At 71.4% G+C, this 229,393-nt stretch carries 189 protein-coding genes and 5 pseudogenes (2 of these 194 running past the window's edge); 120 read left to right on the top strand and 74 right to left on the bottom strand.

What is annotated here, in order from left to right; genetic code table 11:
• The 3 genes and pseudogenes from ACIP4Z_RS14970 to ACIP4Z_RS14960 all read left to right on the top strand — a co-directional run.
• On the top strand, window positions 1-271 hold the final stretch of the coding sequence (locus ACIP4Z_RS14970) for a hypothetical protein (protein WP_391051226.1). Its footprint begins 458 nt before the window's first position; only the last 271 of its 729 coding nucleotides appear in the window; its start codon lies off the left edge, out of view; its stop codon occupies window positions 269-271.
• Window positions 268-993, top strand: a complete 726-nt coding sequence (locus ACIP4Z_RS14965; protein WP_401307989.1) for a hypothetical protein — start codon at window positions 268-270, stop codon at window positions 991-993. Before ACIP4Z_RS14970 ends, ACIP4Z_RS14965 begins: the two co-directional genes overlap by 4 nt.
• 46 nt (window positions 994-1,039) lie before the next feature.
• Window positions 1,040-1,474: pseudogene (locus ACIP4Z_RS14960) on the top strand (LuxR C-terminal-related transcriptional regulator); the annotation flags it as partial.
• Between the two features lie 19 nt (window positions 1,475-1,493).
• On the opposite strand, the gene ACIP4Z_RS14955 reads toward ACIP4Z_RS14960, so the two are convergent.
• Window positions 1,494-4,430 (bottom strand): BTAD domain-containing putative transcriptional regulator, encoded by a 2,937-nt coding sequence (locus ACIP4Z_RS14955; RefSeq protein WP_401307986.1) that lies wholly within the window; start codon window positions 4,428-4,430, stop codon window positions 1,494-1,496.
• 310 nt (window positions 4,431-4,740) lie between these two features.
• On the opposite strand from ACIP4Z_RS14955, the gene ACIP4Z_RS14950 reads away from it, so the two are divergent.
• The 6 genes from ACIP4Z_RS14950 to ACIP4Z_RS14925 all read left to right on the top strand — a co-directional run bounded on the left by ACIP4Z_RS14950 (window position 4,741) and on the right by ACIP4Z_RS14925 (window position 12,724).
• Window positions 4,741-6,054, top strand: a complete 1,314-nt coding sequence (locus tag ACIP4Z_RS14950; protein WP_401307983.1) for an ROK family protein — start codon at window positions 4,741-4,743, stop codon at window positions 6,052-6,054.
• Complete coding sequence (locus ACIP4Z_RS14945) at window positions 6,051-7,007, top strand: sugar ABC transporter permease (protein WP_355335531.1); 957 nt, start codon at window positions 6,051-6,053, stop codon at window positions 7,005-7,007. The genes ACIP4Z_RS14950 and ACIP4Z_RS14945 overlap by 4 nt, the downstream gene beginning before the upstream one ends.
• Entirely contained in the window at window positions 7,000-7,917 is a 918-nt protein-coding gene (locus ACIP4Z_RS14940) for an ABC transporter permease subunit (RefSeq protein ID WP_391162881.1), read from the top strand. Before ACIP4Z_RS14945 ends, ACIP4Z_RS14940 begins: the two co-directional genes overlap by 8 nt.
• 78 nt (window positions 7,918-7,995) lie before the next feature.
• Window positions 7,996-9,264: an ABC transporter substrate-binding protein gene (locus tag ACIP4Z_RS14935; protein WP_401307978.1), complete on the top strand. Its 1,269-nt coding sequence runs from the start codon at window positions 7,996-7,998 to the stop codon at window positions 9,262-9,264.
• A 116-nt stretch (window positions 9,265-9,380) separates the two neighbouring features.
• On the top strand, window positions 9,381-10,493 hold the full coding sequence (locus tag ACIP4Z_RS14930) for a glycoside hydrolase family 15 protein (protein ID WP_401307975.1): 1,113 nt from the start codon (window positions 9,381-9,383) through the stop codon (window positions 10,491-10,493).
• The gene (locus ACIP4Z_RS14925; protein WP_401307972.1) at window positions 10,490-12,724 is read left to right on the top strand and encodes a TIM-barrel domain-containing protein; all 2,235 of its coding nucleotides are present in this window, start codon (window positions 10,490-10,492) and stop codon (window positions 12,722-12,724) included. The genes ACIP4Z_RS14930 and ACIP4Z_RS14925 overlap by 4 nt, the downstream gene beginning before the upstream one ends.
• Window positions 12,725-12,835: 111 nt before the next feature.
• Here the strand turns inward: ACIP4Z_RS14925 and ACIP4Z_RS14920 are convergent, their stop codons facing one another.
• The 8 genes from ACIP4Z_RS14920 to ACIP4Z_RS14885 form a co-directional block, all read right to left on the bottom strand.
• Entirely contained in the window at window positions 12,836-14,635 is a 1,800-nt protein-coding gene (locus ACIP4Z_RS14920) for a glycoside hydrolase family 2 TIM barrel-domain containing protein (protein ID WP_355335520.1), read from the bottom strand.
• A gap of 65 nt (window positions 14,636-14,700) precedes the next feature.
• Window positions 14,701-15,315: a hypothetical protein gene (locus ACIP4Z_RS14915; protein ID WP_401307968.1), complete on the bottom strand. Its 615-nt coding sequence runs from the start codon at window positions 15,313-15,315 to the stop codon at window positions 14,701-14,703.
• A gap of 9 nt (window positions 15,316-15,324) precedes the next feature.
• On the bottom strand, window positions 15,325-16,161 hold the full coding sequence (locus tag ACIP4Z_RS14910) for a carbohydrate ABC transporter permease (protein ID WP_355335515.1): 837 nt from the start codon (window positions 16,159-16,161) through the stop codon (window positions 15,325-15,327).
• Window positions 16,158-17,129, bottom strand: coding sequence for a carbohydrate ABC transporter permease (locus ACIP4Z_RS14905; RefSeq protein WP_401307964.1), 972 nt, complete (start codon window positions 17,127-17,129; stop codon window positions 16,158-16,160). Before ACIP4Z_RS14905 ends, ACIP4Z_RS14910 begins: the two co-directional genes overlap by 4 nt.
• Window positions 17,126-18,460: an ABC transporter substrate-binding protein gene (locus ACIP4Z_RS14900; RefSeq protein ID WP_401307961.1), complete on the bottom strand. Its 1,335-nt coding sequence runs from the start codon at window positions 18,458-18,460 to the stop codon at window positions 17,126-17,128. Before ACIP4Z_RS14900 ends, ACIP4Z_RS14905 begins: the two co-directional genes overlap by 4 nt.
• 139 nt (window positions 18,461-18,599) lie before the next feature.
• Window positions 18,600-19,328 (bottom strand): cupin domain-containing protein, encoded by a 729-nt coding sequence (locus tag ACIP4Z_RS14895; RefSeq protein ID WP_401307958.1) that lies wholly within the window; start codon window positions 19,326-19,328, stop codon window positions 18,600-18,602.
• Window positions 19,322-20,242 carry a PmoA family protein gene (locus ACIP4Z_RS14890; protein ID WP_401307955.1) on the bottom strand — a complete coding sequence of 307 codons (921 nt, stop codon included), beginning with the start codon at window positions 20,240-20,242 and terminating at the stop codon, window positions 19,322-19,324. Before ACIP4Z_RS14890 ends, ACIP4Z_RS14895 begins: the two co-directional genes overlap by 7 nt.
• A complete protein-coding gene (locus ACIP4Z_RS14885; protein ID WP_401307953.1) occupies window positions 20,239-21,387 on the bottom strand; it encodes a Gfo/Idh/MocA family protein in 1,149 nt (382 codons plus the stop codon). Before ACIP4Z_RS14885 ends, ACIP4Z_RS14890 begins: the two co-directional genes overlap by 4 nt.
• 301 nt (window positions 21,388-21,688) lie before the next feature.
• Between ACIP4Z_RS14885 and ACIP4Z_RS14880 the strand changes: the two genes are divergently transcribed.
• The gene (locus ACIP4Z_RS14880; protein WP_355335501.1) at window positions 21,689-22,732 is read left to right on the top strand and encodes a LacI family DNA-binding transcriptional regulator; all 1,044 of its coding nucleotides are present in this window, start codon (window positions 21,689-21,691) and stop codon (window positions 22,730-22,732) included.
• Window positions 22,733-22,886: 154 nt separating this feature from the next.
• On the opposite strand, the gene ACIP4Z_RS14875 is transcribed toward ACIP4Z_RS14880, so the two are convergent.
• A complete protein-coding gene (locus ACIP4Z_RS14875) occupies window positions 22,887-24,146 on the bottom strand; it encodes a Gfo/Idh/MocA family oxidoreductase (protein WP_355335498.1) in 1,260 nt (419 codons plus the stop codon).
• Between the two features lie 70 nt (window positions 24,147-24,216).
• Between ACIP4Z_RS14875 and ACIP4Z_RS14870 the strand changes: the two genes are divergently transcribed.
• The 5 genes from ACIP4Z_RS14870 to ACIP4Z_RS14850 all read left to right on the top strand — a co-directional run bounded on the left by ACIP4Z_RS14870 (window position 24,217) and on the right by ACIP4Z_RS14850 (window position 30,172).
• On the top strand, window positions 24,217-25,461 hold the full coding sequence (locus tag ACIP4Z_RS14870; protein ID WP_401307950.1) for an ROK family transcriptional regulator: 1,245 nt from the start codon (window positions 24,217-24,219) through the stop codon (window positions 25,459-25,461).
• A gap of 166 nt (window positions 25,462-25,627) precedes the next feature.
• Window positions 25,628-26,884 (top strand): ABC transporter substrate-binding protein, encoded by a 1,257-nt coding sequence (locus tag ACIP4Z_RS14865; RefSeq protein WP_401307947.1) that lies wholly within the window; start codon window positions 25,628-25,630, stop codon window positions 26,882-26,884.
• A 1-nt stretch (window position 26,885) separates the two neighbouring features.
• Complete coding sequence (locus ACIP4Z_RS14860) at window positions 26,886-27,893, top strand: carbohydrate ABC transporter permease (RefSeq protein WP_401307944.1); 1,008 nt, start codon at window positions 26,886-26,888, stop codon at window positions 27,891-27,893.
• Window positions 27,886-28,752, top strand: coding sequence for a carbohydrate ABC transporter permease (locus ACIP4Z_RS14855; RefSeq protein ID WP_401307941.1), 867 nt, complete (start codon window positions 27,886-27,888; stop codon window positions 28,750-28,752). Before ACIP4Z_RS14860 ends, ACIP4Z_RS14855 begins: the two co-directional genes overlap by 8 nt.
• A gap of 64 nt (window positions 28,753-28,816) precedes the next feature.
• The gene (locus ACIP4Z_RS14850; RefSeq protein WP_401307938.1) at window positions 28,817-30,172 is read left to right on the top strand and encodes a spherulation-specific family 4 protein; all 1,356 of its coding nucleotides are present in this window, start codon (window positions 28,817-28,819) and stop codon (window positions 30,170-30,172) included.
• Window positions 30,173-30,236: 64 nt separating this feature from the next.
• On the opposite strand, the gene ACIP4Z_RS14845 is transcribed toward ACIP4Z_RS14850, so the two are convergent.
• From ACIP4Z_RS14845 to ACIP4Z_RS14825, 5 genes are all read right to left on the bottom strand, one after another.
• The gene (locus tag ACIP4Z_RS14845) at window positions 30,237-31,970 is read right to left on the bottom strand and encodes a dipeptide ABC transporter ATP-binding protein (RefSeq protein WP_401307935.1); all 1,734 of its coding nucleotides are present in this window, start codon (window positions 31,968-31,970) and stop codon (window positions 30,237-30,239) included.
• On the bottom strand, window positions 31,967-32,887 hold the full coding sequence (locus ACIP4Z_RS14840; protein WP_401307932.1) for an ABC transporter permease: 921 nt from the start codon (window positions 32,885-32,887) through the stop codon (window positions 31,967-31,969). Before ACIP4Z_RS14840 ends, ACIP4Z_RS14845 begins: the two co-directional genes overlap by 4 nt.
• Window positions 32,884-33,840 (bottom strand): ABC transporter permease, encoded by a 957-nt coding sequence (locus tag ACIP4Z_RS14835; protein ID WP_355335481.1) that lies wholly within the window; start codon window positions 33,838-33,840, stop codon window positions 32,884-32,886. The genes ACIP4Z_RS14840 and ACIP4Z_RS14835 overlap by 4 nt, the downstream gene beginning before the upstream one ends.
• A gap of 12 nt (window positions 33,841-33,852) precedes the next feature.
• Window positions 33,853-35,469, bottom strand: a complete 1,617-nt coding sequence (locus ACIP4Z_RS14830; RefSeq protein ID WP_401307929.1) for an ABC transporter substrate-binding protein — start codon at window positions 35,467-35,469, stop codon at window positions 33,853-33,855.
• A gap of 105 nt (window positions 35,470-35,574) precedes the next feature.
• Complete coding sequence (locus tag ACIP4Z_RS14825) at window positions 35,575-36,261, bottom strand: response regulator transcription factor (protein WP_355335477.1); 687 nt, start codon at window positions 36,259-36,261, stop codon at window positions 35,575-35,577.
• 401 nt (window positions 36,262-36,662) lie between these two features.
• Between ACIP4Z_RS14825 and ACIP4Z_RS14820 the strand changes: the two genes are divergently transcribed.
• The 15 genes and pseudogenes from ACIP4Z_RS14820 (at window position 36,663) to ACIP4Z_RS14750 (ending at window position 53,636) form a co-directional block, all read left to right on the top strand.
• Window positions 36,663-38,147 (top strand): FAD-dependent monooxygenase, encoded by a 1,485-nt coding sequence (locus tag ACIP4Z_RS14820; protein ID WP_355335475.1) that lies wholly within the window; start codon window positions 36,663-36,665, stop codon window positions 38,145-38,147.
• 2 nt (window positions 38,148-38,149) lie between these two features.
• Window positions 38,150-38,476, top strand: coding sequence for a TcmI family type II polyketide cyclase (locus ACIP4Z_RS14815; protein WP_391125374.1), 327 nt, complete (start codon window positions 38,150-38,152; stop codon window positions 38,474-38,476).
• Window positions 38,473-39,753, top strand: a complete 1,281-nt coding sequence (locus tag ACIP4Z_RS14810; RefSeq protein WP_355335471.1) for a beta-ketoacyl-[acyl-carrier-protein] synthase family protein — start codon at window positions 38,473-38,475, stop codon at window positions 39,751-39,753. The genes ACIP4Z_RS14815 and ACIP4Z_RS14810 overlap by 4 nt, the downstream gene beginning before the upstream one ends.
• Window positions 39,750-40,970: a ketosynthase chain-length factor gene (locus tag ACIP4Z_RS14805; RefSeq protein ID WP_355335468.1), complete on the top strand. Its 1,221-nt coding sequence runs from the start codon at window positions 39,750-39,752 to the stop codon at window positions 40,968-40,970. The genes ACIP4Z_RS14810 and ACIP4Z_RS14805 overlap by 4 nt, the downstream gene beginning before the upstream one ends.
• A gap of 177 nt (window positions 40,971-41,147) precedes the next feature.
• On the top strand, window positions 41,148-41,420 hold the full coding sequence (locus ACIP4Z_RS14800) for an acyl carrier protein (protein ID WP_355335466.1): 273 nt from the start codon (window positions 41,148-41,150) through the stop codon (window positions 41,418-41,420).
• An 11-nt stretch (window positions 41,421-41,431) separates the two neighbouring features.
• Window positions 41,432-42,217 (top strand): 3-oxoacyl-ACP reductase FabG, encoded by a 786-nt coding sequence (gene fabG / locus ACIP4Z_RS14795; RefSeq protein ID WP_355335464.1) that lies wholly within the window; start codon window positions 41,432-41,434, stop codon window positions 42,215-42,217.
• A 153-nt stretch (window positions 42,218-42,370) separates the two neighbouring features.
• Window positions 42,371-43,309, top strand: coding sequence for an SRPBCC family protein (locus ACIP4Z_RS14790; RefSeq protein WP_391051272.1), 939 nt, complete (start codon window positions 42,371-42,373; stop codon window positions 43,307-43,309).
• A 2-nt stretch (window positions 43,310-43,311) separates the two neighbouring features.
• Window positions 43,312-45,476, top strand: a pseudogene (locus ACIP4Z_RS14785) (SDR family oxidoreductase).
• A 55-nt stretch (window positions 45,477-45,531) separates the two neighbouring features.
• A complete protein-coding gene (locus ACIP4Z_RS14780) occupies window positions 45,532-47,100 on the top strand; it encodes a carboxyl transferase domain-containing protein (protein WP_391051274.1) in 1,569 nt (522 codons plus the stop codon).
• A gap of 13 nt (window positions 47,101-47,113) precedes the next feature.
• Window positions 47,114-48,076, top strand: a complete 963-nt coding sequence (locus ACIP4Z_RS14775; protein WP_391051276.1) for an LLM class flavin-dependent oxidoreductase — start codon at window positions 47,114-47,116, stop codon at window positions 48,074-48,076.
• Window positions 48,077-48,137: 61 nt separating this feature from the next.
• Window positions 48,138-49,457 carry an MFS transporter gene (locus tag ACIP4Z_RS14770; protein ID WP_401307920.1) on the top strand — a complete coding sequence of 440 codons (1,320 nt, stop codon included), beginning with the start codon at window positions 48,138-48,140 and terminating at the stop codon, window positions 49,455-49,457.
• Entirely contained in the window at window positions 49,454-50,047 is a 594-nt protein-coding gene (locus ACIP4Z_RS14765) for an NAD(P)H-dependent oxidoreductase (RefSeq protein ID WP_355335452.1), read from the top strand. The genes ACIP4Z_RS14770 and ACIP4Z_RS14765 overlap by 4 nt, the downstream gene beginning before the upstream one ends.
• A gap of 142 nt (window positions 50,048-50,189) precedes the next feature.
• Window positions 50,190-50,834 carry a hypothetical protein gene (locus ACIP4Z_RS14760; protein WP_401307917.1) on the top strand — a complete coding sequence of 215 codons (645 nt, stop codon included), beginning with the start codon at window positions 50,190-50,192 and terminating at the stop codon, window positions 50,832-50,834.
• A 65-nt stretch (window positions 50,835-50,899) separates the two neighbouring features.
• Window positions 50,900-52,261 (top strand): LuxR C-terminal-related transcriptional regulator, encoded by a 1,362-nt coding sequence (locus ACIP4Z_RS14755; RefSeq protein WP_401307914.1) that lies wholly within the window; start codon window positions 50,900-50,902, stop codon window positions 52,259-52,261.
• Window positions 52,262-52,457: 196 nt separating this feature from the next.
• Window positions 52,458-53,636: an acyl-CoA dehydrogenase family protein gene (locus ACIP4Z_RS14750; RefSeq protein WP_355335444.1), complete on the top strand. Its 1,179-nt coding sequence runs from the start codon at window positions 52,458-52,460 to the stop codon at window positions 53,634-53,636.
• Between the two features lie 114 nt (window positions 53,637-53,750).
• Here ACIP4Z_RS14750 and ACIP4Z_RS14745 read toward each other — a convergent pair whose 3' ends face one another.
• Both ACIP4Z_RS14745 and ACIP4Z_RS14740 read right to left on the bottom strand, forming a co-directional pair.
• Window positions 53,751-54,434: a response regulator transcription factor gene (locus ACIP4Z_RS14745; RefSeq protein WP_355335441.1), complete on the bottom strand. Its 684-nt coding sequence runs from the start codon at window positions 54,432-54,434 to the stop codon at window positions 53,751-53,753.
• A gap of 235 nt (window positions 54,435-54,669) precedes the next feature.
• Window positions 54,670-55,413 (bottom strand): TetR/AcrR family transcriptional regulator, encoded by a 744-nt coding sequence (locus tag ACIP4Z_RS14740; RefSeq protein WP_355335438.1) that lies wholly within the window; start codon window positions 55,411-55,413, stop codon window positions 54,670-54,672.
• Window positions 55,414-55,611: 198 nt separating this feature from the next.
• Between ACIP4Z_RS14740 and ACIP4Z_RS14735 the strand changes: the two genes are divergently transcribed.
• The 3 genes from ACIP4Z_RS14735 (at window position 55,612) to ACIP4Z_RS14725 (ending at window position 58,828) form a co-directional block, all read left to right on the top strand.
• Window positions 55,612-57,159, top strand: coding sequence for a DHA2 family efflux MFS transporter permease subunit (locus tag ACIP4Z_RS14735; protein ID WP_391162863.1), 1,548 nt, complete (start codon window positions 55,612-55,614; stop codon window positions 57,157-57,159).
• Window positions 57,156-58,013: an SDR family NAD(P)-dependent oxidoreductase gene (locus ACIP4Z_RS14730; RefSeq protein ID WP_355335433.1), complete on the top strand. Its 858-nt coding sequence runs from the start codon at window positions 57,156-57,158 to the stop codon at window positions 58,011-58,013. The genes ACIP4Z_RS14735 and ACIP4Z_RS14730 overlap by 4 nt, the downstream gene beginning before the upstream one ends.
• Window positions 58,014-58,168: 155 nt before the next feature.
• A complete protein-coding gene (locus ACIP4Z_RS14725; RefSeq protein WP_355335430.1) occupies window positions 58,169-58,828 on the top strand; it encodes a hypothetical protein in 660 nt (219 codons plus the stop codon).
• A 94-nt stretch (window positions 58,829-58,922) separates the two neighbouring features.
• Here the strand turns inward: ACIP4Z_RS14725 and ACIP4Z_RS14720 are convergent, their stop codons facing one another.
• Window positions 58,923-59,153, bottom strand: a complete 231-nt coding sequence (locus ACIP4Z_RS14720) for an acyl-CoA carboxylase subunit epsilon (protein ID WP_355335427.1) — start codon at window positions 59,151-59,153, stop codon at window positions 58,923-58,925.
• 398 nt (window positions 59,154-59,551) lie between these two features.
• Here ACIP4Z_RS14720 and ACIP4Z_RS14715 point away from each other — a divergent pair, with 398 nt between their 5' ends.
• Window positions 59,552-60,622 (top strand): helix-turn-helix transcriptional regulator, encoded by a 1,071-nt coding sequence (locus ACIP4Z_RS14715; RefSeq protein ID WP_401307906.1) that lies wholly within the window; start codon window positions 59,552-59,554, stop codon window positions 60,620-60,622.
• A 122-nt stretch (window positions 60,623-60,744) separates the two neighbouring features.
• Here ACIP4Z_RS14715 and ACIP4Z_RS14710 read toward each other — a convergent pair.
• The 4 genes and pseudogenes from ACIP4Z_RS14710 to ACIP4Z_RS14695 all read right to left on the bottom strand — a co-directional run.
• Window positions 60,745-61,629, bottom strand: a pseudogene (locus ACIP4Z_RS14710) (MFS transporter); the annotation flags it as partial.
• A gap of 201 nt (window positions 61,630-61,830) precedes the next feature.
• Entirely contained in the window at window positions 61,831-62,496 is a 666-nt protein-coding gene (locus ACIP4Z_RS14705) for a dihydrofolate reductase family protein (RefSeq protein WP_355335422.1), read from the bottom strand.
• A complete protein-coding gene (locus tag ACIP4Z_RS14700; protein ID WP_401307903.1) occupies window positions 62,496-63,008 on the bottom strand; it encodes an SRPBCC family protein in 513 nt (170 codons plus the stop codon). Before ACIP4Z_RS14700 ends, ACIP4Z_RS14705 begins: the two co-directional genes overlap by 1 nt.
• Window positions 62,992-63,354, bottom strand: coding sequence for a metalloregulator ArsR/SmtB family transcription factor (locus tag ACIP4Z_RS14695; protein WP_355335418.1), 363 nt, complete (start codon window positions 63,352-63,354; stop codon window positions 62,992-62,994). The genes ACIP4Z_RS14700 and ACIP4Z_RS14695 overlap by 17 nt, the downstream gene beginning before the upstream one ends.
• A 151-nt stretch (window positions 63,355-63,505) precedes the next feature.
• Here ACIP4Z_RS14695 and ACIP4Z_RS14690 point away from each other — a divergent pair, with 151 nt between their 5' ends.
• From ACIP4Z_RS14690 to ACIP4Z_RS14680, 3 genes are all read left to right on the top strand, one after another.
• The gene (locus tag ACIP4Z_RS14690; RefSeq protein WP_401307900.1) at window positions 63,506-64,399 is read left to right on the top strand and encodes an oxygenase MpaB family protein; all 894 of its coding nucleotides are present in this window, start codon (window positions 63,506-63,508) and stop codon (window positions 64,397-64,399) included.
• Between the two features lie 79 nt (window positions 64,400-64,478).
• On the top strand, window positions 64,479-64,766 hold the full coding sequence (locus tag ACIP4Z_RS14685; protein ID WP_401307897.1) for a hypothetical protein: 288 nt from the start codon (window positions 64,479-64,481) through the stop codon (window positions 64,764-64,766).
• 120 nt (window positions 64,767-64,886) lie between these two features.
• Window positions 64,887-66,041, top strand: coding sequence for a glutamate--cysteine ligase (locus ACIP4Z_RS14680; protein ID WP_401307894.1), 1,155 nt, complete (start codon window positions 64,887-64,889; stop codon window positions 66,039-66,041).
• Between the two features lie 57 nt (window positions 66,042-66,098).
• Here ACIP4Z_RS14680 and ACIP4Z_RS14675 read toward each other — a convergent pair whose 3' ends face one another.
• The 5 genes from ACIP4Z_RS14675 to ACIP4Z_RS14655 form a co-directional block, all read right to left on the bottom strand.
• Window positions 66,099-69,026, bottom strand: coding sequence for a tetratricopeptide repeat protein (locus tag ACIP4Z_RS14675; protein ID WP_401307891.1), 2,928 nt, complete (start codon window positions 69,024-69,026; stop codon window positions 66,099-66,101).
• 34 nt (window positions 69,027-69,060) lie between these two features.
• Complete coding sequence (locus ACIP4Z_RS14670; RefSeq protein WP_355335405.1) at window positions 69,061-69,426, bottom strand: hypothetical protein; 366 nt, start codon at window positions 69,424-69,426, stop codon at window positions 69,061-69,063.
• Window positions 69,427-69,587: 161 nt separating this feature from the next.
• On the bottom strand, window positions 69,588-70,241 hold the full coding sequence (locus tag ACIP4Z_RS14665) for a type 1 glutamine amidotransferase domain-containing protein (protein WP_355335403.1): 654 nt from the start codon (window positions 70,239-70,241) through the stop codon (window positions 69,588-69,590).
• 39 nt (window positions 70,242-70,280) lie between these two features.
• Window positions 70,281-71,321, bottom strand: a complete 1,041-nt coding sequence (locus ACIP4Z_RS14660) for a phosphotriesterase (RefSeq protein ID WP_401307889.1) — start codon at window positions 71,319-71,321, stop codon at window positions 70,281-70,283.
• A gap of 34 nt (window positions 71,322-71,355) precedes the next feature.
• The gene (locus ACIP4Z_RS14655) at window positions 71,356-71,766 is read right to left on the bottom strand and encodes a DJ-1/PfpI family protein (RefSeq protein ID WP_401307886.1); all 411 of its coding nucleotides are present in this window, start codon (window positions 71,764-71,766) and stop codon (window positions 71,356-71,358) included.
• 205 nt (window positions 71,767-71,971) lie between these two features.
• On the opposite strand from ACIP4Z_RS14655, the gene ACIP4Z_RS14650 reads away from it, so the two are divergent.
• The 5 genes from ACIP4Z_RS14650 to ACIP4Z_RS14630 all read left to right on the top strand — a co-directional run bounded on the left by ACIP4Z_RS14650 (window position 71,972) and on the right by ACIP4Z_RS14630 (window position 76,961).
• Window positions 71,972-72,727 (top strand): FadR/GntR family transcriptional regulator, encoded by a 756-nt coding sequence (locus ACIP4Z_RS14650; RefSeq protein WP_355335396.1) that lies wholly within the window; start codon window positions 71,972-71,974, stop codon window positions 72,725-72,727.
• 363 nt (window positions 72,728-73,090) lie between these two features.
• On the top strand, window positions 73,091-74,395 hold the full coding sequence (gene otnK / locus ACIP4Z_RS14645; RefSeq protein ID WP_401307883.1) for a 3-oxo-tetronate kinase: 1,305 nt from the start codon (window positions 73,091-73,093) through the stop codon (window positions 74,393-74,395).
• The gene (locus tag ACIP4Z_RS14640) at window positions 74,392-75,024 is read left to right on the top strand and encodes an aldolase (RefSeq protein WP_401307880.1); all 633 of its coding nucleotides are present in this window, start codon (window positions 74,392-74,394) and stop codon (window positions 75,022-75,024) included. The genes otnK and ACIP4Z_RS14640 overlap by 4 nt, the downstream gene beginning before the upstream one ends.
• A 3-nt stretch (window positions 75,025-75,027) precedes the next feature.
• Window positions 75,028-75,699, top strand: a complete 672-nt coding sequence (locus ACIP4Z_RS14635) for an aspartate/glutamate racemase family protein (protein ID WP_401307878.1) — start codon at window positions 75,028-75,030, stop codon at window positions 75,697-75,699.
• Entirely contained in the window at window positions 75,696-76,961 is a 1,266-nt protein-coding gene (locus ACIP4Z_RS14630) for an amidohydrolase family protein (RefSeq protein ID WP_401307875.1), read from the top strand. Before ACIP4Z_RS14635 ends, ACIP4Z_RS14630 begins: the two co-directional genes overlap by 4 nt.
• 100 nt (window positions 76,962-77,061) lie before the next feature.
• On the opposite strand, the gene ACIP4Z_RS14625 is transcribed toward ACIP4Z_RS14630, so the two are convergent.
• Window positions 77,062-77,910, bottom strand: a complete 849-nt coding sequence (locus ACIP4Z_RS14625) for a cupin domain-containing protein (protein WP_355335383.1) — start codon at window positions 77,908-77,910, stop codon at window positions 77,062-77,064.
• Between the two features lie 293 nt (window positions 77,911-78,203).
• Here ACIP4Z_RS14625 and ACIP4Z_RS14620 point away from each other — a divergent pair, with 293 nt between their 5' ends.
• From ACIP4Z_RS14620 to ACIP4Z_RS14585, 8 genes are all read left to right on the top strand, one after another.
• Window positions 78,204-79,328, top strand: coding sequence for a C45 family peptidase (locus ACIP4Z_RS14620; protein WP_355335380.1), 1,125 nt, complete (start codon window positions 78,204-78,206; stop codon window positions 79,326-79,328).
• Between the two features lie 153 nt (window positions 79,329-79,481).
• The gene (locus tag ACIP4Z_RS14615) at window positions 79,482-80,702 is read left to right on the top strand and encodes an extracellular solute-binding protein (protein WP_355335377.1); all 1,221 of its coding nucleotides are present in this window, start codon (window positions 79,482-79,484) and stop codon (window positions 80,700-80,702) included.
• Between the two features lie 94 nt (window positions 80,703-80,796).
• Complete coding sequence (locus ACIP4Z_RS14610) at window positions 80,797-81,861, top strand: ABC transporter ATP-binding protein (RefSeq protein WP_401307870.1); 1,065 nt, start codon at window positions 80,797-80,799, stop codon at window positions 81,859-81,861.
• Window positions 81,858-82,799, top strand: coding sequence for an ABC transporter permease (locus ACIP4Z_RS14605; protein WP_401307867.1), 942 nt, complete (start codon window positions 81,858-81,860; stop codon window positions 82,797-82,799). Before ACIP4Z_RS14610 ends, ACIP4Z_RS14605 begins: the two co-directional genes overlap by 4 nt.
• A 41-nt stretch (window positions 82,800-82,840) precedes the next feature.
• Window positions 82,841-83,671, top strand: a complete 831-nt coding sequence (locus ACIP4Z_RS14600; protein WP_188279655.1) for an ABC transporter permease subunit — start codon at window positions 82,841-82,843, stop codon at window positions 83,669-83,671.
• A gap of 111 nt (window positions 83,672-83,782) precedes the next feature.
• Window positions 83,783-84,526: an SDR family NAD(P)-dependent oxidoreductase gene (locus ACIP4Z_RS14595; RefSeq protein WP_401307864.1), complete on the top strand. Its 744-nt coding sequence runs from the start codon at window positions 83,783-83,785 to the stop codon at window positions 84,524-84,526.
• A 73-nt stretch (window positions 84,527-84,599) separates the two neighbouring features.
• Entirely contained in the window at window positions 84,600-85,559 is a 960-nt protein-coding gene (locus ACIP4Z_RS14590) for a fumarylacetoacetate hydrolase family protein (protein WP_355335367.1), read from the top strand.
• A gap of 241 nt (window positions 85,560-85,800) precedes the next feature.
• On the top strand, window positions 85,801-87,264 hold the full coding sequence (locus ACIP4Z_RS14585; protein ID WP_401307861.1) for an MDR family MFS transporter: 1,464 nt from the start codon (window positions 85,801-85,803) through the stop codon (window positions 87,262-87,264).
• A 63-nt stretch (window positions 87,265-87,327) separates the two neighbouring features.
• On the opposite strand, the gene ACIP4Z_RS14580 is transcribed toward ACIP4Z_RS14585, so the two are convergent.
• Complete coding sequence (locus ACIP4Z_RS14580) at window positions 87,328-87,954, bottom strand: TetR/AcrR family transcriptional regulator (RefSeq protein WP_401307858.1); 627 nt, start codon at window positions 87,952-87,954, stop codon at window positions 87,328-87,330.
• A 110-nt stretch (window positions 87,955-88,064) separates the two neighbouring features.
• Here ACIP4Z_RS14580 and ACIP4Z_RS14575 point away from each other — a divergent pair, with 110 nt between their 5' ends.
• The 15 genes from ACIP4Z_RS14575 (at window position 88,065) to ACIP4Z_RS14505 (ending at window position 104,391) form a co-directional block, all read left to right on the top strand.
• Window positions 88,065-88,865 carry an IclR family transcriptional regulator gene (locus ACIP4Z_RS14575; RefSeq protein ID WP_355335360.1) on the top strand — a complete coding sequence of 267 codons (801 nt, stop codon included), beginning with the start codon at window positions 88,065-88,067 and terminating at the stop codon, window positions 88,863-88,865.
• A 152-nt stretch (window positions 88,866-89,017) separates the two neighbouring features.
• Window positions 89,018-89,908, top strand: a complete 891-nt coding sequence (locus ACIP4Z_RS14570; protein WP_391048161.1) for a VOC family protein — start codon at window positions 89,018-89,020, stop codon at window positions 89,906-89,908.
• 28 nt (window positions 89,909-89,936) lie between these two features.
• Window positions 89,937-91,295: a Rieske 2Fe-2S domain-containing protein gene (locus ACIP4Z_RS14565; protein WP_391162835.1), complete on the top strand. Its 1,359-nt coding sequence runs from the start codon at window positions 89,937-89,939 to the stop codon at window positions 91,293-91,295.
• Window positions 91,296-91,310: 15 nt separating this feature from the next.
• Window positions 91,311-91,874 carry an aromatic-ring-hydroxylating dioxygenase subunit beta gene (locus ACIP4Z_RS14560; RefSeq protein ID WP_401307853.1) on the top strand — a complete coding sequence of 188 codons (564 nt, stop codon included), beginning with the start codon at window positions 91,311-91,313 and terminating at the stop codon, window positions 91,872-91,874.
• 49 nt (window positions 91,875-91,923) lie between these two features.
• Window positions 91,924-92,238 (top strand): bifunctional 3-phenylpropionate/cinnamic acid dioxygenase ferredoxin subunit, encoded by a 315-nt coding sequence (locus ACIP4Z_RS14555; protein ID WP_355335349.1) that lies wholly within the window; start codon window positions 91,924-91,926, stop codon window positions 92,236-92,238.
• Window positions 92,235-93,500, top strand: coding sequence for an NAD(P)/FAD-dependent oxidoreductase (locus tag ACIP4Z_RS14550; RefSeq protein ID WP_401307850.1), 1,266 nt, complete (start codon window positions 92,235-92,237; stop codon window positions 93,498-93,500). The genes ACIP4Z_RS14555 and ACIP4Z_RS14550 overlap by 4 nt, the downstream gene beginning before the upstream one ends.
• Window positions 93,497-94,354, top strand: coding sequence for an alpha/beta fold hydrolase (locus ACIP4Z_RS14545; RefSeq protein ID WP_401307847.1), 858 nt, complete (start codon window positions 93,497-93,499; stop codon window positions 94,352-94,354). Before ACIP4Z_RS14550 ends, ACIP4Z_RS14545 begins: the two co-directional genes overlap by 4 nt.
• Window positions 94,354-95,166: a 3-(cis-5,6-dihydroxycyclohexa-1,3-dien-1-yl)propanoate dehydrogenase gene (hcaB, locus tag ACIP4Z_RS14540; RefSeq protein ID WP_401307844.1), complete on the top strand. Its 813-nt coding sequence runs from the start codon at window positions 94,354-94,356 to the stop codon at window positions 95,164-95,166. The genes ACIP4Z_RS14545 and hcaB overlap by 1 nt, the downstream gene beginning before the upstream one ends.
• 210 nt (window positions 95,167-95,376) lie before the next feature.
• Window positions 95,377-96,864, top strand: coding sequence for an MFS transporter (locus ACIP4Z_RS14535; RefSeq protein ID WP_401307841.1), 1,488 nt, complete (start codon window positions 95,377-95,379; stop codon window positions 96,862-96,864).
• Window positions 96,865-97,059: 195 nt separating this feature from the next.
• Window positions 97,060-97,923: a 2-keto-4-pentenoate hydratase gene (locus ACIP4Z_RS14530; RefSeq protein ID WP_401307838.1), complete on the top strand. Its 864-nt coding sequence runs from the start codon at window positions 97,060-97,062 to the stop codon at window positions 97,921-97,923.
• Window positions 97,920-99,008, top strand: coding sequence for an acetaldehyde dehydrogenase (acetylating) (locus ACIP4Z_RS14525; RefSeq protein WP_401307835.1), 1,089 nt, complete (start codon window positions 97,920-97,922; stop codon window positions 99,006-99,008). The genes ACIP4Z_RS14530 and ACIP4Z_RS14525 overlap by 4 nt, the downstream gene beginning before the upstream one ends.
• Before the next feature lies 1 nt (window position 99,009).
• Window positions 99,010-100,032: a 4-hydroxy-2-oxovalerate aldolase gene (gene dmpG / locus ACIP4Z_RS14520; protein WP_401307832.1), complete on the top strand. Its 1,023-nt coding sequence runs from the start codon at window positions 99,010-99,012 to the stop codon at window positions 100,030-100,032.
• A 605-nt stretch (window positions 100,033-100,637) separates the two neighbouring features.
• Window positions 100,638-101,921: a lycopene cyclase family protein gene (locus ACIP4Z_RS14515; RefSeq protein WP_401307829.1), complete on the top strand. Its 1,284-nt coding sequence runs from the start codon at window positions 100,638-100,640 to the stop codon at window positions 101,919-101,921.
• Between the two features lie 59 nt (window positions 101,922-101,980).
• A complete protein-coding gene (locus ACIP4Z_RS14510; RefSeq protein WP_401307826.1) occupies window positions 101,981-102,847 on the top strand; it encodes a class I SAM-dependent methyltransferase in 867 nt (288 codons plus the stop codon).
• A complete protein-coding gene (locus tag ACIP4Z_RS14505) occupies window positions 102,844-104,391 on the top strand; it encodes an FAD-dependent oxidoreductase (protein WP_401307823.1) in 1,548 nt (515 codons plus the stop codon). The genes ACIP4Z_RS14510 and ACIP4Z_RS14505 overlap by 4 nt, the downstream gene beginning before the upstream one ends.
• Window positions 104,392-104,405: 14 nt before the next feature.
• Here the strand turns inward: ACIP4Z_RS14505 and ACIP4Z_RS14500 are convergent, their stop codons facing one another.
• From ACIP4Z_RS14500 to ACIP4Z_RS14485, 4 genes are read right to left on the bottom strand one after another with little or no spacing between them, the layout of a single operon-like run.
• Window positions 104,406-105,413 (bottom strand): DUF5914 domain-containing protein, encoded by a 1,008-nt coding sequence (locus ACIP4Z_RS14500; RefSeq protein ID WP_401307820.1) that lies wholly within the window; start codon window positions 105,411-105,413, stop codon window positions 104,406-104,408.
• Window positions 105,410-106,480: a phytoene/squalene synthase family protein gene (locus tag ACIP4Z_RS14495; RefSeq protein ID WP_401307817.1), complete on the bottom strand. Its 1,071-nt coding sequence runs from the start codon at window positions 106,478-106,480 to the stop codon at window positions 105,410-105,412. Before ACIP4Z_RS14495 ends, ACIP4Z_RS14500 begins: the two co-directional genes overlap by 4 nt.
• The gene (locus ACIP4Z_RS14490) at window positions 106,477-108,015 is read right to left on the bottom strand and encodes a phytoene desaturase (protein WP_401307814.1); all 1,539 of its coding nucleotides are present in this window, start codon (window positions 108,013-108,015) and stop codon (window positions 106,477-106,479) included. Before ACIP4Z_RS14490 ends, ACIP4Z_RS14495 begins: the two co-directional genes overlap by 4 nt.
• The gene (locus ACIP4Z_RS14485) at window positions 108,012-109,304 is read right to left on the bottom strand and encodes a polyprenyl synthetase family protein (RefSeq protein ID WP_401307811.1); all 1,293 of its coding nucleotides are present in this window, start codon (window positions 109,302-109,304) and stop codon (window positions 108,012-108,014) included. The genes ACIP4Z_RS14490 and ACIP4Z_RS14485 overlap by 4 nt, the downstream gene beginning before the upstream one ends.
• Window positions 109,305-109,571: 267 nt before the next feature.
• On the opposite strand from ACIP4Z_RS14485, the gene ACIP4Z_RS14480 reads away from it, so the two are divergent.
• The gene (locus tag ACIP4Z_RS14480) at window positions 109,572-111,101 is read left to right on the top strand and encodes an SDR family oxidoreductase (protein WP_401307808.1); all 1,530 of its coding nucleotides are present in this window, start codon (window positions 109,572-109,574) and stop codon (window positions 111,099-111,101) included.
• Between the two features lie 3 nt (window positions 111,102-111,104).
• Here the strand turns inward: ACIP4Z_RS14480 and ACIP4Z_RS14475 are convergent, their stop codons facing one another.
• Window positions 111,105-112,454, bottom strand: coding sequence for a glycosyltransferase (locus ACIP4Z_RS14475; protein WP_401307805.1), 1,350 nt, complete (start codon window positions 112,452-112,454; stop codon window positions 111,105-111,107).
• A 217-nt stretch (window positions 112,455-112,671) separates the two neighbouring features.
• Here ACIP4Z_RS14475 and ACIP4Z_RS14470 point away from each other — a divergent pair, with 217 nt between their 5' ends.
• Window positions 112,672-114,768, top strand: a complete 2,097-nt coding sequence (locus ACIP4Z_RS14470; protein ID WP_401307802.1) for a glycosyltransferase — start codon at window positions 112,672-112,674, stop codon at window positions 114,766-114,768.
• 224 nt (window positions 114,769-114,992) lie between these two features.
• On the opposite strand, the gene ACIP4Z_RS14465 is transcribed toward ACIP4Z_RS14470, so the two are convergent.
• A complete protein-coding gene (locus tag ACIP4Z_RS14465; RefSeq protein WP_401307799.1) occupies window positions 114,993-116,018 on the bottom strand; it encodes a MerR family transcriptional regulator in 1,026 nt (341 codons plus the stop codon).
• A 168-nt stretch (window positions 116,019-116,186) separates the two neighbouring features.
• Between ACIP4Z_RS14465 and ACIP4Z_RS14460 the strand changes: the two genes are divergently transcribed.
• Both ACIP4Z_RS14460 and ACIP4Z_RS14455 read left to right on the top strand, forming a co-directional pair.
• The gene (locus ACIP4Z_RS14460; protein ID WP_401307796.1) at window positions 116,187-116,879 is read left to right on the top strand and encodes an RNA polymerase sigma factor; all 693 of its coding nucleotides are present in this window, start codon (window positions 116,187-116,189) and stop codon (window positions 116,877-116,879) included.
• 153 nt (window positions 116,880-117,032) lie between these two features.
• Complete coding sequence (locus ACIP4Z_RS14455; protein WP_355335301.1) at window positions 117,033-117,581, top strand: DUF4383 domain-containing protein; 549 nt, start codon at window positions 117,033-117,035, stop codon at window positions 117,579-117,581.
• 3 nt (window positions 117,582-117,584) lie between these two features.
• Here the strand turns inward: ACIP4Z_RS14455 and ACIP4Z_RS14450 are convergent, their stop codons facing one another.
• Window positions 117,585-118,328 (bottom strand): TetR/AcrR family transcriptional regulator, encoded by a 744-nt coding sequence (locus ACIP4Z_RS14450; RefSeq protein WP_401307793.1) that lies wholly within the window; start codon window positions 118,326-118,328, stop codon window positions 117,585-117,587.
• Window positions 118,329-118,434: 106 nt separating this feature from the next.
• Between ACIP4Z_RS14450 and ACIP4Z_RS14445 the strand changes: the two genes are divergently transcribed.
• Both ACIP4Z_RS14445 and ACIP4Z_RS14440 read left to right on the top strand, forming a co-directional pair.
• Window positions 118,435-120,123 (top strand): carboxylesterase/lipase family protein, encoded by a 1,689-nt coding sequence (locus ACIP4Z_RS14445; RefSeq protein WP_401307791.1) that lies wholly within the window; start codon window positions 118,435-118,437, stop codon window positions 120,121-120,123.
• Window positions 120,124-120,250: 127 nt separating this feature from the next.
• Window positions 120,251-120,961 carry a GntR family transcriptional regulator gene (locus tag ACIP4Z_RS14440; RefSeq protein WP_355335293.1) on the top strand — a complete coding sequence of 237 codons (711 nt, stop codon included), beginning with the start codon at window positions 120,251-120,253 and terminating at the stop codon, window positions 120,959-120,961.
• Between the two features lie 143 nt (window positions 120,962-121,104).
• On the opposite strand, the gene ACIP4Z_RS14435 is transcribed toward ACIP4Z_RS14440, so the two are convergent.
• Window positions 121,105-122,559 carry an aminopeptidase P family protein gene (locus ACIP4Z_RS14435; RefSeq protein ID WP_401307788.1) on the bottom strand — a complete coding sequence of 485 codons (1,455 nt, stop codon included), beginning with the start codon at window positions 122,557-122,559 and terminating at the stop codon, window positions 121,105-121,107.
• A gap of 224 nt (window positions 122,560-122,783) precedes the next feature.
• On the opposite strand from ACIP4Z_RS14435, the gene ACIP4Z_RS14430 reads away from it, so the two are divergent.
• The 6 genes from ACIP4Z_RS14430 (at window position 122,784) to ACIP4Z_RS14405 (ending at window position 131,991) form a co-directional block, all read left to right on the top strand.
• On the top strand, window positions 122,784-124,520 hold the full coding sequence (locus ACIP4Z_RS14430; protein ID WP_401307785.1) for an ABC transporter substrate-binding protein: 1,737 nt from the start codon (window positions 122,784-122,786) through the stop codon (window positions 124,518-124,520).
• An 83-nt stretch (window positions 124,521-124,603) separates the two neighbouring features.
• Complete coding sequence (locus ACIP4Z_RS14425; protein WP_401308165.1) at window positions 124,604-125,581, top strand: ABC transporter permease; 978 nt, start codon at window positions 124,604-124,606, stop codon at window positions 125,579-125,581.
• Window positions 125,578-126,564 carry an ABC transporter permease gene (locus ACIP4Z_RS14420; protein WP_355335283.1) on the top strand — a complete coding sequence of 329 codons (987 nt, stop codon included), beginning with the start codon at window positions 125,578-125,580 and terminating at the stop codon, window positions 126,562-126,564. Before ACIP4Z_RS14425 ends, ACIP4Z_RS14420 begins: the two co-directional genes overlap by 4 nt.
• A 1-nt stretch (window position 126,565) precedes the next feature.
• Window positions 126,566-127,744: an ABC transporter ATP-binding protein gene (locus tag ACIP4Z_RS14415; protein WP_401307782.1), complete on the top strand. Its 1,179-nt coding sequence runs from the start codon at window positions 126,566-126,568 to the stop codon at window positions 127,742-127,744.
• The gene (locus tag ACIP4Z_RS14410) at window positions 127,741-128,880 is read left to right on the top strand and encodes an oligopeptide/dipeptide ABC transporter ATP-binding protein (protein ID WP_355335277.1); all 1,140 of its coding nucleotides are present in this window, start codon (window positions 127,741-127,743) and stop codon (window positions 128,878-128,880) included. Before ACIP4Z_RS14415 ends, ACIP4Z_RS14410 begins: the two co-directional genes overlap by 4 nt.
• A gap of 564 nt (window positions 128,881-129,444) precedes the next feature.
• Entirely contained in the window at window positions 129,445-131,991 is a 2,547-nt protein-coding gene (locus ACIP4Z_RS14405; RefSeq protein WP_401308162.1) for a collagenase, read from the top strand.
• A gap of 179 nt (window positions 131,992-132,170) precedes the next feature.
• On the opposite strand, the gene ACIP4Z_RS14400 is transcribed toward ACIP4Z_RS14405, so the two are convergent.
• Both ACIP4Z_RS14400 and ACIP4Z_RS14395 read right to left on the bottom strand, forming a co-directional pair.
• Entirely contained in the window at window positions 132,171-133,160 is a 990-nt protein-coding gene (locus tag ACIP4Z_RS14400; RefSeq protein ID WP_401307778.1) for a formylglycine-generating enzyme family protein, read from the bottom strand.
• Window positions 133,157-134,536, bottom strand: coding sequence for an ROK family transcriptional regulator (locus tag ACIP4Z_RS14395; protein WP_401307776.1), 1,380 nt, complete (start codon window positions 134,534-134,536; stop codon window positions 133,157-133,159). The genes ACIP4Z_RS14400 and ACIP4Z_RS14395 overlap by 4 nt, the downstream gene beginning before the upstream one ends.
• A gap of 248 nt (window positions 134,537-134,784) precedes the next feature.
• Here ACIP4Z_RS14395 and ACIP4Z_RS14390 point away from each other — a divergent pair, with 248 nt between their 5' ends.
• The 3 genes from ACIP4Z_RS14390 to ACIP4Z_RS14380 all read left to right on the top strand — a co-directional run bounded on the left by ACIP4Z_RS14390 (window position 134,785) and on the right by ACIP4Z_RS14380 (window position 141,153).
• On the top strand, window positions 134,785-136,257 hold the full coding sequence (locus ACIP4Z_RS14390; protein ID WP_401307773.1) for a sulfatase-like hydrolase/transferase: 1,473 nt from the start codon (window positions 134,785-134,787) through the stop codon (window positions 136,255-136,257).
• 113 nt (window positions 136,258-136,370) lie between these two features.
• The gene (locus ACIP4Z_RS14385) at window positions 136,371-137,852 is read left to right on the top strand and encodes a sulfatase-like hydrolase/transferase (protein ID WP_401307770.1); all 1,482 of its coding nucleotides are present in this window, start codon (window positions 136,371-136,373) and stop codon (window positions 137,850-137,852) included.
• An 82-nt stretch (window positions 137,853-137,934) separates the two neighbouring features.
• On the top strand, window positions 137,935-141,153 hold the full coding sequence (locus ACIP4Z_RS14380) for a chondroitinase family polysaccharide lyase (protein ID WP_401307767.1): 3,219 nt from the start codon (window positions 137,935-137,937) through the stop codon (window positions 141,151-141,153).
• 86 nt (window positions 141,154-141,239) lie between these two features.
• Here the strand turns inward: ACIP4Z_RS14380 and ACIP4Z_RS14375 are convergent, their stop codons facing one another.
• Both ACIP4Z_RS14375 and ACIP4Z_RS14370 read right to left on the bottom strand, forming a co-directional pair.
• Window positions 141,240-142,229, bottom strand: a complete 990-nt coding sequence (locus ACIP4Z_RS14375; protein ID WP_401307764.1) for a Gfo/Idh/MocA family protein — start codon at window positions 142,227-142,229, stop codon at window positions 141,240-141,242.
• 21 nt (window positions 142,230-142,250) lie between these two features.
• Window positions 142,251-143,426, bottom strand: coding sequence for a substrate-binding domain-containing protein (locus ACIP4Z_RS14370; RefSeq protein ID WP_355335259.1), 1,176 nt, complete (start codon window positions 143,424-143,426; stop codon window positions 142,251-142,253).
• A gap of 246 nt (window positions 143,427-143,672) precedes the next feature.
• On the opposite strand from ACIP4Z_RS14370, the gene ACIP4Z_RS14365 reads away from it, so the two are divergent.
• The 6 genes from ACIP4Z_RS14365 to ACIP4Z_RS14340 all read left to right on the top strand — a co-directional run bounded on the left by ACIP4Z_RS14365 (window position 143,673) and on the right by ACIP4Z_RS14340 (window position 155,819).
• Window positions 143,673-144,989 (top strand): ABC transporter substrate-binding protein, encoded by a 1,317-nt coding sequence (locus ACIP4Z_RS14365; protein ID WP_401307760.1) that lies wholly within the window; start codon window positions 143,673-143,675, stop codon window positions 144,987-144,989.
• A complete protein-coding gene (locus ACIP4Z_RS14360) occupies window positions 144,986-145,993 on the top strand; it encodes a carbohydrate ABC transporter permease (RefSeq protein WP_401307757.1) in 1,008 nt (335 codons plus the stop codon). The genes ACIP4Z_RS14365 and ACIP4Z_RS14360 overlap by 4 nt, the downstream gene beginning before the upstream one ends.
• A 14-nt stretch (window positions 145,994-146,007) precedes the next feature.
• Window positions 146,008-146,895 (top strand): carbohydrate ABC transporter permease, encoded by an 888-nt coding sequence (locus tag ACIP4Z_RS14355; RefSeq protein WP_401307754.1) that lies wholly within the window; start codon window positions 146,008-146,010, stop codon window positions 146,893-146,895.
• Window positions 146,892-148,382, top strand: coding sequence for a sulfatase (locus ACIP4Z_RS14350; RefSeq protein WP_401307751.1), 1,491 nt, complete (start codon window positions 146,892-146,894; stop codon window positions 148,380-148,382). The genes ACIP4Z_RS14355 and ACIP4Z_RS14350 overlap by 4 nt, the downstream gene beginning before the upstream one ends.
• On the top strand, window positions 148,379-149,746 hold the full coding sequence (locus ACIP4Z_RS14345; RefSeq protein WP_401307748.1) for a sulfatase: 1,368 nt from the start codon (window positions 148,379-148,381) through the stop codon (window positions 149,744-149,746). Before ACIP4Z_RS14350 ends, ACIP4Z_RS14345 begins: the two co-directional genes overlap by 4 nt.
• A gap of 352 nt (window positions 149,747-150,098) precedes the next feature.
• Window positions 150,099-155,819: a family 78 glycoside hydrolase catalytic domain gene (locus ACIP4Z_RS14340; RefSeq protein ID WP_401307745.1), complete on the top strand. Its 5,721-nt coding sequence runs from the start codon at window positions 150,099-150,101 to the stop codon at window positions 155,817-155,819.
• A gap of 177 nt (window positions 155,820-155,996) precedes the next feature.
• On the opposite strand, the gene htpX is transcribed toward ACIP4Z_RS14340, so the two are convergent.
• Both htpX and ACIP4Z_RS14330 read right to left on the bottom strand, forming a co-directional pair.
• A complete protein-coding gene (gene htpX / locus ACIP4Z_RS14335) occupies window positions 155,997-156,899 on the bottom strand; it encodes a zinc metalloprotease HtpX (RefSeq protein WP_391048225.1) in 903 nt (300 codons plus the stop codon).
• Between the two features lie 167 nt (window positions 156,900-157,066).
• Window positions 157,067-157,465, bottom strand: a complete 399-nt coding sequence (locus ACIP4Z_RS14330; RefSeq protein WP_401307742.1) for a helix-turn-helix transcriptional regulator — start codon at window positions 157,463-157,465, stop codon at window positions 157,067-157,069.
• 130 nt (window positions 157,466-157,595) lie between these two features.
• On the opposite strand from ACIP4Z_RS14330, the gene ACIP4Z_RS14325 reads away from it, so the two are divergent.
• The 3 genes from ACIP4Z_RS14325 to ACIP4Z_RS14315 all read left to right on the top strand — a co-directional run bounded on the left by ACIP4Z_RS14325 (window position 157,596) and on the right by ACIP4Z_RS14315 (window position 160,978).
• Window positions 157,596-158,264 (top strand): STAS domain-containing protein, encoded by a 669-nt coding sequence (locus ACIP4Z_RS14325; protein WP_401307739.1) that lies wholly within the window; start codon window positions 157,596-157,598, stop codon window positions 158,262-158,264.
• A complete protein-coding gene (locus tag ACIP4Z_RS14320) occupies window positions 158,164-159,309 on the top strand; it encodes a permease (RefSeq protein ID WP_401308159.1) in 1,146 nt (381 codons plus the stop codon). The genes ACIP4Z_RS14325 and ACIP4Z_RS14320 overlap by 101 nt, the downstream gene beginning before the upstream one ends.
• A 139-nt stretch (window positions 159,310-159,448) precedes the next feature.
• Window positions 159,449-160,978, top strand: a complete 1,530-nt coding sequence (locus tag ACIP4Z_RS14315) for a GDSL-type esterase/lipase family protein (RefSeq protein ID WP_401307736.1) — start codon at window positions 159,449-159,451, stop codon at window positions 160,976-160,978.
• Here the strand turns inward: ACIP4Z_RS14315 and ACIP4Z_RS14310 are convergent.
• Entirely contained in the window at window positions 160,931-161,755 is an 825-nt protein-coding gene (locus ACIP4Z_RS14310) for a helix-turn-helix domain-containing protein (protein ID WP_391048064.1), read from the bottom strand. The two genes, ACIP4Z_RS14315 and ACIP4Z_RS14310, sit on opposite strands and share 48 nt — an antisense overlap.
• Window positions 161,756-161,808: 53 nt before the next feature.
• Between ACIP4Z_RS14310 and ACIP4Z_RS14305 the strand changes: the two genes are divergently transcribed.
• On the top strand, window positions 161,809-163,053 hold the full coding sequence (locus ACIP4Z_RS14305; protein WP_401307732.1) for an MFS transporter: 1,245 nt from the start codon (window positions 161,809-161,811) through the stop codon (window positions 163,051-163,053).
• Window positions 163,054-163,149: 96 nt separating this feature from the next.
• Here the strand turns inward: ACIP4Z_RS14305 and ACIP4Z_RS14300 are convergent, their stop codons facing one another.
• Together ACIP4Z_RS14300 and ACIP4Z_RS14295 are read right to left on the bottom strand one after the other, a co-directional pair.
• The gene (locus ACIP4Z_RS14300; RefSeq protein WP_401307729.1) at window positions 163,150-164,283 is read right to left on the bottom strand and encodes a phosphatase PAP2 family protein; all 1,134 of its coding nucleotides are present in this window, start codon (window positions 164,281-164,283) and stop codon (window positions 163,150-163,152) included.
• 287 nt (window positions 164,284-164,570) lie between these two features.
• The gene (locus tag ACIP4Z_RS14295; RefSeq protein WP_401307726.1) at window positions 164,571-165,221 is read right to left on the bottom strand and encodes a CatB-related O-acetyltransferase; all 651 of its coding nucleotides are present in this window, start codon (window positions 165,219-165,221) and stop codon (window positions 164,571-164,573) included.
• Window positions 165,222-165,318: 97 nt separating this feature from the next.
• On the opposite strand from ACIP4Z_RS14295, the gene ACIP4Z_RS14290 reads away from it, so the two are divergent.
• Together ACIP4Z_RS14290 and ACIP4Z_RS14285 are read left to right on the top strand one after the other, a co-directional pair.
• Window positions 165,319-165,975 carry a TetR/AcrR family transcriptional regulator gene (locus ACIP4Z_RS14290; RefSeq protein ID WP_401307723.1) on the top strand — a complete coding sequence of 219 codons (657 nt, stop codon included), beginning with the start codon at window positions 165,319-165,321 and terminating at the stop codon, window positions 165,973-165,975.
• A gap of 153 nt (window positions 165,976-166,128) precedes the next feature.
• The gene (locus ACIP4Z_RS14285) at window positions 166,129-166,491 is read left to right on the top strand and encodes a hypothetical protein (protein ID WP_401307720.1); all 363 of its coding nucleotides are present in this window, start codon (window positions 166,129-166,131) and stop codon (window positions 166,489-166,491) included.
• A gap of 80 nt (window positions 166,492-166,571) precedes the next feature.
• Here ACIP4Z_RS14285 and ACIP4Z_RS14280 read toward each other — a convergent pair whose 3' ends face one another.
• The 5 genes from ACIP4Z_RS14280 to ACIP4Z_RS14260 form a co-directional block, all read right to left on the bottom strand.
• Complete coding sequence (locus tag ACIP4Z_RS14280) at window positions 166,572-167,543, bottom strand: aldo/keto reductase (protein WP_401307717.1); 972 nt, start codon at window positions 167,541-167,543, stop codon at window positions 166,572-166,574.
• Between the two features lie 40 nt (window positions 167,544-167,583).
• Window positions 167,584-168,675, bottom strand: a complete 1,092-nt coding sequence (locus ACIP4Z_RS14275; protein ID WP_401307714.1) for an aldo/keto reductase — start codon at window positions 168,673-168,675, stop codon at window positions 167,584-167,586.
• 67 nt (window positions 168,676-168,742) lie between these two features.
• Complete coding sequence (locus ACIP4Z_RS14270) at window positions 168,743-169,510, bottom strand: glucose 1-dehydrogenase (protein ID WP_401307711.1); 768 nt, start codon at window positions 169,508-169,510, stop codon at window positions 168,743-168,745.
• 207 nt (window positions 169,511-169,717) lie between these two features.
• Window positions 169,718-170,122 (bottom strand): cupin domain-containing protein, encoded by a 405-nt coding sequence (locus tag ACIP4Z_RS14265; protein ID WP_401307708.1) that lies wholly within the window; start codon window positions 170,120-170,122, stop codon window positions 169,718-169,720.
• Window positions 170,123-170,308: 186 nt separating this feature from the next.
• Window positions 170,309-170,638, bottom strand: coding sequence for a carboxymuconolactone decarboxylase family protein (locus tag ACIP4Z_RS14260; RefSeq protein WP_401307706.1), 330 nt, complete (start codon window positions 170,636-170,638; stop codon window positions 170,309-170,311).
• 250 nt (window positions 170,639-170,888) lie between these two features.
• Between ACIP4Z_RS14260 and ACIP4Z_RS14255 the strand changes: the two genes are divergently transcribed.
• The 3 genes from ACIP4Z_RS14255 (at window position 170,889) to ACIP4Z_RS14245 (ending at window position 173,772) form a co-directional block, all read left to right on the top strand.
• Window positions 170,889-171,818, top strand: coding sequence for a helix-turn-helix transcriptional regulator (locus ACIP4Z_RS14255; protein WP_401307703.1), 930 nt, complete (start codon window positions 170,889-170,891; stop codon window positions 171,816-171,818).
• Window positions 171,819-172,034: 216 nt separating this feature from the next.
• A complete protein-coding gene (locus ACIP4Z_RS14250; protein WP_401307700.1) occupies window positions 172,035-173,084 on the top strand; it encodes an NAD(P)-dependent oxidoreductase in 1,050 nt (349 codons plus the stop codon).
• A 10-nt stretch (window positions 173,085-173,094) separates the two neighbouring features.
• Window positions 173,095-173,772, top strand: a complete 678-nt coding sequence (locus ACIP4Z_RS14245) for an HAD-IA family hydrolase (protein WP_401307697.1) — start codon at window positions 173,095-173,097, stop codon at window positions 173,770-173,772.
• Window positions 173,773-174,158: 386 nt separating this feature from the next.
• Here ACIP4Z_RS14245 and ACIP4Z_RS14240 read toward each other — a convergent pair whose 3' ends face one another.
• The 3 genes from ACIP4Z_RS14240 to ACIP4Z_RS14230 form a co-directional block, all read right to left on the bottom strand.
• Entirely contained in the window at window positions 174,159-174,692 is a 534-nt protein-coding gene (locus tag ACIP4Z_RS14240; protein ID WP_401307694.1) for a DUF2231 domain-containing protein, read from the bottom strand.
• Between the two features lie 155 nt (window positions 174,693-174,847).
• Entirely contained in the window at window positions 174,848-177,166 is a 2,319-nt protein-coding gene (locus ACIP4Z_RS14235; RefSeq protein WP_401307691.1) for a transketolase-like TK C-terminal-containing protein, read from the bottom strand.
• 160 nt (window positions 177,167-177,326) lie between these two features.
• Entirely contained in the window at window positions 177,327-178,718 is a 1,392-nt protein-coding gene (locus tag ACIP4Z_RS14230; RefSeq protein WP_401307688.1) for a serine hydrolase domain-containing protein, read from the bottom strand.
• A gap of 117 nt (window positions 178,719-178,835) precedes the next feature.
• Here ACIP4Z_RS14230 and ACIP4Z_RS14225 point away from each other — a divergent pair, with 117 nt between their 5' ends.
• From ACIP4Z_RS14225 to ACIP4Z_RS14200, 6 genes are all read left to right on the top strand, one after another.
• Window positions 178,836-179,888 carry an alanine racemase gene (locus ACIP4Z_RS14225; protein WP_391048029.1) on the top strand — a complete coding sequence of 351 codons (1,053 nt, stop codon included), beginning with the start codon at window positions 178,836-178,838 and terminating at the stop codon, window positions 179,886-179,888.
• A 165-nt stretch (window positions 179,889-180,053) separates the two neighbouring features.
• Complete coding sequence (locus ACIP4Z_RS14220) at window positions 180,054-181,073, top strand: 1-aminocyclopropane-1-carboxylate deaminase (protein WP_355335188.1); 1,020 nt, start codon at window positions 180,054-180,056, stop codon at window positions 181,071-181,073.
• The gene (locus ACIP4Z_RS14215) at window positions 181,073-182,749 is read left to right on the top strand and encodes a CocE/NonD family hydrolase (RefSeq protein ID WP_401307684.1); all 1,677 of its coding nucleotides are present in this window, start codon (window positions 181,073-181,075) and stop codon (window positions 182,747-182,749) included. The genes ACIP4Z_RS14220 and ACIP4Z_RS14215 overlap by 1 nt, the downstream gene beginning before the upstream one ends.
• Window positions 182,746-184,437: a CocE/NonD family hydrolase gene (locus tag ACIP4Z_RS14210; RefSeq protein WP_401307681.1), complete on the top strand. Its 1,692-nt coding sequence runs from the start codon at window positions 182,746-182,748 to the stop codon at window positions 184,435-184,437. Before ACIP4Z_RS14215 ends, ACIP4Z_RS14210 begins: the two co-directional genes overlap by 4 nt.
• Window positions 184,421-185,524, top strand: coding sequence for a P1 family peptidase (locus ACIP4Z_RS14205; RefSeq protein WP_391162760.1), 1,104 nt, complete (start codon window positions 184,421-184,423; stop codon window positions 185,522-185,524). Before ACIP4Z_RS14210 ends, ACIP4Z_RS14205 begins: the two co-directional genes overlap by 17 nt.
• A 75-nt stretch (window positions 185,525-185,599) precedes the next feature.
• Entirely contained in the window at window positions 185,600-186,442 is an 843-nt protein-coding gene (locus ACIP4Z_RS14200) for a M55 family metallopeptidase (RefSeq protein ID WP_401307678.1), read from the top strand.
• 9 nt (window positions 186,443-186,451) lie between these two features.
• Here ACIP4Z_RS14200 and ACIP4Z_RS14195 read toward each other — a convergent pair whose 3' ends face one another.
• Complete coding sequence (locus ACIP4Z_RS14195; protein WP_401307675.1) at window positions 186,452-188,059, bottom strand: PucR family transcriptional regulator; 1,608 nt, start codon at window positions 188,057-188,059, stop codon at window positions 186,452-186,454.
• Between the two features lie 353 nt (window positions 188,060-188,412).
• Between ACIP4Z_RS14195 and ACIP4Z_RS14190 the strand changes: the two genes are divergently transcribed.
• From ACIP4Z_RS14190 to ACIP4Z_RS14155, 8 genes are all read left to right on the top strand, one after another.
• A complete protein-coding gene (locus ACIP4Z_RS14190) occupies window positions 188,413-189,960 on the top strand; it encodes an ABC transporter substrate-binding protein (RefSeq protein WP_401307672.1) in 1,548 nt (515 codons plus the stop codon).
• Between the two features lie 18 nt (window positions 189,961-189,978).
• The gene (locus ACIP4Z_RS14185; protein WP_391048013.1) at window positions 189,979-190,992 is read left to right on the top strand and encodes an ABC transporter permease subunit; all 1,014 of its coding nucleotides are present in this window, start codon (window positions 189,979-189,981) and stop codon (window positions 190,990-190,992) included.
• Window positions 190,989-191,855 (top strand): ABC transporter permease, encoded by an 867-nt coding sequence (locus tag ACIP4Z_RS14180; RefSeq protein ID WP_355335169.1) that lies wholly within the window; start codon window positions 190,989-190,991, stop codon window positions 191,853-191,855. The genes ACIP4Z_RS14185 and ACIP4Z_RS14180 overlap by 4 nt, the downstream gene beginning before the upstream one ends.
• Window positions 191,856-191,890: 35 nt before the next feature.
• Window positions 191,891-193,741, top strand: a complete 1,851-nt coding sequence (locus ACIP4Z_RS14175) for an ABC transporter ATP-binding protein (RefSeq protein ID WP_355335167.1) — start codon at window positions 191,891-191,893, stop codon at window positions 193,739-193,741.
• A 170-nt stretch (window positions 193,742-193,911) separates the two neighbouring features.
• The gene (locus ACIP4Z_RS14170) at window positions 193,912-195,210 is read left to right on the top strand and encodes an NAD(P)/FAD-dependent oxidoreductase (RefSeq protein ID WP_401307669.1); all 1,299 of its coding nucleotides are present in this window, start codon (window positions 193,912-193,914) and stop codon (window positions 195,208-195,210) included.
• Window positions 195,203-196,822 (top strand): amidohydrolase family protein, encoded by a 1,620-nt coding sequence (locus tag ACIP4Z_RS14165; protein ID WP_401307666.1) that lies wholly within the window; start codon window positions 195,203-195,205, stop codon window positions 196,820-196,822. Before ACIP4Z_RS14170 ends, ACIP4Z_RS14165 begins: the two co-directional genes overlap by 8 nt.
• Before the next feature lie 28 nt (window positions 196,823-196,850).
• A complete protein-coding gene (locus tag ACIP4Z_RS14160) occupies window positions 196,851-197,750 on the top strand; it encodes a dihydrodipicolinate synthase family protein (RefSeq protein ID WP_401307663.1) in 900 nt (299 codons plus the stop codon).
• A 251-nt stretch (window positions 197,751-198,001) separates the two neighbouring features.
• Complete coding sequence (locus ACIP4Z_RS14155; protein ID WP_401307660.1) at window positions 198,002-198,994, top strand: GNAT family N-acetyltransferase; 993 nt, start codon at window positions 198,002-198,004, stop codon at window positions 198,992-198,994.
• A 40-nt stretch (window positions 198,995-199,034) separates the two neighbouring features.
• Here ACIP4Z_RS14155 and ACIP4Z_RS14150 read toward each other — a convergent pair whose 3' ends face one another.
• On the bottom strand, window positions 199,035-199,943 hold the full coding sequence (locus tag ACIP4Z_RS14150; RefSeq protein WP_391162743.1) for an NAD(P)-binding domain-containing protein: 909 nt from the start codon (window positions 199,941-199,943) through the stop codon (window positions 199,035-199,037).
• A gap of 83 nt (window positions 199,944-200,026) precedes the next feature.
• Between ACIP4Z_RS14150 and ACIP4Z_RS14145 the strand changes: the two genes are divergently transcribed.
• A complete protein-coding gene (locus ACIP4Z_RS14145; protein ID WP_355335155.1) occupies window positions 200,027-200,398 on the top strand; it encodes a helix-turn-helix domain-containing protein in 372 nt (123 codons plus the stop codon).
• A gap of 96 nt (window positions 200,399-200,494) precedes the next feature.
• Here the strand turns inward: ACIP4Z_RS14145 and ACIP4Z_RS14140 are convergent, their stop codons facing one another.
• The 7 genes from ACIP4Z_RS14140 to ACIP4Z_RS14110 form a co-directional block, all read right to left on the bottom strand.
• Window positions 200,495-200,647, bottom strand: a complete 153-nt coding sequence (locus ACIP4Z_RS14140; protein WP_401307656.1) for a hypothetical protein — start codon at window positions 200,645-200,647, stop codon at window positions 200,495-200,497.
• 181 nt (window positions 200,648-200,828) lie between these two features.
• Window positions 200,829-201,563, bottom strand: a complete 735-nt coding sequence (locus ACIP4Z_RS14135) for a hypothetical protein (protein WP_401307654.1) — start codon at window positions 201,561-201,563, stop codon at window positions 200,829-200,831.
• 238 nt (window positions 201,564-201,801) lie between these two features.
• Window positions 201,802-202,326, bottom strand: a complete 525-nt coding sequence (locus ACIP4Z_RS14130) for a hypothetical protein (protein WP_401307651.1) — start codon at window positions 202,324-202,326, stop codon at window positions 201,802-201,804.
• Between the two features lie 264 nt (window positions 202,327-202,590).
• A complete protein-coding gene (locus ACIP4Z_RS14125) occupies window positions 202,591-203,313 on the bottom strand; it encodes a glycosyltransferase (protein WP_401307648.1) in 723 nt (240 codons plus the stop codon).
• Window positions 203,310-203,897, bottom strand: a complete 588-nt coding sequence (locus tag ACIP4Z_RS14120) for a class I SAM-dependent methyltransferase (RefSeq protein ID WP_401308156.1) — start codon at window positions 203,895-203,897, stop codon at window positions 203,310-203,312. The genes ACIP4Z_RS14125 and ACIP4Z_RS14120 overlap by 4 nt, the downstream gene beginning before the upstream one ends.
• Window positions 203,898-203,941: 44 nt before the next feature.
• Window positions 203,942-204,712 carry a PIG-L deacetylase family protein gene (locus ACIP4Z_RS14115; RefSeq protein ID WP_401307645.1) on the bottom strand — a complete coding sequence of 257 codons (771 nt, stop codon included), beginning with the start codon at window positions 204,710-204,712 and terminating at the stop codon, window positions 203,942-203,944.
• On the bottom strand, window positions 204,709-205,776 hold the full coding sequence (locus tag ACIP4Z_RS14110; protein ID WP_401307642.1) for an acyl-CoA dehydrogenase: 1,068 nt from the start codon (window positions 205,774-205,776) through the stop codon (window positions 204,709-204,711). The genes ACIP4Z_RS14115 and ACIP4Z_RS14110 overlap by 4 nt, the downstream gene beginning before the upstream one ends.
• Window positions 205,777-206,003: 227 nt before the next feature.
• Here ACIP4Z_RS14110 and ACIP4Z_RS14105 point away from each other — a divergent pair, with 227 nt between their 5' ends.
• Together ACIP4Z_RS14105 and ACIP4Z_RS14100 are read left to right on the top strand one after the other, a co-directional pair.
• On the top strand, window positions 206,004-206,132 hold the full coding sequence (locus ACIP4Z_RS14105) for an LPFR motif small protein (RefSeq protein WP_355335140.1): 129 nt from the start codon (window positions 206,004-206,006) through the stop codon (window positions 206,130-206,132).
• A gap of 348 nt (window positions 206,133-206,480) precedes the next feature.
• Window positions 206,481-207,113 carry an NADPH-dependent F420 reductase gene (locus tag ACIP4Z_RS14100; RefSeq protein WP_401307638.1) on the top strand — a complete coding sequence of 211 codons (633 nt, stop codon included), beginning with the start codon at window positions 206,481-206,483 and terminating at the stop codon, window positions 207,111-207,113.
• 71 nt (window positions 207,114-207,184) lie between these two features.
• Here ACIP4Z_RS14100 and ACIP4Z_RS14095 read toward each other — a convergent pair whose 3' ends face one another.
• Window positions 207,185-208,138 (bottom strand): DUF5996 family protein, encoded by a 954-nt coding sequence (locus ACIP4Z_RS14095; protein ID WP_401307636.1) that lies wholly within the window; start codon window positions 208,136-208,138, stop codon window positions 207,185-207,187.
• Between the two features lie 415 nt (window positions 208,139-208,553).
• Here ACIP4Z_RS14095 and ACIP4Z_RS14090 point away from each other — a divergent pair, with 415 nt between their 5' ends.
• A complete protein-coding gene (locus ACIP4Z_RS14090; protein ID WP_401307633.1) occupies window positions 208,554-209,852 on the top strand; it encodes an amidohydrolase in 1,299 nt (432 codons plus the stop codon).
• Window positions 209,853-209,882: 30 nt separating this feature from the next.
• Here ACIP4Z_RS14090 and uvrA read toward each other — a convergent pair whose 3' ends face one another.
• The 6 genes from uvrA to ACIP4Z_RS14060 all read right to left on the bottom strand — a co-directional run bounded on the left by uvrA (window position 209,883) and on the right by ACIP4Z_RS14060 (window position 218,184).
• Window positions 209,883-212,351: an excinuclease ABC subunit UvrA gene (uvrA, locus tag ACIP4Z_RS14085; RefSeq protein WP_401307630.1), complete on the bottom strand. Its 2,469-nt coding sequence runs from the start codon at window positions 212,349-212,351 to the stop codon at window positions 209,883-209,885.
• Window positions 212,352-212,560: 209 nt separating this feature from the next.
• Window positions 212,561-214,075 carry an endo-1,4-beta-xylanase gene (locus tag ACIP4Z_RS14080; RefSeq protein WP_401307627.1) on the bottom strand — a complete coding sequence of 505 codons (1,515 nt, stop codon included), beginning with the start codon at window positions 214,073-214,075 and terminating at the stop codon, window positions 212,561-212,563.
• 673 nt (window positions 214,076-214,748) lie between these two features.
• Window positions 214,749-215,099, bottom strand: coding sequence for a hypothetical protein (locus tag ACIP4Z_RS14075; protein WP_401307624.1), 351 nt, complete (start codon window positions 215,097-215,099; stop codon window positions 214,749-214,751).
• 193 nt (window positions 215,100-215,292) lie between these two features.
• A complete protein-coding gene (locus tag ACIP4Z_RS14070; protein WP_401307621.1) occupies window positions 215,293-216,984 on the bottom strand; it encodes a SulP family inorganic anion transporter in 1,692 nt (563 codons plus the stop codon).
• A complete protein-coding gene (locus ACIP4Z_RS14065) occupies window positions 216,981-217,400 on the bottom strand; it encodes a YidH family protein (RefSeq protein WP_401307618.1) in 420 nt (139 codons plus the stop codon). Before ACIP4Z_RS14065 ends, ACIP4Z_RS14070 begins: the two co-directional genes overlap by 4 nt.
• 22 nt (window positions 217,401-217,422) lie before the next feature.
• Window positions 217,423-218,184 carry a DUF389 domain-containing protein gene (locus tag ACIP4Z_RS14060; protein WP_401307615.1) on the bottom strand — a complete coding sequence of 254 codons (762 nt, stop codon included), beginning with the start codon at window positions 218,182-218,184 and terminating at the stop codon, window positions 217,423-217,425.
• Window positions 218,185-218,314: 130 nt separating this feature from the next.
• Here ACIP4Z_RS14060 and ACIP4Z_RS14055 point away from each other — a divergent pair, with 130 nt between their 5' ends.
• Both ACIP4Z_RS14055 and ACIP4Z_RS14050 read left to right on the top strand, forming a co-directional pair.
• Window positions 218,315-218,491, top strand: coding sequence for a hypothetical protein (locus tag ACIP4Z_RS14055; protein WP_401307612.1), 177 nt, complete (start codon window positions 218,315-218,317; stop codon window positions 218,489-218,491).
• Window positions 218,492-218,645: 154 nt separating this feature from the next.
• Window positions 218,646-220,511, top strand: coding sequence for an alkyl/aryl-sulfatase (locus ACIP4Z_RS14050; RefSeq protein ID WP_401308153.1), 1,866 nt, complete (start codon window positions 218,646-218,648; stop codon window positions 220,509-220,511).
• A gap of 225 nt (window positions 220,512-220,736) precedes the next feature.
• On the opposite strand, the gene ACIP4Z_RS14045 is transcribed toward ACIP4Z_RS14050, so the two are convergent.
• A complete protein-coding gene (locus ACIP4Z_RS14045; protein ID WP_401308150.1) occupies window positions 220,737-222,119 on the bottom strand; it encodes a DUF1254 domain-containing protein in 1,383 nt (460 codons plus the stop codon).
• Window positions 222,120-222,315: 196 nt separating this feature from the next.
• On the opposite strand from ACIP4Z_RS14045, the gene ACIP4Z_RS14040 reads away from it, so the two are divergent.
• Window positions 222,316-222,993 (top strand): GAP family protein, encoded by a 678-nt coding sequence (locus ACIP4Z_RS14040; RefSeq protein WP_401307609.1) that lies wholly within the window; start codon window positions 222,316-222,318, stop codon window positions 222,991-222,993.
• A gap of 20 nt (window positions 222,994-223,013) precedes the next feature.
• On the opposite strand, the pseudogene ACIP4Z_RS14035 reads toward ACIP4Z_RS14040, so the two are convergent.
• Window positions 223,014-223,161, bottom strand: a pseudogene (locus ACIP4Z_RS14035) (IS5/IS1182 family transposase); the annotation flags it as partial.
• A gap of 799 nt (window positions 223,162-223,960) precedes the next feature.
• On the opposite strand from ACIP4Z_RS14035, the gene ACIP4Z_RS14030 reads away from it, so the two are divergent.
• From ACIP4Z_RS14030 to ACIP4Z_RS14020, 3 genes are read left to right on the top strand one after another with little or no spacing between them, the layout of a single operon-like run.
• Window positions 223,961-224,764, top strand: a complete 804-nt coding sequence (locus tag ACIP4Z_RS14030) for an alpha/beta fold hydrolase (RefSeq protein WP_401307606.1) — start codon at window positions 223,961-223,963, stop codon at window positions 224,762-224,764.
• On the top strand, window positions 224,764-226,068 hold the full coding sequence (locus ACIP4Z_RS14025; RefSeq protein ID WP_401307603.1) for a PP2C family protein-serine/threonine phosphatase: 1,305 nt from the start codon (window positions 224,764-224,766) through the stop codon (window positions 226,066-226,068). The genes ACIP4Z_RS14030 and ACIP4Z_RS14025 overlap by 1 nt, the downstream gene beginning before the upstream one ends.
• Window positions 226,065-226,418, top strand: a complete 354-nt coding sequence (locus ACIP4Z_RS14020) for an anti-sigma factor antagonist (RefSeq protein WP_391047940.1) — start codon at window positions 226,065-226,067, stop codon at window positions 226,416-226,418. Before ACIP4Z_RS14025 ends, ACIP4Z_RS14020 begins: the two co-directional genes overlap by 4 nt.
• Before the next feature lie 272 nt (window positions 226,419-226,690).
• Here ACIP4Z_RS14020 and ACIP4Z_RS14015 read toward each other — a convergent pair whose 3' ends face one another.
• Window positions 226,691-227,881 carry an MFS transporter gene (locus ACIP4Z_RS14015; protein WP_401307599.1) on the bottom strand — a complete coding sequence of 397 codons (1,191 nt, stop codon included), beginning with the start codon at window positions 227,879-227,881 and terminating at the stop codon, window positions 226,691-226,693.
• 80 nt (window positions 227,882-227,961) lie between these two features.
• Here ACIP4Z_RS14015 and ACIP4Z_RS14010 point away from each other — a divergent pair, with 80 nt between their 5' ends.
• A complete protein-coding gene (locus tag ACIP4Z_RS14010) occupies window positions 227,962-228,351 on the top strand; it encodes a MerR family transcriptional regulator (RefSeq protein WP_401307596.1) in 390 nt (129 codons plus the stop codon).
• 918 nt (window positions 228,352-229,269) lie between these two features.
• Here the strand turns inward: ACIP4Z_RS14010 and ACIP4Z_RS14005 are convergent.
• A pseudogene (locus tag ACIP4Z_RS14005) lies at window positions 229,270-229,393 on the bottom strand (transposase); its annotated part runs 2 nt beyond the window's last position; the annotation flags it as partial.

Raw genomic sequence — 229,393 nt, 5'->3', positions numbered from 1 at the left:
GGTCTTCGCCCTCGGACGGACCCCGGAGGGCGCGGCGTTCGGACGCGCCGAAGCCGCGATGCGCCTGGACGTGCCGCCGGTCGGCGGTGCCGCGAGCGTCAGCTCCGACGTCGTACTGACCACGGTCGTCTTCGAGATGGGGCTGATGGCGCTGATCAGCGCGGGCGTCGAGCAGTTGATGCAGCAGATCGCCCACGACTGCGCGCCTCCGGCCGACGGGGGCCCGGCCAGGCTCGGGTTCGCCACCACCACCGAGGGGAGCCAGCGGTGATCGACTTCGAACTCGTCCTGCCCGACGGCTGGGTGCAGATTCCGACCACGCCCGACACGACCGCGCTGCGCCGCAGGACCGTCGACGCGGTGATCCGCCACCATGTGCCGGACTCGCTGCCGCGCGACTCGGCGGGCCCGTGGCGGCGGATGCTGCGCAGGGAGCTGACGGAGGCGACGGAGGAGGCCGCGCGGCAGAACGCCCGCTCGGTGCTGCTCCCGCTCCAGGAGTTCAGCGGCGTCCGGCTGCCCGGATCGATGCTGGTGACGGTCCTGGAGAGCCAGGACGAGACCGAGGACCCGGAGAAGCTGCTGGCCTCCCTCCTCGCCGACGCCGGGGCCGACGGCACCTATCTGGAGATCGGCGGAGCCCCGGCGGTACGGGTCGCCTCGGTGGTGGACAGCAGCCGGGTCGGCCGCAAGGCGCCGTCCTGGCGGGTCTCGTACTACGTCTCGAACCCCGACGCGCCCGGCACCTGGGGGCTGCTGACCTTCACCGTGCTGACCGACGGCGACATCGACGCGGAACCCGTACAGGCCGTCGTGCTGCTCTTCGACATGATCGTCACGACTCTGCGCTGGGCGAACCGCGTCGACGTCCCCACCCAGGACGAGGTGCTGGCCCAACTGGCCGAGATGGACCGGCCCGCACCGGATCAGCAGCCGACCGGCTCGTCGGCCTCCGCGCGGAGCGAGCCGTCGGCCGACGCCTCCGGCGCGTGAACCGAACGCGAAGAAAGTATGAAGCGGCCCCGGCCACGCTGGTCGTATGACAGTCGTCGCCACTTCCGCGCCGATCAGCCCGACCCGGGTGCGGATCGCCATCGTGAGCCCGGACATCCTCGCCCAGATCCGCCAGGTCTTCGCCCGTAAGAACCTCGACGTGGAATTCCTGCGCATGCCCTACGTCGAGGTCGCCGTCGCCCCCGCCGCCGCGCCCGCCGTCCCGCAGGTTGGGCAGGACCCGCGCCGGCTGTGCGCGGAGTACCGGCTGAGCGCGGTCGCGGTGGAGAGCCTGCCGCCCGCGGGGCAACCGGCCCTGGAGGTACGGCCGCACGCGCCCGCGGCCCCCGAGGACACCGCCCCCGAGGACCCGGCCCCGGCCCTGTCCCGCCGTCAGCACGAAGTGATGGCCCTGGTCTCCCGAGGCGCGCGCAACGCCGAGATCGCCGCGCGCCTGCACGTGAGCGAGAAGACCGTGAAGAACCACATCAACCGGATCTTCAGGTCGCTGGGTGCCGAGAGCCGGGTCGAGGCGGTGCTGATCTGGCAGCGGGGACAGCGCGGACCGTGGGACGGTACCGACCGGCGCGCGGTCCTGGCTGCTCGGCCGGAGCTTCCCGCGGTCCCGCGTCCAGAGCGCGCAGGAACTCCGTGACGTCGCCGACCTCCTCCGCGCCCAGCTCCCTCAGGCGCGACAGCGCCCGGTCCGCGAGGGCGCGGGCGGAGTCCGGTTCCGCCCTGGCCCGCTTCACCTTGGCGAGACCGAACAGCGTCAGCGCCTCGTGGTAGTGGTCGCCGCTCGACTCGCACAGCGTCAACGCCTCCTGGAAGTACCGCAGCGCCTTCTCGTCGTGGGCGAGCCCGTACTCGGCGCCGCCCAGATTGATCAGGATGTTGGCCTCCAGCAGGACGTTCCCGCAGCGCCGTGACACCGCGAGGCCGAAGGTGCCGTACCAGAGCGAGTCCTCGAACTCGCCCAGCTCGGCGTGGAGTTCGCACAGCACGTCCAGGCAGCCCGCCTCGTAGTACTCGTGGCCGCTGTGGCGCGCCAGGTCCAGGGCCTGACTGGCGTAGGACAGCGCGGCCCGGTACTCCTTGGCCTCACGGAGCGTGGACGCCAGATTCCCCAGCAGGCTGGTGCGCAGGACGTCGTCGCCCAGGTCCTCCAACAGCCGCAGACCGCGCCGCTGTTCGTGCACCGCGGCCTCGTTGTCCCCCAACCGGGAGTAGGCCACGCCCAGATGGTTGAGCAGCACCGCCTGGGCCCGCCGGTCCTCGACCATCTCGGTGCTGCGCACCCCGAGCCGCAGCACCTCGACCCAGTCCTTGGTCTGCCCGGCCGCGTAGAAGTAGTCGAAGAGCAGATAGGCCAACTGCCACGCCTCGTCGTGGCAGCCGATGCGCTGCGCGGTGCGCAGGAGCGGGGAGATGTTGTCCCACTCCTGCACGCACCAGGTCACCAACTCCTTCTGGTCCGCGAAGCGCAGCGGCGCGTGCGGGGCCACCGGGTCGAGGGTGAAGGGGAGTTTGACCGCGTTGGACTTGTAGTCCTGTGTGAGGGTCCGCACATACCAGTGCAGCACCCTGCGCAGCGCCCCCTTGCGGGACTCGGCGCTCTCGCCGTCGCCGGAGACCTCCTCGGCGTAGATACGGGTCAGGTCGTGCATCCAGTAGCCGTTGCCGGTGGTCTCCATCAGGTGCTGCGCGGCGAGATTGCGCAGCGCGGCGGCGGCCACCGGCGCCGGGACGTCCAGCAGCGCGGTGGCCGCCTCCGCGCGGATGCTCACCCCGGGGAACAGCCCCAGCGTGCGGAAGGCGTGCGCCGCCCGCGCGTCCAGCCGGGCGTAGGACCAGGAGAGCACGCCGCGCACCGAGTACAGCTCGTCGTCCGGGATCTGGAGCGCGTCGAGCCGGTACCGCACGTCCTCCAACTCGGCCGCCAGGTCGGCGATCCGCACCTGGGACGACCCGGAGGTCACCTGCTCCGAGGCGATCCGCAGGGCCAGCGGCAGGCGGTCGCACAGCTCGGCCAGCCGCCGGGCCGCGGGCAGTTCGGCGCCGACCCGCGCGTCCCCGATCGAGGTGCGCAGCATGCTCAGCGACTCGTCGGCGGTGAGCGGGGAGAGCGTCTCGCGGTGCGCCGAGTACCGCACCGCGAGGCCGCTGAGCCGGTTGCGGCTGGTCACGATGACGAAGGAGGGGCCGTCGCCCGGCAGCAGGTCCTCGACCTGGTCGGCCGACTCGGCGTTGTCCAGCACGATGAGCACGCGCTTGTCCCGGACGATGCTGCGCCACAGCGCGACCCGCTCCTCCTGGTCGGTCGGGACCGTCCCCGCGTGCGAGGAGGCGAGCAGGTGGTGCAGGGCGTCGGCGGGGGAGCGGGCCGGGCGCTTGGGGTCGAAGCCGCGCAGGTTCACATACAACTGGCCGTCCGGGTACGCGTCGGCCAGCAGGTGGGCGCACCGCACCGCCAGCGCGGTCTTGCCCACGCCCCCGACCCCGACGACCATCACGATCCGCGGCGGCGCGGCCTCGCCCCCGCCGTCGGGCGCGGCGTCCCGCGCCGCGTCCAGCACCCGGCGCACCGCGTCCTCCCGGCCGATGAAGTCGGCGACCTCGCGCGGCAGTTGCGCGGGGCGCACCGGGGCCGCGGCGGGAGCGGGGGCGGCGGGCGCGGTGTCCGCACCGGCGCTGTCGGCCAGCAACGACGCGTACAGCGCCCGCAGTTCGGCCGACGGGTCGATGCCCAGATCCTCGGCGAGGAGCTTGCGCAGATCGTGATAGCGGGCGAGCGCGTCGGCGGTCCTGCCGCTGCGGCTCAGGGCCGTGATCAGCAGGGCGCGCAGCCGCTCGTCGTAGGGATGGTCGGCCACGTGGAGCGCCAACCGGTCGGCCGCGGCGGCGGGTTGGGCCAGTTCCAGAAGCAGTTCGGCGTGCTCCACCACCAGCCGTAACCGAAGGTCGGCCGCCCAGGCGCGGTGCTCCGCGCCGAACGGTCCCGGCAGACCGCCGAGCGCCGTGCCCGAGCGCCACAGGGCCAGCGCCTCCTCGAAGACGGTGACCGCGGCGGCCGGTTCCCGCCCGGCGGCCAGGGACCTGGCCCGCGCCGCCAGCCGCTCGGCCACCGTGACGTCGAGGCCGTCGGGGTCGAGCAGCAGCGAGTAGCCCGCCGCCGAACTCGTCAGCGGCTCACCGAGACCGTCCAGCGCCCGGCGCAGACCGGACACGTAGGTGTGCAGGCTGCCGACGGCCGTGGTGGGGGGCGACTCGCCCCACACCCCGTCGATCAGACGGTCGCGCGAGACGACCGTGTTGCCGCTCAGCGCGAGGACGGCGAAGACCGCGCGCTGCTTCGGCGGGCCGAGAGCGAGTTCCCGTCCCGCCGCGTACGCGCGCAGCGGCCCGAGCGTCTCAACCCTCAGACGACCGTTGTCCATCACGGAACTCCCAGGAGGCGGTGCCCCGGCCCCGCACGGCACGCGCGCGGTTCCACGACTGCGATTCACGTCGTGGTTTCCTCCGCGTCGCATCGTCGCAACCGCACTATAGGCCGCGCCAACACCGTCCGACAGCCCGCACTCCGGCAGCACTGACGCCCCAGGCGTCCCACCGGGCGCGCCGGTGCGCGGGCCGCGGCGGACGCGCGCCCGGCGGTGGCCGAAACGTCATGGAAACCGGGGGTTGACGTGGTCGTGAGCCCGCTCTAACGTTCAGGCAGTTTATTTATCCAGTAAAGAAAGAGTGCGAATGAACGGGTCGTCGGGCGAGGATCTCACCAGCACCGCCGTGCTGGCACTGCTGGGCAGGGCAGGGCCGATGTCGCGGGCCGCGCTCGCGCGGGACCTCGGGATGAGTCCGGCGACGCTGACCCAGGTGACGCGGCGGCTGCTGACGCAAGGAGTGATCGAAGAGCTCGACCGGCAGGAGCCCTCCCGGGGCGGCCGTCGCGGTCGGCTGATCGGTCTGGTCGGCAGCGCGGGCCGGGCGCTGGGCGTCAAGGTGGCCGTCGACCACGTCGCGCTGGTCGACATGCGGCTGGACGGACGGGTCACGGAGACCATGACGGTCCCCTTCGACGCCACGGCGCTGGAGGCGGTGCCCGCCATCGCCGAACTCCTGCGTCCGTTCACCGAGTCCGCGCAGGGGGTGCCCCCGCTGCTGGGGATAGGAGTGGGCGTGCCCGGCACCGTCGACCGCCCGGACAGCGGGGTCGTGGACGCGGCGATGCTGAACTGGGAGAACGTACCGCTCGGCACCATGCTCGGCGCCTCCTTGGGGCTCGCCGTCCTGGTGGAGAACGACGTCAACGCCCTGGGCAGCGGTGAGCGCCTGTACGGGCGGGGACGCAGCCTCAACGACTTCCTGGTGGTCACCATCGGCCGCGGCGTCGGCCTGGCCGTCGTCGCGGGCGGCCATGTCTACCGGGGCGCCCACGGGGGCGCCGGAGACTTCGGCCACGTCCCGGTCGATCCGGACGGGCCGCCGTGCACCTGCGGGAATCGCGGCTGCCTGGAAGCCCTGATCAGCGATGACGTCCTGCTCCGTACGGCGCGCTCGGCCGGCATCCTCGGCGAGGGCGCCACGCCCGCCGACCTCGCGGACCTCGCGAACGGCTCGGACGGCGCCAACGGTGCGGACGGCTCGGACGGTGCCAACGACTCGGACGGCGCCAACGACTCGGGCGGCGCCAACGACTCGGGCGGCGCCGATGACCGTACGGCGACGGCACGTCGCATCCTGCGCGAGGCCGGACAGCTCCTGGGCCGCCAACTGGCGGGACTCGCCACGCTCCTGGACCCGCAGGAGATCGTGGTCATGGGGGAGGGGACCCGCTCCTGGCCCTGGTGGGAACCGGGCGTCCGGGAGGCGTTCGAACGCCACGCACCCCGCCGCGCCCGGGAACTGGCGATCACCGTCGAGCCGTACACGGACACCATCTGGGCGCAGGGCGCCGCCGCCCTGGTGCTCGCCGCGTCCCTGGACGGCGGCGTCGGCAGCGTCGATCCGCGTCGACGGATCCACGGGCTCGGCGGCGCGGCGGTCGAACGGAGCGCCAGATGACCATCGGCCCCCTTTCCGTACGCCCTGGCCGGGGACCGGTGTCCGCCCCGGCGTCCGTCCCGGCGGCCGCCGCCGCCCGACGGCGGAAGTGGCGCAACCGCGGCGCGGTGCTGTTCTTCCTGGCACCGAGCGCCGTCCCGCTGTTGCTGTTCACCTTCGCGCCGATGGTCTCCTCGCTGTGGATCAGCCTCCACTCCTGGGACCTGATCTCCCCGATGCGCTGGGTCGGATTCGCCAACTACCGCCACCTGCTGGGCGACGGCGACACCCGGGTCGCGTTCCTGCACACCGTGTACTTCATCGCCGGCTACCTCCCGCTGGTGTACGTGGGCGGCCTGGTCCTGGCGCTCGCCCTCAACCGCCGCATGCGGGGCCGCGGCGTCCTGCGGTCGGTCTACTTCCTGCCGGTCATCACCAGTTGGGTGATGGTCTCGCTGACCTGGAAGTGGATCCTCAGCCCCGACGGGGGACTGCTCAACCGGGTCCTGGGCGGCGTGGGCCTGCCCACCCCCGACTGGTGGGCCTCACCGACCTGGGCGCTGCCCTCGGTGATCCTCGCCTCGGCGTGGAAGGACCTCGGCTTCGTCATGGTCATCCTGCTGGCAGGGCTCCAGGCGATCCCGCGGGAGCTGTACGAAGCGGCCACCATCGACGGAGCGAACGCCTGGCAGCGGTTCCGGCGCATCACGCTTCCGCTGCTCTCGCCCTCCACCTACTTCGTCGTCCTCATCTCCCTGATCAACGGCTTCCAGGTGTTCGACCAGGTCTTCGTGATGACCGGCGGCGGCCCCGCCGGGTCCTCGCGCACCGTCGTCGAGGAGGTCTACGACCTGTCCTTCCGGTACGGGCAGGTCGGCGGCGGCTCGGCCCTGTCCTGGCTGCTCTTCGCCGTGATGATGGCCGTCACCGCGGTCATGACCCGAGTCCAGCGGCGGTGGGTGACCCATGCCTGAACTGACCACGACCCCCGCCCGACAGCCCGCGCCCGCGGCGGACCTCCCTCGCGTCCCGCCGTCCCGTACCGCGGACCGGGGCCCGCGCACGAGCACCCGCCGACGGCTGCGGGCCGCCGGCGTCACCGCCCTGGTCGTCCTCGGGGCGGCCGGAATGCTCTTCCCGTTCCTGTGGGTGCTGATCACCTCGCTGCAACCGCACGGCAGCGGGATCTCCGCCCCTTCCCTGATACCCGACACCGTCAGCGCGGACGGCTACCGCAGCCTCTTCCGCGCGATGCCCTTCACCCGGGTCGCCGTCAACAGCCTCTGCCTGGCCCTGGTCTCGACGGTCGTGCAGCTGATCACCAGCTCCATGGCCGCGTACGCCTTCTCCCGGCTGCGCTTCCGCGGCAGGGGCCTGGTCTTCGCCCTCTACCTCGCCACCATGATGATCCCGCTCCAGGTCCTGATCGTCCCGCTCTTCGCGGAGATGAAGGCCCTGAATCTGGTCGACACCTACTTCGCCCTGCTCGCCCCGACCCTCGCCTCGGGCTTCGGAGTCTTCCTGCTGCGCCAGGCCATGGACGCCGTACCCCGCGAACTGGACGAGGCGGCCCGGCTGGACGGCGCGGGCCACCTGCGGATCTTCGGCTCTGTGGTGCTGCCGCTGGTACGCCCGTCGCTCGCGACCTTCTCCGTCTTCGCCTTCATGGCCAGCTGGAACAGCCTCCTGTGGCCGCTGGTCATCATCCGCTCGCCGGAGTTCAAGACCCTCCCGCTGGCACTGGCCGACCTCCAGGGCCAGTTCGGCACCCAGTGGAACGTGGTGATGGCCGGATCGGTCCTCAGCACCCTCCCGATCATGGCCATCTACCTCTTCGCCCAGAAGCACGTGGTCCAGAGCGTCGCCCAGTCGGGCCTGAAGTAGCCGGCCGCCCGAGCGGCCCCGCCCCCCGGCGCACCTCCCGAACACCCTCCCACTCGCCACCACCCCGAGGAATCCGCCATGCGCACCCGCCACATCACCCTCGCCACCGGTCTCGCGGCACTGGCCCTGACCAGCGCCTGCTCCCAGGGCTCCGCCACCAGAACGACCTCGGACAACGGCGTGACCACCGTCCGCTACATGACGTTCTCCTCCGCCCCCGACCACACCAAGGACCTCGACACGATCGTCGCCGCGTTCGAGAAGCAGAACCCCACCATCAAGATCCAGGTCCAGGCCGTCCCCTACGCCAACTACGCCACGACGCTCCAGACCTCGATCGCCGGCGGCACCGCGCCCGACACCTTCGAACTCGACCAGCAGAGCCTGGTCACCTACGCCTCCTCCGGCGCGCTGCTCGACCTGACGGACCCCGCCGCCGAGGAACCGGCCTACAAGGCGTCGGCGTACGCCCCGGCCAACCTCGAAGCGGCACAGTACAAGGGCAAGCAGTACGCGCTGCCGGAGTCCTTCTCCACCGTGGTCCTCATCTACAACAAGGACCTCTTCGCCAAGGCCGGCGTCCCCGTCCCCACCGCGGACTGGACCTGGAAGGACGAGCAGGCCGCCGCGCTCAAGCTCACCGACCGCGCCAAGGGCGTATGGGGCGACTACCAGCCCATCAGCTTCAACGAGTTCACCAAGGCCCTCGACCAGGCGGGCGGCTCCTTCTTCTCCGCCGACGGCGCGAGAGCGACTTTCGACAGCCCACAGGGCGTCGCCGCCGCGAGATGGCTGATCGGCAAGAACAACCGGACGATGCCCGACGCCGCGAAGAGCGCGAGCACCCCCGACTTCGACACCAACCTCTTCAAGGCCGGCAAGCTCGCCATGTGGCACAACGGCAACTGGCAGTTCAGCGCCCTGAAGGACGTCCCCTTCGACTGGGACGTGGCCGTCGAACCCGGTGACACCCACAAGGCCAGCGCGGTCTTCCAGAACTCCGTCGCCGTCTCCAAGGCCACCGCGCACTCCGGCGCGGCCTTCAAGTGGCTGAACTACCTGACCACGTCCGACATCACCGCGAAGACCCGCGTCGACTCCTCCTGGGAGCTCCCGCCGCTGTCCGACACCGGCAAGGTCGCCGGATACCTCACCGCGGGCAAGCCGGCCAACCGCCAGGCCGTCTTCGACTCCCTGAAGAACCAGGCCGCCTCGCCCGTCATCGCCAAGCAGCAGCAGATGCAGGACATCATCAACAACGCCCTCACCAACGCCGCCGCCGGCCGGACGGACGTCGCCAAGGCGCTGTCGCAGGCGGCCGCGCAGGTCACCGCCCTGCTGAAGTGAGACTTCGGGCGCCCGCGGGAGACCTGACACTCACGCGGGCGCCCGAACCCCCCGCTTCCCGCACCCCTCCGCCACACCCGGCGACACCCGTATCGCCCGCTTAGGAGACACCAGCCTTGTCCACCTCCACGACGCAGTCACCCGGCCACGCGCGCCTCGCCCGCCGCAGCCTGGAGGTGATCACCGCCCACCAGGCCGCCTCCGGGGCGTACCCGGCCTGCCCCGGCTACGAGGTCTACCGCTACTCGTGGTTCCGCGACGGCTCGTTCGTCGCGGAGGCCGCCTCGCGGTACGGTGCGACCGGTTCCGCCGACGCCTTCCACCGGTGGTGCGCCAAGGTGATCACGGACCGCGCCTCCCGTATCGAGCGGATCATCGCCGTACGGGCGGCGGGAGGACAGCCCGCCGAGGCCGATCTGCTGCCCACCCGGTACACCCTGGACGGCGCGGACACCGGGGACGTCGGCTGGTGGGACTTCCAGACCGACGGCTACGGCACCTGGCTGTGGGCGCTCACCGAGCACCTGCGCCGGCACGGCGGCGACCCCGCCCCCTACCGCGAGGCGATCCGCCTCACCGTCGGCTACCTCGCCGCGACCTGGGACCTGCCCTGCTACGACTGGTGGGAGGAGTCCAAGGAGCACCGGCACGGGGCCACGCTCGGCGCCATCCGTGGCGGCCTCGCGGCAGTCGGCGCGGCAGGACTCGACACGGTGGGGCGCTGCGGACCCACGGTCACCCGGATCGACGCCCTCGTCCGCGAACAGGGCCTGTACGGCGGCGGCCTGGCGAAGTGGCTGGGCGGGGCGGCGGTGGACGCGAGCCTGCTGGCCTGCCTGACCCCGTTCGGCTCCGTGGACCCGGCGGGACCGGTCGCGCGCGCGACGCTCGCCGCGATCGAGCGCGACCTGGTGGAGCCCGAAGGCGGCGTGCACCGCTACCTCCAGGACGTCTTCTACGGCGGCGGCCAGTGGCCCGTGCTCGCCGGGCTGCTCGGGTGGCACTACGCACGCGTCGGCCGTACCGGCGACGCCCTGCGCGAGCTGGAGTGGATCGCCTCGCGGTCCACCGCCGACGGACTGCTGCCGGAACAGGCCCCGGGCGTACGCCTGCTGGCGCCGGAACACCTCGCGGAGTGGGAGGAGCGGTGGGGGCCGAACGCCACCCCGCTGCTCTGGTCCCACGCCATGTACCTCATCCTCGCCCATGAACTCGGAGTCTCCGTATGATCCGCCACCGTCCGCACGGCTCGGGCCACCCCTACGAGCCGACCGACGACCAGCGCGTGCCCGTGATCCCGTCGGCGGGTGAGCCGTTCGAGGTACGCGCCTCCACCGGAGCCGATGTCGAGGCCGTGGTGTGCGAGTGGGACGCCGGTGACGGCGTCACCGCGCTGACCGCCGCCGTCGAAGGCCGGACCGACCCGGCCGGTGACAACGGCGGAGACTCGGACAGTCACCTCGCGGCGGCCGCGAGCGGGCGCGGCGACCGTACCCGCTGGGTCGTCCGCCCCGCCCCGCTCGCCGAGGGCACGGCCGCCCGCTACCGCTTCGTGGCCAGGCACCGCGACGGCCGCACCCGTGCCACGTCCTGGCACACCGTCGCCCCCGCGGTGTGGCGCGAGGGGGCCGCGCTGCTGCGGGTCACCGCGGACACCGGCCGACTGGTCGAGGGGTCCGCCTCCAGGCTTGTGGCCGCCGACGGCGCGGTGCTGCGGGTCCGCTTCGCGCTGCGGCTGGCGCCCGACGCGCATGTGGTCGGCTTCGGCGAGCGCTACAACGCCGTCGACCAACGCGGACACACCCTGGACGCCCAGGTCTTCGAGCAGTACAAGGGGCAGGGCTTCACCACCCGTACGTACCTGCCCATGCCGTTCGCGATGGTGCTCGGCGGGGACGGCGCGGACAACTGGGCCTTCCACGTCCGCACTTCGCGGCGCACCTGGTACGACATCGCGGCGAGCGACCCGGACCTGCTGTGGATCGAGGCGCAGACCCCGCCGGACGGCGCGGTCGAGACGGTCTGCTTCGGCGGCGCGCCCCACGAGTTGCTGTCCGCCTTCCTCGACGAGGCCGGACGCCCCGAGGAACTGCCCGACTGGGTCTTCCGCCTGTGGGCCAGCGGCAACGAATGGAACACCCAGCAAAGGGTGATGGCCGAGATGGACCGCCACCGCGACGAGGACATCCCGGTCGGAGCGCTGGTCATCGAGGCGTGGAGCGACGAGGCGACCTTCACCGCCTTCCGGGACGCGCGGTACCCGGTCACGGAGGACGGCGCTCCGCACCGCCTGGCCGACTTCACCTTCCCGCCGGACGGCGCCTGGCCCGACCCCAAGGGCATGGTCGACGAGCTGCACAGCCGCGACATCAAGGTGCTGCTCTGGCAGATCCCGCTGATGAAAACGCGCCCGGCGCCGCGCGGCCAGGCCGCCGCCGACGCCCGCGCGATGATCGAGCACGGGTACACCGTCATGGAGGAGGGCGGCACGCGGCCCTACCGCAACAGGGGCTGGTGGTTCCCCCAGGCGCTGATGCCGGACCTGACCCACCCCAAGGCACGCCAGTGGTGGCTCGCCAAGCGCCGGTATCTGGTGGAGGAGGTCGGCGTCGACGGCTTCAAGACGGACGGCGGCGAACACGCCTGGGGCGACGACCTGCGGTACGACGACGGCACGACGGGCGCGCTGACCAACAATCTGTTCACCGTCGAATACCCGCGCGCGTACGGCGAGTTGCTGCGGGAGTGCGGCAAGGCGCCGGTCACCTTCAGCCGTGCCGGGTTCACCGGCTCGCAGAACGCGGGCGTCTTCTGGGCGGGCGACGAGGACTCCACCTGGGACGCCTACCGGCACTCCCTCACCGCCGGCATCACCGCCTCGGCCTGCGGCATCGTCTACTGGGGCTGGGACATCGCCGGGTTCTCCGGGGACGTCCCGGACGCCGAGCTGTACGTCAGGGCCCTCGCGGCGTCCTGCTTCATGCCGATCATGCAGTACCACTCGGAGTACAACCACCACCGGCTGCCGCTGCGCGACCGTACGCCGTGGAACATCGCGGACCGCTCCGGTGACCCGCGCGTGCTGGAGATCTCCCGGACGTACACGCACCTGCGCGAGCGGCTGGTGCCGTACCTGGCGCAGGAGACCCGCACCGGTCTGGCGCAGGGGAAGCCGCTGATGCGCGGGCTGTTCTTCGACGATCCCCGGGACCGGCGCATCTGGGACTTCCCCGACCAGTTCCGGCTCGGCTCCGCGCTCCTGGTCGCCCCGGTCACCGAGCCGGGCGCCACCGGCCGTGAGGTCTATCTGCCGCACGGCGACTGGGTCGACGTCTGGACCGGGCGGACCCACACCGGCGGCCGGGTCGTCGAACGGGCCGCGCCGCTGGACCTCATCCCCGTGTACGCGACCGCCGACCGGTGGGCCGATCTGGAACCGGTCTTCACGACCGGCGGCTGACCGACGCCGCAGAGCGGTGGCGCACCCGACGCCTGCCCCGACGCCTGCCCCGGCTCCGGTTGAGCGGCGTCGGGGCGGCGTCGGGGCGGCGTCGGGGCGGCGCCCTCCGTCTCATCCGAGCGTCCGCGGCCGTCCCACGATCGCGCGCACCGTCTCCGTCGGCACCTTCGGCTCGCGCTCCGCCGTGAGCAGGCCGTTGGTCTCCTGGAGGGTGTCGGTCAACTGGGTGTAGCAGAAGCCGGCCAGGCCGGAGTCGACGGCGGCGGTCACCAAGGCGTCGAGGCGCGCGGTGAAGTCCTCCTCGGTGGCCACCGTGTCGTACCCGAACCAGTTCTCGCCGTCGGCCGGTTCGAAGGTGGCGCCGCCGAATTCGCTCAGCACCACCGGCTGGCCCTGGTGGCGTACGCCCTCCAGGGTGAGCCGCTTGCCCGCGGGCCACCGCTCGGTGAACGCGCCCTGGCGCAGGGCCGCGTGGCCGTAGCGGTCGGCCAGGACCGAGGCGTGCTGGGTGTAGTCGTGGACGCCCCAGATGTCGGCCGCCGACAGCTCCCAGCCGTCGTTGGAGACGGCGGGCCGGGTCGGGTCGAGCGCCTTGGTCAGGTGGTACAGCGCGTCCATGAAGTGCCGCTGCTCCGGCACCAGCGCCGGATTCGGCACCGACCAGGACTCGTTGACCGGGACCCAGGCGACGATCGCGGGATGGCTGAGGTCCCGGCGGATCGCCTCGGTCCACTCGTGCGCCACCCGCTCCACGGTCGGCGCGCCGAACACGTAGGCCGACGGCATCTCCTCCCAGAGCAGCAGGCCGAGCCGGTCGGCCCAGTACAGGAACCGCGGGTCCTCGATCTTCTGGTGTATCCGCAGCCCGTTGAGCCCCAGTTCCTTGGCGAGTTCCACGTCCCGGCGCAGCGCCTCCCCGGGCGCGGCGAGGTGGGACTCGGGCCAGTAGCCCTGCTGGAGCGCCATGCGCAGGAAGTACGGCCGGTGGTTGAGCAGGAAGACGCCGTCGTCCCAGCCGAGGTCGCGCAGGCCCAGGTAGGAGGAGACCTGGTCGAGGCGGGCCCCGTCGGCGGGGTCGGTGACCGTCACGGCGGCGTCCACCAGGTGCGGCTTCTCCGGGCGCCACAGCAGGTCGTCGAGGTCCTGGCCGTGCCGCAGCGCGGGGACGGAGATGTCGAAGGCGGTCTCCTGGCCCTCGGTACGGATCCGCTGCTCGGCCAGCACCCGCTCGCCGACGGTGAGGCGGACCGTGAGGTCGCGCGGGCCGCGCGGCCAGCGGCTGAGGCGGACCCGGCAGCCGACCCGGGCGTGGGCGACGTCGGGCAGCCAGTGCAGGACGGTGACGTGCTCCTCGGGGACCTCTTCGAGCCACACCGGCTGCCAGATCCCGGTGGTGCGCTCGTACCAGATGACGTGCGGGTCGCGCCGCCAGTCCTGCTTGCCCCGTGGCTGCGCCGCGTCCAGCGGCTGGTCCTCCGCGCGGACCACGAGCACATGCTCGCCGTCGCCGTCGAGAACGTCCGTCAGGTCGCAGGTGAACCCGGTGTGCCCGCCCTCGTGCCGCCCTGCCGGCCGCCCGTCCAGCCACACCTCGGCGCGGTAGTCCACCGCGCCGAAGTGCAGCAGCAGGCGGCCGGAGGCGGGCCGGCGCAGACCGAGGGAGCGGCGGTACCAGACCACCGGGTGGTGGCCGGTGTCGTGGACGCCGGACGCCTTGGACTCGGGCGGGTACGGGACGGTGATCGTCGTGGTGAAGGGCTCGGTGACCGCCGGGTCCATCCAGCGCTCGGCGCGCCCGGTGTCGGCGTCGTCGTGGGCGAAGAGCCAGGGGCCGCACAGGTCGTGCCAGTCGGGGTCGCGGACCAGTTGCGGCCGGGGGTGACCGGCCGCGTCGAGGTGTGTGTGGGGCATGGGGGAGTGCTCCGGAGGTGAGTCTTGACGGATGGCGGGACGCGGGCGGCGGCCGGGTGCGCCGGTCAGCGGTCGTACGGGTCGGCGGGGCGCCGCAGGTCCACGGCGGTCGCGGCGAACGCCAACGGGCCGGGCAGCAGCGGCAAGAGGACGGGGATGGCCCACAGCAGCAGCGCCGCCAGGACGACGGCTCCGGCCAGCAGGGCGGTGCCGCGCGGGTCGGCCAGGGAACGCGCCAGGGCTTCCCGGCCCGAGAGCCGGTGCGGTCCGTCCAGGGCGACCGCGCGCAGGCCGACGGCCGCCGCGCCGAGGGCGAGCAGCATCAGGACCGGCGCCATGAGGGCCGCGCCGGGCAGCCCGGAGCGCAGCAGTTCCTCGTCGAGCAGGAACAGCACGGCGAACGCGGGCGGCACCAGGCCCTTGAGCAGCGCGGGCAGGGTCAGCCGGGCTCGCACCTCGGCCAGCAGGTCGCCGAGCCGGATCTGCACGCCGTTCGCCGCGGTCCGGCGGAACACGGCGCAGGCGGCGGAGAGCGCCGCCGGTGCGGTGACCACCGGCAGGCAGGCCACGGCGGTGACCACGCCCACCAGCAGCATGTCGGCGAAGAGGGTGAAGCCGGAGCCGAACACCTCGCCCGGCTCGCGGTGGGCCCGGCGGGAAACGACGGGTGGGTGACTCATCGGTCCTCCTCAGCTCTTCAGTCCCGAGGTGGCCATGCCCTGCACCAAATAGCGCTGGAACACGAGGAAGAACAGCACGATGGGCAGCACGGAGATCACCGACATGGCGAACATGGGCCCGTAGGCGGAGGTGCTCGACTGGTCGACGAAGCTCCGCAGCGCCAGCGTGATGGTGGCCTTCTCCGGCGAGAGCAGGTAGATCATCTGGGCGAAGAAGTCGTTCCAGGACCAGATGAACGAGAAGATCGCGGTGGTGATCAGCGCGGGCCGGCTCAGCGGCAGGACGATGTGGAAGAACGAGCGGAACGGGCCGCAGCCGTCGATCCTGGCCGCTTCCTCCAGGTCCCTGGGCAGATTGCGCATGAACTGCACGATGAGGAAGACGAAGAACGCGTCCACCGCGAGGAATTTGGGCAGGACGAGCGGCCAGTAGGTGTTCATCATGCCGAGCTTGTTGAAGATGATGTACTGCGGGATCAGCACCACGTGCTGCGGCAGCATCAGCGTGGCCACGGTGAAGGCGAACATCGGGCCGCGCATCCGGAACCGCAGCCGCGCGAAGGCGTACGCGGCCAGCGAGCAGGACGTCACCGTGCCGATCACCGAACCGAGGCCGATCAGCATGCTGTTGCCGAGCAGCCGGGTCACCGACACGCCCGAGACACCGTCGAGCGCGGTGGTGTAGTTGCTCCACTCGAAGTGCCGGGGCCACAGGTCGACGCTGGTCACCACCTCGTCGGCGGGCTTGACGGACGTCACCAGCAGCCAGAGCAGCGGGTAGAGCAGGGCGAGCAGCGCGATCAGGGCGACCGTGTGGGGCAGCCGGCGGCGCAGGGTCAGATTCATCGTTCCGCCTCGTCCGCGTAGAACACCCAGGACCGGGAGGTCTTGAACAGCACCGCGGTGACGGCCGCGATGGCGAGCAGCATCAGCCAGGCCATGGCCGAGGCGTAGCCCATGTGCGAGGCGGTGAAGCCGCGCTCGTACAGATAGAGCGTGTAGAAGAGCGTCGAGTCGGCCGGTCCGCCGTTGCCGCCGCTGACGACGAAGGCGGGCGTGAAGACCTGGAAGGACTGGATCACTTCGAGCACCAGGTTGAAGAAGACCACCGGCGAGAGCATCGGCACCGTGACGGACACGAACTGCCGCCAGGCGCCCGCCCCGTCGAGCGCCGCCGCCTCGTACAGCTCCGGCGAGATCTGCTGGAGACCGGCCAGGAAGATGACCATGGGGGCGCCGAACTGCCACACGGTCAGCAGCACCACGACGTAGGTCGCCAGATGCGGATTGCCGACCCAGCCGCCGATGTGGATGCCGAAGGTGCCGAGGACGTTGTCGATCGTGCCGCCGTCGTTGAACAGCGCCCGGAACACCAGCGCGATCGACATGCTCGCGCCGAGCAGGGACGGGGCGTAGAACGCCGACCGGTAGAAACCCCGGCCCCGGCTGCTGAGCCGCTTGAGCAGCATCGCGGCGCCCAGCGCGAGGGCCAGCTTGAGCGGGACGGCGATCACCACGTACTTCAGGGTGGTCAGGACCGACCGCCAGAACCGCGGGTCGGCGGTCAGCATCTCCGAGTAGTTGCGCACGCCCACCCAGTGCGGGGTGGAGAGCATGTCGTAACTGGTGAAGGAGAGATAGAGGGAGACCGCCATCGGCACCAGGGTCACCGCGACCGCGCCGATCATCCACGGGGTGAGGAACACATACGCGGGCCAGCGCGCCTCCCGGCCGCGGCGGGTGCGCCGGTCCGGTCCCGGCGTGTCCTCGGGCCGCCCGGCGGCCTCGGCCGTCTCGATCCGCGCGACGCTCATGACTCCAACTCCTGCTTCGCCTGGACGACCAGCTCATGGGCCGCCTTCGCGGGCGACGCCAGGCCGAACTCCACCCGCTGGTACTCGCGGACGAAGGCGCTCTGGATCGCGACGTCACCTTTGGGAGGTGCGGACGGCGGCGGCCGCACGCCGTACTTCTGCATCACCTCGTCGAACTGCCAGACCTTCAACTCCGGTCCTGTCAGCTTGCTGTTCACCTCGGCGGCGATCTTCCGATTGGGCGGCTGGGAGCGGGTGACGCCCAGAATGTTCCCCGCCTGCGGGTCGTTGAGGAGGAAGTTCATCAACTGGGCCGCTTCCTGCGGGTGTTTCGAGTGGGCGCCGATGCCGATCAGCATCGTCGGCTTGAAGTACGACCCCGCCTTGCCGTCGATGGTGGGCACCGGCGCGAAGCGCATCGCGTGCCCGGTCGGGCTGGTGAAGCCGGTGAAGGTCGCGTCCCAGGAGTAGTCCATGGCGTCCAGACCGCGGCTGAAGGCGCTGATGCCCGTCGCGTCGGCCTGCGCGCTGTCCTTGGCCGAGACCACCGCCCCCGCCTTCTGGAGTTCGTGGAAGAAGGTCCAGAAGTCGGCGAGGTCCTTCTCGGTGTAGCCGAGCTCGGTGGGGCTCGCGTAGAGCTGCTTGCCGTGGCTGCGCAACCAGTCCTCGAAGACGTCCTCGTTGCTCCCGCCGTCGTTGCCGCCCGCCACGGTCCGCCCGTCGGGGGACTTCAGCTTCAGCCCGGCGATCCTCGCACTGGCGTCGGCCCAGTCCTGCCAGGTCCACGAGGGCTGCGGCGCCGGGACACCGGCGGTGTCGAAGACGTCGGCGTCGTAGACGTAACCGGTGATCCCGCGGCCCATCGGCAGCGCGTACTGCTTTCCCGCCAGGTAGCCGGTGCGCACCAAGGACGTGTCCATCTCGGCGGTGTCGAGGGTGCCGTCCTTGACGTACCGGTCCAGGGGAAGCAGCGCGCCGCCGGTGGAGAACTGGGAGATCTGGCGGTAGTCGAGCTGCGCCAGGTCCGGTATCCCGCCGCCCGCGGCCTGGGTGGACAGCCGCTGCTTGTAGGAGCCGAAGTCGGCGTTGGACATCTGGACGCTGATGTCCGGGTGCGCCTTCTCGAACAGGCGCACCGCCTTCTCGGTACGGGCCTGGCGTTCGTCGTTGCCCCACCAGGAGAAGGTGAGGGTGAGGTGACCGCCCGAGGCGCCGGAGGCGCCGCAGGAGGTGAGCGCGGCCAGCAGAACGGTGCTGCAACCGGCGGCGACCGCCGCGGCGACCGCTCGGCGGCGGAGGAACCGACGCCGGCCGCTTTGGGGCTCGGGCATGGTGGCCTTTCCGGGGTGGGTGGGTGGGTGGAGCGGTGGCACGAGGCGCCCGCCGCCGCACGGGGGCTGGGAACGGCGACGGGCTGTTCGGCTCACCCGTCGTGGGCGGACGCCGAGGGGCGGGGACGGGCCGTTCGGCTCACCCGTCGTGGTAGACGTCGAGACGGCCGCACATCCCGAACCGTCCGGTCGCGGCGGGTCCGCTCGCGTGGGTACGGGCGTCGGCCAGATGGCGCGCGTCGCCGTCACCGAGAGCGGCCAACTGGTCGTGCGTGGCGGTCACCGCCGCGCGGGCGCCCTCGCGCCAGCGCCGCTCCCAGTCGGCCAGGCGTGGCCGCACCAGCTCGGCCGCCGCGCGGTGGAAGGCGGCCAGCGGCTCCGGATCACCCGCGGCGAGCGCGTCGCGCAGCTCGAGGAACCGGCGGGTGGCGAGGTCACGGCGGGCCCGCGCCGCGCCGACCAGCTCCCGCTCGCTCCCGCTCGTCGGCAGCCGGACCGCCGTCGCGTACACCTCGGGGTCGGTCAGCCGGTCGGGGGGCAGGGTGAGGACGGCGTCGCCCGCCTCGGGGAGTCCGCCGTTCTGCATCACGACGGTGATCCGCAGCCCGCCGTCGTTGACCAGCCGGTGGATGGTGCCGGGGGTGAACCAGGCCACGGTGCCCGCGCGCAGCGGGGTCTCCTCGAAACCGGAGGCGGTCAGGGTCTGCACGGCGCCCTCGCCGTCGGTCACCACGTACCCCTCGCTGCACGTCAGATGGAGGTGCGGGGTGCCGCCGCCCGGCCTGCCGTCCACGGTCGGCCAGTCGTAGACGCTCAGCCGGGAGACCGCGACCGCCCCGGGGAACCCGTCGTAGCCCGCCGTCACCACGGGTGCCGCTCCAGATGGGCGGTGACCGCCGCACGGTCCCAGGCGCCGTCGGCGACATGGACGCGGTACGTACGGTCCAGGACCTCGCCGGGGGCCAGGACCAGCTCCTCGTGGAAGGCGAAGGACGGGGCGACCGCGGCGAACGGGTCGGTGCGCACGAACCAGTGCGCGGGGTGGGTGCCCTTCTCGCCCGCGTGGTCGTTGCCCGGCGCGTGCTCGAAGACGACAGTGGCGTGTCCGTCGCGTCCGTCGTGCTCGCCGCTGTAGGCGAGCCAGGGCGCCTGCTCACCCATGAGGTCGCGCTCGGCGCTGTCGCCGTCCGCGGTGAAGGCGTGCCCGTCGCGGAAGGCGCGCGGCCCGCGCCAGAACAGCCCGGTGTAACCGGCGTCGGGCCGCCCGGCGGTGGTGGGGCTGCCGAACCGCAACGGCTCGGCGCGCCGGTTGGTGACGGCCGAGGACCAGGTCAGGGTCCAACCGCCCTCCTCGGCGGTGACCTCGATCCTGCGGTCCTCCTCGGCCCAGAGCGAGCCGTCGTACGGGCGCCAGGTCAGGCGCTCGGCGATCACCACGCCGTCGGGACCCGCCGACACCTCGTCGAAGCCGACGTGCGCCATCGAGCCGATCCGCTCGGGCAGCGCCACGTACCCCTCGCCGTGCACATACGTGTTGCCGCCCCACAGATTCTGACCCGACAGGTGCGAGGCGGTGAGCTGGAGGCCCTTGTGCCAACGGTGGTCGTTCGGGCGGTAGTCGGTGACCAGACCACCGCCGAGGGTGCGGATCGGGTGGAGGTACGGCTTCGGCGCCTCCCAGGCGGCCTCCGGGCGGTACACGTAGGCGAACAGCTCGGTACCGGTGGCCCGGTGGGTCACGGTGATCCGGTCGTCGTGGACGTGGGTCAGCGACAGCGTCATGCGGCCTGCTCCTCCTCGCGGGCGCCGACCGGCAGCCGGTCGGGTTCACCGCCGTGCATGGCGGCGTAGAACGGGTCGTCGGGGCTGATCTCGCCCGCCCGGACGGTGGCGTCGGTGAAGGCGGACTTGTAGAGCGCGGCGGTGAACTCCACGATCCCGCGGCCGCCTTCGCCGCCGGTCGGGTGCGGGGTTCCGGCCCGGATGTCGGCGACGAGGGCGCGTAGTTGGGCCAGGTGGGAGCTGGGTTCGTCGGGGCCGAAGTCGTTCCAGGCCCGTGCCGTCCGCGCCGGGACGCCGGGGGCCGGGGTGATCCGCCAGTCGGCGTTGCGGTAGCCGTAGAGATGGGTGAGCTCGACGGTCGCCAGCTCGCAGTCGATCCGTATCCGGCTGACCTCGTCGGGGCTGAGCACGCTGTTGACGACGGTGGCGACCGCGCCGCTCGCGAACCGGACCTGGGCGGTGGAGACGTCCTCGGTCTGCACGTCGTGCACCAGCCGGGCGGCCATCGCGCGGATCTCCCGCCACGGGCCCAGCAGGTCGAGCAGCAGGTCGTTCTGGTGGATGCCGTGCCCCATGGCGGGACCGCCGCCCTCGGTGTCCCAACGGCCGCGCCACGGCACGGCGTAGTAGTCCGCGCCCCGGTACCAGGTGGTCTGGCAGTGCGCGACCAGCGGCCGTCCGAAGGCCCCCTCGCGCAGCAGTTCGCGGACGTGGCGGGCGCCGGAGCCGAACCGGTGCTGGAAGACGAAGGCCGCGGTCGGGGCGCCGGGGCCCCGCTCGGCGGCGGCCGTCACCGCGTCGTAGTCGGCGAGCGAGGGGCACGGCGGCTTCTCGCACCACACATGGGCGCCGGTCCGCAGCGCGGCGACGGCCTGCTCCCGGTGGAGCGAGGGCGGTGTGCAGAGGACGACCAGGTCGGGGCGTACCTCGCCGAGCATGGTGTCGAGGTCGGTGAAGGCGCCCGGCACGGAGAACTCCTCGGCGGCGGCGCGGGCCGCCTCCTCGGCGACGTCGACCACGGCGACGATCTCCACCGAGCCCTCCGCCGCCACAGCGGCGAGCGCGGGCAGGTGACTTCCTCGGGCGATGGATCCGGTGCCCACCACGGCGGTGCGCAGCGGGAGATTCGGGCGGTGCGGGGACATGCGGGCCCTCTCGTGAGGCTGGCGGTACGTCACGGGCGGTGGCGCGGAAACGGGCTGTCCGGCCGCCGCTCGACCGCCGGGGGCGCGACGGCGGTCCGCCACGCGCCCACGGCGTCCGGGCGCACGGAGACCCCCGGCAGGGTCGGCCAGTGGTTCCTTCGCCCGGCTGTTCCAACGTTGTAACCAGTGTGTGTCCTGGCGGTCAACCCTTTGGGCGCGGACGACTGCCGCCTGCACGCGTCTGCGGGACGCTCTGCGTTGAACTGCCCTACAATGAGGCGTCTCCGAGAAGGGCGGGTACGTGACAGCAGTGCGGCTCAAGGACGTCGCCGATCGCGCGGGCGTCTCAGTCAAGACTGTTTCCAACGTTGTACGCGGAATGTCGAGAGTGGCCCCCGCCACCCGAGAGCGCGTCATGGTCGCGGTGAGCGAACTGGGGTACCGTCCGAACCCGTCGGCGGTACGGCTGCGCACCGGCCGCAGCGGGCTGATCGCTCTGGCGGTGCCGTTCCTGGCCACGCCCTACTTCGCCGAACTCGCCCACCACGTCAGGACCGAGGCGTCCCGGATCGGACTCACCGTCCTGATCGAGGAGACGCTGGGCGACCCCCGCGAGGAGCTGCGGCTGGCCACCGGGCTCGGCGCGGCCCTGCTCGACGGCGTGATCCTCTCCCCGCTCCGGGTGCCCTTCGACCAACTCGCCGCCACCACGGCCGGTTTCCCGCTGGTGCTGCTGGGCGAGCGCGAGGACGGCCGGGAGCAACTCCACGCCGACCACGTCCTGATCGACAATGTGGCCGCCGCCCGTGAGGCCGCCGCCCACCTGGTCTCGCTCGGCCGGACCCGGCTCGCCGTCGTCGGCGTGGACCGGCAGGGCTCGGCGACCAGCAGGCAGCGCCTGGAGGGCTTCCAACTCGCCCTGCACGCGGCGGGTCTGTCCTTCGACCCCCGACTCGCGCCGCAGGTCGAGGAGTTCGACCGGCGCAGCGGGCTGCGGGCGGGCCGCGCGCTGGCCGCCCTGCCCGCCGGGAGCCGCCCGGACGCGGTGTTCTGCTTCAACGACATGCTGGCCGTCGGCGCGATCCGGGCCTTCCACGAGGCCGGTCTCGCCGTGCCCGGGGACATCGCCGTCGCCGGCGTCGACGGCAGCGAGGAGGGCCGTTACGCCACTCCCTCGCTGACGACGGTGGTGCCCGACAAAGCGGCCATCGCCTCGCTGGCCGTCACGTCACTGGCCGGCCGGATCGGCGCGGCGACCCCGCCGGGGCACGCGGTGCACGTGGCCCCGTACCGGCTGGAGGTGGGGGAGTCCACGACGGGGGTGCGGCGTCCGGTGGCCGACTGACCGGCGGTGGCGCACGGGCCGGTCGTGTCCGGGGGCGCCGTGCGGTTTTCTCCGGGGCGCGCGTCGGCGTGCTCCGGGGCACGGGTCGGCGTGCTCCGGGGCGTGGGCCGGTCTGCTCCGGGGCGCGGGCCGGTTTTCTCCGGGGCGCGGCTCCTCAGACCGCGGACGCGAGCGCGACGACGGTGCCGGTCGTCCTGGCCTCCTCCGCGGCCCACACCACGCGGTGGCTGGCCAGACTCGCCGCCGCGTCGGACTTCAGGACGCCGCCGTCTCCGGTGGCGACCGCCTCCAGGAAGGCGTCCATCAGCGCCTCGTCACCCCCGCCGTGACCGTCCGCGGCCGAGGCGCCCGCGGTGGTGCTGGTGTCCACGACGCCCTCCTCGCCGGTACGGAAGTCGACCGTCCTGATGGTGACGCCGTCGCCGTCGAGATAGCCGTGGGTGCCCAGCAGCCGGGTCCTGCGGTGCTCCTGCGGGGTGAAGGCGCTCATCGTGAACGAGCAGGTGGCGCCGTCGTCGAACTCCATCGAGACCACCTGGTGGTCGACGACGTCGTTGTCGCACGCGTAGACGCAGCGCCCGTAGGGACCGGTGCGCAGCGCCTGAAGGACACCGGCCTCGGTGTGGTCCTCGGTGACCGCGGACAGCGGCCAGTAGCGCCGCTCGGGGTCCTCCAGACAGTCCAGGTACAGGCGCTTGGCCGAGTACGGGCAGGTGCTCTCGATCGGGCAGTCGGTGCAGCGCGCGGCGGCGCCCGCGGGGGCGGCCTCGGCCCGGAAGTGGGTGAGACTGCCGAAGGAGCTGACCCGGCGCGGCGAGCGGCCGAAGAGGTACACCAGCCAGTCGATGTCGTGGCACGACTTGGTGAGCAGCATCGGCGCCGAGGTGTCCGAGCGCCGCCAGTTGCCCCGGACGAACGAGTGCGCCTGGTGCCACCAGCCGACCGGCTCCAGGTGCTGGACGCTGACCAGTCGGCCGATCGCGCCCTCGTCCAGCATCCGCTTGAGCGTCTGCGTGTACGGGGTGTACCGCAGGACATGGCAGACGGCGAGCATGATCTTGTTCCGCTCGGCCGCCTCGGCGATCTCCGCGGACTCGGCCTCGGTGGTGGCCATCGGCTTCTCCAGGAGCACGTGATAGCCGAGGTCCGCCAGCGCGACGGCCGGTTCGGTGTGCTGTCTGTCCTGGGTGGCCACGATCGCGGCGTCGGCGAGCCGTCCCGCCGCCGCCAGTTCCGACCAGTCGGCGTACACCCGGTCCTGCGGGACGGCGAACTCCTCGGCCGCGGCGGCGCGCCGCACCGGATCGGGTTCGGCCAGTGCCACCACCCGCCCTGTGCCGGTGACCTGCGCGTGGCGTGCGTAGGTCTGTCCGCGCAGCCCGGCGCCGACGAGAGCTAGAGTCACCCGAGACATAGGATCCTTTCCTATTTATCATGGACTCTCTCATTATTAAGCGCGCAGCAACCAAACTCAAGGGGACGTCGTGACCGAGACTCCGAGCGGCGGCGACCTCTCCCGGCTCCGGCAGCTCAACTCCCTCGCCGTGCTGGGGGAGCTGAGGTCCGCACCGGCGATGACCCTGACCGAGCTGTCCCGGCGGACCGGGCTGTCGCGCGCCTCCACGGAGGACGTGGTGCGCGAGTTGCTGGACAACGGCTGGCTGGCCGAGGTGCCCGCCGCGGCCGGGATGGTGGGCCGGCCCGCCCGGCGGTTCCGGTTCCGCGCCGACGCGGGCCGGGTGCTCGGGGTGGACATCGGCGGCCACAAGATCCTGGCGCTGGTGGCTGACCTGGACGGAACGGTGCTGCACAGCGCCCGGGTGGCGGTGGCGCCGGCCATGGGCCGCAAGGAGCGCCTGGCCGCGCTGGACGGCGCGGTGGCAGGAGCGCTCGCGGGCGGCGGCCTGACCACCGGCGACCTGTGGGCGACGGGCGTGGCCACCACCGGACTGGTGGACGGCGCGGGCAGGGTGATGCTCTCCGAGGCGCTGCCGGAGTGGACCGGCGTGGACGTCGGAGCGCATCTGCGCCGCCTGGTCGGCGGCCCGGCGCTGGTCGAGAACGACAGCAAGCTGGCCGCGCTGGCCGAGTCGTGGTGCGGGGCGGCGCGTTACGCCAAGGACGTGGTGGTGATCCTCGCCGGTCTGCGGACCGGCGCCGGGCTGATCATCGACGGCAAGCTGCACCGCGGCTTCGGCAACGCGGCCGGAGAGATCGGAGCACTGCCCGCCTCGGGCTGGATCAGGGCGCAGGAGCACCTGCGCGGGTGGCCGCCGCAGGCCGGTCCCGTGCCGGAGCGGACCGGGGTGTCGGGGCAGGGGCAGGGGAGGGGGCGGGGCGCGGGAGCGCACGCGGACACAGCGGTTGACCAGGAGGCCGCGGCCGAGGCGGTGTTCGAGGCGGCGCGCGCGGGCGACCGCAAGGCGGCGGCCGTGGTGCGGCGCTATGTGCGGGACGTGGCCGTCGGGACGGCGGCGCTGGTGCTGACCCTGGACCCCGAACTGGTCGTGATCGGCGGCGGTTTCTCCCGGTCGGCCGACCTGATCGCGGAGCCGCTGCGGCGCGAGCTGGACCGCTGGTGCATCCGCACGCCCGAGGTGCGCATCTCCGAGTTCGGCGACGAGGGGGTGGCGCTGGGCGCGCTGCGGCTGGCCCTCGACCACGTGGACCGGCAACTGCGCGAACGGCACGAACTGGGCGGCGTGGAGCACTTCTCCCGCCGCGTCTGACCGGGCGCGGAGACCGCTGAGAGGAATTCTTCATCTCACGGGTCTTGACTTAATTTCCATGGACTCCATGATTAATGCCACTCGACGACTCCGGCTGACGGTCCACCGCCGGGGCGTGTGGATCCTGGGAGGGCCCGGTATGCGGAAGTCGGTGCGATGGTGTGCGGTGGCGCTCGGGGTGGTGCTGGCCGCCTCGGCCTGTTCGTCGGGCGGGAGCGGCTCGGACGCGGGCGGTTCGGGCGCGGGCGGTTCGGGCGGCAAGGTCACCTTGTCGTACGGGGTGTGGGACGCGACGCAGAAGACGGCCATGGAGCAGCTCGGCCGCGAGTTCACCCGCACCCACCCCGGCATCACGGTCAAGGTCCAGCTCACCCCGTGGGCCGACTATTGGACCAAGCTCAAGGCGGCTGCCACCGGCGGCGCCGCCCCTGACGTCTTCTGGATGAACGGCCCCAACTTCCAGCTCTACGCCTCCAACGGCGTGATCCGCCCGCTGGACGACGGCATCGCCAAGGACAGGACCGACCTGTCCGCCTACCCCAAGCAGTTGGTCGACCAGTACACGTACCAGGGCAAGCACTACGGACTGCCGAAGGACCTGGACACGGTCGGCGTCTGGTACAACAAGACGCTCTTCGACGCCGCCAAGGTCCCCTACCCGAAGGCCGGTTGGACCTGGGGCGACTTCCGGAAGGCGGCCGCGGCGCTGACGGACGCGAGCAAGGGCCAGTACGCCACCGGCGCGGAGCTGACCAGCTTCCAGGAGTACCAGTACAACACCATCGCCCAGGCCGGCGGCTATGTGATCTCACCGGACGGCAAGAAGTCCGGTTACGCCGATCCGAAGACGATCGAGGGCCTGCGCTTTTGGACCGACCTGATCCAGAAGAAGCAGTCGCCCGACCTGAAGACCATGACGGACACCGCACCGCTCCAGCTCTTCGAGGCGGGCAAGCTCGCGATGTACTGGGGCGGCTCCTGGGACTCCCTGGAATTCGGCGGCAACGCCTACACGAAGGACCGGGTCGACGTCGCCCCGCTGCCCACGGGCGAGAAGCGGGCCACGATCATCCACGGCCTCGCCAACGTGGTCTCGGCGCGGACCAAACACGCCGACCAGGCATGGCAGTTCGTGAACTTCCTCGGCTCCGAGCCGGCCGCCGAGATCCTGGCCAAGTCCGGCGCGATGCCGGCGTACAACGGCACGCAGGGCGCCTGGATCGCCGCCTACCCGCAGTTCCACCTCCAGACCTTCCTCGACGAGGTGCCGTACGGCGTCCCGTACCCGGTCTCGAAGAACACCGCCGCCTGGAACGAGGCCGAGCTGACGTATCTCACCAAGGCGTGGAACGGCCAGGAGCCGGTGGACAAGGCGGCGCGCGGGCTGGCCGCGGCGATGGACGACCTGCTCGCCAAGGAGTGACATGACCCTCACGTCCACCCCCGGCGCCGCCGCCGGGGACGTGCAGGCGGCCACCGGCGCCCGGCCGCGGACCGGGCGGCTGTCACGGCTGCCCGGCCGCTTCCGGCGACCGCGCCGCGACCGCGTCACCGAGGCGCTGTGGGGCTACGCCTTCATCGCGCCGACCGGCTTGGGCCTCGCGGTCTTCTACCTGTGGCCGGTCGTGCAGACCGCGTACTTCTCGTTCACCCGCTGGGGCGCCTTCGGCGGCCACACCTGGAGCGGGTTGGACAACTACCACCGGATGCTGCACGACGGCGAGTTCGGCCGGGCGCTGGTCAACACCCTCGCCTACACCGGGCTCGGACTGCTGTCGATCCCGCTGGCGATCGTCTTCGCGGCGCTGCTCAACCGTCGGGGGCTGCGCGGCGTCGGCGTCTACCGCACCTTGTTCTTCCTGCCGGTGGTCACCATGCCGGTGGCGATCGGCATGGTGTGGCGCTGGCTCTACAACGGCGACTACGGGCTGATCAACTACCTGCTGTCGCTGGTCGGCATCGACGGCCCGAACTGGGTGGCCGACCCTCGGGTGGCGCTGTACGCCCTGGTCGTGGTGGGCGTGTGGAGCAGCATCGGCTACAACCTGGTGATCTTCCTGGCCGGGATGCAGGCGATCCCGCGCGAGTACTACGAGGCCGCGGAGATCGACGGCGCGGGCCCGCTGCGGCAGTTCCGCTCGGTCACTCTGCCGCTGCTGTCGCCCACCGCGTTCTTCGTCTCGGTGATCTCGGTCATCGGCTCGCTCCAACTGTTCGACCTGGTCTACGTGATGGCCGGATCGGGCGCCGCGGCCCGCTCCAACCCGGCGTTCCCGCGCCTGGAGACGGTCGTGCAGCTCTTCTACGACCGCGCGTTCGTCACCAACGACCGCGGCTACGCGGCGGCGATCGTGATGGTCCTGCTGCTGATCATCGTCGCGCTGACGGCCCTTCAGTTCCGCATGCAGAAGAGGTGGGTGCACTATGGCTGAGGTCCACACGGCCGGCCGGGCCGCGGACCGGCCCGCCCGCCGCTCCCGGCGCGGACGTCACCCGCTGGTGCACACCGTGCTGATCGCGGCGTCGCTGGCGATGGTCGCCCCGTTCCTCTGGCAGATCGTCACCTCCCTGAAGTCGCTGAGCGACGCGACCCATGTGCCGCCGTCGCCACTGCCCGGCGGCCACTGGGACAACTACGGCAAGGTCTTCGACCTGCTGCCGTTCGGCCGGCAGTTCCTCAACACGCTGCTGATGTCGCTCGGGCGCACGCTCGGCCAGGTCGTGCTGTGCCCGATGGCCGCCTACGCCTTCGCGCGGCTGCGCTTCCCCGGCCGCGGGATGCTCTTCGGACTGTTCCTGTCGGTGCTGATGGTGCCGCCGCAACTGTTCATCATCCCCCAGTACCAGATCATGTCCGACCTCGGCTGGCTCAACAGCCTCCAGGCGCTGATCCTGCCCGGCATGTTCAGCGCGTTCGGCGTCTTCCTGCTCCGGCAGTCGTTCCTGGCCCTGCCGAAGGAGCTGGAGGAGGCGGCGCGCATCGACGGCGCGGGGCCCTGGCGGATCTACTGGTCGGTGATGCTGCCGCTGGTCCGCCCCGGACTCGTCGCGCTGGCGGTCCTCGCGCTGCTGTGGTCCTGGAACGACCTGTTCTGGCCGCTGGTGGTCAACACCGACCCGGACAGGATGACCCTGTCCGCCGGACTGGCCTCGCTCCAGGGGCAGTTCCAGACCGACTACCCCGTGCTGATGGCCGGATCGCTGCTCGCCTCGCTCCCGGTCATCGCCGTCTTCGTGCTCCTGCAACGGCAGTTCGTGCAGGGAATCGCGCACGCCGGGGTCAAGGGCTGACGCTTCCTGTCTCCCTGGTCCCACCCCCTGTTCACGCAACCCCCCACCGTCGAAAGGGGATCACATGTCCCTCATCCGATCACTCGCACACACCCGGTCGCGGCATCGCCTCACCGCCGCGCACCGGACCAGGGCCGCCGTGAGCGCGGCGGTCGCCGCCGCGCTCGCGCTGACCATGTTCGGCACGCTGTCCGGCCGGGCGAGCGCGGCAGCCGGGGCGCAGCATCTGGCCGTACCCGCGTACTTCAACCCCTCGGACGCCGCCGGCCGCGCCTTCTGGACCCAGATCGACCAGGCGGGGTCCCGCGTCGGCATCGCCGTCGCGAACCCCTCCAACGGGCCCGGCACCGCGGTCGACAGCGGCTACGCCTCGGCCGTGAGCGCGGCGGCCGGGGCCGGGGCGAAGGTGCTCGGCTACGTCGACACCGGCTACTTCGGCACCACAGGGCGTACCACCCGCGGCGGGCAGACCAGCGTCGCCGCGTGGACCGCGCAGATCAACGCCGACGTGGCCAACTGGTACTCCTGGTACGGCTCTTCGGGCCTCGCGGGCATCTTCTTCGACGACGCCCTGGGCGACTGCGGCTCGGGCAACGCGCACGTGAACCTCTACAGCGGCATCAACTCCACCACCAAACAGGCCCACCCGGGCGCCCTCACCGTCGACAACCCCGGTTCGCCCGCCGAGTCCTGCTACGCGTCGGCGGCCGACGTCCTGGTGATGTTCGAGAACACCTACAGCGTCTACGCCTCCTGGACCGCGCCCGACTGGGAGCTGAACTACGCCAACCCCGACAAGTTCTGGCACCTGGTCTACGGCACCCCGGCGCAGGCCGACATGGAGAACGCGGTCGCACTGAGCAAGCAGCGCAACGCCGGTTATCTGTACGTCACCCCGGACAACCTGCCCAATCCGTGGGACACCCTGCCCACCGGCGCGTACTGGTCCGACGAACTGGCGAAGGCCGCTGCCGCCGGATCGGGCGGGTCCGGGGGCACCGGCGGCTCCGGCGGGGGCACCGGGTGCACCACCACCGCGGGCTCCGGCGCCATCACCTCGTACTCGGCGTGCGCCTCGGCGGGCACGGCCGTCTTCAAGGCGACCTTCAACAGCTCCGAGAGCTTCCACCACGTCTTCATCAACACCGACGGCAACACCGCGACCGGCTACCAGGCGCCCGCGCCGTCGTCCTCACCGCTCGGCGCGGACTACATGATCGAGAACGGCTCCCTCTACCGCAGCACCTCGACCGGCTGGGCATGGGCCGCCGCCACACCGGCCCCGACCACCACGATCAGCGGCTCGACGTACACCTGGACGCTGCCGCTGACCGCCCTCGGCTCGCCCAGGGGCACCCAGCAGGTGGAGTTCAACGCCGGCACCGCCTACACGCCGGTGGTCTCCTTCAGCGCGGGCTAGAACCGCCCGCGCCAACGTCCGTGCCCGGCCCGCGACGAACCGCGGGCCGGGCACGGACGACCGGTCACCGGACGAGGCTGCCCGGCACGGAGGCCAGCAGTTCCCATGTGTACGGGTGGGAGGGCGCGGCGAAGACCTCCTTCACCGTGCCGCTCTCGACGAGCCGTCCCGCCCGCATCACGCCGACCCGTGAGGCGATCTGGCGGACGACGGCCAGATCGTGCGAGATGAAGAGATAGCTGAGACCGAGCTGGTCCTGGAGACCGGCGAGCAGATCCAGGATCTGCGCCTGCGACGACACGTCGAGCGCGGAGACGGGCTCGTCGCAGACCACCAGATCCGGGTCCAGCGCCAGCGCGCGGGCGATCGCGACCCGCTGGCGCTGGCCGCCGGACAGCTCGGAGGCGCGTCGGCCCAGGAACGCGGCGGGCAGCCGGACCAGGTCCAGCAGATCCGCCGCCCGCCGGGCGCGCTCGGCGCGGGAGCCGATCCGGAAGGCCCGCAGCGGCTCGCAGACGATCTCCGCGACGGACATCCGGGGGGACAGCGAGGCGTACGGACTCTGCTGGACGATCTGCATACGGCGGCGCAGTCGGCGCAGCTCACCGCCGTCGAGGCCGGTGATGTCCCGCCCGTCGAAGGTGATCCGCCCGGAGGTCGGCTCGGTGAGCCGTACGAGCATCCGCGCCGTCGTCGACTTGCCCGAGCCCGACTCGCCGACGAGGGCGACGGTCTCGCCCCGGCCGACCCGCAGGCTGACGCCGTCGACGGCCCGTACGCCGAGGCGCCGGTCCCCTCGGCGGCCGGGGTACTCCTTGACCAGGTCCTCGGCCACGACCAGGTCCTCCGCCGCGCCCGGCTCCCCGGCCACGAGCGGCGCTTTCCCCGCGACCGGGCCGGCTCCGTGCGCCCGCTCCCGAACGGACCGGAACGCGGCTCGCGACCGGGCCGGAGCCGGCACCGGCGACCGGGCCAGACTCGGGGCCGCCGCGAGCAGGCCGCGGGTGTAGGGGTGCTCCGGTTCTTCGAGCACCTGCCGTACGGGTCCGGTCTCGACGACCTCGCCGCGCGACATGACACTCACCCGGTGCGCCCGGTCCGCCGCGACCCCGAGGTCGTGGGTGATCAGCAAAACCGCGATGCCCCGGTCCCGGGTCAGCGTGTCGATGTGGTCGAGGATCGTCCGCTGGACGGTGACGTCCAGCGCGCTCGTCGGCTCGTCGGCGATGACCAGCCGGGGCCGCGCGGCCAGCGCGATGGCGATCAGCACCCGCTGGCGCATGCCGCCGGACAGCTCGTGCGGGTACTGGCGCGCGACCCGGACCGGGTCGGGCAGCCCCGCCTCGCCGAGCAGGTCGAGGGCCTGCCGGGCCGCCCCCGCCCGGTCGGCGAGCCGGTGGATGAGCAGCGCCTCGGCCACCTGGGACCCGACCCGCCGCACGGGATTGAGCGACAGCATCGGGTCCTGCGGGATCAGGCCGATCTCCCGGCCCCTGAGCCCGCGCAGTCCCGTCTCCCCGGCGCGCGCCACGTCGGCGCCGTCGAAGAGGACGGACCCCGCGTCGAGCGAGCCGCCGCGCGGCAGCAGCCCCGTCACCGCGAGCGCCGCCGTGCTCTTGCCCGAGCCCGACTCGCCGACCAGGGCGACCACTTCGCCCGGCTGGACGGTCAGGTCGACGCCGCGGACGGCGGGCACGGTTCCGGTGCGGGTGCGGTAGGAGATCCGCAGCCCCCGGATGTCGAGCAACGGACCTGCGGACGGCGGGGATGCGCCGTCCGTCGGTGTCGTGTGCGTCATCGGTCCTCCGTGTCTTCGCCGTCGAGGGAGCGGGCGATGCGATTGGCGGCGAGCACGGTGGCCGCGATCACCAGCCCCGGCAAGGTGGTGAGCCACCAGGCCGTGGCGAGGTAATTGCGGCCGTCCGAGACCAGCGAGCCCCACTCCGGCGCCGGGGGCTGCGCGCCGTAGCCGAGGAACGACAGCGAGGACACCTGGAGGATGACCGCGCCGAAGTCGATGGCCGCGTAGACCAGTACGGGACCGGCCGCGTTCGGCAGCACGTGCCGCCACAGCACCGCGGGCCATCGGGTGCCCGAGGCCCGCGCCGCCTCCACATAGCCGGACCCCGCGACCTTCAGTACCTCGGCGCGCATGATCCTGGTGAAGGTCGACACGCTGGTCACCCCCACGGCGAGGGCCACCTTGACGGTGCCGAATCCCAGCGCCGTCACCAGCGCGAGCGAGAGCAGCAGGCCGGGGATGGACAGCAGGACGTCGGTGAGCCGCATCAGCGTGTCGTCCACGACCCCGCCGAGGTAGCCGGCGAGCAGCCCCGCCAGCGACCCGACGACGAGTCCGACCAGTACGGCGAGCCCGCTCGCCTGGAGGGTGAGCAGGGCGCCGTGCACGACGCGGGCGAAGACGTCGCGGCCCAACTGGTCGGTGCCGAAGAGGTGTTCCGCGCTCGGCGCCGCGAGCTTGTCCCGCGGCGCCGCGGCCAGCGGATCGCGGGAGGTGAGCAGCCGGGGGAAGAACGCGGTCGGCAGCAGCACCGCGATCAGCAGCGCCGACAGCAGCAGCCCCGGCCGCGTCAGCCAGAACCGCGCGTACCGGCGGAGCCGGGACCGCGGGTGCGGCGACTGCGCGGGTGCGGCGCGGGTCAGGTCCGCGCCCGACCCCGCGGTGTCCGCGTCCGGGAGGCTCAGTTCGGTCATGTCCGCACCGTCGGCTTCGTCGTCGCGGTGATCCGCGGGTCCAGCAGGGGCAGGAGCAGGTCGACGGCGAGAGTCGTCAGGACGAACGTGACGGCGCCGAGGACGACGACGCCCTGGACGACCGGGATGTCCTGGGCCGTCACCGCCGCGGCCGTCTCACGCCCTATCCCGGCACGGGCGAAGACGGTCTCCACGACCACCGCCCCGGCCAGGAGATTGCCGATCATGATGCCGACCAGGGTCAGCGGGGCGATCGACGCGTTGCGCAGGGCATGTCCGAACAGCACCCGCCGCCGGTTCGCCCCCTTGGCCAGGGCCGTCTGGACGTACGGCTCCGCCAGTGCCGTGCGCAGACTCTTGGCGAGAACCTGCGCGATGAGCGCGGCACCGGGCAGCGCGAGCGTGACCGACGGGAGGACCAGGGAGTCGAAGCCCTCGTCGCCGAAGGCCGGGAAGACATGCCAGCGGAACGAGAACAACTGGACCAGCACCAGCCCCACCCAGAAGGTCGGCGCCGACACCCCCAACGCGGGTAAGGAGAGCAGGAGCTGGCGCAGCGGCCCGCTCCGTGTCCAACTGGCCAGCAGCGCCACGGCGCTGCCCAGCACCAGGGCCAGCAGCAGCGCGCTGGCGGCCAGTTGGACGGTGGTCGGGAGGTCGTGGGAGAGCAGCCGGGTCACCGGGACACCGTTCTGCACCGACCGCCCCAGATCACCGTGCAGGGCATGGAGCAGCCTGGTGCCGTACTGCTCGGCCAACGGCTGGTCCAGGCCGTACTGGTGGCGCAGTGCCTCGGTCTGCGCCGGGGTGACCGTACTGGCGTCACCGCCGCCCGCCGCCATGATCGTCGCCGGGTCGCTGGGCAGCAGGTACAGCACACCGAAGGACACCGTGTAGGCGGCCCACAGCACGAACACGGCCTGGAGCAGCCGCCGTAGGAGATAGGTCCTCATCGTCGCCTTCGTTCAGGAGAGCCAGGCGTCGTGGAACTGCGCCTGGGACGACGAGCCGAGGGTGATGTCGTGCACCTTGCCGCTGAGCGCGTACACGCTGGTCATCTCGAACACCGGTATCTGGTAAGCCTGTTCGAGCACGCGGCGCTGCGCCGAGGCGACGATGGCGGCGCGCTTGGCGGGGTCGGCCGCGGCGGCCTGGGTGTCGAGCAGCGTCTGCAACTCGGGGTCGTCGATGTGCGAGAGGTTGAGCAGCTTGCTGGAGAAGGCGGTGCGCAGGATGTCCGGGTCGGCCCTGGTGCCGTTGCCCCAGGACAGGTCGTAGTCGCCGCTCTTCTGGGCGACCTGGTAGTCGGCGATGCTCAGCACCTTGAGGGTGAGGCCGATGCCGGCCTTCTTCACCTGCTGCTGCACGAGTTCCAGGACGGACTGGTTGGGGCCGAAGTTGGGCGCGAGAATGACCTTGAGGTCGAGCTTCGCGCCGTTCTTCACGCGGATGCCGCCGGGCCCCGGCTTCCAGCCCGCCGCGTCCAGGATCCGCCCCGCGGCGGCCGGGTCGTGGACGAGGAGCTTGGAGTTGTCCCGGTAGCCGTCGGTGGTGCTGGACAGCGAGCTGGTGGCCGGGTGGTAACTGCCGCTGAGGACGGTGTCGACGACCTCCTTGCGGTCGATGGCGACCTCCAGCGCCCGGCGTACCGCGATGTCGCCCGCCTGGGGCCGCGAGGTGTTGACGCTCAGCGCGACCGGAACGCCGGGGTTGGAACGGGACAGCAGCTTCGCGCCCTGGCCGGTGACGCCCGCTTCGTCCTGCGGCGCGACCCCGGCGATGGCGTCGACCTGCCCGGATTCCAGGCTGCCGGTGCGCACGCCCGACTCCGGTACGACCTTGAAGGTGATCTTGTCCAGGTAGGCGGGGCCGCTGTGCTTCCACAGGGCCGAGCCCCCGGTGTAGTCGGCGCGCCGGTTGAGTTCCACCGAGCGTCCCGGGGTGTAGCTCGCCAGGGTGAAGGGGCCCGAGCCGATCAGCGGCCCCGCGCACAGCTTCTCGGCGCTGCCCTTCAGGCTCGCGGGGGCCAGCAGGCCGAGCGTGGTGGTGGAAGTGGCCTGGAGGAACTGGGCGTTGGGCTGGTCGAAGGTGACCTTCGCGGTGTGCGCGTCGATGACCTCGGTGCTCCGGTAGCCGCTGAGGTAGCCGGATCCGAAGATCGACTTCGCCCCGAGCTTCACCACGGCGTCGAAGTTGGCCTTCACGGCGTTCGCGTCCACCGGGCTGCCGTCACTGAAGGTCGCGCCGTCGCGCAGATGGAAGGTGAACGCCGAGGCGTCCGGGCTCACGTCCCAGGAGGTGGCGAGCCAGGGGGCGATCTTCCCGGTCGCCGCGTCCTGGTCGGTGAGCGAGTCCACCAGCCCGCGCGCGGCGTAGACCGCGTCGTTGGTGGCCGCCTGGTGCGGGTCGACGCAGATCGGGTCCGAGCCCAGCGCGAAGGTCAGATGACCGCCCGCGTGGGGCTTGGCCGTCTTCCCGTCGGTCGACGGGGACGTGGAGTCCGACGACGAGCAGGCCGCCAGCGTCAGGGACAGGACGACGGCCGTGGCGAGCAGGTGGGCTTGGTGGCGTGAGCCGGGCATGAGGCAGGGCCTTCCGGGCGAGATGTACCGGACACAAGTTCCGGGGTGCGAGATACCGGAACGGGTGTTCCGGCGGTGAAGTGAGGTGGGGGCGGCGGGAGTCGTTCAGCCGTGTCCCATCCGGAACCCGATCCCGCGGAGCGTGACGACCCAGCTCGGGTCGCCCAACTTCTTCCGCAGCGCGCTGACATGGGTGTCGATGGTGCGGCTCGCCCGCGCACTCAGCGGGCGGCCGTCGTGCTGATAGCCCCACACGTCGGCCATCAACTGCGTACGGGTGAAGACCGTCTGCGGCTGTGACGCGAGTTGGAGGAGAAGGCAGAACTCGATCCGGGTGAGCCTGATGAGCCGGCCGTTCACCCGGACCTCCCGGGTGTCCGGGTCGACGCACAGCGAGCCGATCATGATCGGCTGCGACCGGACGGCGGCCGAGAGTTGCGGTCCTGAACGCCGCAGGACGGCCTCGATACGCGCGTGGAGTTCGCGGTATCCGAAAGGCTTGGCCATGCAGTCGTCGCAACCGGCCTGTAAGCACAGGATCCGGTCGAGTTCGGTGTCGGGGTCGGTGAAGGCGATGATCGGTATGTCGCTCGCCGACCGGAGCAATCGGCACACTTCGAGACCGTCCATGTCGGGCAGCGCCAGGTCGATGAGGAAGAAATCGAACTTGGAGTACTTCTCCAGCGCCTCCGCACCGGTGCCGCACTGCTCGATGTCGAATCCGTGCCGCTGCAACTCGGTACTCAGGCTGCCGACCCCAATCGTGTCGGAATCCGCTACCAGCACCCGCATGACTTTCCAACCTCGATGGGGATCGCTCAAATTTCTTTGGCAGATTAGCGGCCGCCGGGCCCGCTTTGAAGATCCGGCGGGACATTTCATACTCCTGCAAGGTTCCCGCAACTATCCGGCGCATACGCGCAGTTGGGGCGGAGCGGCCGATCGTGCTCGGTCAAGAAACCTGTACATCCCTTGACGGTTTCTTATGAATCGCCGTCGAGCGGTGTGGTGCCTGACGTCGGCTTCATGGTCGGAGTGTCAGGAACCTGAAGACACGGTTTGACGTTCCTCTGACGGTCATTTTCAGATACCCTTTAGATTTTTGCTTGAATTCTGGGCAGGGCGTGACGGACGATATTTGCGTCCAACGGAAACCCGGCGGACGCGATTGCCCTTTCAGATGGGAGAGGTGTATGAGCGCTTCGGTCATCATTGCGGGAGCCGGACCGGCCGGGCTCGTACTCGCCGGGGAACTGCGGCTGGCCGGTATTGACGTCATTGTTTTGGAGCGCCTTTCCGGACCCACCGCGGAATCACGCGGAATAGGATTGGCGATTCGAACAGTCGAGACTTTCGCCCAGCGCGGACTGCTCCGCCGCTTCGGTGAGCTCACGACCAGCGAGCAGGGCCACTTCGGCGGGGTCCCGCTGGACCTCGGCGTGCTCGACGGCCCGTACCGCAGCGCCAAGACCGTGCCCCAGTCCGTCACCGAGACCGTTCTGCAGAACTGGGCGCTCGAACTCGGCGCCGAGATCCGCCGCGGTCACGAGGTCCGCTCGTACCAGGAGGAGGACGCGTCCGTCGCCGTACGCGTCGGCACCCCGGACGGGGAGCGGACACTGCGGGCGGACTACCTGATCGGCGCCGACGGCGGGCGCAGCACCGTCCGCAAGGCCGGCGGCTTCGACTTCCCCGGCACCGCGGGCGCCACCGAACTGCTGCTCGCGGACATCCGCGGCATCGACGTGGCGCCCCGTATGACCGGCGAACTGTCGGCCGGCGGCATGGTGATGTCCGCCCCGCTGGCGGGCGGCGTGCACCGCGTCATCGTCGGCGAGCGCGGCACACCGCCGCGTAGGCGGAGCGGCCCGCCGCTCTTCCACGAGGTCGCCGACACCTGGAAGCGGCTCACCGGGGACGACATCTCCGGCGCGGAGCCGGTGTGGATCAGCGCCTTCACCGACGCCGCACGCCAGGTCTCCGACTACCGCAGGGGCCGGGTCCTGCTGACCGGCGACGCCGCCCACATCCACTTCCCCGCGGGCGGCCAGGGCATGAACACCAGCATCCAGGACTCGGTGAACCTCGGCTGGAAACTCGCGGCGGTCCTGCGCGGCACCGCGCCGCAATCCCTGCTCGACACGTACCACACCGAACGGCACGAGGTCGGCAGGCAGTTGCTCGCCAACACCGGCGCGCAGAGCCAGTTGATCCTCGGCGGCAAGGAGGCGCAGCCGCTGCGCGACGTGCTCGCCGAGCTGACCGCGTACCAGGACGTGACCCGCCATCTCGCGGCGCAGGTCAGCGGGTTGGCGATCCGGTACGACGTGGGACCCGGCCCCAATCCGCTCCTCGGGGCGCGGATGCCGCATGTGGAACTGAGCGTGCGGGGCCGGCCGACCAGCAGCACCGCGCTGCTGCACGCCGGCCGCGGCGTCCTGCTCGACCTGGCCGACAACCCGCACGTGCGCCGCCGCGCCGCCGACTGGCGCGAGCGGATCGACATCGTCACCGCCGTCCCGCGCGGCGACGGACCCGACCCGCTCGACGGTACCACCGCGGTGCTGATCCGCCCCGACGGCTATGTGGCGTGGGCCGGACCCGGCAGCCACTACGACCTTCCGGCGGCACTGGACCGCTGGTTCGGTCCCGCCCGACTCGATTCGCGAGAGAGGTAGAGATGCACAGCACACTGATCGTCGCCCGAATGAACCTGGGCTCGGCCGAGGAGGTGGCCCAGATATTCGGCGCCTTCGACGGGACCGACATGCCGCATCTGATGGGCACGCGCCGCCGTGAGCTGTTCTCGTACCGCGGTCTGTACTTCCACCTCCAGGATTTCGACGCCGAGAACGGTGGCGAGCGCATCGAGACCGCCAAGAACGACCCCCGGTTCATCCGGATCAGCGACGACCTCAAGCCGCACATCGAGGCGTACGACCCCGCCACCTGGCGCTCGCCGGCCGACGCGATGGCCCAGCGCTTCTACCACTGGAGCGCTTCGTGAGCAGGTCGACCGGCCGCCGCGTCGTGATCACCGGAGTCGGTGTCACGGCCCCCGGCGGCATCGGGGTCAAGGACTTCTGGCAACTGCTGGCCGACGGACGCACCGCGACCCGCAGGATCTCGTTCTTCGACCCGGCGCCGTTCCGCTCCCAGATCGCCGCCGAGGCGGACTTCGACGCCGAACTGTCCGGGCTCACCCCGCAGGAGATCCGCCGGATGGACCGCGCCGCGCAGTTCGCGGTGGTCACCGCCCGCGAGGCGGTCGCCGACAGCGGACTGGACTTCGACTCCGTCGACCCGCACCGCGTGGGCGTGACCATCGGCAGCGCCGTCGGCGCCACCACCGGCCTCGACCAGGAGTACCGCGCGGTCAGCGACGGCGGACGGCTGGACCTCGTCGACCACGAGTACGCGGTCCCGCACCTCTACAACTTCCTGGTGCCCAGTTCCTTCGCGACCGAGGTCGCCTGGGCCGTGGGCGCGGAGGGGCCCGGCACGGTGGTCTCCACCGGCTGCACCTCCGGCCTCGACGCCGTCGGCTACGCGACCGACCTGATCCGCGACGGGGCGGCCGACGTGGTCGTGGCCGGGGCGAGCGACGCCCCGATCTCGCCCATCACCGTCGCCTGCTTCGACGCGATCAAGGCCACCACGGCGCGCAACGACGACCCGGAGCACGCCTCCCGGCCGTTCGACGCCAGCCGCACCGGCTTCGTACTCGGCGAAGGGGCGGCCGTGTTCGTCCTGGAGGAGTTGGAGAGCGCCCGCCGCAGGGGCGCCCACATCTACGCCGAGGTCGCCGGTTACGCGACCCGGTCCAACGCCTTTCACATGACCGGACTGCGCCCGGACGGCGCGGAGATGGCCGAGGCGATCCGGGTGGCGCTCGACGAGGCCAGGATCGATCCGCAGGACATCGACTACATCAACGCGCACGGCTCCGGCACCAAGCAGAACGACCGCCACGAGACCGCCGCCTTCAAGCGCAGCCTCGGGGACCACGCCTACCGGACGCCGGTCAGCTCCATCAAGTCGATGGTGGGCCACTCGCTCGGCGCCATCGGCTCGATCGAGATCGCGGCCTCCGTGCTGGCGATGGAGCACAGCGTCGTACCGCCCACCGCCAATCTGCACCACCCGGACCCGGAGTGCGACCTCGACTACGTGCCGCTGACCGCGCGCGACTGGCGTACGGACACGGTGCTGTCGGTCGGCAGCGGCTTCGGCGGCTTCCAGAGCGCGGTAGTGCTCGCCCGACCGGATCGGAGCGCTCGATGAACGCCCACCCCGTGGTGACCGGACTCGGTGTCGTCGCGCCCAACGGCCTCGGTGTCGAGGAGTACTGGGCCGCCACCCTCGAAGGACGCAGCGGCATCGGACGGATCACCCGCTTCGACCCCTCGGACTACCCGTCGCGGCTCGCCGGTGAGATCGGCGGCTTCGACGCCCGCGAGCACCTGCCCAGCAGGCTGCTGCCGCAGACCGACCGGATGACCCAGTTGGCCCTGGTGGGCGCGGACTGGTCGCTGAAGGACGCCGGGATCGACGCCGACGACCTGCCCGCCTACGCGGCCGGGGTGATCACCGCCAGCCACTCCGGCGGCTTCGAGTTCGGCCAGAACGAACTCAAGGCCCTGTGGAGCAAGGGCGGCCGGTACGTCTCCGCCTACCAGTCCTTCGCCTGGTTCTACGCCGTCAACAGCGGGCAGATCTCCATCCGCCACGGACTGCGCGGCCCCAGCAGCGTGGTCGTCAGCGACCAGGCGGGCGGCCTCGACGCGCTCGCCCAGGCCAGGCGCCAGATCCGCAAGGGGACGTCGGTCGTGGTCGCCGGCGCCGTCGACGCGTCGATCTGCTCCTGGGGGTGGGTGGCCCAACTGGCCGGCGGACGGCTGGCCACCGGGGACGACGCCGAGCGCGCCTACCTGCCCTTCGACGCGTCCGCCCGCGGCCATGTGCCCGGCGAGGGCGGCGCGTTGCTGGTCGTCGAGGACGCCGAGCACGCGCGGGCCCGCGGCGCCGGGAACATCTACGGCGAACTCGTCGGCCACGCCGCCACCATGGATCCCCGGCCGGGCAGCGGCCGGGCGCCCGGCATCGAACGGGCCATCGAGGAAGCGCTGTTGGACGCGGGCACCGGCCCCGACGAGGTGGACGTGGTCTTCGCGGACGCCGCCGCGATCCCCGAACTCGACCGTATCGAGGCCGAGGCCATCACCAAGACCTTCGGCCCGCACGGGGTCCCGGTGACCGCGCCCAAGACCATGACCGGCCGCCTCTACTCCGGCGCCGCGCCGCTGGACGTCGCCGCCGCGCTGCTGAGCATCCGCGACGGCGTGATCCCGCCGACCATCGGCACGGCCCTGGCCGACCGGTACGACATCGACCTGGTGGTCGGCGCCCCCCGCCCCGCGCCCGTACGCACCGCCCTGGTGCTCGCCCGCGGCCAGGGCGGATTCAACTCGGCCCTCGTCGTACGCGCCGCCGACCGCTGAACCCACTCGGCGCCGACGGTTGTTGTCGCCCGCCCACGACGGCTGAAGCCACCTGCCGCCGACCGCTGTAGTCACCCGCCGCCGACCGCTGAGGCCGCCCGCCGCCGGGACCACCGGCCACCGCGGGCTCCGGCCTTCGCGCCCCGGCCACCATCCCCACCACGAAAGGCACCGGACATGTCCACCACCAGCCCGTTCACCCTCGACGACCTCCGCCGCATCCTGCTGGAGGCCGCGGGCGAAGAGGAGGGCGTCGACCTGAGCGGCGACATCATCGACACCGAGTTCCAGGCGCTCGGCTACGAGTCGCTCGCCCTGCTGGAGACCGGCAGCCGGATCGAGCGCGAGTACGACATCTCGCTCGACGACTCCGCCCTGACCGACGCGGTCACACCGCGCGGCCTCATCGACGCCGTCAACTCGCAGCTCTCCGCTGCCCCGAGCGTCTGAGGAGACGGCACATGTCGCAGAACACGGAGCGGGTCGCCCTGGTGACGGGCGCGACCAGCGGTATCGGCCTGGCGGTCGCCCGCCTGCTGGCCGGTCAGCGGCACCGGGTCTTCATCGGCGCCCGCAACGCCGACAACGTCGCGGCCACCGTCAAGGAACTGCGCGCCGAGGGGCTGGAGGTCGACGGCGCGGTCGTCGACATCCGCAGCGACGAGGAGGTCAGGTCGTTCGTCCAGGCGGCCGTCGACCGCTTCGGCACCATCGACGTGCTCGTCAACAACGCGGGCCGCAGCGGCGGCGGAGTGACCGCCGACATCACCGACGAGCTGTGGTACGACGTGATCGAGACCAACCTGAACAGCGTCTTCCGGGTCACCCGTGAGGTGCTGAACACGGGCGGTCTGCGCGACAAGAGCCGCGGCCGGATCATCAACATCGCCTCCACCGCCGGGAAGCAGGGCGTGGTGCTCGGCGCCCCGTACTCCGCTTCCAAGCACGGCGTCGTCGGTTTCACCAAGGCCCTGGGCAACGAGCTGGCGCCGACCGGGATCACGGTCAACGCGGTCTGCCCCGGCTACGTCGAGACGCCGATGGCCGCGCGGGTCCGGCAGGGATACGCGGCGGCCTACGACACGAGCGAGGACGCGATCCTCCAGAAGTTCCAGTCCAAGATCCCGCTCGGCCGCTACTCCTCGCCCGAGGAAGTGGCGGGACTGGTCGGCTACCTCGCCTCCGACACCGCCGCCTCCATCACCTCGCAGGCGCTCAACGTGTGCGGCGGCCTCGGCAACTTCTGAACCCTGGCTGATCCCCGGCTGATCTCCGGCCGATCCCGTTTGCCCTTTGCCCGACCGCTGCCCGACCCCTGACCGGCCCCTGACCGACCCCTGACCGACCGCGGACGACCGCCCGGTCCCGCGGTCCTTTCCACCACCGATCGGAGCTGTGACATGACGACCCGTGAGGTCGAACACGAGATCACCGTGCGGGCCCCCGCCGCCGACGTCTACCGGCTGCTCGCCGAGGTCGAGAACTGGCCCCGGCTGTTCCCGCCGTCCGTCTACGTCGACTACCTCGAACGCGACGGGAACGAGGAGCGCATCCGGATCTGGGCCACCGCCAACGGCGAGGCCAAGAACTGGAGTTCGCGGCGGACGCTGGACCCCGATGCCCTGCGTATCCGTTTCTGGCAGGAGGTCTCGGCGCCCCCGGTGGCCGAGATGACCGGCACCTGGATCATCGAGCGGCTGGGGGAGCGGGAGTCGCGGGTACGGCTGCTGCACAGCTACCGCGCGATCGACGACGACCCCGAGGGTCTGCGATGGATCGACGAGGCGGTTGACCGCAACAGCCGGGCCGAACTGCCTGGCCTGAAGACCAACTTGGAGCTGTCGGCGCAGGACGCCGGGCTGAGCCTGTCCTTCGAGGACAGCGTGCGGGTCGAGGGCGCGGCCAAGGACGTCTTCGACTTCGTCAACGAGGCCCACCTGTGGACCGAGCGGCTGCCGCACGTCGCCAAGGTCGAACTCACCGAGGACACCCCGGGCCTCCAGACCCTGCGGATGGACACGCTCACCAAGGACGGCTCGACCCACACCACCGAGTCGGTCCGGGTCTGCTTCCCGCACCACAAGATCGCCTACAAGCAGACCACGCTGCCCGCGCTGCTCGACCTGCACACCGGCTACTGGACCTTCGAGGAGGGCGAGGACGGGGTCACCACCGCCACCTCACAGCACACCGTCGTGCTCAACGCCGAGAACATCGGCAAGGTGCTCGGCCCCGAGGCGGGGGTGGAGGAGGCGCGCCGGTTCATCCGTGAGGCGCTCGGCAACAACAGCCGGGCCACGCTGAACCACGCCAAGGAGCACGCGGAAGCGCGGCGCTGAGCATGGCGGGCCCACTGGACACCGATGTCGTCGTGGTCGGAGCAGGACCCGTCGGGCTGCTGCTCGCCGGTGAACTGCGCCTCGGCGGAGCGCGGGTGACCGTGCTGGAGCAGCTCACCGAACCGACCACCGAGTCCCGGGCGTCCACGCTGCACACCCGCACGATGGAGATCCTGGACGAACGCGGGCTGCTGTCACGGCTGGGCACGCTGCCCAGCGGCGGCCCCGGGCACTTCGGCGGCCTGCGCCTCGACCTGACCGCGGCGGCTCCCGGCCACCGCTGGGCCGGGCAGTGGAAGTGCGCCCAGGCGCGTCTGGAGGCCGTGCTGTACGCCTGGGCCACGGAGTTGGGCGCGCGGGTGCTGCGCGGGCACGCGGTGACGGGCCTGCGTTCGCGGACCGACCGGGTGGAGGCCGGGTTCATCGAACTGGGCTCCCAACCGGGCGTCCTGACCGCCTCCTACGTGGTCGGCTGCGACGGCGAGCGCAGCACCGTACGGCAGTTGGCCGGATTCGAGGTGGACGGCGGGGACGGCACGCTGGAGATGCTCCGGGCCGACCTCGCGGGCATCGACATCCCCAACCGGCGCTTCGAGCGGCATCCGAACGGGCTCGCCACCGCCTTCCGCTGGCCCGACGGCAGCACGCGGGTGATGGTCCATGTGCACGGCGAAGGCAGCGGTCCGTCCGCCGAAGCCGAAGCCGAAGCCAGCACCGGCCCCAGCACCGGCACCGGCACCGGTCCCAGCACCGGCACCGGAACTGGCACCGGCCCCGGACGGCGGACCGGCGCCCCGAGCCTGGACGAGGTCGTCCGGGCCTGGGCCCTGGTGACCGGCGAGGACATCGGCGCCGGCACCCCGGTCTGGCTCAACGCCTTCGACAACACCACGATCCAGGCCACCCGCTATGTGAAGGGCCGGGTGCTCCTCGCGGGCGACGCGGCCCACGTGCAGATGCCCGTCGGGGGCCAGGCGCTCAACCTCGGCCTCCAGGACGCCGCCGACCTCGGCCGCAAGCTCGCGGAACAGATCGCCAAGGGCGACGGGGGCAGCGAGGACAGCGGCTCGGCCCTGCTGGAGAGCTACCACGACACCCGGCACCGGATCGGCGCCGCGACGCTCACCAACATCCAGGCCCAGGCCCGGCTGCTGCTCGGCGGTCCCGAAGTGGACGGCCTGCGGTCGGTCTTCGGCCAACTGCTGGAGATCGACTCGGCCCGGCGCCATCTGGCCCGCGCGATCAGCGGCCTCGGCGCCGCCGCCCCCGACCCCGCCGAACCCGGTCCGGCCGACCCCGACCCCGACCCCGTCGACCCCGACCCCGTCGACCCCGACCCGTCCGGCCCCGCGGCACCACACCAGACCACCACAGATGACGTCACCCCAGGAGAGGCATCATGAGCAGGCTCATCGGCAAGACGGCACTCGTCACCGGCTCCAGCCGCGGCATCGGCCGCGCCATCGCCGTACGGCTGGCCAGGGAGGGCGCACTGGTCGCCGTGCACTACGCCGCCAACGAGGCGGCGGCCCAGGAGACCGTCGAACTCATCGAGAAGGACGGCGGCCAGGCGTTCACCGTCCGCGCGGAGTTGGGCGCGCCCGGCGATGTGCACGAACTCTTCCTCGGCCTGGAGAAGGGCCTCAAGGAGCGGTCCGGCGGCACCACCCTCGACATCCTGGTGAACAACGCCGGTGCGACCAGCGCGAGCGGCATCGCACCCGAGGACGTGACCCCGGAACAGCTCGACCTGTTCTTCGCGGTGAACGCCAAGGCCCCGTACCTCATCGTGCAGCGGGCCCTGGCGCAGATCCCCGAGGGCGGTCGCATCATCAACATCTCGTCCGGCCTGACCCGGGTCGCCAACCCCGACCAGGTCGCGTACGCGATGACCAAGGGCGCGATCGAGCAGCTCACCCTGCACCTCGCCCGCCACCTGGCGCCGCGCGGCATCACCATCAACAGCGTCGCGCCCGGGATCACCGACAACGGCAGCGCCGTCTTCGACATCCCCGAGGCGGTCGAGCAGATGGCTCAGCTCTCGGCCTTCAAGCGGGTCGGCAAGGCCGGTGACGTCGCGGACGTGGTCACCTTCCTCGCCACCGACGAGGCCCGGTGGATCACCGGCGCCTTCATCGACGCCACCGGCGGCACGCTGCTGGGCTGACCGCCCAAGGGGAGCAGGAACCGACCGAATCGAACGGGAGAGGAGGTGGCCCGGCATGCCGACAGACGTCCCGGGAAGCATCGCGGACCGCACGTCCGAACTCGGCGCCCTGAAGGAACGGGTCCGGCAGGGACCCGATCCGCGGGCGACCGAACGACAGCACGCACGCGGCAAGCTCACCGCGCGGGAGCGGATCGAACTGCTCCTGGACAAGGGCAGTTTCACCGAGGTCGAAGGGCTGCGGCGGCACCGCGCCAGCGGCTTCGGCCTGGAGGCGAAGAAGCCGCACACCGACGGTGTGGTCACCGGCTGGGGCACGGTCGAGGGCCGGACGGTCTTCGTGTACGCCCATGACTTCCGGATCTTCGGCGGCGCGCTGGGAGAGGCGCACGCCGAGAAGATCCACAAGATCATGGACCTGGCCATCGCGGCCGGCGCCCCGCTGGTCTCGCTCAACGACGGGGCGGGCGCCCGTATCCAGGAGGGCGTCTCCGCGCTCGCCGGTTACGGCGGGATCTTCCGGCGCAACACCAGCGCCTCCGGGGTGATCCCGCAGATCAGCGTGATGCTCGGCCCGTGCGCGGGCGGAGCCGCCTACAGTCCGGCCCTCACCGACCTGGTGTTCATGGTCCGGGAGACCTCGCAGATGTTCATCACCGGCCCGGACGTGGTCCAGGCGGTGACCGGCGAGGAGATCACCCAGAACGGTCTCGGCGGCGCGGACGTGCACGCCGCGACCTCGGGGGTCGCCCACTTCGTCTACGACGACGAGGAGACCTGCCTGGCCGAAGTCCGCTATCTGCTCTCGCTGTTGCCCGCCAACAACCGCGAACTGCCGCCGCGCGCCATCACCGCGGATCCGCCCGACCGCGAGTCCGAGGCACTGCTCGACCTGGTGCCCGCCGACGGCAACCGGTCCTACGACGTCCGGCGGGTGATCGAGGAGATCGTCGACGACGGCGAATTCCTCGAAGTGCACGCCGCGTTCGCGCCCAACCTGGTCTGCGCGCTCGCCCGGCTGGAGGGCCGGGTGGTGGGCCTGGTCGCCAACCAGCCCGCGGCGATGGCGGGCGTACTGGACATCGACTCCAGCGAGAAGGGCGCCCGGTTCGTCCAGTTCTGCGACTCGTTCAACATCCCGCTGGTCACCCTCGTCGACGTCCCCGGCTTCCTGCCCGGCGTCGACCAGGAGCACAACGGCATCATCCGGCGCGGCGCCAAACTGCTCTACGCGTACTGCAACGCCACCGTGCCGCGGGTCTCACTGATCCTGCGCAAGGCGTACGGCGGCGCGTACATCGTCATGGACTCCCGCTCCATCGGCGCCGACCTGGCCTTCGCCTGGCCGACTAACGAGATCGCGGTCATGGGCGCCGAGGGCGCCGCCAACGTGGTCTTCCGGCGCGAGATCGCCGCCGCCGAGGACCCGGCCGCCATGCGCGCCCAGAAGATCGCCGAGTACCGCGACGAGCTGGTCCATCCGTACTACGCGGCCGAACGCGGCCTCGTCGACGACGTGATCGACCCGCGCCTGACGCGGCCCGTGCTCTGCCGCGCCCTGAACATGCTCAGCGCCAAGGGCGCCGACCTGCCGCACCGCAAGCACGGCAACCCACCCCAGTGAAAAGGATCGTGGCATGGACGTCGGACTCCTCTTCGACCTGCGCAACCCCGAGCAGTGGCACCGGCCGTGGGCCGACCACTACGCGCATACTCTGGAACTCTGCGAAGAGGCCGACCAACGCGGTGTCGGCGGCCTGTGGTTCACCGAGCACCACCGCTTCGAGGACGGCTATCTGCCGCAGCCGCTGACCGTCGCGGCGGCCGTCGCCGCGCGCACCCGGCGGGCCCGGATCGGCACCTCGGTGGTGCTGCCCGCGCTGCACCACCCCGTCGACCTCGCCGAACAGGCCGCGCTCGTCGACCTGATCAGCGGCGGCCGGCTCGAACTCGGCCTGGGCGCCGGGTACCGGGTGCCCGAATACGAGCTGTTCGGCGCGGACTTCGGCCGCCGGTTCGCGGGCACCGGCCGCAACATCCGCGAGATCCTGCGCCTGTGGCAGGAGCGGGTGATCTCGCCGCTGCCGATCCAGGACCCGCCGCCGCTGTGGGGCGGTTTCTACGGTCCGCGCGGCGCGAAGCTCGCGGGCGAGCTGGGCATCGGGCTGCTGCACATCTCGCGCCCCATGTTCAAGCACTACCGCAAGGGCCTGGTCGAGGCGGGCCACGACCCGCAGGCGGCCCGGGTCAGCGACCTGATGCCCATCATCCTCGCCGAGGACCCGGAGAAGGCGTGGCACCAGGTCGCGCCGCACCTGGCCCACCAGGTCAACTCCTACCGGCAGTTGTCGGTGGAGGGCCGGGAGAAGTCCGAACCGCTGCTCACCGCCGAGGATCTCCGCGACCCGAACGCCGAGGACACCCGCGGCCTGCTCGACATCCTCACCCCCGAGGACGCGGCCGTCCGGATCAAGGAACTGACCGGTGACCTGCCGGTCAAGCACCTCATCTTCTGGGCGAGCATCGCCGGGATGCCGGACGAGCTGGTCGCCGAGAACATCCGGCTCGTCACCGAGAAGCTGCCCGCGCTGCTGCCGTGAGCCGGACCCGACGCCGAAGCCGACACCGCGACCCCATCCGACACAGACACGGCGGCCCCTCATGACAGCTCCCTCGTGGACCGACTCTTCCGATGCCGATGCCGATGCCGATGCCGAGGCCGACCCCGAGGCCACGGGAACGGCCACGGGAGCGGGAACGGGCACGGGCACGGGAACAGGACCGGCGGCGGAATCGACGCGCTGGGACGCCCGGCTCTGGACCGTCCTCCTGATCCTGTCGGCCAACATGATCCTCGACGCGATCGAGGTCTCCCTGGTGCTCGTCGCGCTGCCCTCCATCGGCGCCGCGCTCGGCCTTGACCTGTGGACGGCGCAGTGGCTGATGAGCGGCTTCGCCGTCGGATTCGCCACGCTGCTCGTCCTGGGCCCCCGGCTCAACGCCCGACTGGGCCGCAGGCGGGTCTACCTCGCCGCGATGCTGCTCTTCGCCGCCGCCTCGGTGGTCGGCGGACTCACCGACAGCGCGGCCCTGCTGATCACCACCCGGGTGGTCAAGGGGCTCAGCGCGGCGCTCACCGCACCGACCGGTCTCGCCATCATCGGCACCACCTTCCCCAGCGGACCGCAGCAGCGGCGGGCGGTGTCCGTCTACGCCCTGTTCGGCGCGGCCGGTTTCACGGTCGGACTACTGCTGTCGGGCGCGCTGCTGACCGAGAGCTGGCGCTGGACCTTTCTCTTCCCGGCGCCCGTGGCCCTGATCCTGCTGGTCTTCGCCCTGCGGATCATCCCGCGCGACCGGGGCGCCGTCCCGGCCCCCCGCGTCACCCCCGCGCTGCTGCGCAACCGCCAACTGCTGCGCTCCGCCGTCGGCGCGGCCTGTCTCAACGGCACGTACCAGAGCCTGTTGCTGCTGCTCGTCTTCCAAACCCAGCGCCAACTGGGCTGGTCTCCCTGGCAGTCGGCGGTCGCCCTGCTGCCCGCGTGCGTGCCGCTTGCCGTGACCGTGCCCTTCGCCGGAGCCATGACGGCGCGGTGGGGCACCGGGCGGCTCATCGCCCTCGGCGCGACCGCGCCGCTGCTGGGCTACGCCCTCTACCTGTGGCGGCCCGACAGCGGTTCCTACCTCACGGGAATGCTGCCGACGCTCCTTCTGGTCGGCGCCGGGTTCGTGCTCTCCTTCGCGGCCCTCAATCTCCAGGCGACCGGGGCGCTGCCGCCCGCCGAACGGGCCGCGGCCGTCCCGCTGTTCCAGACCGCCGTGCAGGTCGGCGCCGTCGTGATGCTCCCGGCCACCGCGGCGCTGCTCGGCTCCCACCACGGTCACCGCCCGGCGCTGACCCTGATCACCGCCGTCTCCGGGATCGGCCTGCTGGCCGCACTGACCGGACTCCGTACCCCTCACAGACAGGTCGCACCATGACGGATGACCAGCTCTCCCTCGCCATCATCACCGCCAGCGTCCGCGACGGGCGGCTCGGTCCCGCCGTGGCCGACTGGTTCCTGTCCCAGGTCAAGGAACGCCCCGAATTCACCGTGCAGAGCGTCGATCTGATCGACCATCCGCTGCCGCTGGTCCTGCCGGGGCCCGGCAAGGACGTGTCGCTGGAGACGGCCAGGACCCGCGAAGCCCTGCGTTCCGTGCTCGTGGCGGCCGACGCCTTCGTCGTGGTCACGCCCGAGTACAACCACAGCTTCCCGGCCGCGCTGAAGAACACCGTCGACTGGTTCTACGAGGAGTGGACCGCCAAGCCGGTCGGCTTCGTCTCGTACGGCGGCCTCAGCGGCGGCATCCGCGCCGTCGAGCAGCTCCGGCAGGTCTTCGCCGAGGTGCACACCCTGACCGTACGGGAGAACGTCGCCTTTCCCCTGGCGGGAAACCGTTTCGACGAGGCGGGCCGGCTGATCGACCCGGAGCCGAGCGTCCTGTCGGCCGGACTGCTCCTGGACCAACTGCACTGGTGGGGCAACGCGTTGCGGGCGGCCCGCGCCGAGCGCGCGTACCCGCGCTGAGCCCGCCCCCGATCCGTACCCGCGCTGAACCCGCGCTCGATCCGTACCCGCGCTGAGCGCGCACCCGGCCGGTGACTCCCCACGCACCGGCCGCTTCCCGCCCCGAACCCCCGGACCCCGGTCCTCTGGAAGGACGACGGCAATGACCCAGCAGATCTCCTCCGCACCGCCGGACATCCGGCGCGCCGACAGCACGGCCGCGCACGTCGCGCAGTGGCACGTCCCCGACCGCGACTCCGGGGTCGAGGCCGTGGCCGAGACCGTCGAGCAGTGGCGCGCCGCCGACTGGCCGACCGGGCTCCTGTCGGCCTCCGCGTATCTCAGCACCGAGGACGACACGGTGCTGACCTACCTCCAGACCTCGCGAGCCTCGGCCCACCGCGACTTCACCTCGGGGCTGACGGGACTGGCGGGCGCCGCGACGGTCGCGTACACGCTGCGCCGCGCGATCGTGCTGCACAAGGGGCCGCTGGTGCCGTCCAGCTTCGTGGTCGCGACCTTCGACGTGGACGGGCCCGCCCCGCAGGAGCACATCGTCGAGTCGATCGCGGGCGCCCTCGAAAGCGCCCCCGGCGCGCAGCACCCCGGCCTGCTCTCGGCCAACTTCCACCTCAGCACCGACGGCACCCGCGTCCTGAACTACGCCGAGTGGACCAGCGACGAGGCGCACATCTCGTTCCTTGAGGGCGCCACGCGGGCGGCCACCCTGCGCGCCACCCACGACACTCCCGGCGTCCGGCCGATCGGCTTCAAGCGCTACCACCTCCTGCACAGCCTCACCGCCTGACACCACGTCACATCCGCGCGCCCCATCGGCCCATCGGCCCACCGACCTACCGAACGGAGTCCACCGTGCAGGGCGGAAGGAACGAATCCGCGCCGCTGCGTCTCGCCGAGGCACCCTCGGCGGTCGCATGGTGGCGTCACGAGGAATACGCGGCGGCGCACCCGCCCGCACCGGGCATCCGCCGCGCCGACGACGGCGAGCGCGCGCGTACCGACGAGACCGAGGTGTCCGCGGCCCCCCGCGTCCTCGAACTGGCCCACCGCGGGGTGAACCGCTCCACGGCGATGCGCCAGGCCGAGCGCCTGCTCGCCGCGGACGAGCGGCGAGCCGACGCCGACAGCGTGTGGCAGGCCGTTCTGACCCTGCTGTACGCGGGGGACACCTCGTCCGCGAGCGCGCACTGCGCCCGGCTGGCCCGCGAACCGCTCTGGTCGGGTTCGGTCCGCCACCGCCAGACGCTGGCCCTGCTGCGCGCACGGATCAAGCTGCTCGGAGGGGATACGAGCGGGGCCGTACGCATTCTGCGCGCGGTCCTCGCCCGGGGCCGGTCCGGTACCCGCGTCCCCCTCGCCGCGGTCTGGCTGACCGAGGCGCTGGTCGGGACCGGCGACCTCGACGGCGCGTGGACGGTGCTCCAGGAGAACGGCATGGTCGGCGCGCTCGACCTCGAAGGCCACGACCGGGCCCACGTCCTGGCGGCCCGCGGCGCGCTGCACCTGGCCGCGGGCCAGTTCCGGCAGGGGATCGACGACTGCCTGAGCAGCGGCCGGCTGCTGGCCTCGTACGGCATCGACAATCCCGCAGTGGTCGCCTGGCGTTCGGCGGGCGCGCTCGGGGCCGCGGTCGCGGGCCGCCGTGACCTCGCCGTCGCCCTGGCCGAGGACGAACTCGTCGCCGCGCGGAAGTGGGGGTCGGCGCGCGTCCTGGGGACGGCCCTGCGCGCCGTCGCCGTGGCGCGCCGCGACAAGACCTCCCTCGTACTGCTGGAGGAGGCCGTCGATCTGCTCCGCCTGGCCGACGCCCAGGGCGAGGTGGCTCAGGCCCTCTACGACCTCGGCGCGCTGCGGGCCGAACGCAAGGACGCGGCCGGGGCGCGGAGCCGGTTCACGGCCGCCGCCGCGGTCGCGCGCACTTGCGGCAACACCTTCTGGGCGCACCGCGCCGAGTCCGCGCTGCGCCGGCTGGGCGGACCTGGCGCCCCGCGCGGACTCACCCCGCAGGAGGCCAGAATCGCGCAGCTGGCCCGCGCCGGATACAGCAACCGGCGCATTGCGGAAGCCCTTTTCCTCAACGTCAGAACCGTCGAATTCCATCTGTCGGGCGTCTACCGCAAACTCGCCATCTCCGGCAGAGGCGAACTCGTCATGGTACTGAGCGCGGTCGGGGAATCCCCGGCAGTGCGACACAAACCTGCGGGCGAACCGTAGGTTTCCCCGGCTCCTTCGCCGCCGCTTCGCCGAGGGTGCGAGGATCGGGAAAACGGTCGGTCGGTGATCAGAGCACCGACCGCATTCCGTTCTCAACTCCCCTTTCCCGCCGGCGATGTCAGCGCGCGGACCGTCCGGAATACCGGTGCCCGGCAGCGGGCGCGTCAAGTGCTACCCACATCGGGAGGAACCCATCATGACCACCACCGCGCCGTCCCGGGACGATCTCGTCGAGGCCGCGGGGAAACTCGTGCCCCTGCTGCGCTCCCGGGCGCTGTGGATCGACGAGAACCGCAGGCTCCCGCAGGACGTCATCGAGGCGATCGAGGCGTCGGGTCTGCTCAAGATGCAGGTGCCCACGCAGTACGGCGGATACGAGTCGGACGCGCGCGCCTTCGTCGACGTGCTGGCCGAGGTCGCGAAGGGCAACAGCTCGGCCGCCTTCGTCCTGTCCATCTACGCCTCGCTGACCTGGATGGTCGGCCTGTGGCCCGACGAGGCGCTGGACGAGGTGTTCGCCGAGCCCCATGTCCGCGTGACGGGCACGACGGCCGCGTCCGGCAAGGCGACCCGGGTCGACGGCGGCTATCTGTTCAACGGTAGCTGGGGCTACAACAGCGGCGTGCTGCACGCCCACTGGAAGATCACCGCGGCGATGCCCGAGGGGCCCGCGGGGGAGACCCTGCCGGTCTTCGCCCTCATCCCGATCTCCGAACTGGAGATCGTCGACGACTGGAACACCATCGGCCTGGCGGGCTCCGGCAGTGTGACCACTGTGGCGAAGGACGTCTTCGTCCCCGACCACCGGGTGATCTCCGGCGCCGACTTCTACCAGAACGTCTCGAAGTCGCAGGCCAACGCGGCCAAGGGCGCCTACCGGGTGCCGATGCTGGTCAGCGCCACGGTGATACAGACGGGCCAGCTCGTCGGCGCCGCCAAGTACGCCCTGTCCAGCTTCCTGGAGCGGCTCCCCGGCCGGCCGCTGACGTACACCAGCTACCCCAGCCAGTTGGAGGCGCCGATCACGCATCTCCAGGTCGGCGAGGCGGCCCTGCTGATCGAGGACGCCGAGGCCCGCGCCCACCGGTTCGCCGATCTGCTGGCCGACAAGATCCGGCGGGACGAGCCGTGGTCCCAGGACGACCGGGTCTTCTCCCGGGTGCAGATCGGCTGGATCGCCAAGCAGACCAAGCAGGCCGTGGAGATCCTCGCCGCCGCCAGCGGCGGCTCCTCGATCTTCCGGGACGTGCCGATCACCCGCATCCAGCGGGACGTGCACGCGACGTCCCTGCACGCCCTGATCACGCCGAGCACCAACATCGAGCTGTACGGCAGGTCCCTGACCGGCCTTGAGCCCAACTCGCTGTACCTGTGAGCGACATGCCGCGCTGAGCGGAGCGTGACGCGGGCGCGCGTACGGCGGGGCCCCCGCCGTACGCGCGCTTCCGCTTCCTTTTCCGTTGCCGTGCGGGCGGGTCCGGGGGTCGGATCAGCCGAGGCCGACCCGGAATCCGACCCCGCGGACGGTGACGATCCAACTGCTCCGGCCCAACTTGTTGCGCAGCGAGTTGACATGGGTGTCCACCGTGCGGCTGGCCTGGTAACCGACCGCGAGCACCGTCGGGATCTCCCATATCTCGGCGAGCAGCCGCTGCCGGGTCACGACCATCTCGGGGTGCCGCGCGAGGTAGTACAGCAGGTCGAACTCCTTGCGGGTCAGCTTCACCGGCTTCTCGTGCACCTGCACCTTGCGCGAGGCCGCGTCGATCCGCAGACCGCCGATCGACACCGTCGTCTTGGGGGTGACCACCGGTCGGCGCGGCTCCCGCCGCCGCATGACGGCCTCCATGCGGGCCGCCAACTCGCGGATCTCGTACGGCTTGTCGATGCAGTCGTCGGCGCCCGCCCGCAGTCCCAGGACCCGGTCCAGCTCGGTGCCGCCGCTGGCGAACGCGATGACGGGGATGTCACCCGTCTCCCGCATGCTGCGGCAGACGGCCAGGCCGTCGATGTCCGGGAGATCGAGGTCGAGCAGGACGAAGTTCGCCTGCCGGAAGGTCTCCAGAGCCGCGGTTCCGGAATCCACGGTCGTCACCTCATGGCCGTACCGCTCCAGATTGCGGGCCAGGGCCGCGGCTTCGTGCTCCTGCGCCTCCACAACGAGTATGCGCACGGTATCTCCCTTGGAGTTGTACGGACCGAAGGTGGATTCACGGCCGCAAGCTCCATTGCCTGCATAGCTGTTAGGTGGACACATCCATCTAGTGCTGATCCGCGGCGCGGATTCTCAAACCGTTCTCATCGATTCGAGCCAGGGAGTTCATGCGAGGACACACGGACTTCGCGGATCCGCTTCGGAGATATCCGTTCGCGGGAAGGCGCGGTAAACCGTGTCGAATCGTCAGAGGTCAGGGAGCGGTCACCGGCAGGGAGCGGTTCTGCTGGACATCTCGGAACGCGCGCAGGAATGTGTCGACCGCGGCGTCGGCCACGGTGTGGAGTTCGGTGTCCGGTACGGGTCGGGTGCCGAGTTGGGACCGCGCCTCCATGGGGCCCGTGAGCAGAGCGAGGAACTGCTCCGCGGCCTCGACGGGGTCGCAGGGGCGCAGCAGACCGGCCAGGGAGAGCCGGGCCATCCGGTCGGCGAGGGTCTGCCGGAGCCGGTCGGCGCCGCGCCCCCAGACGACTTCGAGCAGTCCGGGGAAGCGGGTGATCTCCGCGTGCAGCAGTCGGCGCAGCGCCCAGGAGCGGGGGTCGCAACACTGGAGCAGCATGCGGTATCCGACCTCCTCCAAGCGGGACCTGACCGGGTCGGAGCCCTCGCCGTCCCCGCTCTCCTCGTCGGCCTCGCCGTTTCGGCCGTTCGCGCCGCCCTCGACCGTCAACTGCTCGGCCAGGGCGAGGTTTCCGTCCATCACCGCGTTCCCCGTCGCCTCCATCGCGGCGTGGAAGAGGTTCTCCTTGTCGCCGAGGTGGTTGTAGACGGTGTGCTTGGCGACGCCCGCAACTTCGGCGATCTCCTCCATGCACGCACCGGCGTACCCCCGCTTGGCGAACACGGCGAAGGCCGCGTCGAGGATCGCCTGACGCTTGTCGATGCGGCCTCGCGAGGCCGTTCGGTTGCCTGATGCCGATGTCGCAGTTCCGCCCACCCTCGCAGCGTACCCGATACGGGCGTTGAGTTACACCAGCCGGTGCAGTTTGTTGCCCACCGACGTTGTCAGCGTCCTGAGTGGTGCCCTAATCTGCACTGGCGAGTGCAATTTGGCTCGCTGTCATCTGACGTGCCGCCATCTGACGCGCGGCCACCTCACGCCACCTCATGCCACTTCACGCCACCGGAGAGACTCATGGCGCATCCGTCGAACGAGGGCCTTGACCCCGCGCTGCGGCGACTGATCGGAGTGATCCTGTTAGGCGGGATCATGGGGATCCTCGACGGCTCGATGATCGCCGTCGCAGCGGACACCCTGGTCAAGGACTTCGACACCTCACTCAGCGCGGTCAGTTGGGTGTCCACGAGCTATCTGCTCGCCCTGACCGTGAGCATCCCGGTCACCACCTGGGCCGTCGACAGGTTCGGCGGTCGACGGCTGTGGCTGCTCGGCCTGGTGATCTTCCTCGCCGGTTCCATCAGTTCCGGACTCGCGTGGAACATCGGCAGCCTGATCGCCTTCCGCGTGCTCCAGGGACTCGGCGCGGGTCTGCTCGACCCGCTGATGCTGACCCTGCTGGCCCGTTCGGCCGGACCCAGCCGGATCGGACGGGTCATGGGCCTCATGGGCGTCGTCGGCTCCAGCGGCCCGGTGTTCGGCCCGGTGATCGGCGGATTCATCCTGCAAGGCGTGTCCTGGCGCTGGATGTTCCTGGTCAACGTCCCGATCGGCCTGCTCGCGCTGGTGCTCGCCCTGCGGGTGATCCCGGACGACAAGCCGACCGGCGAGCAGCCGGTGGGCAAGCTCGACACCGTCGGCGTCGCGCTGATCGGCCCGGGCGTCGCGGCCGCCGTGCTGACCTTGTCGCAGTACGCCGAGCGGACCGAGTTCTCCGCTTGGCAGGTGCTCGTCCCGCTGGTCGCCGCGGTCGTGCTGCTCGGCGCCTACGCCGTCCACGCGCTGCGCGAGCGCACCACGCAACCGCTCATCGACCTGCGGCTGTTCGCCTCGCGCAGCTTCTCCGCCAGCGTCACCGTCGGCGCCCTGGTCGGTCTGGCCACCTTCGCCAGCCTGTTCGCGCTGCCGCTGTACTACCAGCAGGTACGCGGCCACGACACCTTCGCGTCCGCGCTGCTGCTCGCTCCGCTCGGTGTGGGGTCGGCCCTGTCGATGCCGCTGACCGGACGGTTGTCCGACAAGGTCGGCTCACGGACCCTGGTGATGTGCGGCGGCGCGGTCGCCACGCTGAGCGCGCTGGCCTTCACCCAGCTCAGCGCGGACACGTCCCAAGTCTGGACGGCCGTGGTGGCGTTCACGATCGGCCTCGGCCTCGGCAGCGTGGGCGCGCCCACCATCGCCTCCCTCTACCGCACGCTCCCGCCGCATCTGGTGCCTCAGGGCAGCACCGTGCTGTACATGCTCAACCAGCTCGGCGCCGCGATCGGCATCGCGCTGGTCGCGCTGCTCGTCCAGAGCGCGGGCAGCGGCGACGCCCTCGGCGGCTTCCGGCACGCATACTGGGGCGTGACCGGCGCGCTCGTCCTCGCCCTGATCGCCGCGACCCAACTGCCGGGCCGTCCCAAGCCGCAGGAATCCGACGGCGGTACGCCGCAGGAACAGCACGCCGACGTGAACTCCGACGTCACCGCCGACGTCCACTCCCATGCCGACTCCGCGGTCGGCTCCGACATCCGCTCCGCGGAGGCTCCCGCCTCCCTGGCCGCCCAAGGGGACACCCTGTGAAGACCATTGTGATCGCCGGCGGCACCGACGGCATCGGAAAGGCGCTGGCGGCCACCCGGCTCGGCAACGGCGACACCGTCGTCGTCATCGGCCGCAGCGAGGTGAAGGGGAAGGCGTTCCTGGAGACCGCCGCGACCGTCGGCGCCCAGGACCGGGCCTTCTTCATCCCGGCCGACCTCAGCCTGCTGGGCGAGAACGAACGGGTCCTCAAGAAGCTGCGCGCGCGGTTCCCGACGATCGACGCCCTGGTCCTGTGCGCCCGCCACTACCGCACCGAGCGCGCCCTCACGGCCGACGGCATCGAGGAGAACTTCGCGCTGTTCTACCTCAGCCGCTACCTGCTCGGACACGGCCTGGTCGACACGCTGTCCGCCGCCGAACAGCCCGTGGTGGTCAACGTGGCCGGTCCCGGTGCGAGTCTGAGCGTGGTCCGCTGGGACGACCTGGAGCTGCGCCACGGTTACCACGGCGGCGCCGCGCTCGGCCAGGGCGGAAAGCTCAACGACCTGCTCGGCGTCACCTTCGCCGAGCGGTACGGGGACAGCGGCATCCGCTACGTCCTGATCCACCCGGGCGTCACCGCGACGAGCTTCTCCGGCGAGTACGATGATGTGACACTGCGTCAGATCCTGTCGATGCAGTCGTTCGCCAAGCCGGTGGAGGCCGCCCTCCCGCCGATCGTCGACGCCATCGACGCCCCTCCCGCCGAGCCGTTGAGCGCGTTCGTCGAGGGGCTTCGGATCGGGGTGAAGGACCGGTCCTTCGCGCCGGACGCGGCCGAACGCCTCGACGCGGCCACCGAGCGGATCCTGGAGGAGCACCGGGGGCGGACCGGCGGTCCCGGCGGGAATTGACGGTCTCCAGAAGGTGTCACAAGCGGAATTGATGTTCTTTTCACAATCCTGAGCCGGGATTCCTGGGCGCGGGTCACCGCTGGTCGGAGAATGTTCCGTACCACGCCGTGGCCCGCGCCTTTCGTGGAGCCACCTCATTCCCGAGGAGCCGAAGAATGTCCCACGCGTCCACCTCGCGGCCCGTCATCGAGAATCCCCAGAGCGACATCGTGCTCGTCGGCACGGTCCCGACGGAGAGCGGAAAGGCGGCGCAGACCGCGGAAGCCGTCGTCGCCCACTGGCGGTCCGGCGAGTGGCCGCCGGAGCTGCTGTCGCTCACGGTCTACACGAGCAGCGAAGGCGACTCGGTGCTGACCTACGCGCAGTGGTCCGCGGAGGAGCCGCTGCGGCAGTCCCTGAAGGAGGAGGGCAGCCTCTCCGACACGGCGTCCGCCGTCCCCGGCGCCCCGGCGCCCGTGCCCTACCGCCTGTACCGCGCGGTCCGCGGCTCCGGCATCGCCGACCCCGCCCCAGTCGCCGAGTCCTTCCCCGTGGCCTTCTTCGGCGCGGAGAACGACCAGGCCGCCCGCGCCTTCGTGGACGCCCTGTTCGCCGGCGAGGAGGCCACCGAGGGCCAGGACCGCGACTACCCCGGCGGGATATCGGCGAACATGCACATCAGCGTGGACGGCACGAGCGTCCTCAGCTTCTCCGAATGGGTGACGGAAGCCAACGCCGTCGCCCACATCGAAGCCGTCTGGGAGCCGGTCCTGAAGGACCTCGGCGGCACCGGTCTGCTCTACCGGCACTTCAGCACCCTGCTCCCGACCGCCTGAACACCCCACCGGCCGGCCCCCGCCCTCGGGGCGGGAGCCGGCCGGTTCCTCATGGCTCAGGACCTCAGCGGCTCATCCGCAGGACCTCGGCGGCTCATCCGGCCGCGCGCGCGTACGCGTGCCAGACGCGAGGCGCGTCGAACAGGTGCACCCGCTCCGACCGCCGCCACCGCGCGGCGGGCACCGACACCACGTCCCCCGGCACCGGCAGATCGGGCCCCGCCGCCGTACGGGCGAAGAGCACGGCGACAAGCGCGGCCAGTTCCTCAGGAGTCGCACAACCGCGCACCACGCGCAGCTGACGAGAATCGATCGAGTCGGTCATCACACATCCTTCTTCGCGCGGTCGGAAAAGTCGAGGCCACACCGGCAGCGGAAATGCGCCGCACCTCAACCTCAAGGTTCCAGGGAAACCGGCCCCCGCTCAAGACACCCCGATTCAGGACTCCGTCAGATTCCACAAGTCCTCGCCAGCCGAATTCAGCGACCGCCAGCCGAATGTCAGATCCCCTTGACCCGGCCCGCCTTCCGCGCCGCGGGGACGGAGCGTCAGGCGAAGGACGGCCAGCGATGGCCGGCCCAGTGGCGCCAGTCCGTCCAGCCGGGCGGTGGGCCGGTCGGCCGGTCGGCCGGATAAAGCGGTGGCCGCCCCGGCCGCCCCGGCCGCCCGTGCGGTCCCCGTCGAATCGGCGCACCCGCTCCCGGACCTGGAATGATCGGGCCATGCGCGCCGCTCGGCTCCTCTCGCTCATCCTCCTGTTGCAGAACCGGGGGAGGCTGACGGCCGGTGAGCTGGCGCAGGAGCTGGACGTCTCGGTGCGGACCGTCTACCGGGACATCGACTCGCTGAGCGCCGCGGGCATTCCGGTGTACGGGGACGCCGGGCACGGCGGGGGATACCAGCTGCTCGGCGGGTACCGGACCCGGCTGACCGGGCTGCATGTCGACGAGGCGGAGTCGCTGTTCCTGGCCGGACTGCCCGGCGCGGCCGACGACTTGGGCCTGGGGGAGGTGCTGGCGGCGGCGGAGCTGAAGCTGACCGCGGCCCTGCCGCCACCGCTGCGGGACCGGGCCGGGCGGATCCGTGAGCGGTTCCACCTCGACGCGCTCGGCTGGTACCGGGAACAGGACTCCCCGTCCGCTCTCGTACCGCTCGCCGACGCGGTGTGGAATCAGCGGCGGATCCGGGTGCGCTACCGCCGCTGGACCGCGCCGCAAGAGGTCGAGCGCGACCTCGACCCGTACGGCTTGGTCCTCAAGGCGGGGGTCTGGTACCTCGTCGCCGCGGTGGACGGCGCGGTGCGCACGTACCGGGTGTCCTCGATCCTCCGCCTGGACGTCGGGACGACCGGCTTCGAGCGGCCGGACGGGTTCGACCTGGGCGCTCACTGGCAGCAGTACCTCGCCGTCTACGACGCCCGAAGGCTGCGGCTTCAGGGCTCCGTACGGATCGCTCCCGCGCTGCTGTCCGCGCTGCCGGACCGCCTGGACGCGGCTTTGGTCCGCGCGGTGGAGACCTCGGCGGGGCCGCCGGACGCGGACGGCTGGGTGACGGCGACGGTGCCGCTGGAATCGGTCGAGCTGGCGGTGCCCGTACTGCTGTCACTGGGCCCGGACATCGAGGTGCTCGGCCCCGAGGAGCTGCGCCGCGCGATCGCGGAGAGGGCGGCGGCCGTGCTCGACCGGTACCGGCCGGCGGACTCGCCCGGCCGGGCGGGGGCCGACGAGCGCAGCAGCACTCCGGCGGACAGGGTGGCCAGCAGGGCGAGAGCGGCGAGGACCCCGAAGCCGTAGCGCGTGTCGGTGCTGTCGGTGACCTTCCCGACCAGGAACATCACCGCGACCGTGGCCGCCAGCCCGCCGCCGTTCGCCAGCCCGAAGACCCGGCCCACCGAGGCGTCGTCGGCCGAGGTCATCAGCATGGTCCGCGAGGCGATCCGGGCCTGCCCGAAGAAGAACGCGCCCACCGGCACTCCGACGAGATAGCCGGCGATCCCGAACTGGCTCTGGAGTACCAGGCCCACGGCGCAGAGCAGGAAGCCCACGACGGCGATGCGGAGGTCGGGACTGCGTCTGCTGACGATCCGGTACGCGCCGGCCGCCGCCAGGAAGCCGAGGCAGCCCAAAGCGTCCACCGCGCCGAACGTCCCCGCCCCCAGGCGGAGTTCACCGATGACCGCGGTGGGCAGCAGGGCGTTGAAGACCGTGACGACCACGCTTCCCTGGGCGTAGAGCAGGATGAAGTGCCGCATCCGCATCGGTGTCCGCGTCGGCGTACGCGCCGCCACCGGCGCCGACTCCCCGGCGGCGGTGGCCGTCGGCGCCCGTTCCGGGCGACGCCCCACCGCGGCCACGCACAGCGCCGAGACGGCGAAGGTCCCGGCGTTGAACACCAGCAGCGGCACGGCGCCGAACGCCTGGACGGACAGCCCGCCGACCGTCGCCGACAGCAGCATCCCCGCCTGGGTCCCCATCTCGTAGCGGGCGTTGAACCGCCGCAGCCGGTCCGCCGGGACCCGCTCCTTGATCAGCGCGGAGCTGGCGGGGAAGAACAGCGCGCCGACCACGGCGAGCGCCAGGTTGGCGCCGTAGATCCCGGCTCCCGGAGAGCCGCCGCAGACCAGCCAGAGCGGCAGGGCCAGGGCCAGCGCCGCACTGGAGAGATCGCAGCCGATCCACAGGGCCCGCCGGTCGAAGCGGTCCGCCAGCCGCCCGAAGAAGGGTGACAGCAACGCCTGCGGCCCGGCGACGGCGATGAAGAGCCAGCCGACGGCCATCATGGTGCGCTGTTCCCTGATCATGAGCAGCGCACCGACGATGAGCTGGACGTTGTTGCCGAGAGCGGTGGCGAAGGCAGCGGGTACGAGCAGCCGCTCGGCCCGCCGGGAGTGCCGACTGAGGATCATGGCACCACTGTCCGGCGCTTCCCTGACATCCTGTGTCAGTGAAGTCTCTCCGCCCGGTGACGTCTTCGCACCGCCCCCGAGCGGCCGGGCCGCCCGCTACCGCCGCTTGACGGTGTAGGTCAGGTGGGTCACCCGGGACGACGCGTCCGTACGGGTCTGGTCGAGTGCGAGACGGTCGGGGTCCACGCGCTCGAACAGGCGGATGCCCGTGCCGAACAGCACGGGCGCGAGGGTGATCGAGAACTCGTCGACCAGGCCGGCGTCCAGGTACTGCTGGATCGTCTCGGCGCCGCCGGAGATACGGATGTCGCGGTCGCCCGCGGCCTCGCGGGCCCGGTCGAGCGCGCTGGAGATTCCGTCGTTGACGAAGTGGAAGGTCGTGCCGCCCGGCCGCTCCCACGAGTCACGCTCGACGTGGGTCACGACGAACACCGGGGTGTGGAACGGCGCCTCCTGGGGCCACGCCAGCTCTCCGGCGTCGAACATCCGCTTGCCCATGACGCTCACGCCGGTGCGCTCGTACGTCGCCCGGGCGATGTCGTTGTCGATCCCCTCCTCGCCGCCCTCGCCGAGCTTGAGATTCTCGCGGAACCACCGCTGCGGGAAGATCCACGCCTGGAGCTCCGACCACTTCGCCATCCAGCGCCGGACGCCGGGGTCGCTCTGGCCTTCGGGCGAGAAGACGTCCTCGACGGGCACGGCGTCCGGCGCCATGAAGCCGTCGAGCGACATCGTCACACTGAAGAACACCTTGCCTGCCATCAGTCGTCCGCTCCCTTCGACGCGGTCCCGTTCCCGGTGAGTTCGGCGACGTAGACCGCCAGATTGCGCAGCGTCTGCTCGCCGCCCTCGACCGCGTGGTACTTCTCCGCCGCCTCGTCGCGCAGCTCCCTGGTGGGGAACACCGTGCGCATCACGAGCCGGGTCTCCTCGTCCGCCGGTTCGAAGGTCAGGACCGACTCGAAGGTGTGGGGGTCGTCGCGGGACTCGCCGTGCAGCAGCGCGATCCGCCGCGACGGGACGATCTCGGTATAGGTGATCCACTCCTGGTAGTCGGTCCCGTCCGGCCCGTGCATCACGAAGTCCCAGACCCCGCCGACGCGGAAGTCGAAGGACCGCGTCGTGGTCGTGAACCCTTCGGGGCCCCACCACCGCGAAAGGTGCCGGACCCGTGTGAACGCCTCGAACACCAGCTCCCGTGGGGCGCCGATGGTCCGGGAGACCACGATCTCGCGGTCCGCCGCCGTCTCGTCGCCGCTATTGGTCGTCGTCATCCGGTGGTTCCTCCTGCCTTGCCTGTTTCAGATCTCGTACGTACGTGTCCAGCCGGTCGAAGGTCCCGTTCCAGAACTCCTCGAAGCCGCCCGTCCACTCATGGATCGGCCGCAGCCCGCGGGCGTCCAGTCCGTAGAGCCGCTGCTTGCCCGCGCCGCGGACCCGCACCAGCCCGACCTCGCGGAGCACCCGCAGGTGCTTGGACGCCTGCGGTTGGGTCATCCCCAGCTCCCGCGCCAGCTCGGTCACGGGCCGCTCGCCGCCCCGCAGCAGCGCCAGGATCTCCCGTCGCTGCGGCTCGGCGATCGCGTTGAACGCGTCCGAGGTCGTCGCCGCTCGTGCCATGACTCCATCGTATGCCTATATCGGCATGCGTCAACCGCGGCATGCCGCTCCTGAGGTTCCGCGCCCTCGGTGCGGGCCGCTCGTCCTGGCCGCCGCGCCCGCCGGGCGGCTCGGTACCCTCGGCGGAGGGAGACGGCCCCTGGAGGCGCTGGTGGGACTGCGGGAACGGATCGCGAGGGAACTCACCGCGACCATGCACGGCGGGGACCTCGAACTGGGACGGTACGCGGCGCCGCCCGGTGATCCCGGACTGTTCGGGATCGCGCCGGGGGACCCGGTGTGGCGGGTGCACGGGCACGCCACCGGGATGCTCACCGGCGGATTCGCCGCGCTCATGCTCCAGTCGCTGCATCCGCTGGCCATGGCGGGGGTGGACGACCACTCCGACTTCCGCGCCGATCCGGTCGGACGGCTGAACGGCACCGTACGGTTCATCACCACGACCACCTTCGGCTCCTCGGCCGCCGCCCGCGAGGTGATCGACCTCGTCCGGCGGATCCACACCCGCGTGCACGGCACCGCCCCCGACGGCCGCCCGTACCGCGCGGACGACCCCGATCTGCTCACCTGGGTGCACACCGCCGAGGTACGCAGCTTCCTCGCCGGCCACCAGACCTACGCGCCCCGGCCGCTGCGGCTGACTCCCGCCGAGTGCGACGCCTACTACCGCCAAGCCGCCCCCGTGGCCGAGGCGTTGGGCGCGCGGAACATACCGCGCACATCCCTCGAAGCCGAGCGCTACCTGGCCCGCATGCGCCCCCAACTCCACGCCACCGCAGCCGCGTTGGACTCGGTACGGTTCCTGCGCCGCTTCGGACGCACACGACGGGAGCGGCTGGTCGTCGGCCGGCTCATGAACGCCTCGGTCGGACTCCTCCCCGGCTGGGCCCGTACCGAATTGGGCGTTCACCGCCCGGCCGCCGTCCGCACCGGCTGGGACCGGCCCCTCGCGACGGCCGTGGGCCGCACCATCGAATGGGGGCTCGGGCCCTCCCAGATCCAGGCCGCCGCGCGAGGACGGCTGGCGCAGGCGCCACAGGGATGACGGGGGCGCGGACCGGACAGCGGCCGACGTACGGGCCTCACGATCCGGGGGCGCGCCACCCGCGTGGGATCATCGGTCCATGAGCAGCGACCTGGAAGTGAGCGCTCTGGCGATCAACGTGACGATCCCGCAGGAGCTCCGCTGGACGGACACCCGACGCGGCGAGGAGTTCACGCTGACCACACTCAACGTCCGGCTGCTCCCGGACGGTCGACTCGCCGCCAAGGCATACGGCCGGCCGGTCGGCGGCGGCAGGGGCGCCTACGTCTCCTTCCCCGTCCCCGACAGACCCGAACTCGCCGCCCTGGTCGACGCCGCCGCCGGCCGGGCCGGGGCGCTGTGGGCCGCCCATCGCGGTCTTGGCTGAACCCGTTTCGCCGCGAGGGGGAGAGGGCTCGCAGGGGAGCGCGGCCCGAGACGCCGATCGATGCCAGGTCTGCTCCGTGACGAGGCCGTTCTGGGGTAGCAGACGGCTATGACGACAGGCGTGACCATTGGGGTCGAAGAGGAATTCCTGCTGCTCGACCGCAGGACCGCACTGCCGGCGCCACGCGTCGGCCAGCTCCGGATCGCGGCGGAGCGCGAGCCCGACCTGGGGATCGAGGAGGTCGACACCGAGCTTCTGCAGTCCCAGGTGGAGGTCGCGACCCCGGTCTGCTCCGACCTGGACGAGGTCGCCGCGCATCTCACGCGGTTCCGGAAGTCGCTGAGCGCCGCGGCGCGCAGCGTGGACTGCCGCCTGGCGGCGACGGGCGGCGCACCCCTCATGGCCGAGGCGTCGGTGCCGGTGACCGGTGAGCAGCGGTACCGGGACATGCGGGTGGACGCGGCGCGACTGGTCGACGAGCAGTTGATCTGCGGTATGCACATCCATGTCGCCGTGCCCGACCGCCAGGCCGGGGCCGCCGCGCTGGGCCGGATCCGTCCCTGGCTGCCGCTTCTGGTCGCGCTGGGAGCCAACTCTCCGTTCTGGGACGGGCGGGACACCGGCTTCGCCAGCTGGCGCACCGTGATCTTCGGCCGCTGGCCGGTCAGCGGATCGCCGCCGTTCTTCTCCGGCGCCTCCCATTACGAGGAGCGGGTCGACGCCCTGCTGGGCACCGGGGTGATCGCCGACCGGCACCAGCTCTACTGGCACGCCCGGCTCTCCGACGAGTACCCGACGCTGGAGGTCCGCGCCCCCGACGTCCAGCTCGACGTCGACAGCGCGATCACCCTCGCCGGGCTCGCCCGCGGCCTGGTGGTCACCGCACTGCGCGAGGGCAGCGTCGGCGGCCGTCCCCTCGACCCGCCGGCCAGCGTCCTCCAGGCCGCGGGCTGGCACTCCGCCCGCCACGGCCTGACCGCCAACCTGGTCGACCCCCGCACCAATGAGCCGTCCCAGGCCGCCGACGTGCTCGGCGCCCTCCTGGACTGCGTCACCCCCGCCCTGAAGGAACTCGACGACCTCGACCGGGTGACCTCCGGCGTGCGACGACTCCTCGACAAGGGCACCGGCGCCGCACGCCAGCGCGCCGCCCTCGCGCACGGCGGCACCGAGGAACTCCTCGACCTGATAGCACCCGAGCCCGTCGATCCGGCGGACGGTGACGACGCCCGCCAGCCGGAAGCGCCCGTCATCGCCCGGGCGGGACGCCCGTAGGGCATGGAATCGGCGCCGGCTCCCGGCGACGGGCGGCAGCCGCGCGCCGATTCCCCGCTACGCCCCGGACGACCCGCCGAGGCGGCTCGCGAGCAGGAGCGTCGCGGCCACGGACTTCACGGGGATGTCGCCGAGCTTCTGGCAGAGGGTCATCGCCTGTCGCAGCGCGAGGTCGGCTTCCGCGGGGTGTCCGGAGGCCAGGAGGTGTGAGCCGAGGTTGGTCAGGACGATCGCCTCGCGCTCGCTGTCGCCGCGTTCACGGAAGACGGCGAGCGCCCGGCGAAAGGCCGCTGTGGCGTCCGCCTCCTGACCGGTCTTGGACAGGGCCAGGCCCAGGCGGTTCTGCGATTCCGCTTCGCCCGCGCGCGCACCGGCTTTCCGGCTGAGCGCGATGGCCTGCCGGAGGTGGTCGGCCGCCTCTTCGTAGCGCCGCGCCGCGAGCAGTGTCGCGCCGAGGCTGTCCAGGAGGACGGCCTGATTCGGTTCGTCGTCCTCTTCGCGCCGTACGGCGAGCGCCCGGCGGAGGGTCTTCTCGGCTTCGTCGTACCGGCCGAGCCAGTGGAGGGCCGCGCCGTGCGCGGCGAGCCGTCGGCGTTCGTTCGAGGCGCTGCCGCTCTCCTCGGCGCAGGCGGCGGCTTCCTCCAGCGCCCGTAGGGCCTGCGCGAACCGGCCCACGCGCACCAGGGCCTCGCCGATGTCCCCCTGGATCTCGCCTTCGACGCGGCGGTCGCCGATGTCGCGGAAGATCGAGACCGCCTGCTCCAGGGCCTCGATGCCCTGCTCCTCCTGTCCGTTCCGGCCGTGGACGAGACCGAGGAAGCCCAGCAGCCTCCCCTCCCCGAAGCGGTCGCCGCTCTCCCGGCAGACGAGCAGGCCCTTGCGGAGGGCCGCGACGGCCTCGTCGTCCTGTCCCGTCCGGGTCAGACGCGCGCTGTCAACGACGACGGCTCTGCCCTCGGCGGCGCGGTCGCCGGTCCTCCGGTGGATGGCCAGCGCCCGCTGGTTCGCCTCCTCCGCTTCCGCCGCGCGCCCCGCATGGGCCAGGGCGAGCGCCAGATACGTCAGCGCCGACGCCTCGTTGTCATCGGCGCCGGCTTCCCGGAAGAGCGAGGCGGCCGTCCGGAACGGTTCGACGGCCTCCTGCTCCCGCCCCGGCAGCAGCACGGACAGCCCCAGAAGATGCTGTGCCCAGCCCTCCGCCGCCCGGTCACCGGTCCATCGGCAGACCGGCAGGGCGACGGCCGCCAGAAGGGTCATCTCCTCGAAGTGGAGGCGCAGGGAGCAGAATTCGGCGAGGCAGTACGAGAGGGCGACGGGCACGGCGGGGTGGCCGAGTCCCGTGGCGAAGGCGGCGGCACAGATCAGGTTGGCGAATTCGTCCTCCAGCCAGGACAGTGCCTGCGCGCGATCCCGGACCAGGGGCGCGGGCGACGGTACGGGGCCCTTGAGGTGCGCGTCGGCCGCGACCGCGGTCCGTACGTAGTAGTCCATCAGCCGGGCCAGCGCCGCCTGCGCCTGATCCGCGTCGGCGCGCGCCGCGCCGCGTTCGTCCGCGTAGAGGCGGACGAGACCGTGCATGCGCCAGCGGCCCCAGGTGCGCGCGGGTTCGATGAGGTGGGCGCGGGCGAGGTCGCGCAGCATGACCTCCGCGGTCGTCTCGTCGGCGCCGCACAGGTGGGCCGCCGCGCTGGTGCCGATGTCGGGGCCGCTGTTGAGGGGGAGCAGCCGGAAGAGCCTGGCGCACGCGGGGGAGACCTGTTCGAGGTGCTGGTGGGAGAGGTCGAACGCGGCCCGTACCGCCCGGTCCTCGCGGGTGAGGTGGTCCAGGCGGCGCTGGGCGTCGGCCAGTGCCTGGGCGAGGGACGCGAGCGGGCGGCCGGGGGTGTCGGCGAGGAGCGCCGAGCAGATCCGCAGGGCGAGAGGTAATCGCCCGCAGTATTCGGCGATGCGCAGGGCGTCGTCGGGTTCGTCGGCGACGCGGGTGTCGTGCGGGCCGCGGGCCTGCCGCAGGACATTGCGGATCAGGTCCACCGAGGCGTCGGCGGCGAGAACGTCGAGTTCGCACAGGCGGGCGCCGACGTCGAGGGTGTGGCGTGAGGTGACCAGGGCCGCGTTGCGGCCGTCGCCGGGAAGCAGCGGGAGCACCTCGTCGGCGCTCGAGGCGTTGTCGATGACGACCAGGACCCGGCGGCCGTGTTCCGCGCAGGCGGCCAGCACCGACCGGTACAGCGCGACGCGGGCCCGCGGATCGGCGGGAATGTCCGCGTCGGCGATGCCGAGAGCGCTCAGCCATGGGCCGAGGACCCGTTCGGGGAGCAGACGCAGGTCCCGGTCGTAGCCGAGGAGATCGGCGAAGAGGACACCGCCGGGGAACCAGCCGGGTTCTGCGGTCGCCCGCGCGGCGGCCTGGAGGACGAGCTCCGTCTTGCCGACGCCCGCCAGCCCGGTGACCACGGCGGCGACGGGTCCGTCGTGCCGCTCGGTCCGTGGCCGCAACAGGTCCAGCAGCTCGGCGAGTTGCTCGTCCCGGCCGGTGAAGTTCGCGGCGCGGACCGGCAGTCCTGACCCGGCCAGGGGAGTCTCGCGCGGCACCTGCACGGTGATGTCCCGGCCCTGGAACACGGCGCTGAAGAACGTACCGCCGTGCACGTGGTTGGCGACGTCGCTCGCCGAACCGGGGGCGGAGGCGGGGTCATTGGGCTCGTCCCGGCTCCCGCGCGGCCAATCGTCCAGCCCCGCGCGGAAGTCCGGATCGACGGCGGCGCGCTCCGCGAGTGCGACGCTGAGCGCCTGCGCGCGTCGCAGGTCACCCGGTGCCCGCTCCAGCGCCCGCAGCTCCGCCGACGCCGAGCTGACCGGGAGCGGTGAAGCCGGTCGCTCCGGGACGGGGCTGCTGACGAGTTCGCCCAGCTCCCGCCAGGCAGCCCGCGCCTCGTCCCGCCTGGCCGACAACTCCGCCAGCCGTCGCGCCGAGATCACCTCCACACGCGCCCCGCCCCGGTCACCGCGTCCGCCGTGGCTACGCGTCGGAGGGCCGGCGGAGTGTGTACCAGGCCGCTCCCGCCAGGGCGGCGGCGGTCACGGCGAGGGCCGCGTGCGGCAGGAACCGTCCCGGCCGGCTGGCCTTACGGTAGGCCAGCACGGCGCCGTTGGACTGCCAGCTCAGCGCGGAGCGATTCGACTGGCCCGACAGCAGCGAGCCGGCCGACTGGAACGAGCCGATGGACGTCGCGGACATCACCGATCCGAGCGACCCGATGGACAGGACCGACGCCACCGAACCGATCGACAGGACCGACCCGGCCGAGGCGATGGACAGCACCGAATCCGTGCACCCGATGGACAGCAGCGAGTTGTGTGACCCTGTCGGCCAGCGTGAGGACATACGGACACTGTCTCACCCCGCACCCCGTCGCACCCCGCATTCCCGGCCGCGAGACAGTCCCCGGCAGCTTCGGCGCCGCACCGCTCGCAGAGCCGTGACGACGCCCTCGCCCGGCCCCGCGCCGGACCGATCGGCCCGGTCACCGGACATGTGCGAGCGTGCTAACCCACCGCGTAGGCGCGGTAGTTCGCCGAGCCGGGGCCCGCGGCGCGGTTCTTCAAGGTGGCGGACCGCTGATAGGTCGCGGACGAGTGGGGGGCCGAGACGGGCGGCCGGTCGGGGGTGAGCTGCTCCGCGGCCTCGAGCGCCGTGATGATCGTGGAGACGAACACCGGCAGGTCGTCCGGCAGCGGTGACGTGATGAGATTCCCGTCGACCACGATCGGCTCGACGACGTAGTCGGCCCCGGCGTGGATCAGGTCGTCACGGATCGGCGCGACCGAGGTGACGCGGCGGCCCGAGACGATTTCGGCGGAGGCGAGCAGCCATCCCGCGTGGCAGATCGCCGCGACGATCCTTCCCTGCCGGTCCACTTCACGGACGAGCGCGACGATGTTCTTGTCGCGTCGCAGGTATTCGGGCGAGAACCCGCCGGGGACGACGAGCGCGTCGATGTCCTCGGCCACCAGGTCCGCGACGTTGACCTCGGCTCGGGCCGGATAGCCGATCTTGCTCGCGTAGACCGCGTCCGTGGCCGGTCCCGCGATGACGACCTGGGCACCCGCCTCGCGGAGCCGGAGCACCGGGTACCACAACTCGAGTTCCTGGTAGAGGTTCTCGACAAGGACGACGACTCGGGCGTCTTGAATTCTCATGTGCTTCCCTCTTGGGCGACGGATCGATTGCGGGGCGGCTCAGACGTCGATCGCGAAGATCCGCCGCGGGTTGTGGATCATGAGCGCGTCGAGCTGCTCGTCGGTGACGCCCTTGGACTTCAGGCGCGGGACGAAGCTGGTGAACATGTAGCCGAGGTCGACCTTCTCGTTGAGCAACTGGGGGTCGGACTCGGTCACCCCGGCGCGCGGATTGAAGAACCAGCGGTCGAACGAGATGACCACGTTGTCCAGGTATCCCTCGTCGATGAGCGTCACCAGGGCGTTCGCCATGGCTTCGTCCAGTTCCTCGGCGCTGCCGACGCGCCAGGGGATGCCGACGTGGTCGAGCTGGACGTTGGCGCCCATGGCGAGGATCTCGCGCATCATCTCGACCTGCGGGGGGACGAAGGCGTGGCCGATGATGACCTTCGCCAGGTCCATGCCCTCCTCCGTGAGGATCTCCAGTTGCTCGCGGCCGGGGTTGGTCACCTCGAAGTCCATGGGGTCGATGTGGGTGTTGATGGCGCAGCCCACCTGCGTCGCCGCCCGCGCCGCGGCGCGGATCACCCGGTCCTCCACCTCGTGGATGTGCCGGCCGTTCGGGCCGAGCGGGCTCGGCTTCGGCGTGACGCTCTCCTGGCCGGTCGCGATCTTGATGGCACCGGCCCGGTAGGGGGTCTGCTGCCAGGCGAAGACCATTCCCTCGGTGAGGTCCTTGACGAAGAACTCGGTCAGCTCCTCGACGGTCTGGCGCCGCCAGTAGTACGGCACACCCATCCGCTCGGGGAAGAAGCCCGTGATGGCGACGACGTTCATGCCCGTCTGCTTGGCCACGTCGACCATGAACTGCGGGTGGCGGCCTACCTCGGGCGGGGTCATGTCGACGATGGTCCCGTAGCCGTACCCGTCCATCCCGCGCTGGACCTGGCCCGCGACGAAGTCGACCGCGGCGCTGTAGTCCAGCACGGTGCGGTGGTCCAGCTCCGCTCCGGGGTAGCCGTAGAGCAGGTGCTCGTGGCTGAGGATCTTGCCCGAGTTCTCCGCGGGCACGTCACCGAGGACTGTTCGTAGAATCTTCAACGTTTCTGCCTCCTGCTCTCGAATGCGGTCGTCGTCACTTCTGGGACCAGCGGCTGAACAGCTCCCGGTACAGCTCGGGCATGCCGTCGGCGTCCGGCGCGGTCAGCCAGTTCGGGCTGGTGAAGCCGGGGCCCAGCAGCGAACGCACGAGGTCGGTGCCGGTTCCGCTGGAGACCAGGTGGCCGTGCCGGACGGAGAAGTCGCCGATCAGGGCGCGCTGACCGGCCGAGGCGACCGGTGCCGCGCCCACGCCGCCCGGCACCACCAGGGCGTCGATGGTCAGCCCCGCCAGTTGGTCGACGGTCGAGGTCGGGACGACGGGGTAGCCGAGGTGGCTCTCGCAACCCTCCGGGTCCGACGTGACCAGGTGCAGGTCGGCGCCGGCCTCCCGCGCGCGGAACACCGGATACCAGAACTCGACCTCCTGGTACCCGGGGAACGACAAGACGACGACTGTCCGGGACTGGGGCATACGACTTTCCTTCGGGTTGCACACGGCAAATGAACCTGGCTGGTTGTCTTACAGGTTGAGTATGCGGGATATGTTCAAGGTTCCGCAAGGTTTGTGACCCGAGGTGGGGGAGTGTCCGCGGGGTATCCGGCGGGCTGGTGATTGCGCTCGACCCCCTGACTGGCGCAGACTAGGGTCCGTGGAAGAGCAGCCAGACAGTCTGTCAATACCGGTCCGGGAGCGGCAGTCGCGCAAGCTCGTGGCGATGAAGCGGGTGGCACGGCACAGCGCTGTCGATGTCGTACGCAATCAGCTCGTCGAGCTCATCGAGCGCGGCGAGATTCCCGTGGGGGACTGGCTGCCCTCCGAGGCGGAGATGTCGCGCGCGTTCGGGGTCAGCCGGCCCGCCCTGCGCGAAGCCCTGGGCAGCCTGCGGGCGTTCGGCTACATCGAGTCCCAGACCGGCCGGGGTTCGATGGTGGTCTCCAACCGGGCTTCCAGCTCACTGACGTTGAGCCAGTACTCCTCGACCGATCTCAACGAGGTGCGCCGCCACTTGGAGGTGCCGACGGCCAAGCTGGCCGCGACCCGCCGGTCCGAGGAAGAACTCGCGGTCATCGTGGAGGCCTGCGAGGCGTACGCGGTGGAGGCGGACCCGGAGATCAGGGTCCGGCTGGACAGTGAACTGCACATCGGGATCGCGTCCGCGACGGGCAACCCCCTCTTCCCTCGGCTGATCAAGGACATCCGGTCGATCCTCGAGGAGCAGTCCCTGGCGCTCTCCGTGTCCGCCGAGCGCTGGCGGCACTCCACGGAGGAGCACTTCGCCATCTGCCGGGCGATCCGCGACCGCGACCCGGACCGCGCCTCCGAGGCGATGGTCGCCCACCTGCGCGCCGTCGAGGACGCGGTCAGCATGCTGCAACGACCGGAAACTCCGCTGTCGTCGACCTGAGGTGACCGCGGCGCCACGAAAGTGGCGTCGTCGCGGTCGTGAGGGCTGGAACGCCCCGAAGGGGCGTACGGTCGGCTCGCAGTCCACGTCCTAGCTGTCTGACAGGTCGCCCGAACGCCGTCACGGGACCCGGCTCGCCGTCTGTCGCCGAGCCGAGCCGAGCCGCGCCGCGCGTTGGTGCGCGCCGCCGCGCCGCCCTCCGGTATGCGTCCCATGCCCCATGCCCCATGCCCCGTGTGCCCGTTACCCCGTGTCCGGGTACGCGTCGGCGCGCGCACCGCCGCGACCTGTGACGCGCCTGCTCCCCGCCGCGTCGCCGTGCTACATTTCAACCTGTCAGACTGCCTGACCTTTGGGGGAAATGTGGGTGACTCGGAAGTGATCGGGATCATCGCGGACGACATCACCGGCGGGTCGGACGTGGCCGCGGCGCTCAGCGCGGCGGGCAGACGGACGGTCCAGGTGGTGGGCGTGCCCGGCCCCGACCTCGAACTGCCGCCGCATGACGCCGTCGTCGTCTCGCTCAAAACGCGCAGTGTGCCGCCGGAAGATGCGGTCGCCGAATCGCTGGCGGCGCTGCGCCGGCTGCGGGACCTCGGGGCGCGCCGGATCGGCTTCAAGATCTGCTCGACGTTCGACTCCACGCCTCGCGGCAACATCGGACCCGTCGGACTCGCCCTCGCGGACGCGCTGGACAGCGGGATCACGCTGGTCTGCCCGGCCGCACCGGCCAACGGCAGGACCGTCTACCAGGGAAACCTGTTCGTCCACGACCTGCCGCTGGCGGAGTCCTCGCTGGCCCGGCACCCCCTCAATCCGATGACCGACTCCAACCTCGTACGGCTGCTGACCGCCCAGACCACCGCCGAGGTCGGTCTCGTGGATCACTCCCTCGTACGGTCCGGGGCCCCGGCCGTACGCGCCCGGCTGGCGGACCTGCGCGCGGCCGGTGTGCGTTTCGCGGTCGCGGACGCGATCTGCCGTGACGACCTGCTCGTCCTCGCGGACGCCATCGGTGACGCGGCCTTCTGGATCGGGGCGAACGGTCTGCACGCGGCGGCCGGGGCGGCGGCTCAGGACAGCGCGACCTCGCACGGCATGGTCCCGGCCGACGCGGTCGGGCCCGGCCCCGGCGACTTCGCGGACACCATCGCGGGACCCACCTTCATCGTCGCGGGCAGCTGCTCGGACGCCACTCGCGGCCAGATCGCCGCTTTCCGCGAGAGCGGCCCGGCCATCGCCCTCGACCTCGCGCGGGTACGGGACGACGCGGGGTACGCGGCCGAAGTCGTCGCGCGTGCGCTGACCTTGCTGTCGGACTCGCCTGCGGTGCTGGTCCACAGCGCGGCGGACGCCCGCCAGTCGACCGAAGAAGCCGAGGCCGAAGCCGGGGCCGGCTCGACCGACCTGGGCTCCGCCATCGAGACCTTCCTCGCCGAACTGGCCGCCGGAGCGGTCGACGGCGGGATACGGCGTCTGGTCGTCGCCGGAGGCGAGACCTCCGGCGCGGTGCTGCAACGGCTCGGCGTACGGGCCCTCCAACTGGGCGGCCCCATCGATCCGGGCGTGCCCTGGATGCGTTCGCTCGGCCCGACCGAGCTGGCACTCGCGTTGAAGTCCGGCAACTTCGGCGGACCGGACTTCTTCCTCAAGGCCGTGGCCCGATGACGCCGACAGCCGCGGGTGACCTGGTCGCGTACGCCAAGCTCCTGTCCGACCGCGGGCTCGCGCACGGCCGTACCGGAAACCTGAGCGTGCGTACGGCGGACGGCGTGCTGGTCACCCCGACCGGCTCGGCGCTCGGCTCGCTGACCGAGGACGGCCTCGCGCACGTCGACGAGCGGGGCGCCCGGTTGTCCGGCCCGCCGCCGACCAAGGAACTCCTGCTGCACCTGGCGGTGTACCGCGCCCGCCCCGAACTGCGCGCCGTCGTCCACCTCCATTCCCCCTGCGCCGTCGCGGTCTCGCTGCTGCGGGACACCGATCCGTCCGACGCGATTCCCCCGCTCACCCCCTATTACGTGATGCGGGTCGGCTCCCTCCCGGTCGTGCCGTACTTCCGGCCCGGGGACCCGGCCATGGCCGAGGCGGTCCGCCCGCTGCTCACGCGGTCCCACTGCCTGCTGCTGGCCCACCACGGCACGCTCGCCGGAGGCGGCACGCTCGCCGACGCGGCGGAGGCGGCCGAGGAGATCGAGGCGACCGCCAGATTGTGGCTGGCCGTCCGGTCCCATGACATATCCACTCTGACCAGCGACCAGATCGGTGCCCTGCGTCCGGCCGACCCGAACAGGTGACCCATGTCCGACCGTCCTGTCATCACCATGATCCACACCGTGACCACACTGCCCCCGGTCTTCACCGCCCTGGCCGCCGAGTCGCTCCCCCACGAGATCGAGCTTCGCCACATCGTGGACGACAGCCTCCTCTCGGTGACCCGCGCGGAGGGAGGAGTACGCGCCGGAACCGCCCGGCGCCTGCTCGGGCATGTCTGGTCGGCGGCCGACGCGGGCGCCGACTTCGTACTGGTCACCTGCTCGTCGCTCGGCGAGGCGGTGGAGCTGACCAGGCCCTTCAGCACGGTCCCGGTGCTGCGGATCGACGAGCGGATGGCCGAGGAAGCCGTACGGAGCGGTCCGCGGATCGGGGTGATCGCGACCCTCGGCACGACGCTGGCCCCGACCGCGAATCTGATCCGCCGGGCGGCCGAACAGGCCGAGGCGCCGATCGAACTGGTCGAGACGCTGTGCGTGGGCGCCTTCGAGGCACAGGCGGCCGGCGACCCCGCCGCCCACGACACGCTGGTCCGTGACGCGCTGGGCGAGCTGATCCCCCGGTGCGACGTCATCGTGCTCGCTCAGGCGTCGATGAGCCGCATCGTCGCGGAACTCGACGAAGCCCCGCGGATTCCCGTACTGGCCAGTCCCCGGTCGGCGCTTGAAGCGCTCGCCGACCGGCTGCGCCAGTCGTGACGGGTACGGCCGAGGACCGGGAGGCGAGCCCGGCCACGCGTATCCGGGCGCGGTGGCTGTACGGGGGAGCGGGCGTCGCGCGACGGGGCGCGGCGATCCTGGTCCGCGGCGACAGGATCGCCGCGGTCGGTCCCGACGCCGATGTTCCGCACACCGGCGGTCCCGAGCTGACGTTCGAGGCGGCGACGGTACTTCCCGGCCTGATCGACGCGCACACCCACCTCCTTCTGCCGTACGGCCGGGATCTGACGCGGGTGGACAGCGGTTCCGCCGCCGCGACGGCCGCCGCGCGCGCCGTCGCCGCCCGTCTGCTGGGCAGGGGCGTCACCACCGTCCGCGATCTCGGCTCACCCGGGACCGACGGCCAGGCCCTGCGGGACGCGATCGGCGCGCGGCCCGCGGACGGTCCCACCGTCGTGGCCGCGGGCCGCCCGATCACCTCGCCCGACGGCCACTTCCGCTCGTTCGGCATCACTGTCGAGGGGGCCGCCGAGGCGGCCGGGGCGGTGCGGCTGCTGCACGACGAGGGAGCCGACCTCGTCAAGATCGCGGTGACCGGCGGTTCGCTGACCCCTGGCACCGATATGAGCAGGGCGTATCTGGGGCGGTCCGAGATGGCCGCGATCGTGGCCGCCGCGCACGCCCGCGGGATGCGGGTCGCCGCCCACGCGCACGGCACCGAGGGGATCGAGATCGCGCTCGCCGCCGGGGTCGACACGATCGAGCACTGCACCTGGCTCGATGCGCGCGGCCGGATTCAGGCGCCGCCACCCGAGCTGCTGCGCGCCCTGTGCGACCGGAGGCAGTCGGTCGTTCTCGCCGGTCCGATCGAGCCGGCGATCGCCGATCTGCTGGACACGCCAGTGCCGTCCGGCGCGGATTCACCGATGGCGCCCGGCCTGGAGCGGCGGCTGCGGATCTGGCGGAACGGACGGACGCTCGCCCGCGCGGGCGTGCCGGTGGCCCTGGGATCGGACTCGATCTACGGGCAGTTCCCCGACTGCCGCGACCTGACGGTCAGGGCGCGCGCGATGGTCGCGTTCGCCGGATGGCGACCGGCGGAGGCGCTCGCGGCGCTGACCTCCGGAGGCGCCCATGCCCTCGGCCGCGCCGGTGAGGTGGGCACGATCGCGCCCGGCGCGTACGCCGACCTCCTGGTCGTCGCGGGAAACCCGACCGAGTCGATCGGCGACCTCGACCGGGTCGTCGCGGTGTTCAAGCGAGGCCGCCGGGTGGCGCGGGACGCAACCGTGAACGGCTGACGTTTTTCTCCGCCCAAGAACGCGAACGGCGACCGCCGCCTACCCGAGGGTAGTCGGCGGTCGCTCATGTTCTGCCGCTGCGCCGGCGGTCGGCCTGGGGTCAGCCGGTGGCCGGCAGGTAGTCCGGGGCGACGCAGAACACCGCGCGGGCCCCCTTGGCCGCCACGTTGTAGAACGAGTGCGGCGTACCTTCCGGGATCTGGCACGAGTCGCGCGGGCCGAGCTCGAAGAAGACCCGCGTCTCCGGGAACTCGACATGGACGGTGCCTTCTTCGACGAAGAACAGCTTGTCGCCCTGGTGGGTGAACACGTCGCTGCGCTGGCCCGGCAGGAAGCGCTGCTTCCCGATGGTCACGTGCTCCGTGCTCAGCATGATGCCGGTGAGCAGCTCCCGGCCGCGCTTGTGCCCCTCCAGGCGCCACAGGATGTCCTCGTCCCTGGCCGCCCACATGGTCTTCGCGGCGTCGGCCTCGGCACGCGCCATCGGCCAGCGGCCGATGTACTCGTCCTGCTTGTGCTTGTAGGTGGTGATGTTCTCGTGGGTCTGCGCGTACGGCTGGCCCGTGCCGGTCTTGGGCGAGGGGTGGAAGAACTCCACGAACCGCAGCTCGGTGTCGCTGTAGTTCCACTGGTGGTGCCAGGTGTCCTTGCGGAACCAGGCCGCGTCGCCCGCCTCGATGACGAGGACTTCACCGGTGGTCGGGTTCGACTGGACCATCGTCCCGTCGAGAACGTAGAAGAACTCGTCGGATCCGAAGATCGACCGGTTCTCGTCCGAGTGGATGACGGCACCGCCGACCGGGATGGCCACGATGTTGACGCTCATCTTCTCGTCGCTCGCCAGGAACCAGTCCGGCAGCTTCCCTGACTCGTCGTCGCCCCACACCAGTCGCAGTGCGTCCCGGTAGGGCACGAGGCGAGGCTGTTTGCCTTGGTCGGTCTCTGTCATGTCACTTCTTTCTGCTTGCGGCGGTTCCGTGCGAACTGCCGGCGAACCCAGAACACGTCGTGCGCGGAGGCACCACGTGACCGCGCCTCGCGTCCTGCCTGGCTGTCAGACAGCAGTGTCATAGTGCCATGGGCTGAGCTTGGCTTGCAATCACCTTGCGGTCACGGTTCGTCCGATTGAGCCCCGGTGGAAGTCCAGGTGAATCAAGTGCGACCTGGCTCTTGACAGGCCCGGCGGACGGACTCATCGTTACCTGCCAGGCAGCCAGACGACTTTTGAAATGTCAGAGAGACGTGGACTCGGTGAACTACGAACCCGGACATATTGCCGCATTTCGCACGATCTGTGTGGAGGGCGACCCGCGGAGACGCGGGGAGTCATACGGCCGCGCCGCCGCACCGGAGATCAAAGAGTCAATCCACCGCTACACCAGGGTCTTCCGGCACATGGTCGGCTGGGACTGGCAGCAGGTGCGGAAGTTCGCCCTGCGGTACGAACGGCCGATCGGCGACTTCTCTCCCGCCATCGGTGAGGAGATCGCGGGCATCGCCGCAGGTGCGGGGGTCGAGTTGAGCGACATCCTCGCGCTCAACGCGCGGAGCGAGATCATGTTCGCCGCCGCCCCGGCCCGCGCCCGGTCGATGCCGGCGGAGTGCACGTCCTTCGCGCTCATGCCGGAACGCACGGGCCAGGGCATCGTCACCGGGCAGAACTGGGACTGGCTGACCCACGCGCGACGGACCACGGTCGTCCTCGACGTCCGGCGGACCGACGCGCCCAACTTCGTGACCGTCGTCGAGGCCGGGCAGTTGGCCAAGGTCGGACTGAATTCGGCCGGCGTCGCCCTGTGCACCAACACCCTGATCGGCGACGTCCGCACCGACGGAGCCGGCGTCCCGTACCACATCCTGCTGCGGTCGGTCCTCGACGCCGGATCGGGGGCGGAGAGCGCGGAGCGGATAGCGACCGCCGACCGGGCGATGTCCGCGAACTACCTGATCAGCGACGGCACCGGCTTCTGTCAGAACCTGGAGACGCCCGCCAGCGACGGGGCGCCGGAGCGGATCACCCCGCGCGACGGGGTGTTGACGCACACCAACCACTTCCTGTCCGCCGGGCTCACCACGACGGACGACTACGCCAGGCGGAAGCCGCACACGCTCGACCGGCACCGCAACATCGAACTGCGCCTGCGCGACCCTCGCGTACGCACGATCCACGAGGTCAAGGAGGCCCTGTCCGACCACCACGACTGGCCCGGCAGCATCTGCCAGCACCCCGATCCCTCGATCGCGATCGAGGAACGGACCTGCACCATCGCCGGATTCATCATCGAACCCGACCGCGGCGTCATTCAGTACGGCGCCGGCAACCCCTGCTCGACCCATTGGCGGCAGCGCACCGTCTCAGGTGCATAACGTCCGTCGCCGCACTGGTGCGATGTAAGGCTGTCAGACATAGCGTAGAGGCGGAGAAGGTTGGACGTAACCGCCCTAAACGACCTATAGGCACGGCCGTCGAGTATTCCGGCCACCACATCAACGACCGAAGTACCGACCCAGGAGGTCACGTTGAGACGTTCTTCCCGGTGGCGAGTCGCCCTCGCCGGACTCACCGTCATCAGTGTCATCGGCGTCGCGGGATGCGGCAGCCCAGGTTCCAAGAGTGTCGAAGAGACCCCGGCCGCCGCGGACGGCAAGTTCCCCGCGGCCCCCAAGAAGCCCGTCACGCTCACGATCATGGACTCGGCCGGCGGACTGTCCGTCGCCAAGCCGCTGATCGAGGAGTTCGGGAAGAAGCACCCCGAACTGGTCAGCAAGATCAACTACACCACGACGACCTCGCCGGAGATGCCCGGCAAGCTCAAGGCCCAGCAGAACGCCGGCCGGGTAGGTGTGGACATCGTCCTGCTGGGGCCGGACAGCCTCGCCGCGGGCGTGAGTCAGAACCTGTTCACCAAGATCTGGCCCGAGTACAAGGACGGCCTGCCCGATCTGGAGAACACCTACCTCGACAACGCGAAGAAGCTCTGGAAGAACGCGCACGGCCAGGCGCTGATCTACGACACCGGCACGTTCGGCCCGCTGCTCGAGTACCTGCCGGACAAGCTGTCCGACCCGCCGAAGACCGCGCAGGAACTGCTGGAGTGGGCGAAGCGGAATCCCGGCAAGTTCCAGTACGCGTCCGTCGCGAACTCCGGACCGGGCTCGGCGTTCCTCCAGGGCCTGCCGTACCAGCTCGGCGACTCCGACCCGAGAGACCCGGAGAAGGGCTGGGACAAGACCTGGGCCTACCTCAAGGAGCTCGGCAAGTACATCGACAACTACCCGGCCAAAACCAGCGAAACCTACGCCAACCTCACTAATGGAACAGTGAAGCTGGTACCGTCCACCTTCGGATGGCACGTCCAGCCCCGTGCGGACAACCTGATTCCCGAGTCCGCCACCTTCACGGTCCTGGAGAACACGAAGTTCATCCTGTCCGGCGGATCGGTGGCCATCCCGAAGGGCGTCTCGGCCGACCACCTCGCGGTGTCGCTGCGGCTGCTCGGATTCATGCTCCAGCCCGAGCAGCAGGCCATGACCTTCGACCACGGTTACGTCTATCCGGGCCCGGCGATCAAGGACGTCACGGTCGACATGGCACCGCCGGAGATGGCCGAACTCAACAAGAAGTACGGCGTCGCCGACTACGACGACTACATCGCCAAGTATCCGGGCGCGGACCCGCTGCCCGCGGACGTCCTCGTCGCCGCGTACGACAAATGGAACCGAATCATTGGTGGTAAGTGACGTGAGAGCAACCCAGCGACGCGGTGAGTTCAGCGAGCTTCGGCTCGAAGGTCTGACCTGTGTCTACAACGGGAGCGTGGTCGCACTGGACTCCATGACTGCGACGATCAAGGCCGGAGAGTTCACCGCGCTGCTGGGTCCTTCTGGCTGTGGAAAATCCACCCTCCTCGGCTGTCTGGCCGGACATGTCACGGCCACCGAGGGCCGGCTCTGGGTGGACGACGAGCGGATCGACCAGCGGCCCGCGGAGAAGCGCGGCTTCGGCATGGTGTTCCAGAACTACGCGCTCTTTCCGCACCTGTCCGTCGCCAAGAACGTCGCGTTCGGACTCGAAGTACGCCGCATGCCCAAGCCTGAGGTGCGCGAGCGGGTGAAGTGGGCGCTGGACCTGGTCCAACTCCCCGACTACGCCGACAATCTGCCCGGCCGCCTCTCCGGCGGCCAGCAGCAGCGGGTCGCCATCGCGCGGGCACTCGCACCGCGCCCGTCGATCATGCTGATGGACGAGCCGCTGTCCAACCTCGACGCCAAGCTCCGCTTCGAGATGCGCTCCGAGATCCGGCAACTCCACGACGAGCTGGGGCTGACCACCGTCTACGTCACGCACGACCAGGAGGAAGCCCTCTCGATCGCCGACCGGATCATCGTCCTGCGCAAGGGAAAGACCGTGCAGGACGGTACGCCCCAGCAGATCTACAGCGAACCGGAGGCGGATTACGTCGCCGACTTCGTCGGCTACCGCAACCGGCTCCAGGCGCACGTGGTCGGGGGGACCGGCCGCGAACCCGTCGTCGAGGGGCACGGCATCACGCTGCGCGCCACGTCGAGCACCGACCTGCGGCCCGGACAGTCCGTGACCGTGCGGATCCGGCCGGAGGAGGTGAGCGTCACGGACTCCGCCTCCGCGGTGAACACGTTCGAGGCGGTGGCGCGCTCCACGCAGTACCACGGCCGCGACTTCACCGTGCAGGCCGAACTGCCGGACGGCGCGACCCTGTCCGTACGGACACCGGTGCGGCCGGAAACGGGCACGGTGCTCAAGCTGTCGATCCCGGTGGCGAGCGTCCGGGCCTTCGCCGCGGGAGAGCCTTCCACCGCCCCGGCGGAGGGCTCCGACGACGGCGAGTACACGGCTCTCGAACCGAGCGCGCTGTCATGACGGCGACCGTGGAGACCACACCGGCCCGCGCCGACCGGGCGCCGGGAGGCCCGCCCGACTCGGGCGACCGCCGACGGGCGTGGCTGCGACGTCACGGACTCCACTGGGGGCTGCTGGCCATGCTGCCCGCGGTGGCGCTGATCGGGGTGCTGTTCCTCTACCCGATCGCCTACGGCATCGGCCTGTCGGTGACCCCCGACAAGGGCGGGACCTTCAGCAGCTACCAGCGGTTCTTCGAGGATCCGTATCTCCGCGAGACGATCTGGAAGACCCTGCGGATCGCGGTGGTCGTCGCCGTGATCAACACGGTGGCGGCGATGATCTTCGCCTACCCGCTGCGCGGGGCCGGACGGCGGAAGAAGTACCTCTCGACGGCCTTCCTGATCCCGATGACCCTCGGCAACGTGCTCGTCTCCAACGGGATGATCGCCTACATGTCCCCGCGGGGCTGGCTCAACCGGACCCTGATGAAGATCGGGGTGATCGACGAGCCCCTGATGCTGCTGCACAACTACGCCGCCGTCGTGATCTCGATGGTCATCACGGGTCTGCCGCTGGCGTTCCTGCTGACCATGAGCCATCTCGCGTCCATCGACACCCTCTACGAGCGGGCCGCCGCGTCCCTCGGCGCGGACCGGTGGACCCGGTTCCGGCGGATCCTGCTCCCTTTGTGGGCGCCGGGTGTGACCGTGGTCCTCTGTCTGACCTTCGTCCTGGGGTTCTCCGTGTTCGCCAGCGCGACCCTCGTGGGTGATCCCGCCGGTTCCACCCACGTCATCTCGGTCGAGGCCTACTTCCAGGCGTACCGGACCCTGGACTACTCGATGTCCATGGCGATGGTGGTCATCTCCGCCCTGGTCCAGATCCTCATCGTGGGCGCGATCCTGCTCCTGCGTTCCCGCCTGTACACGGGCCCGAGTTCCGGTCAGAAAGGGTGATCGAGGTGTCCGAGTCGTCTCCTACCGCACTGCGGAGCCGGATGCGTCGCACCTGGGCCGGTGTCCTGCCCCGGTGGTTCTACCGCCTGCTGGTCGCCGTCTTCCTGGTCAACATCGCCGGGCTCGTCGCCTCCGTGACGGTCAGCTCCTTCGGCCGGCAGTGGTTCACCGGGTGGCTGCCGAAGGGGTACACGACGGACTACTACCGGTCGTCGTGGAACGAGTACGACCTCTCCCACGTCATGGTGATCACGGTCACCGTCGCGGTGGTCGTGGCCGCGCTCGCCGTGATCATCGGCGCTCCGGCGGCGTATGTGCTGGCAAGGGGGAACTTCCCGGGCAAGAAGCTGCTGATCCTGGCCTTCCTGCTGCCGCTGATGCTGCCGCCGGTCACCTACGGTCTGCCGCTGGCGACGCTGCTGTACCGGCTCGGCCTCGGCGGCCATCTGTCCGGGGTGATCGTGGCCAACCTGGTGCCGTCGGTGCCCCTGGTGGTCCTGCTGATGATCCCGTACATCCAGCAGCTCGACACCAACCTGGAACGGGCCGCGCGCTCCTGCGGGGCGAACGGTCTTCAGACGGTCCGGCGGGTGCTCGCGCCGCTGCTGCTGCCCGGAATCCTGGCGTCGGGCCTGCTCACGCTGATCCACACCGCGGGCAGTTTCGAGCTGACCTTCTTCAACTCGGGGCCGGGCAGCGAGACGCTCGTCGTCGCCCTGTACTCGGCCCTGTGGACGCCGGGCTTCCGCCCGCAGCAGTCGATCGACGCGATGTCGGTCATCTACATGCTCACCTGCCTGGTCCTGCTGTTCGTCGCACTGCGTTTCGTCAGCCCCGGCCAGATAGTGACGCACTCGCGCGAAGACGACTGACGCGCGCGCGAGGACGACCAGCCACAGCCCCTGGTGCCGCGAGCGGCCATGTCTGCCCCGCTCGCGGCACCAGGCCCATCAGCCCGAGCCCGTTCCACCGAGGAGATCACCATGCCCGCCGTCATTGTCGCCGGAGGCGCCACGGGAATCGGACGCGCCTGCGTACGCCGCCTGCGTAACCGTGGTGTCGACGTGTACCTCGCGGACATCAACATGGCGGCCGCCGGTGAACTGGCCGCCGAGGAAGCACCCGGCCGCCTCGTCATCGGCGAGCACGACCTGTTCGACGTGGACGCCGCCCGGGCCATGGTCGACGCGGCCTGCGCGCGGTTCGGCGGTCTGGACGGACTCCTCATCACCACCGCGCTGCTGCGCGAGGCGCCCGTCGCCCGGTACCCCCTGGAGGACTGGACCGCGACGATGGACCTGAACGTCCGCGCCGCGTTCCTGCTGGCCCAGGCCGCGATCGGGCCGCTGAGCCGGTCCGCCGCGCCGCGGATCGTCTTCACCGGCTCGACCTCCGCGTTCCGGGGCGGCTTCGGGTCCTTCGCGTACGCCGCGTCCAAGGGGGCCCTCGTCAGCATGACGCGGGCGATGGCGGTCGAGTGGGGCGCGCTGAAGGTCTGCGTCAACTGCGTGTGCCCCGGCTGGATCGACACGCCGTTCAACGACGAGCACTGGAAGCACTCCTCCGACCGCGACGCGGCGGTCGGCGAGCTGGAGGCGAAGATCCCGCTCGGCCGCCAGGGCGAGCCCGACGAGGTGGCCGCGATGATCGACTTCCTGCTCTCCCCGGCGGCCGGTTACGTGACCGGTCAGGCGATCGTGGTGGACGGCGGACTGCTGTCGTGGTGAGAGGAACCGAGACCGTGCCGAACGCGGCGGCGCCGCTCCACGGAGAGGCGCTGCCGTGCGGATAGGAACATGCGTGATCGACGGACGGCCCGAGCCGGTCGTGTTCGATCCGGCCGGCCGGGCGGTCCCGGTCGGCGACCTCGTCGGCGGCCCCGGCCTCTACGGCGTGCTGACGCTCATCGAACGCTGGGACGACCTGCGCCCGCGCCTGGCCCGCGCGCTCGGGACGGACCGGTCCCCGGCCGCCACCAGCGTGGCCGAGATCGACCGGCTCGGCGCCTGGCTGCCGCCGGTCCCGCGGCCGGGGAAGATCCTGGGCGTCGGTTTCAACAGCCCGGTGTTCGCCGCGTTCGCGTCGAGCGTCCCCGACCATCCGCCGTTCTTCTCCTCACCCGGTTCCGCGCTGGTCGGACACCGGCAGCCGATCCGGCTGCGCCCGTCGTTCGGACTCGTCCATCCCGAGCCGGAGCTGGCCGTGGTGATCGGACGGCAGGGCACGCGGATCGACCCGGCCGAGGCACTGGACCACGTCTTCGGGTACACCCTGATCGACGACGTGTCCGCGCCCGGGCTGCGGGCCGGTGACACGGTGGTGGTACCCGGCTCCATGGCGGGGGAGCTGGACCGGCGGCACAGCGGCCGGCCCCGGGCCGCGTCCGGCTTCGAGCACGGGGACATGAGGGTCACCTACCACCTGCGGGCCAAGGGCACCGACAGCTTCAAGCCGTGCGGACCGTGGATCGTGACCAGGGACGAGATCCCCGACCCCGACCGGCTCGGCATCACCCTGGCGACCGGCGACGACGTACGGATCGAATGCCGGACCGAGCGCCTGATCTATTCGGTGGCGGAAGTCATCGCGCACGCCAGCGACCACCACACCCTGTTCCCCGGCGACATCATCCACGTGGGCACGGACATCACGGGGACGCACACGCTGCGGGAGATCGACTACCAACACCGGATCGGCGCGACGCGAACGATCGAGTGCGAGGCGATCGGCACGCTCGTGAACGAGATCCGCACGGTCTGACCCGGCACCACCGGCCGAGCCCGCACCACCCGGCACCCGTACGTCCCCGGTCGGACCACGGGCAGCCCGGTTCTGTCTGACGGAACGACGCGGCACCGCATCGCGATCGGAGAGCGGACACTCTCCGAAGGCGGTGCGGCCGCGCCTTTTCGGATGACACGCGCCGCGAGAAGTGTGCGGTGCGATCGGAGACTCGTTGAACGACGTCGGCTCTCAAAAGGTGAAGGTCTTCGACCGACGCATGACTCTGGTCGCGACGGTCACGATTCTCGGCTCCCTGATATCCATCTTCGACACGACGATCGTCCAGGTGGCCGTGCCGTCGTTGGTGAGGAGTTTCGACACCTCGCTCGCCACCGTCCAGTGGGTCAGCACGGTCTACCTTCTCGCCCTCGCCACGGTGGTGCCGCTCACCGGCTGGGCCAACGACCGATTCGGCTCCAGACGGGTGTGGATCGCGTCCATGGCCATGTTCCTGTTCGGCTCGCTGCTGTGCGGACTCGCCAACTCGATGGCGCTGCTCATCGTCGCGCGCGCGGTGCAAGGGATCGGCGGCGGGATGCTGCTGCCCACCGGGCAGACGATCCTCGCCAGGGAGGCGGGCCCCGGCCGCCTCGGACGCGTCATGGCCGTGGTGGGGATTCCGTCCATGCTGGGGCCCCTGTTGGGGCCGATCTTCGGCGGACTGATCCTCTCCAGCCTGTCCTGGCGGTGGATCTTCTTCGTCAATCTGCCGCTGGGCGCTCTCGGGATCGGCTTGGCCTGGGTCGTCCTCGACCGCGGCGAACTGGGCGTGCCCCGGAAGCTCGATCTCATCGGACTGGCCCTGCTGCCGCCGGGACTCGCGCTGCTTGTCTACGGCATCTCCGATTTCGGCGATGCCGGGCGCGTGTCCCCGTCCGTCGCGCTCACCGGAGGTCTGGGAATCGCCCTGACCGCCGCGTTCGTCGTGCACGCGCTGCGGGCCCCTCATCCGCTGCTCGACCTGCGGCTGTGGAAGCACGCGGCCCTCAGATCGGCCCAGACCGCGATGTTCCTCTACCTCGCCGGTACCAACGCGGTGCTGTTCCTGGTGCAGCTCTACTACCAGTTCGCGCGGGGGGACAGCGCCATCAAGGCGGGCCTGCTGGTGGCGCCGTCGGCCTTCGGCGCGATGCTGGTGCTGACGACGGCCGGCCGGGTGATGGACAAGCGCGGTCCCCGGGCGGTGATCGTCTTCGGCCTGCTCATGGTGACCGCAGGAGTGCTTCCGCTCACCATGATCGGGCCCGACACCAGCGACGTATGGCTGTCGGTGTGCTGGTTCGTCCGCGGCGTCGGGGTCGGCGCCACGGCCACGCCGCTGACCGCCGCCGGATACGCCGGTTTGCGCGGCCACGAGATCCCCGGTGCGTCGACGCTGATGAGCATCGTGCAGTACGTCGCCGGGGCCATGGGCACCGCTGTGGCGGCGGTTCTGCTCCAACGTCGGCTCAGCGGCTTCACCGACGGCGGCGGGGTCCAGTCCCTGGCCGGGCTGAGCGACACCGCGCGGCAGCGCCTGGCACCCGAACTGGCCGACGCCTTCGGCGGGTTGTTCTGGCTGGCCGTCGCCCTGTCGGTGCTCGCGATCGTCCCGGCCGTGATGCTGCGCACGCGGGCGCCGACCGATGTCGAACGGGACGGGACGGGAGCGTCGAAGGCCGCCGACACGCTGACGGGCTGACGCCTGCGGCACGTCGTCGGCCCGGTGCGCGACGCCGCGGGCCCCCGGCCGTGAAGGCGGCGGTCACGGCCGCGGCGTGAGACCTTCGAGCAGCAGATTCAGCGCGTGGTGCGCGTCCAGGGCCCGGGCAGCGGACGCGGACGCGGAGCCGCCGAGCGTATGGACGGCCAGGGTGATGCCGGTGAGCAGCGCCACGAGCTGGCCGGCGGTGAGGTCGTCGCGGATCGCGCCGAGCTCCTGGGCGGGCCGCAGCAGCAGATCCGCCGCCGACACCAGCAGCGACTGACCCCACTCGGTGTTGGCGACGGGATCGGTCTCACGGAGCCCCTGCGCGAGCAGTCCGGCGAGGACTCCCTGCGCCTCGACTCCCAGATCGACGAACTGGCGCAGCCAGTTCAGGAGTGCCGCCGTCGGCTCGTCGCGCTGCGCCAACTCCGTCGCCATGGAGGCCAGTCGCGCGACGCGACCGCGGTAGACGCCTTCGAACAGGTGCATTCTGCTCGGGAAGTGCCGGTAGAGGGTGGCGGGCGCGACCCCGGCCTCCTTGGCGATCTCGTCGAGGGTGACGTCGGGCCCCTCGCGTTCGATCAGGGTCTGGGCCGCCGCCAGGATGCGATCGACGTTCCGCCGGGAGTCGGCGCGAGGTGCGCGCTTGCGTACCGGTACCGGTGCTGCGGACTCGTCCGGCAATCTCCGCTCCCCACTCTTGCGATGCGACTGCGGGCAGCCTACTGTGACGGCTAAGTGAGGGTTTACTCCCATTTAACGGCTGGTGACCTCGTACCTTGAGGAGGAACCCGATGCCTGCTCCGGAAAGCCCGCGGCGGGTGCACGACGCCGCCGCGGCGGCCGGCGAAGTGCGCGACACATCCGTCGGCAAGGCGCTCGCCGTGCTCGACACCCTGTCCGGTTCGCGGAAGTCGCTGGGCGTCTCGGAGATCGCCGCCCGCACCGGGATGGCCAAGTCGACCGTCCACCGGCTGCTGAGCGCGATGATCGAGCACGGTTATGTGGCCAAGGAAGGCGAGCGGTATCTGCTCGCCGAGCGCGTCTTCGAGCTGGGCAGCCGGGTGCAGGTCGGCGCCGCGAAGGACCTGCGCGAACTGGCCTCTCCCTATCTGGCGGAATTGTTCGCCCTCACCCGGCAGACCATTCATCTCGCCATTCTCAGCGGCGCCGACATCCTGTACATCGACAAAGTCTCCGGACTGGGCGCGCCGAGAATGGACACGCGTATCGGCGGACGCAGGCCCGCTTATGCCACAGGGCTCGGGAAGGCGCTGCTCGCGTTCGCTCCCTCCCTGCATCTGAGGACCGTTCTCGACGGATCCTTCAAGCGGTTCACCGCGTACACCATTCCCGACGCCCAGCGGATGAAGCTCTCACTGCTCCGGGTGCGCGAGACCGGTATCGCGACGGATCACGAGGAGTCGTTCCTCGGCGTGGCCTGCCTGGCGGCGCCGGTCTGGGCCGCTGATCACAGCCGCGCGGTCGCCGCGGTCTCGCTTTCCTGCCCGGTGCTCGGCCGCACCCCCGCCCGCTACAAGTCGGTGCTCGTCGACACCGCGCAGCAGCTGTCGTCCGCGCTGCGTCGCAAGTGACCCGGGGGAGCACGCCGGAACAACTGCTTTCCGTCTGACGGAACAGAATCCTGGCTTCTTTTCGGGCGCTCAATACAGTTATGCGCAGGCCCTTCCCCTGTGTGTTTCCCGAGGGCTTCCGCGTCATTCATTGGGAATCGGAGGAATCGCGCGTGAGTTATGTCAAAGCGCTCGGTTACATCGGCATAGGTGCGCAGGACCTCGACGCGTGGGAGGACTTCGCGGGCGACATTCTGGGCCTGCACGTCACCCGCGGACGGGACGCCGACGACGTCGAAACGCTGTTTCTGCGGATGGACGCCAGGCACCACCGCATCGCGGTACGCGCCGGGGACGACACGCTGTCCTACGTCGGATGGGAGGTGGCGACCGAGGAAGACCTCGACGCCCAGGTGCGGGACCTGGAGAGCGCCGGGGTCGCCGTCACGGAGGATCCGCACCTCGCCGACCTGCGCGGAGTCCGCCGACTGGTGCGGTTCGCCGATCCGGCCGGTTTCCGGTTGGAGCTGTTCTACGGCGCCGTCACCGTGTCCTCCGCGTTCGTCTCGCCGACCGGCGTCCGGTTCGTGACGCGCGACGACAAGGGCAACGACCTCGGGGTCGGCCACATCGTGCTCGTCTCGTCCGTCGTGGACGAGATGGTCGCCTTCTACCGCCACGTCCTCGGTTTCAAGGTGAGCGACTACATCACCTTCAAGCCCCTGGTCCTGACGTTCACCCACGTCAATCCCCGGCACCACTCACTCGCGTTCGGTCCCGCGCCGGACGGCAGGAAGCCCTTCATCGACCACTTCATGCTCGAGGTCGACAGCGTCGACGGCGTCGGTCGCGCACTGGACCGGGTGCGCGCGAAGGAGATCTCCCTCACCGCGACGCTCGGCCGTCACACGAACGACGAGATGCTCTCGTTCTACATGAAGTCGCCGTCCGGGATCGGCGTGGAGTACGGAACCGCCGGCAAATTGATCGACGACGAGACCTGGACGATCACGAATTGGGACGCCGCCCAGTTCTGGGGCCACGACCGCAATCACACCCACTGACGGTGACGTGTACGCCAAGGAGAACACCATGAACGACTCCCCACGCGCGGTGGACCAGCTCGATGACCTGGTCTCGCTCGAAAGAGGCGAGATCGACCGGCGCATCTTCAGCGACCAGGAGATCTTCGATCTGGAGATGACGCGGATATTCGGCCGGGCCTGGCTCTTCCTGTGCCACGAGACGCAGATCCCCAAGCGCGGCGACTTCTTCGAGGCCCCGATGGGATCGGACAACGTCCTCGTGGTCCGGCAGCGGGACGGCTCGATCCGCGCCTTCCTCAACACCTGTTCGCATCGCGGCAACGCGGTGTGCCGGGCCGAGGAGGGAAACGTCCGCAATTTCATGTGCACGTACCACGGGTGGACCTTCGGACTGGACGGCGAACTCATCGGCGTGCCCGGCAAGTCCCTCTTCTACAAGGACAAGCTGGACCTGTCCAAGCACCCGCTGCGCAAGGTGGCCCAACTCGACTCCTACCGCGGCTTCGTGTTCGCCACCATGGACGCGGACGCGCCGCCCCTGGAGGAGTACCTCGGCGCGACGGGCCGGCTCGGACTGGACCTGCTCGCCGAGCGCGGCGACATGGAGGCCGTTCCCGGCGTCCAGAAGTTCACCGTCAGGACCAACTGGAAGTTCACCGTCGACAACGTCTTCGACTACTACCACCCGCAGATCACGCACATGTCGGCCTTCGCCGTCGGTCTCATCCCGGCCCCGCCGGACGAGTTCGTCGACGGCGGGGCCAGGACCGAATCCGGCGCCGACCTCGAAGTCCCCTTCCTGCCCAGCGACTTGCACAACGTCGTGATGGTGGGCGAGTACGGGCACGCGATCTCGGGTCCCGACCAGGAGTCGCTGGAGGTGACAGCCGGGGGCCGGGAGCTGTTCGAGTGGCGCTACACACCGCGGACCCAGGCCAAGCTCGGGCGGCACGGAAGCCGGGTGGGCGGCCACCCGCACATCTTCCCGACCGCCTGGGTCACGGCGAACGCGCAGCTCAGCCTGCGGGTGCCGCGCAGCCCCGACGTCACCGAGATCTGGTGGTACTCCTTCCGCGACAAGAACGCCTCGCCGCAGGAGCAGGCCGCCGCGCTGCACGCGCAGATCCACTTCTTCGGGCCCGCAGGAATGCTCGAACAGGAGGACGGCGAGAACTGGGCGCAGTCCACCCTCCAGACCAAGGGCACCAAGAGCCGCGAGATCCCCCAGCTTCTGAAGATGGGTCTCGGCACGTCCGAGGTCGTCAAGGACGACGGCCTCGCCGTCATCGACGCGCCCATCAACGAGCACGCCCAGTTGTGGACCTACCACTCCTGGCGCGAGTGGCTCCGCAACCCCACGTGGGAGGGGCTGCGCAAGAGCACGGCTCCCCACGACCGCTACTAGGCCCAGGAGCCCGCGATGACGACCCACGCCGTACCCGCAGCGCGTGCGGTGCCCGCCGCGCACCCCGTCGACCTCGACACGCTGCTGCGGCAGCACGAGGTGGAGCAGTTCTACTCCTACGAGTCGGCGCTGCTCGACGCCCACCAGTACGAGGAGTGGGTCGGCCTCTTCACCGAGGACACCCACTACTTCATGCCGCTGCGGCGGACCATGACCAGGCGGCAGTTGCACCTGGAGTTCACCAAGCCGGGCGAGATGGCCTACTTCGACGAGGACAAGCAGTTCCTCCGGACGCGGGCCAAGAAGTTCGCCACCGGGACCTCGTGGGCCGAGGACCCGCCGTCCCGTACCCGGCACCTCATCACCAACGTCCGAGTGACCGAGGACAGCGGCGACGAACTCGTGGTGCAGAGCAATTTCCTGCTCTACCGCACCCGGCTCAAGAGCGACACCGACCAGTGGGTCGGCCGCCGCGAGGACACGCTGCGGCGTACGGAGAACGGGCTCGCGATCGCCAAGCGGTTCGTCTACCTCGACCAGACGCTGCTCCAGTCCGGCAACCTCAGCAACTTCTTCTGACCCCGACCCGCGCCCGCGCGCCGTCCCGCGCCTACCGAAAGGTGCAGCAATGCCGTGGATCCGTGCCTGTTCCGTCGACGAACTCGACGACGGTGACGCACTCCAGATGCCGACGGTGCCGCCCGTCGCCGTGTTCAGGGCGGACGGCGAATTCTTCGCCCTGAACGACACCTGTACGCACGGCCAGTCCTCGCTTGCCGACGGGTACGTGGACGGCGACCAGGTCGAATGCGCCTGGCACTTCGCGAAGTTCGACCTCAGGACCGGTTCCGTGCTGTCCCCGCCCGCGTCCCTCCCGCTGTGCACCTACCAGGTGAAGCTGGACGGCGACGACGTCATGGTCGAGATACCGGAGCGGAGTTGAGCACGTCGGCCGTCCCCGGTCAGAGCTGCGTCATCGTCGGGGCCAGCGCCGCCGGAGTCTGCGCGGCCGTGGCCCTGCGCGGCCACGGCTACCGGGGCAGAGTCACGCTGGTCGACGCGGACCCCAACCTCCCCTACGAACGGCCGCCGTTGTCGAAAGGACTGCTCGACGGGGAGTCGGCCGGTCTCGTGCCCATCCAGCCCCCGTCGGTCTACCAGGACCTCGACATCGCGCTGCGGCTTGGCGAACGCGTCGTCGGCATCGATCCGGCCGCGCTCACCGTACGGCTGAGCGGCGGCGACGTCCTCGGCTGCGGGCGGCTGGTGCTGGCGACCGGTGTCGCGGCGCGCCGCCTCACCACGCCCGGCGCCGACGCCGACAACGTCCTGTCGCTCCGGGACGCCGCCGACGCGGTACGGCTCCACGCGCGGCTGGCCCGCGGCGGCCCGCTGGTCATCATCGGCGCGGGCTTCATCGGCCTCGAACTCGCCGCCGTCGCCCGTCGGCGCGGCATCGAGGTGACCGTGGTCGAAGCGCAGCCGTATCCGCTGGCCTCCGTGCTCGGACCGGCCGTGGCGGACCTGATGACGCGGCTGCACCGCGACCACGGGGTGCGGCTGCTGACCGGCGTCACGGTCACGGAATTCCTCGGCTCCCCGGCGGGCGTGGAGGCGGTGCGTCTGTCGGACGGCCGCCGCGTACCGGCCGCCACGGTCGTCGTCGGGATCGGCGTACGCCCGCGGACGGAGCTGGCCCGTACGGCACGTATCGACGTCGACGACTGGGGCATCCCCGTCAACGAGTTCGGCCAGACCAGCCGGGCGTGGATCTACGCGACCGGCGATGTCGCGAGCCAGCCGCACCCGCACCTGACCGCCCGCGGCCGGCTCGAGCACTGGGAGGCGGCGCAGCGGCACGGTGCGGCGGTGGGCAGCACGATCGCCGGCAGCCCGGTGCGGTACACCGCGCCGCCCTACGCGTGGTCGGACCAGTACGACACCACGTTGCAGATCATCGGACGGCCCCGGCGCAGCGACGACTTCGTCCTCCGGGAGGGCGCCGTACCCGACCGGTTCCTCGCCTTCTGGCTGCGCCACGGCCGGATCGCGGCGGCAGCGGGCATGGGCGCCGCCCGCGAGGTCGGCGTGGTGAAGCGGCTCATCGCGGGAAACGTGCCGGTCGACAGCCGACTGCTGTCCGACCCCGGCCTCGACCTGCGCGGAACACTCAAACAGCACCTCGTGAGAAAGAGCGCGCAATGACGACCGTCACCTCAGAGATCACCTACGACTCCACCTACCGGCTGGTCGACACCGCCGACTACCAGATCCAGATCAACGAAGCCGGTGACGGCGATCCCGTGTTCCTGATCCACGGCACCGGGCCCGGCGCCACCGGCTGGTCGAACTTCGAGGCCAACATCCGCGCGCTCGCCGCCGACTTCCGGTGCGTCGCCGTGACGATGCCGGGCTGGGGCGACTCCAACCCGCAGAGCGTGGCGACCGGACGCGACCAGGGCGCGGCCGTCACGCAGTTGATGGACGCCATGGGCATCGACCGCGCCGCCTTCGTCGGGAACTCCATGGGCGGCGCGATCGGGATGGTCATGGCCACCGAGCACCCCGAGCGGGTCTCGCACCTGGTGACCATGGGCTCGGGCATCTGGGGCGTCAACGTGATGGCGCCGAACGGCATGTCCGAAGGCATCCGGATCATCTTCGACACCTACGAGGACCCCTCACCGGAGAACTTCCAGAAGCTGGTCGAGGTGATGTGCTTCGATCCGGCCCACGCCACCCGCGAGTTGGCCGAGGAACGCTCGCGCACCGCCGCGAGCAGGCCGGAGCACCTGCGCAACTGGCTGGAGGTGATGCGCGCGGGCGTCGGCGCGACCGGCTTCGCGCAGGCGGGGGAGAAGATGGCGCGGTCCGACGTGCCGACGCTGATCATCCACGGCCGGGACGACCGTACGGTGCACTACGAGACCAGCCTGCGCGCGCACGCGGTCATCCCGGACTCCCGGCTGCTGATGTTCGGCCGCTGCGGTCACTGGGCGCAGCTCGAACACGCCACCGAGTTCAACGCCACGGTCAAGCACTTCCTGGAACACCACTGATGGCCGCCGGACAGGGGCGTCTCGCCGGGCTGTCGGTGCTGGTGACCGGTGGCGGCTCGGGACTCGGCCGGGCCGTCGTCGACCGCTTCGTCGCCGAGGGCGCGACGGCCACGGTGCTCGAACGGTCGCCGGAGAAACTGGACAACCTGCGGGAGGCGCACGGCGACCGCGTACGCGGCGTACGCGGTGACGTCACCTCGGGAGAGGACAACACCGCCGCCGTCGAAGCGGCCGTGTCGGCCTTCGGAGGACTCGACGCGTTCGTCGGCAACGCGGGCCTGTGGGACTTCGGCCGGGCGGCGCTCGACATGTCGATGGCCGAACTGGAGAACGGCTACGAGGAATTGTTCGGCGTGAACGTCAAGGGCTACCTGCTCGGCGCCCGGGCCGCGGCCCAGGCGCTCGCCGAGCGGCGGGGATCGATGATCTTCACCCTGTCCAACGCCGCCCTGTACCCACGCGGCGGCGGCGTGCTCTACACCGCGTCCAAACACGCCGGAGTCGGACTGGTCGCGCAGTTGGCCTACGAACTCGCGCCGCGCGTGCGGGTGAACGCCGTCGCGCCGGGCGGGATGGCGACCGATCTGCGCGGGCCGCGCGCCATGGCGCTGGGCGACACCTCCATCAGCGACATGCTGCCGACCGGCGACCGGCTCCGTCGGTACTCCGCCCTCGACCTGGCCCCCAGCGCCGAGGACTACGTCGCCCCGTACGTCCTGCTCGCCTCGCGCGAGGAGTCCGCGACCGTGACCGGCGCGGTCCTCGACGTGAGCGCCGTGGGCACCCCGCGCCGCCCCGACCCCGCGCCGTAACGCTGTCCCGCGCGCCGTCCCACCGCTCCCGGCGGTGACGTGTTTCGGCCGCGTTCCCCCAGGCAGAACGTATTGCTGGCCGCTCACCTGGCCGAATCACATACTCCGGTCACCGGTCGCTCGCCGAGCGGCCCGCCCTCCGCTCGCAGGTGCCGACACCGCGGCGGGGATGGCCCCAGGGGCGTTCATGACATGAGGAGAGGCAGTGCGATGACGCACAGCGAAACACACCACCAGGAAAGACCGCGCGTCGAGAGACCCGTCCGTACCCGCGGGAGGAATCCCCTGATCGCCGTGGCCGCGCTGCTCGGCTTCACCTCGTCCGCGGTGACCTTCATGCTGACCCCGCTGCTTCCCGTGGTGCAGCGCGAGTTCCACCTGACGGTCGGCGACGTCGCGTGGGTGCTCACCTTGCTGCTGATAGGCGGCGGCGTCAGCACGATCCTGCTGCCGCGGCTGGCGGACGTGCTCGGCGACCGCGGAGCCGCGACACTGGGCGCCGCGCTCCTCGCGACCGGCATGCTCGTGCCGGGCATCTCGCACACCTTCCCCGCGATGCTGATCGGCGCGGCGGTCATGGGACTCGGCTCCGCGGCCGGTCAGCTCGGCGTCGGCGTCCTGCGCCGCCACCTGGCGGGCTCCTCGGTGCACACCGCGGTGATCGTCAGCCAGGTCGCACAGGCCGTCGGGGCCGGAGTCGGGCTCGTCGCCGGGGGGCTGGCGCTGAGCCGGGTCTCGATGCAGGACTTCTTCCTGGGCGCGACCGTCGTGTACGTCGTGGTGGGGATCTGCGTCTGGGCCGTCATCCCGTCGAGTTCCCGCGACGCCACGGCCGCGTTCGGCATCGGGAATGTCATCGGCCTGGTCGCCTGGATCGTCCTGCTGCTCTACGGCATCAAGACGGCCGGATCCGACGGCATCTCGTCGGCGAAGGCGATCGGCTTCGCCGCTGCCGGTCTCGCGGGCGGGGCCGTATGGGTGACGCTGGAGAAGCGGTCGAAGACCCCGGTGTTCCATCTGGCGCTCCTGAGGTCCGGGACCGTCGCGCGGACGGTCGTGGCGGGCTTCACGATCGGCATGGCGATCCAGTCGGTCACCTTCCTCATCCCGTTCTACGTCCAGACGCCCTCCGCCGCGGGATACGGCCTCGGGTACGACGCCCTGGACACCGGGCTGTTGCTGCTGCCCTACTCGCTGCTCGGCGCGCTCGCCGGTATCGGCGCGGGCGTCCTCGGCGCTCGTACCAGGCCGCTGCTGGTGGCGGGGGTCGGCGCGACCTGTCACTGCGCCGCCGCGCTGACCTTGATCCTGGCCATGTCCGGGGGCGCCTCCGTGGCGTCGTTCCTGGTCGCCGCGTGCGTCTACGGCGTCGGCAGCGGCCTGGTGGGCGTCGGACTGTTCAGCTCCATCCAGAGCAGCGTCCGCGCGGAACTCACCGGAATGGGGATCGGCATGATCGGCATCATCATGACGATCTCCGGGTCGCTCGGCCCGGCGATCTATTCGAGCATCCTCCAGTCGAAGAGTGTCGCCGCCGTCCCCGGGGTGCCGGCCGAGGACCGGTTCCGGATCTGTCTGCTCGTCGCGGGCTGCTGCGACGTCCTGGTCGCCTTCATCTGCTACTCGGCCCGCCGCGGACGGGTGCCCGCGTCCGCGCAGCCGTCCGTCGGCGCACCGGCCGACCAACTGACCAACTGACCAACTGACCAACTGACTTCGTGACCTCGTGACTTCCTGAGGAGGGGCCGGGCCGGGCGACGCTGCCGCCCGGACCGGCCGGTCACCACCGCGTCGGATGCGCGGCGAAAAGGCACCGACGACAACCTCTGCCAATCATTCGGCCGTCGCCACCGGATCTCCGGTGGCCCCTGTTCTGTTGGGTGGCACACCACCATGGTTTCTTCCCGATCATCCACATGCCCGCACGGGGCCTGCGCACCCAGCCGGCCGGCCGCGGCCGACGAGGCCGCCGCCGTCGCCGCGGCGGCGGCCCGGCTCATCGACGCCGCGGCGCGCGGCGTGCCCTGCGCACCGGTCCGCGACCTGATCGGCGCGGACGACCTGCCGAGCGCCTACGCCGTACAGGCCGCCGTCGCCGCGCACCGCCTGCGGGGCGGCGCCCGCGTCGTGGGGCGCAAGATCGGCCTCACCTCACCGGCGGTCCAGGAGCAACTCGGCGTCGACCAGCCGGACTTCGGCGTCCTCTTCGACGACATGGCGTTCCTCGGCGGTGACACCGTCCCGATCGACCGCGTGACGCAGCCGCGGGTCGAGGCCGAGATCGCGTTCATGCTCGGCGACGACCTGGCCGAAGGCCCGCTCGACCACGCTCAGGTCCGGGGCGCGATCGCCTGGGGTTCGGCGGCCCTCGAAGTGTGCGGGAGCCGGATCGCCGACTGGGACATCAGCTTCGCGGACACCGTCGCCGACAACGCCTCGGCCGGGGCGTACGTCATCGGCCCGCGGCGGCTCTCGCTCGACGCGTTCAGCCCGGTGGAGCAGCGGATGTCGATGTCGATCGGCGGCGTCGAGGTCTCCACCGGCACCGGCGCCGCGTGCCTGGGCGATCCCGTCGCGGCGGTCGTCTGGCTCGCCCGGACCGCGCGGGAACTCGGCGATCCGCTGCGCGCGGGGCAGCTCGTGCTGTCCGGCGCGCTCGGTCCGATGCGTCCCGTCGTCGAAGGCGACGTCGTCGTCGCCCGGCTGTCCGGGCTCGGCGCGGTGCAAGTGCGGTTCGGCAAGGGAGAGCGGGCATGACGAAGACAGCGGGCACGCCGCGTACGGCGGACGCGACGGAGACAGCGGGCGCGACGCGTACGGCGGACGCGACGGAGACAGCGGGCACGACACGTACGACGGACGCGACGACGGCAACGGGCGCGACGCGTACGGCGGGTGCGGCCAGGACGAAAGTCGCCGTCATCGGATCGGGCAACATCGGCACCGACCTCATGATCAAGGTGCTGCGCAACGCTCGGCACCTGGAGATGGCGGCCATGGTCGGCATCGACCCCGCCTCCGACGGGCTGGCGCGTGCGGCCCGCCTCGGGGTCGCGACCACCCACGAAGGCGTCGACGGTCTGCTGCGGCTGCCCGGCGTCGAGGACATCGCCATCGTCTTCGACGCCACGTCGGCCAAGGCCCACGAAGCGAACTCCGCCAAGCTGGCACCGCTGGGCAAGCGGCTCATCGACCTCACGCCCGCGGCGATCGGGCCGTACGTCGTCCCGGCGGTCAACCTCGACGAGCATCTCGCGGCGCCCAACGTGAACATGGTGACCTGCGGCGGCCAGGCCACCATCCCGGTCGTGGCCGCCATCAGCAGGGTGGTGCCGGTGCCGTACGCGGAGATCGTCGCCTCGATCTCCTCGAAGTCCGCGGGGCCCGGCACCCGGGCGAACATCGACGAGTTCACCGAGACCACGGCCGCCGCCATCGAGCGGGTCGGCGGGGCGCGGCGCGGCAAGGCGATCATCATCCTGAATCCCGCGGAACCGCCGCTCATGATGCGCGACACCGTCTTCGCCCTCGTCCGGGCGCCCGACGCCGAGGACCGGGAACGGATCAGCGCGTCGGTGGAGCGAATGGTCGCCGACGTCGCCGCCTACGTGCCCGGCTACCGCTTGAAGCAGCGGGTGCAGATCGACCGCATTCCGGCCGGGCAGCCCGTGCACAGCCTGCTGGACGCCGCGGCCGACAGCCCCACCCACCAGGTGTCGGTCTTCCTGGAGGTCGAGGGAGCGGCGCACTATCTCCCGGCCTACGCCGGGAATCTCGACATCATGACCTCGGCGGCCCTGCGGGTCGCCGAGCGGATCGCCGCGGCGAAGGCAGGAGTCTGAGATGTCGGCTGCGATATTCGTACAGGACGTGACACTGCGGGACGGCATGCACGCCGTACGCCACCGCATCACCCCCGAGGACGTGCGACGTGTCGTCACCGCCCTCGACGCCGCCGGAGTCGACGCGATCGAGGTGGCGCACGGCGACGGACTCGCCGGGGGATCGGTGAACTACGGTCCCGGATCCCACACCGACTGGGAGTGGATCGAGGCCGCCGCGGACGTCCTGCGGCACGCCCGCCTGACCACCTTGCTGCTCCCGGGCGTCGGAACGATCCACGAGCTGAAGCGGGCGTACGAACTCGGCGTGCGGTCCGTGCGCATCGCGACGCACTGCACCGAGGCGGACATCTCCGCGCAGCACATCGCCGCGGCGCGCGAACTCGGCATGGACGTCTCGGGCTTCCTGATGCTCTCGCACCTGGCCCCGCCCGAACAGCTCGCGCGGCAGGCCAAGTTGATGGAGTCCTACGGTGCGCAGTGCGTCTACGTCACCGACTCCGGCGGCCGGCTCACGATGGCCGACGTCGCCGCCCGCGTACGGGCCTACCGGGACGTCCTCGACGACGCCACCGAGATCGGCATCCACGCACACGAGAATCTGTCGCTGTCGGTCGCCAATTCCGTCGTCGCGGTGGAGAACGGCGTCCGGCGCGTGGACGCCTCGCTTGCGGGCCACGGCGCGGGAGCGGGCAACTGCCCGCTCGAAGCCTTCATCGCCGTCGCCAACATCTCCGGATACCAGCACCGCTGCGACCTGTTCCGGCTCCAGGACGCCGCCGACGACATCGTCAGGCCCATGCAGGACCGCCCGGTGCGCGTGGACCGGGAGACCCTGACCCTCGGATACGCCGGTGTGTACTCCTCGTTCCTCCGGCACGCCGAGGCCGCCGCCGCCCGCTACGACGTGGACGTCCGGACCATCCTCATGGAGTGCGGCAGCCGACGCCTGGTCGGCGGCCAGGAGGACATGATCGTGGACATCGCGCTCGACCTGGTGGCGGCCCAGAGCCCGTCCGTCTGAGACGGCCGCGACCGGCGCGGGCCCGCGTTCGCCCTGCGCGGTGGGGGAAGCCGGATCGTCGCGGCGGCTGCCCACCGCGCGGGGCACCGCTGTCCGGGCGGCGTGCGGCGCGGCGCGGGCCCACGCCGGAGACGGGCCCCGGCGGCCCCCGAGAGCGCGCACAGCGGGCGCGGACGTCAACGACGGGAGGCGACGGGCATGGTGCGCGCGACCCCCAGGACGTGCGCGGCGGATCGCCTGCCGGGAGTCGCCGGTCTTCGGGGAGATCCACGAAGAGAGCTGTCGGCGCTTCGGCCACGAACCTGTCGCCGTCCCGGCCGGTGAAGCGGCCGACCGGGCAGAGTCGCTCGCGGACTCCACCGCGCGGCTCTCGTGTGAGGCCCGCCGCCAACAGCCGCGCCCAACATCCGCCCCCCACAGTTGCCTTGCGCGATTCCCAGGGCGGCCGGTACCGGGGGATCGCTCCTCGTAGACGTCCCCATTCGCGTGATCGCCGCTCGCCGCGCGCCCCGCGTGCATCCAACCGGGCCTTCGCTGCGGAAAGATCTGCAACGCGGCAGCCGGGCCCGGACGGCCAGGTGTTCGTCGCGCCGGGAGGAGCACGAGTGCGGGACGCGGACGTCGTGATCGTGGGTGCGGGCGCGGCCGGGCTCTCGCTGGCCCACCGGCTGTGCGCGCCCTCGGCCGCCCGGCACCGGCCCGCCGTGGTGCTGGTCGACGCTCCGTCCGGTCCGCTGCGACCGCCCGAGCGCACCTGGTGCTTCTGGGAGCCGCCCGGCGGCCCGTACGACGCGGTCCTGGCCGCCTCCTGGGACCGGTTGCGGGTCCGGGGACCCGACGGCTCGGCCACCGTGGCGGATCCCGCGCCGTTCCGCTACAAGATGCTGCGGTCCGGCGCCTTCGAACGGCTGGTGGGCGAGCGCCTGTCGGGACCGGACGGCTGCCGCCGGATCGAGGCGACGGTCGAGTCCGTCCAGGACACGGCCGCCGGCGCGCGGGTCTCCGGGCACGACACGGCAGGTCGGCCTCTGGAGCTGAACGCCCGCTGGGTCTTCGACTCCCGCCCGCTCCCACGGCTCCCCGCGGCCCGCACGACGCTGCTCCAGCACTTCAGGGGCTGGTTCGTCCGGACCGCGGACGACGCCTTCGCCCCCGCTGTCGCCGACCTGATGGACTTCCGCACACCGCGTCCCGCGCACGGGCTGTCCTTCGGCTACGTGCTGCCGCTCGGGCCACGGCAGGCGCTCGTGGAGTACACGGAATTCTCCGCCGGGGTCCTGGACACGGCGCGGTACGACGCGGCGCTGCGGCACTACACCGACGACGTGCTGAGGCTCGGCCGGTTCGAGGTGACCGGCGTGGAGCAGGGCGTGATCCCGATGACCGACGGGCGGTTCACCCCGCGCGCCGGGCGTTCGGTGTTCCGGATCGGCACGGCGGGCGGCGCGACCCGCGCGTCGACCGGTTACACCTTCGCCGCCGTCCAGCGGCAGACCCGGGCCGTCGCCGACGCCCTCCTGACCGGCGATCCCACGGTCGGCGGCCGGCGGCGCCGCGCCCCCGTACCGCCCTCCCCGCACTCGCGCCGCTCCCGGGCGATGGACGCCGTCATGCTGCGGGCCCTGGACACCGGGCGGGTGGACGGCGCGGACTTCTTCACCGGGCTGTTCCGCCGCGTGCCGACCGAGCGTCTGCTGCGCTTCCTCGACGGCGGCTCAGGACCGGGGGAGGACTTCCTGATCGGCCTGAGCACCCCGGTCGCCCCGATGCTGCGGACCGTGGCCGAACTGCCCTTCCTGCGCAGGCGCGAGCCCGGCGAATCTGTCGCCCGCAGACCCGACCCGCCTCCCGTCGCGCCCGTGAGCCGCCGCCCCGGTGCGGCCCCTTGATGCCGCCCCGCCCCGACGCCGCCCGCCCCGATGCCGCCCCCCAACAGGAAGTCCGCCCCATGCCCCTGCTGCGAGACGACGAGCTGTCGTCGGCGTTCGACCACGGCTCCGCCCGCTACGACCGGCTGACCGCGATGAACCCCGGCTACCACGCGCACCTGCGCCGCTCCGCCCGGCGGCTGCGGCTGCCGCACGGCGGGGCCGGGCTGCGCCTGCTCGACCTCGGCTGCGGCACCGGCTCCTCGACCGCCGCGCTGCTCGCCGCCGCTCCGCTCGCCGAGATCACGGCGGTGGACGCCTCCGCCGGGATGCTGGAGCGGGCGGCCGCCAAACGCTGGCCCGCCACCGTCTCCTTCCTCCACGCGCCCGTGGAGAAGCTGGCCGAAGGTGGCTTCGTCACCGGGCGGTTCGACGCCGCGTTCGCCGCGTATCTCGTGCGCAACGTCGCCGACCCTGACCGCGTCCTCACCGCCGTCCGCGACCGGCTCCGCCCCGGCGGCCGACTGGCCGTGCACGAGTACGCGCTCGGCGGGAGCGCCGCGCACCGGGCGGTCTGGGCGGGGGTGTGCAAGGGCGTCGTGCTGCCCGCAGGACGGCTCACCGGCGACGCCGGTCTCTACCGCCACCTCTACACCAGCGTCGTTGCGTTCGACACGGCCGCCGCCCTCGGCGACCGGGTGCGCCGCGCCGGATTCGGCTCCGTCCGTGTCCTGCCGCTGCCCGGCTGGCAGACCGGCATCACCCACACCGTGCTCGGCCGCGTACCCCAGGACCCGCCGCACGCCGAGCCGGAACAGGGGCCACCCCACCCGCCCCGAAGTCTGGCCCAGCCGCAGCCGCAGCCGCAGCCGCAGCCGCAGCCGCAGCCGCAGCCGCAGCCGCAGCGTCAGCGTCAGCTCCGCAACCAGCACGGGGACCCGCGGTGACCGGGCGCCCCGCCGCGCCCCGCCGTGGCCGCGACCGGCGCGCCCGGACGATTCCCGCGCTGCCCGGCCGCCCCCGCTTCGGCGCCGACGCCCCCGAGGTCGCCGTCATCGGAGGCGGCATCGCCGGGCTCGCCGCCGCCACCGGCCTGGCGGAGCGCGGCGCCCGGGTCACCTTGTACGAGCGCGAGCGCGGCCTCGGCGGACGACTGGCCGGCTGGTCCACCGACTTGGCCGACGGCTCACCGGCCACCATGAGCCGCGGCTTCCACGCCTTCTTCCGCCAGTACTACAACCTGCGCGGCCTGCTCCGCCGCGCCGACCCTTCCCTCGGCATGCTCACCGCGCTGCCCGACTACCCGCTGCGGCACAGCAGCGGCCTGTACGACAGCTTCGCGCGCGTCCCGCGCACCCCGCCGTGGAGCGCCCTCGGCTTCGTCGCCCTCAGCCCCGCCTTCGGCTGGCGGGACCTGCTCCGGATGAACCCGGCCGCCGCCCTGCCCCTGCTGGACGTGCGCGTGCCGCAGGTCTACGCACGCCTCGACACGGTCAGCGCCGCCGACTTCCTGGCCCGTATCCGCTTCCCCGACGCCGCGCAGCACCTCGCCTTCGAGGTGTTCTCCCGCAGCTTCTTCGCCGACCCGCGTGAACTCTCGGCCGCGGAGCTGGTCCTGATGTTCCACATCTACTTCCTCGGCTCCAGCGAGGGCCTGCTCTTCGACGTCCCCGACGAGCCGTACCCCCAGGCGCTCTGGGAGCCGCTCGGCCGCTACCTGGAAGGCCACGGCGCGGACGTGCGCACCGGCACCGAAGTGAGCGCGGCCGGGTCGTCGGGGCCCGACGGCCCGACGGTCACCGCCGACGGCAGGACGCGGCGCTTCGACGCCCTCGTCCTCGCCCTGGACAGCGGCGGCCTGCGCCGCCTGGCCGCCGCCTCGCCCGGCCTGTGCGACGCGCCCTGGCGGGAGCGGGCCGAACGGCTGCGCACCGCGCCGCCGTTCCTCGTCTCCCGGCTCTGGCTGGACCGCCCGGTCGCCGCCGACCGGCCGGGTTTCCTCGGCACCAGCGGCTTCGGCCCGCTCGACAACATCAGCGTGCTGGAGCGCTGGGAGGGCGAGGCGGCGCGCTGGGCGGCCAGGACCGGCGGCTCGGTGGTCGAACTGCACGCGTACGCCTACGCTTCCGACGACCTGCCCGCCGCCCAGGACCGGCTGGTGCGGCAGATGCACCGGGTGTACCCGGAGACGGCGCACGCCACGATCGTCGACCAGCGGCACGAATGGCGCGCGGACTGCCCGTTGTTCCCGGTGGGCGGCTTTCACGACCGGCCCACCGTCCGCACCCCGCACCCGACCGTCACGGTGGCGGGCGACGCGGTCCGCACCGACCTCCCGGTCGCCCTCATGGAACGCGCGGCGACCACCGGCTTCCTGGCCGCCAACGCCCTGTTGGAGCGGTGGGGCGTGCGCGGCCAGACGCTCTGGACGGTCCCGGAGCGGGGCCGCTCGGCCGTACTGCGGGCGCTGGCGGCCCTCGGGGACACGTGACGGGCCGCGCGCCGTCAGCCCGGGAAGCGGCCGACGGCGCGCAGTGCCCACCGCCGCTCCGCGTACGCCAGGTCGTCGCGCCACAGCCGCCCGGCGGCCCCGCGCATCAGCGGGCGCAGCACCGGGGCAACGGCCCGCGCGACCGCGAACCCGCGGCGGTCCGACGCGGCGACCACCGCCTCCACCACCGCGGTCCGCGGACGCCCCGACCGGTCGGGGCCGAGCGGCGTGGCGTGCGTCTCGACCACGGACCCCCGCCCCTCGCCCTCGGTGATGTGCATGACCACGGTCCTGGGTTCCGGCGCCGTGAACACCGCGCGCACCGGCACCACCGCCCGTCCGGCGACCTTGAAGGACACGTCCACCGCGAAGGCGTCGTGCGCCGCGTCGGCATCGCCAGTGGGTGTGCCGACCACCGTGAGGTCCACGAACGAGTACGGGTGCAGCCATCCGCCGTGCCACGGGTCGAGCCGGTTGGCGACCACGTCCTCCGGTTCGCACACCCCGAAACCCGTATAGACCGCCGCCAGGGCGCCCGCGGGCTCCGGCCGGACCGGCACCAGCGGGGCGGCCGTCGGCTCCTCGCCGCCCACCCCGTCCAGCCGCACCCAGACCAGCAGCCCGTCGTCGTGCACGGGGTACGGCTCCCAGCCCGCGAACGGCGCGCCCTTGAGGGACAGGCCGTGCCAGTGGCAGATCAGCGTCCCGCAGCGCACCGAGCTGTCCTTGAGCGGCGCGCCCAGGTGCGGGCAGGCGCCGGGGCCGCCGCGCAGTGTGCCCGCCGCGTCCCGCCACAGCACCACCTCGGTGCCGCCGACGGTCCTGCCGTACGGGCGGCCGTCCTTGACGGCGCGGGAGCCGCCGACGACGAACCAGTTGCCGGACGGCCGCGCCAGGGCCCGCTTCAGGGCGTCGCCGATCAGCCGCGGCGCCGCGTCGCGCCAGGTCGGCCGCTGCTGCGCCCAGTCGGCCGGGTCGCGGCGCAGCCGCAGCGGAAAGCGGCCGGGCCGGTGGTCGGTCACGACATGTTCTCCTTCTCCCAGCGGGACCACGACGGGCCCACCGACGACGGCCGTTCACGCGGTGGTTGACGTGGCCGCCCCTGCGTCCGTGAAGCCTGCCCTCGGTCCTTCGGCTCCGGTGCCGTCGCGCCGCCCCGGGCGCGCAGCCGCGCCGCGCCCAGCCGGACCAGCCCGTCGAGCGCCACCGCCGCGCGCCGCTCGCGCGGTACCACCGCACGGCGGTGCAGGACCGCGTACCCGTCGTCCTCGATCGCGTCCAGGATCCCGCCGTAGAGCACGAGAGCGGTACGGATGCACGGCCTGGCCACCGGGTCGAGCATCGGCAGGCCGGGCGCCGCCTCCCGGTAGACGCCGCGGGTCAGTTCCGCGGCGGCCCGCAGCGCCTCGGTGATCCGTGCGTCGCGGGCGCCGGTCGTCCGGCTCCACAGCAGCAGGCCGCGGTCCACGCCGTGCGCGGCGAGCAGGTCCGCGGGCAGATAGACCCGGCCCCGGTCCAGGTCCTCGCCGACGTCCCGCAGGAAGTTGCTGAGCTGGAAGGCGACACCGAGTGCCGCGGCGTGCGGGGCGGCCTCCGCGCGGGGGACGACCGTGCCCAGCACCGGCAGCATCTGGAGGCCGATCACCGCAGCCGACCCGTGCATGTAGCCGCGCAGGTCGGCGTACGTCGGATAGTCGCGCACCTCGAGGTCGCTGCGCATCGCCGCCATGAAGTCGGTGAAGTGCCGGTGGTCGATGTCGTACACGGCGGCCGTGTGCGCGAGCGCCCGCACCACCGGCTCCTTGCTGTTCCCGTGCCGCAGCCCGGCCGTCAGCTCCTCCTGGAGCGCGTCGAGCGCGGCGGCCCGCTCCTGGAGGGTCCGCGTCCGGTCGAGGCTGTCGACGATGTCGTCGGCCCAGCGGGCGAAGCCGTACAGCGCGTGCACGGCCGGTCGCCGCTCGACCGGGAGCAGCCGGGTGGCGAGGAAGTACGTCTTGCCGTGCCGGGCGTTGAGCTGTCGGCAGCGCGCGTACGCGGCGCGCAGCGCGGGCGCGTCGATCCCGGCCGCGTCGAGCTCGCGCGCGGTCACGCCGGGGTGCCTTCCGTCGCGCGCCGGGTCCGGGCGGGCGGGGACGGCCGCCGCGGGCGCGGCCCGGTGACGCGGGCCGCGGCGAGCTTGCCGGAGATGAGCACGGTCGGCACGCCCACGCCCGGCGTGGTGCCGCAGCCGGCCAGCACCGCGTTCTCGGTGCCTCGCACGAGGTTCCGGGGACGGAACGGGCCGGTCTGCGCGAAGGTGTGGGCCGCGGAGAACGGCGTACCGGCCGCGTGCCCGTCCGCCGTCCAGTCCGCGGGCGTCACCAGGGACTCCTCCTCGATGGCGGCGCCGATCCCGGTCAGGCCGCGCCGCTCCAGCTCGGCGAGGAGGCTGTCGCGGTAGCGCGGCGAGAGCTCTCCCCATGCGCGCGCGTCCGGACCGATGGCGGTGTTGGGGCACGGCGCCAGGACGTAGTGCAGATGCTTGCCGGGCGGGGCCAGTCGCGGGTCGGTCGCCGTCGGCCGGGTGATCAGCAGCGACGGGTCGGACATCAGGGTCCCGGCGCGGGTCAGTTCGTGGAAGGTGTCCTTCCACGCGGCGCCGAAGGAGATCGTGTGGTGCGCCAGCTCCGGCCAGGTGCGGTCGGTGCCCGCGTGCAGGATCACCGCGGAGGGCGAGTGCCGCAGCGGGACCGCCCGGCGCGGGGTCCGGCCGAGCAGCCGGTAGGCGACCGGCAGATCGGGGGTGAGCACCACCGCGTCGCAGGCGATCCTGTCCTGGTCCGTGACGACGGCGGTGATCCGGTCGCCGGACCGCTCCAGCCGGGTGACGTCCTGCCCGTACCGGAAGTCGGCCCCCGCGTCGGCCGCCGCGTCCGCCATCGCCCGCGGCAGCGCGTGCATGCCGCCGCGCGGGAAGTAGACGCCCGCCACGGTGTCCATGTAGGCGATCACCGCGTAAGCGGCGAGCGCGCGGGCCGGCGGTACGCCCGCGTACAGCGCCTGGAAGGTGAAGACCCGGCGCAGCCGCTCGTCGGAGACGAAGTCGCCGATGCGGGCGTCGAGTCGGCCGAAGCCGCCGAGCGCCGCGAGCCGGGCCAGGTCCGGGTGGACGAGCTGGAGCGGCGAGTCGAAGTTGGCGTCGATGAACCGCCGCATCTGGACCGCGTAGAGGTCGGTGAGCCAGCGGCGCAGCCGCCGGTAGCCCGCCGCGTCCGCCGGACCGGCGAAGCGTTCGATCTCCGCCTCCATGGCCTCGGCGCCGGTGTGCACGTCGAGGCGGCTGCCGTCGGCGAACAAGGCCCGGTAGGCCGGGTGCAGCGCGATCAGGTCCAGCCGGTCGGTCATCGTCTCGCCGACGGCCGCGAACGCCTCCGCGACCAGGTCGGGCATGGTGAGCACGGTCGGCCCCGTGTCGATCCGGTAGCCGCCCCGCTCGATCCTGCCCGCCCGGCCGCCGGGCAGCGCGGCGCGCTCCACGACCGTCACCCGGCGTCCCGCGCCCAGCAGGTGCAGCGCGGCGGACAGCCCGGACAGCCCGGCCCCGACCACCACGACATGGTCGGTGCGTCCCGTCACTGTTCTCATCGGTGGTCTCCTGCGGCAGCGGCTTCCCGCGGGCCCGGTCCGGCGGCTGCCGGTCGGTCCTGCGGGTGCGGGGCGTGGTGTACGGACCGCCCGTCCGGGCATACGCCCGCGGCGCGTTGGAAGAGGTCGAGGAGCCGGGCCCTGGCAACCGGTCCGACGCGCGTCGCGCCCGCCAGGAACCGGGCGCTGTCGGCGGCCAGTTTCTCGATCCGGTGCTCGACGGCGGCCCGCGCGCCGGTCGAGACGAGCAGGTCCCGTACCCGGTCCAGATCGCCGTCGGACAACCGCGGGTCGCCGACGGCCGTGTCCAGCAGGGCGAGGGCCTGCCGGTCGTCCGCGGCCTCGGCGTGGTCGCGGGCCACCGCGATCAGGTAGTTGGGCTTCCCGTCGCGGATGTCCTCGCCCGTCGGCTTGCCCGTGTACGCGGAGTCGCCGAACACCCCGTGCAGGTCGTCGCGCAACTGGAAGGCGATGCCCGCCTGTCGGCCGGCCGCGCACAGCGCCCGGGTGGTCTCCTCGTCCGCGCGGGCCAGAGCGGCCCCGAGCGCCAGCGGGCGCTCGACGGAGTACAGCGCGCTCTTCAGCCGGGCCGTGCGCAGCGCCCGCGCGGCCGACCGCGCACCGGTGGTCTGCCCGTGCAGATCCAGGTACTGCCCGGCCACCATCTCGGTGCGCATGGCCTGCCACAGCACACGCACCCTGCGGGAGGTGTCGCCGGGCAGCGCGGTGGCCGCGACGGTGTCGTCGGCCCAGGCCAGCGCGAGGTCGCCGACCAGGACGGCTGCCGCCCGGCCGAAGGGCTCGGCGGGGCCGGAGCGGCGCGCGCAGGGGTACTGCGCGTCGAGGTCGAGATGGACCGCGGGCTGTCCGCGCCGCAGCGCGGAGCCGTCCATCACGTCGTCGTGCACCAGCGCGCAGGTCTGGACGAGCTCCACCGCGGCGGCGATCCGCAGCGCCGCGTGCACCTGTTCGGCGGACCCGCCGCCGCCCGCGGCCCGCAGCCCCCACCACAGGAACTGCGACCGGGTGCGCTTGCCGCCGCCCAGGGTGAACCCGGCGACCCGCTCGGCGAGGTCCCGCGCGAAGACCGCGTCGATCGCCGCCGCTGCCGCCACCCGCTCGCCGAGCTCATGGGCCAGCACCCGCCCGACGTGGTCCGCGACGTCCGCGTCCACGGCCGCGGGGTCCGGCGGGCGGGGGACAAGGACGCGTGCGGAAGCGTCGTACGGGGCGCCCCGGGCCGCCTGCTCACCGGGGGAGGGGTGCTCGTCCGCCGCGATGCGCCTCATCGACTTCCTCTCCTCGCGTCGTTCGGCTTCGTCTTCGGTCATTCCGTCCGGGACGCCCCCGCGGATGCAGCGGACGTCCACTGCTGCCGGGAGGGGCGAAAACACCTCACCACGAGTGACCCATCATGATCACGCCGCCACATCGGGTCACTGTCGACGAATCTCCGCATGCGGGTGGTCCGGCCCGCATCCGGCCGACCGGGCCGCGCGGAAGAGACCGTGAAGGGGGACGGTGGGGGGAACACAACGCGCGGAACGGAGCTGCTCATGATCAGCGATGCCACCGAACCCGGGCCGCTGTGCCTGGTCACCGGGGCCTCGGGCTACATCGGCGGACGCCTGGTGCCCGAACTGCTGGCCGCCGGGTACCGGGTCCGGTGCCTGGCCCGCTCACCCGGAAAGCTCCGCGACCACCCATGGGTGCACGACACCGAGGTGGTCCAGGGCGATGTCACCGATCCCGACTCGGTGGCGGCGGCGATGCGCGACGTGGACGTGGCGTACTACCTCGTGCACGCGCTGGGCACCGGCTCCGGCTTCGAGGAGACCGACCGGGAGGCGGCCCGGGTCTTCGGCGAGCAGGCCCGCGCCGCAGGGGTGGGACGCATCGTCTACCTCGGCGGCCTGACCCCCGGCGGAGTACCGGAGGCCGAACTCTCGCCGCACCTGCGCTCGCGCGCCGAGGTCGGCCGCATCCTGCTGGACTCGGGGGTGCCCACCACCGCGCTGCGCGCCGCGGTGATCATCGGATCGGGCTCCGCGTCGTTCGAGATGCTGCGCTACCTCACGGAACGGCTGCCGGTGATGGTCACCCCGAGCTGGGTCCGTACCCGGATCCAGCCCATCGCCGTCCGCGACGTGCTCCGCTACCTCGTCGGGAGCGCCGCCATGCCGCCGGAGGTCAGCCGCCCCTTCGACATCGGCGGCCCGGACGTCGTCACCTACCGGGAGATGATGCAGGGCTACGCGGCGATCGCCGGTCTGCCCAAACGCCTGATCGTCCCGGTCCCCGTCCTCACCCCACGGCTGTCCAGCCACTGGATCGGACTGGTCACCCCGGTGCCCCGGTCGATCGCCCGCCCGCTCGCGGAGTCCCTGCGGCACGAGGTGGTCTGCTCCGAGCACGACATCGCCCGCTACGTGCCGGACGGCGAGGGGCAGCCCTTCCCGCTGCGCCGCGCCCTGGCCCTGGCCCTGCGGCGGGTCCAGGACGCACAGGTCACGACCCGCTGGTCCTCCGCCTCGCTGCCCGGCGCGCCCAGCGACCCGCTGCCCACCGACCCCGACTGGTCCGGCGGCAGCCTCTACACCGACCGCCGCGAGCAGGTGGTCGACGCCTCACCCGAGGCGCTGTGGCGCGTGATCGAGGGCATCGGCGGCACGAACGGCTGGTACTCCTTCGGCCTGGCCTGGGCGGTGCGCGGCTGGCTCGACCGCCTCGCGGGCGGTGTCGGGCTGCGCCGCGGACGCCGTGACGCCGTTCATCTGCGGAACGGGGACTCACTGGACTTCTGGCGGGTCGAGGAGATCGACCGCGGCACGATGCTCCGGCTGCGCGCCGAGATGCGACTGCCGGGCCTGGCCTGGCTGGAGCTGCACGCCGACCGCGACGACCAGGGCCGCACCCTGTACTGGCAGCGGGCGCTGTTCCACCCGCGCGGGCTGCTCGGCCACGCGTACTGGTGGAGCATCTCGCCCTTCCACGCGTTCGTCTTCGGCGGCATGGCACGCAACATCGCCAAGGCGGCGGAACAGGGCAGGTCCGCCCCGAGCCCGCGGCCGGTCACCACCCACTGACCGCTACGGTGCGACCGGCCGCTCCTGGCGGGCGGCCATCACGGCCCGCAGCCGGACGGCCGCCCAGTCAGGGCCCCGCTCGCGGACCCGGGCGGACAGCCGCCCGAGTCCGGGCGGCGGCGCGGTGAGCAGTGAGGCCACGGCGTCCCCGATCTCCCGCCCGGTCGCCGCGGCCGGGTCCAGGACGACGGCCGCCCCGGCCCGCTCGGCGTCGTGGGCGACGGCGAACTGGTCGCTGGAGAACGGCAGGACGAGCGCCGGGACGCCCGCGGCGACGCACTCGGTGAAGGAGTTGTTGCCGCCGTGGTGCACCATCGCGTCCACCTCCGCCAGCAGCGCGCGCTGCGGCACGGAGGCCGCGACGCACACCCGCGGGCCCGCCAGATCCGCGAGCGCCGCCGTACGGTCCCCGGCCGCCAGGACGACCGCCGCGTCCGGACAGCGCTCCAGCACGCCGCGCGCCACGGTCCGCAGCACGTCGTCCCTGGCCGACAGGAAGGTGCCGAAGGCGACCAGGACGACCTTCCCCGCCGCCGCCCGCAGCCGGTCGGCCGCACCGCGCCAGTACGGGTCCAGGACCGGCGCGTCCTGCGCGGTGCAGTGACCGGCGTAGAGGGCTTCGCGCCCCTCGGGCGGTACGGGCAGGCCGGGAAGCGGCGGGTAGCAGTAGACGACGGCGTGCGGTGAGGTCAGCGCGAACGCCCGGCCGGGCGGCGGCCGATGCGGGGCGTGGAGTGCGGCGAAGTCCGCGAACAGCGACGTGAAGGCCGCGTCGTTCGCCCGTACCGCGGTGCGCAGCGCCGCCCGCTCCGCGGGGCGCGGCCGGATCCCGGCGGGCCAGGCACAGGGTTCGCCGAAGAAGGCGTCGGGGCCCGCTGGCAGGTAGCCGGGATGTCCGGGACAGTAGGAGGCGTACGACAGACCGAGGCAGTGCAGGGCGAGCGTCACCGGGTAATTGAGCTGGTCCACCAGGTACCAGTCCGGCCGCAGCCGGTCGTGCAGCATCCGCAGGTCCGCCAGGATCCGCTCCGGGTCGGCGAGCATGTCGGCGCCTCGGTGCCGGGCCTGGGCGAGCAGCGCGGGCACCGCGCCCGCCCTGGTGGCGTCCAGGAACTCGGTGAGACGCGCCGCCTCCGCCGTGTCCTGCTCGGTCGTCTCCGCGATCCCCGTATTGGCGTTCCGCGTCACCGTGAGCGGCACGAAACCGATGTCCGCCTCCCGCGCCAGCTCCTCGAAGGCGGGCGCGCACGCGAAGTGCACCTCGTCGCCCGCCCGCCGCAGGGCTCCCGCCAGGACCGACAGCGGCCGGGCGTGCGACTGGAAGGGCGGGCTGACCACCACGATCCGGGCCATGGGACTCCTTCGGTCGAGCGGTGTCCGCGTACGCCGACGCGGCCCCCGCGGAACTCCACGACGGCGTGCGGCGCGGCTGCGACGGCAGATCCTGCCAGGTCAGGGGCGTGCGCGCTGTGAGGCAGAACCGGCGCCCGAAGTGCATCCAATCCGCTCGGCCGTACGGAAGCGATGACTGTGCACGATCCGCAGCCCCATTCGCACGGGAGAGGCCGCCATGGAAGACATCGCACTGCCGACCGCCCCCGCGGCGGGCTCCGCCACGGGAGCGGTCGGCGACGGGACGGTCACCGGGAACGTCTTCGCCGGTCCGGGCGCTCGCACGGGGCCCGCGCCGGACGACGACGTCTTCGTCGACCTCCGTTCGACCTTCTGGACCGGCCGGATCCGGCCCGCCGCCGCGGGCGCGGGCGCCGGGGCGCTGCTGAACCTCACCCAGGCGGAGTACGGCTGGCCGCTCCCCGAGGACATCGCCTGGGAGGCGGACGACCTGTCACTGGCGCGACTCCGCCGCGCCTGCCGGATGGGCCTGGCCCACAGCCCCGAGACGCTGACCGGCCACGCCGGTGGCTCGGACCGGCTGCGGGCCGCCGCGGCCGAGGCGTGGCCGGACGCGCTGCGGGTGCACGGCGCGGACAGCGCGCGCGACGCGCTGCGCGAGGCGCTGCGCCACCGCCCGGCCGGGGCCGCGACGGCGGCTCTGCTGGACGTCGCCACGGCCCGGGGCCTGCGGCCGCTGGAGCCGGAGGAGGCGGCCGAACTCGCGGCGGCCGGTGACCGCGCGACCCGCCACGCGGCCTGGCGCTACCTCGCCGGTGTGCCGGGCGGCGCGTCCCTGCTGCCGGTCTCCGCCGAGGCGGAAGACCCGTACGAGCGGCTGATGCTGCTCCCCGGCCAGGACCCGCTGCTGCCCGCGGCGGCACGCAGGCCGGGGTTGCTCGTCGCCCAGCCGATGCTGCTCGGCGGCCTCGACACTCCGGGGGAGGGGCTGAGCGGCGGCCTGAGCGTGCTGCTCAGCGGCCTCGGGGACGCGCTGGCCGACACCGGCGCGGTCGCGGCCGTCGTGACGGTGGTCACCGCCTGCCGCAGCGAACTGGCGCGCGACGACAGCCTGTTGCACGCCCGCGGCGCCGGGCACTGGGTGCTGCGGCTCCCCGTGGACGCGGAACATCCCCTCGGCCAGCACGAGATGGGCGCCCACCGCGAGGCGCTGGCCTGGTGGGCCGTACGGCTGCTCGGCGGCCTCGGCGCACGGCTGGACGTCCTGCACGCGCGCTACGCCGACGACGGCTCGCTCGCCATGGCCCAGGCCGCGGAACGCCTCGGAGCCCGGCTGGTGTTCACCGCGACGCCCGATCCGCACCGGCAGATGACCGTACGCCACGGCCGGGCCCCGGCCGCCTCCGACGACCTGCGCGACGACCTGCACCGGGTGTTCGTCGCCGACCGGCTGGTCGAACGGGCCGCACGCGTGGTCGCCATACCCGGACAGCAGGGCGACGCCTCCGAACTCGTCCGCCACTTCCCCCAACTGGCCGCCGCACGGGACGGCGCGGGCCCGGCCGCACCACCGGAGGGCATCCAGCCGTACGTACCGGCCGCGTCCGAGGCGTCCGACCGGGCGGATCTGCTGGGCATGGTCCTCGGCGGGGGCGGTAGCGGCGGCGCGCGGCGGGCGCCGCTCGGCCCGGACGCCCTGCGGGAGCCGCTGCTGCTCTGCGTGGGACGGCTGCACCCCGTCAAGCAGCAGGACATGCTGGTACGGGCCTGGCTGGAGCGGGGCCTGTACCGGCGGTCCTCCCTCGTGTTGATCGGCGGCGCCTCCGACCGTCCGTCGGCCGCCGAGACCGCGATGCGCGCCAGGATCGGCCGCCTGCTCGCCCGGCACCCCGGCGCGGCGCACCGGCTCGTCCTGCTCACGGCCCTGTCCAACACCCGCGTACGCCGCCTGGAGCGGGCGCTGGCCGACCCGGCGTCGGGGGCGCGGGCCTGGTACGTCTGCCCGAGCGCCAAGGAGGAGTTCGGGATCGCGGTGCTCGAAGCCATGGACGCGGGCCTGCCGACCGCCGCCCCCGAACGCGGGGGAGTACGCCACTATCTGCGCGACGGCGACAACGGCGTACTGCTGGACACCTCCAGCGCACCCGCCCTGGGCCTCGGCCTCGAACGGATGCTGGACATGCCGCCCTCCGCCGCCCGCGCCCTCGCCGCGCGCGGCCGCGCCACGGTCACCTCCGGGTACACCCTCACCTCCACGGCTGCCGCCTTGGTCGAGGAATACCTGGCCACCGCCCCGCCCGGAACCCCCGGCTGACGCCCGAGCCGCGACGCGAGGTCGTACCGCCGGGTTGGAGGCGAGCCGCCCACCGGCCTGCGGCGATGTCGGCTGAGGGCCACCCGGACGGCGTCCCGGGGCTTCCGGTGCGTGCGCGTCGGCCTGCGGCGGTGTCGGCTGCTGGCCGGGGCGTCCACGGGCTGCCGCTGAGCCTGCTTCGGCCTCGGCTGAGGACTGGCCGGGGCGTGCCCCCCCGGAGGGGGTCAGGGGGCCGCGGTGGGCGGTGGTGTGGGGGAGCCGATGCGGCTCAGGGCGGACAGGGCGTCGCGCAGGCCCTGGGGTCTGAGCATGCCGGGCATCAGGGGGCCGGCCCAGCCGGGACCGGCGAGGAAGACCATCGGATGGGTACGGGCGCCCTTGACGCCCCAGCTAGTGGCCGCGACATGCCGGGCGAGCGGGCGGTCGGCGGTGGAGCGGGACTGGGACCACAGCACGACAGCCGCCGGGCCGATCCGGCGTACGGCCTCGTCCAGGGCGTCGACCGGCACCGCCCCGCCGAACATCCGGGTCGACAGGCCGAGCTCGCCGAGCCCCGCGGTGAGCGCCTCCAGCGGAAGCGTGTGGTGGTCGCCGGGCACGCACGCGAGCAGTACGGGCGCCGCCCCGGTGACGGTCGGCGCCGGGCGGACCCGGCGCAGCGCCGACGAGACGTGCCAGGACAGCAGGTGCTCGACCTCCACGTACCGCTCCCCGGAGGTCTGCCACTTGCGGCCGACGGCGCGCAGGGTCGGCGCCATCACCTCCTCCCAGGCGACGACCAGCCCGTGCCGCTCGACCAGGTCGGTCAGCAGGGCGTCCACCGCCGGGCCGTCCAGCCGCACCGCGGCCCGCGCGAGCCCGCGGCACTCCTGCCGGACATCTCCGAGCGGCAGGCCGCTCCCGGCGGCCGGTTGCCGAGTGGCGGGCCGGGGCGGCCCGGCCGACGCCGGGCTCGTGGGCGCGGGCGCGGTGCCGGCGGCGGCCTGAGCGGCGCGGGCCGCCTCCGCGGGCGGCACGCCCGAGGCGGTGAGCCGGCACATCTCCTCCAGAACGGCCACGTCCCGCGGAGCCCAGCGCCGGTGCCGACCGTCCGAACGGACCGCCGGGCCGATCCCGTACCGCCGGTCCCACGACCGCACCGTCGTGGCGGACACCCCGAGCCGCCGCGCCAGCGCACCCGTGGCGATCCCGGCCTCGACAGGCTCCCGCGCTCCCAACGCCCCCTGCGTCCCACCCGTCTCCTCGCTCATCTCTTCACTATACGACGCAGAAACGGTGCGAGTTGCTCCACCTGGCCAGTGATTCGCACGCTAGGACGAGCCGACCCCGCCGCATCGGCGGCAAGCGGCCCCGCGCCCCGGGCTTCCCGGCGGCTCGCGGCCCGCCCGGCAGGAACCCGACCGAAGAAGGGCAGCTCCATGACCGTACGCACCGTCGCGGAACCCGCGCACGAGCCCGCGTCCGCTGCCGCCGCACCCGCTCCCCCCGCCGTACCGGCGCCCGCCCGCTCCGCCGACGGCCGGGGCGGGTCCGACGCGCCGCTGTGGGAACCGGCCGAGCTGGGCCTGGCCGACTCGGAGCTGGCGGCCGGTCTGGTGCGGGGCAACGAGGACTGCGTGGCCGCCGCCTACCACCGCTGGGGCGGGCTGATCCACGCGCTCGCCCGCCGGTCGCTCGGCGACGCACGCGAGGCCGAGGACGTCACCCAGCAGGTCTTCCTCGCCGCGTGGCGCGGCCGGCACGGCTACCGGCCGGACCGCGGGTCCCTGGCCGGATGGCTGATCGGCATCGCGCACCGGAAGATCGCCGACGCGCTCTCCGCCCGCACCCGCCGCTCCGTACTCGTGGCCAACGCCGGTTCCGCCCTGCCGCCCGAGCCGGACGCCGACGCTCAGCCCGACGCCGCGCTCCACCGGGTCTTCGTGACCCGTGAGCTGGCCAAGCTGCCCGCCGCCCAGAAGCAGGTGCTGTGCATGGCCTTCTACTGGGACCTCACCCACGCCGAGATCTCCGAGCGCACCGGTCTGCCGCTCGGCACGGTCAAGAGCCATTCGCGCCGCGGGCTGCTCAGACTGCGGGCGCTCCTCCAGGCGGACGCCGCGCTCGGCTGATGCGGGGCGGCCCCGGAGGCCGTAGCGCCCATGACACGACACGCTGCAAAAACGCTGCGAGATGAGAGATCCGGACAAAAGGGCCACCCTGGAGAGTGTGAAAGCAGTACATCCGCGACATACGGATCTGCCCGCCCCACAGAGGAGACGGCGATGAAGCTGCAGGACGAACTCCCGCGCGATCACCACCTGGCCACCGTCTACCGCTTCGGCGCCGCCTTCTGCGGCCTGGTGCTGATCGTCTTCGGAGCACTCGGGTTCGCTGACGCGCTGGGCTTCTTCGACACCCACGGGTCCAAAGTCGCCGGTCTGAGCACCAACGGCGCGCTGAGCGTGATCTCCCTGGTGGTGGGCGCCGCCCTGATCCTCGGCGGCATCGTCGGCGGTAACTTCGCCTCCACCTTGAACATGACCGTCGGCGCCCTGTTCCTCCTGAGCGGCTTCGTCAATCTCGCCGTCCTGGACCGGTCGGCGAACGTGCTGAACTTCCGGATGCCCAATGTCATCTTCAGCTTCGTGATGGGCCTGCTCATCATCACGTTCGGGATGTACGGCCGCGTCAGCAGCCGCCTCCCGCACGACAACCCGTACTGGCGCAGCCGTCACCCCGAACAGGCCGACCGCGAGGCCGCCGCCGCTGCCCCGTCCGCGGCGCCCCGCCCCGCCCTCGCGCCCCGCGCTCCCGGCGCGCAGCCGCGCTGACGTTCAGCGGGCCGTCGTCCGCCGGGTGATCAGGACCTCGATTCCGTCCAGGATCCGGGTCAGGCCGAAGTCCACGTCGTCGTCGGCGATGTCGTCGTCGTATTCCTCGCGCTCCATCATGGCCGCGAGGATGGGATATCCGTGCTCGCGCAGGAGCGGCTGAAGGAAGCGCGCCACGGCGGCCGACTGCACCGGCGCCGCGGTGCTGTCGCGCACGTCGCGGCGGGCGGCGGCGATGCGCCGCGCGTAACCGTCGAGCAGCAGCGCGCACCCTAGCGATTCGGCGGTGCTCAGCCCGGCCCCGGTGAGCGCTTCGAGCAGCACTTCCGTCCAGCGCAGCAGGTTCGGGGTCGCGGGCGCCCCGCGGATGGGCAGGTCGGGCAGCCACGGGTGCGTGTCGCAGCGCCCGATCATCGCCCTGGTCCAACGGGCGGCAGCCGCTCGCCACCGGTCCGCGCCGGTTTCCAGCTCCGGTGCCGGGCCCCACGCGGTCTCCGCGACCAGGACCAGCAGTTCGTCCCGCGAGCTGACGTACCGGTAGACCGCGTTGGCGGTGAGTCCCACCCGCCTGGCGATGTTCGGCATGGACAGGGCCGCGAAGCCTTCCGCGTCGGCCAGCGCGACCGTCGCTTCGACGATTCCCTCCACGCTCTGCGAGGGCTTCCGGCCCAGCCGTCCCGTCTTGGGGGCCAGTCCCCACGCCTGGGCGAGGCCGGGCGGCAGCGCCTCGTCGTCACCGGTCGTCATCGGGCTCATCTCCATGTCTCGTCCCCAGGGGGAATTGACTTTGTGGGCGCCTCACACTTTATATTAGTGTGGACCCCACACGAATTGTTTGAGGATGTGAACGCCGATGAATCTCCCAGGTCAGAACCGCGCCCCAGGACGTCGCAGGCCACAGGTCAGGGCGCGACCGCGCCTACGGGTCCTGCTGACCGCTCTGGTCGGCGCCGTCATGATCGGCGGCGCCATGACCGGCTGCGCCGCCGGACACGCGCGGCCGGCCCAGCGCGCGGAGGGCGGCCGAGGCGGTCCCGCCACCGTGGTCAGGACGGACGCCGGCCTGGTCGAAGGCCGCCTCGGCACGGACACCCGGATGTTCCAGGGGATTCCTTACGCCGCCCCGCCGGTCGGGCGGTTGCGCTGGGCGTCGCCCCAACCGGCCGCGTCCTGGCCGGGCATACGGACCGCGACCGAGCCCGGCAACCGATGCGCACAGTCGGCGGGGCTCATCGACGAGCAGAGCAGCAGCGAGGACTGCCTCTATCTGAACGTCACCACGCCCGCGAGCGGCGGCGCCCGCGAGCTGCCGGTGATGGTGTGGATCCACGGCAACGGCTTCATCAACGGCGCCGGAAGCCTCTACGACGCACAGCGCCTGGCCAGTCTGGGCAAGGTGGTCGTGGTCAGCGTCAACTACCGGCTCGGTGTCTTCGGATTCCTCGACCATCCCGCCCTCGACCACGGCCCGGCCGAACACCTGTCGGGCAACTTCGGACTGGAGGACCAGCAGGCGGCGTTGCGCTGGGTGAAGCGCAACGCGGCGGCATTCGGCGGCGACCCGGCGAACGTCACGCTCTTCGGCGAGTCGGCCGGCGGCACCAGCGTCTGCGCGCATCTCGTCGCTCCGGGGTCAACGGGCATGTTCCAGAGGGCGATCCTGCAAAGCGCCGAGTGCACGGGACGCCACTGGTCACCGGGCCCGCCCACCTGGTTCCCGCTGCCGCGCGCGGAGCGCGAGCGGCACGGACTCGACGTCGCGGCAAAGGTCGGCTGCTCCGACCTCCGGACAGCGGCGGCCTGTCTGCGCGCCGCACCCGTGAAGGAACTCCTCAAGTGGTCCGACGACGGAGTCGGATCAGGGCCGACGGTCGGCGGCGGCGTTCTGCCCGTGAGCCCGGAACAGGCGTTCGCCACCGGCCACTTCAACCGGGTCCCCGTCATCCAGGGAACGACCCGGGACGAACACCGGCTGTTCACCGCGGCCATCGAAGCCGTGACCGGCCGGACGACGACCGACGCCGACTACCGGCAGCAGATCCGGACACTGTTCACCCCGGCCGACGCGGCCCGCGTCCTGGCCCGCTACCCCGCCGACCGCTTCACGTCCCCCGGCGAGGCGCTGTCCTCCGTCGTCACCGACTGGGCCTGGGGGTGCACCGTCCTCGACCGGGACCGGGCCCTGGACCAGCACGTGCCGACCTACGCCTACGAGTTCGCCGACGACGAGGCTCCCTGGTTCAGGACCCTCAAGAAGCCCGACTTCCCCACCGGAGCGTTCCACGGCAGCGAGTTGCAGTACCTCTTCGCCGACGAGCAGCTCCCCGGTCCGGCCACCCCCGCTCAGCGCCGACTCGCCGACACGATGATCCGCTACTGGGCCCAGTTCGCCCACACGGGCGATCCGAACGGCCCCGGCGCGGCGCCCTGGCCGCGCTTCGGCACCGGCCGGCACGTCCAGTCCCTGCAAGCGGGGAAGACGGAGCCGGTCGACCTCGCCCGGGAACACCAGTGCGGCTTCTGGCGGACCGTCGGCGGCTGACCGCTGCCGCGACGCCCGTCCCCGCCGGGCTCACGGCCCGGCGGGACTCCGGATCCGGAACCCGGTCCCTCCTTGTGGGGCAACGTCACATTGTATGCTGGGAGTTCGTGTGTCTGGAGGATCGGTCATGGCTCATTTGTCGTCGCGCGGCGTCATTCCCGTACGGGAGCACTTGCGCGACCAGGTGGCCAACGCTCTGCGTGCCGCTCTCATCGCGGGCGAACTGCGGCCCGGTGCGGTGTATTCCGCGCCCATTCTGGCCGCCGAGTTGGGCGTCTCGGCCACCCCGGTCCGTGAGGCGATGCTCGACCTCGCCAAGGAAGGACTCGTCGAGGCGGTGCGGAACAAGGGCTTCCGTATCACCGAGATCACCGAACGCGATCTCGACGAGTACACCGAGATCCGCGCGCTGATCGAGGTCCCCACCATCGGGCGGGCCACCGCGGTGGCCACCCCCGAGCAGCTGGAAGCGCTGCGACCGCTCGCCCTGGAGATCGTGGAGACGGCCCGGGGACACGACCTGATCGGTTATCTGGAGGCCGACCGCCGGTTCCATCTCGGACTGCTCGCCCTGGCCGGGAACGGCCATCTGGTGGAGGTCGTGAGCGACCTACGGAAACGTTCTCGGCTGTACGGGCTGAACTGGCTCGACGAGACCGGTCGACTGGTGGCGTCCGCCCAGGAGCACATCGAACTGCTCGACCTCATGCTCGCCCGCGACTCCGAGGGCGCGCAGGAGTGCATCAGCCGCCACCTGGGCCACGTTCGCTCACTGTGGGCGGACGGCGCCGAGGGGGCGGCGACCGCGCCCAACGGACTCCAGCTCGGGACCGCCTGACGTACGGGATGGCCCGACGTACGGGATCGCCTGACGTACGGGACCGCCTGACGTACGGTCCGGGGCGTCGCCCGGCAGCGGACGAGGCCGTCACCGACGGGAGCGTCCGGCGGGCGTCGCCGCCGGACGCCGACCCCGACCGCTCAGGGGTTGAGGAGGCCGCCCATCCACTCCTCGATCGCGTCGGGGGTCCGTGGCAGCGCACCGGACATGAGCCTCGCGCCGTCGGCGGTGATCACCAGGTCGTCCTCAATCCGCAGGCCCATGCCGCGCAGTTCGCGCGGCAGCGTCTCGTCGTCCGGCTGGAGATACAGTCCGGGCTCGACGGTGAGCACCTGCCCCTCCTCCAGAACGCCGTCGAGATACGTCTCGGCCCGTGCGCGCGCGCAGTCGTGCACGTCCATGCCGAGCATGTGACCACTGCTGCACAGCGTCCAGCGGCGGTACACGCCGCTGTCGGGGCTCAACGCCTGTTCCGGCGGGATCTTCAGGACGCCCCAGTCGTACAGCCCCTCGGCGATGACCCGCATTGCGGCCAGGTGGAAGTCGCGGAAGCGCGCCCCCGGGCGCAGCGCGGCGATGCCCGCCTCCTGCGCCGCCAGCACCAGTTCGTACGCGGTGCGCTGGGCCGGTGAGTAGCGGCCGGACAGCGGCAGGGTGCGGGTGATGTCGGCGGTGTAGAGGGTGTCGGTCTCCACTCCCGCGTCCAGGAGCAGCAGTCCGGCGGGGTCCAGCGGGCCGTCGTTGCGTATCCAGTGCAGGACGCAGGCGTGCGCGCCGGAGGCGGCGATGGTCTCGTAGCCGACCCCGTTGCCCTCGGCGCGCGCCCGCAGGGCGAACACTCCCTCGATCCAGCGCTCGCCGCGCGGGTGCCGCAGCGCCTGGGGCAGCGCCCTGACCACGTCCTCGAAGCCGCTCGTCGTGTGGTGGACGGCGAGTTGCAGTTGGCTGACTTCCCAGGGGTCCTTGACCAGCCGGAGTTCGGCGAGGACGGTCGCCAACTCCGCGTCACCGGTGGGCTGGTGGTTCCCGGAGCCGACCAACTCCTCTACGGCCGGGTCCACTCCGGTCAGCAGCCGGACCGGAGGGGAGGCTCCGGTCAGCGGCTTGACCAGGTCGTCCAGGTGCTCGCAGCGCAGCCCGCTGAGGGCGGCGGCCTCGTCGAGGTCGGGACGTCGGCCGACCCAGAACTCGCCGTAACGGCGGTCCCGGTAGAACTCCTGGCCGGTACGGGGCGAGCGGGGCCGCAGGTACAGCACGGCCTGATGGCCGCTGCCCGCCGGCTCCATCAGCAGGACGTTCCCCGGCTGGTCCTCGCCGGTGAAGCCGGTCAGCCAGGCGTACGCCGTGTGCGGGCGGAAGCGGTAGTCGGTGTCGTTGGACCGTACGGCGAGCCGTCCCGCCGGAATGATCAGCCGCTCGCCGGGGAACCGGGCGGACAGCCGGGCGCGGCGACCGGTCGTCAACTCCTCTGCGGGCAGCCGGGTTTCCGGCGGGAGAGGGCTGGGCGCCCAGGCGGTGGCCATGAAGTCTCCCAGAGCGGAGGACACCGGCAGATCGTGGCTGCCGGTGTGCGGTGGGGTGGTGGGTTCGGTCATCGGTGCGCGACTCCTTCGGGTCGGTGCGCGAACGAGGAAAGCGGCCGAACAGGGCGAACGAGGAGGGTGAGGCACGGATCGGTAACGAGAGAGCTGACGGCTTGTCAATGCAATGTCACATTACTATGTTACGAGTCACATCGCACAGGTGTCCTGGCGGCCGCCCTTTTCTCACCCCTTGAAGGCGGTCGCGGTGCCGGGAACTCACAACGGAGTGACACACCATGACCAAGCGCATCAGCGTCGCGTTGGCGATCGGCATAACGACCTCGCTGGCCCTCGCCGCGACGTCCTGCTCGGCCGACACCAAGAGCAGGGACGGAGAGCACAAGGCCCCGGGAGTGGCCACCGGCACCGTCATCGGCGGTACTCCCGAGCGCGGCGGCACCCTCACCGTGCTGTCCAATCAGGACTTCGACCACCTGGACCCCGCCCGCAACTGGGTCATGCCGACCATGGACTTCGGCACCCGGCTGCTCTACCGGACGCTCACCACCTTCAAGGCCGCGCCCGGAACCGCCGGCGGCACGATCGTGCCGGACCTCGCGACCGACCTCGGACGCTCCTCGGAGTACGGGCGGGTGTGGACCTTCACCCTCAAGCCGGGCCTGACGTACGAGGACGGCACCCCGATCAGGGCGCAGGACGTGAAGTACAACGTCGAGAGGTCGTTCTCGCCGGATCTGACCGGCGGCCCCGACTACGCCCGGCAGTACCTGGCGGACACCGACGGCTACACCGGGCCGCTGACCGGCAAGGAGTTGGACTCCATCCGGACGCCGGACGACCGGACCATCGTCTTCCACCTCAAGCGGCCGGTCGCCGAGTTCTCGTACACCGTCACCCTGCCGACCTTCTCGCCGGTCCCGAAGGCCCGCGAGACCGGGGTGCGGTACGACCTGCGGCCGTTCTCCTCCGGCCCGTACAAGATCGAGAGCTACAAGCGGGGCAAGGAGATGGTGCTGGTCCGCAACGCGCGGTGGAGCCCCGGGACCGACCAGGTGCGCAAGGCGTACCCGGACCGCATCGTGGTCACGATGGGTCTGCAGGGCGGACAGATCGACGACCGGCTGATCGCGAGCTCGGGCGCGGACGCCTCGGCCGTCGAATGGGCCAATCTCAGTGCGGCCAGCGTCGCCAAGGTGCTGCCGAACCGCTCGGTGCGGGAGCGGCTGTCCGCCGAGCCGACCGGCTGCACGGACATGCTCTATCTCAACACCGCGCGCGGGCCGTTCACCGATCCCACCGTCCGCGAGGCCATGCAGTACGCCGTCGACAGGTCGGCGCAGGTCACCGCGGACGGCGGACCGGCGCTCAACGACATCGCCACGCACTACCTGCCGCCGCTGCTGACCGGCGGGTTCGTCGCCCCGGTGTACAACGTGCCGCCGTCCGGCGACCCGGCGCGCGCCAAGGAGCTGCTGGCCAAGGCGGGCAAGCCGTCTTTGGACGCCACGCTCACCGTCGCCACCGGGGACAAGACCAGGGCCGAAGCGCTTCAGGCGTCGCTGTCCAAGGCCGGGGTGAAGGTGAGGATCGACGTCGTGGACCCGTCCGTCTTCTACGACACGGTCGGTGACACCGCCCACGCACCCGACATGACGCTCAGCGGCTGGTGTCCCGACTACCCCTCGGGTTCGACCTTCCTGCCCTTCGTCTTCGACGGTCGCACCATCAAGGCCAAGGGCAACCAGGGCAACTTCTCGCAGTTCCGCGACAGTTCGGTGGAGCGGCGGATGGACCAGATCGCCGCGATGTCCAACGCCAACCAGACCAAGGTCGCCTGGATCGGCCTCGACGCGACGATCATGCACAAGTCGCCCGCCGTACCGCTGCTGTGGCAGCGCAAGCCGCTGCTGGTCGGCACCAACGTGGCGGGCGCGTTCGGCCACTCGGCGTGGACCGGGCAGTTCGACTTCGCGGTGATCGGTCTCAAGGACCCCGCTAAGAGCCAGGGGTGAAGGGCGCCACCGGCATGACCACAGAGCGGAAGACCGCCCGGCGGCGGCGCGCCGGGCGGTCGCGGCCCAGCGGCTCCACCGACCTGCCGAATCCGATGCATCCGACCGATCCGAATGTATCTGACGAACCATCACGTCACCTGTCCGGCGGCTTAGTTGACACCAGCGGCGGCCCGTGGCGGCGTGCCTGGCGGCAGTTGTGGCACGAGCCCGCCGCCCGCTGCTCCCTCGTCGTGGTCGTCGTGCTGATCGTCGTGTCCGTCGCGGCGCCGCTCCTGGCCCGACTGGGCGGTTGGCGCCCCGACGAGTTCGACGAGAGCGCGATCGACCCCTACCTCGGCGGCATGCCCCGCGGTTCGTTCGGCGGCATGAGCGCCGACCACTGGCTGGGCGTCGAACCCGCCACCGGACGCGACCTGTTCGCCCGCGTCGTGTACGGCGCGCAGGTGTCGCTGATGATCGCCTTCGCCGCCACGGCCATCGTGGTGGTCGTCGGCACCGCCGCGGGCATCACCGCCGGTTACTTCGGCGGGCGGGTGGACAGCGTCCTGAGCAGGCTGATGGACCTGACCATGTCCTTCCCCTCCCTCATCTTCATGATCGCCATGATGTCGGTGGCCCAGGACGTCAACCGCGTCGCGCTGATGACCGGCGTCATCGGCCTGTTCGGCTGGCCCGGTATCGCGCGCATCGTCCGCGGCGAGACGCTGTCGCTCCGGCACCGCGAGTACGTCGACGCGGCACGGGTCGGCGGCTCCACGGCGCCGCGCATCCTGGCCCGCGAGGTTCTGCCCAACGTGTCGGGGCCGGTCATCGCGTACACCACCCTGCTCGTCCCCGGCATGATCAGCACCGAGGCGGCGCTCAGCTTCCTGGGCGTGGGTGTGCGGCCCCCCACCTCGTCCTGGGGGCAGATGATCTCCCAGGCCGTCGTCTACTACGACACGGACCCGATGTTCTTCGTGATCCCCAGCGTCTTCCTCTTCCTGGCGGTCCTCGCCTTCACCGTCCTGGGCGACGCCCTGCGCGACATCCTCGACCCGCGGGGAGGGCGGTCGTGACGCTCTACGTGATCCGTCGGCTGATCGGCGTGACGGGCGTGCTGCTCGCCGTCTGCGCCATCACCTTCACCATCTTCTATCTGCTGCCCGCCGACCCGGCCGCGGCGGCCTGCGGAAAGTCCTGCAGCACCGAACGCGTCGAGCAGGTGCGCCACATGATGGGCCTCGACCGGCCGGTCTGGCGGCAGTTCGCGGACTACCTCACCGGTATCTTCGCGGGCCGCGACCTGGGCAGCGGCCCGCACGCCGTGCACTGCGGCTTCCCCTGCTTCGGCTACTCCTACGAGAACTCCCTGCCGGTGTGGAGCCTGCTCACCGACCGGCTGCCGGTGTCCGTCTCGCTCGCGGTCGGCTCGGCCGTGCTGTGGCTCGTCCTCGGGCTGGGCGCGGGAGTCACCGCCGCCCTGAAGAAGGGGTCGCTCACCGACCGCGGACTGATGGTCGGCGCGGTCGCCACCGCCTCGCTTCCCGTCTACTTCACCGCCATGGTGCTGATCTGGGGAGCGGTCCGCATCGCCGGGGTGCTGCCCTATCCGTCCTACGTGGCCCTCACCCGCGACCCCGTGCACTGGGCGTCCAACCTCCTGCTGCCCTGGATCGCCCTGGCCCTGCTGTACGCGGCCATGTACGCCCGCCAGAGCCGCAGTTCGATGATCGAGGCGATGGCCCAGCCGTACATCAGGACCGCGCGGGCCAAGGGCATGCCCGAGCGCACGGTCGTGCTCAAGCACGGGCTGCGCTCCGGGATGACACCGGTCCTGACCCTCTTCGGCATGGACCTCGGCGGCCTGCTGGCGGGCGCCGTGATCACCGAGAGCATCTTCGGCATTCCCGGTGTCGGCCAGCTCTTCTTCGACGCGCTCCGCCGTTCCGACCAGCCGGTGATCCTCGGCGTCACGCTGCTGGCCGCCTTCTTCATCGTCGGCGCGAACCTCGTCGTGGACCTGCTCTACGCCGTCATCGACCCGAGGGTGAGGTACTGAGATGGACCAGGACACCGCCGCCGCGGCCACGCCGCCGCTGTTGCGCGTGGACGGCCTCACCGTCTCCTTCCGCACCAAGCGCGGTCCGGTACGGGCCGTCGACGGCATCGGCTTCACCGTCGAGAAGGGGCGCACCCTCGGCCTGGTCGGGGAGTCGGGCTCCGGGAAGTCCGTCACCTCGCTCGCGGTCATGGGACTGCACGAGGACGCCGAGGTCACCGGTTCCATCGCGCTGGGCGGCCGGGAGTTGACCGGTCTGAGCGGTGCGCGACTGAGCGCGCTGCGCGGGCGCCGGATGGCGATGGTCTTCCAGGACCCGCTGTCCAGCCTGCACCCCTACTACACGGTGGGGGAGCAGATCGCCGAGGCGCACCGGCGGCACTTCCGCTCCGGCCGGGCGGTCGCCCGGCGCCGCGCGGTGGAGATGCTCGGCGAGGTCGGCATCCCCGAACCCGCCCGGCGGGTCGCGGAGTACCCGCACCAGTTCTCCGGCGGCATGCGGCAGCGCGTGATGATCGCCATGGCCCTGGCCTGCGAGCCGGACCTGCTCATCGCCGACGAGCCGACCACCGCGCTGGACGTCACCGTGCAGGCGCAGATCCTCGAACTCATCGCCCGCATCCAGCAGGAACGCGGTCTGGGGGTGGTGATGATCACCCACGACCTGGGAGTGGTGGCCCGCGTCGCCCACGAGGTGCTGGTGATGTACGGCGGCAGGGCGGCCGAACAGGCCACGGTGGACGCGCTGTTCGCCGAGCCCGCCCACCCGTACACCCGCGGGCTGCTCGACTCGCTGCCCCGGCTGGACGACGCGGACGACGCGCCGCTGCGTACCGTCCCGGGCTCACCGCCCTCGCTGCTCAGCCTGTCCGAGGGCTGCGCCTTCCTGCCCCGCTGCCCCCGGGCGGCGGTCGCGTCCGAGCCGGAGCGGGAGCGGTGTGCCACCCGGCGCCCGGCCCTGGAGGCGGTGCGCGGCGCGGGGTCGGCCCCGCCGGGGAAGGGCGGCGGGGGAGCCGCCGGGGTCCCACGGGTCCCCGGCGACGGGGGAGAGGCCGTCGCCGCCCCGCCCGGCCCGGCGCATCTGACCGCCTGTCATCTGACGACGGCGGCGCGGTCCGCCGCCGATCCGCCCGCGGACGCCCGGAGCGGGCCGCCCCTCACCGTCAAGGAAACGCGATGAAGCGCACGGACCGAGCACGACCGGCGACGGGATCAGGCCCCGGTACGGGGGCGGCCGTCGCCGATACGAACGGACAGCGCGCCGGGACCGCCCCCGACCGGCGACGACACCTCGAACCCGTCGCCGCCGCGGACGGCGGACCGCCGCCCGCCCTGGAACCGGGCGGCGACCCGCCGTTGCTGTCGGTCCGCGGCCTGGTCAAGACCTTCCCCGGACGACGGCGGCTGGGCAGGGCGACGGCCCCGGTGCGCGCGGTGGACGGGGTCGGCTTCGACCTGGCGGCCGGTGAGACGCTGGGGCTGGTCGGCGAGTCGGGATGCGGCAAGTCCACCACCGGACGGATGGTGGTGCGGCTGCTCGAACCCACGGCCGGCAGTATCCGGTTCGCGGGACAGGACATCACGCATCTGGGCCAGCGGCGGCTCCGGCCGCTGCGGCGGCACATCCAGATGGTCTTCCAGGACCCGTACTCCTCGCTCAACCCCCGGCAGACCGTGGCCCGTATCGTCACCGACCCGCTCCTGGCGCAGGGCACGTCGGCCGGCCGGGCCAGGATCCGCGCCGCCGAACTGCTCGACCTCGTCGGCCTGTTGCCCGAACACCTCGACAGGTATCCGCACGAGTTCTCCGGCGGGCAGGCGCAGCGGATCGGCATCGCCCGCGCCCTGGCCACCGAACCGCGGCTGGTCATCGCGGACGAACCCGTCTCGGCGCTCGACGTCTCGGTGCAGGCGCAGATCGTCAACCTGATGGAACGTCTCCAGGACGAACTCGGCCTGGCCTACGTGTTCGTGGCCCACGACCTCTCGGTCGTCAAGCGGGTCTGCGACCGGGTGGCGGTGATGTACCTCGGCCGTGTCGTCGAGATCGGTGACAAGTCCCAGGTGTACGAGCGCCCCGCGCACCCGTACACCGCGGCGCTGCTGTCGGCGGTGCCGGTACCCGACCCGGCGGTGGAACGCGTGCGGCAGCGGATCGTGCTGCGCGGCGATCCGCCCAGTCCCGCGGCGCCGCCGTCGGGCTGCGCCTTTCACCCGCGCTGCCACAAGGCACAGGAGATCTGCGGCGTCACCCGCCCCGAACTGGCCGGTCCGCCGCGCCGACAGGTCGCCTGCCACTTCCCGGACGCCGATTGAGGGAGCCGATTGACAGGGCCGCACGACCACGCCGACTGACGGGGCCGCACGACCACGCCGATTGACAGAGCCGCACGCTCGGACCGCTTGACAGGGCCGCCTGACCGGCCGAGGCACGGGTCCGGTCGGCAGGGCTGCTCCGTGCGCCGGACAGCGGGGTCGAGCGACTCCGCCGCGTCCGCCTGCGCGCGGGCGGGCCCGGTCCGGGCGCGGGGAATTCCCGGGCGCGGGGGAGCAGGGAAACGGCCTGGGGCCACCGGAATTCCGGTGGCCCCAGGCCGTTTTCGCGAGTTCTCCACCCAGGGTTCCCAAGCGATGTGACATGTGCAATGGTACATGGCGCACAACCTGAAAGCCGTGCTCATGCCAAAAGCTGAGGCACGGCTCGCGGTCCGTCCGGGACCGCACCGCCCACTCCCCACAGTGCCGGGCGGGCCCGGACGGGTGCACCGCGAATCCCCCCTCGCCGCGCAACGGAGCGCGGCACACACCGCTGGGAGGCGGCACGTGAACACCCAACCGGTACGACGAAGTCTCACCGGGTTCCTGATACTCGCCCTGGCCATGTGCCTGGGCATCGGCATGCTGATCCACCCGGAACGGGCCGCGGCAGCGCAGCCGAAGCCCGCCGGGACCGCGGCCACCCGCCCCGGCCCGGCGGCCCAGCCCGCCACGGTCGCCGCGGCGAAGTCCGACCACACCGGAGCCGGTTCGCTCAGCGCGGCCGACCGGGCGCCGCTGCCCGCGTCCAAGGACGCGCTCAAGCAGGACTACGACGCGCCGAGGGCGCCGGTGGTCAGCCACTCCGCGCCGTCCATGAAGGCCGCGGCGCGGGCCAAGGCCAGGGCCAACGGCCTGACCGCGGCGGCGACATGCAACGCCTCGGACTTCACCGGCCGGACCGGCAGCGCCCTCGTCGCCCAGATCAAGGCGTCCACCACGGACTGCGTCAACACGCTGTTCAACCTGACCGGCACCGACGCCTACAACGCCTTCCGCGAGGCGCAGATGACCACCGTCGCCTACGCCATGCGCGACGGCTCGGCCGCCTACCCCGGTGACAGCAGCACCGGCATGCCGCAGCTCGTGCTCTACCTGCGGGCGGGCTACTACGTCCAGTACTACAACTCCTCGGCGGTCGGCAGTTACGGCACCGCCATGGTCACGGCCATCCGCAGCGCCCTGGACGCCTTCTTCGCCAGCGCCCACTCCGGCGACGTCACCGACGCCAACGGCGAGGCCCTCGCCGAGGCCGTCACCCTGATCGACAGCTCCGAGCAGGACGCCCGCTACCTGTACGTCGTCAAGCGGCTGCTGAACGGCTACAACAGCTCGTACGACGCGTCCTGGTACATGCTCAACGCCGTCAACAACGTCTACACCGTGCTGTTCCGCGGCCACCAGTTCCCGGACTTCGTCGCGGCCGTCGTGGCCGACCCGAGTGTGCTGGACACGCTGTACAACTTCGCCGGCTCGCACCTGGCGCTGCTGAGCACCGACCAGGCGTACCTGACGTCCAACGCCGGGCGTGAACTGGGCCGGTTCCTCCAGGAGTCGGCCCTGCGCGCCAAGGCCAGCCCGCTGGTGGCCGCGCTGCTGAGCCGGACCGCCATCACCGGACCCACCGCGGCCCTGTGGGTCGGCCTGGCCGAGATGACCAGCTACTACGACGCGTCGAACTGCTCGTACTACGACACGTGCAACCTCGCCGACCGGCTCAAGAGCTCGGTGCTCACGTCCAACTACACGTGCAGTTCCAGCATCCGCATCCTCGCCCAGGACATGACGGCCGCTCAGCTCAGCTCCTCCTGCGCCAGCCTGCGCGCCCAGGACGCGTACTTCCACGGCCTCGTCCACGACAGCGGGCCCGTCGCCAACGACAACAACTCCACCATCGAGGTGGTGGTCTTCAACTCCAGCACCGACTACCAGACATACGCCGGGGCCATGTACGGCATCGACACCAACAACGGCGGCATGTACCTGGAGGGCGACCCCGCCGCGGCCGGCAACCAGCCCCGCTTCATCGCCTACGAGGCCGAGTGGGTGCGCCCGGACTTCCAGATCTGGAACCTGAACCACGAGTACACGCACTACCTCGACGGCCGGTTCGACACCTACGGCGACTTCACCGCGAGCACCGCCACGCCGACCACCATCTGGTGGATCGAGGGCTTCGCCGAGTACGTCTCCTACTCCTACCGCAACGTGGTCTACACCGACGCGCAGAATCAGGCCGCGACGCACGGCTACACCCTGCGGTCGATCTTCGGCAACACCTACGACTCGGGCCAGACCCTGGTCTACAACTGGGGCTACCTCGCGGTGCGTTACATGCTCCAGTCGCACCCGGCGGACGTCACCGCGCTGCTCGCCGACTACCGCAGCGGCAACTACGCCGCCGCGCAGACCCTGCTCACCAGCACCATCGGCACGCGCTACAACAGTGACTGGGACGCCTGGCTCACCAAGTGCGCGGTGGGGAACTGCGGCAGCATCGGCGGCGGCAACCCGCCCGGCAACCAGGCGCCCACGGCCGCCTTCACCTCGACCGTCAGCAATCTGACCGCCGCCTTCACCGACAGGTCGACGGACAGCGACGGCACCATCGTCTCCCGCGCCTGGAACTTCGGTGACGGCACCACCTCCACCGCCGCCAACCCGTCCAGGACGTACACGGCCGCGGGCACGTACACCGTGACACTGACCGTCACCGACAACGGCGGCGCCACCAACACCACGTCGCGGACGGTCACGGTCGGCAGCGGCGGCGGCACGGCGCCCGAGTGCACCGGCGCCGACGTCAACCAGCTCGGCAAGAACTGCAAGCGCGGCAATCTGTCGGCGCCCACCGGCGACTACGCCTACCTGTACCTCTACCTGCCCGCGGGCACCACGACCCTGAAGATCACCTCGGCCGGCGGGACCGGCAACGCCGACCTCTACTACAGCAGCACCGGGTGGGCCACGACCGCCAGCTACACCAGCAAGGCCACCGGCAGCGGCAACGCCCACACCCTGACCGTCACCAACCCGACGGCCGGTTACGTCTACGTCAGCCTCTACGCCGTCCAGGGCTTCAGCGGAGCCTCGGTCACCACGTCCTACTGATCCCGGCCGCCTGCCGGTAGCGGGCGCACGGAACAGGAGGCACCACGGTCCGAAGGGGCGGACAGCGGTCACCACCGCTGTCCGCCCTCCGGGCCGCCCGTACCCCGGAAGCGGGGCGACCCCTCGCTTCCGGCCGGTCGGTCAGCCGGGTCGGTCGGGTCGGTCAGCCGGTCGGTCAGTCAGTCGTCGACGGCGCACCGGAAGCCGCCGTGCGCCGTGGTGCTGTCCGGAGTGTTGGAGGTACGGGCGGCGACCCGGTAGCGGTTGCAGTAGGAGTGGTGGCACAGATACGAACCGCCGCGCAGCACCCGGTTGTCGCCGACGGGAGGACCCACCGGGTCGACCCGTGTCTCGGGCCGGGGCGCGGCGTGCCAGTCGGGGGAGAACCGGTCCGCGCACCACTCCCAGACATTGCCCGAGGCGTTGTGGAGCCCGTAGCCGTTGGGAGTGAAGGCGTTGGCGGGCGCGGTGCCCAGATATCCGTCCTCGCGGGTGTTGCGGACCGGGAAGTCGCCGCGCCAGATGTTGCAGCGGTGCCGCCCGTTGGGGGTCAGCTCGTCCCCCCAGGGGAAGCGGGCCCGTACCAGTCCGCCGCGTGCGGCCTTCTCCCATTCCGCCTCGGTGGGCAGCCGCTTGCCCGCCCAGGCCGCGTAGGCGACGGCGTCGTGCCAGGAGATGTGCACCACGGGGTGGTTGCCGCGCTCCCCGATCGAGGTGCCGGGGCCTTCGGGCGAGCGCCAGCAGGCGCCCGAGACCGCTCGCCACCACGGCGCGCCCGGCACGCGGCCGGGAAGCACCGCGTGCCGCGCCCGCGGAGGCACGAAGCCGCCGAAGACGTAGGACCAGCCGCTCAGTTCGGCCTGGGTGCGGTAGCCGGTGGCCTTGACGAACACGGCGAAGCGGGAGTTGGTGACGCATGTCGCGTCGATGCGGAAGGCGCTGACCGTCACCTCGCGCACCGGCCCCTCGCCGTCGTCGGGGAACGCGTCCTCGTCGTCGCCGCCCATCAGATAGGGGCCTGCGGGCACGGCGACCATGCCGCGCAGCACCTCCGCGCGCGGGCGGTCGGGAACGGCGAAGTCCCGTGGCGGAGGCGCGAGTTCGCTTCCCGTCCCGGCTCCGGCCTCGGCCGTTCCGCCGTGACCGCCGGGGCCGCAGCACGCCGTCACCGGACACCACCGGCGTCACCCGTGCCACCGGCCGGATCACCGCGGCGTCCCGGCGGCGGCGCACCGCCGTCCACGAGGACGTCGACCCGCTCGCCCGCCGCGTGCAGCAGCATCGCGACGGCGCCCTGGGCCGCGGCGTCGTCGCCGAGCGTGGAGGCCCTGACGGGGATGGTCCGCGCGGCGGCCGGCAGGGAGAACGCCGTGAGCTGCGCGCGGACCGTGTCGAGGACCGGAGCGCCGAGGGCGGCGAGTTCACCGGCGATCACCACGCACGCGGGGTCCGTCTGGGCGGCGAGCGCGGCGAGCACACGGCCCGCCGCCGTCGCGGCCCCGGCCACGACGTCGGCCGCCGGTCGCTCGCCGGACGCGGCCCGCGCCACCAGTTCGCGCCCGTCCCGGACGCTCGCCCCCCTGGCGCGGCACTCGGCCAGCAGCGCGGGGACGCCGATCACGCCCTCCAGGCAGCCGCGGCCCCCGCAGTAGCAGTCCGCTCCCCGCGGGTCGCAACTGGTGTGGCCGATCTCGCCCGCCGCGCCGTGCGCGCCGCGTACCAGTCGGCCGTCCACCACGAGCCCGCCGCCGACCCCCTGCGACCAGTGCAGGTACACGATGTCGGACAGGCCGCGCGCCGCGCCCCAGGTGATCTCGGCCAGCGCGGCCAGCCGCGTGTTGTTGTCCGTGGCCACCGGCGCCTCGAAGTGGTCGCCGAGCCCGGCGACGATCCGGGCCGCGGAGGCCGCCCGGTCCGCGGGGTCCGGCGGACGCTCGTCGTCCGGGCGCCGCACCGGCCCCGGCAGGCCGAGGCCGACGCCGGTCACCGGGGCGAGGCTCACCCCGCGCTCCGCGACCAGTTCGCCGACGGCGGCGACGACCGCGGCCACCCGCTCGTCGGGTCCGGCCTCCGCGCGCAGCGCGGTGCTGGACCGGGCGACGACCTCGTGGGCGTGGTTGGCGATCACGATCTGCAAGCGGGTCGGAAGCAGCCCGATGCCGATGAGCTGCGCGCCGCGCGGGTTGAGGGAGACCGCCATGGCGGGGCGGCCGGGGCCCCTCGGCGGCTGGGTGCCGGTGCGGGCGCCCGCGTCGGCGGTCGGGTCCGGGGCGCCGTCCGCCGCGGACGCGGTCGCGGCGGCCGTCCCCGTACCGCCGCCGGAGCCCGCCGCCCAGGTGCCGTCCGGCGCGGTCATCGGCCGCTCGACGACGGCCTCGCGGGCGAGCAGGTCCGAGACGATCGTGAACAAGGTGGTGCGGGAGAGCCCCAGCCGCTCGATCAGCTCCGCGCGGCTCAGTGCTCCCGCGCGCCGCAATTCGCCGAGCACCGCCGCCTCGTGGGCGGCGCGCAGTCGGTGCAGTGCGGCTCCGCGTCGGTCTGGCATGTCCGCATGATCGGACCGCGCCGTGGATTCTGTCAAGTTTCGGGACTAATCCATCCGCGCTGGTCAGTGCCTTCGACGGTGAGGTGCTCGCCGGATTCGGGGACCTCGGCCGGTGATTAGTCCCGAGGGTTGACCAAAATGCCGGGCCGTCCTTACGGTGCACGGGAGCCGACCAAGCGACGACAGCGCCGCGAGCGGTGGGAGCGGAGGGGCGGCGGCCGGTGAGCCCGCACAACATCCTTTTTCTGATGACCGACCAGCACCGGGTGGACACCCTCGGCGCGTACGGCAACACCGTCGTCGAGACCCCGGCCCTGGACGGACTCGCGGCGCGGGGGACGCGGTTCGACCGGTTCTACACTCCGACGGCGATCTGCACACCGGCGCGCGCGTCGCTGGCCACCGGCCTGCACCCGTTCCGGCACGGCCTGCTCGCCAACCCCGAGCGCGCCGCCGGCGGCCAGGACGAGCTGAACGAGAGCCAGCCACTGCTCTGGCCCCAACTGCGGGCGGCCGGTTACCAGGTCGGCCACGTCGGCAAGTGGCACATCGGCCGCGAGCACGGCCCCGAGCACCACGGCCTGGACGGCGAGCACCTGCCCGGCGCGCTCAACCCCGTACGCCACCCGTCGTACCAGCGATGGCTGGCGGACCGCGGCCTGCCGCCGTTCGCGGTGACCGACCCCGTCTTCGGCACCGCCGCCAACGGCGTCGGCCGGGGCCACCTCATCGCGGGTCGGCTGCGGCAGCCCGTCGAGGCCACCGTCGAGGCCTTCCTCACCGACCGCACCCTCGCGCTGCTGGAGCGGTACGCCGCCGGCCGGCGCACGTCAGGGCGGCCGTTCATGCTGTCCTGCCACTGGTTCGGACCGCATCTGCCCTATCTCTTGCCCGACCACTACTACGACCTCTACGACCCGGACGATGTCGTGCTGCCCGAGTCGATGGCCGAGACCTTCGCGGGCAAGCCCGACGTACAACGCCGCTACAGCGAATACTGGTCGGCCGACGCCTTCGACGCGGACGCCTGGCGCAAGCTGATCGCCGTCTACTGGGGCTACGTCACCATGATCGACCACCAGATCGGCCGGATTCTGCGCGCCCTGGAGGAGTACGGCCTGGGCGACGACACCGCCGTGTTCTTCACCGCGGACCACGGCGAGTTCACCGGCGGCCACCGGCTGAACGACAAGGGCCCGGCGATGTACGAGGACATCTACCGCGTCCCCGCCATCGCGCGGGTGCCGGGCGGCCCCGCCCAGGTCTCGGACGCCTTCGCCACGCTCACCGACCTCAACCCCACCCTGCTGGACATCGCGGGCCTGCCCGCCCCCGAACCCTGCGACGGCGACAGCCTGTTGCCGCTGCTGACCGGCGACACCGGGGGAGCGCGCGCGGTCCTGGACCGGACCGAGGTCGTCGCCGAATTCCACGGCCACCACTTCCCGTACTCCCAGCGCATGATCCGGGACCGCCGGTACAAGCTCGTCCACAACCCGGAGAGCGTGCACGAGCTGTACGACCTGGACCGCGATCCGCACGAGTTGCGCAATGTCCACGGGTCCCCGGCGTACGCCGACGTCAGGCGGGAGCTGACCGGGCGGCTCTACCGAGAACTGCTGCGCCGCGGCGACCCCGCCCACAGTTGGATGGGCTACACGGCCGACATCGGCGGCCACCGCGCACCGGACCTCGACGGCGTGGCCGACGACCTCGGCTGAACCGGCCGGTCACCCGGGCCCGGCCGTCCCGCACCGGCCCGCCCCCGACCGCCGGGCCCGTCCGCCCGCGCCCCGCGACCCACCTCACCATCAGCCCACCAGGGAGACCCACCATGGCAAGCCACGACCCGCGGCGCCCGAACGTCCTGCTCATCCTCAGCGACGACCAGGGCCACTGGGCCCTCGGCTGCGCGGGCAACGACGAGATCGTCACCCCGTCCCTCGACGCGCTCGCCGAGAGCGGCACCCGGCTGGAGAACTTCTTCTGCACCTCCCCGGTCTGCTCACCGGCCAGGGCCAGCCTCTTCACCGGCCAGATCCCGTCCCGCCACGGGGTGCACGACTGGCTCTCCGGCGGCCACGCGGGCCCGGACGGCCAGGACTTCCTCGCCGGACAGCGGCTGTTCACCGACGAGTTCGCCGACGCCGGCTACCGGCTGGGCCTGTCCGGCAAATGGCACCTCGGCGCCAACGACCGGCCGCGCCCCGGCTTCACGCACTGGTACGCGCACGAGAGCGGCGGCAGCGCCTACCACGACGCACCGATGTACCGGCACGGCACGAGGGAACCGGCCGCCGGATATCTCACCGACGTCCTGGCCGACGACGCGGTGGACTTCCTGAACGGCGAGGCCGGACGGGAGGAGCCCTTCTACCTCTCGCTGCACTTCACCGCCCCGCACAAGCCCTGGAAGGGCCAGCACCCGCCGCAGTTCGAACGCCTCTACGCGGACTGCGCGTTCGACACCTGCCCGCAGGAGGAACCGCACCCGTGGCAGCCGCTGGTCGACGGCGTACCGGTCGGCGGCGAGGCCGACGTCCGGGCCGCCCTCGTCGGCTACTTCGCCTCCGTCACCGCCATGGACACCGCCGTCGGACAGGTCCTGCGGACCCTCGCGGACCTGGGCCTCACCGACAGCACGCTGGTGGTGTTCTCCAGCGACAACGGCTTCAACTGCGGCCACCACGGCATCTGGGGCAAGGGCAACGGCACCTTTCCGCAGAACATGTACGACAGCTCGGTCAAGGTCCCGGCGATCATCGCGCAGCCCGGCCGGATCAGCGCGGGCTCGGTGCGCCACGAACTGCTGTCGGCGTACGACTTCGCCGCCACGCTCCTGGAGTGCGCCGGGCTGGACGCGGAACCGTTCGAGACCGGACCCGGCAGATCCTTCGCGCCACTGCTGCTGACCGGCCGGCCGAGCCAGCCGCCGCCGCCCCGGCCCGTGGTCGTCTACGACGAGTACGGTCCCGTCCGGATGATCAGGACCGCCGAGTGGAAGTACGTCCACCGGTACCCGCACGGTCCGCACGAGCTGTACGACCTGGCCGCCGATCCGGGCGAGCGCGTCAACCTCGTCGCCGACCCGGCGCACCGCGAACGCGTCGGCGACCTGCGGCGCCGGCTCGACGCGTGGTTCACGGAACACGGGGACCCGGCGCGGGACGGCAGCCGCCTGCCGGTCACCGGAGCCGGGCAGCGCGCGCCGCTGGACGCCGGACGGGGCGGCGCCGACGCTCCGGACGCGGACCCGCTCGGCGCCTTCGACGACCCCGAGTGGCAACCGCCGCATCCGCCGTTCAGTCCTTCTTGAATCGTTCTGTCCCCGGCCGCTGTGATGCAGGCGAACCCCTCCCCTCACGGGAACCCGGCGAGGGAGTACCGGAGGACAGACCATGCCAGAGCAGCCCCAAGGATTCACGCGACGCAAGGCGCTGATCGGCGCCGCACTCGGATCGGCCGCCGCCGCGCTGCCCGTCGCGGCCGCACCGGCGGCGGCCGACAGCCCGGCGGCGAACGGCGCCGCGGCCGGCCCCCCGGGGCAGGCCGCGGACGCGCCGAGCGTCGAGGACCAGGCACTCGCCCTCGACCCGCCGGTGTTCCTCTTCGAGACCCGGATACCCGAGCACCTGCGCACCGGGCCCGGCTCGCGGGTGAGCATCAGCGCCGCCACCGCCCGGATCGGCCCGCACTCCCTGCGCTGGGACTACCGGCCGGGCGCCGAACTGGAGATCCGTACCCCGCTGCGCTACGCACCCGACGCGTATCGCGACGGCGACGACCAGGCGACCATGGGGACGGTCGACACCTTCGCCGTGTGGATCCACAACGACCGGGCCCTCGACGACGTGCTCCGGGTGGAGTTCGGGCGCGGCCGGCGCGCCGACGCGTGGTGCGAGATCCACCTCGGCTTCACCGGCTGGCGGACCGTGTGGATCCGCTACGGGTACGACCTGTCGGGAAAGCCGCGCGCGGGCATGGACACCCTGCGGTTCGTCGCGCCCCGGCGCTCCGGCGCGGGCACCTTCCACCTCGACCAGCTCATCGTCAACACCGAGCTGCGCCCCGACCACCCCACCCGTGACCGGCAGGTGCCGTTCGTCAACCGCGAGGGCGACCGGGCCGCCAACGCCCATTGGCTGGCCCTGCTCTCGTACGCCGACCGGCTCGCCGCGCACCCGCTGCCGGAACCCGAGCCCACAGCGGGGGAGAGCGACTCGCTCGCCGAGGTGACCCGGCGCTATCACGCGGTCCTGCGCAAGTCCCTCACAGTGGACGACGCGGCGGTCGCGGCGCTGGCCTCCGCGACCGACGGCCTCGGTGTGCCGTACCCCGGTGAGCGGGCGCCGGGCCGGGCCGTCGACTCCTACCAGACGGAGATCTACCCGCCGCGGATCGCCGCCGCGCTCAACGCGTTCGTCGCCGGCAGCCCGCTGCGCCAGGTCACCGACCTGATGTACCAGATCGCCTGCGCGTACGACGCCGCGTCGCACGACGCGCACCGGACCCGGCTCACCGATCTGTACGTACGGATGCTGGACCACCTCCGCGAACAGGGCTGGGCGGCGGGGAGCTGCCAGGGCACGATCCACCACCTCGGCTACCAGTTCCGCGGTTTCTACGACTCCGTCCACCTGATCCGTGACGCCCTGGCCGAGCGGGGGCTGCTGGACGGTGTCCGGGAGGACCTGGCCTGGTTCACCGGACTCGGCCGACTGCTCCAGGACTTCGGCGACGCCGAGTCCTACGGCGGCATCTTCGACATCCTCAACACCAACCTCCAGGGCATGCTCGGCACCGCCCTGCTCATGCCGACCCCGGCCGGGCAAGTGGCGCACCTGCACGCGCTGCGGCGCTGGCTGGACGCCGCCCTGACCGTCTCGCCCGGCATCATGGACGGCTTCAAGGCCGACGGCTCCGTCTTCCACCACCTGGGCATGTACCCGGACTACGCCCGCGACGGCTACAAGGGGTCGGCCCCGACCGTCGACATCCTCAGCGGCACCGCCTTCCGGGTGGGGGAGGCGGCACACGGCCGCTACAAGGACGCGTTGCTGCGGATGCGCGTCTACGCCAACGCCTCGGACTGGCCGCTGTCGCTGGCCGCCCGGCACCCCACCGGTCTGACCGCGCTCGCCCTGCCGCCCTACCAGTCGCTCACCACCGCCGGGTCCCCGGACGGCTCGCGGGAGCTGGACCCCGAGGTGGGCGCGGCGTTCCTGCGCCTGCTGCCCGCCAAGCCGAGTTCCGTGCAGAAGGCGCTGGCCCAGCGGTTGGCCGCCGCGGGCGTCACGGCGGAAGCCGCGCCGACGGGCAGTTGGGCGATGAACCACAGCGCGCTGGCCCTCCACCGACGCGACAACTGGCTGGTCGCGGTCCGCGGCCACAGCCGCTACCTGTGGAGCACCGAGATCTACGCCACCGACAACCTCTACGGGCGGTACACCACCTACGGCCAGATCCAGGTCCTCGGCCGCGGCGACCCGGTCGACAACCTCGCCAGCGGATTCCGGCAGCCCGGCTGGGACTGGAACCAGTGGCCGGGCACCACGGCCATCCGCCTGCCCTACGAAGAGCTGCGGTCCAACCTGGCGGGCGCGATCGAGCAGATGCCGCTCACCGAGTCGCGGTTCGGCGGCGCGGGCACCATCGACGACCGGCACGCCGTCTTCGCGATCGACCTGCGCGAACACCCCGTCTTCAACCCCTCGCACCGGGCACGCAAATCGGTGTTCCTCTTCGACGAGCGGGTCATCGCCCTCGGCTCCGGCATCCGCAACGACGACTCCGTCCACCCGACGCGGACCACGCTCTTCCAGTGCCACCTGGCCGAGCCCTCGGAACCGGTGATCCACAGCGCCCTGGGCGCGGTCGCCGACTTCCCCTACGCCGTCGACCGCACGCCGTCCGACCCGACGTGGCTGATCGACCCGGTCGGCAACGGCTACTGGATACCGCCGGGCCAGCGGCTCGCGCTGACTCGCGCCTCCCAGACCGCTCCCGACCAGAGCACGGGCACACCCGGTGCCGCCGACTTCGCCACCGCGTGGCTCGACCACGGGAGCGCGCCGCGCGGCGGCCGTTACGCGTACGCCCTGATCGTGGACGCCACACCGGAGGACATGAGGGACTTCGCGGCGCGGATGGCCGACCCGACGATCGCGCCGTACTCGGTGCTGCGCCATGACGACGGCGCGCACGTCGTGCACGACCGGGCCACCGGGATCACCGCGTACGCCGTCTTCGAGCCGCAGCGCACCCTGGCGGCGGGCGGCCCGATCACGGCGGTGGACACGCCCTCGCTGCTGCTCGCGCGCCCGGACTCGGGCGGCCTCGTGCTGTCCGTCACCGATCCGGACCTGCGCCTGTACGAGGGCCGGGACCGGGACCAGTACGACCGGAACGGCGCGTTCGTCGGCGTGCTCAGCCCGTTCTCCAGGCCCTGGCGGGACAGCCGGGGAAGCACCCACCGGCTGCGGCTGGTCCTGCGTGGCGCCTGGCGGACCGCCGAGCCCCACACCGAGGTCCGCACCGCCGTGCACGGCGGCCTGACCTCGGTGGACGTCCGGTGCCATCTCGGCCTGGGGGTACAGATCCGGCTGCGGTCCGCGTGAAGGCGCCGGGCGGCGGATGAGCGGGCGACGGGAAGGGCCGGTGCCGGGGGTTTCCTCCCGGGCACCGGCCCTTCCGGGCGTCGGCGTCAGACGCTCTGCGCGGCGCCCACCCCGACCGGCTCTCCGGTCGCGGCCGAGGCGTACGACGCCAGGACGAGTTCCACGATGTGGCGGCCGTGTTCCGGGGTGACCCGGGGGGCGGCGCCGCCGACGGCCGCGACGAAGTCGGCGAGCTGCTCGCGGAAGGCGTCCGGGATGTCCGTACCACTCGGGGTGTGGATCTGCCGGGTGCGGCCGTCGATGCGCAGAAACGTTCCCGCCCGCGGGTCGGCGACCACCGAACCGCGTTCGCACACCACGGTCAGCTCGTCGACCTTGTGGGGCGGGTCGGAGATCACCGAGACACCGGCCAGCCCGCCGTTGGCGAGCCGCAGCGCGACGGTGCCGTCGGTCTCGACGGGCGCGCCGAACCGCTCGGTGACGGCCGCGGTCAGCGAGACCGCGGGCGCGCCGCCCAGCCAGACCGACCGGTCCAGGCAGTGGGCGCCGATGTTCATCAGCGCGCCGCCGCCCGCCAGTTCACGGGAGAAGAACCAGGGGGAGCGGGTGCCGGGCCGGTAGTCCGTGCTGCGGTAGTCGTGCACGGCCAGCGGCGCGCCCAGCACACCGTCGGCGATCGCCCGCTCGGCGGCGCACTTGTCGGGCAGGAAGTGCTGGATGTGCCCGACGGACAGGGTGACCCCGGCCTGCGCGCAGGCCGCGGCCATCGCGTCGCAGTCGTCGAGGGTGGTGGCCATCGGCTTCTCCACCAGCACATGCAGGCCGTGCGCGGCGGCGTCCAGGACCATCCTGCTGTGGAGCGCGTGCGGGGTGTTGACGATGACCGCGTCGACCGAGCGGCAGGCGAGCAGGTCGCGGTAGTCGGTGAAGGTCGCGGCCCCGTGCGGCGCGGCGACCCGGCGGGCCGCCGATTCCTCCAGGTCACAGACCGCCGTCAGGCGGGTGTCCGCGATCCGGTCCGCGGCCAGGGCGTGCAGGTCCGCGACCGCGCCCGCGCCGATCAGTCCGATACGCATGGAACTCCTTGTCGGTGGGATTCAGGACATCTCGGGGAGCGGTCGCGGCTCCGCGCGGAGCGCGGCGGCCCCGCAGGAGGCGCGCACGACGATCCGCGGGCGGAGCAGCACTTGGTGCAGGGGACAGGCGTCGCCCTCGGAGAGCCGGCGCAGCAGCACCTCGGCCGCCATCCGGCCGACCCGGTACTTCGGCGGGGAGACCGCGGTGAGCGGCACCTCCGCTATGTCCGCGGTCTCGTCGTCGTACGAGACCAGGGCCAACTGCCCCGGGATCTGCGTGCCGTGACGTCGGGCGGCGGCCTCCAGCAAAATCGCCTCCCGGTCGCCGAAGACCAGGGCCGCGGTCGTCCTGGACTCCATCAGGTCGGCGATCATCCGGTCGGCCAGCGCGGCGGTCCACTGCGCCTTCTCGGCTTCGTGGCGGAAGCTCCCCGACAGCCCGAGGTCGTCCATCGCCCGCCGGAAACCCAGCGCGACGGCGACCCCGGTCGGATTGCGGCTGCGGGTGATCAGCGCGATCCGCTCGTGCCCCAGCCGGTGCAGATGCAGCACCGCGTCGTACGCGCCGCCCAGATGGTCGGAGCAGACGTGCTCGGTACGGTCACCGGGACCCGCGTCGATGAGGCGGCGCTCCAGCAGGACCGCGGGCACCGGCAGCGACATCAGCTCACCGGCCCGGACCCCGGGGTCCTCGATCCCGGTCAAGGTGGGTACCAGCAGCAGCCCGTCGACGCCGGATTCCAGCAGGAAGTCCAGGTCGCGGTCCTCCTCGGCGCGGTCGTAGTGGTACGTGGCGAGTTGCAGGCCGACACCGGCCGCGGACAGCGCCTCCTCGATGCCCTGGAGCACCCGGGGGTAGTACAGCTTGGTGTCGGGGACGAGGACGCCCACGGTCCGCCGGGTGCGCGGCGCCTGCTGCCGGGGGCTCGCCACGAAGCTGCCCGAGCCCTGCCGCCGTACCACCAGACCCTCTTCGACCAGCAGGTCGAAGGCGCGCCGTACCGTGGTCAGCGACAGGCCGGTCTCCTGGGACAGCCCGCTCTCGGTCGGCAGCTTCGCGCCGGTGGGCCAGTCGCCGGCCAGGATGCCGCGGCGCAGTTCCGCCGCGAGCGACTGGAACTTGAGGTTGCGCGCGGCGGTGTCCCGCACCGAGCCGGTCCTGCGGCGGCTGCCACCGGAACGGGATGAATCGGCCATGTCGTCCCTCTGCTGGAGTGTCGCCGAGCGTGGTCCGCTCCGATTGTCGCGCCCGGCAGGAGAGCAATAAAGGACTAATCAGGGACGGCTTCATGACGGACCGGCGGACTTCTCCGGTGACGGCGGAGCATCCGCCGACTACCAAGCGGATTCGGGACGCAATACGTCTTGAATGCTCTCTTCCGCGCTCGTGACAGTGGGCCGCACAGAGCAGTCATCCACTGCCCTCATCCAGAGGCGGGAAGTATGGGCACGCATATCTCAGGTCATCGCTGGCAGCTCCCGGTCGCGCTGGGCGCCGTGGGCGTCCTCCTGTGCGCCGCGACGGCGTGCTCGGGCGCCACCTCCTCGTCGGGCTCGTCCCGGCAGTTCACCTACTGGTCGATGTGGAAGGAGGGCGAGCCGCAGCAGAAGGTGCTCGCCCTGGCCGTCACCGACTTCGAGAAGCAGACCGGGATCAAGGTCAAGGTCCAGTGGCAGGGGCGGAACAACCTGCAGAAGCTGGTGCCCGCCCTGAACACCAACAATGTGCCCGACCTGGTCGACGGTCCCTATGTGAAACTCGTCCCCGCGCTGGTGGCCACCCAGCAGTCGCTCGGCCTGACCTCGGCCTTCGACACCGAGGTCGACGGCTCCACCGCGGGCAAGCTGATCCCGGCCAAGTACCTCAAGACCATCGACATCGACGACGCGGCGGGCCGGCCCTGGATGGTGCCGTACAGCATCACCTCCGACGCCGTCTGGTACGACGCCGCGGCCCACCCCGAGCTGAGACGCGACCCGCCCCGCACCTGGGACGAGTTCATCGCCCTGCTCGACCGGATCAAGAAGGACGGCCGGACCCCGCTCGCCGCGGACGGCGACGTGACCGGCTACAACGCCGCGTTCCTGTCCACCCTGATCGTCCGCAACCTCGGACCCGGCGGGCTCAAGAAGGTCGCCTCCGACCGGACCGGCAAGGCGTGGCTCGACCCGGCCGTGCTGGACGCCGCCAAGAAGGTCGAGCAACTCGTCCGCGGCGGCTACCTGATCGACGGCTACAAGGCGAGCAAGTGGCCCGCCGAGCAGCAGAAGTGGGCGAACGGCAAGGCCGAGCTGATGTTCAACGGCTCGTGGCTGCCCACCGAGTCCGCCACCTACGCGGCCAAGGGCTTCGCGTACGCGGCCTTCCCCTTCCCGGTCACCGCCGCCGGTCACTCCAGCATGCGCGCCGACTTCGTGGGCTTCGCCGTACCGAAGAAGGCCGACGACGCCAAGGACGCGCAGCGGTTCGCCGCCTTCCTGCTCGGCAAGAAGTACCAGGACGCGATGGGCCGGCAGGCCAAGGTCATCCCGGTCCGCGCGGACGCGGCCACCTCGCCCGAGATGGCCGACGTGAAGAAGGCACTGGACCACGCGGACTCCTTCCACCAGCAGAACGACGGCGTGGCCTTCCCCGGCTACAACGAGAAGCTGTTCTGGGCCAAGGACGACGAACTCTTCTTCGGCAAGATCTCCGCCGAGGAGTTCGTGCACCAGATGCAGGGGGCCCAGGCCACGTACTGGAAGGACCAGCCGCAGTGATCAGGACCGCACCGGCCGGTCCCGACACCGGCCCGGCCGCCGACTCCGCGACCGGCCAGGAGCCAGGACCGGTGCGGCCCGAGCGGGCGCGTCCGGGCGGCACCGCGGCGGGCGGAACGCTCGCCCGGCAGCGACGGCGGCTCTTCGTGCCGTTCGTCGGCCCGGCCCTGCTGCTCTACACCGTGGTCTTCGTGGCGCCGATCGGCGGCGCGGTCTGGATCAGCCTGCACAACTGGGCCGGCTCCGGGCCCATGACCTGGGCGGGACTGCGCAACTACACCCGGCTCTTCCACGACGACCTGTTCATGGAGTCGCTCGGCAACACCCTCAAGCTGCTCTTCCTCGTCGGCATCGCGGTCTTCGCGATCAGCTTCGCCCTGACCCTGATCCTGCGGGACATGGCGGGCCGCAAGGTCGTCCGGTCGATCATCTTCTTCCCGCACCTGGTCAACGCCCTGGTCTACGGAGTCCTGGTCGGATTCATCTTCAACCCCGACGGCCTGGCCAACTCTTTGCTCGCCCACCTCGGCATCCACTCCCCGCCGCAGTGGCTGTCCCAGGACAACATGTTCCCGCTCATCATGGTCACGATGACCTGGATGACGACCGGTTACTTCACCACCATCCTGATGGCCGGTGTCGACCGCATCCCGGTCAGTTACTACGAGGACTGCGCGCTGGCCGGCGCCGGCGCCCTCCAGCGGCTCCGCTACGTCGTCCTCCCGCTGACCTGGGACGTCTTCGGAGTCTGCGCGGTCCTGTGGACGATCTCCTCGGTGAAGATCTTCGAGATCGTCTGGATCTTCGGCGGCAGCAGCGGCAACGGCATCCCGCCCACCAAGACCTGGACCTCCGCCGTCTACACCTACGCCACCGCCTTCTCCGGCGACTCGGTGCCCTCCTACGGGGCGGCCACGGCGTCGGCGATCCTCTCCCTCCTGCTGGTCACCGTGCTCGTCGTGCTGTTGCGGCGCCTGATGCGCAGGGAAGCCGTCGAGTTCTGAAAGGCGCGTACCCCATGAGTTCCCTCTTGCAGGTCAGACGGCCGGCCGGGCCGCGCGGCCGGACACCGCTCGGCGGACGCAGCCCGCTGCGCACCGCGGGCGTGGCGGTGACCTGGATGTTCGTCGCCGCCAACGTCGCCGGACTGGTCTGGCTGGTGCTCCAGTCGTTCCGCGACACCCGGTCCATCCTCTCCTCGCCGTGGGGTCTGCCGCACTCGCTGTCCGCGCACAATTTCGTGCACGCCTGGACGGTCAGCGGATTCGGGCGGGCGGCGTTCAACTCGGTGGTGGTCACCGGGATCTCCTCGGTGCTGACCGTCGCCGTCGCCGCGCCCGCCGGGTACTACCTGTCCCGGCAGGACACCCGACTGAGCCGCGGACTCACGCTGTTCTTCGTGCTCGGCCTCGGTGTGCCGGTGCAGGTGATCCTCATCCCGCTGTTCGTCATGCTCAACCGCGTCTACCTCACCGACAGCCTGCTCGGCCTCAATCTGGTCTACATCGGCGTCTCGCTGCCCTTCACCGTCTTCCTGCTGACCGGCTTCTTCCGCTCGCTGCCGAAGGAGTTGGAGGAGGCCGCGGCCCTGGACGGGGTCTCCCCGGCCGCCACCTTCTGGCGGATCATGCTGCCCGTCGCCCGCGGCGGCATCGTCACCGCGTTCGTTCTCCAGGTCATCGCGCACTGGAACGAGACGCTGCTCGCCCTGACCCTGCTCCAGTCCACCGACAACTACACGCTGCCGATCGCGCTGATCTCCTTCGTGCAGCAGCAGACGTACAGCGGCGCCGACTGGGGCGGCCTGTTCGCCGGGCTGTGCATCGTCGTCCTGCCCATGCTGGTCGTCTACATCTGGCTGGGACGGCGGCTCACCGAAGGTCTCACCCTGGGGATGGGCAAATGACACCGGGGGAGGACGGTTCCGTACGGCGCCCCAATCTCGTCCTGGTGATCGCCGACCAGTGGCGGGCCGGCTGCCTCGGCTTCCTGGGCGAGGACCCGGTCCGCACCCCGGCCCTCGACGAACTGGCCGAAAAATCCAGGGTGCTGACGCAGGCGGTGAGCAACTACCCGGTGTGCAGCCCCTGCCGGGCGATGCTGATGACCGGACGCTACCCGTACGGCAACGGCGTCCACCTCAACGTCAACTCCGCGACCGCCGAACTCGGCGTGGGGCTGCGGCCGGAAACACGGTGCTGGTCGGACGTCCTCGCCGACGAGGGGTACGCGCTCGGCTACATCGGCAAGTGGCATCTGGAGGCCCCGGTGCCGGCGGACGCGGCGGCCGGGGAAGGCGTCCGCGAGGACGGCCGGGTCTGGGACGCGTACACCGCGCCCGACCGCAGGCACGGCTTCGGCTTCTGGTACTCCCACGGCTGCTGCGACGACCACGCCCGGCCCCATTACTGGACCGGCGACGCGCCCCGCGAGGCCCCGGTCAGGGTCGACCAGTGGTCGGCCGAGCACGAGACCGATGTCGCCCTGTCCTTCCTCGACGGCGCGGCACGCGACTACCACCGCGGCGGCACGCCGTTCGCCCTCGTGCTGTCCTACAACCCGCCGCACCAGCCCTTCGACCAGGTGCCGCAGCGGTACCTTGACGGCTACTCGACACGGTCGGCGCGGGAACTGCTGACCCGGCCGAACGTCGACTGGGACCGTCCGGAGGCCGCCGAGGCCGCACGCGCCGCGCCCTCCTACTACGCCGCGGTCACCGGCGTGGACCACCAGATCGGCCGGGTGCTCGCCGCCCTGGACGAGCACCGGCTGACCGGCGACACATTCGTGGTGTTCACCTCGGACCACGGCATGCAGTTGGGCAGCCACGGTCTGATGTACAAGAACGTGCCCTACGAGGAGTCGATGCGCGTGCCGTTCCTGGTCTCCCGGCCCGGCCACGTCCCGCCCGGCCGGGACGACCTGCTGCTGAGTTCACCCGATGTCGCGCCCACCGCTCTGGGCCTGCTCGGCGTGGCGGACGCGATCGTCGAGGGCACGCAGGGGCGCGACCTGTCCGGGGCGCTGCTCGCACCGCCCGGCGACCGGGCCGCCGTACGGCCAGGGGCCGCGCTGTATCTGGGACCCGCGGCCGGGCCCGGCGACCCCGACATCCGCGGCCTGCGCACCCGCACGCACAAGCTGGTGGCCGCGTACGCACCCGAAGGCACGGTCACGGTACGGCTGTTCGACCTCGCGGCGGACCCCTACGAGCGCACGGACGTCGTCGCGGACCGGTCCGCCCGGGCGGTCGCCCTCGCGGCGGCGCTGACCGGCGAACTGGACCGCACCGGCGATCCGTGGCCGGGCCGGTCGGCCCTGGCGGCGTGGACGGCGCGAGCGCGGGAGCAGACGGAGGACCACGGCCAGGCGCCCCGTGGCGCCGCGCGATGAAGGCCCCCGCCGGGGCCGAACGCCCCAACATCCTCGTGCTGCTGACCGACCAGCACGCGGCCCACATGCTCGGCTGCGCAGGCGCCGGTCATGTCGCGACACCGCACGTGGACCGCCTCGCCGCGCAGGGCACCCGTTTCGACCGTGCCTACACCACCTTCCCGCTGTGCGTCCCGGCGCGCGGCAGCCTGCTGACCGGGCGGTACCCGCACGAACTGGGCGTCAACGGCAATGCCCCGGCCTCCTCCGCCCCCGGCAGCGATCCGGGCCGTCGTCCCGACAGCCTCGGCCACCTGCTCAGGGCCGCCGGTTACGACACCCTCTACGCGGGCAAGTGGCACGCGCGGACTGCGAGCGCGACGCCCGAGGACGGCTTCACCGTGCTGCGCCCGTTCGGCGACGCCGGTCTGGCCGACGCCTGCGCGCGCTGGCTCACCTCCCGCGTGCCCGGCGACCGGCCCTTCGCCCTGGTCGCCTCCTTCGACGATCCGCACACCGTCTGCGAGTACGCCAGGGACCAGCCCATGCCGTACGGGGACGTGCCCGCGGTTCCGGTACGCCGAGCCCCGCCGCTCCCGTCGAACTTCGGCCGTCATCCCTACGAACCCGAGGCCGTCCGGCACGAACAGGCCGTCCAGGCCGCGGTGTACGGGACCGTCGGCTACACCCCCGACGACTGGCGGCGGTACCGTCACACCTACGCCCGCCTGGTCGAACGGGCCGACGCGGCACTGGGCACCGTGCTCGACGCGCTGCACTCCACGGGCGCGGCCGACGACACCCTGGTGGTGTTCACCAGCGACCACGGCGACGGCGACGCGGCCCACGCGTGGAACCAGAAGACCGCGCTCTTCGAGGAAGCCGTCAGGGTCCCGCTCGTCATCCGGCCGCCGGGCGGTCGCGGCAGCGGCGGCGTGAGCGACGCGCTGGTCTCCGTCGGCCTGGACCTGCTCCCCACCCTGTGCGCCGCCGCGGGGGTCCCGGCCCCGCCCGGACTGCGCGGCAGGAACCTCCTGGCCGCCCCCGAAGTACCCTGCGGCCACGACCACATCGTGGTCGAGACGCTCTTCGAACGTCCGGACCCGCCCCTGACGCGCGGGCGCTCACTGATCACCGCACGCCACAAATACACGGTCTACAGCTGGGGCCGCTGGCGCGAACAACTCCACGATCTGCGTGCCGATCCGGGCGAGACCCGGAACCTGGCGGTGGAGGAGAGCCACGACGCCCTGCGCGAACGGCTGCGCGCGACGCTGCTCCAATGGTGCCTGGACACCGGGGACACGGACTTCCTCAAACGCCTCGTCCTCCCCGACGGCGTCGCGAGCCGGACCCGCGACCGCGTCTTCGCGATTCCCTACTGAGACCTCGCGCCCCGATCCGCCGCCCGGCCCTCCGGGAAACGCTTCGCGCCGCTGGTCCAGCTCAATTGTGTGTCGTTTCAATCGCCGATGAACGTGTGTCAGGTGGTGCGGTCGCGCACCTTGGCACGGTCAAGCGCGTGCTGATCTTGTCCAAACTCTTGACATGAGACGGCCGTCACATCATTTTTGGAACGTTTCACCTCGTGGCGAGAGCCGCGAGGGCTTTCTCTTGCCACGAACTTGCCACGAAAGGCCCGTCGACATGACGCCTGCCAGACCAGTTGCCGGACTTCCCGCTCCACCCGCCGCGTCCGGAGGGCGACGCCTGATCGCTCTGCTCGCGGCGCTCGTCATGCTTGCCGTCGCCTTCCTGGCCGCCGACCCGGCGGCCGCCGCGGCGCAGGGGAACGGCCTCACGGTCGGCGCTCTTCAGACGAATGCCCGGACCAACCCGCTCGGCATCGCGGGCGACGCCCCGACGTTCAGTTGGAAGTCGACGTCGAGCGCCCGTGGCGTGGTGCAGACGGCGTACGAGGTCCGGGTCGGCACCAGCGCTGCCGCCGACGACGTGTGGTCCTCGGGGAAGGTCGCGTCGAGCGACCAGCTCGATGTGCGGTACGGCGGGCCGAAGTTGACCTCGCAGACCCGCTACTACTGGCAGGCCAGGGTCTGGGACGGAGACGGCCGGGCCAGCGACTGGAGCGCTCCCGGCTGGTTCGAGACCGGCATCCTCGACGCGGCCGAGTGGACCGGCGACTGGATCGGGAAGTCCGCCGGCGGTGAGATCGACAAGTGGAACGACTACACCACGGACATCGACTTCACCCTCGACAACCTGGCGCTGGGCGTCTACCTGCGCGCGTCGGACACCGGCAACGCGTACATGTGGCAGATCAGCACCGCGGACGGGACCGGAGTCCCGAAGTTCCGGCCGCACAAGAAGGTCAACGGCGGCTTCTCCCTGCTCGGGAACATCCCGATCACGACGATGACGTCCGCCCAACTGCTCACCGGCACGCACCGCCTGTCGCTTACCGTGGACGGCCCGACGATCACCACGAAGCTCGACGGCGCCCAGATCGACAGCCGGACCGACACCACCTTCGCCAAGGGCTTCATCGGCTTCCGCCAGGACCTCGCCAACGAGGGACCGGAGGCCGCGCACATCCACGCCGTCAAGGTCACCTCGAAAGCCGGTGACGTACTGTTCCGGACCGACTTCTCCGGGACCGAGAACCCGTTCACCGGCGGCGCCCTGACGCCGGACGGGCTGCTCGTGGAGAAGAAGCTCGACGTGATCCTGCGGACCAGCGACAGCAATCTGCCGCTGCTGCGCAAGGAGTTCACCACCGAACCCGGCAAGACGGTCGCGCGGGCCCGGGTGTACGCCTCGGCGCACGGCACCTACGAGCTGGAGCTCAACGGCAAGAAGGTCGGCGACCAGTTCCTGGCCCCCGGCGACACCGACTACCGCAAGCGCGTCCAGTACCAGACCTATGACATCACCGACCAGGTCGGCAACGGCCGGAACGCGATCGGCGCGGAGCTCGGTGACGGCTGGTGGGCCGGCAAGGTCGGCATGTGGGGCCCCGGCATGTTCGGCAACTCCGTCGGCCTGATCGCGCAGGTGCGCATCGACTACACCGACGGAACGCACCAGATCGTCAAGACCGACAGCACGTGGAAGAGCCACTCGGGTCCCTACGCGGCCGCCGACAACATCGACGGCGAGACGTACGACGCGCGGGCCGAACAGCCCGGCTGGGACCGCCCCGACTACGACGACGCGGCGTGGAACCCCGTCACGATCGGCGCCTCCGACACCGCCAAGCTCGTGGCCCAGCCCGATGAGCCCGTGCGCGTGACCGGCGAGCTTCCGGCGCTGACGCGGACCAGTCCCGCCGCCGACACGTACATCTACGACCTCGGCCAGAACATGGTCGGCGTCGCCCGGATGCGCCTCCAGGGTGTCGCGGGACAGACCGTCAAGATCCGCTACGGCGAGGTCCTGAACAAGGACGGGAGCCTCTACACCGCCAACCTCCGCGCGGCGAAGGTCACCGACTACTACACGTTCAGCGCGACCGGCACGGTCGTCTACGAACCGAAGTTCACCCAGCACGGCTACCGCTACCTCGAGATCTCCCACATCAAGAGCGCACCCGCGCTCGGCGACGTCACCGGCGTCGTCTGGGGCTCCGACCTCAAGGCGACCGGAACGCTGACGACCTCCAACGCGATGCTCAACCAGCTCCAGAGCAACATCTCGTGGGGACAGCGCGGCAACTTCCTGTCGATCCCGACCGACACCCCGGCCCGTGACGAGCGCCTGGGCTGGACCGGAGACATCAACGTCTTCGCGCCGACCGCGAGTTATCTGCGCGACACCCGCGCCTTCCTCAACAAGTGGACGACCGACCTGCGGGACTCCGCCTACAGCGACGGCAACTACCCGGGCATCGCGCCGTCGGTGCCGACGATCGACCTCGGCAGCGGCCTCGGCTGGTCCGACTCGGCCGTCACGGTGCCGTACGCGGTGTGGCACGCGCAGGGCGACAACGCCATCGTGCGGGCCAACTACGCCTCGATGACGAAGTTCCTGGGCTTCGTGAAGAAGGGCGCGGGCGACGACCTCATCGACTCGGCGCGCGGCAACTGGAACGACTGGCTCAACCTCGACGACAACACCGGCACGGACGTCCTCGGCACCGCGTACTACGCCGAAGACGCGCGCATGCTCTCGGAGATGGCCAAGGCGATCGGTGAGGACGCCGACGCGGCGACCTACGCCAAGCTGTCCGCCGATGTGCGCGCCGCGTTCACCGCGAAGCTCGTGGGGGCCGACGGCACCGTCCAGGGCGGCAGCCAGACGGCGTACGCCATGGCGCTCGGCATGAACCTCGTGACCGATCCCGCGCTGCGCGCGAAGGTCGCCGAGAAGTTCGTCGCCAAGCTCAAGACCACCGACTACCACCTCACGACCGGCTTCCTCGGAACGCCGTGGCTGCTCCCCGCGCTCACCAGCATCGGGCGCTCCGACCTGGCCTACACGATGATCCTGAAGAAGGACTACCCGTCGTGGGGCTACGAGATCGAGCACGGCGCCACCACGATGTGGGAGCGCTGGAACTCCATCAACCCCGACGGCAGCTTCGGCGATGTCAGCATGAACTCCTTCAACCACTACGCCTACGGCGCGGTCGGTGACTGGATGTACCAGAACATCGGCGGCATCTCGGCGCTCAAGGCCGGTTACAAGGAGTCGAGGATCGCCCCGGCCGTGGGCGGCGACCTGACCAGCGGTCAGGGCACCTACGAGTCCGTGTACGGCACGATCGGGTCGAGCTGGAAGAAGACCGACCAGGGAATGTCCCTGGACATCACGGTCCCGGTCAACACGACCTCGCGCGTCAGCGTCCCGGCCCGCAACATCGAGGCCGTGACCGAGGGCGGCACGCCGATCACGAAGGCCGAGGGCGTCAGCGACGTCTCGGTGGCCGACGGCGTCGTCACGTTCACCGTCGGCTCGGGTACGTACGCGATCCACTCCGACGCCAAGCGCGCCCTGTTCGGCGACATCGTCACCGAGATCCACAAGACCGACGCGCACGCCGGTGACCTGGCGGCGGCGGGCGACCTCGGCGCGGACGACCGCGCCCGTGTCGGCGCCGCGCTCGACACCGCGAGCGGCAAGGTCGAGGACGCCGTCGCGGCGGACGTCGCGGGCGACTCCGGTCAGGCGTCGCAGCGTCTGAGCGAGGGCGTCGCGCCGATCCGTACCCTCAGGACCTGGCTGGCCGGCTCGTCGGTCGACGGACCGGTCAAGAACGACCTGACGGCGCGCCTGGACGCGATCGAGGCGCTGTTCGGCAAGGCGGTCGCCGCGAATCTCGGAATCTCGGTGGTCGTCCCGCCCGTCGCCGAGCCCGGCGGCCCCGGCGCGAACATCCCCGGAACGGTCGAGATCGCGAACGCCGGTACGGCCGCGATCCGCGACCTGAAGGCCGTCGTGACGGTCGACGACTGGAATGTCGACCCCACCGCTTCGGCCAAGGACACGCTGGGAGCGGGCGACCGCGTCCAACTGCCGTTCACGGTCCGCGTGCCGAAGCACCAGAAGCCCGGCACGTACAACGCGTCGGTCAAGCTGACCTTCACCAGCCAGTACGGCACCTTCACCCTGAACGACTCGACGCCGTGGGTCTCGGTGACGTCGGGGGTCGAGATCACCACCGTGACGTCGGCCGGTCCGGTCGACGGCTCGGACGAGAAGGCGACCCTGACCGCGACGGTCAGGAACAACGGCGGCTCGGCGGTGTCGGGCCAGCTCACGGCGGCCGTGCCGGACGGGTGGAAGACCCCGCCCGCCTCCGACCGGGTCACGATCGAGCCCGGGGCGACCAAGACCGTCGTCCTGCCGCTGTTCCCCGGACTGGAGACCGTCGCGGGTGACCAGGCCGCCGAGGTCCACTTCGTCGACCAGGGTGTGACGCTCGCCGACAAGGCCGCGAAGATCACGGTCAACCTCCCGGCGCCGCCGACCCAGGAAGTCCTCGACTACATCGACTTCGGCAACGCGGCCTCGGAGAAGGCCCACGCGATCATGGCCGCACCGGCCAGCGGGACGAACACCGAAGCCGGTTTCGACCGACGCTACGCGAACTCGGCCAACCCGGGCTCGTGGTACTCGGCCGTGGCGCACGTGACGCCGGGCAAGCCGTTCATGCTCCGCAACCGGGAGACGTTCGACGGCGCCAGGACGAAGAAGTACAACATCTACGTCAACGACACCCTGGTGAAGACGTACACGCTCAAGCGCACCGAGACCGGTATGGGCACGAAGACCTACCAGACGGTCATCGACACCCCCGCCGCGCTCGCCAACGACGGCACCGTACGCATCAAGTACGAGTTCCCGCTCGACGCCTCGGGCTACTTCGACCCGTCGATCGCCGACAGCTGGGTGCTGCCGGTGCCCGCCGACAGCCTGGCTCCGCTGGCCTCCGCGACGGTGACCAGTGCCGCCGCGCCCGGCGACAACGGCTGGTACCGGGGCGACGCCTCGGTGGCCGTCACCGCCGTCGACAACCGGGACACCGCTCCCACGGTCGAGGTCGGCGGGTCCGCCGGCTGGCAGGCGTACGTCGCTCCCGTCCTGGTCAGCGGGGACGGCAAGCACGCGGTCTCCTACCGGGCGAAGGACGCGGCCGGCAACTCCACCGGTCAGCGGACGGCGTCGGTGTGGATCGACGGGACCGCTCCCGTCACCAAGGTCGCGGTGACCCGCAAGTCCGGGACGGCGGAGGCGGACCGGGCCACGGTCGGCCTCACCGCCCAGGACGCGCTCAGCGGCGTCGCGTCGACGACCTACCGGATCGACGGGAGCGCCTGGAAGGTGCTGGCCGGGGAGACCCCCTCGGTCAAGGGATTCGGCCGGCACACGGTCGACTTCTTCTCCACCGATGTGGCCGGCAACCCTGAGCCGGTGCACTCGGTGGTGGTCGACCTGGCGGACGTGGACACCATCAAGGCCCTGGTCGCGCCCCAGATCGGCGGGACGCCGAAGTACGGTTCGGCGCTGACCGCGACCACCGGTTCGTGGAACACCACGGGCCTGTCCTTCCGCTACCAGTGGCGGCGCGACGGCCGGCTGATCGGCGGCGCGACCGCGTCGGCCTACCGGCCGGTCAAGGCCGACATCGGGCACCGGCTGTCGGTGACGGTGACCGCGTCCAAGTCGGGCAAGGCATCCGCGTCGTCGACCTCGCCGCAGACCGCCAAGGTCACCGCGGCGAAGTCACGGGTCGCCGTCGGGCTCTCCGCGACATCGCTGAAGAAGAACCAGTCGGTGACGCTCAAGGTCACGGTCTCGTCCACGGCGGGCACGCCCGGCGGGAACGTAGTGGTCTACGAGAACGGGCGCCGGGTCAAGACCCTCAAACTCACGGCCCGAGGCACCGCCTCGGCTTCGCTGAAGATGACCACCCGGGGCCTGCGCACCCTGAAGGTGGTCTACGTCGGCAACTCGTCGATCGAGGGCTCCTCCACCCAGACGCACATCCGCGTGCGCTGACCCGCCGTCGGCCACCGGCCGACCAACCCCCATGAAGACCGCCCCGCGCCCACGGCCCGCCACCTCAGCTCTGGCACCGGCCGTCGGCGCGGGGCACTCTTGTGCGCCGGTCCGACCCCAGGCCAGGCGTCAGGGCGCCAGCTCATCCCGACGACCTCGACGGGCGGCGCCGACCGCTCAGGCGCGCAGGCCCATCTCGGTGGAGAGCTTCGCCAGGGCGTCCAGGCGGCGTTCCAGGCTGGGGTGGGTGGAGAAGACCGAGGCGAGGGCCGAGCCCTCCTTCAGGGCCGGGGTGAAGAAGAAGGCGTTGAAGGCCCGGACGGTGCGCAGGTCCTCGGTGGGGATACGGGCGATGGTGCCGCTCACCTTGACCAGCGCGGACGCCAGTTCGGAGGGACGTCCGGTCAGTTCGGCCGCGCTGCGGTCGGCCGCCAGCTCGCGGTACCGGGACAGCGCCCGGATCAGCAGGAAGCTCAGCCCGTACACGACCACGGACACCGCCATGATCATCGCGAGCAGCGCCGCGGTGTTCTGGTCGCGGCGGCCCCGGCCGAACAGTTCCGAGTAGAAGACGAAGCGCACCAGCAGCCCCGCGAGCACGCCCAGGAAGGAGGCGATGGTGATCACCGCGACGTCCCGGTGGGCGACGTGGGACAGCTCGTGGGCGAGCACGCCGTCCAGCTCGCCCGGTTCCAGGCGCCGCAGCAGGCCGGTCGTCACGCAGATCACGGCGTGGTCGGCGTTGCGGCCGGTGGCGAAGGCGTTCGGCAGGTCCATCTCGGAGACGGCCACCAGCGGCTTCGGCATGTCGGCCAGGGCGCACAGCCGGTCGACCGCGCCGTGCAGTTCGGGCTGCTGCTGCGGGGTGACCTCATGGGCCCGCATCGCGAACAGCGCGATCCGGTCGGAGAACCAGTACTGCGCCGCCAGCACGCCGGCCGCGATGACCACCACGACCACCACGGACTTCAGCAGCGCGACCAGCACGGCGATGAAGGCCACGAACACCAGGCCCAGCAGGAACATCACCGTCACCATGCGGACCGTGAGCCGCCAGTCGGGCGCGAACCGGGAGCGCACCACCGCTCACCACCTCATCTCAAGCGGGCCGGACCCGGCCCGCCGACCCGCCGTGTGCGGAGGTCGGCCGCCGTGGTCCACTACCTCCCAGTATGCTCCGCGAGGTCGCCCGCGAGACGGTGCCGGTCAGCCGGGTCCCGGCCCCGAGGGGTGCCCGTCGGCGCAGGTCAGCGTGCTCCGGACTCGGACCCGGACCCGGCTGCGGACTCGGACCCGGCTGCGGGCTCGGGCTTGGCTGCGGGCTCGGACTCGGGCTCGGAACCGTTCCGGTGGACGGTGAGGATCGACAGCAGGTCCGCGACGGTCGGGCCCATGTCGGCGGGGTGGCGCAACACCGTGCCGGCCGGGATCTCGTAGAGGTTGGAGCGTCCGACCCGGGTGTGCGTGAGATACCCCTCGCTCTCCAGGTCGGCGATGATCTTCTGTACGGCGCGCTCGGTGAGCAGGCAGCGCGCCGCTATGTCCCGCACCCGGCTCCCGGGGTCGCGGGCGATGACGGCCAGGACACGTGCGTGATTGGTCAGGAACGTCCATCCGGTGGCGGGGCGCGGCTCAGAATCGTCCATCGCCCTATCGTAGGATCTCCGATTCGCGATCTGCAAAGCATGAACACAGATTCACGTTTTGCTTGACGCCTCTGCTGCCCGCCCACACACTTGGTGTGGCCACCGGATCGGGAAGGCGAGGGCCCTCGACATGTCCGAATGGGATCGCGGACTCTCCGCGCACGACGACGACGCAGGCGCGGCGGTCCACACCTCCCGGATGATCACCCATCCGACCGACGCCCTGGCCCTACGGGTGAGCCAGCGCGCCGGCCACACGGTCGTCACGGTCAGCGGCGAGATCGACTTCACCGGCGCGGACACCTTCGCCCGCGTCCTCATCGACCATCTGCTGTGCGAGAGCGACAGCCTGAGCCTGGAACTGAGCGGCGTCGCCTTCTTCGACTGCGGCGGGCTCAACGCGCTGCTCCGGGCCCGGCGCGTGGCCGAGTGCACCGGAGCGGTACTCCGGCTGACCGCCGTCAGCCCGGCCGTCCAGCGGGTGCTGGGCCTGACCGGCGCCGACGGGCTCTTCGACTACGCCGAGGGCGAGGGGCCGCCGCCGGATCCGGGCCGCCCGCCGGAAGCGGTCCGTTCCGCCGGCGAAAGGCCGCTCCGTATGACGCGGGCGGAGACGTCATTGCCCGGATGGCAGGCCCCCACCCACGAGGATGGGGGTCATGCACGCACTCCTGCACGCGTTGTCCATCACCGGGTCGATGACGTGGGAGATCACGTGGGCGCTGATCCTGGGATTCACGTTGTCCGCGGTGGTCCGGGCGGTCGTGCGCAAGTCCACGGTCGTACGACTGCTCGGTGACGACCGGCCGCGTACGCTCCTGCGGGCCTCGGCGCTCGGGGCGGCGTCCTCGTCGTGTTCGTACGCGGCCGTCGCGCTGGCACGCTCGCTCTTCCGCAAGGGCGCGGACTTCACCGCGGCCATGGCCTTCGAGATCGCCTCCACGAACCTGGTGGTCGAGCTCGGCGTGATCCTCGCCCTCTTGATGGGCTGGCAGTTCACCGCCGCCGAATTCACCGGCGGCCCGGTCATGATCCTGGTACTCGCGGTCGTCTTCCGGCTCACCCTGCGCGAGCCGCTGGTGCGGCAGGCCCGTGAACAGGCCGGGCGCGGGCTGGCGGGTTCGATGGAGGGGCACGCGGCGATGGACATGTCCGTGCGGCGGCAGGGCTCCTTCGCCCGGCGGCTGCTGTCGGGTGAGGGCCTCACCTCCGTGGCGCACGTCTTCGTCATGGAATGGGCGGCGATCGCGCGCGACCTGGCGATCGGTCTGTTCGTCGCGGGGGCCGTCGCGGCCTGGGTACCCGACGCCTTCTGGGGCGCGTTCTTCTTCGACGGCCACCCGCTGGCGTCCAAGCTGTGGGGCCCGCTGATCGGTCCCGTGGTGGCGTTGCTGTCCTTCGTCTGCTCGATCGGGAACGTGCCGCTGGCGGTGGTGCTGTGGAAGGGCGGCATCAGCTTCGGCGGGGTCGTGGCCTTCCTCTTCGCCGACCTGCTGATCCTGCCCGTCCTGAACATCTACCGGCGGTACTACGGCGCCCGCATGGCGCTGTACCTGCTCGGCGCCTTCTACGCGGCCATGGTCGTCGCCGGATACGCCGTCGAGTTCGTCTTCGGCGGGCTCGGCCTGATTCCCGATCAGGCCGACGCGAGGATTCCCACCGCCGGGATCTCCTGGGACTACACGACCTGGCTCAACATCGTCTTCCTCCTGGTCGGCGCCGCACTGGTGATCCGCTTCTGGCGGACCGGCGGGATGCCCATGCTCCGCATGATGGGAGGGGCGCCCGAGGGCCCGGACCGTCACGGCGGCGTCCGGGGGCACGACGGCGGACCGGCCCGCTGACGCCGAATCGGCCCGCTGACGGCGGAACGGATCACCCTCCGCAGGCCCACCGACGCGACATCCCGCGCGGTGGACGTCGTATCGTCCATATAACGGATGATGTGCGATCAGTGGCCGGCGCCGCCGGAGAGCGAGGGACATGCCGAAAGCAGAACTGCCGATCCTCCAAGAACGCCGGGACGACGAGGCGGTGGCCCGCCCCCGGCGCGGCAGCGCGAAAGGCCGCTGGCTCCGGCGCGGCCGGAACAGCCTCCTGGCCGTCGTCGCGCTGCTCGCGGTCTGCGTCGCGTCCATCTGGCTGGCGGTACGTCTCACCCCGATGCAGTCCGTCACCGCGGCGGGCCAGACCGTCGAAGTGGGCGCCGTCGCGCCCGACCTCAGCCTGTCAGGACCCGGCGAACTCGACCTGTTCGGAGAAGCGCTGGCGACCGAGCCGCACTTCCAGGGACCGATCCGGCCGCGCCTGAAGCTCGCGGACATCAGCATCAACTCGCAGGTCAACCAGATCGTCCGGTCCGACGACCACGACACACTCCAGCTGACCCTCAGCCGGCAGCTGGCCGCCGGGTGGATCCGCTACTGCGTCTGGGAGCTCCTCATCGCGGCCGGCTGCGCGGCCGTCGTCGCGGTGGCCGTGGCCGGAATCCGGCGCGCCCCGCGCCGTACCACGCTGACGATGGTCGGTGTGTGCGTCCTGACCGTGAGCGCCGTCAACGCGCTCGGCGTGTACCTCATGGCGTCCGGCACTCCTCAGGCGCTCCGGCAGGTGCGTACGCTCGACGACCTGGTGGGGCGCGCGCCGACGGAGCCGGTCGCCCCGGCCAAGGGACCGCAGCTGACCGGCGTGCACGCCGTGGTGCTGGGCGACTCCACCGCCGCGGGAATCGGCAACCAGCCGGTCGAGGACCCCAGCGCGCTGGACAAGACCTGCGGGCGCAGTTCCGACGCGTTCGCCGCCGTTCTCGGCCGGGTCAACGACTGGAACGTGCTGAACCTCGCCTGCCAGGGCGCGACCGTGACCGACGGCCTCCTCGGCGTACAGCTCCGCGGCGACCAGGCCGTACCGCCGCAGCTCGCGGTGGCGCAGCGCGCGTCGAGCGCGTCGGTGATCATCGTCAGCGTCGGGGCCAACGACATGAACTGGGCCGTGCTGACGGGCCTGTGCGCCAAAGCGCCCGTCTGCGACGACAAGGCGTCCACGGCGTACTTCAAGGAGCAGCTCTCGACGTTCTCGCAGAACTACCTCGATCTGCTCCAGCAGCTCTCCGACCTCCCTCACCACCCCGACGTGCTCATCAACCAGTACTACGAGCCCTTCGGCCCCGACATCAGGTGCCTCGAAAAGGACGGCCTCACCGAGGCCAAGGTGAAGGTCCTCAAATCCCGCCTGGCCAACCTCAACGCCGTGCTCCAGCAGGGCGCGGACGCCTTCCACTTCGCCACCGCCCAGCCGGACTTCGAAGGCCACCGGCTGTGCAGTGAGCAGCCCTTCGTCCAGAACGCCGCCGACCAGGCTCCGCTGCACCCCACCGCCGCCGGTGAACTGGCCATCGCCCTCGCCGACCAGCAGGCACTCGCCGAGCTCCGCAATACACCGAGCGACGCGCCCACGGACGCCACGTCACCCGGTACCACGGACAGTTCCTCGCCCTCGGCTCCGGTGCGGTGAGGCGATCGGCCGCCGGGCGTCGGGATCGTGGCGGTAGCGGGCGGGGGTCGCTCCGAGGGCGGCGGTGAACGCCTCGATGAAGCTGGTCGGGTTGGCCCATCCGCAGGCCGCCGCGGTGTGGGTGACCGTGTGTCCGGCGGCGAGGAGGGTGAGGGCGTGGTGGAGGCGCAGTTGGGTACGCCACTGCCGGAAGCTCATGCCGAGCTCGTCGTGGAAGAGCCGGGTCAGGGTCCGTTGGCCGGCGCCGACCCGCGTGCCGAGTTCGGTCAAGGTGGCGTTGTCGGCGGGGTCGTCGTGCAGGAGGCGGCTGAGCGCGCGGAGCCGGTCGTCACGTGGCTCGGGCAGGTGCAGCGGTTCCTCGGAGGCGGGCACGAGTTCGTCGATGACGACGGCGCGCAGCCGGTCGAGGGCCGTCGGTGACCGGGGCGTGTCGGTGTCGTCGGTCAGGGCGAGCAGGACCTCGCGGACCAGGGCCGAGACGGCGAACACCGCGGGGCGGTCCGGGAGGCGGGCGGCGAGGGCGGCCGGGAGGAAGATGACCCGCATGTCGGTGAACCCGTAGGCGCGGTGATGGTGCTCGAAGCCGCCGGGCGTCCAGGCAAGCCGGGTCGCGGGTGCGATCCAGGTGCCTTCCCTGGTCGTGACCGACAGCACACCGGTGGCGGGGTACACGAGATGGCCCTGCCCATGGCGGTGCGACGGGACACGGTCGCCGTGCAGGAGCGGCAGGCTGCCCATCTCCAGCGCGTTGTCGACGATGTGGCTACTTTCCGGCATCACCTGGCACTATACCGGTGGTAGGTCGGGCCGGGAATGACGATCTTGGACTCATGACCGTTTCCACCACCGGGCAACCCGTCGCCTCGCTACGACCGGTGCCCTCTCCGCGCCATCACCATTTCGGCTTCTGGGCCGCGACCTGGGTCTTCCTGGCGGTGCTCGCCTTCTCCACCGCGCCGAGCCCGCTCTACGTGCTCTACGCCGACCGGGATCACTTCTCGTCGCTGATGGTGACGATCGTGTTCGCCGCCTACGCGGTGGGCGTGGTCGCGAGCCTGTCCCTCGCCAGCCACCTCTCCGACGTCCACGGCCGCCGCGTCCACCTGCTCGCCGCCGTGTGCCTGTCCAGCGTCAGCGCGGTGGTGTTCATCTTCTGGCCCGGCCTGGCCGGGCTGTTCGTCGCGCGCGTCCTGACCGGGGTGGCCGTGGGTCTCACCGTCTCCACCGCCACCGCCTACCTCAACGAATTGCACACGGGACACCGCCCCGGGACCGAGACCGTCCGGCGACCCCAACTGGCCGCCGCGGGCGCCAACTTCGGCGGGCTCGGCCTCGGCGGACTGTGCGCGGGCCTGCTGGCCCAGTACGCGCCGCACCCGCTCGTCCTGCCCTACCTGGTGCTGCTCGCCGCTCTGGTCGTCGGGGCGATCGCCTTGATCGCGTCGCCCGAGACCCGCCACCGGCCGCGCCCCCTGCCGCCGTACCGCCCCCAGCGGGTCTCGGTCCCGATCCATGCCAGGCCCCGGTACTTCGGGCTGCTGGTCGAGGTGTTCGTGGCCTACGCCGGAGTCGCCATCTTCCTGGGCCTGGCCGGGACGTTCCTGGCCACGGTGATCGGCGACACGTCGCTGGCGATGGCCGGGCTGGCGATCTTCATCGCGTGCGCCGTCGGCATCGTGGCCCTGGTCGCCACCGGCACGTGGCCGGTCAGGCGACTGCTCGTCGTCGGCGTCCCGATCGACCTCGCCGGCCTGGCGATGGTCGTCGTGGCGGCCTGGCTGCCCACTCCCAGCCTCGGTCTGTTCCTGGCCGGCGGCGGCGTGATCGGCGCCGGGGCCGCGATCCTGTACAAGGGGACCCTCGGCAGCGTCGTCGCCCTCTCGCCTCCCGACAAGCTCGGCGAGAGCCTTTCCGGGTTCTTCCTCGCCGGCTACGTCGGGCTCTCGCTACCGGCGGTGGCGGGCGGCATCGCGCTCCAATACCTCACCCCTCGGACCACGCTGCTCGTCCTCGGCGCGGCGGCCGGGGCCGGGGTCCTCGCCTCTTCCTGGCTGGTCCTGCGCAAGCGTGCGTAGGCGAGCGCAGGAGCGGGGTCCGGCTGTTCTGCCCCGCAGGGAGCCGCACCGCGCCGCACCGCTGGGGAAGCGGGTCAGCGGCGCGGCGCGCGGGGCTCAGTCGAAGTGGCGGACTTCCGTGCGCGGTTCGGTCCGTGCCTCCGCCGGTGCTTCCACCGGCGGTTCGCTGAGCGCTTCGGCCCGGGCTTTCGTCGCCTTGTGGCGGCGGATCCAGAGGAGTCCCGCGCCTCCGGCGCCCAGGACGAGGGCGGCCCAGGCGACGGTCCACACGGCGGCGCGGGCCGTGGGGTGGGCCGTCAGGAGGGCGATGGTGATTCCCGCGACGTAGACGAGGGCGCCCAGCACGTAAAGGCGCTGGCCCCATCGGCGGGTGCCGCGGTCGGGCTCGGCGGCGGGAGTGAAGGGGGCGGGGGAGAGCGGGGAAGGGCTCGTGTGGTCGGCAGGCTGCGTCATACGGGGGCGTCTACCCGGTGCGGGGAGCGCGACTCCGCGCGGGCGCGGGGTGGCCGAGGGGATGATCAGGATCGCCAGACCCAGCAGAGCGCAGCCCACGGCGCAGTCGAGCCAGTAGTGGTTGGCCGTGCTGACCACCACCAGGAGAGTGATCAGGGGGTGGAGCAACCACAGCCAGCGCGCCCTGGAGCGGTGGGCGGCGATCATGCCGACCGCGATGGCCAGGGCCCAGCCGACGTGCAGGGACGGCATCGCGGCGAACTGGTTGGACATGGAGTGGTTCTGCGGGGTGCCGTGGTAGACGGCGGGACCGTAGCGGGCCGCGGTGTCGACCATGCCCGAGCCGGTGAGCATCCGGGGCGGGGCGAGCGGGTAGAGCAGGTGGCCCACGAGCGCCAGCGCGGTCTGGACGACGATCGCGCGGCGGATCCACACGTAATGCGTCGGGCGGCGCAGGAACATGTAGCCGAGGAAGAGCGCCATCGCCGGGAAGTGCACCGTCGCGTAGAAGTAGTTCGCGGCGTGGATCACCGTTTCCCAGTGCATGGCGGCGCGTTGGACGAGCCGTTCGCTCGGCAGGTGCAGGGCGCGCTCCAGGCCCCACACCGAGTGCGCGTGGGGAAACGCGTCGTCCGTATGGCCGTTGGCGATTTTGCGGCCGTATTTGTAGCCCGCGTACACCGCCGCCAGCAGGGCCGCCTCGGGCAGCGCGCGGGCCAGTCGGCCGGGCCCTGGTCGGTTGACGGTCGCGATCGGCAGAGCGACGTTCCCGAACACGTTCTCCCCTGTCTCCCGGTGGCGACGTCGTACGTGACGCGTACGAGTTCGTCTGCCCTCGGTCGGCGGGTTCAGTGGCACCGGGTGAGGCCGCGGCGCGGCTACGTATCGCGGCCGGGCCGCCGCCGTGCCGCCGTGCCGGTGATCTACCAGATCGATGACCTCGACGAGCACGGGGAGTACCTGATGGCGTCCTCGCACGTCCTCGCATGCCCCCACCGACCGGATCGGCCTGCGGCTGCTGGGCGGTCGGCCGGATCGTCGTCGTAGGCGACCTGTGTGCGGTGTCAGGGCTGGTGGGTCGACGCGGCGGCCTCCAGGTCGGCGATGGTCCCCGACATGATCGTCCGTACCTGCCCGGTGATGTGCCGCACCGGCCAGTCCCACCACGCCACGGCGAGGAGCCGGGCGATGTCGGCGGCGTCGTAGCGGGTGCGGATGAGCCGGGCCGGGTTGCCGCCGACGATGCCGTAGTCGGGGACGTCGCGGGTGACCACGGAGCCCGCGGCGACGATCGCGCCGTGACCGATGCGTACGCCGGGCATCACCGTGGCGCCGTGCCCGAACCACACGTCGTTGCCGACGACCGTGTCGCCCCGGCCGGGCAGGTCGGTGATCAGGTCGAAGTGCTCCGCCCAGGAGCCCCCCATGGTGGGGAACGGGAAGGTGGAAGGGCCGTCCATACGGTGGTTGGCGCCGTTCATGATGAACCGGGTGCCCGCCCCCAGCGCGCAGTACTTGCCGATGACGAGCCGCTCGGGACCGTAGTGGTAGAGAACGTTGCGCGTCTCGAACGCGGTCGGGTCGTCCGGATCGTCGTAGTAGGAGAAGTCGCCGACCTCGATCAGCGGCGACTTCACCAACGGCTTGAGCAGCACCACGCGGGGGTGCTCGGGCATCGGGTGGAGCACGGTGGGGTCGGCGGGAACGGGCGGCATCGTGGAGGCGGTTCCTCTCCGGCGGTTAGAGCGACAAGCGTCGCGTTAAGATGCTGGCACGGCCCTGCCGCCTGGATCAACCGGATAATGACTGCCGATGACAGACCCGCTGAGCACGACATCGGACCGCCGTCCCGGCGGTCGCACCGCCCGCGTCCGCGCCCAGGTTCTCGACGCGGTGCGAGCCGAACTGGCCGAGAGCGGCCACGAAGGACTCACGATCGAGGGCGTCGCGACGCGGGCTGGAGTACACCGCGCCACGGTCTACCGGCGGTGGCGCGATGTGGGCGGCCTGCTCGTCGACGTCATCGGCGCCGCCGGCGAGATCGACTGGATACCGCCGGACACCGGCTCGCTGCTCGGCGATCTGACCGCCCTCAACCAGGAGATCCAGGAGTCCCTGGTCGTACAGCCGTCGTTCGCCGTCGCCCTGATGGCCGCCTCGTTCCACTCCGAACAGGCCGCGCTGGCCCAGCGGCAACTGTGGGCCGACCGGTACGCCCAGTGCGAGATCCTCGTCGAGCGCGCCGTCGAGCGCGGCGAACTCCCCACCCCGCAGACAGACGCGCGGAGCCTGCTGATCGCCGCCACGGCGCCCGTCTACCACGAGCTGGTACTCCTGCGCGCCGACCCGGACCCCCGACTCCCCGAACGCGCCGCGCACACCGTCACCCTGGCCGCCGCCGCAGGGGCCTTCTCCACCCGCCGAGCCCCGACCGCGCCACCCCACCCGCCCCCCGCCGCCGCGCCATGAACCGCGCGGCACCGGCGGCGGGGCCCCTTCCGTCCGGCCTTCCGGCCGACGCGCGCAGGAAGTTGCCATCGGGGGCGTCTGGAACCGGGCGGGTGGGCCTTCCCACAATGTCGGTGACGGCCGACGCGCGTTCGGCCGCAGCAGGGGGAAGCCATGAAGCACATGCAGCGTGCCACCGCCCTCGCGGTGGCCGTGGGATCCGCCGCCGTCCTCGCCCTGGCCGCCGTGCCGTCGGCGGATGCCGCGACCGCCGTCAACTGTTCGGGCGGTTCGGTGAGGGCCGCGGGCAACCCCAACAACATCACCTCGCCGCTGACGACCACGACCACAGCCTGCCCCGGGTGGGCGGACTCCGGTCCCACGTACGTCTTCCACCTGGCCAAATTCGTGGAGGAGGTGCTCATTTCCGGGCGCTGGGTGCCCTTCAACGCCTCCAACGTCGTCGCGACCTGCTCGCTGGCAGCGGTGTCCGGCACCACGATCACCGCGGGCGGCTGCGCCTACGCCGCCGGCTGACGCAGCGTCATGTCCGGTGCGCGCGGGCGCGGAAGGGTCTGACGCGGCGGAACCGCACGCCCCGTCACGCGGGTCCGTGATCAGAACCAGGAAGGTCCGGCGTTGACGTAGGGGGCCTCTAGCGCGGCGGCTTCCTCGTCCGACAGGCTCAAGTCGAGCGCGTCCACGGCCTGTTGAAGGTGGTGGGGTTGCGTCGCGCCGACGATGGGCGCGGAGACGAGCGGGTTGCGGAGGACCCAGGCGAGTGCGATGTGGGCCATGGGCACGCCGCGGGATGCGGCGACCTGCTGGACGGCGTCGATGACGGGTCCGTCGTGGGGGCTGTCGAAGGACCGCACCACGTGGTCGGTACGGGAACGGGCGCTCTGTTCACCGGCGGGGCGGGCGAGGCGGCCCTTGCCGTTCGGGGAGTAGGGAACGAGCCCCACGCCCATGTCGCCGCACATGGCCATGAGTTCGGGTTCGTCCTGGCGCCGCAGCAGGTTGTACTGGTTCTGCATGGACCCGAAACGGGTCCATCCGCCGAGGTCGGCGGCGTGCTGAAGCTTGGCGAACTGCCAGGCGTACATCGACGACGCGCCGAGGTAGCGGACCTTCCCGGCCTTCACGAGGTCGTGCAGCGCCTCCATCGTCTCCTCGACCGGGGTGTCGTCGTCGAAGCGGTGGATCTGGTACAGGTCGATGTAGTCGGTGCCCAGCCGGGTCAGGGAGGCGTCGACCTGTTCGAGGACGGCCTTGCGGGACAGGCCCTCGCCGCCGGGACCGTCGTGCATCCTGCCGCGGACCTTGGTGGCGAGCACGATGTCCTCGCGCCGCGCGTACTCGCGGATCGCGCGGCCGGTGATCTCCTCGGACGTGCCCGCCTGGTAGACGTTGGCGGTGTCCCAGAAGGTGATGCCCAGGTCGACTGCCTGCCGGAAGAACGGTCCCGCCTTGTCCTCGGTCAGGGCCCACGGGTGGGCGCCGGGCACGGCCGGGTCGCCGTAGCTCATGCAGCCCAGCGCGAGCCGGCTGACCTTCAGGCCGGTGGCGCCGAGGCGGACGTACTCCATGGTGGAACTCCCTTTCGTGTGCTGGACGTCCGTGGACGGATCAGTGCTGCCCGGCGCCGCCCGATTCGGCGTGCTGGTCGATGAGGGCGCCGAGGGCCTCGGGGCCGTTGGCGGTGCGGTCGCGCTGGGCGGAGCCGAAAGGGCCGTAGGGGTACGGGGCCGGGTCCGGGTCGCTCGCGGTGTCCAGCGCGGTGACGGAGTCCGGGTCCAGGCGCAGGTCCGCGGCGGCGAGGTTGCCGGTGAGCTGCCGCACGGTGCGGGCGCCGACGATGGCGGAGGTGACGCCGGGGCGGTTGACGACCCAGCTCAGGGCGGCCTGGGCGGGCGTGACGCCGTTGTCCCGGGCGACCTCGCGCAGCGCGTCCACGGCGTCCCATGTGCGGTCGGAGTGCTCGTAGTTGGAGGAGGTGTACTGGTAGAGGGCGTGGTCCTGACCGGCCCTGGTGTCGGCGGCCCGCCGCGCGCCGCGCTCGTACTTTCCGGTGAGGAAGCCGCTTGCGAGAGGGGACCAGGCCAGGATGCCGAGTCCGTTGTACCGGGCGGCGGCGGTCATCTCCCACTCGGTCTGGCGGGTGGCGAGGTTGTACTGGGCCTGGAGGGTCACCGGCACCGGGAGGCCGTGCGCCCGCGCGGTGGAGACCGCGAGCTGGAGCTGCCATCCGGTGAAGTTGGACAGGCCGACGTAGCGGATCTTCCCCGCGCGGACGGCGGAGTCGAGGAAGGCCAGCGTCTCCTCGACCGGTGTCAGGGGGTCCCAGGCGTGGAGCTGGTAGAGGTCGACGGTGTCGACTCCCAGCCTGCGCAGGGACGTGGTGAGCGCCCGGTCCAGGTGGCGGCGCGAGGTTCCGGCCTCGTTGGGATCGGCGCCGGTGCGCGTGCGGCCCTTGGTGGCGAGGACGACGCGGTCGGTGACCTCGTCCGGGCGCGCGGCGAGCCACCGGCCGACGGTCTCCTCGGCCACTCCGCCGTTGTAGACGTCGGCGGTGTCGAGCAGATTGCCCCCGGCGTCGAGGAAGGCGTCCATCTGCGCGAACGCCTCGTCCTCCGGCGTCTGCGGGGTGCCGAAGTTCATCGTGCCGAGGGACAGGTTGGACACCAGCGTTCCGCTGGTGCCGAGACGGCGGTACTCCATGACGTGGGCTCCTTACGTGGCGCGGAGGCGGGCGGCTGCGCGGCGCCGCCGCGTCGGACGGCGGTTGTCAGTGGGTGGTGAAGCCGCCGTCGACGGGCAGAGCGGCACCGATGACGAAGCTGGCGCCGGGGCTGCACAGCCACAGAACGGCTTGCGCGATCTCCTCGGCGCGGCCGAGCCGTCCGATGGGCTGCTGCTTGAGGATCTCGGCCATGGCGTCCGCCTGGCTTTCGAGCATGCCGGAGACCATCGGGGTATCGATGGTGCCGGGGCAGACGGCGTTGATACGGATGCCGCGGGGCGCGTATTCGACGGCGGCGCTCTTGGTGAGGCCGATGACGCCGTGCTTGGAGGCGTGGTACGCGGCGCGCTCGGGCAGGCCCACCAGGCCGCCGAGCGAGGAGCAGTTGACGATCGCGCCGGAGCCCTGGGTGCGCATGTGGCGCAGTTCGTGCTTCTGGGCGGCCCAGACGCCGCGCAGATTGACGGCGTTGACGCGGTCGAAGTTCTCGGCGCTCTCGTCGGCGGCGTCCGTGGGCGGGGCCTGGATACCGGCGTTGTTGAAGGCCATGTCCAGGCGGCCGTAGGCGTCCACCGCGCGGTCGACAGCGGCGGCGGCCTGGGCCTCGTCGGTGACGTCGCAGACCACGCCGAGGGCTTGGTGACCGTCGTCGGTGAGTTCCTTGGCCGCCTTGTCCACGGCGTCCTTGTCGACGTCGGCCAGGACGACCGCGGCGCCCGACCGGGCGAAGGCGCGGGCGGTGGCCAGGCCCATGCCGGAGGCGGCGCCGGTGACCAGGGCGACCTGCCCCTCGAAGCTGTACTGGGGGTTCACGGGAGGGTTTCCAATCTCCGGGCCGGTGTCATTCGCGGCCCGTATGGCGCGGGGGAGCAGGGCGGTGTGCGGAGCAGGGCGGTCCGGGGCAGGGCGGTCCGGGGCAGGGCGGCGGGCCGTGGACGCGCCTCGGCGACCGCGCCGGGTACGGGGGGCGCCGTCGGCGGGGGGCACGCGGACGTACGCGGTGACCGTGCGGGCCGTTGGTCAGGAGGTGCGGGCGGGGCGCCGGGGGCCGGTGTACTCGGCGTCGCCGACGTGCTCCAGCCAGTCGACGTCGTCGCCCTCCCACAGCGCGATGTGCGCCATGAAGCGGTCCGGCGCGGCGCCGTGCCAGTGCACCTCGCCGGCGGGGGTGACGATGACGTCCCCGGGGCGGGCCTCGACGATGTCGCCGCCGCGGGACTGGACCAGGGCGATGCCCTCCACGATCCAGAGGGTCTGGCCCAGGCCGTGCGAGTGCCAGGCGGTACGGGCGCCGGGCGCGAAGCGCACCATGTTCATCCGCACGCGGGACGGGTCCTCGCCACGGTGGATCACGTCCGCCCACGCGTCTCCGGTGAACATCTCCGGCGGCAGCTTCGCCGTCGCGGGAGGCTGGATGATCTCCATGGTCGTCTCTCCTTGTGTCCGTGAAGCGGCGGCCGACTCACGCGCGGCGGGTGACGGCCGCGCGCGGAGCGAAGCCGGGCCGGGCGGTGTCGGCGAGTGCCTGGCGGGCCCTGCGTCAGGCGGTGTCGGCGAGTGCCTGCCGGGCGGCGGGTCACGCGGTGTCGCGTGTGCCTGGCGGGCCCTGCGTCAGGTGCCGTCGGCGAATACCTGGCGGGCGACCGTGAGCGCGGACATGGCCTTGGGCCATCCGGCGTAGAACGCCAGGTGCGTGACCGTCGCGATCAGCTCCTTGTCGCTCAGCCCGTTCTCCCTCGCCCTGCCGAGGTGGAACGCGAGCTGCTCGGTGCTGCCGCTGCTGATCAGACTGGCCACGGTCACCAGGCTGCGGTCGCGCGGGGACAGGTCCGGGTCTTCCCACACCTGCCCGAACAGCACGTCCTCGGTGTATCCGGCCAGTGCCGGGGCGATGTCCCCGAACTGCTGACGCGGTCCTCCGGGCTGCTGGTCCTCCGGCATCACGGTCTCCTTCCACGGGGGCCCGGCGCCTTCTCACGCGACGGCGCGGGTGCCTTCTCGAACGACGGCGCTGGCGTCTGTCCGCTTCCATTCCGCCCTGCCCTCACCGGGGGTGCCAGCGCAGCGGCGGACGGCCGTCAACCGGCCTGTCAACGATGAAACGGCAGGTCGCAGGCGTGCGGAAGGACCCGTTGATACGTGTACTGGCAGTACACCCCTCACCGCTCGGGATCGTCGTAGCCTCGAAGGCATGGACAACCGCAGCGAGGTCCGCGAGTTCCTCACCAGCCGCCGCGCCAGGATCACCCCCCAGCAGGCCGGTCTGCCCGCCGCAGGCCACCGCCGGGTCACCGGGCTGCGCCGCGAGGAGGTCGCGTTGCTCGCCGGGGTCAGCGCCGAGTACTACGCCCGCATGGAACGCGGCAACCTCTCCGGCACCTCGGAAGCCGTCCTGGACGCCCTCGCCCGCGCCCTCCAACTGGACGAGTCCGAGCGTGCCCACCTGATGGACCTGGCCCGTACCGCCAGCTCCACCCGGCGCCCCGCACGCCGCCGGACGGCACAGCCCGTCCGGCCCGGTCTGCGGCAACTGCTGGACGCGATGACCGACGCACCCGCGTTCATCCGCAACGGCCGCCTCGACATGCTCGCCACCAACCGCCTCGGCAAAGCCCTGTACTGGCCCCTCTTCCAGGACCCCGCCCGCCCGGTCAACATGGCCCGCTACCAGTTCCTCAATCCGGGCGCCGACCAGTACATGACCGAACTCGACACGCAGCGCGCGTCCGCCGCGGCCCTGCTCCGCACCGAAGCGGGAAGGGACCCCTACAACCGCGAACTGAGCGACCTGATCGGCGAGTTGTCCACCCGTAGCGAGGCATTCCGTACGCTGTGGGCCGCGCACAACGTCCGCCTGCACCACACCGGCGTCAAACGCTTCCACCACCCCGTCGTCGGCGACCTCGACCTCGCCTTCGAGGCCCTGCCCGTACCCACGGACCCCGGCCTCACCCTCACCGCGCTCAGCGCCGAGCCCGGCAGCCCCGCCCACGACGCGCTGAAACTGCTCGCCACCTGGTTCGCCACCCTCGAACCCACCGGACCCGACCCTCGGCCCTCCGTCGGCGCCGAGCACCATTTCCCCGGCGGCGCGGAGCATGGCGGCCACCTGCACCAGTGAGCCCCGGCGCGACCTGACACCGGCCGACGACCCGGCCCGGCGCCCCCGCTCCCGCTCATGAACGCATGATGACGTCCGCGATGGCAGGCTGGCGGGTGTGGCCGTGCCCACAAGGCCGCCGCCGCTGGTCAGCCTCCTGGCCACTGGCGCCAAGCCAAGGGCGGCGGGCCGTGACCTGGTCGTCCGAAGTCCCGACGTACGTACGCGAGGAGCCCTATGAGCACGCCCGCCCCCGATCCAACCCCCGCACCCGCCAGGCCAGTTGTGGTTCTGCGCCCCGCCCCGCAGCGCACGGACCGCATCTTCACCCCCGCCGCCCTGGGGTCGCTCCGCGACCGCTTCACCGTGGTGGACCTGGAGAGGGACCCCTCCGAGGAAGCGCTGGAGGAGGTTCTGCCCGACGCCTTCGCGATCGTCGGACAGCCCGACCTTCCGGCCCAACGGCTCTCCCGCGCGGGCAGGTTGCGGGCTCTGCTCAATGTCGAGGGCAACTTCTTCCCCAACGTCGACTACGCGACCTGCTTCGAGCGCGGCATCCACGTCCTGGGCTGCGGCCCCGCCTACGCGCCGGCCGTCGCCGAGTACGCGCTCGCCCTCGCGCTCGACCTCGCCCGGGGCATCAGCCGGGAGGACCGCGCCTTCCGCGCGGGACGGGAGCGGTACGTCTCCGACGGCAACGCCGACGCCGTACTGCTGCAAGGCTCCGACGTGGGCCTGGTCGGTTTCGGCAACCTCGGCCGCGGCCTCAACCGCCTCCTCGCCCCCTTCCGGCCCACCATCCGTGTGTACGATCCCTGGCTGCCGCCCGGCGTCCTGCGCGAACACGGTGTACTGCCCGCCTCGTTGGACGAGACCTTGTCCCGCAGCCGCTTCGTGTTCGTGCTGGCCACCGTCACCGACGAAAGCCGCCACCTCATCGGCGAGCGCGAGCTCCACCTTCTCCCGGACGGCGCCCGGCTCGTCCTGGTCAGCCGCGCCCCGGTCGTCGACTACCCGGCGCTCCTCTCCCACGTCGCGCGCGGGCGCCTCATGGCCGGCATCGACGTCTGGCCGGACGAACCGGTCGCCCCCGACGACCCGGCCCGCTCCCTCGACGGTCTCGTCCTGTCCGCACACCGTGCGGGCGGCATCCCGGCGGCCTTCGAGACCATCGGCGACATGGTTCTCGACGACCTCACCCTCATCGCCCAGGGACTTCCGCCCGCCCGGATGCAGACCGCCGCCCGTGAACTGGTCGGCCGCTACCGCAACCGCCCCGTGACCTGAGGGACCGTCCATGACCGCACAGCCCCACCCGGCCTCCGCGCTCGACATCCCCTGCGACGGCCTGCTCTTCGACAACGACGGGGTCCTGGTCGACTCCGATCACGGCGTCGACCGGGCATGGAGCCAATGGGCCCGTGACCGCGGCCTGATGCCGGAACAGGTGACCGCCATGGTGCACGGCCGCCGGTCGGCCGACACCGTCGCCCTCCTGGTGACCGACCCGGACGAACGGCCGGCGGCACTCGCCGCGATCGACCGTATGGAGGTCGAGGCCGCAGGCACCACCACAGCGCTCCCCGGTGCCCTCGACCTCCTCACGAGCCTGCCGCGCGAGCGGTGGGCGGTGGTCACCTCCGGAGTCACCCTCCTGGCACGGGCCCGCCTCGCGGCGGCGGGACTGCCCACTCCGCCCGTGCTCATCACCGCGGACGATGTCAGCCACGGCAAACCAGCCCCTGACGGCTACCGCGCCGCGGCCCGAAAGCTGGGCTTCGCCCCGGCCCGGACGGTCGTCTTCGAGGACAGCGCCGCGGGGGCGGCGGCCGGAGCCGCGGCAGGCGCGGTCGTCGTCGGGGTCGGGCGGCGCGCCCTGGCCACCCACGCCCCCGTCGTCGTCCGCGACCTGCGCGGCCTCGCCTGGCACGACGGCGTACTCAGTCTCGCCGCCGCGGACCTGCTGCGCCGGTGAGCGGAGTGATGGACGGGACCGCGCCTCAGTACCCGCCTCCGCCGCTGGCGGAGCCGGTCGACGGTGAGGCCGACGTGGAGGCCGCGGTGCTGACCGCGTTGCCGCTGGGGCTGACCACGTATCTGACCGAGCGGCGAGTTCGCTGCCTTCACCGTGGCGGCGCCGCCGGTCGACGCGGAGGCACTGGCGCTCGCGGTGGTGGCGCCGACGCTGGAATGGGGGTGAGGGACGTCGGGGAACTGGAGCTGCCGCATCCGGAGGCGGTGGCCGCAACGGCGGCCACGCCAACGGCGAGGGAGATGACGCGCTTCATGACAGACCCCTTGACCTGGGGGGATGGACATCAGCCGATCGGAGTCCTTCGGCGCCGAGGTGCGGAGGGCCCGTCAGCCGTTGTGTCCCGACGGGTGCTTGTCGTAGTTGTCGTTCCAGGACGCCTTCGCGCCGGAATCACCGATGCGGTACACGTCGACGACCGCGCCGGCGGACACGACCACCGCCAGTACGGCGGCGGTCGCGCGCAGAGCCGTCGGCAGGCTCCGCCGCGCGTCGGCGGACGGAACGTTCTCGGCGGCCGGCTCCCCGGACCGTGCGGTCCGGCGCCCCAGCCACCAGACCCCGAGCGTCACGAGGAACAGCCCTATCGCCCACGGCAGTAGACCGTCGCCCAGTTCCGCGTGCTTACGCACCAGAGGATCGTCGCCCACACGGGCCTTGAGCCACTCCCCGGCATGCGTCGTGACCGGCACCAGCGCCAGGGTCACCAGCCCCAGCAGCGGAAGCGACAGCCCCATGCGCCGGGCATACCGGGGCTGGACCGCGCAGACCACCGCGGCCAGGGCCGTCAGCGGCACCAGCACCACCACGAAGTGCACGAACAGGACGTGCGCCGGAAGGCCGTTGATATGCGTAAGACTCATGGGGGGCTTCTCCACGGACGAGGACGTGCGCAGCGGGCCCACCGGGCAACCCGGCCGCCGCTGCTCGGAAGGAGATCGCAGCCTTCCACGCCAACTTCTCAAGTCCTTCTGAAATACGGCCCGCCGGCAGCCGTCCGCCCAGAGGAGTCCCCGGCTCAGCGGCCGGTCAGGCTGAGCGCGACATCGACGATCGTCGCTGTGTCGATCCCGTGAATCCTGTAGGCGTCTTGGAGGGCGGACGACTGGCCGAACTCGGTGACGCCGAGGTTTTTGGTCCGGTCACCGCGCAGCCCCGCCAGGAAGGCAAGCGTGTGGGGGTGGCCGTCCATGACGGTGAGCACGGGGGCAGGGCTCTCCGAGGGAAACAGAGCCGAGGCGATATCGCTCCCCTTGCCTTGCGCGGACCGGAAGATGAGGTCCGGGCTCGTCAGGCACACGATTCCGGCGGTCACACCGAGCCCGGTCAGGGCATCGGCCGCCGCCACGACCTCAGGCATGATCGCTCCCACCCCGACCAGGGTGACCCGCTCGTCGGCGAGGGGATGATCGGTCAGGCGGTAGCCGCCGGCAACGGCATGGCGTCGGCGGCGCTCCAGCAGGAGAGGGTCCTCGGGCAAGCGGGCAAGCGCTTGGTCCACCGGGCGGGTCGAGAGCCGGAAGTACGCCGACGTCCCGCCGGGGACCCCCACGTGGTCGATCGCGTCCAGGAAGCACCACTCGAGGTCCTGGGCGAACGCCGGCTCCCACGCGACGCAGCCCGGCTGCTGCAACCCGATCGACGGAGTCGTGATCGACTGGTGCGCTCCTCCCTCGGGAGCGAGGGTGACGCCCGACGGCGTGCCGACGATGATCGACTGACCACCGGCGTAGATGCCGTAGGACCAGGGTTCCAGGGCTCGTGAGAGGAACGGGTCGTAGATGGTGGCGATCGGGACCAGCCGCTCGGCCCACCGCGACCAGGTCGAACCGAGCTCGCTGAGCAGGCTCACCAGGTTGACCTCGGCGATACCGAGCTCGATGTGCTGACCACCGGCGCCCTCGGACCATTTGAGAACCCGTTCGGGGTCATCGGCGAACCAGTCCGGTCGGTCCGCGACCGACCAGACCCCCGTCTTGTTGATCCAGCCGCCGAGGTTGGTCGAGGACGCGACGTCCGGACTACAGGTCACCACGCGGCGCGCCACTTCCGGTGCCTCGCGGGTCAGATCGGTGAGAAAACGACCCAGAGCCGCCTGGGTCGAGATCGGAGCGCGGTGCTTCCGGGACAAGGCGGCGGGAACGGCATCGGGCCGAGGATTCGTGACAGCGGCGCGCCGCCGCAGGGCGTGCCCGCGCTCCGCGCACAGCGTCGCCGCGAAGGACCCGTCCTGGAACCGTCGCCACGGGTCGGCCGGGTTCGCGCCGACCGACTCGGCGAGCGCCACCATCTGGACGTCGGTGAGCAAGGCAGAGTGGTTGTTCGGATGCCCTTCCGTAGGCAGGCCGCGCCCCTTCACCGTGTAGGCGAAGACGACCGTCGGCCGATCCGGATCCACGTGGGCGAAGGTGTCGAGCAACAGGCCGATGTCGTGCCCGCCCAGGTCCCGCAGGGCCACCGCGAGATGGTCGGAGGGTACCGACCGCAGCAGCTCGCGCAGCGCTTCGGACCCGTCGTCGCCGACGATCCGGTCGGCGACCTGCTCGGCGTCGACACGCAGGAGGCGCTGGTACTCCTCGTTGGGCATCGTCTCCAGCCGCGTACGCAGGTCGTCCCCTCCGGGACGGTCGAAGAGCGCGCTGACCTTCCGCCCCCACTTGAGCGTGATCACCTGCCACCCGGCTGCCTCGAACATGCCCATGAGGCGGTGGATCTGGACGTCGGGCACGATGCGGTCGAGCGACTGGCGGTTCAGGTCGACGACCCACAGCAATTCGCCCATCTTCGCCGTGGAGGGGTCCGCGACGGCCTCCCAGACCGCGCCCTCGTCGAGCTCGGCGTCCCCGAGAAGGCTGATGAAGCGGCCCGCCTCGGGCGTGGAGTCGAAGTGCGAGGTCAGATAGCGGTGGGACATGGCCGCCCAGAGCGCGGCAGTCGCCCCGATGCCGACCGAGCCGGTGGAGAAATCCACGGTGTCGGGATCCTTGAGCCGACTGGGGTAGGACTGCAACCCGCCCTTGGAGCGAAGTGTCGTGAGGTACTTGGCGTCAAGGTCGCCGATGAGGTAATTGATCGCGTGGAGTACGGGGGACGCGTGCGGCTTGACCGACACCCGGTCGTTCCGGGTCAGCTCGGCGAACCAGAGCGAGACCATGATGTCGACCATCGAGGCGCTGGACGATTGATGGCCCCCGACCTTGACGCCACTGGCGTTGGGACGGCCGCGGTTCGCCGCGTCGACGATCGACGTGGCGATCCAGAGCACCTTGCGGGCGATCTCTCGCAGCACCTCCTCCGCGGGAGCCGCCGATGCCACGGAAGAGGAGGTCACGGTCATCGGATTGCCTCGCAGACATGCGGTGGACGCGCGCGGTGTACGCGCCGCGACGGGGTGGGATGACACGGACGACGACCTCCGGGGCGCGCCGGACCGCCCGGCCGCCGCGCGGCCCGCGTACCGCCGGCCGTCACGGCGCAGAGGACTCCGACCGGGGCGGTCACCGCGGAGAGGCTTCCGACCGGGGAGCGACCCGCATCTGCGACGCGAGGTGGGTCGCGGGTCCGCCGGGCCCGTCCGCCCAGAGGAAGGTGGCCGCCACCGGCTCGGTCACGGGCGGCATCGACATGAGGAACGTCGTTCCGCCCGCGTAGGTCATCGGCGTCGAGAAGTCCCCGTGGAAGTCTGCCCACCGGCCGCTCGTCGTGAAGGACGCGATGAGACCCGATGCCTCCGCCCGTACGTCGATCGTCGCCTCGTCGCTCATCCGGAACCGCCCGACGTACGGCGTGACGTCGATGTCCGCGTCGACCGGGCCCGGCGTGGTCGGCAGGCCGACGCCGACCAGCTCCCGCAACAGCTCGGACACCAGCTCGTCACCCATGCCCTGGATGTCACCGCTCGCCATGACGCAGACGGCGACGCCGTGGTCGGGCGCCAGGACCAGCCGGGACTGCTGACCGCAGGTGCTCCCGATGTGGCCGACGATCCGCGGCTCGAGACGCTCGATCGACCATCCCCAGCCCCACGCGGGACCCCGGCTCGGATCCGGCTGCGCGATGTGGGGCTCCCGCATGGTCCGCGCGGTCCGCGGACTCATGAGTCGCGCGCCCGAAGGCGCCAGACCGTCCTCGAGGTGGTGCCTGGCGAACGCCAGGAGGTCGGCCGGGGTTGCCGCCAGCGTCCCCCCGCACGGCCCCGACGTCCGTGGGTCGAGCCAGGTCGAGACCGGCGTGAGATCGTACGACCCCGGCGCCGCCGGTACGTGGCCGACCACGAGCGGTCTCGTCATGGTCTCCTCGGGAAGCGTCGAGGTGCTGCCGAGCCCCAACGGTTCGATGAGGCGCGTCCGCAACGCCTCGTCCCAGGTCGATCCGGTCACGCACTCGATGAGCCGGCCCAGCACGTTGTACCCGGAGTTGGAGTAGGAGAACACCGCTCCCGGCCGGTGCAGCTGAGCCAGGCCGCTGTAGCTCTCAACGATCTTCTCGACGGCGTCGTCGCTCCGGACGTCCGGCTCGGCGGCATCGCCGAAGAACCCGCCGGAGTGCGTGAGCAGTTGTCCGACGGTGACGGTGCGCGCCACCTCCTCGTCCTCCAACCGCAGCGGCGGCGTCAGGTAGTGATTCACCGGCGAGGACAGGTCGACCAGCCCCTCGTCCACGAGCTGGAGGACGAGCGTCGCGGTCCACACCTTGGTGATGGAGGCGAGCAGGAACACCGAGTCCGTCGTCACCGGAACGGTCGTACCCAGCTTCGCGATCCCGGTGGCGACGACCGTGGTCCTCCCGTCGACCAGCACGCCGGCCGCCGCCCCCGGGACGCCGTACCGATTCGCGAGATCGTCCAGACGCTGCTGGAACTCCCGTCGGTCCACCCTTGGTGTCGTCATATCGGACAGTGTGCCGGGCCGCTGCCCTGGATTCGTTGTCCGGCCGTACGAAGAGCGCCGCTTGTCTTCGGAGCCACTCACCAATCACGCCGTCGGAGCGGCGAGGAGGATTCGGCCATGCCCAACACCCCCTACCTGCACGTCGACCTGGATCGGCTCGACCGGAACATCCGGCGAGTCGCACAGTGGGCCGCGACGAACGACCTCGCGCTCCGCCCGCACGCCAAGTCCCACAAGTCGCCCCGGATCGCCCGGCGCCAGATCGCGGCCGGCGCTGTCGGATTGACGGTGGCGACGATCGGTGAGGCGGAAGTCTTCGCGGACAGCGGCGTGACCGACTTCTTCATCGCCTACCCCCTGCACATCGACGGCCAGGCGGCCGGCCGGCTCGGCGCTCTGGCGGACAGGGCCCGCATCGCGATCGGCGTGGACTCGGCCGAGGGCGCCGCCCGGGCGGGTGACCTGGTCGGCCGCCTCGGCGTGGAGGTGGTCATCGAAGTGGACTGCGGTCACCACCGCAGTGGTTGCCGCCCCTCGGACGCGGGCCTGGTCGCGACCGCCGCCGCGCTCTCGGGTGCGAAGGTCGCGGGAGTCTTCACGTTTCCGGGACACAGCTACGCCATGGACGCCGGGGCGACGGCCGCCGCAGACGAGGCACGAGCGCTCTCGGTCGCGCGCGCGGCCGTGGAGGACGCCGGAATCGAGGTCGCGGTGGTCAGCGGCGGATCGACGCCGAGCCTGGCCGACACCCGGCCCGAGGCGGTCACCGAGGTGCGCCCCGGGGTCTACGTCTTCGGGGACGCGCAGCAGTGGGAGCTGGGGACGACGCATCCCGATGACGTCGCGCTGACCTGTCGTGCGACGGTCGTCAGCCACGCCGGAGGCCGTGCGGTCCTGGACTCCGGCAGCAAGGTGCTCGCCGCCGACAAGGCTGCCTTCAACACCGGAGGAGGACGTCTGCTCGACCACCCGGACGCCCGGATCGTTCTCGTCTCCGAGCACCACGCCGTCGTGGACATGGGCGGCGCCCCGTTGCCCCCGCTGGGGAGCCAGGTCGCGGTGGTGCCCAACCACTGCTGCGCGGCCGTCAACCTGGCCGAGCGGCTATGGATCGACGAGGGAGGCGGCCTGCGCCCCTGGGCCGTCGCCGCGCGAGGGCGCAACAGCTAGAAGACTTCCCGCGCCGAAGGTCCCCGTGTGGTGAACCCGCACCAATCCCCGCCCGAGGTTCGGTCTCATTCACGAAACGAGGCCGCCGGGGGAGTGACAGTTTGATCGCTCGAGGCACCTTGACGGCCTCGTCGTCGATCGCCAATCCGCGAAGGAGAACGCGCTGTGTCCATCGAGGACTTCGCCCGCCACCCGCTCACCTTCGGCCCCAGTCCGGTGCACCCGCTCCCACGTCTGAGCGCCCACCTCGGCGGTGCCTCGATCTGGATGAAGCGGGAGGACTGCAACTCCGGGCTGGCCTACGGCGGTAACAAGACCCGCAAACTGGAGTACCTCATTCCCGACGTGCTGGCCCAAGGAGCCGACACGCTGGTGTCGATCGGGGGCCACCAGTCCAACCACACCCGGCAGGTCGCCGCGGTCGCCGCCCATCTCGGGCTGGAGTGCGTCCTGGTCCAGGAGAACTGGGTGCCTTCCTGGACCGATCCGCTGAGCACCGAAGTCGGCAACATCCTGCTCAGCCGGGTGATGGGAGCAGAGGTACGACTCGACCCCGCCGGTTTCGACATCGGCTTCCGTGACTCGTGGCGGCAGGCCCTCGACGACGTGGAGAAGCGCGGCGGCAAGCCCTACGGCATCCCCGCCGGCGCGTCCGACCACCGCCTCGGCGGTCTCGGCTTCGCCAACTGGGCGTACGAGGTGGCCCGGCAGGAGCAGGAGCTCGACACCTTCTTCGACACCGTCGTGGTCTGCACCGTCACCGGTTCGACGCACGCGGGCATGATCGCGGGCTTCGCGGCACTCGAAGACGCGGGCGGCCGACCCCGCCGGGTCATCGGCATCGACGCCTCGGCCACCCTCGACAAGACGGTCGACCAGGTCGGTCGGATCGCCCGGAACACCGCGGATCTCATCGGGCTGAGGCGTGACCTGCGGGACGACGAGATCACCGTGCTCCCGGGCTGGGCCGGAGACGAGTACGGGGTCCCGGTGCGGTCGACCCTCGACGCGATCCGCCTCACCGGCAAGACGGAGGGGATCATCATCGACCCCGTCTACGAAGGCAAGTCGATGGCGGGCCTCATCGACCTGATCCGCGACGGCGACATCCCGAAGGACTCGAACGTGCTGTACGCGCATCTCGGCGGCCAGCAGGCACTGAACGCGTACGCCAAGGCGTTCTGATGCCCGCGCTGAGGGGGAGCACGAGAGAGGTCCGAGCCCTGTGGAACTGCCGGATCCCGATGCGCGACGGCGTCGAGCTGGCCGCCGACATCATGGTCCCGGCCGGTGACGGCCCGTTCCCGGCCGTGGTGACACGAACCCCGTACAACCGCAAGCCGGGAATCTGGATGCGGCGGCTCGTCGCCGCCGGTTACGCCTACGTCATGATCGACATGCGCGGACGCGGCGACTCCGGCGGTGACTTCCAGCCCTTCGTCCAGGACAGCGACGACGGCTACGACAGCGTCGAGTGGGTCGCCGAGCAGACCTGGTGCACGGGCCGGGTCGGCATGGTCGGGCTCAGCTACGAAGGTCTCACCCAGTGGTGGACCGCTCGGGCCCGGCCGCCGCACCTGCGGTGCATCGCGCCGATGGCCATTGGAGTCGCCGGCCTCGGCCCGCGGCCGAGCTTCAACACCGGTGTCCCGCACCTCTACTGGAGCTGGTGGTTCCACCAGGTGACCGGACGTACCCAACAGCACTACGGCGCTCCCTCATGGGGGCACAACATCAGGCACCTGCCGCTGCGCACCCTCCACGAGCAGGTCGGCACCGGTGGACGGTGGTGGCCGAAGTACGTGGACGGGGAGATCGACTACCTCGGCGAGGCGTTCGTGCTCAGCGACGACGACTGGGCGAACCTCGACCTGCCCGTGCTCGTCACCGTCGGCTGGTGGGACGACCAGACCACGATGGCGACGTGGGCCCGGCTGGCGCGGTCGCCCGCGGGCGCCAGGGCCCAGCTCCTGATCGGAGCCTGGGACCACGGAGGGAACCGTTCGCCGAGCCCGGTGCTGGGAGGACTGGATGTCTCCCCGTCGGTCATGGACACCGTCGGACACGTCGAGCGCTTCCTCGCACGGCACCTCAGGGACGACGACGAACCCGCTGATGCCCACCCGTGCCGGGTCTTCCGGACCGGGACGATGCGGTGGGAAGACCTGGACGAGTGGCCGTCCACCGCGGTCGAGCCGACGAGTTGGTACCTGGCCAGCGGCGGCGACGCCCGCACACTGAGCGGAAACGGCCGGCTCACCCGGACTCCGGAGAAAGCCGCCCGCGACACATACGTCTTCGACCCGGAGAACCCGGCCAGGGACTTCACCAACCTCGACCTGTTCGCCTGGAGCGACCCGCCCCACGACCATCGCTACCTGCTGCGCCGCCCCGACGTCCTCGTCTACCCGGGTCCGGCCCTGGACGAGCCCGTCCACGTGAGCGGCCAGGCCGAGCTGGACGTCTTCGTCTCGCTGGACGCGCCCGACGCGGACCTGAGCGTTCTGCTGCTCGACGTCCATCCCGACGGCCGGATGATGCTCGTCGGCAGCGAACTCGGGTCGTGCGGGCTACAGCGGATCTCGATGCGGTCCGGGCCCGGCTCACCGCCCGTCAGCCCCGGGGAGATCGTCGGCCTGCGCATCCCGCTGGTCTGGCTCCACCACACCTTCCTGCCGGGGCACCGCATCGCGCTCGCGGTGACCGCGGGCGCGTTCCCCGCCTTCTCACGCAACCTCGGCACCGGTGAGCCCTGGGCCGACGCCGTGGAATCACGCGTGGTGAGCGTGACCGTTCACCACGGCCCGGAGCACCCCTCGCGGCTCGTCCTGCCCGTCGAGAACAGCGGGGGAGCGGTATGAGGTTCACCGATGTCTCCCGTGTGCGCTCCCGCTTCGACGTACGGGTCGAGGCGAGGGACGGGGTCGACCTGTCCGTCGACGTCTACATGCCGCCTGCCCCCGGTGATCACCCGGTCCTCGTCACCCGCACGCCCTACGACAACAACCGCGCGGACCAGAAGCCTCCTGCGAGCACGGCGCCGCAGGTCCCCTCGGACCGCTTCAAGCTCCTTGCCGCGCGCGGATACATCGTGGTCGCGGGTGACGTGCGCGGCCGGGGTGACTCGGACGGGGATTTCGAGCCGTTCCTCCACGAGGCCGCAGACGGCGCCGACATCGTCACGTGGGCCCGTGACCTTCCCGGGTCCAACGGCCGCCTCGGCTGCTTCGGCGCGGGCTACGCCGGGTTCGCGGCGCTCGCCGCCGCGTCGGCCGCTCCGGTGGACGCGCTCGCCGTGTGGTCCCCGTTCGCGGCGGCCGAGGGCCTGCCGTCGCGGGGCGGTGCCGTGCGACTGGACTGGTTGTTCTGGATGCACCTCGTCGGTGGCCGGGTACGAGGGCCCGTCGACGCGCCGCCCTGGAAGTCGGTCTTCAGCAGCAGGCCGCTGGCCGGCATGCACGAAGCGCTGGGCAGACCGGACGCGCCGTGGCCCGACTGGCTCGCCCACCTCGACCCCCAGGACCCGTACTGGAGCAGCCTGGCTGTGGGCGGCGGGACGAATGCGAGCGCGCCGACCCTCCTGGTCTCCGGCCGGTGGGACAGCGGGCTGGGCGCCACGATGGCGCACTGGGAGACCGTCTCCTCCGCCGGAGGGGAGCACTCGCTGGTCGTCGGCCCGTGGGACTCAGCCGGAACCCGGAGACCGGTGAGCGTCGTCGGCGGGGTCGAATGGGGGCCCCGTTCCGTCGTCGACCCCGACGAACTGCTCCTCGAGTGGTTCGACCACCACCTGCGGGACGACCCGTCGTCCTGGGCTCCCGCCCCCGTGCGCGTCTTCGTCACGGGCCGCAACGCCTGGGAAGACCTCGACCGGTGGCCGGTGGCCGACGAGGTCGAGACCTTGTGGCTGACCTCCGAAGGGCGGGCGAACACCCGGATCGGGGACGGACGACTGACGCGCGACGCGACACCCCGCGAGGCGGCCGATCACTTCGTCCACGATCCCGGGAATCCCGTTCCGTGGCAGCCGGATCACGGGTCCTTCTCACGGAGCGGCCCAGCGGGATTCACCCTTGAGACGTCGTTCGCGACCAGCCGCGACGACACGCTCACGTACACGGCGGCGACCGTCGACGTTCCCACACTCGTCCGCGGCACGCCGGTGGTCCATCTGTTCGCCGGGACCGATCGCGATGACGCGGACTGGATGGTGTCCCTCGAGGACGTGTTCCCGGGCGAGACGAGAACGGTTCACCTGGCACACGGGGTCGTGCGCGCGGGATCGGTGCCCGCGTTCCGGACAGGTGTGCCGGTCGGCTACAGGATCGCGATGACGGACGTGGCGCACGAGCTCCAGCCGGGGCACGCCCTGCGCCTCGTGGTGACCTCCAGTCTCTTCCCGCTCTACGCGATCAACCTCGGCTCCGCCGACTACCTCGGTGCGACGGAGGCCGAACGCGGTACGCACTCCGTCTTCCACGGGCCCCGCCTGCCCAGCAGGATCGAGCTCCCCCTCCACCGAATGGAGAACCATGACCAGGCTCCGTGACCTCGGCATCGAGATCGGGATTCTTCCCTCAGGACCCCGCAACGCCATCAGCGACGTCTCCGGCGTCACCGTCGGTCACGCGACCGTCATCCGCGACGACGACGTCATCGCCCGTACCGGCGTGACCGTGATCCGTCCACGGCCGGGACACGTCAGGACACATCCGTTGTTCGCGGGCTGCGCCACGCTCAACGGCAACGGTGAGATGACAGGTCTCGAGTGGGTTCGCGAGAGCGGTCTGCTCACGACCGACGTGGCCCTCACGGGCACCCACAGCGTCGGCGTCGTCAGGGACAGCCTGGTCGCGATCGAGACGGCGCACGACACCTTCCGCAACGCCTTCTCCCTGCCGGTGGTGGGCGAGACCGCGGACCTCGCCTTCAACAGCGGGAACGCCCAGTTCGTCACCGGCGAACACGTCCGAGCGGCCTACGAGTCGGCGTCCGCCGACGTCGAGGAGGGGAGTGTCGGAGGGGGAACCGGCATGGTCTGCCACGGGTTCAAGGGCGGGATCGGAACGGCGTCGCGTCGTCTCGACGCGTCCGCGGGCGGCTGGACCGTGGGTGTGCTCGTCCAGGCGAACCACGGGACCCGCCCCGACTTCAGGGTCGACGGCCGGCCCGTGGGCCGTGACGCGCGCCTGGCACACGTCCCGCTGCCGGCCCGGACCCAGCCGGGCGGAGACCCGCCCATGCCGCCCGGCTCGGGTTCGATCATCGTGATCGTGGCGACGGACGCTCCGCTGCTGCCCGGCCAGTGCCGTCGGCTGGCGACCAGGGCGAGCATCGGCATCGGCCGGGTCGGCGGCGGCATCCAGGACTCGAGCGGTGACATCATGCTCGCCTTCTCCACGGCGCCGCAGAACGTGCCCACCGAGGGCTACGCGGGCGGTCACCCGCTGGTGGCGCCCCATTCCGCGGTTCCGCACCAAGCCTTGGACGACCTGTTCCGCGCCGTCGTCGAGGCCACCGAGGAGTCGATCATCAACGCGATGCTCGCCGCTCCCACGATGACCGGTGCGCGCGGCTTCACGGCGTACGGGCTCGAGCCGGACGCACTCCTCGCGGCCTTCCCATCGGCGACCTGAGGCAAGCCGCCCCCGGTTCGGCTGGCAACCACCCGGTGAACGGCCGGGCCAGACCAAGGAAGAAGGGACGGTCTCATGGCCGGTTCTGTCTACATCAGCGTGGACATGGAGGGAGTCGCGGGTGTTTCGCGGCTGCACAACACCGTCCCCGGGCACCGGACCTACGCACGCGGCCAGGAGCTCATGACCGAGGAGGCCAACGCCGCTGTGGCGGGGGCGTTCGACGCGGGAGCCACCCACGTGGTGGTGGCGGACAGCCACGGGCCGATGGACAACATCCTGCCCGCCCTGCTGGACCCGCGTGCACGTCTCGTCAACGGCAGCCCCCGTACCTGCGGCATGGTGCACGGCCTGCACGGCGACTTCGACGCGGCCCTCTTCATCGGCTACCACGCGGCCGCGGGAACACCCGGAGTGCTCTCACACACGTTCACCGGATTCTGGTCGGAACTCCGGCTCAACGGTCGGGCCGCGTCCGAGGCAGACGTCAACGCCCTCTACGCCGGCCGGTTCGGAGTCCCGGTGAAGCTCATCACCGGAGACGACCGGACCTGTTCGGCCGGTCTCGCCGGAGTCGAGGCGGTCCACCGCGTCGAGGTCAAGCGCTACCTCTCCTACAACTCGGCCGACGCCCTCTCCCCGGCCACCGCCAGGGCGCACATCCGGGAAGGCGCGGCGCGAGCCGTGGCGGATTCGTCGATCCGGCCGCCGGTCGTCCCTCACGACCTGGTGGTGGAGATCGACCTGAAGCTGTCGACGAGCGCTGATCTGATCGCCATGATTCCGACGGCCGAGCGCTCGTCGGAGTACACCGTGCGGATCCGGTGCGCCACCGTGGACGAGATCTACGACTTCGTCAGCGTCGCCGGAGCACTGGCCGCCCACGTGGTCGCCACTCAGGCGACCGCCTCGCCGTGACGCGGCGAATCACTCGACGGCGGGGTTCATCAGACGCATCTGGAGCATCAACGCGAATCTCTCGTCCGGGTTCTCCAGGTCGATCTTCCCGACCTCGCTGAGCCGCTTGAGCCGGTAGCGGAACGTGTTGTGGTGCACACCGGCCGAGGCCGCGGCGGCGTGGATGTCGCCGAAGGCGTTCAGCCAGCACTTGAGAGTTGCCAGGAGGCTGCCGTTGCGCCGCTCGTCGTACTCGAGGATCAGGCTCAACGGACCGGTCACCGGGTCGTGGCGTGCCAAGGACAAGTCCTGGAGCTCCAGCACCAGCGCGTCTATGTGCACCTCTGACATCGTGGCCGCGGTGCCCGCCGTCCCTCGCGTACGCAGTACGCGCAGCGCACGGTCGGCCCGCGTCCGCGACTCGTTCAAGCGGATCGGGTCGCTGATCGCGGTGCCGATGCCGATGACGGCCGGCACCCGCGTCCCCGTCCGCTTCAGGAAGTCGGCCGCGAGCCGCTTGGCGCGCTGCTCGTTCTGGTCGGCGTCCCCGGTGAGCGATACCAGCCCGTACGACACGTCGCCGAGCAGGGCCGTCGCCGACCGCGGCGCGACCGAGGTGAGGTGCATCGCGAACGCGTCCGCCAACTGCTGGCGTTCCCTCGCCTGCCGGGAGGGATCGGTCTGTCCGTCGCCGTGGTCGACGATGTCCATGGCGACGACATTGACGGTCTTCCCGAGCAGCCCGAGGCGGCCGAGCGCGTGCGCGGCTTTGGGCCCGCCTTCGAGGGCGGTGGCCACCAGGTCGGAGCGCAGGCGGTGGTCGACGTCGGCTCCGGCTCGTCGGCGCAGCAGGTGGAGGGCGACGAGCTTCGCGGCGTCGGCCAGGGCCTGCGACCGCTCGGTGGACGGCGGTCCGGTGACCGCCGCCCAGATCGATCCCAGGATCTCGTCACCGGCACGCACCGCGATGGCCAGGCGCGGGATCTCGTTCTCGCTGATCTTGGAGGCCTCGATGTACAGCGGCTCCTCCGTTTGGTAGAGGGCCTTGAACACCCCCCGGTCCTCGTCCTCGCGGAGGTAGACCTCGGGCACCTGGCGGTCGAGGATGGTCCGGATGCGAGCGGCGTCGGCCTCGTCCTGCCGTCCCGAGAACGCCAGCACGCGGTACCGGCGGTCCTCGATGGTGACCGGCGCGTCGATCAGTGCCGCCACGGCGTTGGCGAGGGCGAAGAGGTCGCCCGCGGCGACACCGCCCAGGGTGCTCGTCACCTCGTCCCCGACATCGTCCTGGGCCACGATGGTCCGGAGCATGTCCGCGAGCTGAAGCCAGTCCGCGTTCTCCGCCAGCGCGAGCAGGGCGACGCCCGCGTCGCGGGCGGCGTTGAGCACTTCTGGCTCGCGGTCCACGGGCGCCCGCACGATCAGGGCCGCGGCGCTCTGTGTCCCGAGAACGCGCAGCAGCTCCGCGATGCCGGACGCGCCGTACACCCCGATGCCGAGGACCAGCGCCTTGGGCAGGAGCGTGTGGTTCTGTCCGTGGTCGTGGACGACGACGGCCCCGACCTGCTCGTGGGCACTCACGTCGGCGACGACCACGTCGAGGAACGTACCGCCGAGGTCATTGAGGATCCTCGACAAGCTCGCACGCTGCGGTTTGGACGTCTCGCTCATATCCGCCGGAGTCTACGGGACGCTCCGCCGCGCGTCTTGGGAAGAACGAACGAACGCGCGGCCTCCGTTCGTTGACCGAAACCGAGGCGTGGCCGGGCCGTTGTGCGCCTTCGTTACATTGAACGATTCCAGGCGGAAAATTGGGCGGATCGTCACCAGGTCCGCGCCGTTCGACGGCCATAGCCTCATCCAAACCCGTGAGCCTGATCACACGGGCGGCACACAACCGGCTGGGGGCTGGACCTCTGGCCCGAGGAGGACGGGTCATGAAGCGTAAACGGTCCATCAGACTCGTGGCGGTCAGCGCCACCGTTGTCTGCTTGGCAGCGCTACTGGCTGCCTGCAACGGCGCCGAGAAGCCGGGAGCGACCGGCGGCAGGGCGGACCTCCTGCGGTGGGGCATCGTCGCGGACAGCCTCGACAGCATCGACCCGCTCACGCTGACCTCGGGCAACAACCTTCTCGCCACGGTCTACGACGCCCTGCTCACCGCCGACCCGAAGGGCCAGCTGGCCCCGGGGCTCGCGGAGTCGTGGGACACCCCGGACCCGCGCACGTACATCTTCCACCTGCGCAAGGGCGTCACGTTCTGGGACGGCACCGAGATGACGTCCGCTGACGTGGTCGCCTCGCTGGACTACGAGCGCCTGGCGCCGTCCCCGTACGAGTCGCTGTTCGTGAACGTGAAGGACGTGACCGCCAGGGACGCGAACACCGTCGTCGTCACGCTCAAGCAGGCTGATTCCAGCGTCCTGTCGCTCCTCGCCAGCGTGGGAGCGAGCATCTTCCAGAAGAAGTTCTACGACGAGCACAAGGCCGACTTCGGCAAGCCGGGCACGCTGACCATGGCGACCGGGCCGTACCGGCTCGACCGGCTGAACCCGACCGAAGGCGCGGACCTCACCGCCAACCCGGACTGGTGGGGAGGCAAGCCGGCGATCCAGAGGGTGTCGGTCAAGCCCTTCAAGACCGTGACGAGCGCCGCGCTCGCCTACCGGTCCGGCCAGCTCGACGCCGCGTACCCGCTCGCGGACCCGCGGGCCTTCGCCGCCAGCTCCAAGGCGAAACTGGTGAAGGCCCCCGGGTGCAAGCAGACGTTCATGTCACTGAACACCCAGGTCGCCCCGTGGGACGACGTGCACGTCCGGCGCGCCTTCGCCTACGCGTTGGACCGCAAGGGCCTCGCCGCCGCCGAAGGCGACGGCGCCGTCACCTACGACAGCTTGTTCCCGGCCCAGGTCCTGGCCAAGGTGGCCGACAAAGCGGACATCGACACCATGATCGGCTCGCTCCCGCCCTACGCGTTCGATGTGTCCAAGGCGAAGGAAGAGATCGCGAAGTCGAGCCACCCGGGCAGCGTCAAGGGAACCTTCGAGGTTCCCGACGACGGAATCCGCCCCAAGATCGCTCAGGCCATCGCCGGAATGGTGGCGAAGGCCGGCATCGAGCTGGACGTCAAGGTCCTCTCCGAGGCCCAGTACACCCAGCGCGTCGGCGAAGGAGCGGCCAAGAAGAAGATCCAGCTCACGATCCAGCGACTTGACTGCTCGGAGGAGCCGAACACCACGGCCAGCTACCTCCTCGACAGCTCGCAGGCGGACATCGCCTACGCGAACTACGCCGCCTACAGCAATCCGGAGGCCGACAAGCTGGTCAACGCGGGGATCTCCACGGCCGACCGGGCGGGACGGTTCCAGGCGTACTCCGCCCTGGACAAGCTCGCCGCGCAGGACGTTCCCTACATCCCGCTCTACCTCGGTGAGAACGTCCTGGCGCTGTCGGACACCTTCACGTGGCCCGAGCTGAACCCGTTCTCCTCGGCCTACGGTCCGGCCGCGTGGGTGGCGCAGGTCAAGCCCGCGTCGTGACGGTGCCACGCGGCCGCGGTGACGCCGGCCGCGTGGGCCGCGAGCCCCAACGAGAAAAAGGCAACGATGCAAACACGAGCAATTTTCTTCCTAGTGCTGAGTCGGGTCCTGGTGTGCGCCGCGATGCTGGTCCTGATCTCGTTCGTCATCTTCTCTCTGCTGTACATCACGCCCGGCGACGCCGTGAGCAATCTGCTCGGCACCCGGAGGCGGACTCCTGAGACAGAGGAACTGCTCCGGCAGCAGTACCACCTGAACGACCCGTTCCTCACCCAGTACTGGATCTGGTTGAAGGACGCCGTCCGGTTCGATTTCGGAAACTCGTCGGTCTCGACGCTTCCGGTCACGGACGAGATCAAGGCGCGGCTGCCGAATTCCCTGCTCCTCGCGGGCGTGGCCTATCTGCTGACCATGCTCATCGGAATCCCCCTGGGGCTGGCCGCGGCGGTGAAGAAGTCGACGTTCGTCGACCGCGGGATCGTGGCGTCGGTGATCGTCGGATTCAGCACACCGGTCTTCGTGGGCGCCGTGGCCCTGCTCTACGTGTTCGGGGTCCTTTTCGGATGGTTCCCGGTCTTCGGGGCCGGCAGCGGCTTCGTCGACAAACTGTGGCACCTGACCCTCCCGGCGCTCGCGCTCGCGATCTCCGGCGTCGCGCTCATCGTCAAACACACGCGGGCCGTGATGATCAAGGTGCTCGACCAGGACTACGTGACCTTCGCCCGGGCACGCGGGATGTCGTCCCGCCGGGTGTTCCTGTTCTACGCGCTGCGCAACGGCATGATCCCCGTGATCACGGTCAGCGTGCCCCTGCTCGCGTCCTTGGCCACCGGAGCGGTCCTCGTCGAGGTCACCTTCTCGATCCCGGGGATCGGCGACCTGCTCGTGCGGTCCGCGTCGAGCCAGGACCTCCCCACACTCCAGGCCATCGCGCTGCTGGTGGCCGCGCTGATCATGTTCGCGAACCTGGCGGCAGACATGCTCTACCTGGCCGCGGATCCACGCATCAGGCACGGAAGGCCGACCGCATGAGTGCCGCAGTCCCGCAGCTCGAAGATCCCGCCAGGCCCACGCGTCGCTCGGCGCGCCCGTCCTGGACCGTACTGGCCTGCCTGGTGATCGTCGTCGGGGTCGTCGTCATGACCGTCCTCGGATCGGTCCTGGCCCCCCAGGACCCCGGCGCCCAGAACGTCTCGGACGTCCTCGCCTCGCCCAGCGCCGGGCACTGGCTCGGCACGGACGAACTCGGCCGGGACGTCTTCTCCAGACTGATCGCCGGAACACGCACCGCGTTCATCGGCCCGCTGGTCATCACCGTCGGCTCCATGCTGATCGGCAACCTGCTGGGTCTGTGGAGCGGGTACAAGAGAGGTGCCGTCGACGCGGTCGTCATGCGCTGGGTCGACTTCATGTGGGCGCTCCCCGGACTTCTCGTCATCGTGGTTGTCGCCGGTGCGTTCGGCGGCGGCTATTGGATGGCGGTGGCGCTCCTTCTCGTGCTGACGATCCCCTTCGACACACGCGTCATCCGAGGCGCGACACTGGAGCAGGCACTCCTGCCCTACGTCGAAGCCGCGCGTGCGCTGGGCCTGTCGAACCGACGGATCATGCTCTTCCACATCTGGCCCAACGTCTCCGCGACCGCCGTCGCCAACGCGTTCCTGACCTTCGCCGGCGCCATCGTGACGCTCTCAGGACTGTCATTCCTCGGATTCGGGGTCGACGCCGGTTCGCCGGACTGGGGCCTCATGCTCAAGGACGGAACCAGCCTGCTCTTCGAGAACCCCGCGGCGGCGCTCGGGCCCGGCGTCATGATCGTGGCGACGGCGATCTCGATGAACATCATCGGCGACTGGATGTACGAGGCGCTCTCGAGTCGTGGAGGAAGCAAGTGATGGCCCCCGAACAGTCGGACCGCATGACGCGAGGGATGACCTCGGACACGGTCCTGAAAGTGCGCGCCCTCGGCGTTGACGCGGTCGGTCCCGACGGTACCCACCCGATCGTGACGTCGTTCGGACTCGACCTGTCCGCGGGAGAGACGATCGGGATCGTGGGCGAGTCCGGAAGCGGCAAGACCATGACCGCCCGCGCCATCATGGGTCTCCTGCCCGGATCGCTCGTCGCGCGCGGCGAGGTCGAGTACGACGGCCGCAATCTGCTGGAGCTGTCAGAACGCGAGTGGAGTCACGTCAGAGGACGGGAAATCGGGCTCGTACTCCAGGACCCGTTCACGATGCTCAACCCCGTGTTCCGCTGCGGGCGCATCATCGAGGAGTCGCTGATCTGGGAGGGCCGTCGGCGCCCGCCGCGATCCGAACGCAGGGCGGAGGTCAACCGCCGGCTCGCCGAGGTCGGACTCACCGACCCCTCGGTAGCGGATCGGTACCCGTTCCAGCTCTCCGGAGGCATGCGTCAGCGCGTCGCTGTGGCCGCGTCGCTCGCCCGCGACCCGAAGATCCTGATCGCGGACGAACCGACGACGGCTCTGGACGTCACGACCCAGAAGGAGATGCTCACCCTCCTGCGCGGTGTCCAGAAGTCGCGCGGAATGAGCGTCGTACTGATCACGCACGATCTGCGGGTGGCCTTCGCGATGTGCGACCGCGTCTACGTGATGTACGGCGGATCGCTCATCGAGGTCGCGCCCGGCTCCGACCTGGAGGCCAAGCCGCTGCACCCCTATACCCAGGGCCTGTTGCTGGCCGAACCGTCGGTCGACCGTCGGGTCGCCGAACTCCCCTCCATCCCGGGGTCGGTCCCCAAGGCCCGGGAGACCACGGGCTGCTGTGCCTTCGCCACCCGGTGCGAGTGGGTCACGGACCAGTGCCGCCAGGGACCGCCGCCACTGATCGAGGTCGCCGACCTGCGGTATTCGGCCTGTGTCCGCCTGCCGGAGATCAGTTCCGACATGGCGGCGAAGCGGGCCAGGATCGACGTCGTGGAGGCTCCGGTGCGAGACGTACGGGCGGAGCGGCCGCTGATCGACATCCGGGACCTGCGCAAGGAGTTCCGCGTCGGACAGCGCACCGTCCACGCGCTCGCCGGGGTGTCGCTACAGGTGAACCAGGGGGAGAGCGTCGCCGTCGTCGGGGAGTCCGGTTCCGGCAAGACCACCCTCGCTCGCACGCTGCTGGGACTCGAGCGGTGCACCAGCGGCGACATCATGATCGACGGCATTCCCGCGCACGACTGGTCGCGGCTGAGCGCGGCGGATCTCCGTCGCCTCCGCGGAACCGTGCAGATGGTCTTCCAGGACCCCTACGCGAGCCTCAACCCGATGCGGAGCATCGGCTCGGCACTGTCCGAGGCGATCAGGTCGCACGAGAGCGCCACCAAGCACGCTTCGGGCGCGGTGGCCGACCTGTTGAAGACGGTCGGTCTTCCGGCCTCGTACGCGCAACGCAGGCCGTCGGCCCTCTCCGGCGGAGAGCGTCAGCGCGTCGCGATCGCCAGGGCCCTAGCCGTCAACCCACGGCTCCTGGTCTGCGACGAACCCGTCTCCGCCCTGGACGTCTCGGTGCGAGCCCAGATCATCAACCTCTTCGCGACGCTCCAGCGCGAACGCGGAGTCGGTTTCGTCTTCATCACGCACGACCTCTCGATGCTGCGGCAGATCACCGAGCGCGTCTGCATCATGTACCGCGGACGGCTCGTCGAATCCGGTCCGGTGGACCAGATCCTGGACCATCCGACCGATCCGTACACGATCAAACTGCTGCGGTCGATCCCCCGGTCGGACGCCGACTGGATCGACGCACCCGTGTCGACCGAGGTCTGACCGACCGATCCGCGCGCGATCCGCGGCGAAATCCGCCGGTTCGCCGCGGCGCGCCGCGCCCGGCCCGTCTGTCCGGGCCGACATGATCATCCGGCTTTCTGGTCCGAATGAACGAACAACGCGTCCGGAAGCCTTGGCAAAGTCCCTCCTTGAGCAACTGACGCACACGAGTGGAAGGGCTGCCGATAGTGGTGAATGGCGAGCATTGCGTGGTCGTTGGCGCCGGCGCCGCCGGCTTGTGGACGGCTTGGGCGCTGACCGAGGTCGGAATGCGCGTGACGGTGCTCGACGCCGGTGCCGCGGCGGCCGGCGCGTCCTGGGGCAACGCGGGCTGGATATGCCCCGCCCAGGCCGGGCCGGTGCCCGAGCCCGGCATCATCATGCACGGCCTCAAGGACCTGACCCGGCGTGATTCCGCGCTCCACTTCTCGCCCGCGGCCCTCCTGCGCCTCGGACCCTGGATCGCGACGTTCGCGCGCTACTGCAACGACCGGTCGTACTCCGACGGGCTGGCGGCGTTGTCCACGCTCGGGTACCCGTCCTTCAAGCTCATCGAACGGCTCGGCCTCGACGAGCACTTCGACAAGACCGGTCTCCTGACCGTCTCCAAGAACCCCGCGGACATCGAGCACTTCATCGAGAAGATCGCGCCGCTGGTCAAGTTCGGGCAGGGAGCCACGACAGAGGTCCTGACGGGCAGCGCGGTCCAGGACCTGGACCCCACGGTGCCACGAGGCCAGGCGGCAGCGTTGATCGGCAACCACTGGCAGATCGTTCCCCACGCCTACATGGCGGCGCTGATCGAGAAGGTGGTCGCCGCAGGTGTCGAGATCCGCGAGCACGAGCCCGTCGAGCACCTCCACGCGCAAGGCGGACGGGTGCGAGCGGTGCGCACGAACCGCGGTACGTACGAGGCCGACCACGTGGTTCTCGCGGCGGGAGTGAACACCACCGCGCTGGCACGCTCGATCGGCCATCGCCTTCCGGTGATCGGCGGCAAGGGCTACAGCTTCGACGTCCGGCCGGGGCGGATGCCGAGGCAGGCGATCCAGACCCTCGACACGCACCTGGCGATCTCGCCGATGGGCGGCACGCTTCGCGTCGCCGGGGCGATGGACTTCACCAACTCACCGACCCGCATCCCCCCACGGCGCGTCAGGGCGATGCGGCGCTCGGCTCAGGCCCTCCTCGGGCCGTGGACCGACGAGTCGGCCGCCTGGTCGGGCCTGCGCCCCGTGGCTCCTGACGGCCTCCCCATGATCGGCAGGCTCGCGCCGGACTCGAACGTGTTCGTCGCCACCGGTTACCAGATGCTCGGCATGACGATCTCACCGGCCGCCGGAGTGCACCTCGCAGAGGCGATCGCCTCGGGGGACGACGGTCGTACCGGGCCGTTCTCGGCGCAGCGGTTCGCCCGCGGGAAGACGCGCGAGACGATGAGGGCCCAGGAGGGGAGTCGGGATGCGTAGTGATCTGGTGGTGCGCGGCGGCCTTGTCGCCGACGGCACCGGCGCACCGCTCAGACGCGCGGACGTACTGGTCCGGGGTGACCGGATCGTTCTCGTCGGCGAGGTCCCCGACACCGACGTGCCCGAGGTGGACGCCGCCGGCGCGTTGGTCGCGCCCGGCTTCATCAACGTGCTCAGCCAGGCCTACGAGTCGCTCCAGCGTGACCCCCGAGGTCTCTCCGACCTCTACCAGGGCGTCACGACCGAGGTGTTCGGCGAAGGCTACTCGCTCGGCCCCGTGGAGGGCCGGATGCGCGCCATCGCCAAGGACTACGCCGAGCGGACCCACGTCCGGCATGAATGGCCGCGGATCAACGACTTCCTGAACCACATGGCCGACGCGGGCGTCGGACCGAATGTCGCGAGCTTCGTCGGGGCGGACAACCTCCGCATGGCCTTCGCCGGTCAGCAAGACCGTCCGCTGACGCCCGACGAGCTGGCCGCCGCCCGCCGGCTCCTCGACGAAGAACTGGCGGACGGCGCGCTGGGTCTGGGCTCCGCTCTCATCTACGCCCCGGGCATGTACGCCTCGACCGACGAGCTGACCGCCTTCGCGGAAGTGCTCGCCGAGCACGACGCGCTCTACATCTCGCACATCCGCAACGAGTCCGACTCCCTGCTCGAAAGCCTGGACGAGCTCATCGGGATCGCCGAGAGGTCGGGAGCGCGGGCCGAGGTCTACCACCTGAAGGCGGCAGGCCGGGACAACTGGCCCCTGATGGCCTCCGCGATCCAGCGCATCGAGGAAGCCAGGGCCGGCGGCCTCGCCGTCACGGCCAACGTCTATCCGTACGAGGCGGGCGCTACCGGCCTTGACGCGTGCATCCCCCCACGATTCCACGACGGCGGCCCGGACGCTTTGCGCGGCAAGCTCGCGCATGAGGACTTCCGCGAAACGGTCAAGGAGGCCATCCGGGCCCCGGGCGCCGACTGGGACAACTGCTACAAGAGCGCGGGCGGCGCTGACGGAATCCTGCTCCTGGGCGGCAACACCTCCGAGTGGAACGGCATGACACTCACGCAGGTCGCGACGCGGCGCGGTGACGCGGATCCGCTCGACACGCTTCTGGACATCGTCGTGGCGGACTCGCAGATGATCATCGCGCTGTTCGAGATGACGGAGGAGAACGTCCGTCTCGCGCTGCGGAGCCCATGGGTCTCGGTCTGTTCCGACGCCGAAGCGTGGACGGCCTCTCCGCCGTACACCGACGCCCCGACGCATCCGCGGGCCTACGGGTCCTTCGCCCGCGTTCTCGGTCCGTACGTCAGGGACGGCGTCCTGCGGATCGAGGACGCCGTCCGACGGATGACCAGCCTGCCCGCGCGGACGCTGCGTCTCACCGACCGCGGCGTCATCCGCGAGGGCGCCTTCGCGGATCTCGCGATCTTCGAGCCCGACAGGGTCCGGGACCTCGCCACCTACTCCCACCCACACCAGTACGCCGACGGGATGCGGCACGTGATCATCAACGGCGTCGTCGCGTTCCGCGGGGGAAAGCCGACCGACGAGCTCGGCGGGCGCGCGCTACGACGCGGGACCCGGCCGACGACGAGCGGCTTCCGAGCCCGGTGAACCCGTCGACGAACGACGAAGGAGAGCGATGACAACGCCGTTCAGCGGCATACTCGCGGCAGTGGTGACCCCCTTTCGCGCTGACGGTTCGACCGTCGACGCCGGGGGAGTCCGTCGCCAGGTCGAGCACATCGTCGGTGCGGGCGTGCACGGCGTGGTGCCCCTGGGAAGCACCGGCGAATTCACGACGCTCAGCAACGCGGAGCGGAAGGAGGTCGCCGACCTCTACCTGAAGGCTGTGGACGGTCGGGTGCCCGTCGTCGTGGGCACCGGAGCGTTGACCACCGGCGAGACGATCGACCTCACCCGGCACGCGGCTGACGCCGGTGCGACGGCGGTCATGATCGTGCCCCCCTACTACGGCGCTCTCGGCTGGGAGGAGGTCGTGGCGCACTACGGGGCCGTCTCCGACGCGGTGGACATCGACATCATGTTCTACAACCTGCCGGACGCCACGGGACTGGACATCTCGGCCGGGCGGTTGGCCGAGCTCGCTCGGAGCACCCGCGTGACGTCGTTCAAGGACACCGGGGGTGACGCGGTGAAGTTCGCCACGGTCCTTCACCACTACGCGGACGTCATCCAGCCGCTCAACGGCTACGACACCCTCACGTTCTCCGCCATCGCCGCCGGCGCGCGGGCGGGAGTCTGGGGAGCGGCGAGCGTCATCCCTCAACTGTGCGCGGACTTCTACGAGACCCTCGCGGTCCGCGGCGACATCGCCGAGGCACGGGAGCAGTGGACGAAGATCTTTCCGATCTGCGAATTCCTCGAGGCGCACCCGTACGCAAGCGCGATCAAGACCGGCCTCGACCTGGTCGGCGTCCCCAGCGGACCCCCCCGACTCCCGGCCCTCCCCCTCACCCCCGAGCACGCGACCACCTTCGCCCGGCTCCTCCGCGAAGCCGGGATCGACCTGGCCCGCTAAGGGGTTCTTCACATCGACCTCGTACATCACCACCGGCGTGGTCGTCTCGCACCGCAAACGCCTCGGGCCGGTCACAGGTGCCCGGCGGAGCAGCAGCCGACGCCTCGGATGCGACTGCGCCGGGTCCTGAGCCGGGACCGGCCGAATTCGCTTCGCCATGACGCCACTTCATGCGCTCTTGCATCCGACGGGCTGTCAGGACACGCTTTCCGCGGAGCCCTGTGAACGCCTGTTCAGTGGGAGGTGAGCGCGTGACCGCGCCTGACCAAGCGGGGATCGAGATCGTGCGGGCGACTTCGGCGCATGTCCCGATGATCTTCGCGTTGGCACAGTCCAGGAATCTGGACGGAATCGACCCGGTGGAGGCCAGCCGAGACGGATTCCTGGTGTCGGAGTACACCGACGAGATGTACCAAAGGCGACTGGTGAGCGCCGAGCACTTCTACGTGGCCGTCAAGGGAACCGACGTCCTGGGATTCCTCCTGGCCTACAGCGACGCCCAGATCGAACCTGACGAGTGGTTGAACCACCGGATCAAGACCACGCTCGGCAGCTTCCTGGTGATCAAGCAGGTGTGCGTGGCCCGTGACGCGTCGCGGCAGGGCGTCGCGTCACGCCTGTACCACCATGTGCTGGAGCGCTGGACGGCCAACCCGGTGATCGCCGCGGTGGTCAACGAGCCGCTCAATGAGGCGTCGAGCCAGTTCCACCGGAAGCTGGGCTTCGAGGAACTGACACGGTTGCGACCGCCGGACGGCCGTCTGCGCGTCGTGTGGGTCTCGCGCAAGCCGCGTGAGTCGATGTTGCAGACCCAGTACGAGATCGCGGTCGACTTATACAAGCATGAGGACCTCCTCAACTGGAACAAGCTCAATAACTTCCTCTACATCACCGCGGGCCTCGCGGCCACCTTGGCGTTTACCCTCGGCAAAGAGGGCGCGCAGTCACAGGAAGTGGCCCGGGGCGTCGGAGCGGTCATCACGGTGATCGGGTTCGTCTCCGGGCTGGCGTTCGCCGTCATGCTGCGCTATGGACGCCGCTATCTGCAGACCCGCAAGAGCACGGTCGTGGAGTTGGAAGAGCACATGGCGTGGCACGGCGGGCAGCGGATAGTGGGACGCCGGCTGACAGAGCCGGGATCAGGGTGGCTCCAGGCGTCCCCGACCGGTCTCGTGATGGTGCTGCTTCCCGTCTTCGTCTCACTGGGCTGGCTGGCGATGCTGGTGGTCGTGCTGACGAACTGATGCTCCCTCAAATACCCGCCTCCGACAGTGCCGTGTGGGGTCAGTGCGGCTTTCGGATGCTGTCGATGATGCGGGTCCAGTTGTCGCTGCCGTGGCCGTTGTCGATGGCGCGGCGGTAGTGGGCCTGGACGGCCAGGGGGAGCGCGGGGTCGAGGCCGAGTGACGTGCTGGTTTCGACGATGTGGTCGGATGTCGCGCCCATCATGGTGACCGTGCTGAGCCCGCCGGGGTGTTCTCCGGCGTCCAGCGCGGTGCCGGGGGTCGCTTCGCCGGCCCTGAGGATGGCGCCGATCGAGTCGGCGGAGGAGAGCAACTCCGGCAGCGCTTCCTTCGCCGTCATTCCCGCGGTGCCCAGCATCGCGGTGGCGTGCATCAGTGCGGACAAGGTGGTGAGGAATACCGTGAGCTGGGCTTGGTACATCATTTGGGCGAGACCCGGATCCACGCCCAGATACTTCGGTGCGCCGAGCAGTGCCAGTGTCGGCCGGTGGCTCTCCATCGCCTCGGTGGGGCCGCTGTAGTAGACGTGGGCCGCGTCCGTGCCGACCATCGGTGCCGGGACCATGACACCACCGGTGAGGAAGGTGGCGCCGTGGGCCGACGCCCAGGATGCCGCTTCGCGTGAGCGGTCAGGGGTGTCGGAGCTCAGGTTGACCAGTGTCCGGCCGGCGAGCGACGCGGTGGCGCTGTCGAGGATGTCGTACATCGCCTGGTAGTCGGTGAGGCTGAGGATCACGAGGTCACTTGCCTCGACCGCCTCGCGGGGTGTCGGTACGAGGACCGCTCCGTCGGCGACGACGCCGTCGGCCCGGCCGGCGGTGCGGTTCCAGACGGTGACCGGGTGGCCGGCGGCGAGGAGGGTACGGGTCATCGCCTGGCCCATCGGGCCGAGTCCGATCACGGTGACATTGCTGTGTTGCCTGGTGGTGCCGTGCTGTTGTTCGTTCACCTCTTCATGCTCGGAGAGGGCCACTAATCTGGGAAGTACCCACTATTTTCTGCGGTACTTACCTTTTAGTAAGGGGATCAGTGATGGCGAGGGCGCCGAGGTGCGGGCCTTACATCTGCGGCATCGACGCCGCGCTCGACGTGGTGAGCGGCAAGTGGAAGGGACTCATCCTCTGGGAACTTGACGCCCATCGTGTGCGCCGCTTCGCCGAGCTCCGTCGCGGGCTGCCCGGAGTGAGCGAGAAGATGCTGACGCAGCACCTGCGCGAGATGGAGGAGGACGGACTGGTGCACCGGAAGGTCTTCGCCGAGGTGCCGCCGCGGGTGGAGTACTCCCTGACCGAGCACGGGCGCACGCTCAATCAGGCGCTCGGGCCGCTCGGCGTCTGGGGGAGCGAACGGATGCGTCGCGAAGGCTCCGAAGTGGTCGAGGTGGCCGAGATCTCCCACGGCTGAGGGCTGTCCGGTACAGATCCTGACCTTGTCTCGGGCACGGTGAGCCGCCGTGCGGCCGTACCGCTGGTTCTTCGGCCCGGTGCGCTTCGTCGGGGCCTATGGGCCCGCGGCGCGTCCTCCCGTGCTCATTCGGGTGCGGCTGTCGGCAAGGGCCGCCCGGACCTCGCGCTCGATCTGCTCGGGATCCAGGCCGAGGGCTCTGCCGATGTGCGCCGACCACACCTCCGCGCGCAGATTCGTCTCGAACATGCCGCGTGCAGAGAGACGAAGCCCATCGTGCCCGCGAACGAGGTGATGGCGTCGGCCATGCGGTCCTGCGTGCCCCGCATCCTGGCGTACACCACCCGTTCGTGCCGGAGCCGGACCGGCGGAGGATGGGGGAGCGGACGGTTTTCGGCGGGGGAGTCGAAACGGCCCATAGTGCCGGTGATCAGTCGGATGACGGCGCGGTTTCCCTGACCGAAGCGGGTGCGGGGCGGATCTGGGTTCCGGTGGTGCCGAGGAGGATGCCCAGGGCGTTGTCGACCGGGCCGATCGCCGCGACGCCGCCGGTGCGGGTGACGAAGTCGGCGGCGATCGCGGCGCGGGTGATCACGGCCTCGGGCAGACGTACGCCGGACAGTTCGTCGGGGGTCAGCCGCAGCAGCGGCCTGGGGCGGCCGTGTCCTCCCGCGGCGAACAGGTGCGTGGCGCCGGTGAGGAACAGCAGGATGTCCGCGTCCAGTTCGACGGCCAGCAGCGCCGCCGTCCGATCCGGGTCCACCGTCACCGGTACGGTCCGCAGGCGCGCGGTGCCGCGTTCCCGTAGGACGGGGATGCCGCCGCCGCAGACCACCACGGTGCCGTCGGCCAGCAGTTCCCGGAGGACCTGAGCCTCGGGAACGGCCTGCGGGCGTACGCGGGGCCGGTCCGGCACGCTCACCTGCGGGTCGTGGGCGCCGACCTGGGCGTGGGTCACGAGCGCGACCACGGTACGGCCGACGAGCACGGAGTCCAGCGCGCGTACCAAGCGCGATCCGGTGACGGCCTGGGTCTCGGCGGGAGCGCCGTGGACGATGACGACCTCGTGACCGGCCCGGAGGAGTTCGGCCAGCGACGCGGCGGCCGGATCGAGACCGTCGTCGCCGACGAAGGTGTCGGTGTCGATGCTGACGATGATGCGCATACGGACGCTCCTCGGGAGGGGCGGGACTCCCGAGGGCGCGTATCGCCGTGGCGTCCCGCCCTGTCCACGCTCCCGCGCGCAGGGCAGGGTGTCGTGGGGCCCAAGGGCCCGAGACGGGTGCCGGTCGGCCCCGCCCGGTCGGCGCCTGACGGCCCTGCGGCCGTAGCAGCGTCCGTCGGAGGAAGGCGGCAGCGCCTTGCCGGCCGGGCCCCGGTGGACGGCCGGTGCGGGACAGGTCTCAGCCGGCCGGCTGCAAAGCCCAGTAGTGCGGGTCGATGGGGGCTTGCCGCACGACGATGCGGCCGGTGACGTCGGGGCTGTCGACGAGTTTCCCCCACGAGTTGGAGTGGTCGCTGGGGGTGTGCTCGATGTCGGCCCAGACGACGCTGCCGGGTCCTGCGGAGCCGTAGGAGACGGTCCACTCGGCGTACTTGTCGGAGCAGGTGTCGGTGACCTTCACGTGGTAGTCCGTCGTCAGGCCCAGGCAAGTGCGCGGGTCGGAGTCCGGTGTGGAGACCTCCATGGTTCCGTTGGGGCGTTGCCGTACCTGCCAGTTCGCCGACGTGGAGGCGGTGTCCGTGCAGGAGCCCAGCGCCACCATGCCGATACGCGCCTTCGTTTTGGGCCAGGTCAGGCACATGCCGTCCTTGAGGGCCGCGAAACGGTAGACCCCGTCGACGAGCGGGGCGGCGTGGGCGGGTTGCGCGAGTGCCGCGGTGGCGGCGGCAGCGGCGGCCATGATGGCGATGACGCGTGAACGCATGGGGTGGGACTCCTCGAACAGCCGTGGTCGATCTGATCGCGCGTCACGGGCGCGCGGTCGACGCGCGGCCCGCCGGAGACGGCGGCGGCACCGATCCTGGAGCACCGGCCCGCCCGGCGGCAGCCCGCGGTGGCCGCTGTCACCCGGCTGGCTGAGCCGCGTCACCCGATGGCGTGGCGGCGAGAGGTCCCCGCGCCGTCGCGGGTGCCAGCGGTGTCGGTCGTCGCTGGTTCCACGTACCCCTTGGCCGATACGCCGCGCCGGTCAGCTCGCCGGTTCGCTGCGGGCGGTGTGTTCGGCCTGCGCGGCGAGGAAGTCCGCGAAGCCGCCGCGGGCGCGGCCGTGCAGACGGGGCGAGGTCATGACAGGGGCGGCGGAGGTGCGCAGGACGCGATGACCGCGGCCGACCAGCGCGGCGACCAGTGCGTGGTCCTCGCCGACGTCGAGCGGCGGGAACCCGCCCACATCGCGGTAGGCGCTGGCACTCAGGCCCAGGTTGGCGCCGTGGACATGGGGGTGGTGCCAGTGGGCGCCGTCGGCCGGGCGGGTGGCTTCGTAGCTGAGCTGGTGCCGGACGGTGAGGGCGGTCGCCGTCGGCACGGTCACGGTGCCGACCACCGCGTCCCACCCGTCACGGGCGAGAGCGCTGTGGTGTGCCAGCCAGTGCGGGGGTACGGCGCTGTCGGCGTCGGTGGTGGCGAGCCACACCCGATCGTGCGGGACGGCGATCTCCGCCAGCGCGTGCTCGGCGCCCTCGGCGCGCGCCCGGCCCGGACTGCGGAAACCGACCGGCACCACGAGGGCTCCGGCCCGGTGCGCGATCCGGGCCGTGCCGTCACGGCAGGAGTCCGCGACGACGACCGTGCGAATCCGCACGGCGGCGAGTGCGGGGTGGTGCGCGGCAGCCGCGACCGCCTCCAGCGCGGCGGGCAGGAGCGCCTCCTCGTTGTGCGCCGGGATGACGACGGCGATGGCCTCGACCCTCACACCAGACCCTCGCGCTCGGCGGGACCGGGCGGGCTGCTCCCGTCGGCCAGGTCACGGCCGTGGACCTGGAGGACGAAGTCGGCCTCGCGGTGATCGGCGAGCAGTGACAGCCCGGGCAGGCCGGTCACGCGGTCCGCGATCTCGGTGCCCGTCCACAGGTGTTCGGGCACCGGGTGGTTCCAATGCACGGTGACGAGATGCCCGCCGGGCTCCAACGCCGTCCGGGCCCGGTCCAGAAGCATGTCGAGATCGGGAGCGGCGAAGTAATAGAGCACTTCGGACAGCACGACCAGATCGAAGGAGCCGTCCGGCCACTCGTCGGGCAGCGTGAGCTGACGCACCGTCACATTCTCTGCTGCGGCGGTACGTTGCCGAGTGGTCGCCACGGCGGACGCGACCCGGTCGCAGGCGAGTACCTCGTCGCAACGGGTCGCCAGTCGGCGAGTCAACTCACCGACCGAGCACGCGGGTTCGAAGGCCCGGCGGTAGCGCGGCAGGGGGAGCGCGGCCACGGTGATGTCGTACTTGCGCCGCTCGTACCAGCGTTCGGCGAGGTGCCAGGGGTCCTCGCCCCCGCCGTACATCGTCTCGAAGTAGGCGGCGGGCGTACTCGCCGCGTTCGTCCGGCTCACTGGAACATCACCTCGTGCGCGCGGAGGTGGTGGGCCACCTCGTCAGGCGGCAGGACCGCGGCGTCCTCCGGCGCGGGGCCGATGGGCTCGACCTGGGTGGCGAAACGGGCGACCGCGGCGCGCTTGCGGGCCTGGACGTCCGCGGGCAGGGTGACCCGGTGCGCGGAAGGCCACGGGACACGCGGGTCGCCGGGGCGCGCCCAGTGCCACATCCACACGGGATACATCAGGCAGGGCACGGACGCCTGCGCGGCGGCGGCGAGCGCGGCCCGTCCTGCGGCTTCATGGTCACCGTGGACGTCGCCGATCCACGGCGCGAGGCACAACGCGGCGCCCTCCAGCACCGGGACGAGTGCCTTGACGATCTCGTCCTCGTGGAAGGCCACCCGGGTGTCCGGCACTTGCAACCGGACGACGTGGGCCGTGCCCGTGCCCAACGCCGCGAGGGCCTGGCGGAGTTCTTCGGCGCGCAACTGTGTCAGCCGCCCGGGCGTGACGGCTTTGCTGTCGGCGTGCGACTGCTCCCCGTCGGTGACGGAGACCACGGTGAGGGCGGTCCCCGCGTCCGCCAGCATCGCCATCGTCCCGCCGGCGCCCAGCACTTCGTCATCGGGATGCGCGGCCACCACGACCACCCTGCCCGCCTCGGGCAGCCGCAGCTCGGGAAGCGCGCGCCAGCCGTCCCAGTCCCGCCAGAGCGCCTCGTCGGTGCCCGGCGCCTGGATGGGGTTGGCGTATGCGGGCGACGGGCCTGGTTGCTCGCTCACGACGGCTCCTTGCGGGCGGCGAGGCCGCCCAGTTCGGCGAGGTTGCGCTCGGCGTGGTGTTGGCGGATGTACACGGTCAGGTCAGCGGTGTTCCGGGCGTGGCGTTCGTCGTGGCACAGCGGACCGGCGCCGGTGGCCCGTCCCACGTGCGTGAGGACGTCGGCGCACACGGACTCGACGAACGCCCGGGTGCGCAGGCTGCGCATCCGCGCGGTGCCGCCGGTGTCGGAAGGATCGCCGTCGATCTCCGCTGCGGCCTGCTTCAGCACGGCCGCCGCGGCATGGAGCAGCATGTCGACCGCGCCCATGTGCGCGTCGGTGTGCGGGTCGGGGCCGCGATCGGCGGCGGCGCGCAGCAGAACGTCGGCGACGGCGCGGGCCCCGCCGTACCAGCACGCGGCCACGCCGATACCGCCGTGCTGGAACCCCGGCCGCTTCAGATAGCCGCCGACGTCGCCGACCGGCACACCGGGCACATGGTCGAAGCGCACGTCAGGGGTGTCGCTCCCGGCCATCCCGACGGCCTGCCAGGTGCCCGGCACCGGGCGGCAGCCGTCGGCCACCCCCGTCCGTACCGCGAACAGCCGCTTTCCCCGCTCCGTCGCCGCGGTGACCAGCGCGTGGGTGCAGCTGTGGGCTCCCGAGCAGTACTGCTTGAGCCCGGTCAGCACCCAGCCTTCGCGGTCACGGGTGGCGTGCAGTCCTTCGCCCGGCGGTTCGGCCGCCCACACGCCCCACCGCTCTCCCGGCCGGGGCGGCGGCGCGTCCAGTTCCGCCAGGATCGCCGCCGCGTCCACGTGTCCTTCGAAGAGCCGGGCCGCGCACAGATCCCGCTCGGCCACCGAGGTGAGGACGGCGAAGCGCTCCGCCGTACGACCCGAGCCCGGCAACGGGCAGTCCAGCGCTCCCGACGCCAGAGCGGCCACCAGCTCCGCGAAACGCTCCGCCGACTCCCGGGCCGCCGCCGCGACGGGAAGACCCGTCGCCGCGTCGTGGGCCGCCGGACCAGGAGCGGTCGCCGGTGGAGCGGTGGCGGGCCCGTCCTGCCGCGTGGTGCTCCGCATGTGTGATGGCCTCCCTCGGTGACGACTCGTACGCATTCACAGCCTCACCCGGGACAGTGGCGTACGCATCCGGATGCCCCGCGGGAGCCGTCCTACACGGCTGCGCGGACAGTTCCCATGAGAACGAGCGGGAGAGCCCATGGGCGGCCGCTATCCGGGTAGGGGACCAGGTGAGGCTCCGCACGCGATGCCGGACAACGGCACCGCGTACCGAAGGAGGGTGAGCCATGTTCAAGGCCATCGCAGATGTACTCGGAAAGATCGGCAGCGCTGTCGCCACGGTGGTGTCCCTGCCGTTCCGGGCCGTGGGCCGCCTGTTCGGCGGAGCGTCCGACACAGCCCACGGTCACCACTGACACATCGGGCACCCTGGCGTCGCGCCGTGGGGGCTTGTCTCGGGTCACCGCTCCGGATGCGGGCGTCCGCCGCTTCCCGCAGGATGACAGAGTCGCCGACGTTCTCGGGACCGTCCTGAGCTGGGCTTTTCATAGGGCGCCGCACCATGGCGGGACCGGAGCAGCGTCGCCTCGGCCGCGACCGGTGCCGGCGGGGTGCGTACGGCCCGGTGTGCTCTGGCCGTACTCGACCGTGATGAGCCGGTCGCCGCGCGTCCCGAGCACGGAGCCGGACGGTGCCAGCCGTATACCCCTCTCCGGGCGCTCGGTCGCGGCCCTCGTCGGCCTTGACGGAAGAAGGAGTCAGCCATGCAGATCACGATCGTCGGTGCGGGCAACATGGCCCGCGGCATCGCCACCCGCGCCCTCGCGGGCGGCCACCGGGTCCGTCTCGTGGACAGCAACCGGGCCAAGGCGGACGCCCTCGCCGCCGACCTCGGCGCGGACGCGAGCGGCGCGGACTTCGACGCGCTGGACGGCGCGGACATCACCGTGCTCGCCCTGCCGTTCGAGGCGGCGAAGACGGTGGCCCGTGAACACGCCCAGGCCCTCGCGGGCAAGGTCGTCGTGGACATCTGCAACCCCGTCGACTTCTCCACCTTCGACTCGCTCGTCACCCCGCCCGGCGTGGCCGCAGTCAGCCTGGTCGCGGCCGAGGCTCCGCAGGCCCGCTTCGTCAAGGCGTTCAACACGACCTTCGCGACCACGCTGGTGGCCGGCGAAGTGGCCGGTCAGCCTCTGGACGTGTTCATCGCCACGGATGACGACGACGCGCGGGCGACCGTCACCGAATTCGTCACGAGCGCCGGCCTGCGCCCCCTCGACGCCGGACCGCTGCGCCGCGCCCTGGAACTGGAGGCGTTCCAGTTCCTGCACATGACGCTCCAGGACCGGCTCGGACTGAAGTGGTCCAGCGCGATCAAGATCATTCCCGAATCCTGAGGTGTCCCCATCGTGTCCGCCGCGAAGGGCTGCCCGGGCGCCCGCGTCGTGGTCGGCCCAACCAGCTCGGTTCAGAGGCGCTGGACCCGGACGGCGTCCGGCCGCGTCCGGCTCATGTACCAGCCGTCGACGCGGGGCCCGATGAGGTCGGACGGCCAGCCCGACAGCCCGACGGCGGCGTCGTAGACGGCGTCACCGAACGTCACGATGGCCTGGTGCGGGTCGGCCGTCTCCCTGAGCCTGTCCCACGGCAGGAGAACCAGACCGGCGTCGGGATTCCAGACCGCCCCGTCGACTCCCCAGGACCGGCCGTCGAGGCCGTCCGGCTGAGGCCAGATGTAGGCGTACATACCGGCGCCGGGCGCTGTGGCGTCCCCGAAGGAGAATCCCACCGCCACGTACTCCCGGAGCTGGGCGTTCTGCATGAACGCCGGACGATCGGGCGGCGGCTCGGTGGGCCGCGCCCGGTGCCGCGTCGCGGACAGGTCGAAGCCGCCCCACATCACCCCGACCCGGGGGCGGTGCCCGAGGAAGGGCGCCTGCCACGTTTCGAGTCCGCCGGCGGCGAGGTTCAGCGCTTGCCACATCAGCCGGGCGACGCCGGGATCCCAGGCGCGTTCGACGTGATCGTCCTCGAAGGTCGGCTCGCAATCCGGAATCTCGCAGATCAGCGAAGTACGCGGCCGGGTTATGCCCAGCTCGGCCGCCGCGTCGCGGAACGCCGCGTAGAACGCGGCGACTGATCCGTCCGACAAGGGCACCGTCCGCGAGCCCGCGTCGGCCTCGACGACCACGTCACCGTCGAGCAGGCGGTAGTGCACCGCGAAGGTCACCCCTCGCCGCCGGAACGTCGGCGTCCTGAGCCCGCGGGGAGTGACGTCGAGGACGACGTTTCCCCAGCCGACTTCGAAGGGCTCGTCGAGGGTGTACTTGCCCGCGACCTGCACCACCCGGTTGACGTATCCGACCATGGCCGCCATGTCCTCGTGGACCAGCGTCGGCCATCCATTGCGTCGTTCGCTCACCGAGAGCCTCCCAGTGCGTCGATCGGGTCGGCAGAAGGGATGCGTCGTGGATCGCGTGGGCCTTGCGGATCGTGGCGCGATCGTAGGGCCATTTTCGCACGCGGGTCACGGGCCTGCCCGCTCGATCACGGCGCTTCCCGCCCGCTCACGGTCTGATCTACGCCGAGCCGACGCGTGCGTACACGGCCGTCCGCGCGTCGTGGCGCGCCCGCGGAAGTCGGAAGGCGGAAGGCGGCCGGTGCGGGTACGCGGGCGGCGGGCGGCCCCCGGGTCGCCCGGCAGCGGTGATCACGAATGCCAGGTCAGGCAGCACGGCAGGGGCCGGGTTACCGTCGGGTCATCGAGCTGGTCGACCAGCAGGTCGACCAGCTGGTCAACCATCCGGGCAACCCCCATCGGCGAGGAGCTGGCGGCTGTGGCGATCGACGATTCCACCGGTGCGGCGGCTCCCGCGGACGTCGTCCTGGCCGGACTGCCGGAAATCCGTTCCGAGCTGGAGGACGTCTACCGGGACCTGCACGCCCATCCCGAGCTGGGCCACCAGGAGCACAGGACCGCGGCCAGGGTGGCCGAGCGCCTGACGGAGTGGGGCTACAGGGTGCACGCGGGTGTCGGCGGCACCGGCGTGGTCGGCGTACTCGCCAACGGCGACGGGCCGGTCGTCCTGCTGCGGGCCGACATGGACGCGCTGCCGGTCCGGGAGGACACCGGTCTCCCCTACGCCAGTACGGCCACCGCCACGGACGAGTCCGGCCGGGACGTCCCCGTGGCCCACGCCTGCGGCCACGACATGCACGTCACCTGTCTGCTGGGCGCGGCCAGGCTGATGGCGGCCTCCCCGACGTCGTGGCAGGGCACGCTCGTCGCCCTGTTCCAGCCCGCGGAAGAACCCGGGGACGGCGCCGACCGCATGCTCGCCGACGGTCTCGCCGACCGCGTCCCCCGCCCGGACGTGGCGTTCGCCCAGCACGTACTGCCCTATCCCGCCGGGACCCTGGGCACCCGCTCCGGGTCGTTCCTCTCGGCGGCGGACAATCTGAAGATCACCGTCCACGGCCGGGGTGCCCACGGCTCCGCTCCCCAGGCCGCGATCGACCCGGTGGTCATGGCATCGATGATCGTGGTCCGCCTTCAGACGATCGTCTCCCGAGAGCTGGCCGCGACCGAGCCCGCCGTGCTGACCGTGGGTTCCGTCCACGCCGGTACGACCGGCAACGTGATCCCGGACACGGCCGAGATCCAGCTCAATGTGCGCACCTACGACGAAGGCACCCGTGAAGCCGTCCTGGCCGCCGTGCGGCGCATCGTCACAGCCGAGTGCGACGCCTCCCGCGCGACCCGGGACCCGCAGTACGAAGAGGGCGGCCGCTTCCCGCCGACCGTCAACGACGAGGCCGTCACCGCCGAAGTCTCCGCCGCGTTCACCGCCTACTTCGGCGAGCGGGCCCGTACCAGCGCGTTGCAGAGCGCCAGCGAGGACTTCAGCCGCGTCCCTGACGCCTTCGGCACCCCGTACACCTACTGGGGCATCGGCTGCACCGACCCCGACGCCTACCGTGCGGCCGAGCGGCGCGGCACCGTCGCCCAGGACATCCCTGTCAACCACAGCGCCCGCTTCGCCCCGGTCCTTCAGCCCACCTTGGACACCGGCGTGCAAGCCCTGGTCGTCGCCTCCCTGACCCGGCTCGCCCGCCCCGACGACCGACGCGGCTGAAGCGCCGGCGGTCAGCGCTTCGCGCCGTCGTCAGGAGCGCGCGAGCCGGGCCGCGAGGTAGGGCGCGGTGGCGCTGCCGCGGGCCTTCGCCACCTTGTCCGGCGGCCCCGCCGCGACCACCCGCCCGCCCGCGTCGCCGCCGCCCGGTCCGAGGTCGATGACCCAGTCGGCGGTGGCGATCGTGTCGAGGTCGTGCTCGACGAGGACGACCGTGTTGCCGGCGTCCACGAGCCGGTGCAGCTGTCGTAGCAGCAGCGCGATGTCCGAGGGGTGCAGCCCCGCCGTCGGCTCGTCGAGCAGGTAGAGCGCGTGCCCGCGGCGGGCCCGCTGCAATTCGGTGGCCAGTTTGATGCGTTGCGCCTCGCCACCGCTGAGTTCCGTCGCGGGCTGCCCCAGCCGCAGGTACCCGAGTCCCACCTCGCGCAACGTCTCCAGACTGCGGGAGGCGGCCGGGACGGCGGACAGGAACCCGGCGGCGTCGTCGACGGACATTCCCAGCACTTGCGCGATGTTCTTGCCGCGGTAGGTGACTTCCAGCGTCTCGGCGTTGTAGCGGGCGCCCCGGCAGGTCGGGCACGGCGCGTAGGTGCCGGGCAGGAACAGCAGCTCCACCGCGACGAATCCCTCGCCCTGGCACGTCTCGCACCGCCCTTCGGGCACGTTGAAGGAGAAGCGCCCGGCCGAGTAGCCGCGCGCCCTGGCCTCCTCCGTCCCCGCGTACAGCCTGCGCACCGCGTCGAACATCCCCGTGTACGTGGCCAGGTTGGACCGGGGAGTCCGGCCGATGGGCCGCTGGTCGACCCGGACCAGCCGGTCGAACGACTCGACCCCCGACGCGTCCTGGACGTCGACCTCCAGCTCCGCCTCGTCGGGCTCCTCGGGTACGAGCCCGAGGTGGCCGCGGACGACCTCGGCGAGCACCTGCGTCACCAGCGTCGACTTCCCGGAACCGGACACGCCCGTCACCGCCGTCAGTACGCACAGCGGCACGTCGACCGACACATCGCGCAGATTGTGGCGTGAGACGCCGCTCAGGCGCAGCCAGCCGTGCGGTGTGCGCGGGCGGTGTTCGAGCGACTGGGCGCGCCCGAACAGGTACTGGCCCGTGGCCGACTCCGCGACCCGCTCAAGACCGGCGACCGGGCCGCTGTACAGCACGCGTCCGCCGCCCTCACCCGCGCCGGGGCCGATGTCCACCACCCAGTCCGCCCGCCGCACGACGTCCATGTCGTGCTCCACGACGAACAGCGAATTGCCCGCCGCCTTGAGGCGGTCCAGCACGTCCAGCAGCGGTTCCGCGTCGGCCGGGTGCAGCCCGGCGGAGGGTTCGTCGAGGACGTAGACGACGCCGAACAGCCCCGAGCGCAGTTGGGTGGCGATCCGCAGGCGCTGCGCCTCGCCGGGCGACAGGGTCGTCGAGCGGCGCCCGAGGCTGAGATATCCCAGGCCCAGGTCGAGCAGTACGTCGATCCGCGCGACGAGATCGCCGCAGATCCGGACCGCGGCCTCGGTCGTCTCCCCGGACCGGGCGGTCGACGTGGTGGCGTCGGCATCGGACCGCCCCACGACGGGCCGCAGCAGCGCCACGACCTCGGTGAGCGGCATCGCGTTGATCTCGGCGATGGAACGTCCGGCGAAGGTCACCGCGATTGCCTCGGGCCGCAGTCCGCTGCCGTGGCACACGGGGCAGGGCACACTCCTGACGAACCGGAGCGCCCGTTCGCGCATCTTGTCGCTCTTGGAGTCGGCGAGGACGTGCATGACGTGCTTGCGCGCGCTCCAGAACGTGCCCTGATAGCCGTAGTCGACGCGGTCCTCCTGCGGCTGGATGTACACGGAGGGCTGCTCGTCCGTGTACAGCAGCCAGTCCCGGTCCTTCTTCCTGAGCCTGCGCCACGGTCGGTCGATGTCGATCCCCAGGCCGCTCACGACACTGCGCAGGTTGGCGCCCTGCCAGGCGCCCGGCCAGGCGGCGATCGCCCCCTCGCGGATGCTCAGCGAGGGGTCCGGGACCAGCAGGTCCTCGGCGACGTCGTGCACGACGCCCAGTCCGTGGCACTGCGGGCAGGCGCCTGCCGCGGTGTTGGGTGAGAACGACTCGGCCTCCAGCCGCGCGGCCCCCGGCGGGTAGGTGCCGGCGCGGGAGTACAGCATGCGCAGCAGATTGGACAGCGTCGTGATGGTGCCGACCGTCGAGCGCGAGCTGGGGGAGCCGCGTCGCTGCTGCAGGGCGACGGCCGGTGGCAGTCCGGTGATTTCCCGCACATGCGGAGCGCCGACCTGTTGCAACAGCCTTCGGGCGTACGGTGCCACGGACTCGAAGTAGCGCCGCTGGGCCTCCGCGTAGAGGGTGCCGAACGCGAGCGAGGACTTGCCCGAACCGGAGACGCCGGTGAAGGCGACCATCGCGTCCCGCGGAACGTCGACATCGATGTTCCGCAGATTGTTCTCACTGGCGCCCCGGACATGCACGAAGGGGTCGGTCGCGTCCTTGTCCACTGTTCCTGACTACCCGATCGCGCCCGCATCCGCGCGACAGGCGCCGCCACCGGGCCTAGGTTCTGTCCGGCGGATCACGAATGGCCCCTTCGGCGACCGTGCTCCGGGCGCCGCGCGGGCCCCGTCTCTCCACGCGACGGGACGTCTTCCGGCGCGGCCCCATGGCGCCGGAAGACGTCCCTCACCTCATCGGATGAAGTGGGGCGCGATCAGTTGCCGGCCCATGTCCATTTCTGGTTGCTGCCGCCGGAGCAGGAGTACATCTGGATCTGGGTGCCGTTGGCGGTCCCGGTGCCGACCGCGTCCAGGCAGAGTCCCGACTGGGTGCTGGCGATGGAGCCGTCGGAGTTCAGGCGCCACTTCTGGTTGGCGCCGCCCCAGCAGGAGTAGATCTGCGCCTTGACGCCGTTGCTGGTGCCGGCCGCGTCCAGGCACTTGCCGAGGGATTTGAGTTCGCCGTCCGACGTCAAGGTCCACTTCTGGTTGCTGCCGCCGGAGCAGTCCCACAACTGGACCTGCGTGCCGTCGGTCGTCGTGGAGTTGGGCACGTCCAGGCACCGCCCCGAACCCGTCCCCTTGATCTGACCGTTGCTTCCGCCGCCCGGCGGGGTCGTGGGAGGAGTGGTCGGGGGCGTGGTCGGAGGTGTGGTGGGAGGCGTGGTCGTGCCACCTCCGGCCGCGTTGAGAGCGTTCAGGACGGCTGTGTACGCGGCCTTCTTGTTGCCGCTGTTGTCGAACAGCAACGGCGTGTCCTGGCTGCGCCACGAGTCGCTGTCCCGGACGCCCCATACCGTCATGCCGAGGCATCGCGAGACCGCCAGGCAGTCGTTGGTGATGTTGGCGTACGTGGTCGGCGACGCGCCCTGGACGTCCAGCTCGGTGATGGCCACGTCGACGCCGAGAGCGGCGAAGCTCTGGAGCGTGGTACGGAAGTTGCTGTTGTACGGGCTGCCGCTGTTGAAGTGGGACTGGAAGCCGACGCAGTCGATCGGAACGCCGCGGGCCTTGAAGTCCTTGACCATGTTGTAGACGCCCTGCGTCTTGGCGTCGTTCCAGTTCTCGATGTTGTAGTCGTTGTAACAGAGCTTCACGTTCGGATCGGCCGCCCGCGCCGTCCGGAAGGCGACCTCGATCCAGTCGTTGCCGGTGCGCTGGAGGTTGGAGTCGCGTCGTCCACCGGAACCGCCGTCGGCGAACGCCTCGTTCACCACGTCCCACTGCGCGAGCTTGCCCTTGTAGTGACCAACCACGCCGTTGATGTGGTTGATCATCGCCTGGCGCAGCGCGCTGCCGCTGAGGGACTGCATCCAGCCCGGCTGCTGGCTGTGCCAGGCCAAGGTGTGGCCGCGTACCTGCTTGCCGTGTTGTACGGCCCAGTTGTAGACCTGATCGCCGCCGTTGAAGTTGAACTGGCCCTGCTGGGGCTCGGTGGCGTCGATCTTCATCTCGTTCTCGGCCGTCACCATGTTGAACTCGCGGTCGGCGATCGTCGTGTAGGCCGAGTCGCCGAGCTTGCCCGAGGAGATGGCGGTGCCGAAGTACCGCCCGCTCTGCGCGGCTGCCGCGCCGAGGGACGTCGCGGCGGCGCCCGAGGGAGCCGCCGCCACCAGGACCGCCGTGGCCGCCACGACCGAGCCGGTCGCGACGGCGACGACGGCCCGGTGGACACGGCTGAGCCGTCGTCGGGTCCCGGGCGGGGGCGGGGGTATGGCCTTTGTGCTCATCGCAGAGCCTCCATAACCGATTCACAGAACGTGGGGGGACACGCGGGACACGCCCGCGGATTCGTAGGCGTCGACCGTTCCGGCTCCACCGAGTCGGCGGGACCGTCGCCTCGGGGACTCAGTGTGGAAACGCCCGCGAAACGTGTCAACACTTTCGGAGAAGTTTCGGAAACTATGGCTGGTCGGGATGATAAATGAACGGCTTCTGAGCACGTCCGAGGCACCGAAAGTTTCGGTCTCATGGGTCAGTGGTGATGTCGATCCCCGTGGCGGCGCTCTCAAAATCAGCGCTCGGCCCGGTGAAGCACCGGCCGTGCACCGCTCTCTGTCGAACCGGGAGAGGCCGAGCCTGCGTCCGTGCGGCATTGCGGTCACCGTCGAACGGCCGACCTTGAGCCGGTGGTCACCGTAACGGCCCGTGACGGCTTCGCGAGTTGCGCGGCCTGCGCCAGTGCGAGTACTACGAGACCGGAGCCGCGGGCACCGACGACGCTTGCGGTGGCCGAAAGATCCGGGCTGAGTGGCGATGATCATCGTGGCGGAATTGGAGCCGCCGTCGATGATCCGCTCGGCGGTGCGCACACCCCCGCTGGACTGGATTGCGAGTATCCACACCAAGGGGACCAGCACGCTCCTGTGAGTGGGAGCGCTTTCGGGCCTGCGCGTGTTGTCTTTACGTCGCTCTGGGCGGTAGACCACCGTGCCGGGGTTCGCCGGCCGGGGCGGGGCCGCCGAGGCCCTGGGAGTCGGGGGTGGTGGCGGTGGCGGTCATAACCGGGTCGGGCAGGTCGTGGGCGGTACGGTCCAGGAGGGTGCGGTAGGGGTCGAGGGCACGGGCGCGGTGGGGCGGTGCGGATGCGGCCAGGGTGTCGAGAAGGGCGCGCAGGCGGCGCCGCATCTGGAGCGAGCCGGCGCCGTAGAGGACGATCTCGGCGAGCGCCCGATCCAGGACACCGCTCCAGCCGGGGCCGGGAACGCTAGCGCGGGCGGTGCCGTCGGTGACCATTTCGCGCAGGCCTGCCAAGGTACGGAGGATCGCCCCGGGGGACAGCACGACGAAGACGCGCCGAAGTCGCGCGAGCGTTCGGCGTGCGGCGGGCACCAGCCCAGCCCCGGCGGCCACGAGTGCGATCGCCAAGCCCCGGTTGGGCCAGGTCGCGCGGGGTGCGCGGCGGGGGCCGGCCGGGTGTGTATCGACCGGGGCCCGTGCGCGGCGTTCACTGCTCGTTCCCAGGACGCCGTCTGGCGACGGCGGCTACGGCGTCCCCGACGGTGGTGTGCACCGCGCCGGGCCCGAGGTGCTCGGCGAGGCGGTGACGGTCGTACGCGGAGCGGGCTGCGGTGTGCAGCCGGGCCAGGTGCAGCTCGATGTCCTGGCGGACGAGGGCGGAGCGCAGTTCGTCGAGGGTGTCCAGCACGGGGACGCCTAGGTGGTAGCTGGCGCTCAGGTCCAGTACGACGGCGTGCGGGCGCGGGTGGGAGGCGGCGGCCAGCGCGAGCAGTGCCCGCCGGGTGCGGTCGGCGTTGCCGAAGAACAGGGCGCCGTCCACCCGGGCGGCGAGCACACCGGGAACGGTGGCCGCTCCGGGGTTCTGTGCGGCCTCCCCGTACAGCTGCGTGCCGGGCAGCTTCCCCAGGACCGTCACCTGGGCGGTGCCCGCGGCGGCGATGAACAGCACCAGCGACAGGGCGACAGCCAGCAGTAGGCCGGGCAGCAGGTCGAAGAGCAGCACGCCGACCAGCGCGGTCAGCGCCACCCACAGGCTGGCCCGGTCTGCTCGCGCGTAGCGCCGCAGCTGGTCGACTGACAGGAAGCCGCGCACGGCGACGATCACGATCGCGCCCAGCACCGGCTCGGGCAGGTCGGTAAACAGCGGGGTCAGGAAGGCACCGGTAAGCAGGATGAGCACGGCGGCGATCAGCGAGGTCAGCCGGGAGCGTGCGCCAGCGGCCTCGGCGGCAGCACTGCGCGAGGCGCTGCCGGAGACGGTGAAGCCACGGAAGAGACCGACGCAGACGTTCGCGAAGCCCACGGCGGCCATCTCCCGGTCGGCATCCACCTCGTCGCCGTGTTCGCGGGCGAAGCGGGAAGCGATACTGAACGCCTCGGCGAAGACGACCAGCGCCACCCCGCAGGCCCCGCCTGCCAGCCGCCACCAGTCGGCGGCCGGGATACCGGGCAGGTGCGGCACGGGCACGGCCGCCGGGATCCTCCCCACGACCTCCACGCCGTGGTCCTCCAGCCCGGCCGCGGCGGACACCACCAGGGACACCACCAGGACCACCAAGGATGCCGGCAGCAGAGGCAGCCAGCGCTCCAGTGCGAACAGTGCCGCGAGCGCCGCCGCGCCCACCGCCAGCGAGGCCAGCGACCAGTCCGGCGCATGCCGCAGCAGCGTCCACAACCGCGGGAAGAACTGCCCGTCGCCGCTGGACGTCCCGACGATTTTCGCGGCCTGCCGGACGACGATGGTCAGCGCCATCCCGAACAGGAAGCCGTAAAGCGCCGGTTCGGCCAGGAAGTTCGTCACGAACCCCAGCCGCGCCAGCCCCGCAGCCAGCAGCACCCCGCCCGCGATCACGGCGAGCGCCGCCGACAGCCCCACCGCCCGTTTCGGGTCGGAGGTGATGTCGGAGATCGTTGCGCCGGAGAGCACCGCCGCCGCGGAGGTCGCCCCGATGATCAGGAACCGGGAGCGGCCCAGCAAGACGTACGCGACAAGGGCCACCGGAGCCGCGTAGAACGCGTTTTGCGGCGGCACCCCGGCGATCTGCGCGTACGCCACGCACTCCGGCACGATCAGGGCCCACGCCGTCAGCGCGCCGAGCACGTCCCCCATGCTGCCCTGTCCGCTCCCGCGCCCCTGGACCCCCTTGAGTTCCGTGCCGTGCGGCTGGGTCCGCTTCATGACGCGAGGGCGATGACCGCGACGACGAACCCGGCCAGCATCAGCCGGCCCGCCGTCAGGGCGGCCGGGATCACGTTGCGGCCGAGCGCCTGCCGCCGGCGCATCCGGGATGGGCGGGTGCGCCACTGGACGTAGCCGGCGATGGCGACACCGCTGGCCAGAGCGATGAGGTAGGCGCCCAGCGCCAGCCGCAGCGGCCGGGGAGTGGCGTCGGTGAGCTTGACGACGGAGAAGGAGGCGGCCAGCGGCGCCAGTGCGGTGCGGGACCAGGCCGGCAGAGTGCGCTCGTTGGCCATGGTCGCCCGGTAGTCGGGCTCCTCGCCCTGTTGCCGCCACGGACTCCCGGCGGCCGGGCCGGGGGAGATCTCGGGCTCGTCGGGTTCGCTGGCACGGGCGGAGTCGTCTTCCTCGGGCACGGAGAGCCTTCCGTCGTCGCCGTCACCGCCTACCTTCCGAGAGCGGGGCCCGTGCTGCCAGCGGGGCGCCCCCGGACGAGTGAGCCGATCCGCCTGCTCCGCAGGCCGCGATCCGGTGGTGGTCCGGCGCGGTCAGCTGCGGCTGCCGGTAGCGGCGCCCTTGCGGGCCTGGATGTCGGCGATCTGCCAGCGCCGCTGGGCGGCCCACTGTCGGGCGCCCGCGCAGCGTGCCCACGTGCAGTCCGGCCTCCCTTGCGGCGTCCCGGACGCGGGAGAGGAGGAACACCACCGTGCCGGTGGCCACGACGGCCGCGACGTCGGTGGCCAAGAGCAGTGCGGACTCGCCGGCGTCGTGGAACCTGCGCACGTTGAGCAGCATCCCGGTGACGGCCAGCGGCGGCACGAGCGAGATCGCGATGGCGACTCCGGGCAGCGTGTCGGAGATGTCCGACCTGACCAGTGCGAAGGCGCCTACGGTGCCGGTGGACAGCGCGCCCACCAGATCGATCAGGCGCGGGCTGATCCGGGCGGCCACCTGACTGTTGCCGCCGAAGCCGTCAGGGGGAGCGGCCGCGTAGGCCATCAGGAAGCCGGTGGCCACGACGGTCAGCGCGCCGCCGACCACCAGCAGGACACTGCCCAGCACATACCGGCGGTCCGACAGGACGACGGTCAGCGCACTGCCCAGGATCGGCGTCATCGGCGGGGCGACGATCATCGCCCCGATGACCGCCGCGGTGGAGTCGTCGGCCACTCCTGCGGACGCGATGACAGCGGCGAGCACGAGCGGCCCCCCAAAGCGCGTGGAGCCGGGGCCGCGCCAGGACTTCTCGATGAACAGCGCCTTCGCTGACGCCCTCTCAACGCGGCCACGGCAGCCGCGGCGACCCGCTGGTCCGTTCGGAGCCCCCGTGGTGCGCCTCCTCGCATGCGCAGCCGAAGCCCGGCGGGACATCGTCATCCGCGGCATTCGTAACGGCACCTTCGGCGACCAGGTCTACCAGGGCGATGTGGCCGCCCTCGGGCTGGGCGAGGTCGTGGTCACCCGCCGCCGGTCCCGCCACCGTCCTACCCCCGGTACGGCGACCTGATCCTCCGCCCACCCCCCGAACGGAGCATCCGCATTCGTGGTGCACAGCCACCCGCGCGACGGTGGAAAGGGGCGTCGGATCGCGGCTGGCCCCATACGCAAAACCAAGGGAGTCCCCGTTGTCCCAGCACAGCGAACCCAAGCCGGCGCAGCCGATGATCGCCTCCGCCAATCAGGCGCTCACCACCCGGCTGCCGTTCGACGACACGCAAGACGTCGAGGACGCCCGGCGCGGCTTCCTGGGCACGGCGCAGGACAACCTGATCACCGACGCCACCGGCCGCACGGTGTGGGACCTGGACGCCTACGGCTTCCTGGACGGGGAGTGCCCCGACACCGCGAACCCGAGCCTTTGGCGGCAGAGCCGGCTCTGCTCCGACCACGGCCTGTTCGAGGTCACCGACGGCATCTACCAGATCCGCGGTTTCGACCTGTCCAACATGACGCTGGTGGAGGGCGAGCGAGGCGTGCTGGTCATCGACCCGCTGCTGACCGCCCCCACCGCCGCGGCCGGTCTGGCGTTGTACCGGGCCCACCGCGGCGAGCGCCCCGTCACCGGCGTGCTGTACACCCACAGCCACGTCGACCACTTCGGCGGCGTACGCGGCGTCGTCACCGACCAGGACGTCGCCGACGGCGTACCGATTCTGGCCCCGCACGGCTTCCTGCATCACGCCGTCAGCGAGAACGTGTACGCCGGTACCGCCATGAACCGCCGTTCGGCCTACATGTACGGCGCAGCCCTGCCCAAAGGCGGACGCGGTCAGATCGGCGCCGGCCTGGGCCAGACGGTGTCCACTGGCGCGGTCGGCCTGATCCCGCCCACGCGGGACATCACCCGCACCGGGCAGAGCGAGACCGTCGACGGCATCCGGATGGTCTTTCAGCTCACTCCGGGCACCGAGGCGCCGGCCGAGCTGAACATCTACTTCCCTGACCACTCCGCACTGTGCATGGCCGAGAACGCCACCCACAATCTGCACAACCTACTCACCCTGCGCGGCGCCGAGGTCCGCGACCCCCATGAATGGGCCCGCTACCTCACCGAGGCCGTCGAGCGGTTCGCCGGTTCTTGCGACGTCGCCTTCGCCTCCCACCACTGGCCGGTCTGGGGACGCGAGCGCCTGGTCCGGTTCCTGTCCGAGCAGCGAGACCTGTACGCGTACCTGCACGACCAGACGCTGCGGATGCTCAACCAGGGCCCGACCGGCCCGGAGATCGCCGAGGCCATGCGCATGCCGCCCGCGCTGGAGCGCGTCTGGCACACCCATGGCTACTACGGCTCCGTCAGCCACAACACCAAGGCGATCTACCAGCGCTACCTCGGCTGGTTCGACGGCAACCCGGCCCACCTGTGGGAGCATCCGCCGGTCGAGGCCGCCCGCCGGTACGTGCACTTCATGGGCGGTGCCGACGAGGTCGTCCGCCGGGCCCGGCAGTCCTTCGACGAGGGCGACTTCCGGTGGGTCGCCGAGGTCGTCAACCACGTGCTGTTCACGCAACCGGACCACGCCGGCGCGCGCGAGCTCCAGGCCGACACTCTGGAGCAGCTCGGCTACGGCAGCGAGAACGGCACCTGGCGCAACTTCTACCTCACCGGCGCCCTCGAACTGCGTGACGGGTCGATCGGCACCCCCACCAACACCACATCCCCCGACCTGCTCGCCGTCCTGACCCTCGGCCAGCTCTTCGACGCTCTCGCCATCCGGGTGGACGGCCCGCGCGCCTGGGACGCCGACATCACCGTACGCTTCGCCATCGAGGACCAGGAATCGGTCACCCTACGACTGCACAACGGCGTCCTCACCCACGCCACCGGCACCGGACCGGCCACTCCCGACCCTCAGGTCGAGATCGCCCTCGGCGAGACCCACTTGCGCGACCTGCTCGTCGGAGCTCTCCCCCCGACCGACCTGGCCGCAAGCGACGGCGTGCAGATCACCGGCGACGCGGGAAAGCTCACCGAACTCCTCGGTCACCTCACCGACCCTGATCCGGACTTCGCCATCGTCACCCCATGACCATCCCCGCCTCGGACAGCGGTCCGTACTCGCACCAGCACGAGCGCTACCGCTGGCCTCTCCCTCCGCGTTCTTCGAGGTTCAACCAGAGCCGCGGCGTCGACACGCTCCACACGCACCAGTAGATGCTCAGGAGCAGGCCGTCAGGGGTTCCGCGGGAAGAGTGCTCTGCGGATCGATGGTCGGCCTCGTTCGCCGGGCCCCTCGGCGCCGCGAAGACGGCTATCACGATTCGATGCGGACGACGGCCGGGGGTGCGTAGCGGCCGGTGAGGATGTCGGGGGTGGGCAGGTACTGGCGCAGGATGAGGCGGAACAGGACGCCGGGTTCGGTGGTGGGAAGCCAGTTGGATTCCTTGTCCGGGCCGGGGTTGTCGCGCTGGAGGTAGAGGGTGAGGGAGCCGTCGGGACCGTAGGTGAGGTCCTTGGTGAGGCTGCCGAGGTGGTAGCGGCCGATCGGATTCTCGACGAGGAAGCCCTGCGGGTTGAGGTACATGGTCACCGACCAGAAGGCGTCCACGGGTGGGAAGTCTTGGGGTCCGAAGCGAAGTTCGTAGCGGTGCTCGCCGGAGAGCGGGTCGCCGTCGCCGTCGAGGATGGCGCCGATGTAGTACGCCTCCTTCGCGCTGTTGGCGAGCAGACCGACCTGCGCGATCTCCAGGCGGGAGAAATAGTCGGTCCCCCAGTCGCCGATGGTGTCGACGTCGACCATCACCCAGCCGTTGCGGGACGGACCGGCGAACGGCATGTCCGCGTACAGGTCCCGCAGACCGTCGGCAACGGCCCGCCGCAACCCGTCAACGGCCGCGGGATGGAGCCGGGAGGCGTCGAAGGGGCGGTGGGGGGCGACGCCGATGCGGGCGATCAGGCCGAGGACGCCGGCGTCCTCGGGCGGGGGAGGACTCGCGCTCAGGCAGTCGGCGAGCATGCCGTAGAAGTCCAGCGGGTCGCCGCCCTCGCCCCGCCAGTCGCGGGTGGGCGGGTTGGCCGAAGGGTCGGGCTTGGGGGCGGCCGGGTCGGCGGGGCGCAGGGCGATTCGCTTCTGCAGTGCCACGGCGGCAGGGACGTCGTCGTCGAGGATTGTGACGCGGGCCAGCAGGCAGACAAGGGCGGTGGGGGCGGTGATCACCCGGGTGATGCCGTCGGGGACAGTGCCGCGCCAGCCGGGCCCGGCCAGCAGGTAGTCGCCGCCTGTCGTGTCGCCCATGCGCGTGCCGACATAGCCGAAGCTGTTGGTGTACATGTCCAGGAGCTGGACGGTGAAGTAGCGGTCGGTGACGGGCGGGACGGTGAGGACCACCGCGCCCCCGGACAGGTCGACGAAGGTGCGCGAGTACGGTGCGTCGACGATCGGCGTGACGAAGTACGTGTCCCTCGGCTCCGCGCGGCGGGGGGTGTGGTGGATCTCGTTGATCGCGCCGAGGTACGTCGGGGCGGACGTGTCAACATGCCATTCCCACAGGCTGCGGTGCATCTCCAGGAGCGGGAAGCCGTAGCGGAAGGCCGCCATGCCGAGCCAGTACCCCTCGTCGGCCCGTGCCTTCTCGTGAGCTGCGGCGATCTGCTGCTTCAACGTCTGCGCGTCCATGAGGACTCCGATCTCGTACACCAAGAAGCGTACATAAGCCCTTTAACGGTCATCTCATTCCATTGGGTCCGCAACTGTGGTCCGCGACTGCGGTCCGGCCAGAGATGTCATCCGTTCGGCCGCGCCTGCGTTGCTGCCTCCTGGGCTGACGGAAAGGCTCGGGCGACACCGCCTGCCGTGGCGGGGGCGGACTCGGGCCGGCACGGAGGAGGCAGCGATGGGTGACGCCGTCGGGCAGATGCTGGCGTCGGCGGTGGGCATCGCCATCAGCCCCCTTCCTCTGATCGCGGTAGTGCTGATGCTGGCCACCCCTCGCGGCAAGATCAATGGCACGGCGTTCACCCTGGGCTGGATGCTCACGCTGGGAGTGATCACCACCGTGGTCGTCCTCGCCGGTTCCGGCGCTGGCGCCGACGACGGAGGCGCACCCGCCGACTGGACGTACTGGCTCAAGCTCGCCCTCGGCGTGCTCTTCGTGCTCATGGGCGCCAAACAGTGGAAGGACCGTCCAAGGGAGGGACAGGAGCACACGCTGCCGGGCTGGATGCGGGCGATCGACCGTGTCACCCCGTCCAAGGCGGCTGGCCTCGCGTCGCTGCTGTCCGGCGCCAACCCGAAAAACCTCGTCCTCGCGATCGGCGGCGCGGCCTCGATCGCCAGCAGCCCGGCGAGCGCCGACGGCAAAGCCGTCGCCGGCGTCCTGTTCGTGCTGATCGGCTCGGTCTGCGTCCTGCTGCCCTTGCTTGTGTACGTCTTCGGCGGCGACAGGTCGGCCACGGTTCTCGGCGGCTTGAAGGCGTGGATGGCCGAGCACAACAGCGCGATCATGACGGTGGTCCTCGTCGTGCTCGGTGCCAAGTACGTGGGAGACGCGATCAGCGGACTCGCCTCGTGACGTTCACGGGCACTTCTCGACTGCTGCCACGTGCACCCGAGGTGGGCACGAGGACGATCGCCGCCAGCACTTCCCGGTCACCGTGCCGACGTCGGCCACTGCCTACGGCCGCAACGGCGCCTCCGGTGCCACCCGCTGGAGCAACTCCCGCACTTCATCCGGCACCAGCTGCCGCGGACTTGCCGGCCGGGGCAGCAGGGTCGTTGCGGCCGAGATCGCGAAGGGCTAGCAGCAGCGTGACGTTCGTTGAGACCTTGAAGCTGCCAACCACGGAGCGTTTCGGCGAACTGTGGTCCGGCGGTTGTCCGCAGATGCCGAGGTGTCAACGGCCGGCTGAACTTCACCGCGATGGAGTGTGATCGAGTCCTCGTGGTAGTCAGTGATGATCCCTTGTCGGTGGACCCGTAGCCGTTGAGCTGGACCACGACCCGGCACTGACCTTCGCAGGGGGCAGGCCGCGGAAGGGGAACTCTGTGCAATTCCCCGCTTGCGGGACGGTACAGGTGAAGTATGCCAACGTGTTGGCACTGTCCTCGTCGATGTGGTCGGCCCGCTGTCCGGGTGGGTTGACCGACATGGAGAGGGCCGTCACAGGGCGGACGCGGTGCCAGGCTCTGGAACGGTTCGCGCACGCATCGACAGATCGGGACTGCTTCGCGGTGAGCGTGAGGTCCGTGGAGCCATGGCGCGACGCGGGTGCCATCCAGGTTCCGCCGGGCGGTCGTACCAGGCGCGCGGCGTGTCGATGACAACAGCCCGTACATGGGTACCGCTCGGTGACGTACGCGACGCCTATAACCATGCCATTGGCATCGACGGCGGTTGGGTGCAGCAGACGGGTATCGGCGCGGCGGGCGCTGCTGGCCACCAGCGGTAAACGCCAAGTCGGCGATCTTCGAGCCGTGGGGGACGCCGTCGCGTCGGGCCGCTGCCCGGGGTGGGGCGGGGGGATGGGAAACTGGCGGGTATGGATATCCGTCGCAGGAACAACGTCACCGTCACCGGCTGTGCAGACGGGCCGGTGCTCCTGCTGGCGCACGGGTTCGGCTGTGATCAGAACATGTGGCGCACGGTGGTTCCCGCATTGGCTGAGAGCTACCGGGTGGTGCTCTTCGACTACGTGGGTTCCGGCCGGGCGGACCCGTCGGCCTGGGACGAGCGGCGTTACAGCTCCCTGGAGGGCTACGCGCGGGACGTACTGGAGGTCTGCGAGGAGCTGGACCTGCGGGACGTGACGTTCGTGGGGCACTCGGTCAGCGCGATGGTCGGGGTGCTCGCCGCGGCGAAGGCCCCGCGGCGTCTGTCCCGGCTGGTGATGGTCGCGCCGTCGCCCTGCTACATCGACGACGACGGTTACCGGGGCGGGTTCAGCGCCGAGGACATCGACGAGCTGCTGGAGTCGCTGGAGTCGAACTATCTGGGCTGGTCGGCGGCGATGGCCCCGGTCATCATGGGCAACGCGGACCGCCCGGAACTCGGCCAGGAGCTGACCGCCTCGTTCTGCGCGACCGACCCGGACATGGCTCGCGTCTTCGCCCGCACGACGTTCCTGTCCGACAGCCGCGAGGACCTGAAGACGGTCACGGCGCCGACGCTGGTCCTTGAATGCAGGCAGGACGTGATCGCGCCCCGGGAGGTCGGCGCCTACGTCCACGCGGCGATCCCCGGCAGCCGCCTGGTCACACTGGAGGCGACGGGTCACTGCCCGCAGCTGAGCGCGCCGCAGGCCACCGCGGGCGCGATCATCGAGTTCGTCGGGACGAGCCGGTGATGTGCAGGACCGACCAGGCGCCCGAGCCGGGCGAGGAGCAGGACGTGGACACCACGGACGCGGTGTTCACCTCACTGCTGGAGGACAGCGCGGAGGAGCTGTACGAGCAGGCCCCGTGCGGATATCTGTCGACGCTGATGGACGGCACCATCGCGAGGATCAACACCACCCTGCTGGACTGGCTGGGCATGGACCGTGCGCAGGTGGTGGGGCGGATGCGGTTCACCGATCTGCTCACTGTGGGGGGCAAGCTCTATCACGAGACGCACTTCGCGCCGCTGTTGCAGATGAAGGGCGAGGTCAGCGGCATCGCCCTGGACATCAGGGCCGCCGGTAAGGCGCGGATGCCGGTGCTGGTCACCTCGAAGGTGAAGACCAGCGAGGACGGCGAGCCCCTGCTGATCCGCACCACCGTTTTCGACGCCCGCGACCGCCGCGCCTACGAGGCGGAGTTGCTGCGCGGCCGCGAGGAGGCTGAGGAAGCCCACCGGCAGGCCGAAGCGGACCGCCGGCGCGCGGAGGCTGATCGCGTCCGGCTCCAGGAGGCGCTCGCCGTTCTCCAGGAGAGCCTGCTGCCCTCGCAGCTGCCCGCGATCCCGGGCCTGGAGGCCGGTTCCTATTACCACACGGCATCCCCGGATCTGCTGGGCGGAGACTTCTACGACCTGTTCCCCCTGGACTGCGGCCGGTGGGCGTTCTTCCTCGGGGACGTGTGCGGCAAGGGGCCCCAAGCCGCCGCGGTCACCTCACTGGCCCGCTACACCCTGCGCGCCGCCGCCCTGCACGATGCCGACCCGGTCACCGTCCTCACCACCCTGAACACGGTGCTGCACGAGCGGTACGCCAGCGGCGAGGGCCGCTACTGCACCGCCGTCTTCGGAGTCCTGGAAACCGATGAGGGCCACGTCGGCGTGCACCTGGCTTCCGGTGGACACCCCTCCGCGGTGATCCAGCGCGCGGACGGCAGCACCGACTGGGTTCCCACTCCGGGCGGCCTGCTCGTCGGCGTCCTGCCGAAGGCCCCGTTCACGGCCGCCCGCGCCGATCTGCTGCCCGGCGACACCCTGCTCCTGTACACCGACGGCCTGACCGAGGCCCGCACCGGGCCGGACCGTGAGCTGTACGGCGAGGACGCCCTGTGTGCTTTCATCGCCGCCCAGCCGCCGACGGGCCCGCAGGCTCTCATCACCGCCCTGAGCGGGCTGCTCGCCTCCTTCGGCGACGGGCTCGACGACGACACCGCCCTGCTCGCCCTCGGCATGCCCGCCCCGCTTCCCACCACCGCGAGTGACGAGCTGACATGAACCCTCTGACGATCACCGCCCGAGCCACCGCCACCGGTCCCGTCCTGGAGATCACCGGTGACCTCGACTACGCGACGGCACCCGAACTGCGCAGGGCCGTAGACGGCCTGGCGGTCGCCGCGGGGCAACTGCTGGTCCTTGACCTGGCAGGCCTAGACTTCTGCGACTCCAGCGGGATCAGCGCTCTGCTGTCGGTTCGGAGTCTGGCTATCGAACACGGCGGCGACATGACCCTCGCCGCGGTTCCCGCGAACACCGCCCGCATCCTGGGCATCATCGGCCTGGACCAGGTTTTCACCATCCACCCGGACGCCACGACGGCCACCGCCCGCGACTCCGCCGCCAGTTGATCCTGCTCCGGACAGCGTCAGCCAAGGGGGTCAGCGTCCGGGTGGCCGCGCTCTGCCGCCTCCCAGGCAGAGGCGCTGCCAAAGAGCCATTCGCCGATCGGTGCGGCGTAGGCGGGGGCGGTGGCCCCGGTGCGGCGGGGGAGGTGGACGGCGACGCCGCCCACGCCACCAGCCGCGCCGGTGATCAGAACGTTGTCTGGTGGGTGCGGCCGCCAGCGGCCGGGCGGGCAGGGAGACCCGCTCGGCCTGGGTACCGCAGCCGGGACGGAGAATCAGGCGTTGATCGAGGCTTCGTGTCCGGCGTCCTTCGCCGATGTCTGTGTCCGGGGCAGGACGAGATAGGTCAGGGCCAGTCCGATCAGGCTCAGGACCGCGCCCGCCAGGCCGGTCCACCGCAGAGCACCGGCGGCGACGATCGCGCCGCCGATGACCGAGCCGGCTGCCGCACCGAGGTTGAAGGCGCCCACGTTGACGGAGACCGCCAGGCTGGGCGCGGCGCCCGCGTGGTGCAGGATCAGTCCCTGCAGCGGGGCGATGGTCGCGGTCGCGAACAGACCGAGTACCAGGACTGCCGCCACGGCGGTGGGCTGCCACACCACGGCGAACGGGATGAGCGAGAGCGTCGCCGCGAGCCCGCCGAAGACCCCGCGTACGGTGGCGCTCATCGACTTGTCGGTCAGCTTTCCGGCGGTGAGGTTGCCGAGAAAGCTACCCGCGCCGTAGGCGAGCAGCAGACCGGAGACCGCGTCGGCGGAGAAGCCGGAGACCCGGGTCAGCAGCGGCGCGATGTAGGTGAACAGTGTGGCGACCCCGGAAAAGCCCACCGCGGTGGTGGCGATGGCGAGCATGACCGGCCGACGGGTCACCACGCGTATCTCGTCACGCAACCGCGTGGACGGTGCTTCCTGACGGGGCAGTACGGCGGCCAGGAGCACGGTGCCCACCAGGGACAGAACGGTCAGCGCGGCGAATGGAGCCCGCCATCCGGCGCTTTGCCCGAGCAGTGCCCCCAGGGGCACTCCGAGGAGCGTGGCCACGGTGAAGCCGGAGGCCACGGTGGCGATGGCCGAGCCCGTCTTCTCGGCCGGGACCACCCGAACCGCCGTCACCAGCGCCAGCGCCAGGAAAGCGGCGTGACTCAGCGAGGACACCACGCGGCCCACCAGGAGCAGGCCGAACGACGGCGCCACGGCGCTCGTCGCACTGCCCGCCGCGAACAGCAGCATCAGCCCGATAGCGAGGCCCTTGCGCGGCAGACGCGAGGTCAGCAGGGCCATGAGCGGCCCTCCGACCACGACTCCGAGCGCGTATGCGGTCACTGCCTGTCCGGCGGTTCCCACGGAGACGTCCAGATCCTCGCCGACCTGGGGCAGCAACCCGGCGATCAGGTACTCCGAGGTACCCACGACGAAGACGCTTACGCACAGTGCGGCGAGCGTCGCGAAACCCTTATTCACCTTCATGCCGCAGACGCTAAAGTCTCACATGGGTATGAGAGTCAAGGCCGAACGGGCAATGTCCGCGCGACTGTCAGGAGGTCCCTGTGCGTATCGGTGAGTTGTCCCGGCGGACCGATGTGGCCGTGTACTTGTTGCGCTACTACGAGGAGCAGGGTCTCCTCCATCCGCAGCGTCGTCCCAGCGGTTACCGGGAATACGTCGAGGAGGACGTCGCCGTGGTCCGCCGCATCCGCGGCCTGCTGGCCGCCGGCTTGGGCACCTCCACGATCACCGCGGTCCTGCCGTGCCTGCGGGATACCGGCGACCGTCTCGTCCCCACTTGCTCGGACCTGCTCGCCGACCTCCACCAGGAACGCGACCGCATCGCTCAGGCCATCAGCGACCTTCAGGCTTCCATGGACGCGCTCAACAACGTCATCGCTGCGGCCCCGGCCGACGTCACTCGCAGGGCACTTGCTTCACTCGACGTGTGAACGAATCGCCTCTCACCGCCGTACCCCGGCGTCGTTGAGGACCCCAAGGTGGCGCCCGGCCTGTCGAAAGGGTTACGGAGTTGGCCCGCACATGGCCCGGATCTTGGTGACGGACTCCCGCCAGATGCCGAGCAGTGCCCGCACCTTTACTTGTCCTCGCGGCACCCGGATTGCCACCGCGGTCCTGCCCGTGGAAGCGCACCGGCGGACAGGTGCGAGGCAGAAGCGGCCGTGCGGTATCGCGGTCACCGTCGAACAGCCGAGGCCGTGCGAATTGTCCAGGAGCCGCCGGGTCGTCGGGGTCCCTGCGGACGTCTGTCTCGGCTGCGGGCCCATGCTCCATGCCGGCCCAGCAACCCCATTCTGATTGCGGAGAACGCCGTCCGTCCGCGGGGGCCGGGGTGGTCGTATGGGCTGATATGCCATACCGCCCAGTAGGCGCAGACCAGCGCGTCGACTACGAAGGGGCTTTGTACCTGTGCAATGGCAGAGTCCTCGGCGCGAGTGTTGCCAACACATCTGCGAGAGTGGGCTTTGGTGAGTTGGGCGATGGCCGCACCAACCAGGCCCCCGCGGCGCCGCCGCACCGGCTAATCGTGGCATGCCATGATCCTGGCGGGCTGGTGCCACCGGCATCACGCCACACGCTGGGGATGCCGCGTCGGAACAACGCGTCCAGCCGAGGCCGAGGTGGTCGTGCTTGTGCTGCCGAAGCGAAGGTGTGGAAGCAGCGCGGCCAACCGCGGGCAGGCCCGATATTCTTGGTACCGGCCGTATCGGTTCGTAAACGGCGCTTTGCGCCTCAGCGGGTCCGCTCGATGACGCAGCGGCCTCGCCGGAGTTCGGGTCTCCCGGAGTGCCGTAGAAGTGAGCGTCCCAGGCGATCGGCTGTGGCTGAGCCTGGCGAACTCCGCGGCGAGCCTCGTGGATGTCAGCTAGTCGTTCCCAGTGGATGCGGAGTCGTTTGAAACCGTGGAGCCACGCGAAAGTTCGCTCGACGACCCAGCGGTAGGTGCCCAGTCCGGTGCCGTGCCGAGTGCCA

The sequence above is a fragment of the Streptomyces sp. NPDC088910 genome (genome assembly GCF_044749865.1).
Lineage (GTDB): Bacteria > Actinomycetota > Actinomycetes > Streptomycetales > Streptomycetaceae > Actinacidiphila.
Note: the sequence above shows the minus strand (reverse complement) of the source record. Positions and strands in the feature narration are given on the sequence as shown.

Excerpts from the sequence above, each read along its gene's own strand:
- ACIP4Z_RS14955 (WP_401307986.1), bottom strand. The coding sequence starts at position 4,430 with ATGGACAACGGTCGTCTGAGGGTTGAGACGCTCGGGCCGCTGCGCGCG.
- ACIP4Z_RS14950 (WP_401307983.1), top strand. The coding sequence starts at position 4,741 with ATGAACGGGTCGTCGGGCGAGGATCTCACCAGCACCGCCGTGCTGGCA.
- ACIP4Z_RS14945 (WP_355335531.1), top strand. The coding sequence starts at position 6,051 with ATGACCATCGGCCCCCTTTCCGTACGCCCTGGCCGGGGACCGGTGTCC.
- ACIP4Z_RS14940 (WP_391162881.1), top strand. The coding sequence starts at position 7,000 with ATGCCTGAACTGACCACGACCCCCGCCCGACAGCCCGCGCCCGCGGCG.
- ACIP4Z_RS14935 (WP_401307978.1), top strand. The coding sequence starts at position 7,996 with ATGCGCACCCGCCACATCACCCTCGCCACCGGTCTCGCGGCACTGGCC.
- ACIP4Z_RS14925 (WP_401307972.1), top strand. The coding sequence starts at position 10,490 with ATGATCCGCCACCGTCCGCACGGCTCGGGCCACCCCTACGAGCCGACC.
- ACIP4Z_RS14920 (WP_355335520.1), bottom strand. The coding sequence starts at position 14,635 with ATGCCCCACACACACCTCGACGCGGCCGGTCACCCCCGGCCGCAACTG.
- ACIP4Z_RS14915 (WP_401307968.1), bottom strand. The coding sequence starts at position 15,315 with ATGAGTCACCCACCCGTCGTTTCCCGCCGGGCCCACCGCGAGCCGGGC.
- ACIP4Z_RS14910 (WP_355335515.1), bottom strand. The coding sequence starts at position 16,161 with ATGAATCTGACCCTGCGCCGCCGGCTGCCCCACACGGTCGCCCTGATC.
- ACIP4Z_RS14905 (WP_401307964.1), bottom strand. The coding sequence starts at position 17,129 with ATGAGCGTCGCGCGGATCGAGACGGCCGAGGCCGCCGGGCGGCCCGAG.
- ACIP4Z_RS14900 (WP_401307961.1), bottom strand. The coding sequence starts at position 18,460 with ATGCCCGAGCCCCAAAGCGGCCGGCGTCGGTTCCTCCGCCGCCGAGCG.
- ACIP4Z_RS14890 (WP_401307955.1), bottom strand. The coding sequence starts at position 20,242 with ATGACGCTGTCGCTGACCCACGTCCACGACGACCGGATCACCGTGACC.
- ACIP4Z_RS14885 (WP_401307953.1), bottom strand. The coding sequence starts at position 21,387 with ATGTCCCCGCACCGCCCGAATCTCCCGCTGCGCACCGCCGTGGTGGGC.
- ACIP4Z_RS14875 (WP_355335498.1), bottom strand. The coding sequence starts at position 24,146 with ATGTCTCGGGTGACTCTAGCTCTCGTCGGCGCCGGGCTGCGCGGACAG.
- ACIP4Z_RS14860 (WP_401307944.1), top strand. The coding sequence starts at position 26,886 with ATGACCCTCACGTCCACCCCCGGCGCCGCCGCCGGGGACGTGCAGGCG.
- ACIP4Z_RS14855 (WP_401307941.1), top strand. The coding sequence starts at position 27,886 with ATGGCTGAGGTCCACACGGCCGGCCGGGCCGCGGACCGGCCCGCCCGC.
- ACIP4Z_RS14850 (WP_401307938.1), top strand. The coding sequence starts at position 28,817 with ATGTCCCTCATCCGATCACTCGCACACACCCGGTCGCGGCATCGCCTC.
- ACIP4Z_RS14845 (WP_401307935.1), bottom strand. The coding sequence starts at position 31,970 with ATGACGCACACGACACCGACGGACGGCGCATCCCCGCCGTCCGCAGGT.
- ACIP4Z_RS14840 (WP_401307932.1), bottom strand. The coding sequence starts at position 32,887 with ATGACCGAACTGAGCCTCCCGGACGCGGACACCGCGGGGTCGGGCGCG.
- ACIP4Z_RS14835 (WP_355335481.1), bottom strand. The coding sequence starts at position 33,840 with ATGAGGACCTATCTCCTACGGCGGCTGCTCCAGGCCGTGTTCGTGCTG.
- ACIP4Z_RS14830 (WP_401307929.1), bottom strand. The coding sequence starts at position 35,469 with ATGCCCGGCTCACGCCACCAAGCCCACCTGCTCGCCACGGCCGTCGTC.
- ACIP4Z_RS14825 (WP_355335477.1), bottom strand. The coding sequence starts at position 36,261 with ATGCGGGTGCTGGTAGCGGATTCCGACACGATTGGGGTCGGCAGCCTG.
- ACIP4Z_RS14820 (WP_355335475.1), top strand. The coding sequence starts at position 36,663 with ATGAGCGCTTCGGTCATCATTGCGGGAGCCGGACCGGCCGGGCTCGTA.
- ACIP4Z_RS14815 (WP_391125374.1), top strand. The coding sequence starts at position 38,150 with ATGCACAGCACACTGATCGTCGCCCGAATGAACCTGGGCTCGGCCGAG.
- ACIP4Z_RS14805 (WP_355335468.1), top strand. The coding sequence starts at position 39,750 with ATGAACGCCCACCCCGTGGTGACCGGACTCGGTGTCGTCGCGCCCAAC.
- ACIP4Z_RS14800 (WP_355335466.1), top strand. The coding sequence starts at position 41,148 with ATGTCCACCACCAGCCCGTTCACCCTCGACGACCTCCGCCGCATCCTG.
- fabG (WP_355335464.1), top strand. The coding sequence starts at position 41,432 with ATGTCGCAGAACACGGAGCGGGTCGCCCTGGTGACGGGCGCGACCAGC.
- ACIP4Z_RS14790 (WP_391051272.1), top strand. The coding sequence starts at position 42,371 with ATGACGACCCGTGAGGTCGAACACGAGATCACCGTGCGGGCCCCCGCC.
- ACIP4Z_RS14780 (WP_391051274.1), top strand. The coding sequence starts at position 45,532 with ATGCCGACAGACGTCCCGGGAAGCATCGCGGACCGCACGTCCGAACTC.
- ACIP4Z_RS14775 (WP_391051276.1), top strand. The coding sequence starts at position 47,114 with ATGGACGTCGGACTCCTCTTCGACCTGCGCAACCCCGAGCAGTGGCAC.
- ACIP4Z_RS14770 (WP_401307920.1), top strand. The coding sequence starts at position 48,138 with ATGACAGCTCCCTCGTGGACCGACTCTTCCGATGCCGATGCCGATGCC.
- ACIP4Z_RS14765 (WP_355335452.1), top strand. The coding sequence starts at position 49,454 with ATGACGGATGACCAGCTCTCCCTCGCCATCATCACCGCCAGCGTCCGC.
- ACIP4Z_RS14760 (WP_401307917.1), top strand. The coding sequence starts at position 50,190 with ATGACCCAGCAGATCTCCTCCGCACCGCCGGACATCCGGCGCGCCGAC.
- ACIP4Z_RS14750 (WP_355335444.1), top strand. The coding sequence starts at position 52,458 with ATGACCACCACCGCGCCGTCCCGGGACGATCTCGTCGAGGCCGCGGGG.
- ACIP4Z_RS14735 (WP_391162863.1), top strand. The coding sequence starts at position 55,612 with ATGGCGCATCCGTCGAACGAGGGCCTTGACCCCGCGCTGCGGCGACTG.
- ACIP4Z_RS14725 (WP_355335430.1), top strand. The coding sequence starts at position 58,169 with ATGTCCCACGCGTCCACCTCGCGGCCCGTCATCGAGAATCCCCAGAGC.
- ACIP4Z_RS14720 (WP_355335427.1), bottom strand. The coding sequence starts at position 59,153 with ATGACCGACTCGATCGATTCTCGTCAGCTGCGCGTGGTGCGCGGTTGT.
- ACIP4Z_RS14715 (WP_401307906.1), top strand. The coding sequence starts at position 59,552 with ATGCGCGCCGCTCGGCTCCTCTCGCTCATCCTCCTGTTGCAGAACCGG.
- ACIP4Z_RS14705 (WP_355335422.1), bottom strand. The coding sequence starts at position 62,496 with ATGGCAGGCAAGGTGTTCTTCAGTGTGACGATGTCGCTCGACGGCTTC.
- ACIP4Z_RS14700 (WP_401307903.1), bottom strand. The coding sequence starts at position 63,008 with ATGACGACGACCAATAGCGGCGACGAGACGGCGGCGGACCGCGAGATC.
- ACIP4Z_RS14695 (WP_355335418.1), bottom strand. The coding sequence starts at position 63,354 with ATGGCACGAGCGGCGACGACCTCGGACGCGTTCAACGCGATCGCCGAG.
- ACIP4Z_RS14685 (WP_401307897.1), top strand. The coding sequence starts at position 64,479 with ATGAGCAGCGACCTGGAAGTGAGCGCTCTGGCGATCAACGTGACGATC.
- ACIP4Z_RS14670 (WP_355335405.1), bottom strand. The coding sequence starts at position 69,426 with ATGTCCTCACGCTGGCCGACAGGGTCACACAACTCGCTGCTGTCCATC.
- ACIP4Z_RS14665 (WP_355335403.1), bottom strand. The coding sequence starts at position 70,241 with ATGAGAATTCAAGACGCCCGAGTCGTCGTCCTTGTCGAGAACCTCTAC.
- ACIP4Z_RS14640 (WP_401307880.1), top strand. The coding sequence starts at position 74,392 with ATGACGCCGACAGCCGCGGGTGACCTGGTCGCGTACGCCAAGCTCCTG.
- ACIP4Z_RS14635 (WP_401307878.1), top strand. The coding sequence starts at position 75,028 with ATGTCCGACCGTCCTGTCATCACCATGATCCACACCGTGACCACACTG.
- ACIP4Z_RS14625 (WP_355335383.1), bottom strand. The coding sequence starts at position 77,910 with ATGACAGAGACCGACCAAGGCAAACAGCCTCGCCTCGTGCCCTACCGG.
- ACIP4Z_RS14610 (WP_401307870.1), top strand. The coding sequence starts at position 80,797 with ATGACTGCGACGATCAAGGCCGGAGAGTTCACCGCGCTGCTGGGTCCT.
- ACIP4Z_RS14605 (WP_401307867.1), top strand. The coding sequence starts at position 81,858 with ATGACGGCGACCGTGGAGACCACACCGGCCCGCGCCGACCGGGCGCCG.
- ACIP4Z_RS14600 (WP_188279655.1), top strand. The coding sequence starts at position 82,841 with ATGCGTCGCACCTGGGCCGGTGTCCTGCCCCGGTGGTTCTACCGCCTG.
- ACIP4Z_RS14595 (WP_401307864.1), top strand. The coding sequence starts at position 83,783 with ATGCCCGCCGTCATTGTCGCCGGAGGCGCCACGGGAATCGGACGCGCC.
- ACIP4Z_RS14585 (WP_401307861.1), top strand. The coding sequence starts at position 85,801 with ATGACTCTGGTCGCGACGGTCACGATTCTCGGCTCCCTGATATCCATC.
- ACIP4Z_RS14575 (WP_355335360.1), top strand. The coding sequence starts at position 88,065 with ATGCCTGCTCCGGAAAGCCCGCGGCGGGTGCACGACGCCGCCGCGGCG.
- ACIP4Z_RS14565 (WP_391162835.1), top strand. The coding sequence starts at position 89,937 with ATGAACGACTCCCCACGCGCGGTGGACCAGCTCGATGACCTGGTCTCG.
- ACIP4Z_RS14560 (WP_401307853.1), top strand. The coding sequence starts at position 91,311 with ATGACGACCCACGCCGTACCCGCAGCGCGTGCGGTGCCCGCCGCGCAC.
- ACIP4Z_RS14555 (WP_355335349.1), top strand. The coding sequence starts at position 91,924 with ATGCCGTGGATCCGTGCCTGTTCCGTCGACGAACTCGACGACGGTGAC.
- ACIP4Z_RS14545 (WP_401307847.1), top strand. The coding sequence starts at position 93,497 with ATGACGACCGTCACCTCAGAGATCACCTACGACTCCACCTACCGGCTG.
- hcaB (WP_401307844.1), top strand. The coding sequence starts at position 94,354 with ATGGCCGCCGGACAGGGGCGTCTCGCCGGGCTGTCGGTGCTGGTGACC.
- ACIP4Z_RS14535 (WP_401307841.1), top strand. The coding sequence starts at position 95,377 with ATGACGCACAGCGAAACACACCACCAGGAAAGACCGCGCGTCGAGAGA.
- ACIP4Z_RS14530 (WP_401307838.1), top strand. The coding sequence starts at position 97,060 with ATGGTTTCTTCCCGATCATCCACATGCCCGCACGGGGCCTGCGCACCC.
- ACIP4Z_RS14525 (WP_401307835.1), top strand. The coding sequence starts at position 97,920 with ATGACGAAGACAGCGGGCACGCCGCGTACGGCGGACGCGACGGAGACA.
- dmpG (WP_401307832.1), top strand. The coding sequence starts at position 99,010 with ATGTCGGCTGCGATATTCGTACAGGACGTGACACTGCGGGACGGCATG.
- ACIP4Z_RS14510 (WP_401307826.1), top strand. The coding sequence starts at position 101,981 with ATGCCCCTGCTGCGAGACGACGAGCTGTCGTCGGCGTTCGACCACGGC.
- ACIP4Z_RS14490 (WP_401307814.1), bottom strand. The coding sequence starts at position 108,015 with ATGAGAACAGTGACGGGACGCACCGACCATGTCGTGGTGGTCGGGGCC.
- ACIP4Z_RS14485 (WP_401307811.1), bottom strand. The coding sequence starts at position 109,304 with ATGAGGCGCATCGCGGCGGACGAGCACCCCTCCCCCGGTGAGCAGGCG.
- ACIP4Z_RS14480 (WP_401307808.1), top strand. The coding sequence starts at position 109,572 with ATGATCAGCGATGCCACCGAACCCGGGCCGCTGTGCCTGGTCACCGGG.
- ACIP4Z_RS14475 (WP_401307805.1), bottom strand. The coding sequence starts at position 112,454 with ATGGCCCGGATCGTGGTGGTCAGCCCGCCCTTCCAGTCGCACGCCCGG.
- ACIP4Z_RS14470 (WP_401307802.1), top strand. The coding sequence starts at position 112,672 with ATGGAAGACATCGCACTGCCGACCGCCCCCGCGGCGGGCTCCGCCACG.
- ACIP4Z_RS14465 (WP_401307799.1), bottom strand. The coding sequence starts at position 116,018 with ATGAGCGAGGAGACGGGTGGGACGCAGGGGGCGTTGGGAGCGCGGGAG.
- ACIP4Z_RS14460 (WP_401307796.1), top strand. The coding sequence starts at position 116,187 with ATGACCGTACGCACCGTCGCGGAACCCGCGCACGAGCCCGCGTCCGCT.
- ACIP4Z_RS14455 (WP_355335301.1), top strand. The coding sequence starts at position 117,033 with ATGAAGCTGCAGGACGAACTCCCGCGCGATCACCACCTGGCCACCGTC.
- ACIP4Z_RS14450 (WP_401307793.1), bottom strand. The coding sequence starts at position 118,328 with ATGACGACCGGTGACGACGAGGCGCTGCCGCCCGGCCTCGCCCAGGCG.
- ACIP4Z_RS14445 (WP_401307791.1), top strand. The coding sequence starts at position 118,435 with ATGAATCTCCCAGGTCAGAACCGCGCCCCAGGACGTCGCAGGCCACAG.
- ACIP4Z_RS14440 (WP_355335293.1), top strand. The coding sequence starts at position 120,251 with ATGGCTCATTTGTCGTCGCGCGGCGTCATTCCCGTACGGGAGCACTTG.
- ACIP4Z_RS14435 (WP_401307788.1), bottom strand. The coding sequence starts at position 122,559 with ATGACCGAACCCACCACCCCACCGCACACCGGCAGCCACGATCTGCCG.
- ACIP4Z_RS14430 (WP_401307785.1), top strand. The coding sequence starts at position 122,784 with ATGACCAAGCGCATCAGCGTCGCGTTGGCGATCGGCATAACGACCTCG.
- ACIP4Z_RS14415 (WP_401307782.1), top strand. The coding sequence starts at position 126,566 with ATGGACCAGGACACCGCCGCCGCGGCCACGCCGCCGCTGTTGCGCGTG.
- ACIP4Z_RS14410 (WP_355335277.1), top strand. The coding sequence starts at position 127,741 with ATGAAGCGCACGGACCGAGCACGACCGGCGACGGGATCAGGCCCCGGT.
- ACIP4Z_RS14405 (WP_401308162.1), top strand. The coding sequence starts at position 129,445 with ATGTGCCTGGGCATCGGCATGCTGATCCACCCGGAACGGGCCGCGGCA.
- ACIP4Z_RS14395 (WP_401307776.1), bottom strand. The coding sequence starts at position 134,536 with ATGCCAGACCGACGCGGAGCCGCACTGCACCGACTGCGCGCCGCCCAC.
- ACIP4Z_RS14390 (WP_401307773.1), top strand. The coding sequence starts at position 134,785 with ATGACCGACCAGCACCGGGTGGACACCCTCGGCGCGTACGGCAACACC.
- ACIP4Z_RS14385 (WP_401307770.1), top strand. The coding sequence starts at position 136,371 with ATGGCAAGCCACGACCCGCGGCGCCCGAACGTCCTGCTCATCCTCAGC.
- ACIP4Z_RS14380 (WP_401307767.1), top strand. The coding sequence starts at position 137,935 with ATGCCAGAGCAGCCCCAAGGATTCACGCGACGCAAGGCGCTGATCGGC.
- ACIP4Z_RS14375 (WP_401307764.1), bottom strand. The coding sequence starts at position 142,229 with ATGCGTATCGGACTGATCGGCGCGGGCGCGGTCGCGGACCTGCACGCC.
- ACIP4Z_RS14370 (WP_355335259.1), bottom strand. The coding sequence starts at position 143,426 with ATGGCCGATTCATCCCGTTCCGGTGGCAGCCGCCGCAGGACCGGCTCG.
- ACIP4Z_RS14365 (WP_401307760.1), top strand. The coding sequence starts at position 143,673 with ATGGGCACGCATATCTCAGGTCATCGCTGGCAGCTCCCGGTCGCGCTG.
- ACIP4Z_RS14355 (WP_401307754.1), top strand. The coding sequence starts at position 146,008 with ATGAGTTCCCTCTTGCAGGTCAGACGGCCGGCCGGGCCGCGCGGCCGG.
- ACIP4Z_RS14350 (WP_401307751.1), top strand. The coding sequence starts at position 146,892 with ATGACACCGGGGGAGGACGGTTCCGTACGGCGCCCCAATCTCGTCCTG.
- ACIP4Z_RS14345 (WP_401307748.1), top strand. The coding sequence starts at position 148,379 with ATGAAGGCCCCCGCCGGGGCCGAACGCCCCAACATCCTCGTGCTGCTG.
- ACIP4Z_RS14340 (WP_401307745.1), top strand. The coding sequence starts at position 150,099 with ATGCTTGCCGTCGCCTTCCTGGCCGCCGACCCGGCGGCCGCCGCGGCG.
- ACIP4Z_RS14330 (WP_401307742.1), bottom strand. The coding sequence starts at position 157,465 with ATGGACGATTCTGAGCCGCGCCCCGCCACCGGATGGACGTTCCTGACC.
- ACIP4Z_RS14325 (WP_401307739.1), top strand. The coding sequence starts at position 157,596 with ATGTCCGAATGGGATCGCGGACTCTCCGCGCACGACGACGACGCAGGC.
- ACIP4Z_RS14320 (WP_401308159.1), top strand. The coding sequence starts at position 158,164 with ATGACGTGGGAGATCACGTGGGCGCTGATCCTGGGATTCACGTTGTCC.
- ACIP4Z_RS14315 (WP_401307736.1), top strand. The coding sequence starts at position 159,449 with ATGCCGAAAGCAGAACTGCCGATCCTCCAAGAACGCCGGGACGACGAG.
- ACIP4Z_RS14310 (WP_391048064.1), bottom strand. The coding sequence starts at position 161,755 with ATGCCGGAAAGTAGCCACATCGTCGACAACGCGCTGGAGATGGGCAGC.
- ACIP4Z_RS14305 (WP_401307732.1), top strand. The coding sequence starts at position 161,809 with ATGACCGTTTCCACCACCGGGCAACCCGTCGCCTCGCTACGACCGGTG.
- ACIP4Z_RS14295 (WP_401307726.1), bottom strand. The coding sequence starts at position 165,221 with ATGCCGCCCGTTCCCGCCGACCCCACCGTGCTCCACCCGATGCCCGAG.
- ACIP4Z_RS14290 (WP_401307723.1), top strand. The coding sequence starts at position 165,319 with ATGACAGACCCGCTGAGCACGACATCGGACCGCCGTCCCGGCGGTCGC.
- ACIP4Z_RS14285 (WP_401307720.1), top strand. The coding sequence starts at position 166,129 with ATGAAGCACATGCAGCGTGCCACCGCCCTCGCGGTGGCCGTGGGATCC.
- ACIP4Z_RS14280 (WP_401307717.1), bottom strand. The coding sequence starts at position 167,543 with ATGGAGTACGTCCGCCTCGGCGCCACCGGCCTGAAGGTCAGCCGGCTC.
- ACIP4Z_RS14275 (WP_401307714.1), bottom strand. The coding sequence starts at position 168,675 with ATGGAGTACCGCCGTCTCGGCACCAGCGGAACGCTGGTGTCCAACCTG.
- ACIP4Z_RS14265 (WP_401307708.1), bottom strand. The coding sequence starts at position 170,122 with ATGGAGATCATCCAGCCTCCCGCGACGGCGAAGCTGCCGCCGGAGATG.
- ACIP4Z_RS14260 (WP_401307706.1), bottom strand. The coding sequence starts at position 170,638 with ATGCCGGAGGACCAGCAGCCCGGAGGACCGCGTCAGCAGTTCGGGGAC.
- ACIP4Z_RS14255 (WP_401307703.1), top strand. The coding sequence starts at position 170,889 with ATGGACAACCGCAGCGAGGTCCGCGAGTTCCTCACCAGCCGCCGCGCC.
- ACIP4Z_RS14250 (WP_401307700.1), top strand. The coding sequence starts at position 172,035 with ATGAGCACGCCCGCCCCCGATCCAACCCCCGCACCCGCCAGGCCAGTT.
- ACIP4Z_RS14245 (WP_401307697.1), top strand. The coding sequence starts at position 173,095 with ATGACCGCACAGCCCCACCCGGCCTCCGCGCTCGACATCCCCTGCGAC.
- ACIP4Z_RS14240 (WP_401307694.1), bottom strand. The coding sequence starts at position 174,692 with ATGAGTCTTACGCATATCAACGGCCTTCCGGCGCACGTCCTGTTCGTG.
- ACIP4Z_RS14235 (WP_401307691.1), bottom strand. The coding sequence starts at position 177,166 with ATGACCGTGACCTCCTCTTCCGTGGCATCGGCGGCTCCCGCGGAGGAG.
- ACIP4Z_RS14230 (WP_401307688.1), bottom strand. The coding sequence starts at position 178,718 with ATGACGACACCAAGGGTGGACCGACGGGAGTTCCAGCAGCGTCTGGAC.
- ACIP4Z_RS14225 (WP_391048029.1), top strand. The coding sequence starts at position 178,836 with ATGCCCAACACCCCCTACCTGCACGTCGACCTGGATCGGCTCGACCGG.
- ACIP4Z_RS14215 (WP_401307684.1), top strand. The coding sequence starts at position 181,073 with ATGCCCGCGCTGAGGGGGAGCACGAGAGAGGTCCGAGCCCTGTGGAAC.
- ACIP4Z_RS14210 (WP_401307681.1), top strand. The coding sequence starts at position 182,746 with ATGAGGTTCACCGATGTCTCCCGTGTGCGCTCCCGCTTCGACGTACGG.
- ACIP4Z_RS14205 (WP_391162760.1), top strand. The coding sequence starts at position 184,421 with ATGACCAGGCTCCGTGACCTCGGCATCGAGATCGGGATTCTTCCCTCA.
- ACIP4Z_RS14200 (WP_401307678.1), top strand. The coding sequence starts at position 185,600 with ATGGCCGGTTCTGTCTACATCAGCGTGGACATGGAGGGAGTCGCGGGT.
- ACIP4Z_RS14180 (WP_355335169.1), top strand. The coding sequence starts at position 190,989 with ATGAGTGCCGCAGTCCCGCAGCTCGAAGATCCCGCCAGGCCCACGCGT.
- ACIP4Z_RS14175 (WP_355335167.1), top strand. The coding sequence starts at position 191,891 with ATGACCTCGGACACGGTCCTGAAAGTGCGCGCCCTCGGCGTTGACGCG.
- ACIP4Z_RS14165 (WP_401307666.1), top strand. The coding sequence starts at position 195,203 with ATGCGTAGTGATCTGGTGGTGCGCGGCGGCCTTGTCGCCGACGGCACC.
- ACIP4Z_RS14160 (WP_401307663.1), top strand. The coding sequence starts at position 196,851 with ATGACAACGCCGTTCAGCGGCATACTCGCGGCAGTGGTGACCCCCTTT.
- ACIP4Z_RS14145 (WP_355335155.1), top strand. The coding sequence starts at position 200,027 with ATGGCGAGGGCGCCGAGGTGCGGGCCTTACATCTGCGGCATCGACGCC.
- ACIP4Z_RS14140 (WP_401307656.1), bottom strand. The coding sequence starts at position 200,647 with ATGTTCGAGACGAATCTGCGCGCGGAGGTGTGGTCGGCGCACATCGGC.
- ACIP4Z_RS14135 (WP_401307654.1), bottom strand. The coding sequence starts at position 201,563 with ATGCGCATCATCGTCAGCATCGACACCGACACCTTCGTCGGCGACGAC.
- ACIP4Z_RS14130 (WP_401307651.1), bottom strand. The coding sequence starts at position 202,326 with ATGCGTTCACGCGTCATCGCCATCATGGCCGCCGCTGCCGCCGCCACC.
- ACIP4Z_RS14120 (WP_401308156.1), bottom strand. The coding sequence starts at position 203,897 with ATGTACGGCGGGGGCGAGGACCCCTGGCACCTCGCCGAACGCTGGTAC.
- ACIP4Z_RS14110 (WP_401307642.1), bottom strand. The coding sequence starts at position 205,776 with ATGCGGAGCACCACGCGGCAGGACGGGCCCGCCACCGCTCCACCGGCG.
- ACIP4Z_RS14105 (WP_355335140.1), top strand. The coding sequence starts at position 206,004 with ATGTTCAAGGCCATCGCAGATGTACTCGGAAAGATCGGCAGCGCTGTC.
- ACIP4Z_RS14100 (WP_401307638.1), top strand. The coding sequence starts at position 206,481 with ATGCAGATCACGATCGTCGGTGCGGGCAACATGGCCCGCGGCATCGCC.
- ACIP4Z_RS14080 (WP_401307627.1), bottom strand. The coding sequence starts at position 214,075 with ATGAGCACAAAGGCCATACCCCCGCCCCCGCCCGGGACCCGACGACGG.
- ACIP4Z_RS14070 (WP_401307621.1), bottom strand. The coding sequence starts at position 216,984 with ATGAAGCGGACCCAGCCGCACGGCACGGAACTCAAGGGGGTCCAGGGG.
- ACIP4Z_RS14050 (WP_401308153.1), top strand. The coding sequence starts at position 218,646 with ATGATCGCCTCCGCCAATCAGGCGCTCACCACCCGGCTGCCGTTCGAC.
- ACIP4Z_RS14040 (WP_401307609.1), top strand. The coding sequence starts at position 222,316 with ATGGGTGACGCCGTCGGGCAGATGCTGGCGTCGGCGGTGGGCATCGCC.
- ACIP4Z_RS14030 (WP_401307606.1), top strand. The coding sequence starts at position 223,961 with ATGGATATCCGTCGCAGGAACAACGTCACCGTCACCGGCTGTGCAGAC.
- ACIP4Z_RS14025 (WP_401307603.1), top strand. The coding sequence starts at position 224,764 with ATGTGCAGGACCGACCAGGCGCCCGAGCCGGGCGAGGAGCAGGACGTG.
- ACIP4Z_RS14020 (WP_391047940.1), top strand. The coding sequence starts at position 226,065 with ATGAACCCTCTGACGATCACCGCCCGAGCCACCGCCACCGGTCCCGTC.
- ACIP4Z_RS14015 (WP_401307599.1), bottom strand. The coding sequence starts at position 227,881 with ATGAAGGTGAATAAGGGTTTCGCGACGCTCGCCGCACTGTGCGTAAGC.